The organism is Ideonella benzenivorans (genome assembly GCF_020387415.1).
Taxonomy (GTDB): Bacteria; Pseudomonadota; Gammaproteobacteria; order Burkholderiales; family Burkholderiaceae_C; genus Ideonella; species Ideonella benzenivorans.
Genome location: NZ_JAGWCB010000020.1, coordinates 164,430 through 391,566 on the forward strand (window position 1 = coordinate 164,430; position 227,137 = coordinate 391,566).

Genomic DNA, 227,137 nt, shown 5'->3' on the forward strand with positions numbered 1-227,137 from the left:
GGCGCTGGGCGGCGGTGTGATCGGCGACATGACCGGTTTTGCCGCGGCCTGCTACATGCGCGGCGTGCCGTTCATCCAGGTGCCGACCACGCTGCTGTCCCAGGTGGATTCATCGGTGGGGGGCAAGACCGCGATCAACCACCCGCTGGGCAAGAACATGATTGGGGCCTTCTATCAGCCTCAGCGCGTGATCTGCGACATCTCAACCCTGCGCACCCTGCCCGCGCGCGAGGTGTCGGCCGGCTTGGCCGAAATCATCAAGTACGGCCCCATCGCCGACGCGGCCTTCCTGGACTGGATCGAAGGCCACATCGGTGACCTGGTGGCGCTGGACGGCACAGCGGTCGCGCGGGCCGTGCAGCGTTCCTGCGAGATCAAGGCCTCCGTCGTCTCGGCAGATGAGCGCGAGGGGGGGCTGCGCGCCATCCTGAATTTCGGCCACACTTTCGGCCACGCCATTGAGGCTGGGTTGGGGTTCGGCGTCTGGCTCCACGGCGAGGCCGTGGGGGCCGGCATGGTGATGGCGGCGGATCTCTCGGCTCGGTTGGGTTTGATGCCTCGCGAGTTCGTGGACCGTTTGCGGCGGCTGGTGGCACGCGCTGGGCTGCCCACGCGCGGTCCGGCCTTGTCGGCAGACGAGTACCTGCACCACATGCGCGTGGACAAGAAGGCGGAGGCCGGCGACATCCGCTTCGTGTTGATCGACGGGCTGGGCTCGGCGGTGGTGCAGTCGGCGCCGGAGGCCCTGGTGCGGGAAACGCTCGCTGCCTGTACGGGTTGACGGTGCGCTGTCTGTGACCGAGTTGGCTCCCTATGCCTGCGACCCGGGCCGCTCCCGGGGACGGCGCATTGCCGAGGCACCGGCGCCGACCCGATCGGATTTTCAGCGCGACCGGGACCGCATCGTGCACAGCAGTGCCTTTCGCCGTCTGGTCTACAAGACACAGGTGTTTCTCAACCACGAGGGCGATCTGTTTCGGACGCGGTTGACCCATTCGCTGGAGGTGGCCCAACTGGGCCGCTCGATCGCCCGCAGCCTGGGCTTGAACGAGGATCTGGTCGAGACGGTGGCCCTGGCCCATGACCTGGGGCACACGCCCTTTGGCCACGCCGGGCAGGATGCGCTGAACGACTGCATGCAAGGGCATGGTGGTTTCGAGCACAACCTGCAGAGCCTGCGGGTGGTGGATCGGCTGGAGCGCCGCTATCCCGAGTGGGACGGCCTGAACCTGTGCTTCGAGACCCGGGAAGGAATCTTGAAGCGCTGTCCGCGGGGGCTGGCCGAGCGGCTGGATGCGGTCGAGCCGGGGGGCATCTGGCAGCGTTTTCTGCGGGGCGAGCAGCCCAGCCTGGAGGCCCAGCTGACCAATCTCGCCGACGAGATCGCCTACAACGCGCATGACATCGATGACGGCGTGCGTTCTGGTCTGCTGAGCATCGAAGCCTTGCGGGAGGTGCCGCTGTTCCGACAGTTCGCACAGTCGGTGAGCGCGGACCATCCCCATCTGGAGGCGGCAGAGCCACGGCGCTATCTGGCGGAGGTGATCCGTCGCATGCTTTCGGCCCAGGTCTACGACGTGATCGACGCGACGCGACTGGTGTTGTCTGCTTCGGGTGTGGACAGCGTTGATGCCGTCCGCCGGGCCGGCCCTTTGGTGTGCTTCAGCGAAGAGATGCGGGTGCGCAGCGCCGAACTGAAGCGCTTTCTGTTCCGCCATCTCTACCGGCATCCGCAGGTGATGGCGACGACGGAGAAGGGGCGCACCATCGTGCGCGAGCTGTTCAGCGCCTACACCGCCGACCCTGGCGCCCTGCCTGCGGAGTACCAGCAGGGACAGGACACGGCGCGGGCCGTGGCCGACTATCTGGCCGGGATGACCGACCGCTTTGCCTGCCGGGAACATCGCCGGCTGTTTGGCCGCGACCTGTTCGCCGACGCCGTCTGAGCCAAGGCGCCGGCCGCTGGCTTGGCTAGACTGAAGCCATGGCCCGCCCACAGCGCATCTTCCTGCCTGGACATCCGCACCATGTGGCGGTGCGAGGGCACAACCAGGGCCCGGTGTTCCGGGACGACGAGGACCGCCGGTGCTATCTGACGCACCTGCGGACGGTGGCCCGCGAATACCGGGTGGCCTTGCATGCCTATGTGCTGCTGGATGACCGGATCCATCTGCTGCTCACCCCGTCCACCCAGGAGGGCATCAGCCGGATGATGCAAGCCCTGGGGCGTCGCTACGTGGCGGATTTCAACCGCCGCCACGGACGCACCGGCACCCTGTGGGAGGGGCGCTTCGCCTCGCATCTGGTGGATGCGGAGGCGGTGTTGGACTGCCAGGGGTTCATCGAGACCGCCCCGGAGCGGATGGCAGGGCAGGCCGTCAGGGCCGATCAGTACGCCTGGTCCAGTGCACCGCACCACCTTGGGGTGCGCACCGATGCATTGATCACCGACCACGCGGCGGTCTGGGCCTTGGGCAACACCCCGTTTGAACGTGAGGCGGCGTACCGGGAGCGTTTGGCGCAGGGGGTGACAGTGCCGCAGCAGCGTGCTGTTGAACAGGCTTTGAGGCAGGGCCTGCTGTACGGCAGCCCGCAAGCGCGGCAACGCCTGGAACGTGAGTTGCATCGGCCGCTGGCCCCGCGACCCAGGGGGCGCCCCCGCAAAACGGATCTGAGTGGCCTCGACTCTGGCACTAATTAATTGACCCAGCGAAAGACTTGGACAAATAATTCGAGTCTGACACTATTTATTTCCGCTTGTCGGTGGAGGCAATTCCGAGCACACTCGCTCACATTCCCTCGTCATCTGTCAAGGAGTGCGCCATGACCACGGCCGCCACGGGACCTGCTGTCCGCACGGAAATCGAAGCGCTGGCCGCCAACGGCCTGTACCAGCCCGCGTCCGAGAAGGACGCCTGCGGTGTGGGCTTTGTGGCGCACATCAAGGGCAACAAGGACCATCGCATCATTGAGCAGGGTCTGAAGATCCTGGAGAACCTGGATCACCGGGGTGCGGTCGGGGCCGACAAGCTGATGGGCGATGGCGCCGGCATCCTGATCCAGATTCCGGACGAGTTCTTCCGGGCCGAGATGGCCGCCCAGGGCGTGACGCTGCCGCCGCCGGGGGAGTACGGCGTGGGCATGATCTTCCTGCCCAAGGAACATGCCTCCCGCCTGGCCTGCGAGCAGGAACTGGAGCGGGCGATCAAGGCCGAAGGCCAGGTGCTGCTGGGCTGGCGTGACGTGCCGGTGGACCGCGACATGCCGATGTCACCGACCGTGCACAAGACCGAGCCGGTGATCCGCCAAGTCTTCATCGGCCGTGGCCAGGACATCATTGTTCCCGACGCCCTGGAGCGCAAGCTCTACGTCATCCGCAAGACCGCGTCGGCCGCCATCCAGCGCCTGCAGCTGACGCACTCGCGTGAGTACTACGTGCCCAGCATGAGCTGCCGCACCATCATCTACAAGGGCCTGCTGCTGGCCGACCAGGTCGGCAAGTACTACAAGGACCTGCAGGATCCGCGCGCCGTCTCGGCCCTGGCCCTGGTGCACCAGCGCTTCTCCACCAACACCTTCCCCGAGTGGCCGCTGGCCCACCCGTACCGGATGGTGGCCCACAACGGCGAAATCAACACCGTCAAGGGCAACTTCAACTGGATGCGGGCCCGCGAAGGCGTGATGAAGTCGCCGGTGCTGGGTGACGACCTGCCCAAGCTCTACCCGATCAGCTTCGAAGGCCAGTCCGACACGGCCACCTTCGACAACGCGCTCGAACTGCTGACGATGGCGGGCTACCCGCTGGCGCACGCGGCGATGATGATGATCCCGGAAGCCTGGGAGAACCATGAGCTGATGGACGAGCGCCGCCGCGCCTTCTACGAGTACCACGCCTCGATGATGGAGCCCTGGGACGGCCCGGCCGCCATGGTCTTCACCGACGGCAAGCAGATCGGCGCCACGCTGGACCGCAACGGCCTGCGCCCGGCCCGCTACCTGGTGACCGACGACGATCTGGTGGTCATGGCCTCGGAATCGGGCGTGCTGCCCATCCCGCAGAACAAGATCGTCCAGAAGTGGCGTCTGCAGCCGGGCAAGATGTTCCTGATCGACCTGGAGCAGGGCCGCATCGTCAACGACGAGGAGCTGAAGACGCAGTTCGCCAGCGCCCGTCCGTACCGTCAGTGGATCGACAACGTCCGCGTGCGCCTGGACGATGTCGAGGCGCCGGAAGGTGCCGTGCCCGCGACCTTCAAGGAGACGCTGCTCGACCGCCAGCAGGCTTTCGGCTACACGCAGGAAGACATCAAGTTCCTGCTGGCGCCGATGGCGACCAATGGTGAAGAAGGCATCGGCTCGATGGGCAACGACAGCCCGTTGGCCGTGCTGTCGGACCGCAGCAAGCCGCTCTACAACTACTTCAAGCAGCTGTTCGCCCAGGTCACGAACCCGCCGATCGACCCGATCCGCGAAGCCATCGTGATGTCGCTCAACAGCTTCATCGGTCCGAAGCCGAACCTGCTGGACATCAACGCGGTCAATCCGCCGATGCGGCTGGAAGTGCACCAGCCCATCCTGGACTTCCAGGATATGGCGCGCCTGCGCAGCATCGAGGCCCAGACCCACGGCAAGTTCAAGACCTACGAGGTCAACATCACCTACCCGCTGGCCTGGGGCAAACGCGGGGTGGAGGCCAAGCTGGCCTCGTTGTGCGCCGAGGCGGTGGATGCCATCCAGAGCGGCCACAACATCCTGATCATCTCCGACAAGGCGATGGACCGCGACAACATCGCGATCCCGGCCCTGCTGGCGCTGTCGGCCATCCACCACCACCTGGTGCGCGCGGGTCTGCGGACCTCGGCCGGCCTGGTGGTCGAAACCGGTTCGGCCCGTGAGGTGCACCACTTCGCCGTGCTGGCCGGTTACGGTGCCGAGGCCGTCCATCCCTATCTGGCGCTGGAGACCCTGACGGCGATGCACGCCGACCTGCCGGGGGCGCTGTCGGCCGAGAAGGCGATCTACAACTACATCAAGGCCATCGGCAAGGGTCTCTCGAAGATCATGTCGAAGATGGGCGTGTCGACCTACATGTCCTACTGCGGCGCCCAGCTGTTCGAGGCCATCGGACTGTCCAAGGACCTGGTGCAGAAGTACTTCCGCGGCACGGCCACCCAGGTCGAAGGCATCGGTGTGTTCGAGGTGGCCGAGGAAGCCCTGCGCAACCACCGCGCGGCCTTCGGTGCCGACCCGGTGCTGGCCGGCATGCTGGACGCCGGCGGCGAATACGCCTGGCGCGCCCGTGGCGAAGAGCACATGTGGACGCCTGACGCCATCGCCAAGCTGCAGCACAGCACGCGCTCGGGCAAGTTCGACACCTACAAGGAATATGCCCAGATCATCAACGACCAGAGCAAGCGCCATCTGACGCTGCGCGGTCTGTTCGAGTTCAAGTTCGACCCGGCCAAGGCCATTCCGGTGGATGAGGTCGAGCCGGCCTCCGAGATCGTCAAGCGCTTCGCCACCGGCGCGATGTCGCTGGGCTCCATCTCGACCGAGGCCCACAGCACGCTGGCGCTGGCGATGAACCGCATCGGCGGCAAGTCCAACACCGGTGAGGGCGGCGAGGATCCGGCCCGTTATCGCAACGAGCTCAAGGGCATCCCCATCACCGCGGGCACCAAGGTGTCGGACGTGATCGGCGCGAAGGTCATCGAGGCCGACTACGAGATGAAGGCCGGCGACAGCCTGCGCTCGAAGATCAAGCAGGTGGCTTCCGGCCGCTTTGGCGTGACAACCGAGTACCTGGTGTCGGCCGACCAGATCCAGATCAAGATGGCCCAAGGCGCCAAGCCGGGCGAAGGCGGTCAGCTGCCGGGCGGCAAGGTGTCCGAGTACATCGGCCGTCTGCGCCACTCGGTGCCGGGCGTGGGGCTGATCTCGCCGCCGCCGCACCACGACATCTACTCGATCGAGGACCTGGCCCAGCTGATCCACGATCTGAAGAACGTGAACCCCAAGTCCAGCATCAGCGTGAAGCTGGTGTCCGAGGTGGGGGTGGGCACGATCGCGGCGGGCGTGGCCAAGTGCAAGTCCGACCACATCGTGATCGCCGGCCACGACGGTGGCACCGGCGCCTCGCCGTGGAGCTCGATCAAGCATGCGGGCACGCCCTGGGAACTGGGGCTGGCCGAAACGCAGCAGACCCTGGTGCTCAACCGTCTGCGCGGCCGCGTGCGGGTGCAGGCCGACGGTCAGATGAAGACCGGCCGCGACGTGGTCATCGGTGCCCTGCTGGGTGCGGACGAGTTCGGCTTCGCCACCGCACCGCTGGTGGTCGAGGGCTGCATCATGATGCGCAAGTGCCATCTGAACACCTGCCCGGTGGGCGTGGCCACGCAGGACCCGGTGTTGCGCCAGAAGTTCTCGGGCAAGCCCGAGCACGTGGTGAACTACTTCTTCTTCGTTGCCGAGGAAGCGCGCCAGATCATGGCCCAGCTGGGCATCCGCAAGTTCGACGACCTGATTGGTCGGGCCGACCTGCTGGACACCAAGAAGGCCATCAGCCACTGGAAGGCCAAGGGCCTGGACTTCAGCAAGGTGTTCCACCTGCCCGAAGTGCCGGCCGAAGTGCCGCGCTTCCACGTGGAGTCGCAGGACCACGGCCTGGAGAAGTCGCTGGACGTGCGGCTGATCGAGAAGAGCCGTGCGGCCATCGAGAAGGGCGAGAAGGTCCAGTTCATGGACGATGCCCGCAATGTCAACCGCTCGGTGGGCGCCATGCTCTCGGGCGAGCTCATCCGCCACCGCCCGGATGGTCTGCCGGACCACACGCTGTTCATCCAGCTGGAAGGCACCGGCGGTCAGAGCTTTGGCGCCTTCCTGGCGCCGGGCATCACGATGTACCTGATCGGCGAGGCCAACGACTACACCGGCAAGGGCCTGTCGGGTGGCCGCATCGTGGTGCGTCCGTCGATCGAGTTCCGCGGTGATGCGGCCAAGAACATCATCGTCGGCAACACGGCGCTGTTCGGCGCCACCACTGGTGAGGCCTTCTTCCGGGGCGTGGCGGGCGAGCGTTTCGCTGTGCGCATGTCCGGCGCCTCGGCGGTGGTGGAAGGCACCGGCGACCATGGCTGCGAATACATGACCGGTGGCACGGTGGTGGTGCTGGGCAAGACGGGTCGCAACTTTGCGGCGGGCATGTCCGGCGGCGTGGCCTATGTCTATGACGAGGACGGCCTGTTTGCCAAGCGCTGCAACACGGCACAGGTGGCCCTGGAGAAGGTGCTGCCGGCCGCCGAGCAGGAGACCGCGGTGGACCCGGCCATCTGGCACCGTGGCGCCACCGACGAGGCCCTGCTCAAGAAGCTGGTCGAGGACCATCACAAGTGGACCGGCTCACTGCGGGCCCGGGACATCCTGGACCACTGGGCCGAGTCCCGCGCCAAGTTCGTGAAGGTCTTCCCGAACGAATACAAGCGGGCGCTGGGTGAGTTGCACGCGGCCAAGGAAGCGGGCGACATCGTGGCCAAGGCCAAGGGCGACAAGAAGGCGGCCAAGACCGCGGCCGCCAAGTAATCCCCGGGAACGCGAGGAATCACATCATGGGAAAAGTCACTGGCTTCCTGGAATTTGAGCGCCTGAACGAGGGCTATCAGCCGGTCGAGAAGCGCCTGAAGAACTACAAGGAATTCGTGATCGGCCTGAACGCCGACGAGGCCAAGATCCAGGGCGCGCGCTGCATGGACTGCGGCACGCCGTTCTGCAACAACGGTTGCCCGGTCAACAACATCATCCCGGACTTCAACGACTTGGTGTACCGGGGCGAGTGGGCGCAGGCGATCCAGGTGCTGCACAGCACCAACAACTTCCCCGAGTTCACCGGTCGCATCTGTCCGGCGCCCTGCGAGGCTGCCTGCACGCTCAACATCAACAACGATGCGGTGGGCATCAAGTCGATCGAGCACGCCATCATCGACCGGGCCTGGGAAGAGGGCTGGGTGAAGCCGCAGCCCGCGGCCGTGAAGACCGGCAAGAAGGTGGCCGTCATTGGCAGCGGCCCGGCCGGTCTGGCGGCGGCCCAGCAGCTGGCCCGCGCCGGCCATGCCGTCACCGTGTTCGAGAAGAACGACCGTGTCGGCGGGTTGCTGCGCTACGGCATCCCCGACTTCAAGCTGGACAAGACGCACATCGACCGCCGCGTGACCCAGATGGAGGCCGAGGGCGTGGTGTTCCGCACCAGCACCCTGGTGGGCGAGATGCCCGAAGGTTCCAAGGTGACCAACTGGGCCACCGAAACCGTCAGCGCCAATCAGCTCAAGGCCGAGTTCGACGCCGTGCTGCTGTGCGGTGGTTCCGAGCAGAGCCGCGACCTGCCGGTGCCCGGGCGTGACCTGGACGGCGTGCACTTCGCGATGGAGTTCTTGCCGCAGCAGAACAAGGTCAACGCCGGCGACAAGCTCAAGGGCCAGCTGCGCGCCGATGGCAAGCATGTCATCGTCATCGGTGGCGGCGACACCGGCAGCGACTGCGTGGGCACCAGCAACCGCCATGGCGCAGCCAGCGTGACCCAGTTCGAGCTGATGCCCATGCCGCCCGAGCACGAGAACAAGCCGCTGGTCTGGCCCTACTGGCCGATCAAGCTGCGCACCAGCTCCAGCCACGACGAAGGCTGCACCCGCGAATTCGCGATCGCGACCAAGGAATTCATCGGCAGCAAGGGCAAGGTCACCGGGCTGAAGACCGTCCACGTCGAGTGGAAGGACGGCAAGATGATCGAGATCCCCGGTACCGAGAAGGAATACAAGGCCGATCTGGTGCTGCTGGCCATGGGCTTCGTGTCACCGGTGGCGTCCATCCTGAGCGCCTTTGGCGTGGACAAGGACGCCCGAGGCAATGCGAAGGCCACGACCGATTCGGTGGTCGGCTATCACACCACCGCGGACAAGGTGTTTGCCGCCGGCGACATGCGCCGAGGTCAATCCTTGGTGGTCTGGGCCATCCGGGAAGGGCGGCAGGCCGCCCGCGCTGTGGACGCGTACCTGATGGGCAGCACCGTGCTGCCGCGCTGATCGCGCGCCGGGTGGGGACTGCTGGTTCGTCCGGTCTGCGCCGCCTGTCGACCCCATCGACCGCTGGTTGGTGGGGTCTTTTCACATGGGAAGCCTGTTTCGGGCAGTGGATTGCACTGGGTTTCGGCGATCCTGCTGGCGCCAGCGCGGATGGCCTTGCCAAGGCGCGGTGAAACCCAGCCGCTTCAAGTGCGGCTTGCGAATCCGGTATCCTACGGATTGCCCCGGATGCGTGCATCCTGGATGTGCTGCGCTGGGCGCATGTGAAGTACCCCCCATGTTCAACTTTCGGCCATTGAGTTGGCCCGATGGCTTTTGTCCGACCCTCTGATCGCGTTTGACCACGTCTCGTTCGGCTATGACGGTAGCCGGACCATCCTGAACGACGTGTCCCTGGCCTTTCAGCGCGGTCAGGTGACCGCCATTCTGGGCGGGTCTGGCTGTGGCAAGACCACATTGCTGCGCCTGATCGGCGGCATGTATGGGGTGCAGAAAGGCGAGATCCGCTTTGGCGGTGAGGTGATCCAGGCCAATGATCGGGCGCAGTTGTACCGGCTGCGTCGTCGCATGGGCCTGCTGTTCCAGTTTGGCGCCCTGTTCACGGATCTGAACGTGTTCGACAACGTCGCCTTTCCTTTGCGTGAGCACACCGATCTGGATGAGGCAATGATCCGCGACATCGTGCTGATGAAGCTGCAGGCGGTGGGGCTGCGGGGGGCGGCGGAGCTGCGCATCAACGAGATCTCCGGTGGCATGGCGCGCCGCATCGCGCTGGCCCGCACCGTGTCACTGGATCCGGAAGTCATCATGTACGACGAACCCTTCACGGGGCTGGACCCCATCTCGATGGGCGTCACTGCCAACCTGGTGCGCCGGCTCAACGACACGACCGGGGCGACCACGCTGCTGGTGTCGCACGACGTGCAGGAGAGTTTCGCCATCGCCGATGTCGTCTACCTGATGTCCTCGCAGGGGCGGGTCGTGGCCCATGGCACGCCGGCCGAACTGATGGCCTCGGAGGATCCAGAGGTGCGCCAGTTCATCCGGGGGGAACCCGATGGCCCGGTGCGGTTCCATTACCCGGCTCCACCGCTGGCGCAGGACCTGGGGTTGAAGGCATGACCGAACTGCTGCGGCGCATTGGCGCGATGACCCTGGCCTGGGTGAGCTCGCTGGGCCAGGCCGCTTATTTCTTCCTTGATTTGCTGCGCCACTCGCCGGCGGCCTTGCGTCGCTTCGGGCTGGTGGTCGCGCAGATCTACGCCATCGGCTACCGGTCGCTGGCCATCATCTGCGCCTCCGGCCTGGCGGTGGGCTTTGTGCTGGCCCTGCAGCTCTATTACGTGTTGAGCACCTACGGCTCCGCCAGTTCGCTGGGCCTGGTGATCAACCTGGCGCTGGTGCGCGAACTGGGGCCGGTGGTGGCGGCATTGTTGTTTGCCGGACGGGCTGGCACGTCGCTGACTGCCGAGATCGGTCTGATGAAGGCAGGCGAACAACTGTCCGCCATGGAGATGATGGCGGTCGATCCCCGTTCCCGGGTGCTGGCCCCCCGCTTCCTGGGCGGACTGGTGTCCATGCCCTTGTTGGCGGCCCTGTTTTGCGCCGTGGGCATCCTGGGCGCCTACGTGGTGGCCGTCTGGCTGATTGGTGTGGATGAGGGCAGCTTCTGGGCGACGATGCAGTCGGGCGTGGATGTCTGGCACGACGTCGGCAATGGCATGCTCAAGGCCCTGGCCTTCGGCGTGATCTGCACTTTTGTGGCGCTCTACCAGGGCTACGAGGCCGTGCCCACACCCGGTGGCGTGTCCTATGCCACCACGCGCGGCGTGGTGATCGCTTCGCTGCTGGTGCTGGGGATGGACTTCATCCTGACCGCGCTGATGTTCAAGACGCATTGAGAGACCGCGGACCGCGAGAAGAGAACACGAGATGAACAAGAAAAGTACCGAGATCCTGGTCGGCCTGTTCGTGGTGCTGGGCGTGCTGGCGCTGGTCTTCCTGGCGCTGAAGGCGGCCAACCTGGCCAGTTTTTCTGCCGGCGGCGATGGCTATGTCGTGCAGGCCCGCTTTGACAACATCGGCGGCCTGAAGCCGCGGGCGCCGGTGCGTTCCGCTGGGGTGGATGTGGGCCGGGTGCTGTCGATCAAGCTCGATCCGCAGACCTACCAGGGTGTGGTCACCATGGAGCTGCACAAGGATGTGCAATTTCCCAAGGATTCCTCGGCCAAGATCCTGACCTCGGGCCTGTTGGGCGACCAATACGTGGGCCTGGAGCCCGGGGGAGACGAGAAGAACCTGGCGGCCGGGGACATGATCAAACAGACCCAGTCGGCCCTGGTGCTGGAGAACCTGATCGGCCAACTGCTGTTCAGCAAGGCGGCTGATGCGGGCACGGCCGCCTCGGGAGCGGCGCAATGAGGGCGCGGCTGGCAGTCTGGAGCCTGCTGGCCCTGCTGTCGGCGGGGGGCTGGGCCGACGAGATGCCCGAGGCCGTGGCGGAGGCCTCTGCGGCCGCGGCCTCGGCTGCTTCGGCACCGGCGGCGCCCGCAGCGTCGGCCTCTGCCGCGGCGGAGGGTGAGGCGGCGGCGCCGGACGAGGAGGCTCTGCCGCCGGAGGACGAGGCGCCCGCGGTCAACCCACGTGACCCCTATGAGAGGCTCAACCGGCAGGTGTTCGAGTTCAACGACAAGCTGGATGTCCATGTGCTGAAGCCGGTGGCCGAGACCTACCAGAAGGTGGTGCCCAGCATGGTGCGCACCGGGGTGTCCAATGTGCTGGGCAATCTGGGCGACGTCTGGTCCACCGTGAATCAGCTGTTGCAAGGCAAGATGGGCAACACGCTGGAGATGACCATGCGGGTGTTGACCAACACCTTCTTCGGGATGGGCGGCCTGTTCGACCAGGCCACCGAACTGGGCATGGAACGGCGTAGCGAGGATTTTGGTCAGACCTTGGGCCGTTGGGGGGTGCCGCCCGGACCCTACATCGTGCTGCCGCTGCTGGGGCCGTCCGATGCGCGTGACACGCTGGCCACGCCGGTGGATCTGTACGCCTCGCTGGATACCCAGCTCACCAGCGGAACCTCTGCCACGATGGGCGTGTCTGTCCTGAAGGTGGTCAACACGCGGGCCAATCTGCTCGGGGCCAGCCAGCTGCTCAACGAGGTGGCGCTGGACCGCTACAGCTTCCTGCGCGACGCCTATCTGGCCCGCCGCCGCAGCCAGGTGTACGACGGCAATCCGCCGGACGATGACGAAACGCCGTGACAACATTTGGTCACCTGTTCGTCGGTACACCCCGCGCGGTCCCGGGCCGTTGAAACCACACAAGGGCCTTGGGCCCGCACACAACAAGGAGCGCCAACCGTGCCGTCCAATCCGCTCATCCATCTGCCCCGTGCCGCCATGGTCGTGACCGTGGCCGCCGCCTCGGCCGTGCTGCCGACGCTGCATGCCGAAGCCCTGGCACCGGACACCATGATCCGCCAGTTGTCGACCGAGGTGATCGACGCCGTCAAGGCCGACAAGGCCATCCAGGGTGGAGATGTCAGCCGCATCAATGCACTGGTCGACGCCAAGGTGATGCCCAACGTCGATTTCCAGCGCATGACGGCCTCGGCCGTCGGCCGCTTCTGGCGCACCGCCACGCCGGACCAGAAGAAGCGCCTGCAGCAGGAATTCAAGACCCTGCTGGTGCGCACCTATGCCGGTGCGCTGGCGCAGGTGCGTGACCAGACCGTGGCACTCAAACCCCTGCGGGCCGCGCCGACCGACACCGAGGTGGTGGTGCGCACCGAGATCCGTGGCCGGGGCGATCCGATCCAGCTGGACTACCGGCTGGAGAAGAGCGGCGACGGCTGGCGCATCTACGATGTGAACGTGCTGGGGGTCTGGCTGGTCGAGCAGTACAAGAGCAGCTTCGCCCAGGAGATCAATGCCAGTGGCATCGATGGGCTGATCACCAAGCTGGTCGAGAAGAACAAGGCGACTCCGGCCAAGGGGTGAGCATGCTGACCCTGCCGGCCCAGATCACGCTGCACGAGGCCCGCCAGGTTCGGGCCGATCTGTTGCAGCGCATTGCGGCAGCGCCGGGCACCACCCTGACGGTGGATGCCCAGGCCCTGCAGCAGGTCGATTCCGCCACCTTGGCCGTGCTGCTGGCCTGCCGCCGTCAGGCGGAGGCTCGCAACCTCGCCTGGTCGGTCCAGGGCGCACCGGTGCACCTGACCCAGCTGGCCCGCCTGTACGGCGTGGATGGGTTGCTGGGGCTTCAGTCACCCGCGGCGTAACGGCGCAACTTCAGGTTGCTCTTGATTTCCTGCAGCGTCGGCCGCAGGGCCTGTCCCAGCTTCAGCGCCACGCCAGTGGTCAGGATGTCCACGATGGTCAGGTGCAACAGCCGCGACACCATCGGGCTGTAGCGGTCGTAATCCTCGGGATGGTCGGCCGCCAGCAGGATCTGCCCATGCGATTGGGCCAGCTGGGCCAGCGGTGAGCCGCTGGCGGTGACCGCGATCAACGTCGCGCCCTTGCGCAAGGCCAGCTCCACGCCTTCGATCAGGTCCCGGCTGCGGCCCGAGTTGCTGAAGGCGACCACGCAGTCGCCCGGGCGCAGCATGGTGGCGCTCATCACCTGCACATGGCTGTCGCCGGGGGCGGTGGCATTCACCCCCAGGCGGAAGAACTTGTGCTGGGCATCCTGGGCGACGATGCCCGAGTTGCCCATGCCGTAGAACTCCAGCCGGCATTGGCGGCGGGCGGCGCCTGCCAGGGCCTCGATGGCGCGTTCATAGGCGGCGGGGGCGGCCGCGTTGCGGTACTTCATCAAGGCGCTGACCGCGTTGTCGACCACCTTGATGATCAGCTCGGCCGCACGGTCATCTTCGTCCACGGCGCGGTGGACAAAGGGCACGCCCTCGTTGACCGTGCCCGCCAGCTTGAGCTTGAAATCGACCAGGCCGTCGTAGCCCACGCTGCGGCAGAAGCGCACCACCGTGGGCTTGCTGACCTCGGCGCGCCGGGCCAGCTCGCCCACCGGCAACGAAGCAAAACTGCGGGGATCTCGCAGCAGGAGTTCGGCCACCCGTTGTTCGGCCGGGGGCAGGGCGGGCAGCGAGGCCCGGATGCGGTCCAACATGGTTCAGAGCAGTTCAATGCGCGTCCCGATGGGGTCGCGCGGGCCTCATTGTTCCTCGGCCCAGGCAAAGCCGTCACGCGCCACCAGGGCGCTGGCCGCGGCCGGCCCCCAGCTGCCGGCCGCGTAGGTCCGCAGGCCACCGGTGTCCCGGCCCCAGCTGTCGAGAATGGGTTCCACCCAGCGCCAGGCCTGTTCCTGTTCGTCGCTGCGAACGAACAGGTTGAGGCGGCCGGCGATGGCGTCCAGCAGCAGGCGCTCATAGGCGCCCACCCGTTCGCTGGCGAAGGCCCGGTCGAAATCGAGGTCCAGCTTGACCGGGGAGAGCCCGTCGCTGGGGCCGCTGCCCTTGGCCGCCATCAGGTGCAGCTCCAGACCGTCCTCCGGCTGCAGCTTGATCACCAGCTTGTTGGGCAGGGCCGCGCCGGGGAAGATCGGGTGCGGCACCTCGCGGAAGTTGATGACGATCTGCGCGTCGCGGGCGGCCAGCCGCTTGCCGGTGCGCAGGTAAAAGGGCACGCCCGCCCAGCGCCAGTTCTGCACCTCGGTGCGCAGGGCGACGAAGGTCTCGCAGCTGCTGCCGGGGGGCACCTTGGCCTCGTCCAGGTAGCCGGGCACCGCCTGGCCCCCGACGCTGCCGGCCTTGTACTGGCCGCGCAGCACATCGCGTGCGACGCTCTCCGGCGTGAAGGGCTTGAGCGATTTCAGCACCTTCAGCTTCTCGTCGCGGATCGCGTCCGCGTCGTTGGTCGACGGCGGCTCCATGGCGATCATCGTCAGCAGCTGCAGCGCATGGTTCTGGACCATGTCCCGCAGGGCGCCGGTCTTGTCGTAGAAGTCGCCCCGGGTGCCCACGCCGATGGCCTCGGCCAGGGTGATCTGGATGTTGGCAATGCTCTCGCGCCGCCACAGCGGCTCGAACAGCGCGTTGGCGAAGCGCAGCGCCATCAGGTTCTGCACCGAGGGCTTGCCCAGGTAGTGGTCGATGCGAAAGGCCTGACGCTCGGTGAACACCGAGCGCACGACGCGGTTGATCTGCTGGGCGCTGGCCAGGTCGTGGCCCAAGGGCTTCTCCAGCACGACGCGGATCTGTGGCCCGTTCAGGCCCACGGCGCCCAGCTGTTCGCAGATCACCGGAAACAGGTAGGGGCTGGTGGCCAGGTACAGCACAGCCGTGTCGGCCCCGCGGGCCGTGATCCACTCCTTCAGGCCGAGGTAGTCCTCCGGCCGGGACAGATCCATCCGGCGGTAGTGCAGCAGCGCGGCAAAGCGCGCAAACTCCTCGTCGCTGGGACGCTTGGAGCTCTCCACCTCAGCAAAACGATCGTGGATGAACTGCCGGTAGGCTTCGTCGGTCCGCTCGTCACGGGCCACGGCGAGGATGCGTCCTCCTTCGGGCAGTTTGCCGTGCCGGAAGGCCTGGAACAACGCGGGCATCAACTTGCGCCAGGTGAGGTCGCCGGTGCCACCAAAGAAAACCAGGTCGAAGGACATGCTGTCGGCCCGTGATGGGGTGATTGCGAGGCATGATGCATGAGCCGTGCCTGGGGGTCAAACCCGCCCCAAGTCCGCAGGGCAGACTTGGGGAGGCCAAGCGTCACCAAGTCGAGTTCTAATTGGGGCGTGGCATTTTCCTTGCACGTCGTCAGCGCACCATGAACCAGCTCGAACAACTGAAGGCCTACACCACCGTCGTGGCCGACACCGGCAACTTCAAGCAGATGGCGCAGTACGCGCCGCGGGACGCCACCACCAACCCGTCCTTGATCCTCAAGGCGGTGCAGCAGGCTGATTACGCGCCCCTGTTGACCGAAACCGTCGCGGCGCACAAGGGCCGGGTGCTCGACGAGATCGTCGACCGCGTGCTGGTCCGTTTCGGGCTGGAGATCCTCAAGGTGGTGCCGGGCCGCGTGTCCACCGAGGTGGATGCCCGCCTGTCGTTCGACACCGGAGCCACCATCGCCCGCGCGCAGCGCCTGATCGCGCTCTACGACGCGGCGGGCATCGGGCGGGAGCGGGTGCTGATCAAGGTCGCCGCCACCTGGGAGGGCATCCAAGCCGCGCGGGCCCTGGAACAGCAGGGCATCCGCTGCAACCTGACGCTGCTGTTCAGCTTCTGCCAGGCCGTGGCCTGCGGCGATGCCGGCGTGCGCTTGATCAGCCCCTTCGTTGGCCGCATCTACGACTGGTACAAGAAGCAGGCCGGTGCCAGCTGGGACGAGGCCGCCATGGCCGGTGCCAACGACCCGGGCGTGCGCTCGGTGGCCCGCATCTACCACTACTACAAGAAATACGGCATCGCGACCGAGGTGATGGGGGCCAGCTTCCGTAACGTGGGCCAGATCCTGGCACTGTCCGGCTGTGACCTGCTGACCATCAGCCCCGACCTGCTGGGGCAACTGCAGGCCAGCGAAGCCCCCCTGGCCCGGGCCCTGTCGCCCCAGACCGAGGCGGCCGAGGTGCCGCATGGCTGCACCTTCAATGAAGCCCGCTTCCGCTGGGCCCTCAATGAGGACGCGATGGCGACCGAGAAGCTGGCCGAGGGCATCCGCCAATTCGCGGTCGATGCGGTCAAGCTGGACGCCCTGATCCAGGGCCAGTGAGCATGCCTGCACCCCGTTGCGACGAGACGGCCGCGTGGGCGGCGCTGCGGCGCCACTTTGACGACAGCGGCCGGAGTTTCGACCTCCGGCAGGCGTTCGGCGCGGAGCCGCAGCGTTTCGAGCGCTTCAGCCTGGAGGCTCCCGAGGTCTTTGCCGACCTGTCCAAGAACCGCTGGAGCGAGGCCACCCGGGCCTTGCTGCTGGCGCTGGCCCAGGAATGCGGCCTCGCCGAGCGGCGCGATGCGATGCTGCGTGGCGAGCCGGTCAACACCACCGAAGGCCGGGCCGTGCTGCACACCGCCTTGCGGGCGCCGCGGGGCACGGCACCGTTCAGCGACACGGTGCACGACATGCTCGACCGTTTCCTGGCCTATGCCGAACAGGTGCGGGACACGGCCAGCAGTGGCTTCACCGACATCGTCAACCTGGGCATCGGCGGCTCGGACCTGGGGCCGCAGATGGCGGTCCCGGCACTGGACGCCTGGTGCCACCCGGGGCTGCGGTTCCACTTCGTCTCGAACGTGGACGGGCACGACATCAGCCCGGTGCTGCGCCGGCTGGACCCGACCCGCACGCTGTTCATCGTCGCCTCCAAGACCTTCACCACCCAGGAAACCATGGCCAACGCCCAGGTGGCCCGGGCCTGGTTCCTGGCCCAGGGCGGAACGGATCTGGGCCGACACTTCGTTGGCGTGACGACCAACCTGGAGGCCGCGGCCGAGTTCGGCATCCACCGCACCTTCGGCTTCTGGGACTGGGTGGGCGGGCGCTTCTCGCTCTGGAGCGCGGTGGGCCTGGCGCTGGCGATCGCGATCGGTGCCGAGCAGTTCCGCGCTCTGCTGGCCGGCGCCCATGCAATGGACCGGCACTTCGCCGAGGCGCCGCTGGCGCAGAACCTGCCCGTGCAGCTGGGGCTGCTGGACGTCTGGTACCGGAACTTCCACGGCTTTGCCAGCCGCTCGGTGGCGCCTTACCACCAGGGGCTGCGGCGCCTGCCGGCCTACCTGCAGCAGCTGGAGATGGAATCCAACGGCAAGGGCGTGGACAGCCAGGGCCGTCCCCTGGCCGAGGCCAGCTGCCCGGTGGTCTGGGGCGAGCCGGGCACGAACGGCCAGCATGCGTTCTTCCAGATGCTGCATCAGGGCACCGACGTGGTGCCGGTGGAGTTCATCGCCGTCAAGCGGCCCACGCACGACCATGCGGCCCTGCACAGCATGCTGCTGGCCAACTGCCTGGCGCAGAGCCAGGCGCTGTTGTGGGGCAAGAGCACGGCCCAGGCGCTGACCGAGTCCGCGCCCACCGCTGCGCCTTCTCTGGACCGCGCCGTGCTGGCACGCCACCGCAGCTTCCCGGGCAACCGTCCCAGCACCATGCTGCTGTTGGACGAGTTGACCCCGCGCGCGCTCGGCGCGCTGATCGCGCTCTACGAGCACCGGGTCTTCACCAGCGGCGCGCTGTGGGGGATCAACAGCTTCGACCAGTGGGGGGTGGAGCTCGGCAAGGCCTTGTGCCACCAACTGCTGCCCCGCCTGCAGACGGGCGACGCCAGCGGGTTGGACAGTTCCACAGCCGGTTTGCTGAACCGCTTGCGCGCCTGAACCTCACGGCCTGACCGACATGCCCATGCCCGCTCCCCATTTCATCTTCGACTTCGGTGGCGTCGTGTTCCAGTGGCGCCCGGCCGACCTGCTGGCCCGGGTGCTGCCGCACCGGATTTGCTCGGCCGAGGAGGCCGAGCACTGGAAGCGCACCTTTTTTCAGGCCTACCAGGGCGACTGGGGGGCGTTCGACAGCGGCCTGATCAGCGCCGAGGAATGCCGGGACCGCATTGCCGCCCGCACGGGGCTGAGCCGTGACGAGGTGCAGACCGTGATCGACGCGGTGCCGCAGGAGCTGGCGCCGCAGGCGGACACGGTCGCACTGCTGCAGGCGCTCAAGGCCGCAGGCCACCGGCTGTTCTTCCTCTCCAACATGCCCGAGCCCTATGCCCATTATCTGGAGACGCACCACGCCTTCCTGGCCTGGTTCGAGGACGGGGTGTTCTCGGCCCGGGTGAAAACCGGCAAGCCGGGGCTGGACATCTTCCGCATCGCGTTGGCGCGCTTTGGGCTGGCCCCGGCCGAGGCGCTGTTCATCGACGACCATCCGGAGAACATTGCCGCGGCCGGCCAGCTGGGGCTGCCCGCCTTGCAGTTCACGACGGCGCCGCGTCTGCTGGCGGACCTTCGGGCCCAGGGGCTGGCGCTGGATGGCGTGCTGCCGCCCGTCGCCACTGCCGCTCTGAACTGAAGCCGGCCAGGGCACAGGCGCGCGGCCGGGACAGACCGGCGGCCAAGGCCTCCCGGGCCAGGGTCAGGCGCACCCATTCCACATGGGCACGCGGCGACAGCCCGGCATGCTGGCGGAACAGGCGCGTCAGGTGGCGCGGGGTGACATGGGCTTCGGCCGCCATGCGTTCCAGCGTCCAGTCCTCGGCCGGGGCTTCGACCACGGCGTTCTGGACCGCGTGCACGGCCGGGTGCAGGTGGCTGCGGCCAGCCAGCAGGGGCGAACGCTCCGGGTCTTCCTGGCCGCGGCGGTGAAAGACGACCATCACCTGGGCCACCGCCGAAGCCAGCCCTTCGCCCAGCACCTGGGCGATCAGGTGCAGCGCCAGGTCGATGCCGGCGGTGATGCCGGCGCTGCTCCAGACCGGACCGTCCTGCACGAAGACCCGGTTGGCCCGCACCTGGGCGGCCGGGGCCAGGCGCCGCAGGTCAGCCAGCAGTTCGTGGTGGGTGGTGACGCTGCGCTGGCCCAGCAGGCCCGCGTCGGCGGCCAGCAAGGCGCCGACACAGACCGTGAGCAGGCGGTGCGGCGTGTCCAGGGGGGCCAGCGCCGGCCCCAACGTGCGGGCCAGCCAGTCACGGGTGTCCAGCCAGGCCGGCTGGCGCTGGATCACCTGCAGGGCGTCCCCGGGGCGGCCCAGCAGCAGCACCCAGGTGGGGGGCTCCAGCGTGGCGGGCAGCGGCTCCAGCTCGGCCAGCGTCAGACCGACGGAGGAGCGCACCTGGGCCTGCGGCCCGGCAAAGCGAAGCCGGAAAGCCGGCGGCCAACCCTGCCGGGCGCACTGTTGGTTGGCCAGCCGGAAGGCCTCGGCCGGGCCGGCCAGGTCGAGCAGCAAGGTGTCGGGTAGCACGATGAACAGCAGGTTCACCGGCGGGGTCACGACGGGGCTCAGTCGCTGTCGCGCCATGGGTAGTCCATCTGCCGGGCCGTGCGGTGGGCCAGGTCCGCGCTGGCCAATCGCCGCACCAGGTGCAGGCTGAGGTCCAGGCCCGCGGCGATGCCGGCCGAGCTCAGCACCCGGCCGGTGTCCACCCAGCGGCGGTCGGGGCGCAGCCGCAGGTGGGGGTGCTGGCGCGCCAGCGCGTCCAGGTCCTCCCAGTGGGTCGTGGCGTCAGTGCCGTGCAACAGGCCGGCGTCGGCCAGCAGGAAGGCACCGTTGCAGATCGAGGCGACCCAGCGTGCCGCCTGGCCTTGCTGGCGCAAGCGATCGAGGAAGATGGCGTCGGCCTGCAGGGCCTCGACCACCCCGCCCGGCACCAGCAGCAGATCGGCCGCGGGGGCGTCGGCCAGGGCGCCGTCCGGCTCCAGGCGCAGACCGGCGCGGGCCCGCACTGCCCGTCCGTCGGGCGACACCGTGTGCAGCTGGAAGGGCGCAGGGGCCTCGGGTGCATCGCGTCGTGCCACCCGGTTGGCGGTGGTGAAGACTTCATAGGGCCCGGCGAAGTCCAACAGTTCGACCTGGTCGAACATCAGCAGTTGCACGCGCAGGCTCATGGCGTCACCGCTTCCGGTGTGGCGGCGCGGGCCAGCGCCTGGTCCACCGTGCAGAGGGTGGCGAAGCGGCCGGCCAGCACGGTCTCGGTGCGCTCGCGGATCTGGGCCGCCGACAGGCGCTCGCCCGCGGGCGTGGTCATGTCGAAGGTCAGCGTGGCCTCGGTCACGTAGTCCACCTCCCAGCCTTCGTCGCTGGCATGGCGGGCGGTGGTCTCGCAGCACTGCTCGGTGCGGATGCCGGCCACGATCAGCCGCGTGATGCGCTGCGCGCGCAGCCAGTCACCCAGACCGGTGCCCACCAGGGCGCTGTGGCGGTGCTTCTCCACCGTGCGGGCGGGCTCGACCTCCACCAGGCCGTCCAGGGGGCACACCAGCCCGCTGACGGGGGCAAAGGGGTTGTCGGCGCGGTCCGGGCCATCGGTGTGCAGGATGCGCACGATGGGCAGGCCGGCCTGCCGGGCGCCGTCGATCAGCCGGTTCGTCGCGGCCAGAAAGGCAGGCAGTTCGGCGGTGGACCAGTACGGCCGGGCCGTGAAGGAGGCTTGCACGTCGATGAGCAGCAGGGCGGTGCGGAGTGGGTCGATTGGGGACATGGAGAGGGGCGGCGTTCAGGGTGGGGATGATGTCATCTTGCCCAGTCTGCGGGCTCGGAACGAGACCGGTGCGGGACCCTGTTCGGACATTTCAGGACATTGTGAGTGGCCGGGCCAACCTGCCCGTGGGGGCGTTGGGCGCCCGAAACTCGGCGTGGATGTCCTCTTTGTTTCTGGTTTTGTGGCCTCTGTTTCCGTCGCACCATGCCCCACGGCGCAGTGAGACAGGTCCGGCATACGGGCCGGCTGTCGCCATGAGGGAGAACCCATGTCCGTGTCCGCCGTCCGTGCCGGTGCTGTCGACTGGTCGTCGTCCACCGCCACCACCGCGAAGGAATTTCACCAACTGGGCAAGGCCCTGCGCCAGGGCAACCTGGATGCGGCCAAGGACGCCTACAAGGCCATCCTGAAGAACCCGCCGCCCAATGCCACCTGGAACCCGGAGGGGTCCTTTGCCCAACTGGGCAAGGCGCTGGCCCGGGGGGACATGGCGCAGGCCCGCTCCATCGCGACCGAGGCGGTCAAGGAGATCCGCAGCAGCCGGCAGTCGCTGCCGCCGATGGAGGATCCGGTGCCCGCGGGCGCCGAAACCATGGCCACCACCGGCAGCACGCTGGACGTGACGGCCTGAGGGCGGCGCCCTCAGCGCGGTGCGAGCCAGCGCTCGGCCAGCCGCACCCACAGCGCCGCGCCCTGTGGGATCAGGGCATCGTTGAAGTCGTAATGGGGGTTGTGCAGCGTGCACGGCCCCAGTTGCCGCTGGGCGTCGCTCGGAGCATCGCGGTGTTCACCGCCGCCGTTGCCGATCATGAAATACGCGCCCGGCTTCTTCTCCAGGAAGAAGCTGAAGTCCTCGGCCGTCATGGCCGGCTCCATCTCCAGCGTATGTTTGGGACCGGCCACCTCGTGCATCACGTCGCGCAGGAAGGTCACCTCGCGGTCATGGTTGATCGTGGGGGGGTAGTTGCGGTGGAAGTGGAACTCGGCGGTGGCGCCAAAGGCCGCCGCGGTGTGCTGCGTGATCTCCGCCATGCGGCGCTCGATCAGGTCCAGCACGCCGACGGAGAAGGTCCGCACCGTGCCCTGGATTTCGCAGACATCGGGCACCACGTTGTTGGCCTCGCCGGTGTGGATCATCGTCACCGAGATGACCGCCGCGTCCAGCGGCTTCTTGTTGCGGGTGATGATGGTCTGGAAGGCCTGCACCATCTGGCAGGCCACCGGCACCGGGTCGATGCCCAGCTGGGGCAGGGCCGCATGGGCTCCCTTGCCCCGCACGACGATGCGGAACTCGTTGCTGGAGGCCATGATGGGCCCCTTGCAGACCGCGAAATGGCCGGCCGGGATGCCGGGCCAGTTGTGCAGGCCGAAGATGGCCTCCATCGGGAACTGTTCGAACAGGCCGTCGGCGATCATCTCGCGCGCGCCACCGCCGCCCTCCTCGGCCGGTTGGAACACCAGGTAGACGGTGCCATCGAACTGGCCATGCAGGGCCAGGTGGCGGGCCGCAGCCAGCAGCATGGTGGTGTGGCCATCGTGCCCACAGGCGTGCATCTTTCCGGCAGACCGGCTGGCGTGGGCGAAGCGGTTGTGCTCGGTGATGGGCAGGGCGTCCATGTCGGCCCGCAGGCCCAGCGCGCGGTGGCTGGCACCGCGCTTCAAGATGCCCACGACCCCGGTGCGGCCCAGGCCGCGGTGGACCGGGATGCCCCAGCTCTGTAGGCGCTCGGCCACCAGGTCTGCGGTGCGGTGTTCCTGGAAGCACAGCTCCGGGTGGGCATGGAGGTCACGCCGCAGCGCGACGAAGTCGTCTGCCTGGGCTTGGAGGTCGGCCTGCAGGGTCATGGGAGTCTCCGGGAAGGCACCGCGGGCAGCCGCGGTTCGGACGGCCGATCTTAGCCTTCCCTGCGCGCCGCCCGGGGGTTTCGCCTGGGCGCTGTGACATCATCACGGAATGACTTTGAACAGCGTTCCGACCCGTGTGATCCACGCGGCCTGCCCGCACGACTGCCCCGACACCTGCGCCATCCGCGTGACCCTGCAAGGCGAGCAGCTGATCCGCTGGCAGGGCGAGCCCGATCACCCCACCACCCACGGGGCCTTGTGCACCAAGGTGTCCCGCTATCCGGAGCGCAACAGCCACCCGGAGCGGGTGCTGCAACCGCTGCGCCGCGTGGGGCCGAAGGGGGCGGGACAGTTCGAGCCGGTCAGCTGGGAGACGGCGCTGGCCGACATCGCCCAGCGCCTGCGCGCCATCGCCGCCCGAGACCCCCAGGCCATCCTGCCCTACAGCTACGCCGGCACCATGGGCTATGTGCAGGGCGAGGCGATGGCGGGCCGTTTCTTCCACCGGCTGGGGGCCTCGCAGCTCAGCCGCACCATCTGCGCCGAGGCCGGGGCCACCGGGCTGGCGCTGACCTATGGCGCCACCCTGGGCATGCACCTGGAGCATTTCGTCGAGAGCCGGTTGATCCTGATCTGGGGCAGCAACCCGGTGGCGTCCAACCTGCATTTCTGGACCTTTGCCCAGGCGGCCAAACGGGCCGGCGCCAAGCTGATCGCGATCGACCCGCGCCGCACCGAGACGGCCGAGAAGTGCCACCAGCACCTGGCCCTGCGGCCCGGCACCGACGGCGCGCTGGCCCTGGGCCTGATGCACGAGCTGATCGTGCACGACTGGCTGGACCATGACTACCTGGCCCAGCACGTGGAGGGCTGGCCCGCGCTGCGCGAGCGTGCGCTGCAGTGGCCGCCCGAGCGTGTGGCCGAGGTCTGCGGCCTGAACGCCGACGAGGTGCGCGGCCTGGCGCGTGACTACGGCACCACCGCCCCGGCGGCGATCCGCCTGAACTACGGCATGCAGCGCGTGGCCGGTGGCGGCAATGCGGCGCGGCTGATCGCGCTGCTGCCCTGCCTGGTGGGCGCCTGGCGGCACCGGGCCGGTGGCCTGCTGTTGTCGGCGTCCGGCTGGAACAAGCCCTTCCGCAATCCGGACCTGGAGCGACCCGACCTGCGCGCCGGCCGCCAGTCCCGCACGATCAACATGAGCACCATCGGCGACGACCTGCTGCGCGAGGCCTCACCGGATTTCGGGCCGAAGATCGAAGCGCTGATCGTCTACAACAGCAACCCGGTGGCGGTGGCGCCCGAATCGGCCAAGGTGGTGGCCGGCTTCCAGCGCGAGGACCTGTTCACCGTGGTGCTGGAGCACTTCCTGACCGACACCGCCGACCAGGCCGACTATGTGTTGCCCGCCACCACGCAGATGGAGCACTGGGACGTGCATGCCAGCTACGGCCACACCTACCTGCTGATCAACGAGCCAGCGCTGCCGCCGGCCGGGCAGGCCAAGTCCAACGCCGAGATCTTCCGCCTGCTGGCCGCCCGCATGGGCTTTGACGAACCCTGCTTCTGCGACGACGACCTGAGCCTGGCCCGCCAGGCCTTCAGGGTGGACTTTGACGCGCTGCGCCGCGTGGGCTGGCTGAAGCTGCCGGTGCCGGAAGCGCCGTTTGCCGAGGGCGGGTTCCGCACCCCCAGCGGCAAGGCGCAGGCCTGCGCTCCGGGGCTGCCGCTGCCCGACCACGTGCCCAACCACGAGAGCGCCGAGCGCGACCCGGCGCTGGCCCGGCGCTACCCGCTGGCGATGATCTCGCCGCCGGCCCGCAACTTCCTCAACTCCACCTTCGTGAACGTCAAGAGCCTGCGCGACATTGAGGGTGAGCCGCTGCTGGAGATCTGTGCCGACGATGCCCAGGCGCGGGGGCTGGTCGACGGTCAGCCGGTGCGGGTCTTCAACGACCGGGGCGAGTACCACTGCGTGGCCCGCGTCAGCCCGCGGGCGCGGCCGGGCGTGGTGAACGGTCTGGGCATCTGGTGGCGCAAGCTGGGCCGCAACGGCACCAACGTGAACCAGCTGACCCACCAGCGCCTGACGGACCTGGGCGACTCGCCCTGCTTCTACGATTGCCTGGTGGAGGTGGCGGCCCTGTGAGAGGGGCGGACCACGCGGCCGGGCCACGCTGGCGACGCGGGCTGGCCTGGGCCGGGGGCGGCAGCCTGGGGGCGCTGCTGCTGGCCCTGGGCGTGCTGTGCCTGACCTCCGGCTGCAGTTCGGCGGGCTACCTGTGGCAGTCTGCTGGCGGGCATTTGAGCCTGCTGCACAGCGCGCGGCCGGTGGACGACTGGCTGCAGGATCCGCAGACCGACGCCACCCTGCGCGATCGACTGGTCCTGAGCCAGCAGTTGCGCACTTTCGCGGTGCAGGCGCTGGCGCTGCCCGACAACCCCAGCTACCGGCGCTATACCGACCTGCACCGCGAGGCGGCGGTGTGGAACGTGGTGGCCGCGCCCGAGTTGTCGCTCACGCTGCAGACCTGGTGCTTTCCGGTGGTGGGCTGCGTGGGCTACCGCGGCTATTTCGACGAAGCGGCGGCCCAGGCCGAAGGTGCCGCCCTGCGCGCCGAAGGGCAGGAGGTCAGCGTCTACCCGGTGCCGGCCTATTCCACGCTGGGCATGAGCAACTGGCTGGGCGGCGACCCGCTGCTGAGCACCTTCATCCGCTGGCCCGAGGGCGAGCTGGCCCGGCTGGTCTTCCATGAGCTGTCGCACCAGGTGGTCTATGTCGCCGGCGACACTGCCTTCAACGAGAGCTTCGCGACCACGGTGGAGCAGATCGGCGCCCAGCGCTGGCTGGCCCAGCACGGCAGCCCGGCGGCCCGGCAGGCCTATGCGCAGGCCGAGCAACGGCGCGCGGATTTCCGCGCCTTGACTGGCCGCACCCGAGCGGCCCTGCTGGCGCTGTATGCCGGGCCGCTCGACGTCGCGGCCCAGCGCGCACGCAAGGCGGCCGTGATGGCGACGATGCGGGCCGACTATGCGGCGCTGCGCGACGGCCCCTGGCAGGGTTACCGGGGCTACGATGTCTTTTTCGCGCAGGCCAACAACGCCTCGCTGGGGGTGCTGGGGGCCTACCTGGTCTGGGTGCCGGCCTTCCAGACCCTGTTCACCCAAGAGGGGGAGAATCTCCCCCGTTTCTATGCGGCCGTGCAACGCCTGGCCGATCTGCCGCCGGCCGAGCGGGAGCGTCGGCTGCAGGCGCTGATGCCCACGACCCCCACCAAGGAGAACTGAGATGGCCGATCTGAGCGTGCACCGTGAACACCAACTGGGCCTGGAGAAGGCCCGCAAGGTGGCCCAGGACTGGGCCAGCTATGCCGAGAAGAAGCTCGACATGCGCTGCACCCTGCGCCCCGGCGCCACCGAGGACGTGATCGATTTCAACCGCTCGGGGGTCTCTGGCTCGCTGCGGGTGACGGGCAGCCGCTTCGACCTGGACGCCAAGCTGGGCCTGCTGTTCAAGGCCTTTGCGGGCAAGATCGAGGCCGAGACCTGCAAGATGCTGGACGAGGCCCTGACCCGCGAAGCCGGCAAGAAGGGCTGAGCGCTCAGTCCTTGAGCGACTCGATCAGGTCGATGTAGGCCTGCATGGCCTGCTCGGCCGTCTGGCCCTTCAGGTTGGACCAGGCGTCCCACTTGGCGCGGGCCACGAAGTCCATCATGCCGGGGCGCTCGCCTTGCACATCGCCCTCGGTGGCCTGCTTGTAGAGCGAATAGATCTTCAGCAGCGTCATGTTGTCGGGCTTCTCCGGCAGCTGCTTGCTTTCGGCCACGGCGGTCTGGAACAGGGCGGTCAGGTCGGACATGGTCTCCTCCAAGGGGTAAAAACGAACGGTCGTTCGATTTGAACGCTGCGCATATTACCCAGAGCGGCGTGGCCGTGGGCACCGGCGGCCGATCTTTTTGAGGGGGTCAGCCGGTGGCCAGCGCAGGGGCGGGGCAGGGCCGGCCGCCAGCGGCATCGCCCGCTTGGCGCAACTGGGCCAGCCGTGCCCGCGCCTCCGGCACCAGGTAGGGGGCGACCAGGGTCAGCACCTGGCCCACGCCCTCGGCCAGCGTGCGGTCGGCCTGGGCATCTTCCAGGGCCTGGCGCGGGGCACGGGCATAGGCAAAACTGTGCCAGCCGCTGAGCACCAGCACCATCGTGGTGGTCAGGTCCTCGATCTCGGCCGGGGACATCCGGGCCTCGCCACCCGCCACCAGGCCCTGTAGCAGGGCCCGGGCCGCGTCGGTCTGCCGGCCCAACAAGGCCTGCACCTGCTGCTCCAGCTGCCGGTTGCGGCTCAGCAGCTCGTTCAGGTCCCGCAGCAGGAAGCGGTGCCCATGGGCCAGCGCGAACTGGGCCTGCACATGCTCCCAGGCCTCGTCCACCCGCCGCACGGCCGGTGCGGCGGCCAGCACCTCGGCCAGCGCCTGCAGGTAATCGGCCACCAGGGCGTCCAGCAGGTCGTTCTTGCTGGGGAAGTGGTAGTGCAGGTTGCCGGGGCTGATGCCGAGCTCGGCGGCAATCGCCGTGGTGGAGACATTGGGCACGCCGAACCGGTTGAACAGCAGCCGCGCAGCTTCCAGGATGCGCTGGGCGGTGCGGCGAGGGGGTTTGGCGGTCATGGCCGGACCAATCTAGCACCCGGACGGGTCGTAGGCCCTTGGCACTCTCCCTAGAATCCCGCGCCATGCCAGCTGTTTCCTTCCAGGGTGTCACCAAGGTGTTCCAGGGGTCGCAAGGCCCGTTCCGGGCCCTGGACGGCGTCTGCTTCGACATTGCCGAGGGCGAGTTCTTCGGCCTGCTGGGCCCCAACGGGGCCGGCAAAACCACGCTGATCAGCATCCTGGCCGGCCTGGCCCGGGCCACCGAAGGCCGCGTCACGGTGATGGGCCACGATGTGGTGACGGACTTCGCCCGAGCGCGTCATGCCCTGGGCATCGTGCCGCAGGAGCTGGTGTTCGACCCGTTCTTCTCGGTGCGCGAGACGCTGCGCATCCAGAGCGGCTACTTCGGCGTGCGCCACAACGACGATTGGATCGACGAGGTGCTGGCCGGCCTGGGCCTGTCGGACAAGGCCGACGCCAACATGCGCCAGCTCTCGGGGGGTATGAAGCGCCGTGTGCTGGTGGCCCAGGCCCTGGTGCATCGGCCGCCGGTCATCGTGCTGGACGAGCCCACCGCCGGGGTGGACGTGGAGTTGCGCCAGACGCTGTGGCAGTTCGTCGCGCGCCTGAACCAGCAGGGCCACACGGTGCTGCTGACCACCCACTACCTGGAAGAGGCCGAAGCGCTGTGCGGCCGCATCGCGATGCTCAAGCGCGGCCAGGTGGTGGCGCTGGACCGCACCAGCAACCTGTTGCGGGCGGCGGCCGGCAGCATGCTGCGCTTCAAGACCGACGATGTGCTGCCGCCGGACCTGGCCGGCCGTGCCCGCGTGACCGGGCGGATCGCCCAGATCGCTGCGCGCGATGCGGCCGAGGTCGAGAGCATGCTGGCCCGGCTGCGGGCGGCCGGGGTGCGGGTGGAGGACCTGGAGATCGGCCGGGCCGATCTGGAGGACGTCTTTCTGGCCATCATGCAGGGGGCGCCCTCGCCGGTGCCGCCGGTGCCTGCACCAGCGGTGGAGGGGGTGGCATGAACGGGCCGCAGGAAAAGAACAGGACCGCAGCGGTGCCGCAGGCCGACCTGGGCCCGCTGGCGGGCGCCGGCACGCTGTTCTACAAGGAGGTGCTGCGCTTCTGGAAGGTCAGCTTCCAGACCGTGGGTGCGCCGGTGCTGACCGCGGTGCTGTACCTGCTGATCTTCGGCCATGTGCTGGAAGACCACGTCAAGGTCTACGGCCAGATCGGCTACACCGCCTTCCTGATCCCGGGCCTGGTGATGATGAGCGTGCTGCAGAACGCGTTTGCCAACACCTCGTCCAGCCTGATTCAGAGCAAGATCACCGGCAACCTGGTGTTCCTGCTGGTCACGCCGCTGTCGCACTGGGCCTGGTTTCTGGCCTATGTGGGGGCGGCCATCGTGCGCGGCCTGGTGGTGGGGCTGGGCGTGCTGGCGGTCACCGTCTGGTTCGGCCCGCCCGGGCTGGCGCAGCCGCTGTGGGTGCTGGCCTTCGCGCTGCTGGGGGCCGGGCTGATGGGGGCGCTGGGCCTGATCGCCGGTCTGTGGGCCGAGAAGTTCGACCAGATGGCGGCCTTCCAGAACTTCCTGGTCATGCCCATGACGATGCTGGCCGGGGTGTTCTACTCGGTGGCCACGTTGCCGCCGTTCTGGCAGGCGGCCAGCCATTTCAACCCCTTCTTCTACATGATCGACGGCTTCCGGTATGGCTTCTTCGGGGTCAGCGACGTGTCGCCGTGGCACAGCCTGGCGGTGGTGGGGCTGGCCTTTCTGGCGGTGTCGGCACTGACGCTGCGGCTGCTGAAGTCCGGCTACAAGATCCGGAATTGAGCCCGGGGTGACGGTGGCCGGGGCTTATCGGCGATAATCGGCGCATCATGGCCAATCCGACCCCCGCCCAGCTCCACGCGTACATTGCCGCCGGCCTCGGCTGCGATCACCTGGACGTGCAGGGCGACGGCCAGCACTTCTACGCCACCATCGTCTCGCCCGAGTTCGACGGCCTGCCGCGTGTGCGTCGCCACCAGCGGGTGTACGCCGCGCTGGGCGAACGCATGCGCGAAGAGATCCACGCGCTCTCGATGAAGACCCTGACCCCGGCCGAATGGGCCGCCCAGGGTCCCGCCGCCGCACTGCAGGCGCCGGCCGAACACCGCCATTGACCCTCCCCGCGGTCCGTGCCGTGGGGGCTGGGTGACGTCGCGGTCGCGATGGCTCCCTTCCCATCCTCCAGGGCGCGGGCGGCCTCCCTCTGACCAGCCCCCCGACCCATCATGGACAGACTTCTCATCCGCGGCGGCCATCCCCTGCAAGGCGAGGTGACCATCTCCGGCGCCAAGAACGCGGCCCTGCCCGAGTTGTGCGCCGCGCTGCTGACCGCGCAGCCGGTCACGCTGAGCAACGTCCCCAAGCTGCAGGACGTGTCCACCACGCTGAAGGTGCTGCGGCACCTGGGTGCCAGCGCCGAGCGGGATGCCGAGCGGCCGGACGTGGTGCACATCGACACCAGCACCGTGCACTCGACCGAGGCGCCCTACGAGCTGGTCAAGACCATGCGCGCCTCCATCCTGGTGCTGGGGCCGTTGCTGGCGCGCTTCGGCGCGGCCAAGGTCTCGCTGCCCGGCGGCTGCGCGATCGGTTCGCGGCCGGTGGACCAGCACATCAAGGGTCTGCAGGCCATGGGCGCCGAGATCAGCGTGCAGCACGGCTACATCCAGGCCCTGGCGCCGCAGAGCGAGGCCGGCATGCGGCGCCTGCGCGGCGCCCGCATCACGACCGACATGGTCACCGTGACCGGCACCGAGAACCTGATGATGGCCGCGGCCCTGGCCGACGGGGAGACCATCCTGGAGAACGCTGCGCGCGAACCCGAGATTCCCGACCTGGCCGAGATGCTCATCAAGATGGGCGCCCAGATCGAAGGGCAGGGCACGCACCGCATCCGCATCTGGGGTGTCGAGCGCCTGAACGCGCCCGAGGGCGGCCACCGCATCGTGCCCGACCGCATTGAGGCTGGCACCTTCCTGTGCGCGGTGGCGGCCACCGGCGGCGACGTGGTGCTGCGCGATGCGCGTGCCGGCCACCTGGACGCGGTGATCGACAAGCTGCGCGAGGCGGGTGTGACCATCACCTCCGGCGAGGACTGGATCCGCGTGCAGGCCACGGCCCGCCCCCAGGCGGTCAGCTTCCGCACCACCGAGTACCCCGGTTTCCCCACCGATATGCAGGCCCAGTTCATGGCGGTGAACTGTGTGGCCGAGGGCGCGGCCCGCATTGCCGAGACCATCTTCGAGAACCGCTTCATGCACGTCAACGAGCTGATCCGCCTGGGCGCGAAGATCGTCGTGGACGGGCACACCGCGATGGTGACCGGGGTGGACCACCTCTCCGGCGCCACCGTGATGGCCACCGACCTGCGCGCTTCGGCCAGCTTGGTCATCGCCGGTCTGGTGGCCGAAGGCACCACCCTGGTGGACCGCATCTACCACCTGGACCGCGGCTACGACCGCATGGAAGACAAGCTGCGCGCGATCGGTGCGGACATCGAGCGCGTCAGCGAAAGGATCGGCGCATGATCACCCTGGCCCTGTCCAAGGGACGCATTTTCGAAGAGACGCTGCCGCTGCTGGCGGCCGCGGGCATCACCGTCACGGAAGACCCGGAGAAGAGCCGCAAGCTCATCCTGCCGACCAACCAGCCCGATGTGCGGGTGGTGCTGGTGCGCGCCACCGACGTGCCCACCTACGTGCAGTACGGCGGCGCCGACATGGGCGTGGCCGGCAAGGACGTGTTGCTGGAGCACGGCGGCGTGGGCCTGTACCAGCCGCTGGACCTGAACATCGCCAAGTGCCGCATGAGCGTGGCGGTGCGGGCCGACTTCGATTACGCCGCGGCCGTGCACCAGGGCTCGCGCCTGCGCGTGGCCACCAAGTACACCCACGTGGCCCGGCAGCACTTTGCCGACAAGGGCATGCACGTGGACCTGATCAAGCTCTACGGCTCGATGGAGCTGGCCCCGCTGACCGGCCTGGCCGATGCCATCGTGGACCTGGTCTCCACCGGCAAGACCCTGAAGGCCAACAACCTGGTCGAGGTGGAGCACATCATGGACATCTCCTCCCGTCTGGTCGTCAACCAGGCCGCCCTCAAGCTCAAGCGGGCGCAGCTGCGCCCGATGATCGACGCCTTCGCCTCGGCCATCCAGCCCTGACCCTTTGTCACCCACCCGGACTGTTGCCATGTCTGCCCTGAATCTGCGCCAGCTCGCCACCACCGCCGCCGACTTCGAAACGGAATTCGCCCGGCTGCGACACTGGTCCGCGGACACCGACGCGGCCATCGAGCAGCGGGTGGCCGACATCCTGGCCGATGTGCAGGCCCGGGGCGATGCCGCGGTGCTGGACTACACCGCTCGCTTCGATGGCCTGAGCGCCGACAGCGTGGCCGCGCTGGAGCTGACCCGCGAAGAACTGAAGGCGGCCTTCGACGCCATCACCCCGGCCCAGCGCCGTGCGCTGGAAGCCGCCGCGGCCCGCGTGCGCAGCTACCACGAGCGCCAGCTGGCCGCCAGCGGCCAGAGCTGGAGCTACCGCGACGAGGACGGCACGCTGCTGGGCCAGAAGGTCACGCCGCTGGACCGCGTGGGCATCTACGTGCCCGGCGGCAAGGCCGCCTACCCCTCCAGCGTGCTGATGAACGCCCTCCCGGCCCATGTGGCCGGCGTGGGCGAGATCATCATGGTCGTGCCCACCCCCAAGGGCGAGAAGAACGCGCTGGTGTTGGCCGCCGCCTATGTGGCCGGTGTGACCCGCGCCTTCACCATCGGCGGCGCCCAGGCCGTGGCCGCGCTGGCCTACGGCACCGCCACCGTGCCGGCGGTGGACAAGATCACCGGCCCGGGCAATGCCTACGTGGCCAGCGCCAAGCGCCGCGTCTTCGGCCAGGTCGGCATCGACATGATCGCCGGCCCCAGCGAGATCCTGGTGCTGGCCGACGGCACGACACCGCCCGAGTGGGTGGCGATGGACCTGTTCAGCCAGGCCGAGCACGACGAGCTGGCGCAGAGCATCCTGCTGTGCCCGGACGCCGCCTACCTGGCCCAGGTGCGCGCCGAGATCGAACGCCTGCTGCCCACCATGCCGCGCCAGGCGGTGATCCGCGCCAGCCTGGAAGGCCGCGGCGCGCTGATCCAGACCCGTTCGATGGACGAGGCCTGCGCCATCGCCAACCGCATTGCGCCGGAGCACCTGGAGGTCTCCAGCGCCGAGCCGAACCGCTGGGAGCCGCTGCTCAAGCACGCCGGCGCCATCTTCCTGGGCGCCTACACCAGCGAGAGCCTGGGCGACTACTGCGCCGGTCCCAACCACGTGCTGCCCACCTCGGGCACCGCGCGTTTCTCGTCGCCGCTGGGCACCTACGATTTCCAGAAGCGCTCCAGCCTGATCGAGGTCAGCGCCGAGGGCGCCCAGATCCTCGGCCCCATCGCCGCCGAACTGGCCTATGGCGAAGGTCTGCAGGGCCACGCCCGGGCCGCCGAGCTGCGCCTGAAGAACCGTGGTTGAAAAGGATCCGACGATGAGCCGCTACTGGAGTGAGATCGTCCGCACGCTGACCCCTTACGTGCCGGGCGAGCAACCGAAGATCGACGGGCTGGTCAAGCTCAACACCAACGAGTGCCCCTACGGCCCCAGCGAGAAGGTGCTGGCCGCCATCGCCGGGCAGAACAGCGAGTCCCTGCGCCTGTACCCGGACCCGCAGGCCAGCGCGCTGAAGGCCGCCATCGCCCGCCGCCATGGTCTGACCACCGACCAGGTCTTCGTCGGCAACGGCTCCGACGAGGTGCTGGCGCATGTGTTCCTGGGGCTGCTCAAGCACGACGCCCCGCTGCTGTACCCGGACATCAGCTACAGCTTCTACCCGGTCTACGCCAAGCTCTACGGCATCGCTACGCGCGCCATCCCGCTGGCCGAGGATTTCTCGCTGCGGGTGGACGACTACCTGCAGGCAGGCCGTGAACTGGGTGGCAATGGCGGCATCATCTTCGCCAACCCCAACGCCCCCACCGGCATGCCGCTGCCGCTGGCTGAAATCCGCCGCCTGCTGCAGGGCAACCCGGATTCGGTGGTCGTGGTGGACGAGGCCTATGTGGACTTCGGCGGTGAATCAGCGGTGGGCCTGATCGCCGAGTTCCCGCAGCTGCTGGTGATCCACACCCTGTCCAAGTCGCGCGCGCTGGCCGGCCTGCGCGTGGGCTATGCGATGGGCCACCCCGAGCTGATCGAGGCGCTGACCCGCGTCAAGGACAGCTTCAACTCCTACCCGCTGGACCGCCTGGCCCTGGCCGGCGCGGTGGCCGCGATCGAGGACGAGGCCTGGTTCGAGGCCACCTGCCGCAAGGTCATCGCCACCCGTGAGCGCATGGTGGCCGGCCTGCGGGCGCGTGGCTTCCAGGTGCTGCCCTCGGCCGCCAACTTCGTGTTTGCCCAGCGCCCCGGCAGCGACGGCGCCGCGCTGGCGGCCGGCTTGCGCGAGCACAAGGTGCTGGTGCGGCACTTTCGCCAGCCCGCGCGTGTCGCGCCCTTCCTGCGCATCAGCGTGGGCACCGAGGCGCAGACCGATGCGCTGCTCGCGGCGCTGGACGCCATCCTGGCCTGACCCCTCGATTTCCCCCGGAGGACGACCCCATGCGCACCGCCCAGGTTTCCCGCCACACCCAGGAGACGAAGATCAGCGTCTCGCTCAACCTGGATGGCACGGGCCAGTCCAAGTTGGCCACCGGCATTGGCTTCTTCGACCACATGCTCGACCAGATCGCCCGCCATGGCCTGATCGACCTGGAGATCACCGCCGAGGGCGATCTGCACATCGATGGCCACCACACAGTGGAGGACGTGGGCATCACGCTGGGCCAGGCGGTGGCGCAGGCCGTGGGCGACAAGAAGGGCATCACCCGCTACGGTCACAGCTATGTGCCGCTGGACGAGGCGCTCTCGCGCGTGGTGGTCGACTTCTCCGGCCGCCCGGGCCTGGCGATGGATGTGAACTTCACCGCCGGCATGATCGGCGCGCTGGACACGCAGCTGGTGTTCGAGTTCTTCCAGGGCTTTGTCAACCATGCGGGCGTGACGCTGCACATCGACAACCTCAAGGGCCACAATGCCCACCACCAGTGCGAGACGATCTTCAAGGCCTTCGGCCGCGCACTGCGCATGGCACTGACGCCAGACCCGCGCTCCGCGGGGGTGATTCCGTCGACCAAGGGATGTCTTTGAGATGAGCCGCCGAACCGTCGCCGTCGTCGATTACGGCATGGGCAATCTGCGCAGCGTGTCGCAGGCTGTGATGCATGTGGCTGCCGACAGCGGGCTGGACGTGATCGTCACCGCCCGGCCGGACGAAGTGCGGGCCGCCGAGCGGGTGGTGCTGCCCGGCCAGGGCGCCATGCGCGACTGCATGCGCGAACTGCGCGATTCCGGCCTGCAGGACGCGGTGCTGGAAGCTGCCGCCAGCAAGCCGCTGATGGGCGTGTGTGTGGGCATGCAGATGCTGCTGGACCACTCCGAAGAACAGGACACGCCGGGCCTGGGCCTGATCCCGGGCCGCGTGCGGCGTTTCCGCCTGGAAGGCCAGCACCAGCCCGATGGCAGCCGCTACAAGGTGCCGCAGATGGGCTGGAACCAGGTCTGGCAGGCGGCGCCGGAGGGCGTGCGGCATCCGGTCTGGGGTGAGGTGCCCGACGGGGCCTGGTTCTATTTCGTGCACAGCTACTACACCTGCCCCGACCAAATTGCCCACACTGCGGGTGAAACCGAATATGGCAGCCGCTTTACCTGCGCGGTAGCCCGGGATAATATTTTTGCCACGCAGTTCCACCCCGAGAAGAGTGCCGCCCAAGGTCTGGCCCTGTATCGCAATTTCCTGCACTGGAACCCCTGACCTGCCCGTCTGAGGCGTTCTCCGTTCCGCCTGTCGGGTCACCTGGGCCCACAGTTTCTGCAACAAATTCCCTACTCGCGCTCACCGAGCCATGCTGCTGATCCCTGCGATCGACCTGAAAGACGGTCAATGTGTCCGCCTCCAACAGGGCGACATGAACGCCTCCACCACCTTTGGTGAAGACCCGGCCGCGATGGCCCGACGCTGGCTGGAGGCCGGCGCCCGCCGTCTGCATTTGGTGGACCTCAATGGCGCGTTTGCCGGCAAACCGGTGAACGAAGGCGCCATCAAGGCCATCCTGAAAGCTGTCGGCGACAAGATTCCGGTGCAACTGGGCGGTGGCATCCGCGATCTGGACACCATCGAGCGCTACCTGGATGGCGGCCTGAGCTACGTGATCATCGGCACCGCCGCGGTGAAGAACCCCGGTTTCCTGCGCGATGCCTGCTCGGCCTTTGGCGGCCACATCATCGTCGGCCTGGATGCCAAGGACGGCAAGGTCGCCACCGACGGCTGGAGCAAGCTGACCGGCCACGAGGTGGTGGACCTGGCCCGCAAGTTCGAGGACTACGGCGTCGAAGCGGTGATCTACACCGACATCGGGCGCGACGGCATGCTCACTGGCATCAACATCGACGCCACCGTGAAGCTGGCCCAGGCCCTGTCCATCCCGGTCATCGCCTCGGGCGGCCTGTCCAACATCGCTGACATCGAAGCCCTGTGCGCCGTGGAGCACGAGGGCGTCGAAGGGGTGATCTGCGGCCGGTCGATCTACACCGGCGCGCTGGACTTCCCGTCGGCCCAGACCCGCGCCGACGAACTGGGCGCCTGAGGCGCTCCCCCGGCGCAGAGGCTCAGAAGCCGCCGCGCCGGTCCGGCGTGCGCATGGCCAGGGTGTGGCCGCGCTCCGGTGCCTCGTACGGGTCGCTGCTGAAAGCCCCCTGGTCCACATCGACGCGGTAGTAGCCGCTGCGCGGGCGTTGCGCGAAGTCGAAGCGTTGCCCGGCGTCCAGCCGCCAGACCTTGTAGCCGGCGTAGCTGACCGGCTCGCTGTCGCTGTGGCAGCCGTCGTCGGGGCGGTCGGCCAGCACCATGTAGGCGGTATCGCCATAGACCGTGCCCAGGCCGTCGCGGTCGATCAGCACGGCCGTGCCCTCGTTGATGCCCAGGCCCCAGGCCTGGCCGGTGCGGCCGCTGGCCAGCTGGCGGCAGAGGAAGGCCATCAGGCGGCCCATGCGGTCGCGCTTGACGAAGTGGCTGTCGGTCAGCGTGTCGTGCAGCGCGCTCCAGTCGAACATGTGCTCGCTGAAGCTGACGCTGTCCTGGTAAGGCTCGGCCAGCGCGGTGGACGAGCTGACGCTGCCCTGGCAACCGTCATAGACCGCTAGCGAGCCCTGGATGGCCAGACCGGCGCTGCCACCCCCGGTGCCGCCGCCGCGCTGCACCACCTGGCGCACCGCCGCCGGCAGGGGGCTGTCGCGCCATTGCATGAAGTTGCACTGGTCGCCGCCGCGGAAATAGACCACCTCGGCATGGCGGATGGTGTCCAGCACCGCGGGGTCTGAGGCCTCCTGCGGGTCGCGGATCACGATGGTGGTGCAGGAGTTGACCTGGTCCAGGGCGGCGATCGTGCGGCATTCCCCTTCCCAGTTCGGGTAGCTGGCGCCCAGCACCACCACATCAAGCCGGTCATCGGAGAGTTGATGCAGGAAGGCGGCGAACGAGGCCGCTTCCGGCGGGCCATCGCCCTTGAGGTAGAGCGCCGGGCCGTGCAGCTGGGCCCCCGCGTTCTCCGAGGCACCGAGCCGGTGCATCGCCAGCGCACCGTCCGCGGCCTGGGCACTCCAGGCGCTCAGGCTGAGGCCAGCGCACAGCAGCCAGCGCAGGCTGCAGCGGGTGAAGCTCGGCAATCCAGGCATCGTGTCCTCCTGAGGGTGGGCAGACGGCGTGGGGGCATCGAAGATGCACCGGGTTCTTGCGCACCCCAAGCAAGGATCGGACCTGAATCTGACAGGACGGCGACAGCCCGTGAGCCGATCGGATCCGGGTCGGCCCGGCTCAGGCCAGGCGGGCGCCCGGGACCACGAGCACCACATCCTCCAGCGGCTCGGCCACGCAGGGCAGCACCTCGCCCTCGGCGCGTTCCTCGGCGCTCAGGCCGGGCCAGTCGATGCGGTAGTGCACCTGGCCGCTGCGCAGCGTGCAGCGGCAGGTCCGGCAGGTGCCATTGCGGCAGGAGCGCGGCAGCCGAATGCCTGCGGCATCAGCGGCTTCCAGCAGGCTCTGTCCCAGGGCCACCGGCACGGTGCGGCCCAGAGGCTCGATGCGCAGCCAGGCGGCAGGGGAATCGTCGGCGGACATCGTGCCACTGTAGCGCGCGGCCCAGGTCAGTCATCCCCGACTGCCGCCACCGGCCAAACTCCTTAGACTGTGACCGGGCTTGTCAGCCTTGCCACAAAAAGAACCCAGGAGACACCGGATGAATGCCCCCGCCACCGCCGCCGCCCTGCCGCTGCCCGGCGGGCCTTTGCTCGACGACCCGGTGCTGGCCGGCACACGGCGGGCGGCCAGCGTGATCGTGATGCGGGACGCGCCGGCCGGGCCCCAGGTGCTGCTGCTGCGGCGGGCCGTGCGCGACGGCGACATGCGCAGTGGCGTCTGGGTGTTCCCCGGCGGGGTGCTGGACCCGGCCGATCCCGCGCTGCGGGACCGGATCGACGGGCCGGACGATGCCGCCCTGAGCGACCGGATGCAGCTGAGCACGGGGGGGCTGGACTATGCGATCGCCGCCGTGCGCGAGTGCTTCGAGGAGGTGGGGCTGCTGCTGGCCCATGGCCGGTCGCCAGCGCTGGCACAGGCCCGGGCCGAACGCGCCCAGCTGGGCGACGGCGCCGCCTTTGCCGCCCTGGTGCGCCGGCTGGACCTGCGGCTGGCCGGGGATGAACTGGCCTACCAGGCCCACTGGCTGACCCCGCTGGGCATGAAGCCGCGTTTCGACACCCGCTTCTTCCTGGCCCGGGCGCCGCAGGGCCAGGAGGCCGTGGTCGATGCGGGCGAGGCGTTGGAGCTGGCCTGGCTGACGCCGGCCGAGGCCCTGGCGGCACAGCTGCGCATGCTGCCGGTCACCCGTCGCCTGCTGCAGGAGCTGTCGGCCCATGCCAGCGTCGCCGAGGCGCTGGTGGCGGCGCGACAGCGTCCCACCGTGGAGCGCCAGTTTCCCCGCCTGGGCCGGGACGAACAGGGCACCCGGCCGGTGCTGCCGCAGGAGCCGGCCTGGGCCGAGATCGGGCGCCTGGACGCCGAGGGCCGCGGCGATGTCTGGATCACGCTGGCACCGGAACGGGCGGTGACCCTGTCCGCGCGGGTGCAGCGCATCACCTGCGCCAACGGCTCGATGATGACCGGGCCCGGCACCAACACCTACCTGATCGGGGCGCCCGGCAGCGATGCGCTGGCGGTCTTGGACCCCGGCCCGGACGACGCGCACACGGAACGCCACCTGCAGGCCGTGCTGGCCGCCGCCGGGCCACGCCGCATCGCGCACATCCTGGTGACCCACACGCACAAGGACCATTCGCCCGCGGTGCGCCGGTTGCAGGCCCTGACCGGGGCCCGCGTGGTCGGTCTGCCGGCGGCCCATCCGGAATGGCAGGACACCGCCTTCGCGCCCGACGAGCCGCCCCACCCGGGGCAGCGCTGGCTCCTGGGGCCGGACACCACGCTGCGCGCGGTGCACACGCCCGGCCACGCGGCCAACCACATCTGCTGGTGGCTGGAGGAGGAGGCCCTGCTGTTCACCGGGGACCATGTGATGCAGGGCTCGACGGTGGTGATCAACCCACCCGATGGCGACATGGCCGCCTACCTGGCCTCGCTGCAGCACCTGCAGACGCTGCCGCTGCAATGGCTGGCGCCGGGGCACGGCTTTCTGATGGCCCAGCCGCAGCGCGAACTGGCCCGGCTGGTGGCGCACCGCCTGGGCCGCGAGGCCAAGGTGCTGCAGGCGCTGCAGGCCCAACCCGCGCCGGTGGCGCTGGCCGCATTGCTGCCCCAGGTGTACGGCGACGTGCCCACGGCCCGCCATGCGGTGGCCGAGCGTTCGCTGTGGGCCCACCTGCGCAAGCTGGAGGACGAGGGCCGCGCGGCACAGGCCCAGGGCCGCTGGTGCGCCACGGTGCCGGCCGGCTCTTGAAACCGGGGAGAACGTCCCCATGTGCGCGACCGTAGGCCGCTGCCGTGCGCGCGCACGCTGCCGCGGTGAAACCTGTCGAATCCACCCAAGCCCATGAGCAAGCAAACCCATTCCTTCCAGGCCGAGGTCCAGCAGATCCTTCACCTGGTGACCCATTCGCTGTACTCGAACAAGGAAATCTTCCTGCGCGAGCTGGTCTCGAACGCGTCGGACGCCTGCGACAAGCTGCGCTACGAGGCGTTGGACAATCCCGCGCTGTACGAAGAATCGCCCAACCTGGAGATCCGGGTCTTCTTCGATGCCCAGGCCAAGACCCTGACCATCCGCGACAACGGCATCGGCATGAGCGCCGAGGAGGCCGCGGCCCACCTGGGCACCATCGCCAAGAGCGGCACGCGCGATTTCATGGCCAAGCTCTCGGGCGACCAGAAGAAGGACGCCAACCTGATCGGCCAGTTCGGCGTGGGCTTCTACTCCGGCTTCATCGTGGCCGACCGCATCACGGTGGAAAGCCGCCGCGCCGGGCTGCCGGCCGATCAGGCCGTGCGCTGGAGCAGCGAAGGCACCGGCGAGTACGAACTGGAAACGATCTCCCGCGGCGAACGGGGCACGGACGTCATCCTGCACCTGCGCGACGAGGAGGCCGAGTTCCTGTCCACCTGGCGTCTGAAGGCCATCATCAGCAAGTACAGCGACCACATCTCGCTGCCGATCCTGATGAAGAAGGAGACCTGGGACGCCGAGGCGGCCCAGCAGGTCGTCACCGACGAGTGGGAAACCGTCAACAAGGCCGCGGCGCTGTGGGCCCGCGCCAAGAGCGACATCACCGACGCCGAATACCAGGACTTCTACAAGCAGATCAGCTACGACAGCGACCCCCCGCTGGCCTACACCCACAACCGGGTCGAGGGCCGCAGTGAGTACACGCAGCTGCTCTACATCCCGTCCAAGGCCCCGTTCGACCTGTGGAACCGCGACAAGCGCGGCGGCGTGAAGCTCTACGTCAAGCGCGTCTTCATCATGGACGACGCCGAGGCGCTGATGCCGGTCTACCTGCGCTTCGTCAAGGGCGTGATCGACTCGGCGGACCTGCCGCTCAACGTGAGCCGCGAGTTGCTGCAGGAAAGCCGCGATGTGAAGGTCATCCGTGACGGCTCGGCCAAGCGCGTGCTGTCCATGCTGGAAGGTCTGGCCGACAGCGACAACGCCGACGACAAGGCCAAGTACCAGCAGTTCTGGAACGCCTTTGGTGCCGTGCTGAAGGAAGGTCTGGGCGAAGACTTCGCCAACCAGGAGCGCATCGCCAAGCTGCTGCGCTTCGCCTCGACCCACGCGGACGAGGGTGTGTCGCTGGCCGATTACGTGGCCCGCATGAAGGAAGGCCAGGAGGCCATCTACGTCATCACCGCCGACAGCCTGGCCGCCGCCAAGAACAGCCCGCAGCTGGAGATCTTCCGCAAGAAGGGCATCGAGGTGCTGCTGCTGACCGACCGCGTGGACGAGTGGATGCTGTCGCATCTGCACGAGTTCGAAGGCCATGCGCTGCAAAGCGTGGCCAAGGGTGCGGTGGACCTGGGCAAGCTGCAGGACGAGGCCGAGAAGAAGGCGGCCGAAGAAGCGGCCGAGACCTTCAAGCCGGTGCTTGAGCGCCTGAAGGAGGCGCTCAAGGACCGCGCCAAGGATGTGCGGGTGACCTCCCGCCTGGTCGATTCACCGGCTTGCGTGGTGGTGGAAGAGGGCGACATGAGCGCCCACCTGGCCCGTCTGCTCAAGCAGGCCGGCCAAGCCGCGCCGGAGGCACGGCCCATTCTCGAGGTGAACCCCGAGCATGCACTGGTCAAGCGCCTGGCCGACGACCCGCGCTTCGACGATCTGGCGCAGATCCTGTTCGACCAGGCCCTGCTGGCCGAAGGCGGCCAGCTCGACGACCCGGCCGCCTATGTGCAGCGCGTGACGCGCCTGCTGGTGCCCGCGGCCTGAACGCGCGCACCCCCCGGGGCGGATCAGGACGAGGTCCGCTCCGCCCCGGTGGCATGCAGGAAGAGCTCGGCCAGCTTGCCCTGCACCTGCACCGACGCCCGCTGGTAATCGGTGGTCAGCAGCTGGCGGGCATCCTGGATGCGGTTTTCCTCGACCGCGCGCAGCACCGCGCCGGCCAGCAGGTGAAAGCGCGCGTGGGTGGTGCGCACGGTGTCCAACAACGGTTCACCCTGGAAGGCCTGGCTGCCTGGGCCGTGCAGCCAACGCCCCAGCACGCACAGGTCGTCGCGTGACACATCGGCGGAGACGGGAACCTCCTGCGACTGTCCCTCGACCACCGCCAGCAAGCGGCCCTTCCAGGCTTGGTGCGCCCGGATGGCGGCGGCGAAATCCAGCCCACCCACCTCGCTCTGGGTCTCTTCCTCCGGTGTCTGGGTGACGGGCGTCTCGGTGTCGGGTGCCACCGTGTGGTCACCGCGGCTGCGCCCGGCCAGCGCCTTGATCCATGCCGTGAACTTCATTGCTCGGTGTCCCCTCGTCGTTCCCTTGTGTACTGCGGCGGGTATGGAGGCATCCTAAGGCAAATCCTGCAGACGCTCGATCTGTTCGCGCAACTCGTTGGCCTGCTGGCTCCAGTAGGACGGGCTGTCAAACCAGGGGAAGGCGACGGGAAAGGCGGGGTCTTCCCAGCGCTCGGCGATCCAGGCGCTGTGGTGGATCATGCGCAGCGTGCGCAGCGGCTCGATCAGCAGCAACTCCTGCTCGTCCAGGGGCATGAACTCGCGGTAGCCGTTGAGCAGCGGGTCCTGCGCCGCGCTCACCGCGCCGCGCTCGCCGGGCAGCAGCATCCACAGATCCTGGACGGCCGGGCCCGTGCCACAGTCATCCAGGTCCACCAGATTGGGGCCGGCCCAGGCACCTTCCTCGCGCCAGAGCACATTGCCAGGGTGGCAGTCGCCATGCAGGCGCAGTTGCCGTGCCGGCGCATGCCGGGCCCAGACCGCATCCACCAGGGCCAAGGCCTCGGCGCTGGTGCGGACCCAGGCATGGTCAATCTCCGGGTCCACGCGGCCGCTGTCGAGCAGCCGTTGACGGGGCAGGTGGCCCAGGGTCTGCGGATCCAGCGTGCGCCGGTGCAGGAAGCGGCCGCGTGTGCCGACGGCATGCAGGCGCCCCAGCAGGCGGCCCAGGCGGGCCAGGACTTCCGGGTTCTCCAGTTCGGGGGCCCGGCCGACCCGTCGTTCGCTGACGGACAGCCGGAACAGGCTGCCATCGGCCGCGTGGAAATGGGCCAGCGTCGGCGTGGCGGGCGACAGCGTCAGCGGGCCTTGGTCGGCCAGCGGCTGCAGCACCAGGGGGGGCACCACGGGCAGCTCGGCCTCGGCCAGTTCGCACGCGAAGGCATGTTCCTCGGCGATCTGGGCATCGGTCCAGCGGCCGGGGCGGTAGAACTTGGCGACCACCACCCGGCCGTCGTCCAGATGGGCCTGCCAGACGCGGTTCTCGTAGGAGTTCAGCTGCAGCAGCCGGCCATCGGCTGGCAGGCCGGCCTGGTACAGGGCATCCAGCACGGTGGCTGGGTCCAGACCGGCGAAGGGGAGGGGATGGGACATCGGCGCATGGTACGCCGGCCCCACCACCGGGCTTACTCGATGGTCTCCGACCTGCGCTGGGGCGCTGTCTTCTCGGTGGACCAGGCCAGGTCGCCGCGCATCCACGAACCCATCAGGCGCATGAACTGCGCCTGGCTCTTGACGCTGTAGTCGAACTCGGCGGCCTGGTCGGCCATCATGGCCTCCAACCGCGCGCTGAAGGACTCGGGCGGCAGCTTCAGTCGGGCCTCGGAATCCGGGCCATCCCGCTCGACGGTGGCGCCTGCCTTGCGGGCGATGCGCAGCATGGCGGTGTTTTCGGTCAGGGCATGGATGATCATCGTGTCCACGCCCCGGACCCGGGCGCGCAGCACCGCATGGGCAAACAGCCGGGCGCCGTAGCCGCGTCCGCGGGCATGGGCTGCCACCGAGACGCCGAACTCGGCCGTGTGGGTGTCCTCACCATGGGCCGACAGGTAGGCCACATGGGTCATCGCGATCAGTTCCAGCTTCCAGTTGAAGACACCGGCGATGTCGTCCCGCCCGAAATCCAGCGAGGCGACATAGCGCTCAATCTGGGTGTCACTGGCGGCATAGCCGAAGCGCAGATAGCGGTCGGCTGGCGACAGGGCCATCAAGTGGCTCAGCACGTCCGAACGGTTCGCCTCGCTCAGGGAACGGACGGGAATCCATGGGCCGTGGCCGGCGGAGGCGGGGGAGAGGCTGTGAAGTGTGTGCATGGCCATCGGCAGGCGTGACAGGCCCGTGTCAGGTCTAGGGTTTACCCGGACTGTACAGGGTTTTCACGGAGTCTGCTCCAGGCGGGGTGTGCGGCTTGCCACACAATGGACTTGTTTCTACATTGCCGAAGCAGCTATACTTACCGGCTTTCCCGTTATCGGCGGGGAGAGCAGCGCCTGTCTGGCCAAGCCTTCATGATGCATGGGGGCCGCCTGGCGGGTCTGACCGGAATGCCTGAGAGGCTGCCGGCGGTGAGCACCTTCGTGGCCACCGCCTTTCCAAGCAGCACCGATGGGGCCGGGGCCTGCTGCTCATACAGCCGTTTTTTCTGTTCTCAGAGACTCTCATGAAGACCTTCAGCGCCAAGCCGGCCGAGGTGGTCCACGAGTGGTTTGTGATTGACGCCACCGACAAGGTGCTCGGACGTGTTGCCAGCGAAGTGGCACTCCGTTTGCGCGGCAAGCACAAGGCCATCTACACCCCTCACGTGGATACCGGCGATTTCATCGTCATCGTCAATGCAGACAAGCTGCGTGTGACGGGTAACAAGGCCAACGACAAGGTGTACTACCGTCACTCCGGTTTCCCGGGTGGCATCTACGGCACCAAGTTCAAGGACATGCAAGCCAAGCATCCGGGCCGTGCCCTGGAGAAGGCCGTCAAGGGCATGCTGCCCAAGGGGCCGCTGGGCTACGCGATGATCAAGAAGCTGAAGGTGTATGCGGGCGACACGCATCCGCACACCGCCCAGCAGCCCAAGGCGCTGGAAATCTAAGGAGCGGTGATGATCGGTAATTGGAACTACGGCACTGGCCGCCGCAAGTCGTCTGTGGCCCGTGTCTTCCTGAAGAAGGGCACTGGCCAGATCGTCGTCAACGGCAAGCCCGTCGACGAGTATTTCGGCCGTCAGACCTCCATCATGGTGGTCAAGCAGCCGCTGGTGCTGACCGAGAACGTCGAAGCCTTCGACATCAAGGTCAACGTGTGCGGTGGTGGTGAATCCGGCCAGGCCGGTGCCGTCCGTCACGGCATCACCCGCGCCCTGATCGACTACGACACCGCCCTGAAGTCTGCGCTGAGCCAAGCCGGCTTCGTGACCCGCGATGCCCGTGAAGTCGAGCGTAAGAAGGTCGGTCTGCACGGCGCTCGTCGTCGTAAGCAGTTCAGCAAGCGCTGATCGCGATCCTGTGGTGCCAACGTTGGCACCACAGCCAGGATCCAAGGCCGCTTCAGCCTCCGTGCTGGGCGGCCTTTGTCGTTTTCAAATCCGCGCCTCTGGCAAGGTCATGGGCTGGCATGGGAACATGTCGACCTGCGCCTTGAAAGCCGGCGCCCCGCACCCATTTCCCATGCAGGCGGCCCGGTCGATGGCTGGGCGCGCATGCATCACCTCGAAGGACATCTGAATGACCGCCGTCGCCGAGACCACTGAAACCGTCAGCACCGAAATGCCGTCGCCCATCATCTTCACCGACAGCGCCGCCGCCAAGGTGGCTGATCTGGTGGCTGAGGAAGGCAATCCCGACCTGAAGCTGCGTGTCTTCGTGCAGGGCGGTGGCTGCTCGGGCTTCCAGTATGGCTTCACCTTCGATGAGGTCGTCAACGAGGACGACACCCAGATGAGCAAGGCTGGTGTGACGCTGCTGATCGACGCGATGAGCCTGCAATACCTGGTCGGCGCTGAGATCGATTACAAGGAAGACCTGCAGGGTTCGCAGTTCGTGATCAAGAACCCGAACGCGACCACCACCTGCGGTTGCGGTTCCAGCTTCTCGGTCTGAGGCCGCACCTCGGCTCCCATGCAGGCCACCTTCGGGTGGCCTGTTTGTTTTGGGGGCCTCAGCGGGCGGGGTAGAGCGCGCCCAGCACCCGCAGACCGGCTGCGCCGGTGACCTCCGGCCGGTTGCCGGGCTGGCGGTGGCAGAAGGCCCAGGCCAGCCAGGCAAAGGCCGCGGCCTCCACCTGCAGCGGGGGCAGGCCGGCCGTGGCCGTGCTGGCCACCGTCGTGGCGGGCAGCAGGCGCTGCAGCCGGGCCATCAGGTCGTCGTTGAAGGCGCCGCCGCCGCAGCACAGCAGGGTGCGGGTGCGCGGGGCCTCGGCTTGCAGGGCCTCGGCAGCGCAGCGGGCCGTGAACTCGGCCAGGGTGGCCTGCACGTCCTGTGGGGCGGTGGCAGGCGGCAGGCCCTCCAGCCGGCCGGCCAGCCAGACCGGGTTGAACAGATCGCGCCCCGTGCTCTTGGGCGGCGGGAGCCGCAGAAAGGGCTCATCGAGCAGGCGGGCCAGCAGCACGGGCAGCACCTGGCCGCTGGCCGCCCATTGCCCGCTCGCGTCATAGGGCAGGCCACGTTCGCGTTGGATCCAGAAGTCCAACAGCGCATTGCCGGGGCCGCAGTCGAAGCCGCGCACCGGCCGGGCATCGCCCGCGGGCGGCAGCAGCGTCAGGTTGGCGATGCCGCCCAGGTTGAGTGCCGCGCCATCGGTGGTCTGGCCTCCAAAGACGATGGCGTGAAAGGCCGGCACCAGCGGTGCGCCCTGGCCGCCGGCCGCCACATCGCGGCTGCGGAAGTCGCAGACCACGTCGATGCCGCAACGCTCGGCCAGCAGCGCCCCCTGATTCAGCTGCAGGGTGTAGCCGCGCCCGTCGAATTCGCCTGGGCGGTGGCGCACGGTCTGGCCGTGCGAGCCGATGGCCAGCACCTGTGCGGGCGTGGCCTGCGCCTGCTGCAACAGGTCGGCCACCACGTTGGCCTGCACCTCGGCCAGTTGGTTGGCCGCCAGGGCGGCACGGTGCAGCTCGTCGGAGCCGGGGCTGTTGAGCGCCAGCAGCTCGTCGTGCAACGCGGCCGGGAAGGGGCGGTGCGCATGGGCCAGCACGCGGGGCCGGCCCTGGGCGTCGAAGCGGGCCAGCACACCGTCCACCCCGTCCAGCGAGGTGCCGGACATCAGGCCGATGAACTGCTCGGCGGCGCCCATGGCAGCGGCTTACTCGAAGCGGCCCGGCATGCCGTTCAGCCCGGTCGCGGCATCCAGCTCGGACTGCGCCGTGCGGGCCAGTTGGGCGAAGCGGTTGCGCTGACTGCCATCCAGGCGCACGGTCTCGGACGCCTTGGCGATGGCCACCGGGTCCTTCTGCTCGCCATGCAGGCGGAATTCGAAGTGCAGGTGCGGGCCGGTGGCCCAGCCGGTCATGCCGACGTTGCCGATGGCGTCGCCCGCGCCGACCTTCTGGCCCTTGCGCACGCCGATGCGGCTCAGGTGGGCATAGACGGTCGTGCGGTCGCCCGCATGCTGGACCATGATCACGTTGCCGTAGCCGTTCTGTACGCCGGCGAAGCTGACCACACCGTCGCCCACGGTGCGCACCGCGGTGCCGATCGGGGCGGCGTAGTCCACGCCCAGGTGCTTCTTCCAGACGCCCAGGATGGGGTGGAAGCGCATCGCGAAGCCCGAGCTGACCCGCGAGAAGGCCACCGGGCTGGAGATGAAGGCGCGCCGCTTGCTCTCGCCGTTGAAGTCGAAATAACCGCCCTTGCCGGCGCCGGCGTACCAGACCGCCTGGTGGGGCTGGCCGGCATTGACGAACTCGGCGGCCAGCACCTTGCCGCTGCCCTGGCTCCAGGGCACGGGCTCGCCGTCGGCCGTCAGGGTCTCGAACACCACCCGGAAGCTGTCGCCCTTGCGCAGGTCGCGGCGGAAGTCGATGTCGTTGCCGAAAATTTCGGCCATCTGCGTGGCCACGGCGTCGGGCAGGCCGGCCTCGTCGGTGGCGGCGAACAGCGAGCTGCGGATGGTGCCGCTCGCCAGCCGGGGGGTGGATTCCAGCTGCGCCTGCTCCAGGTGGGAGGCGAACTGGCCGTGCGCGTCACGTTCCACCCGCAAGCGGGCGAAGCGGGGATGGCCGTTTTCGTCGTCGGTGGTGGGGAATCGGGCCACCAGCTCGCTCAGGCGGCCATCGGCCGCCTTGCTGACGGTGACCAGCTTGCCGGCGCCGCCTTCGAACAGCCGCCGACCGATCGGGTCGTTGCGGATCCAGGCGGCGGCAGCGGCGTCCACCACGCCCAGGCGGCGCAGCAGGGTGTCGGGGGTGTCGCTGGCGCGGGTCTGCTCGGTGCGGTGCAGCGTCAGCGTGGCACCGGCCAGGGCCTCCAGCTGCGGCGCGATGGCTTCGGGGGTGACGTCCTCGACGATCAGGCGCCGGGGCAGGTCGCTCGCATCCGGGGCCAGTGGTGCAATGCCGAAGGCGGTGACACCGGTGCCCGCCAGCAAGGCGACGATGCTGCCGGTGACGGCGCGGGGATGCCGGCGGAGGGTCTGGGTGGCCGCGCGCAGCAGGTTCTGCAGCGGGCGGAGCGAAAAACGGGAAGAGCCCAACAACGAATTCAAGGTCAACTGCCGGGGCCAGGCCCCGTCCGGAAAGTCAGCAGAGGTGTCGGGCGGCGGGGCGGCTGCTCCCTGAAGCAACCAGGCCACCGGCGCCTGAAACGATCCAGGGCCTGCGGCGCAGGCCGCGGCCCCGGGGCGACGATTCCGGCACCCTGTGGACTCCCTCGTAGAATCGGACGTTTCACGCCCGGGCTTGGCCACGATGCCGGTCAGTAACCGATCGGCCGAGTATACCAAGCGCGCTTTTGGCCACCGGGGCCACCGGGGCCACCGGGCGGTCCAGACACCTCAGCCACCACCATGTCCGATCTTGATGCAGTCCCGGCTTCCGTCGGGGCCGAGCCTTCCGACCTTCCCCTGAGCGACCGTGTGCAGGAGGCCCTGGCCATCAGCCTGCGCGGTTGCGCCGAACTTCTGCCCCAGGCCGAGTGGGTGAAGAAGCTGCAACGCTGGGACGCCACCGGCGTGCCGCTGCGCATCAAGTTCGGCATGGACCCGACCGCGCCGGACCTGCACCTGGGCCACACGGTGGTGCTCAACAAGATGCGCCAGCTGCAGGACCTGGGCCTGGCGGTGATCCCGCTGATCGGCGACTTCACCACCACCATCGGCGACCCCTCCGGCCGCAACACCACCCGCCCGCCGCTGACCCGCGAGCAGATCGAGGCCAATGCCAAGACCTACTTCGAGCAGATCCGCCTGGTGGTGGACCTGGACCGGGCCGAGGTGCGCTGGAACAGCGAGTGGTGCGACGCGCTGGGTGCGCGCGGCATGATCCAGCTGGCGGCCAAGTACACCGTGGCCCGCATGTTGGAGCGCGAGGACTTCACCAAGCGCTTCCAGAGCGGCACGGCCATCTCGGTGCACGAGTTCCTCTACCCGCTGATGCAGGGCTACGACTCGGTGGCGCTCCAGAGCGACCTGGAGCTGGGCGGCACCGACCAGAAGTTCAACCTGCTGATGGGCCGCCATCTGCAGGCCGAGTACGGCCAGGAGCCGCAGTGCATCCTGACCATGCCGCTGCTGGAGGGCCTGGACGGTGTGGACAAGATGTCCAAGTCCAAGGGCAACTACATCGGCATCACCGAGCCGGCCAACACCATGTTCGCCAAGGTCATGTCGATCAGCGACGAGCTGATGTGGCGCTGGTACACCCTGCTGTCCTTCCGCTCCGAGGCCGAGATCGCCGCGCTGAAGGCCGAGGTCGAAGGCGGGCGCAACCCGCGTGACGCCAAGGTGGCGCTGGCCAAGGAGATCACCGCGCGCTTCCACAACGCCGCCGCGGCCGAAGGGGCCGAGCAGGACTTCGTCAACCGCAGCAAGGGCGGCATCCCGGACGACATCCCCGAGGTGGCGCTCGGCGGTGCCCCGATGGCCATCGGCGCGCTGCTGAAAGCCGCCAACCTGGTGGCCAGCGGCAGCGAAGGCCTGCGCATGGTCGAGCAAGGCGGCGTGCGCATCGATGGCACGGTGGTCAGCGACAAGGGTCTGAAGGTTGAGGCCGGCTGTTTCGTGCTGCAGGTGGGCAAGCGCAAGTTCGCCCGTGTCACGCTGGCCTGAAGAGGCCGCACTCTGCGTTGAAAGAAGGATCTTCCATGTCGCGTCTGTCGTTCGTTGGCGGGGCCCTGGCCCTGTGTCTGCCGCTGTGGGCCCAGGCCGCTTCGGCCCTGCCCGCACCGGTCACCACCCCCAGCGGGCTGGTCTACCAGGAACTGAAGGCCGGCACGGGCATCTCGCCGACCGCCTCGGCCACGGTGCGCGTCCACTACCGCGGCACCCTGGCCAACGGCACCGAGTTCGACAGCTCCTACCGCCGCGGCGAGCCGGCCGAGTTTCCGCTCAACCGTGTCATTCCCTGCTGGACCGAGGGCCTGCAGCGCATGAAGGCCGGCGGCAAGGCCAGGCTGACCTGCCCGCCGTCCATCGCCTACGGCGCCAAGGGGGCGGGTGGGGTGATTCCGCCCAATGCCACGCTGACCTTCGAGGTCGAGCTGCTGGCCATCACCAACTTCTGAACGCAGCGGCCCACGGGACGTGACTGAACTGCGCGCCTGGGCGCTGATCTTTGGGGAATTGTCGTGATCGCAGTGATTCAGCGGGTGCAAGAGGCCCGGGTGGCGGTGGACGGCCGGGTCACGGGCGCCATCGGGCCGGGCCTGCTGGTGCTGGTCTGCGCCGAGCCGCAGGACACCGAGGCCCAGGCCGACCGGCTGCTGGACAAGCTGCTCAAGCTGCGCATCTTCAGCGACGACGCCGGCAAGATGAACCGCAGCGTGCAGGACCTGGATGGCGCGGGCACGCCCGGGGGGCTGTTGCTGGTGTCCCAGTTCACGCTGGCGGCCGACACCCGCAGCGGCAACCGGCCCAGCTTCACCGGTGCGGCGCCGGCCGCGCTGGGGCAGGCGCTGTACGACCACCTGGTCGCCCAGGCCCGCCAGCGCCACCCTCAGGTGGCCACCGGCGAGTTCGCCGCCCACATGCAGGTGCACCTGGTCAACGACGGCCCGGTCACCATCCCGATGACGGTGCACTGACACTGACCGGGACCGAGACGCGCGTGCTCAGTCGTCCTCGCGGGCGGCGGCCAGGCGCTGCTTGACCTCGGCCAGCAGGTCGCGCAGCTGGGCACTGTCGCGCAGGCTGCGGGGCTGCCATTCCGGCGTGCGGGCCAGGCGCCGGGCCAGTGACAGCGTCAGCATCGTGCCATCGGCCGACACGGCCAGATCCCGCAGCAGGGCCTGCCCCTGCCGTTCGAAGCGGCCCTCCCGTTCGGTCAGCCCGGTCGCGCGCAGTTCGCGCCGCAGGCGCTGCAAGGCCTCTGCCGGCTGGAAGGCGGGGGGCTTGAAGAAATCGGGATTGAGCTCGAAGTCATCCATGGCGGGATCATGCCCTCAGTGGCCGGCTGCTTCCAGGATCTTGCGGGCCAGGCCCTCATAGTCGCCACCGAAGTGGTGGCCGCCGGTCAGCGGCAGCACGCGGGCATGGTCGGGCGCCAGTGCCGGGCACAGCGAGTCCTTCTCGTCCTGGCCATAGACGCACAGGGTGTGGCTGGCCGCGAGCTTCATGGCCTCCGGGGCGATGGGCTTGTCGCCGCTGGGCCCGATCCAGTTGGCGACGTGGAACTCGAACGAGGCCTTCTGCCCCGGCCCCAGCAAGGCGGCCAGCTGCACCCGGGCGCGGGTGGCGGCCGGCAGGCGGTTGAGCGCGAAAGGCAGCACGTCGGCACCCTGCGAATAGCCGATCACGATCACCTGGCTGCGGCCCCAGCGGGCGGCGTAGTAGCGGATCACCCGGTCCAGGTCGGCCGCCAGGCCGGCCGGGGTGCGTTCGCTCCAGAAGTAGCGCAGCGAATCCATCCCCGCCACCGGCACGCCCTGCGCCACCAGGGCCTTGGCGATGCCCTTGTCGATGCTGGCCCAGCCGCCGTCGCCCGACAGCAGCACCGCGAACGGCGCGGCACCGTGGCCGCCGGCGGGCTGGCCCAGACCATCGTCGGGCGTGGGCAGTTCGATCAGCGGCAGGTCCGACAGCTGGGTCGGGGGCGGGCCCAGCGGCACCTGCTTGACGGCCAGCGTGGCCCAGGCCGCGTCCAGCCCGGCGGGCAAGGCCCCGGCGGCGCTGCCCGGGCTGGCCAGCCAGCGGGCCTGCGGCACGCGCTGGACGAAGGCCTGGGCCTGGCCTGCCGTGCAGGCCTCGCCCGAGCCCAGGGCCAGCCAGTGGGTGGGCAGGGCGACCGGCGCAGGCTGCAGATCGACCCCGCTGTCGGCGCTGCGCCATTTCAGCGTGGGGCCGGCGCACAGCGGGGGGGCTTGGGTCAGATGCGGGCAGAAGCCCACCGACAGACCGCCGGCAAAGGTGCCCGCCGGCGCCTGGGCCAGGGCGGCGTAGGTCAGCGCGGCGGCGGGGCCGTTGCCGACCAGCGTGGGCAGCAGGTAGGCCGGCAGATGGTCCTGGGCCTGGATGTGGCGGGCCAGGTTTTCGAAGGCACCGCCCGGGTAGGTGCACTTGCCGTCCTGGGCCGCCAGCCGCTGGTAGAACGGCGGCAGCGGCACGCTGGCCACCATGGCGCCCTTGTTCACCAGGCGGTCGGCCAGCGCCCGCTCGCTGGGCGAGGGGCCCTCGGCCTCGTTTTGCAGCAGCAGCACGAACTGCTGGGGCGCGCCGGCCGGGCGTTGCACCAGCACATCGGTGAACAGGCCGTGCGAGATCTTCTGCGCGGCGGGTTCGGCCGCCAGGGCCGAGGAGCCGGCCAGGGCCAGGGCGGCCAAGCCGCTGGCCAGGTGCCAGGTGGCGTGGGAGGCGGTGCGTCGTGTCATCGGGATTCAGGGTCGTCAGGGTGGCCGCCGCCAATCAGCGCGGCGATGTCGGCCAGCACGAACACCGGGGCCAATCCGCCCGGGGTGGCCAGGTAACGGGCCTCCCACTGGGGTTCGAACTTGTCCTTGAAGCTGTGCAGGCCGCGAAAGCGGTAGAAGCGGTCGCCGTACTTGTACAGCAGGCGGCCCAGGCGTTGCCAGCGCGGCGCCTGGCGCCGTTCGGCCATGCCGGCCAGCGGGGACATGCCCAGGCCGAAGCGCTGGTAGCCCTCGGCCTGCAGGTGCAGCATGATGCGCGCGAACAGAAAGTCCATCGTGCCGGCCGGCGCCTCGGGGCGGTGGCGCATCAGGTCGATGCTGGCCTCCTCTTTGCAGGCGGTGACCTGCAGGTTGGCGAAGGCCACCAGCCGCCCGTGCTGGCGCACCAGGGCCACGGGCAACTGGCCCAGGTAGGCCGGGTCGAAGCGCCCGACCGAGAAGCCCTTTTCCCGGCCCTGCTGCTGTTGCAGCCAGGCGTCGGAGATGGCCTGCAGTTCGGGCAGCAGCGGTGCCACCGCCTCGGCGGGGACCACCTCGAAGCTCAGCCCCTCGCGCTCGCCCCGGTTCACGCCAGCCCGCAGGTTGGCCCGCTTGCCGCCCTTGAGGCTGAATTCCGGCAAAGGCACCTGCGCATATTCGCCCAGCTTGATGGCCTGCAGACCGCAGTCCAGGTAGAGCGGCAGTTCGCCCGGGCGCACCTGGTAGAAGGCCGCGCGGCCGCCGTTGGCGGTCGCCAGCTCGATGAACTGCCAGACCAGGTCGGGCCACTCGCGGCGTTCGCCAAAAGGGCCGAACAGGGACACCCAGGTGCGGCCCTGGCGGCCGTACATCAGGAAGCTGCGGCCCGAGGGCGAGAAGAGCAGGCGCTTGTCACCCATCAGCACGAAGCAGCCTTCGGCCCGCGGCCCGGCCTGGACCAGGTCCGCGGCGCGGGCCAGCGCCTCGGCCGTGGGCCGTGGCAGTTCGCCGGCCCGCGGCCGCAGCAGCTGCCACAGGCCCAGGGCCAGTGACAGCAGCGCAATCGCGGTCAGCGCCCGCAGCGAGCGCGGCGCCTGGGCGTCGAGCTCGAATTCCCACCACAGGTGGTTGCTGTAGGCCACCTGCTTGTAGGCGAAGAACAGCACCCAGACACAGGCCAGCAGCACGCCGGCCAGCCCCAGCAGCCACTCAGGCTCCAGGTGCTGGGCGAACAGGGAGGAGCGGCGGTCAAACTGGCGCCGCGAGACGACCAGCAACACCGCCAGCACGCTCAGCAGCGCGGCCTCGTTGAGGGCGATGCCCTTGGGCAGGGCCAGCACGGCGGCGACCAGCGACAGGCCCAGGGCCGCCCACCAGGCGGCGTCCAGCCGGTGCAGCAGGCCGCGCGCCACGATCAGCAGCCCCAGCCCGGCCACGCTGCCCAGGAAGTGGGAGGCCTCGATCAGTGGCAGCGGCACATTCAGTGCCACCAGCACTGCGCGCGCATCGCGGGTGAAGGGGGTGACGCCGGAGACCATCAGCCACAGCCCCGCGACCAGGGTCAGCGCGGCCAGCAGGCGCGGGCTCTGGCGCACGGCCGCCCGGCCCATTGGGGCCACGGTGCCGGCGCGCAGTTCGTAGCCCACCAGCAGCCCGCTGGCCAGCACCAGGGGCAGCACGTAGTACAGGCCGCGGTAGAGCAGCAGGGCACCCAGCAGCTTGGCGGTGGGCAGGTCGGGGCCGGCGGCCAGCAGCATCACCGCCTCGAACACGCCCAGGCCGCCCGGCACATGGCTGATCAGCGCGGCGGCGATGGCCACCGCATACAGCGCCAGAAAGCTGAACAGCGGCAGGGCGCTTTCCGGCAGCAGGAACCACAGCGCCAGACCGGAGGCCGTCAGCTCGACCGCAGAGATCGCCAGTTGGCGCAGCGCCAGCCCGAACGGGGGCAGGCGCAGCCCCAGCCGCCAGCGCCGGCCGGGGCCCCAGTGCCAGACGATGGTGCGCTGCCGGTGACACAGCCAGAGAAAGCCTGCCAGCGTCCCCAGCATGGCCAGCGAGCCAGCCTGCAGCAGCGGGGCGGGCAGCCGCAGCAGCGGGGCCACGGCTTCCGCGCCCCACCACAGCCCCAGGGCGCCGAAGGCCAGCATGCCCAGCACGAAGGCGGCCGTGTTGAAGCCGATCACCCGGGCGATCTGACCCGGCTCCAGCCCCGCGTGGGTGTAGAGCCGCATGCGCACCGCACCGCCCGACAGCGGGCCCAGACCGATGGTGTTGGACAGCGCATAGGCCACGAACGAGGTCAGGCCCACGGTGCCGCGGGCCACCTGCGCGCCGGCATAGCGCAGGGCCGAACTGTCGTACTGGGTCAGTGCCAAGTAGCTGGCCACAGTGGCCAGCAGCGACCACAGCAGGTTCTGGCCCGGGGTGGTCCGCACCGCCGCCATCACCTGGCCATAGCGCACCTCCTGCAGCAGGTGGTGCAGTGCCTCGCCCACCAACGCGGCCAGCAGCAGCCCCAGCCCGGCCAGCAGCCAGGGGCGCCAGCGGCTCCAGCCATGGGCCCAGCGAGCGGTTCGGGAAGCGGCAGCGGGGGCGGGGGGGGCGGAAGAGGGCTGGGCAAGCACGGTCGGGTGCCGAAACGAAGAAGGCTGCAGCGGGTTGTACCCGAAACGCGCGCGACGTGTGTCCGGTGGACGGGTTGCCAGCCCCTGGCGGGCAGGCGCACGATGCGCGACAGTGACAACTGATCCGAGATGGGAGACCTGGATGCAACGACGGGACTGTGGCCGCTGGTTGGGGGGATGGATGTTGGGGGCCGGCCTGGGCTGGCCGCTGGCACGGGCCGCGGGGCTCAGCGAGGCGGACGCTTCGCTGGGGGTGAAGACGGCGCTGGAGCGGGGCGCGTCGAGTGCGGTGGCGCTGCTGGGGCGGCCCGACGGCTTTCTGGGCAACCCCCAGGTGCGCATTCCGCTGCCCAGCGGGTTGAAGGAGGCCGCGCAGCTGCTGAAGTTCACCGGCCAGCAGAAGCGGGTCGACGAACTGGTGACCGCGATGAACCGGGCCGCCGAGGCGGCGGTGCCCGAGGCCAAGACGCTGCTGGTGCAGGCGGTCAAGACCATGTCGGTCGAGGATGCGGTGGGCATCGTGAAGGGCGGCGACACCTCGGTGACCGACTTCTTCGCCCGCAGAACCCGCGCGCCGCTGACCGACCGCTTCCTGCCCATCGTCACCCAGGCCACCGAGAAGGTGGACCTGGCGGCCAAGTACAACGCGGTGGCCGGCAAGGCCAGTGGTCTGGGCCTGGTGGCGCAGGAGGATGCCAACGTCCAGCAGTACGTCACCCGCAAGGCGCTGGATGGCCTCTATCTGATGATCGGCCAGGAAGAGAAGAAGATCCGCCGCGACCCGGTGGGCACCGGCAGCGCGATCCTCAAAAAGGTATTTGGCTGAAGGGTGCGGCGCGGGCTGCCACCCGCGCCGCACCTGGGGCCGTTCAGAGCGCGGCGCGGAAGATCGCGCAGACTTCCTCGAAGGTCGGTTGCACCGGGTTGGTCAGGCCGCAGGCGTCCTTCATGGCGTTGGTGGCCAGGGTGGGGATGTCGGCCTCCTTGGCGCCCAGGCTGCCCACACCGGCCGGAATGCCCACGTCGGCGCTGAGCTGGCGGATGGCGGCCAGGCAGGCGTCCGCGGCCTGCGCGTCGCTCAGGCCCGCGGTGTCCGCCCCCATCGCGCGGGCCACGTCGCCCAGGCGGGCGGCCGCCACGCGGGCGTTGAAGGCCTGCACATGCGGCAGCAGGATGGCGTTGCAGACGCCGTGCGGCAGGTCGTAGAAGCCCCCCAGCTGGTGGGCCATCGCGTGCACATAGCCCAGCGAGGCGTTGTTGAAGGCCATGCCGGCCAGGAACTGGGCATAGGCCATGGCCTCGCGGGCCGCCACGTCCTGGCCCTGGGCCACGGCGGTGCGCAGGTGCTGGCTGATCAGCGTGACCGCCTTGAGCGCGCAGGCGTCGGTGATCGGGTTGGCCGCGGTGGAGACATAGGCCTCGACCGCATGCGTGAGCGCGTCCATGCCGGTGGCGGCGGTCAGCGAGGCCGGCATGCCCAGCATCAGCTCCGGGTCGTTGACCGACAGCACCGGGGTGGTGTGCTTGTCGACGATGGCCATCTTCACGTGGCGGGTCTCGTCGGTGATGATGCAGAAGCGCGTCATCTCGCTGGCGGTGCCGGCGGTGGTGTTGATGGCCACCAGCGGCAGCTGCGGCTTGGCGGACTTGTCCAGGCCCTCATAGTCGGTGATGTGGCCGCCGTTGGCGGCGACCAGCGCGATGGCCTTGGCGCAGTCGTGCGGCGAGCCGCCCCCCAGCGAGATCACAAAGTCGCAGGCGTGGGTCTTCAGCAGGGCCAGACCGGCTTCCACGTTGGCCACGTTGGGGTTGGGCTTGACGCCGTCGAACACCACCGAGGTGACGCCGTGCTGGCCCAGCAGCTCGGTCACCTTGGCCACCAGGCCGGTGCGCACCAGCGGCGCGTCGGTGACGACCAGGGCCTGACGCCAGCCCTTGGACTGGATGTCGAGGGCGGCGTCCTTCAGGCAGCCGGTGCCCATCAGGTTGACGCTGGGGATGAAGAAGATCGTGGTGCTCATGGCAGCTTCCTGGCGACAGAGGGTTGCGTGGCAAAGACCGGTGGCCACCTCATGGGCGAACACCGGTCGGCTGCGGCGCAGTCTGAGCGCAGGACGCGGGTGGGGATTTGAGCCCCATCAAGAGAACCGGGGCGCGTCGGGCGGCTTCAGCGTGCCGCCCGGCCCAGGCGCGTCAGCCAGGGCGTGATCAGCAACAGCAGCACGCCAGCGCCGATGGACGAGCTGAACAGGAACACGAAGGGCGGGATGCCGCTGCCGGCCAGCAGGCCTTCCAGCGCGCCGGCCAGGTAGTTGGCCACGCCAATGCCGGCCAGCCAGACGCCCATCAGCAGGCCCATCAGCCGGGTCGGCGCCACCTTGGACACCATGGCGTAGCCCACCGGCGAGAGCATCAGCTCGCCAATGGTGTGCAGCACGTAGACGCCGGCCAGCCACAGCGGGCCGACCGAGCCCAGCGCCTGGGCCCGGTTCTGCGCGGCGGCCATCAGCACGAAGCCCAGGCCCAGCACGATCATGCCCAGGCCCATCTTGGCCGGGTCCGGCAGCGCGTAGCGGCTCTGGTCCAGCCGCAGCCACAGGGCCGAGAACAGCGGCGCCAGCACCATGATGGCCAGCGGGTTGATGCTCTGGAACCAGGAGGCCGGGATCTCCCAGCCCGCCAGGTGGCGGTCGGTCTGCTGGTCGGCGAACAGGCTCATCGAGCCGCCGGCCTGCTCGAAGCCCATCCAGAACACGATCACGAACAGCGTGGTGATGGCGATGGCGGCGATGGCAGACAGCTCGGCCCGGCTCAGGGCGGGGCCGGCGTGGTCGCGCCCGGGGCGCTTCAGCCCGATCAGGGCCACGCCCAACAAAGCCAGGCCCGCCAGCGTGCGGCCGGCGTTGCCCAGCTGGGCCCAGAGCGGCGCCAGCAGATGGCCGCCGGCCAGCACCGCCAGCACCAGTGCCAGGCTGCCGACGCTCCACAGGGCGATGCGTGGCAGGTCGGCCCAGCCGATCGCCGACTGGCCCTCGCGCAGGCCGGCGCGACCCAGCCGGGCCTGACGCCACAGCAGCGCGGCCAGGCCGAAGGCCATGCCCACGCCGGCGCTGGCGAAGCCCCAGTGCCAGCCCAGGCGCTCGCCCAGCGAACCGGCCACCAGCGGCGAGAAGAAGGCGCCCACGTTCACGCCCATGTAGAAGATGGTGTAGCCGCCCGCGCAGCGCGGGTCGCCCGGCGCGTAGAGCATGCCCACCAGCGAGGTGCTGTTGGGCTTGAAGAAGCCGTTGCCGACGATCAGCAGGCCCAGCGCGACATGCAGCAGCGGTTCGAAGGCCATCGCAAAGTGGCCCAGCATCATCACCACGCCGCCGATCACCATCGCCAGCCGGGCGCCCAGCCATCGGTCGGCCAGGTAGCCGCCGATCAGCGGGGTGATGTAGACCAGGCCGGTGTAGATCCCGTAGAGCCGCAGCGCATCGGCCCGCGCATAGCCCAGGGCGTTCACGAGGTAGAGCACCAGCAGGGCGCGCATGCCGTAGTAGCTGAAGCGCTCCCACATCTCGGTCATGAAGATGACCTGGAGGCCGGGGGGGTGTCGTCGGGTGGTCGTGGCGGGGGTGCCGCCGGCGGAGGCAGGTGAAGTCATGCGGGTCGTGACAGGTCGGAACAGGACCGCCCAGCGACCGGGTGGGCCGCGGGCGAAACCGCGTATTGTCGCCAGCCGCGCGGGCCGGGCTCAGCGCGCGTTCATCGTGCCGGCGTCGACATGGCCGGAGGGCACATGGGAGGCGGCGTTTTCGACATGCCGGGTCTGGTCGTCGAAGAAGAAATCGGGCTCAAACTCGGCCAGGAAGGGCCCCTTGTCCCAGCCGCCCAGGAACATGGCCTCGTCCACCGGCACCTGCCAGGCCATCAGCGTGCGGATGGCGCGCTCGTGGGCCGGCGCGCCGCGGGCGGTGACCAGCGCGGTGCGCAGGCCCATGCCGGTCTCGGGCGTGCTCTGGCGCAGCCGGGTCAGCGCATCCAGCAGGGGCTTGAAGGGGCCGGGCGGCAGGGGGCGGGCCGCCTGCTCGGTCTCGTGCTGCTGGAAGGCGGCCAGGCCATCGCGCTGGAAGATCTGCTCGGCCTCGTCGGAGAACAGCACCGCGTCGCCGTCGAAGGCGATGCGCAATTCGTCGGGGTGGGCGTCGGACGCCCGGCTGGCATGTGGCAGCACCCGCGCGGCCGGCACGCCCGCGGCCAGGGCCGAGCGCGCATCGGTGTCGTTGGCCGACAGGAAGAGATGGGCCTGCAGCGGCCGCAGGTAGCGCCAGGGGCTTTCACCCCGCGTGAAGACGCCGCGCTCCAGCGTCAGCCCGTGCGACTGGGCCGAGCGGAACACCCGCATGCCCGAGACCGGGTCGTTGCGCGAGAGGATGACCACCGCCACCCGCGGCTGGTCGCGGTTGAAGGCCAGCAGCTTCTGGACCAGCGAGAAGGCCACGCCCGGCGCGGCGGGCTGGTCCAGGCGCTGCATCTGCAGGGCCATGTAGGCCTGGTCGTCGCCGGTCTCGAACAGCCGGTTCTCCTCCTCGAAATCGAACAAGGCCCGCGAGGAGATCGCGACCATCAGGCGGTCGGTGGGGGTGGCGGCCATGGTGGGGTGGCCCGGCGCTCAGCGCGGGCCGGGGGTGGCGCCGCCCTTCATCAGCGCCATCGCGGTGCCGATCAGCCCGGCCACCTCGCCCATGTGCCCGGGCACGATCATGGTGTTGTTCTTCTGGGCCAGCTGGGCGTAGGCCTCCACCGCCTTCTCGGCCACCTTGAGCTGCACCGCCTGCTCGCCGCCCGGGGCCTGGATGGCCTGGGCCACCTGGCGGATGGCCAGCGCGGTGGCTTCGGCCACGGCCACGATGGCGGCGGCCTGGCCCTGGGCGTTGTTGATCTCGGCCTGGCGCTGGCCCTCGGAGCGGGCGATGAAGGCCTCGCGCTCGCCGGTGGCGATGTTGATCTGCTCCTGCTTGCGGCCTTCGGAGGCGGCGATCAGCGCCCGCTTCTCACGCTCGGCGGTGATCTGGGCCTGCATGGAGCGCAGGATCTCGGCCGGCGGGGTCAGGTCCTTGATTTCGTAGCGCAGCACCTTGACGCCCCAGTTGGCGGCGGCTTCGTCCAGGGCGCTGACGACCGCACCGTTGATCTGGTCGCGCTCCTCGAAGGTCTTGTCCAGCTCCATCTTGCCGATCACCGAGCGCAGCAGCGTCTGCGCCAGCTGCGTGATGGCGAACACGTAGTTGCTCGAGCCGTAGCTGGCCCGCATCGGGTCGGTCACCTGGAAGTAGATGATGCCGTCGACCTGCAGCTGGGTGTTGTCCTTGGTGATGCAGACCTGGCTGGGCACGTCCAGCGGAACCTCCTTGAGCGAATGCTTGTAGGCCACCCGCTCGATGAAGGGGGTGACGAAGGCCAGGCCGGGCGTCAGCGTGCGGTCGTACTTGCCCAGGCGTTCGACCACCCAGGCGTTCTGCTGCGGCACGATCTTGACGGCCTGACTGACGAAGATGGCCGCAATGACCAGCAGCACGAGGGCGATTTCCATGGGGCAGTCCTTCGGGTGAGGGGTTCGGGGATCAGGGGGCGGATTGCAGTGGCACCAGCACGAGGCCGGTGGCCTCGACCGCACTGATGCGGTGCGGCCCAGGGTGGCCGGCGGTGCCGTGTTCGAGGCGGGCGTTCCACTGGGTGCCCCGGTGCTCGACCCGGGTGGTGCCGTCGGGGTTCCAGCGGGTCACCTGCACCGTGGCGCCGATGTCCAGGTGCAGGTCGCGGTTCTGGGCCTCGGGCGCGCCCCGCGGACGCAGCCGGCGTTGCCGTTGCAGCAGGGCGGTGGCACCACCGCCCACCACAGCAGCGGTGGCGATCTGGACCACCAGGCCCAGGCCGGCATGGGCAGCCAGCGCGGCGGCCGCCGTGCCGAGGGCCAGCATCAGCAGGTAGAAGGTGCCGCTGGTCAACTCCAGGGTCACCAGCAGGCCGGTGGCCACCCACCAGGCGGTCGAGGCCGCGAATTCCATTGTGTTTGTCCTTGCGGAGAAGCCGGGGCCCCAGTGTAGGGGCAGGCTCAGGCGGCTGGCATGCGCACCTACAGCCTGGTCTGCATGGCGTCGGCCGCGCTGACGGTGATGACGGGCTATCCGAGCGCCTGGTATGGGGGCTTTGACGGCACGGCGGCCCTGCATACCGGGGATCCGACCCGGGTGATCCAGGGCATCGTCACCGGCATCGGCTTCCTCGGGGCCGGGGTCATCATGAAGGACGGGCTGACGATCAGCGGCCTGACCACGGCGGCCTCCATCTGGGCGGCGGCGGCCATCCTGCTGGCGCTGCTGTGCGCGGGCACCATGATGTGGGGCGCCAAGGTCGAGGCCTGGCTGCCTTCGCACCACGCCTTGGGGGTGACGATCCAACTCGCCGCCGGGGCGGCCCTGGAGGCCGCCGCGCTGGACACCTTCCTGCGTGGCCTGGGCTACGAACTGGCACCGGGCTCGCTGTCGCTGCGTTGCGAGGCCGGTCTGACCGAATGGCGCTTCGTGGCCATCATCCAGCGCCGCAGCGAGGCCGCGCCGCTGGATGCCCTGGCCCAGGCTCTGGGCCGGCAGGCCTGGGTGGCCGGCTACACCCTGGCGCCGGCCCGCAACTGAGGCTCAGTGCACGAAGCCCATCGTGGTCTTGCGGCTGCTGCCCGCCGCCGGCAGGTCCTTGAGCAGCAGGGTGCCGCGGCCATCCAGCCGGGCATTGCCGAAGGCGGTCATCCAGGCCCGGCGCATCTCGCGCGGGGCCACCTCGGCCAGGTGCTCCAGCACCGCCTGCGAAGGCGCCTCGTCGAAACGCTCGCCCCAGGCGTGGGCGGCCCGGATCGACTGGTAGAGGCGCCGGGCGATGGCCCGCGCCGCTTCCAGATCGGGCATCTGCACCTCATAGACGTTCATCCGGTTCAGGATGGGCTCGGGGATGCTGCGCTCGTCGTTGGCGGTGGCCACCCAGATCACTTGGCTGGCATCGATCGGCACCTCGGCGAACTCGTCGGTGAAGCTGTGGGCGGTGTCGTGCTCCAGCAGGCTGTAGAGCGCGCCCAGCGGGTCGTAGGCGTGCTCGCCGCGGGCCTTGTCGATCTCATCGACCACCATCACCGGGTTGGCGTACTGGCCGTCCACCAGGGTCTCGAAGACCTTGCCGGGGCGCGCGCCCTTCCACTGGCTGGAGGCGCCTGAGAGCACCCAGCCGGCGGTCAGCGCGCTCATGCTGATGAAGCCCATGCCGGTGCCCAGCAGCTGGGCCACCTCGCGGGCGAAATGGGTCTTGCCCACGCCGGGCGGGCCCAGCAGCAGCATGGGGGTGATCTCCAGCGCGTCGCGGCTGTCCTCGACCAGCGCGATCTGGCGGCGCAGGTCGTCCAGTGCCTCGTGGAAGTTGGGCAGTTCGTCGTAGAGGTGGTCCATGGCCGGCAGGCCGGCGGGCTTGACCTGGAAGCGCTCGGGCCCCTTTTCCAGCATGCGCTCGTAGGTGCTGCGCAGGTGCTCGTGCTCCCGGTCGGGTAGCTTGGCCAGGCGCTGCTCCACCTCGTTGACGCGGTAGACATTGCGCATCCGGGCGATCGGGATCGATCCGCCCTGAACGGTCATGAGCTCGTGAGATGTGGACATCGAACCTCCATCCAATCCGGCACCGGCCGCCCCGGTGCCTTCATTGCAGCAAAGCACCCGCCGCACCCAAACCGCGATCAGCGGTCGGATGCGGGCTCAGTTCGGACGAAAGCAAGAGACAGGCCATTGGCAGGGCGCTCTGACGGTGCATTCGGCCGCTTTTCTCCCGTTCGGCGGCCGGCCGGCCTCCAAGAATGCAAGCCGATCAATTGATTCACAGCTGAAATATTTGAGTCATCACATCTAGGGAGTTGTCATGGGTCTTCAGAACCTGACCATCGGACGTCGCCTGGCGGTCGTCCTGTCCATCATCCTGGGCCTGTCACTGCTCAGCGCCATCGCCAGCGTGGCCATGCTCCACACCCTGGGGCGGGAAGTCCACGCGATGGTGGACGACCAGCTCAAGGTTGAGCGCGCCGGCGAAGGCTGGCTGAACAACACCACCGCGGGTGTGCAGCGGGCCGCCGCCATCGCCAAGAGCAGCGATGCCACCTTGGTGGGCTACTTCGCCCCGGCCAGTGCCAAGGCGATCCGGGACACCGATGCCCTTCAGAAGGTGATCGAGGCGGCCATGGACACCGACGAAGAGCGGGCCGAGTTCGACAAGGTGACGGCACTGCGCAAGGCCTACCTCGGCGCCCGGGAGGCCGTCAGCCAGCTGAAGAAGGCTGGTGATGTCGAGGGCGCCAGCAAGCTCTTCAGCGAGAAGTTCGAACCCACCTCGGCCGCCTATCTGGCGGGCGTCGCGAACCTGGTGACCCTGCAGCGCAAGACCTTCGACCAGTCCGCCGCCGAGGTGGAGGCCTTGCGGCTGCGGGCCATCACCGTGCTGATCACGGTGGGCGCACTGGCCGTCGGCGTGGGGGCCTTCCTGGCCTGGCAACTGGGCCGCAGCATCACGGTTCCGCTGCGTGAGGCGGAGCTGGCGGCCACGGCGGTCGCCCAGATGGACCTGGGCCAGCCCGCCCGTCAGCGCTATGCAAAGGACGAGACCGGCCAACTCATGCGCGCCATCGACCGCATGCGCGAGGCCTTGCGGCAGACGGTGCAGGAGGTCCGGCACTCGGTCGACAGCATCTCCACCGCCAGCGCGCAGATCGCCACCGGCAACCAGGACCTGAGCGCCCGCACCGAACAGACCGCCTCCAACCTGGAGGAGACGGCATCTGCGATGGAGCAGCTCACCAGCACGGTGCGCAACAGCGCCGATGCGGCGTCGCAGGCCAACCAGCTGGCGGCGTCTGCCGCCACGGTGGCCGAGCGCGGCGGTGCGGTGGTGGGTGAGGTGGTGGCGACGATGAATGCCATCCACCAGTCGAGTCAGAAGATCGCGGACATCACCGGTGTGATCGATGGCATTGCCTTCCAGACCAACATCCTGGCGCTGAACGCGGCGGTGGAGGCGGCCCGGGCCGGCGAGCAGGGCCGGGGCTTCGCCGTGGTGGCGGGCGAGGTGCGCAGCCTGGCGCAGCGCTCTGCCGAGGCCGCGCGCGAGATCAAGACCTTGATCAGCGCGAGCGTCGAGCGGGTGGAGACCGGCTCCCGCCTGGTTGGCGATGCGGGCAGCACCATGTCCGAGATCGTGACCAGCGTTCAGCGCGTCACCGACATCATGGGCGAGATCAGCTCGGCCACCCGTGAGCAGAGCCAGGGGATCGGCCAGGTCAATGTGGCCGTCACCGACCTGGACCGGATGACCCAGCAGAACGCGGCGCTGGTGGAGCAGTCCACCGCCGCGGCCGAAAGCCTGAAGGACCAGGCCAGCCGCCTGAGCAGCGTGGTGTCAGCGTTCAGGTTGGGCGCCTGAGGCCCGGCCTCACTTGACCCAGGTGTTGAGCTGGATGATGGGCAGCAGCACCGCCAGCACGATCAGCATCACCACGCCGCCCATGCCGACGATGAGCAATGGCTCCAGCAGCGTGGCCAAGGCCATCGCGCGGCGCTGCACCTCGCTGCCGAGCTGGCGCGCGGCGCGCTCGAGCATCAGCGGCAGCTGGCCGGTCTGCTCGCCCAGGCGGGCGAACATGGCCAGCAGGCCGGGGAAGCGCTTCTTGCCGGCCAGCGCCGAGGCCAGCGGCGCGCCTTCACGCACCTGCACCAGCGCGTCCATCGCGTCGGCCCGCATGGCGTGGTTGCCCAGGGTCTCGGCGGCGGCCTGCAGGGCCTTCAGGATGGGCACGCCCGCGCCGGCCAGCATGGCCAGCGTGCCGGCAAAGCGGGCCGCGTTGTAGCCGCGCGAGAGCCGGCCCACCAGCGGCACCTGCAGCAGCCCGGCGTCGAAGCGGGCGCGGAAGCCGGGGTTGCGCAGGGCCAGCACCAGACCGCCCGCCCCGGCGGCCCCCAGCACCAGCACCAGCAGGCCCCAGTGGCGCACGAAGCTGCTGATGGCCAGCATGGCCACCGTCAGCCCGGGCAGCGCGTGCTTGCCATTGGCAAACACCGAGGCCACTTGCGGCACCACGTAGCTGACCAGGAAGGTCACGATGACCACCGCGATCAGCGAGACGATGGCCGGGTAGAGCATCGCGCCGATCAGCTTGGCGCGCAGGGCCTGGCGTTCTTCCAGGTCGTCGGCCAGGCGGTCCAGCACCAGGCCCAGGGCGCCGCTGGCCTCGCCGGCCGAGACCACGGCGCGGTAGACGTCGTCGAATTCGCGCGGGGCGGTGGACAGCGCACGGGCAAAGGGGCTGCCGGCGTTCACTTCGCTGCGCAGGTGGGCGATGAGTTCGCGCTGGCGTGGTTCCTCGGCCTCATCCGCCAGGGCGGTCAGCGCCCGTTCCAGCGGCAGGCCGGAGCTGACCAGGCCGGCCAGCTGGCGGGTCCAGACGGTCAGACCGCTGCTGCTGAAGGCGCGACGGCTGCGGGGCAGCATCGTGCTGCCGTCGGCCTCGTCCATCGCCACCGGCGTGACGCTCAGGGGCACCAGGCCCAGGGCCCGCACCTGGGCCCGGGCGGCCTTGGCATGGTCGGCCTCGACCAGACCATGCAGGGTCTTGCCGGCGTCGTTGAGGGCCTCGTACTTGAATGCGGACATGGTGCTGGGGTGGGGCTCAGTCGCGGGTCACGCGCAGCACCTCTTCGAGCGAGGTGATGCCCGCGGCCACCAGGCGCTCGCCGTCTTCGCGCATGGAACGCAGGCCGCCGCGTCGCGCGGCTTCGATGATCTCGCTCTCGGCCGCCTGGCTGTGGATCAGGGCCTGCACGGCCGGGTCCACCACCATCAGTTCGTAGACGCCGGTGCGGCCCTTGTAGCCGCTGCCGCCGCACTCGGGGCAGCCCACGGCCACCCAGCGCGGCTGGCCGTCCGGGCCGGGCGGGCCCGGCTTCTTGCAGTGGGCGCAGAGCTTGCGCACCAGGCGCTGGGCCTGCACGCCCAGCAGGCTGGAGCTGAGCAGGAAGGGCTCGACCCCCATGTCCACCAGCCGCGTGACGGCGGACGGGGCATCGTTGGTGTGCAGCGTGGCCAGCACCAGGTGGCCCGTCAGCGAGGCCTGGATGGCGATCTGGGCGGTCTCGAAGTCGCGGATTTCGCCGATCATGATCACGTCCGGATCCTGGCGCAGGATGGCGCGCAGGGCCTTGGCGAAGGTGAGGTCGATCTTGGCGTTGACCTGGGTCTGGCCGATGCCCGGCAGCTCGTACTCGACCGGGTCCTCCACCGTCAGGATGTTGGTGGTGGCGGTGTCCAGCCGGCCCAGGCTGGCGTACAGGGTGGTGGTCTTGCCGGAGCCGGTCGGGCCGGTCACCAGCACGATGCCGTGGGGCTGGTGAACCAGGTGGTCGAAGGCGCTCAGCACCGCACCGTCCATGCCCAGGCCCTCGAGCGTGAACTTGGATTCGGTCTTGTCGAGCAGCCGCAGCACTGCGCGTTCGCCGTGGGCGCTGGGCAGGGTCGAGACCCGCACGTCGATGGCCTTGCCGCCGATGCGCAGGCTGATGCGGCCGTCCTGCGGCAGGCGCTTCTCGGCGATGTCGAGCTCGGCCATGATCTTCAGCCGGCTGATCAGCGCGGCATGCAGCGCCTTGTTGGGCTGCACCACCTCGCGCAGCGTGCCGTCCACCCGGAAGCGCACCGAGCTGCTGCGCTCGTAGGGCTCGATGTGGATGTCGCTCGCGCCGTCCTTGGCTGCCTGCGTCAGCAGGGCGTTGAGCATGCGGATGATGGGGGCGTCGTTGGCGGCCTCCAGCAGGTCCTCCACCGCCGGCAGCTCCTGCATCATGCGCGAGAGGTCCACCGCGCTCTCGACCTCGCCGATCACCGAGGCGGCGCTGCCCTCGCCGCCGGCATAGGCCTCGGCCAGGCGCTGGGCCAGGGCCTCGGCCGGCACCGGCTCCAGCCGGTCCACCGCATAGAGCCGCAGCACCTCGCTCAGCGCGCTGCGCGGGCTGCTGTCGGCGCACTGCAGCACCAGGTGCTGGCCATCGTCCTCCAGCAGCAGGGTGTTGGCCTTGGCGAAGGCGTAGGGCAGGGGATGTCGCTGGCCCATGGCGTCAGTTCTTGTTGGCTGCGCTGTCGTCCGTCGCCGGTGCCGGCGACGACGGGGCCGGGCGTTCGACCGGTGCCACCGCGTCGGGGCCCATGACCAGCGGTGCGGCGGGCACCTTCTGGCCTGGCAGCCGTTCGGGCAGCAGCGGTGCGCTGTCCACCGGCAGCAGGATGTCCTTCTCCGGCTGGGCGCTCTGCTGCAGCGCGCGAATGGCGTCGTAGCGGTCCACCACCAGCTTGTCCATCGAATTGTTGTCGCGGATGACCACCGGGCGCAGGAACAGCATCAGGTTGGTCTTGGTGCGGGTGCGGCTGTCGTTGCTGAAGAGTCGCCCGACCCAGGGGATGCTGCCCAGCAACGGCACCTTGCTGTCGCTGTCGCCATACTCGTCCTTGAGCAGACCGCCCAGCACCATGGTCTGGCCATCGTCGACCACCACAGTGGTCTCGATCGAGCTCTTGTCGGTGATGGAACTGCCATCGGAGCGCAGGGTGGAGTTCTCCTGGTAGACCGTCATGCGGATCGTGCCGCCCTCGCCGATCTGGCTCTTGATGCGCAGCACGATGCCCACGTCCTTGCGCTCGACCGTCTGGAACGGGTTGACCGAGTTGCTGCTGCCGCCGGTGTTGGTGTAGCTGCCGGTCACGAAGGGCACGTTGGAGCCGATGACGATCTTGGCCTCCTCGTTGTCCAGCGCCACCAGATTGGGGGTGGACAACACATTGGCGCCAGCCTGGGTTTGCAGGAAGTTGGCCAGGGCCCCCAGCGTGAAGGCCCCGTTGATCCGGTTCAGGATGCCGATGTTGATGCCCTGGTTGAGCGAGGCGGCGGTGCTGGCGCTGCTGGTGCTGCTCGAGCTGCTGCTGGTGCCGGTGAACTGCGCCAGGGTCAGGTTGGCGATGTTGCCGGTGCTGCCGTAGTTGGTGCCGACGTAGCCGATGGTGTTGTTGCTGGTGCTGCCCAGGATGCCTTGCCACTGCACGCCGAGTTGCGCGGCCTTCTGGGCATCCACCTTGACGATCATGGTCTCGACATAGACCTGGGCGCGGCGGGTGTCGAGCTGGTCGATCACCTGGCGCATCTGCCGGTAGACCGGCTCCGGGGCCGAGATGATCAGCGAGTTGGTGGCGGGGTCGGCCTGGACCTGGCCGCCGGTGGAGACCGAGGCGGTGGCGTTGACCGGGGCGGTGGAGGCGCTTGACAGCGCGGTGGTACTGGTCGTGCTGGTGCTGCTGCCCAGGCCGGGGTTGGTGGCGGGCGTGGTCGGGCGGCTGCTGTTGCCGGCATTGCCGGTCAGGCTCGCACCGCCGGCCGTCGCGCTGTTGCCGCTGCTGGCGGCGGCGGCACCGCTGGCCATCGCCGCCCGCAACACCTCGGCCAGGCGCACGGCATCGGCGTTCTTCAGGTAGACCACCCAGATGTTGCCGGCGGGCCCGCCGCCGGGCACCGGGCGGTCGAGCTTGTCGATCAGGGCCTTGGCCGCGGCCATGCGGGTCGGGTTGGCGGCGCGGATCACCAGCGCGTTCGTCCGGGGCTCCACCAGGATGGAGGTGCTGCTGCCCGCCTGCGCGGCCGCGGCGCCGGGGGCGTTGGTGGCGGCCACGTCGCTGAGCTTCTGCACCAGCGGGGCCAGATCGGACGCCATCGCGTACCGGATGGGCACCACCTCCACCTCGGAGGCGGCGGGCTGGTCCAGCGCGGCAATGATCTTGCCCAGGCGCTGCAGGTTGTCGGCGTAGTCGGTGATGACCAGCGTGCCGTTGCTGGGATTGGCGTTGATGGTGTTGTTGGCGCTGATCAGCGGCCGCAGCACCGGCACCAGGTTGTTCGGGTTCTCGTGGTTGAGGCGGAAAATCTGGGTGATGATCTGGTCGCCCCGGGCGCTCGACGTGCCCACCGCCACGGTGCCGGCCTGCAGCTTGGCCTCGGCTTCGGGCACCACCTTCAGCAGGCCGGCGTTCTCCACCACCGTGAAGCCCAGGCCGCGCAGCGCGGCCAGGTAGCTGCGCCAGGCTTCCATCGGTGGTTGCGGTTTCTCGCTGGTGACGGTGATCTTGCCGCGCACCCGCGGGTCGACCACGATCTGGCGGTCCAGCATGGTGCCGATGGCGCGCGAGACGGCGTCGACATCGGCGTCGACGAAATTCAGCGTCACCGGCGCGTGGTGACGGGTGGCCGGCATCGGCGGATCCTCGCTGGCCGCGTGCAGCGGGAAGGGGACCGCCAGGCTCAGCGACAGCAGCACGGCCAGGGGCTTGAGGCGGGTCTGCGGTGCGGCCTGGACGCCGCGCGGTGCGTGGTGGTTACGAGAGCTCATGTTCACCCGATGGAAATGATGGACCGCGCCCCCTGGCGGCGGCCGATGATGTTCAGCAGATTGTTCAGGACCGGTTCCTGCCCGGGCGCAGCCTGGGCCTGCCCCTGGAAGCGCAGGCGACCGCCCCGCCATTCGCCCTGGCCTTGCAGCTGCAGGGCCCCTTCCAGGGTCTGCAGGTTCAGGCGGGCGGGCCCGCCCGCCTGACCGGAGAGTTGCAGCCGGTAGCTGCCCAGGCTGTCGAGTGGCACCAGCCGCGAGGACACCTGCATCAACTCGGCCTGTGCCAGGCCCTGGACCGACAGCGCGCCGCCTTGCAGTGTCAACACCAGGCCTTGGCTGCTCAGCCGCAGCTGGCCATCCGGGCGCAGGGTGTTCCAGGGCGCGCCCAGACCGCTCAGCCACGCGGCGGGCCATTGGCCCAGGGCGCCGCCCGGGGCGGTCTGGACTTCGATGCGGTTCTGGCGCCAGCCGGCCAGCCAGCGCACGGTGAAGGGCTGCGCGGCGCAGCAGGGCTGCGACAGGGTCAGGCTCAGGCCGTTCCAGTGCAGGCCCAGCCGCCAGTGCAGGCGCGAGGGCAGCACGGCGGCATCCCGGCTGCCGGGCCCGCCCGTCAGCAGGGGCAGGGCGCTGCCGTTCCACCAACTGCCCTCGGCCTCGGCCAGCTGCAGCCGTCCGTCGGTGGCCTGGCTGACCGCCTGGGCCAGCCAGGCGGCAGGCAGCACGGCCGGCAGGGTCAGCAGGCTGCCGACGACGAGGCCGGCCCCCGCCCAGGCGCGCAGCCGGGCCTGGTCCGGCCGGGGGGGCGCCGATGCGCGGGCGAGGCCCGGGCGCGCGTGCAGACGGAAGGCCCGGGTCATGGCTGGCCCGGCAGGCTGACGACGATGCGGCCACTGAAGTGGCCGGTGCCGTCGCGCTGCAGTTGCAGCTCGATCGGGCGGGTCCGCGCGCCCTGGCGCGCTTCACCCAGCCAGCTGCGCAGCTGGTCGGGCGTGGCGTTCTGGACAGTCAGCGTGGCCCGGTCCCCCTGCACGGCCAGTTGGCCCACCGAACCCAGGCGCTGGGTGGCGGACTGCAGGGCCTCGGTGGCTTGGGCGCTGGTGATGGGGGGCTGGCCCTTGAGTTGTTGGGCCTCGGTGGCCAGGCGCTGCATCTGCAGCCACTGGGCCTCGAGCTGCTCGGCCTGCGGCGGCACTTCACGCCAGGTGCGCCAGACGGGCCGGATGGCCACCAGCCAAAGCAGCAGCAGACCCAGGGCGAGGCCCATGGCGGCCACCAGGTTTTTCTCTCGGGCGGTCAGGGTCTGCCAGCGCGCCTGCAAGGGCGCCAGCAGGGCGGGGCGGGGGACAGCGGCGTCGCTCATTCGGTGTTGCTTTGGGAGGGGGCGGTCGGCGTCGGTGCCTTGCCCAGGGGACGCAGGGGCACGTTGGCGGGCGGCGGGCCGGACACGTCCTCTTCGTCATCCTCGGCCGAGGGGACCGGCGTTGGCGTGGTGGCCGGGACCGGGCGGGCCTGCGGGCCGGGACCGGTGGCGGTTGGCACGGGGCCGGGCGGGCCGGCGGGAGCCGCCCCCACGGGCGGCAGGGCGCCGGGGCGGGCCTTCACGATGCTGGGGCCGCTGGCCGAAGGCTCGGCATCCAGGCCCAGCGGCAGCAGCCGGCTGCGAAAGCCGTCCACCTCCTGGGGCGTCCAGCCGGGGCTGCTCAGCGTCAGGCGGCCGGGCTCGAAGTGCAGGGCGCTGGCGGGGCCGCGGCCCGGTGGCCAGGCAGCCTCGCTGGCGTAGAGCAGTGGCTCCAGATCGGTGTCCCCCGGCTTGCCGGCGGCCATGCGCAGCAGGTCGATTTCCTTCTGCATCTGGGCGGGCGGGTCGATCACGGCCTTCACCTGGGGAAAGCTCTGCTGCAGCAGCGCCGTCATGGCCTGCTGGCGCACGGCCAGCGCATGGCGTTGCTGCCAGGCCCAGACATTGGCGCCGACCAGCTGGATGCCGATCAGGGCCGCCAGGCCGATGCGGGCCGGGCGCCAGCGCGGGCTGCGCCACAGCGGCAGCAGGGCTTCGCGCAACGCCCGTTGGCCGCGACGCTGGGCGGCCAGGTCGAATTGGCGCAGGTTCCAGTCGGTGCTGGCCGCCTGCAACAGCCAGTCGCCGGCCGAGCCGGCCGCCACCGGCTGGCCGGCCAGCTCGGCCGCCCGGCCGGCGGTCTCGGGCGTGGCGCTCCAGTGGACGGTGGCGTCGGCCGGCACGCGGTTCAACAGGGCCGTCAGCAGGGGCTGGGGGCCGGCGCCGCTCAAGGGCAGGCAGACGGGCCCATCGGCATCGCGCCAGGCCAGCCGGGGGTGTTCGGCCGGGCCGTAGGCGTGGGCGGCGATCGGACCGTCGGGCAGCCAGCCCGGTACGACCCGGTCCAGGCTCAGGCCGGCCGGTTCCAGGCGGGCGATCTGCTGCTGCAGGCTGCTGCGGTGGACGGCCGCCACCCAGACCGATTCACCGGCGCGGGCCTGCGGTGGCAGCGCGAAGTGGAGTTCGGCCGCGTCGTCCAGCAGCGCCTCCTCCAGCAGGCCGGCCAGGGCCTGGCGCAGGCGCGGGCCGCTGGCCTTGGGCAAGGTGATGCGGTGCCAGCTGATGTCTTCCGGGGCCAGCACGGCCACCCGCTGATCGGCCGCCGGCAGCTCGGCGACCGGGCAGCGGCCGCTGCGGGTCAGGTGCCGGCCATCCTGGCTGAAGGCGAAGTCCAGCGTGTCGGCGGCGGGCTCGGCGTCGGCAGGTTGGGCGGACAACCGGGGCCTGGCAGGCAACTGGACGATCAGGAGGGACATGGGGTGAAGGCGGAACGAAAGAAGCGTCGGACGGCGTGGCCTATTGTGGCTTGGGACGGCGTGGGCTGAAACGCATGGCTTGGGGGCTTTACAGCACCGGCACCCGCTCGCGCCAGAGGACCCGCACGTTCAGCCCGCGGCGCTGGACCAGCGAGACCTCCCGTTGCACCGAATCCTCATAGCGCAACTGGCCGGTGACCAGAAAGTAGCTGCTGGTCGTGCCGACATGCTGCGCTTCCAGCTTCACCTTCTGGCCCAGCAGGGACTGGGCCGCGGACAGCTGCTCGAAGCCTTTCTTGAGCGTCTGGCGCTGCTGCACCAGACGTTGTGCGCTGGCCCGGTCCAGCCCCTCGACCACGGCCATCAGCACTTCCGGTGGGGCCGTGTTGATGTTGACCGGTGTTCGTTGCGGCAGGATGACCAAATAGGGTTTGAGCTTCTCGACCGTGGCGTTGTCCAGGCCCAGCCAGCGCAACTGGTCGACCCGCTGGATCCGCACCGGGGCGCCGGCCTGGATCTTCTGACCCTCGTCGGCCAGGTCCTGGGCGTCGCTGGCGGCCTGCATGTCCTCCGCAATCACGCTGGCCACGCTGGACGGCAGTCCCAGCAGGTCGCACAGCCGGGCCAGGATGGCCTGCCCGGCCTGGAACAGCTTGGCGTCGTCGGTGGCCAGGTTCTGCAGGTTGTAGCGGCTCTGGGCATCGCTGATGTCGCCCGAGAGGAAGGCGTTCAGGTCGGTGTCGGTGGTGTTCTCCTGCCCGGCTGACAGAAAGGTGGACAGGCGGATCTCGGCCAGCCCGGTGGCCCAGGGTTCGGTCAGCGCGTCAGAGCCGCCCTCGCGCGCATCTTCGCGCAGGATCAGGCGGGCCCAGTCCAGCGCGCCGTCGAGCAGCCAGGAGGACTGCACCCGGGCCCGCTCGGCGGTTTCCACCTCGATGGCGCGCCACTGCTGCCAGACCATGCCGGCGGCCAGCGTGGCGACCAGGGTCACGATGACCATGGCCAGCAGCAGGGCGGCGCCGCGTTCGGCGTGGCGGGGCGGGCGTCGCATCAGCGTTCTCCGGCCAGCGCCACGTCGCGGGTCAGCAGCCCGGTGGGCAGCCGCAGCACCAGCCGCACCCCTTGCGGCAACTGGTCGGCTTCCTCGTCGGCCGTGTCGGCATCGCTGGCGGCCGAGGCTGCGGTCGCGGCGGCTGGCGTGCTGCCGGCACTGGACTGCGCATTGCTCCAGGCGTTGTCGCCCTGCCGGTAGTAATAGACCTGCCATTCCGACACCTGGCCCAGCATCGGCAGCGCGCCGTCGCGGATGCCGGACCACTGCTGGCTGCGCAGCCACCATTCCTGCAGATCGGCGATGCGCGTCTGCGGAGGCGAGGCCCAGCGGTAGAGGGTGTCGCCCTGCAGCATCCAGACCACCAGCACCATGCCGGTCTTGCTCTGGCGGGTCAGCCGCAAGGCGGCGCCGTCAAAGCGCAGTGCGGGCGCGCCCGGCGTGCGTTGCACCTGGGCCAGGTCCTGTTCCCACTGGGAGACGGCGGTCGACAGTGCCAGGGTCTGGTCGGCATGGCTTTGGGCGCCATCGCGCGAGCGCACCAGGGCATCGATGCCACGCCAGGCCATCGTGGCCAGCACGGCCATGATGAACAGGGCGACCAGCACCTCGACCAGTGTGAAGCCCCGCGGGGTGGACAGCGAAGGAGTGGGGCGCATGCCGGGTCAGTAGCGGGACAGCACGGTCGAGAGCGTGACCAGGTTCTGGCCGGACTCGTCGGTGACCGTGACGTCGATGCGCCGGAAACTGGGGTTGAGGGTGGCCTGGACCTTCAGCGCGTTGGTGAACTGACGGCCCAGCTGCGAACAGCTGGCGGTGGAGGTGCCCAGGTCCGGGTACTGGCGCGAGAGCTTCAGCCCGGCGAGGGCGTTGCCAGCGCACCACTGGGCCAGCGTCACGTCCGAGAGCCGCTGGGCATTGCCCAGCAGGGTGCCGGCGGCCCGGCTGCCCGCGGCCAGCGCGATGGCCACGATGGCCACCGCCACCAGCACCTCGACCAGTGTGAAGCCCCGGGGCCGATGGCGAGACGGTGGGAAGCGGGTCATGGGGCGGTCCCGCCGGCGTCACCGACCGGCTGGAAGGGCCCCAGGCCATCGGTGGCCAGTACGACGCGGCGCTCACCCAGGCTGATCACCACCCGTTGCGCGCCGATCACCGGCTCGGGCCCCAGCACCAGTTGGGGGGCACCGATCACCTCGGCGCGGGTGTCCGGATCCAGCCAGCGGTCGGGCAGGTGGACCGCCTCGGGCAGGCCCAGAAAACGAAAGCCCGGCGCGTTGGGCTGGGGTTGCCAATCCACCTCGACCCCCATCGCCCGAGACCGGGCCCGTGCGCCTTCCAGCAAGGCGCTCAGGCGGGCGGCCTCCTCGTCCAGGCGGGCGGCGTTGCTGTCGCGCAGGGACAGCGTCGCCATGCCGACGACCACGGCCAGCAGCGCCATCACCACCATCAGTTCCAGCAGTGTGAAGCCCCGTGGCAGGTGGTGTGGCGTGGCCATGGCCGGTTGAAGACCGCCGACGGCCTTATTGCCAGGAGCCGATGTCGGCGTTCACACCCTCACCACCGCTCTGGCCGTCCGCGCCCAGGCTGTAGACGTCGATGTCTCCCTTCACGCCCGGGTTGGCATACAGGTAGGGGCGGCCCCAGGGGTCGTTGGGCAGCTTGTCCAGGTAGGGGCGCCAGTTGGGCGGCACCGGGACCGTGCTGGGCTTGTGGATCAGGGCCTCCAGGCCCTGCTCGGCCGTGGGGTAGCGCTGGTTGTCGAGCTTGTAGAGCTTGAGCGCCTGCATCAGGTTGCCCACATCGGTCTTGGCCGCTGTCACCCGCGCGTCATCGGCGCGGTCGAGCACATTCGGCACAATCAGCGCCGCCAGCACGCCGATGATCACCAGCACGACCATCAGTTCGATCAGCGTGAAACCGGCTTGGCGCAGCCGTCGGATCGGCTGCTTTGAAAACGTCACAGACATGATGGTCAGGGGAGGCCGGATGGCCATGGTTCTCAATGTGGGCCTGCATGATAATCGTCCGATGGCGTCGCGTTTATTAACGTTCGTGGTGTGGGCCCTGGTGGCCGTCAGTGCTCTCTTCTGGGGTCTGAAGCTGTTTGTCCGTGCCCCGGGGCTGCCCAGCGGCGCCCAGGCCGTGGTGGCCGGCTTGCCGCAGGGCGGCGGCCTGACCCGGGTGCTGGGCACCGTGGTCGCGGCGCAGGACGATGAAGGCGATGACGAGGGGGAGGGCCGCTTCCAGCTCTGGGGCATCGTGGCCCCGGTCGGCGCGGCCGCGCACAGCGAGGGCGTGGCGCTGATGTCGGTCGACGGCCAGCCGCCCCGGCCCTGGCGCACGGGGGCGGTGGTCTCCGGTGACACGGTGCTGCTGTCGGTCAGCAAGCGCACGGTGCAACTGGGCCCCAAGGGGGGGCCGGCCAGCACCGAGTTGACGCTGCCCGATCCCGACACGGTTCAGCGCAGTGCCCCCGGCGCGGCAGCCCAACCCAACCACCCGCGGTTGGTGGCGCCGCTGCGCCCCATGATGCAGGATGTGCCCGTGCCGCAGGCCCAGCCGGGCACGGCGCCGGCCCCAGCCGCTCAAGACGAGGAGTGAGGGCGCTCGGCCGCCCCACATGGGGGCGGCAGGGGCGGCACAAAGTCCCAGCCGAACGGGCCATCCCGCAGCTGGATCGGTCCTTCTGCCGCCGGGCAGTCCGGGCGGGCCGACCGGCGCCAGTGCAGGTGCAGCGCGGCGCTGTCCGTGCGCCAGCGCCGGAAGCTCAGCTGCAGTCCGGTTGGTGCGTCGTAGCGGAAGACCTGGCTCCAGCGTGTGCCGCTGCGCTGGAGCAGCGCGATGCGGCTGCCTTCGGTCGCAGCGCGCTGGTCCACGGTGATCATCAGGTGACCGTCCGGTGCGGGCCAGGGCGGTGCATCCAGCGCCAGGCGTTGTCCCGAGGCCAGCGCGGCCAGGGTGAAGTGCACGTCGGCAGCCTGCAGCGCCACGCCGGGCGGCAGCAGCGGCCACTGAGCGATCAGCCAGTCGGTGCCATGCCGGTCGAGCGGGCCAACGGCGCGGTATTGGCCTTCGGGGCCATCGAGAAAATCCACCGAGGGGCGCTCAGGGGCCTGAAGCCGCAGCAAGGCCCCTTCCCGCTGACCCCGGGCTGAGGCCGAGAGCACCGCGACCTCGCGTGCCGCCAGGCAGGGCAGTGGTGAGGCCGCTTCACGGCACTGCGCCCACCACAGCGGTGCGGGCTCCAGGGCAGCGGCCGACGCCATGCCGGCGGCCAGCAGCAGACCGGTGGCTCCGGTGATGGTTCCAGCAAGCCGCGTCCCTGTGCGTGCCATGAAGCTCCTCCTGCGGTCGATTCTGCATGGCGACCCAGGCCAGGGGAAGCGCCGGCGGTGTTCAGCCGCGCGCCGGGTCGTCCGGATCCAGGAAGCGGGCCGGGCGCTTCTCGTTGAAGGCGGCCAGTCCCTCGCGGTGCTCGGCCGAGGGGGCATAGGCGTAGTGGGGCGCCCGCTCCGCGCGGTTGCTGGCGGGAGCCAGGGTGAAGCGGCGCAAGGCCTGCTTGTTCAGCCGCATGGCCTGGGGCGAGAGCTCGGCGATGCGCTGGGCGGTGCGCAGCGCGTCGGCGGCCACGTCGCCGTCGGGCAGCACCCGCGTCACCAAGCCACGCTGCCGGGCCTCCTCGGCCTTGAGCACCCGGGCCTCGAGCAGCAGCTCGCGCAGCACGGTTTCGCCGACCACGCGGGCCACGATCTCGATCTCACGCGGGGCCATCGGAAAACCCAGCTTGGCGATTGGCACGCCAAAGCGGCTGCTTTCACCGCACAGGCGCAGGTCGCAGCAGGCGGCGATCTCCAGCCCGCCACCGATGCAGGCACCGTCGATCTGCGCGATCAGCGGTACGTCACAGGCCAGCATCGCTTCCAGCGCCGGGGCGACGGTCTCCTCGTGGAAGTCGGCCAGCGTCGCCGGGTCGAAACGGAAGCGCGGGAATTCCTCGATGTCGCCGCCGGCCACGAAGCTGCCGCCTTCACCCCGCACGATCACTGCCCGTGGCGGCCGGGCGGCCTGGCGGATGGCGTCGAAGCCGCTGCGCAGGTCATGCCACATGGCGATGTCCAGCGCGTTGAGCTTGCCGGGATGGCTGATCACGACATGGGCGATGCCCTGGGCATCGGCGGGATGGAAATGAATGTGGCCGGGCATGGCGGTTCGGTGACAGAGGTAGAGACGAAGTGGATGCCACGATTTCACCACGCAGGGGACTGGCATTGGGACTATCCCGCGGAGGGGGCCACAAGCCCGGACCGGCCCCGCAGAATCCGCTCGGCCTCCGTGCCTGGAGGCCACCACAGGGAGAGACACGATGAACCATGTCATGAACGGTCGCAGCCAGCTGCGAGCGCTGGGGCTGCTGTGCGTCTGGATCGGCGTGGCGGGGGCGGCGCTGGCCGCGGGCCACCCCTTGCCACCCGGGGTGCGCGGGCCGGTGACGGTGCGGGTGACCGATGGCGTCAGCGACGATCTGCTGACCGCGGGCCTGGGCAAGACCGGGCTGATGGGGGCCACGCCGGCCTATGTCGATCCGGCCCACCCGACGGCCAGCGAGCTGCGCCGCAACGCGATCTACACCAACTACCGGGCGCTGGTGGACATCACCGCGCTGGGGGGCATGGGGGTCTTCTACGGGCCCAACATCGACATCCATGGCCAGGACACCCTGGGTGAAGGCAAGATCGCCGGCCGCGAATACCTGGCCTGGGCCGATGACGGCAGCGGGCGCCAGAACGTGACCCTGATGGTGCAGGTGCCGGTGGGCTTCGATCCGGCCCGCCCCTGCATCGTCACGGCCACCTCGTCGGGCTCACGCGGCATCTACGGGGCGATCGGCACTGCCGGTGAATGGGGGCTCAAGCATGGCTGTGCGGTGGCCTACACCGACAAGGGCTCGGGCAACGGCTACCACGACCTGATGACCGGGGTGGTCACCTCGCGCGAGGGGCTGCCGCTGGACGCGGCCAGCGCCGGCACCGAGGCCCTGTTCCGAGTGCGTGCGCCCGCCCCGAAGCTGGCGGACTTCAACGCGGCCCTGCCCCAGCGCATGGCCTACAAACACGCCCACTCGCGGCTGAACCCGGAGAAGGATTGGGGCCAGGACACGCTGAGCGCGGTCCGCCTTGCCCTCTACGTGCTGAACGAACAGCATGCGGGCGGGCGCCGCCTGACCCCGGGCAACACCCTGGTCATCGCCTCCAGCGTCTCCAATGGCGGTGGTGCGGCGCTGGCCGCGGCCGAGCAGGACACCGAGGGCCTGATCGACGCGGTGGCGGTGAGCGAGCCCAACGCCCAGCCCCGGCCTACGCCGGGGGTGCAGATCCGCCAGGGCAGCACGACGGTGCCGGTGACCGGTCTGCCGCTGATCGACTACTTCACGCTGGCGGCGCTCTACCAACCCTGTGCCCTGCTGTCCTCGCAGACGGGCCTGTCGATGGACCCGGCCTTCTGGCCCGCCAGCTACACCAGCTCGGCCCAGCAGCGCTGCACCGGCCTGGCCGAGCGTGGGTTGGTCAGCGGTGACACCGTGGCGGCCCAGGCCGACAGCGCCTGGGCGGTGCTGCTGGCCCACGGCTGGACGCCCGAGAGCGCCTTCCTGCAGCAGTCGCACTTCCGGCTCGCCACCAACGCCATTGCGGTGACCTACGCCAATGCGCTGGGGCGTTTCAGCGTGCTGGACGACCTGTGCGGCTACAGCTTCGCCAACACCGACGCCAGCGGGCTGCCCATCGCCCAGTCGGCGCTCACCCAGGCGGGGCTGTTCGCCAGTGGCAACGGCATCCCGCCCACCTCGGGGGTGAACATCGTCTACGACGGCTCGGTGGGCGGGCCGCGGCTGGACTTCCTGTCCAGTTCGCCCAGCACCGGCCGGGCCGACTTCGGCCTGGATGGCGCGCTGTGCCTGCGGGCCCTGGCCACCGGCCGGGATGCCGCTACCGGGCGCAGTCTGACCGGTGCGATGGCCGCGGCGGCGGCGCGGGTGCAGGCTGGGGTGGCCCAGGTGCAGTTGGGGGCCCGTCTGCATGGCAAGCCGACGCTGATCGTGGCGGGGCGCAGCGACGCCCTGCTGCCGGTGAACCATGCGGCCAGGGCCTATTTCGCCCGCAACCAGCGGATGGAGCCGGGCAGCCCCACCCGCTACATCGAGGTGACCCATGGGCAGCACTTCGACGCCTTCCTGTCCTACGGGGCCCTGCTGGGCTACGACACGCGCTTCATCCCGTTGCACGTGTATTTCAATGCCGCGCTGGATGCGGTCTGGGCCCATCTGACCACCGGCGCGCCGCTGCCCGCCAGCCAGGTGGTGCACACGGTGCCGAGGGCGACCAGCAGCACGCCGCTGTCCAGCGCCAACCTGCCGCCGATCGAGACGATACCGGCGTCGGGCAGCCAGATCGTGTTTTCAGGCCACACCCTGGTGGTGCCCGACTGAACCGTTCGGCCCAGGATGAAAAAAGACGGGCCTGTGGGCCCGTCTCTCTTTATGTCCCGCGTGTCCGGATCAAGGGGTGCGCACCGTGATGCGCAGGGTCACCTTGGCCGTGGCATCCGAGGCCGAGGTGATGGTGTAGACCGCGGTCTGGTCGCTGCCGGTGCCGTTGGTCAGGGCCACCGTGTAGGCGGTGCTGGTCTTGGTGACCGAGGCCTCCGTCAGGCCATTGAGCACGCTGCTGACCGCGATGTTCGTGTTGTTGTCGCTGGCCAGGGCCACCAAGTCACCCGAGGACACCAGGATCGTCACGTCGTCCCCGGCGGCGAAGGGGCTGGCCGCCAGGGCCAAGCCATTGACGCGCACATCGACCGAGAGGTCCTTGGGCACGATGTCGAACTTCAGTGTCAGGCCGCCGGTGGTGGCACCCTGGGGCGTCACGTTCAGCACGGCCTCGGTGGCGCTGCCACTGACCAGCATCGCGTTCCAACTGTGGTTGGTGCTGTTCACATAGCGGGCCAGACCATCGCCGAAGTCGGCCGCGACGTTGATCGGCAACGTGGGCGAACCGACGGCCACCCGGTAGCCGGTCGGGATGCTGTAGGTCTTGACGTCACCGGCGGTGGCGGTGTCCGTCTGTACCACGGTGCTGCCATCGCTGGTGAGGATCTGCAGGTTCACCGTCAGCGGGATCTGGTCGAGCACGACGTTGATCGTCACGGCCTGAGTACTGTCTGCAGCTGACTTGGCGGTGAGCGTCAGTACCGTCGGGGCGCTGCTGCTCAGCGTGGCCGACCAGGTGTTGGCGGTCTTGGTGTAGGCGCTCTTGCTGGCGGTACCCAGCGACTCGTCGACCTGGAAGGAGACGTTGCTGTTCAAGGTTAGCGATTGGCCGGAGTTCATGTTCACCGTGGTGGCCTGACCGGCGAGCAGCGGGGCAGGGGTGACGGCAACCCCGTTGACCGCCACGCCCACCTGCAGCGGGGAGGCCGCCACGTGGACGAGGATGGTGACGACCCGGGTGCTGTCCCCTTGGGCCGTGGCGGTCAGTGTGACCGTGGTGGCCGTGCCCGCACTCAGGTTGGCCTGCCATTCGGTGCTGGACTTGCTGAAGCCGCTGGCATTGGCCGCGCCCAGCGACGAGGCGAAGTTGACCTTGATGCTGCTGTCCAGCGTCACCTGCTGGCCCGAGGCAATGCTGAGCTCATGGGTTTGGCCCGCGGTCACCGCGGTGTCGGTCTCCAAGGTGCCGTCGACCGAGACGGTCACGGCCAGCGGCTTGGGATCGATCTGCACATGGATGGTGGCCATCAACGTGGGGTCGGTGTTGGACTTCACCGCCAAGGTGGCCTCGGTGGCACTGGCGCTGGTCAGCGTGGCCGACCAGTCGGTGGCCGTCTTGGTGTAGGTCGTTTTGCTGGCCGCTTGCAGGCTCTCGTCCACCACCATGGCCACGGCGCTGTGCAGGGCCACCTGCTGGCCGGAGCTGATGGTGAGGGTGTAGCTCTCGCCCGCCAGCACGGGGGCGGCGTTCTGGGTCACGCCATCGACCATCACGCTGACCTGCAGCGGCGTGGCGGTGATCTGCACATGCACGGTGGCACTGCGGCTGCTGTCGCCATCCACCGTCGCGGTGAAGGTGACTTCGGTGTTCACGGCGCTGGTCAGCGTGCCCTGCCAGCCGGTCTTGGAGACGACCCGGTTGGCCACCCGGGCGTCACCGAAATCGCCGCTCAGGTTCAGGGCCACACTGGATTGCAGGGCCACCGTCTGGCCAGACTGGATGCTGACCGTGTAGTCGTCGCCATTGCCCACGGCGGTGGCGGTGCGGGTCACGCCATCGACCAGCACGTTGATGGCCAGTGGCGTGGGCGTGACGTGCAGCACCACCGTGGCCTTCTGGTCGGGGTAGTCGCGCGAGGTGATCTGCAGCGTGACGTCGTCCTCGACCGCGCTGCTGACCAGACCGACCCAGCTGGTGGACGTCTTGGTCAAGGAGTTCAGCGTGGCCTGTCCGGGCGACTCGACGACCGCCACGCTGATGTTGCTGTCCAGCGTGACCGTCTGGCCGGACTGGATCTGCAGGGTGGTGGTGCCACTGGCCGAGTCGGCGCTGGCAGCGCTGCCGTCCACCGACAGGTTCAGTTGCAGGGTGGGGTCCTCGGCCCGTCCGCCGCCACAGCCGACCAGCATGCCCAACATCCACAGGGCCGCCAGGCCACCTCGCAACAGACGCAACACCATGGGTCTTCCCGCACTCTCTTCCAGGGAACCTGCCGGCCGAAGGCGGCCGCAGTCGTTCCGGGGCGGATGGCCCCGGCGGCAGTGTAGGAGGAGACCTTCCGCGAGGGAGTCCCTATGTCGTTGGATGGCCGGTGTGGTGATCGTCGCCGGCCAGGGCCTGGAACAGGTAGCCCACCCCGCGCACGGTGTGGATCAGGCGGGGGGCGCGGGGATCGTCGTCGAGCTTGTGGCGCAGGCGGGACACCAGCAGGTCGATGCTGCGGTCGAGCTGCTGCACGCCCTGACCCCGGGCCAGGTCCATCAGCTGCTGGCGGTTCAGGGTGCTGCGCGGGTGTTCCAGGAACGCGCGTAGCAGTGCGCACTCGGCTTCCGAGAGGTGGACCTGCAGACCCGTGGGCGCCTGCAGGGTGCGCGTGTCGGGGTCCAGCTGCCAGTCACCGACACGCAGCGCCGTGGCAGACGTGGGCGTGGACGGCCGGGAGCGGCGCAGCAGGGCCTGGACCCGGGCCCGCAGCTCCCCGGGGTGGAAGGGCTTGTCCAGCACCGCATCGGCCCCCAGTTCCAGGGCGACGGCCCGGTCGGCCGCGTGGCTGGCCTGCAGCAGCACCAGCACCGGCAGCGAGCCGCCGGTGGCCCGCAGCTCCCGCAGCTGCTGCCACGGGTCCGGGCCACGGCGCAGCCGCGTCTCCGGGGACAGCACCAGCAGATCGAAGCCACGCCGGGCCGCCAGGGACACCAGGCCCATGTCGTCGGAGGGCTCGACCTGGTGGCCGCGCAGGCGCAGGCTCTGGGTCGCAGCCTCCAGGCTGTCGGCGTCGTGGTCCACCACCAGGATGCGGGCGGGGAGCCGGGGCTCGGGGGCAATGTGGGACTTCATGGCGCAGTTCGGGTTTTCCTGAAGTGCAAGCCTAAGCGCTGCCCCCCGGGGCTGCCGAGAGAGTTGGGGCCACGTACAGGCCTCATTTACCCGGCGTTTACATTGCGACACGTGCGGGGTCTCATCCGGGCGGCGAGGCAAAGGAAATGGCCTGTGGACGCCCCTGGGGATGTGGCCCGTGTCAACATAGGCGGTTGATCCCCGCCCTTGGCACCACCTCTACGTCTCCGTCATGTCCTCCGGCCTGATTCACATCCGCGGCGCCCGCCAGCACAACCTCAAGAACCTGGACCTGGACATCCGCACCGGCGAGATGACGGTGGTCACCGGCCCCAGCGGCTCGGGCAAGTCCAGCCTGGTGTTCGACACCCTCTACGCCGAGGGCCAGCGCCGCTACGTCGAGACCTTCTCGGCCTACGCCCGCCAGTTCCTGGACCGCATGGACCGGCCGGCGGTGGACAAGGTCGAGGGCGTGCCCCCGGCCATTGCGATCGACCAGACCAACCCGGTGCGCACCAGCCGCTCCACGGTGGGCACGATGACCGAGCTGAACGACCACCTGAAGCTGCTGTTCGCCCGGGCCGCCCAGCTGTTCGACCGCCAGACCGCGCTGCCGGTGCGGCACGACAACCCGGAGACCATCTACCAGGAGCTGCAGGCCCGCGCCGCGGCAGCGGGGGATCCGAGGTTGGTGTTCACTTTTCCCGTCGAGCTGCCGGCCAATACGACGGCCGAGCAGCTGGAACAGTGGCTGGCCGCCAGTGGCTTCAGCCGGGTGCAGGCCGAACGGGTCGCGGGCGACCACAAGCTGCTTGACGTGGTGGCCGACCGGCTGCGCCTGGGCAACGCCGAGCGCGTCCGGGTGATGGAGGCCATTGAGCTGTGCCTCAAGCGCGGCCAGGGCCTGATCACCGTCTATGCCCTGCACGAGGAGGGTGAGCCCGCACTCTGGAAATTCAGCACCGGCCTGCACTGCCCGGACAGCGACCTGCGCTACAGCGAGCCCCAGCCGGCCCTGTTCAGCTTCAACTCCGCCTACGGCGCCTGTGAGACCTGCCGCGGCTTTGGCCGGGTGATCGGGGTCGATTTCGGTCTGGTCATCCCGGACGAGAAGAAGACCCTGCGCAACGGCGCGATCAAGCCGATGCAGACCCCGGCCTGGAAGGAATGCCAGGACGATCTGGTGAAGTACGCGGGGGATGCCGGCATCCCCCGCGACACGGCCTGGAACCAGCTGACCCCGGCGCAACGCGACTGGGTGCTGGAAGGCTCGCCCAACTGGGCCGGCAACTGGCACAAGCAGTGGTACGGGGTGCGCCGCTTCTTCGAGTACCTGGAGAGCAAGTCCTACAAGATGCACATCCGGGTGCTCTTGTCCAAGTACCGCAGCTACACCCCCTGCACCGTCTGCGGCGGGGCGCGGCTGAAGCTGGAGGCCCTGCTCTGGCGCGTGGGCTCCAAGGCGGATGCCGACGCCGTGCTGCCGCCGGAAAAGCGCTTTCTGCCCCAGGGTGTGGGCTGGCGCCGCGATCAGTTGGAGGCGCTGCCGGGTCTGTCCCTGCACGACCTGATGCTGCTGCCGCTGGAACGGCTGCGCCGCTTCTTCGACCGGCTGACCCTGCCCGATGCGCTGCGCGACGAGGCCTTCAAGCTGCTGCTCGAAGAGGTGCAGCACCGCCTGAAGTACCTGTGCGACGTGGGCCTGGGCTACCTGACGCTGGACCGTCAGAGCCGCACCCTGTCGGGCGGCGAGGTGCAGCGCATCAACCTGACCACCGCGCTGGGCACCTCGCTGGTCAACACCCTGTTCGTGCTGGACGAGCCCTCCATCGGCCTGCACCCGCGCGACATGAACCGCATCGTCCAGGCCATGCATCGCCTGCGCGACGCCGGCAACACCCTGGTGGTGGTGGAGCACGACCCGGCGGTGATGCTGGCGGCAGACCGCCTGATCGACATGGGCCCCGGCCCGGGCGAGAAGGGCGGGCAGATCGTCTTCGACGGCGCGCCCGAGCAGGCCCGTGAGGCCGACACCCTGACCGGCGCCTACCTGGGCGCGCGCAAGTCGGTGGGCATGGGCATTCGCCGCTTCGTCGAACCCGGCACGCCGCGCCTCATCCTGGAAGGCGCGCGGCAGAACAACCTGAAGAACCTCTCGGTCGAGTTCCCGTTGCAGCGGCTCACCGTGGTCACCGGCGTGTCCGGCTCGGGCAAGAGCACCCTGGTGCAGGACGTGCTGGTGCCGGCGCTCAACCGCCACTTCGGCCACGCCACCGAGACCCCGGGCCTGCACGACCGCCTGCTGGGCGCCGACCTGCTGGCCGACGTGGCCTTCGTGGACCAGTCGCCCATCGGCAAGACAGCGCGCTCCAACCCCGCCAGCTATGTCGGCGCCTTCGACGAGATCCGCAAGCTCTTCGCGGTGGCCCCGCTGGCGCAGGAGCGCAAGTACACCGCCGGCATGTTCAGCTTCAACGCCGGCGACGGGCGCTGCCCGACCTGCGGCGGCTCGGGCTTCGAGCATGTGGAGATGCAGTTCCTCTCCGACGTCTACCTGCGCTGCCCGGACTGCGACGGCACGCGCTACCGCGCCGAGATCCTGGACGTGAAGATCGAGCGCCTGGGCCGTTCGCTGTCCATCGCCGACACGCTGGAGCTGACCGTCAGCGAGGCGGTGCAGTGCTTTGCTGGCGACCGTGAGGTGGTGGCCAAGCTGCAGCCCATCGTCGACGTGGGCCTGGACTATGTGCGCCTGGGCCAGCCGGTGCCCACGCTCTCGGGTGGCGAGGCCCAGCGCCTGAAGCTGGCCGGCTTCCTGGCCGAGGCGGCGGGCCGGCCACGCCAGCCGGTGGCCAAGAAGGGCACGCTGTTCGTCTTCGACGAGCCGACCACCGGCCTGCACTTCGATGACATCGCCAAGCTGATGCGCGCGCTGCGCAAGCTGCTGGACGCCGGCCATTCGCTGCTGGTGATCGAGCACAACCTGGACGTGATCCGCGCGGCCGACTGGCTGATCGACCTGGGCCCCGAGGGCGGCGAGGCCGGCGGCGAGGTGGTGGCCGTGGGCACGCCGGAGGACCTGCGTGCGCATCCCTCCTCCCACACCGGCGCCGCGCTGCGCGAGTACGACGGCGCCCTGCATGCCGGGGAGAAGACCGCGGCCGACAGTGGCAGCTACCTGGGCCGCGTGGTGCGCGAGCAGCGGGCCGAGGACGAGGCCATCCGCATCATCAACGCCCGTGAGCACAACCTGAAGTCGCTCAGCGTGGACATCCCGCGGGGCAAGTTCAGTGTCATCACCGGCGTGTCCGGCTCGGGCAAGAGCACGCTGGCCTTCGACATCCTGTTCAACGAGGGCCAGCGGCGCTACCTGGAGTCGCTCAACGCCTATGCCCGCTCCATCGTGCAGCCGGCCGGCCGGCCCGAGGTGGACGCGGTCTGGGGCATCCCGCCCACGGTCGCCATCGAGCAGCGCCTCTCGCGCGGCGGACGCAAGTCCACCGTGGCCACCACCACCGAGGTCTGGCACTTCCTGCGCCTCTTATGGGTCAAGCTGGGCCTGCAGCACTGCGTGCACGACGGCGCGCCGGTGATGCCGCAATCGGCCGAGAGCATTGCGGCCCAGCTGCTGCGCGACCACAAGGGCCAGCACATCGGCCTGCTGGCGCCGCTGGTGGTCCACCGCAAGGGCGTCTACACCGACCTGGCCAAGTGGGCCAAGGCGCGCGGCCACACCCACCTGCGGGTCGATGGCGAGTTCCTGCCGGTGGACCCCTGGCCGCGGCTGGACCGCTTCAAGGAGCACACGCTGGAGCTGCCGGTGGGCGACCTGGTGGTGAGCCCGGAGAACGAGGCCGCGCTGCGCCGCCTGCTGGCGCAGGCCCTGGACGTGGGCAAGGGCGTGCTGCACCTGCTGGCGCCGCTGGATGGCCTGGCCGAGGCGCTGGAACAGGGCGAGCCCACGCTGGGCGTCGGCACGGTGAAGGTCTTCTCGACCAAGCGGGCCTGCCCGGTCTGCGGCACCAGCTATCCCGAGCTGGACCCGCGCATGTTCAGCTACAACAGCAAGCATGGCTGGTGCACCAGCTGCGTGGGCACCGGCCTGGCGCTCACCCGCGAGCAGCGCAAGGCCTTCGATGACAGCGTGCGCGACGAGGACAACCGCGGCCGCGAGCAGAGCTTTCCCAGCGAGGAGCCCGAGGTCGAAGGCCTGGCCGGCGAGGCCTGCCCGGACTGCCATGGCGCGCGCCTGAACCCGATGTCGCGGGCGGTCAGCTTCCAGGGCGAGGGCATCCACGAGGTGGCCCAGTGGTCGGTCCACCAGACCCGGGCCTGGATCGAGGGGCTGACGGCCGGTGGGCAGCTGAGCACCCGTGAGCTGGGCATCGCCCGCGACGTGATCACCGAGATCCAGGGCCGGCTGGCCTTCCTGGAAGAGGTGGGCCTGGGCTACCTGACGCTGGACCGGGCCGCGCCCACGCTGTCGGGCGGCGAGGCCCAGCGCATCCGCCTGGCCGCGCAGCTGGGCAGCAGCCTGCAGGGCGTCTGCTATGTGCTGGACGAGCCGACCATCGGCCTGCACCCGCGCGACAACGGCATCCTGCTCAACGCGCTGCACCAGCTGGGCCAGAACGGCAACACCCTGGTGGTGGTGGAGCACGACGAGGACACCATCCGCCGGGCCGACCACATCATCGACATCGGCCCCGGTGCCGGCAAGCGCGGCGGCCGGCTGATCGCCCAGGGCACGGCGGCCGAGTTGGCGCTGCAGCCTGATTCGGTGACCGGCCGCTGCCTGGCCCATCCGCTGCTGCATCCGCTGCAGGCCCGGCGCGAGGTCACCCGCGCCACGCCGGCCCTGGAGCTGCGCGGCGCCTGCCTGCACAACTTGCAGCAGGTGGATGTGGACGTGCCGCTGGGCCGGCTGGTGGCGGTCACCGGCGTGTCCGGCTCCGGCAAGTCCACGCTGGCGCGCGACGTGCTGCTGGCCAATGTGGCCGCGCTGGTGGCCGCCAAGGGCCGCAAGAACGACGAGGCTGCGGCCCAGTCCGTCATCCTGCAGGGCTGCCAGCGCCTGAGCGGCTGGGGCGGCGTGGACCGGGTGCTGGAGGTCGACCAGACCCCCATCGGCAAGACGCCGCGCTCCTGCCCGGCCACCTACATCGGCTTCTGGGACGCGATCCGCAAGCTCTTCACCGAGACGCTGGAGGCCAAGGCCCGGGGCTACACCGCGGCGCGCTTCTCCTTCAACACCGGCCAGGGCCGCTGCCCGGCCTGCGAGGGCCAGGGCCTGCGCACCATCGAGATGAGCTTCCTGCCCGATGTGAAGGTACCTTGCGACGTCTGCCACGGCCAGCGCTTCAACCCCGAGACGCTGGCGGTGACCTGGCGCGGCAAGAACATCGGCGACGTGCTGAAGATGGAGGTGGACGAGGCGGTGGCGTTCTTCGCCAGCATGCCGTCCATCGCCCACCCGCTGCAGCTGCTCAAGGACGTGGGCCTGGGCTACCTGACCCTGGGCCAGCCCAGCCCGACGCTCTCGGGCGGCGAGGCCCAGCGCATCAAGCTGGTGACCGAGCTGACCAAGGTGCGCGACGAGGTGGGCCGACGCGGCCAGAAGGCGCCCCACACGCTGTATGTACTGGACGAGCCGACCGTGGGCCTGCACATGGCCGACGTGGAAAAGCTCATCCACGTGCTGCACCGCCTGGTCAAGGGGGGCCACAGCGTGGTGGTGATCGAGCACGACCTGGACGTGATCGCCGAGGCCGACTGGGTCATCGACCTGGGACCGGATGGCGGCTCCGCAGGGGGGCGCATCGTCTGCGCCGGTACGCCGGAGACTCTGGTCGAGACCGGCACCGCCACTGGCGTGGCACTGCAGCCGGTGCTGGCGCGGGCCTGAGACGGCCCCGCCACCCCGCCCTGACCTTGAGGTAGATTCAGCCTCAAGCTGGCCGAGCCGGCGCCGATGTCATGGAAAACCCGTCGTCCTGACGTCCGGGCCTTGAGCGATCTCCAATTCCCTTCATGCGCGTCTGCTCACTCTCATCCGTCCAGAACTGCATCGAGCTCGGGCAGCCGCTGCCGTTCAGCGTGCGCGACGCCAGCCAGCAACTGTTGCTGGCCCGGGGCCAGGTCATTGCCGACACGCAACAGTTGGAGGACCTGTTCCACCGCGGGGCCATGGTCGAAGTCGAGGAACTGGCCGGCGTGCTGCAGCCGGTGCGTCGCAGCGCCCGCGCACGGCGCCCGGACCAGCTGCCTGCCGCCTGGGACCACTGCAGCCACGACATGCGCCAGGTGCTCAGTGCGGCGCCGGATCAGCTGGCGGGGGCGGTGGACCGGGTCACGGACCAGTTGCTGGCGCTGATCCAGGAGTCGCCCGAGGTGGCGCTGGCGCAGATCGTGCGTCAACCCGGCGGCGGAGGCCACTACGGGATCAACCATTCCATCCATGCCGCCACCGCCTGCCAGGCCGCGGCGCACTTCCTGGGCTGGAACTCGGATGACCAGCGGCGGGCCTTCCAGGCGGCGCTGACGATGAACATTGCGATGGCCGACCTGCAGGCCCGGCTGGCGACCCAGGTCTCGCCGCTGACGGCCCGGCAGCGGGAGGCCATCCACGACCATCCTGTGCGCGGGGTGCAGATGCTGTCCGAGGCGGGCATCACCGATGCCGCCTGGCTGGACGCGGTGCGCCTGCACCACGAACTGCCGGACGGCTCCGGCTACCCGGCGGGCACCTCGGAAAGCAGCGAGCTGGCCGAGATGCTGCGCTTTGCCGATGTCTACACCGCGCTGCTGAGCGACCGGGCCGACCGGCCGGCCATCAGTGCCCGCCAGGCCGGGCGCGAGCTGCACCAGATGGCCGCCACCAGTCCGCTGGCCGGTGCGCTGATCAAATCCTTCGGTATCTTCCCGCCGGGCAGCGTGGTGCGTCTGGCCAGCGGGGAGATGGGCATCGTGGTGCGCAATGGCGAGAAGGCCTACCACCCGCGGGTGGCCATTCTGACCACTGCCACTGGCGAGCCCCGGCGGGCGCCGCTGGTGCGTGACACCTCCCGCGACAGCCATGCCGTGGCCTCACTGCTGTCGGCCCATGCCCTGCCCATGCACGTCAGCGAGCAGACGATCGCGGGGCTGATCGCGGGGGGCTGATCCCCGGCCGCGGCCAGAAAAAAGCCCGCCGGAGGGCGGGCTTTCCGGGGGGGGGCCGGGCTCAGGGCGTCGGCGTGGCCACCACGTAGCTTTCGGTCACCCCGATGTTGTCGGTGCTGGCCCGGTCCGGGCCGACCGCGCCGAGGCCCATGCCGCGCTTGGCAAAGGCCGTGGCCCAGACCATGAAGTCGGCGTCGTCGGTGGCATCGGCCACGGCCAGGATGGCGTCGCGGGCTTCCAGCATGGTCGGGGCGTTGGGCGTCATCTTCAGGCCGGCGATGATGTAGTCCTGCACCTTGCTGCGGGCCTGCTTGAAGCTGTAGCGGCCGTCCTGCAGGAAGCCGGCATAGGCCTCCCACAGCACGTTGGCCCAGATCTCGCCGGTGTTGTGCACCTCGGCGTTGGTGGAGCCGTCCTGGCCGAAGGCGATCGGCGCGGTGGTGGGCAGGGCCACGTTGTTCTGGATGTGCTGGAAGGTCAGCGGGTTCTTCGCGAAGTCGGTCGAGTACGGCGTGCGGCGGATGCCGAAGTAGTAGTCGCCCAGCACGTAGCTGCCCACCGCATAAGCGCCGTTCCAGTTGGTGTTGGTCTTGACCTGCACATCGTCGGCGCGGACCTGCAGCAGCATCGTGTTGAAGTCGCTCCAGCCTTCGCCCATGCCCCGGCCCTGGTTGTTGGACAGGCCGCTGCCGTTGCCCACCAGCCGGTTGCTGACGTAGTGGAAGAACTCGTGCGCGATGATGCCTTCGTCCAGGGTGCCATCCAGGTCCATGGCCGGGTCACGCTGCATGTGCACGGTCACTGGCGTGGCCGAGGCCTTCAGCTTGGCGCCATCGTCCATGGACACCATCATCGCCGGGATGGTGATGGTGGCATCGGTGCCGCCCATGCTGATCGGCGAGCCGGCCGCATTGTTGACGACCAGCACGGCGGCCGCCCCGGCGTTCTGGGCATTCTTGGCCTTGGTGACGAAGTCACAGGCACCGCGGTCGATCAGGGCGATCTTGCCGGCCAGCGCGCCGCCATTGGTCACGGCCGTGCAGGCATCGGTGGTGGGGGCCGTGCCGTCGTCAACGAGCTGCAGCGTGCCGGTCAGGTCGAAGCTCGTTGCACCGAAGGCGGCGGTGGAGAAGGTCATCTTGCCGGCCAGCGAGGCCGGGTCCAGCACCCGGAACTCGCCCTTGATCAGGCCGTCGAACAGGTACATCTGCATGCGCGGCGAACCGCCGTCGGCCGGCGTGGACATGTTGGCGTTGTTGCGGCCCGAGTAGTCCTGGCCTTCGGCCAGGATGGGGTCGCCTTCGACACCGCCACGCCCGTAGTTGCTGGTCTGGGCATTGCCGGCGGCCTCGTTGAAGCCGTGGTCGTACCAGAAGTCGTGCAGCCAGTTGTTCATGTAGAACAGGTTGACCACGGCGGCGTTCTTGGCAGTGGTGGTGCTCGGATCGGTGTCACCCTGCAGCGGGTAGTCGAAGGCGTTGGCAGCGGTGGCGGCGGCCATCACATCACCCCGGCGGGCGGAGTAGCCGTTGGGCGCAGCCAGGTCCAGGTAGGCCGTGACGTTGTTGCCCGAGGTCGTGTTGGCGCCATTGGCCAGCCACGGGTCCTGGGTGGAGATCTTGCTGCTGGCCGACTGGGTGATCAGGCGCGAGGCCACGTCCTTGCGCGGCATCGACTTGGTCGGGTCGAACTTCTTGAACGGCGCCATGCCGTTGCCCAGCGGCGAGTCATAAGGCACACCGTACTGGTCCGCCAGCATGCGGTAGGTGTAGGGCGAGGTGACCTCGTAGGCCCGCAGGTCCTTGCGGAACAGCACGCTGCCGTCCTGCGCCGAAACAACGTAGCCGAAGTCGGTCTGGCGGGCGCCGTCGCGGGTGGCGGCCGACAGTTCGATGTAATAGGCCGGGATGATCTGGCTGCCCAGCGCGTAGTAGACCGGCTTCACGCGCGGGTCGCTTTCCAGGCGCAAGTCGCCCTGGGCCGCGGGGCGCTTCCAGCTGCGGTAGGCCCCCTGGGCCGCTCCGGCGGTGAAGTCCGTGCCGACCCGGCCACCCAGGTTGGCGAAGGCCTTGGCGATGGCCTGGGGTTCGCTCAGCGAGAACTTGGTGGCCGTCAGGCTGCTGCTGTCGGTGTGGGTTGCGAAGTAGCCCGAGATGGCCACCAGACGGCTCTGGCGATCCATCAGCACGCTCATGTCGCGCCCGAAGACCTCGACGCCGCCGACGCGCTGGCGAAAGCGCTGGATCACGGGGCCGGTGCCGCCGTCCTGCTGGTCGAACAGCTGGGCCTCATCGATGGCACGCTGGGTCAGGCCCAGGGCCTGGGCATGGCGCGCCAGGAAGTGGCGGGCGGTGGCTTCGCGCAGGGCCTGACCCTTCAGGTTGCTGCGCAGCGTGGAGACGTTCTGGCCCTTCTTGGCCCACAGGAAGGTGACGCCCAGGCGCGCGTCGTACTGGCTGCGGAAGCCAAAGCGGGAGACCTGGGCATCGGCGGTCTGGCGCAGCGTGGGGGCCGCGACCTGACGCGCCTGCAGCGCGGCATCGTAGTCGCGCAGCTCGCCAGACTTGAACTGGGCGGACAGGGGGGAGGCCGCAGGCGCGGCCAGGCTACCGGTGGCCCACAGCGCAGCGAGGGTACCCAGGGCAAAGTGACGCATGGTTTGGAACTTCCAGCATGGGAGCGCCGCGCGACATCCGGTGGGACATTCGCTTCGGCCACACCGTTTTCGCGCCCTGGTGGGGGCCCGAAAACGAACGATGAGCGCGCATTCTCATCGTTGCGCTTTGTTTCCAGGGCGTGAATGCGATGTCGTCTTAGGGGGGCTGAATCCCTGTGCGCCAGCGCTGCCAACGCCAGCCCAGCAACCCGGTGATGACCAGCCCATAGACCGCGACCTCGGCCAGATCGTTCTTGCCGGCCTTGACCCAGAAGAAGTGCAACAGCGCGGCCAGCGCGATGCCGTAGACCGCCTTGTGAAGGTCCTGCCAGCGCCGCCCTCCCATGGCGCGGATGGCGGCATTGAAGGAAGTGGCCGCCAGCGGCAACATGGCCAGCCAAGCGGCGGTGCCTACCAGGATGAACGGGCGCTTGCCCACGTCATGGACCAGGGCGTTCCAGTCCAGCCCCTGGTCCAGCCAGGCATAGGCCAGCCAGTGCAGCGTGCCGTACAGGAAGGTGGCCACGCCCAGGTTGCGCCGCCAGCGCAGCAGGGCGTGCCAGCCGGTCCAGGTGCGCAGCGGGGTGACCAGCAGCGTCAGGCACAGCCCGCGCAGGGTCCAGTCGCCCAGCCCGCGGATCAGGGCCTCGGCGGGGTTGGGGCCCAGCGTGTCGTGCCAGCCCTGCCAGAGCAGGCCGGCAGCCGGCCACGCCAGCAACACCCACAGCAGCGGCTTGGCCGCTGGATGCAACAGCCAGCGGTTCATCAGTAGTACTTCTTCAGGTCCATGCCTGCGTAGAGCGAGCCCACTTGGGCTTCATAGCCGTTGAACATCAGCGTCGGCCGCTTGCGGGCGAACAGCCCATCCTCGCCGATGCGCCGCTCGCTGGCCTGGCTCCAGCGCGGGTGGTCCACCTGCGGGTTGACGTTGGAATAGAAGCCGTATTCGCTGGGTGCCGCCTGGGTCCAGCTGCTCACCGGCTGCTGCTCGACCAGACGGATCTTCACCAGACTCTTGGCGCTCTTGAACCCGTATTTCCAAGGCACGACCAGACGCACCGGCGCGCCATTCTGCTTGGGCAGCACCTCGCCATACAGGCCGAAGGCCAGCAGGGTGAGCGGGTGCATCGCCTCGTCCAGGCGCAGGCCTTCGTGGTAGGGCCAGTCCAGCACGCCGCGGCGCAGGCCGGGCATCTGGGCCGGGTTGGCCAGGGTGACGAACTCCACGTACTTCGCATTGCCGGTCGGCTCCACCTGGCGCAGCAGCTGCGCGAGCGAATAGCCGACCCAGGGGATGACCATGGACCAGCCCTCAACGCAGCGCAGGCGGTAGATGCGGTCTTCCAGCGGCGCCAGTTTCAGCAGATCGTCGATGCCGAAGCTGCGCGGCTTGTGCACCGCGCCTTCGATGCTGACCGTCCAGGGGCGGGTCTGGAGCGAGCCGGCCAGGCGGTTCGGATCCCCCTTGTCGGTGCCGAACTCGTAGAAGTTGTTGTAGCGGGTGATGTCCTCGTAGGCGGTCGGCCGGTCCATCACGATGGCGCCGGCCACGCCGGAACGGGTGGCGGCCAGCCGGGGCAGCTTGCCGGGGGGGCTGGCGGGCTGGGCCAGGGCCTCACGGGCCGTCCAGCCTGCCAGGCCGGTGCCGGCCAGGGCCGCGGCCTGCAGCCACTGGCGCCGGCTCTGCCACGCCTCGCGGGGGGTGATCTCGGAGGAGATCGGGTGTTGGTAGCCGCGGTCTTTCAGGGGATGCATGGTGAGTCCTCGAGGAGGGGCGGCGCAGTGCCGCCGGGCAGGGTGTCTCCATGAGTCGCGCCTGCCGCGCTCACCTTACGACCGGGTCTTGCCCGGCAAGTTCAGCCCAACTGCTGCTTCAGGAAGGCCAGCGTGCGTTCCAGGGCCAGCGCGGCGGCTTGGGCGTCGTAGCGGTTGGTCGGCACCCGGTGCGGGTCCACCTGCGTCTCGTTGGCGAAGGCGTGCATCGCCTCGTAGGTGTGGATGGTGACCGGCACGCCGGCGGCCTTCAGCTGGGCCTCCAGGGCCGGCACCTGCGTGATGGAGAAGAAGGCGTCCTGGGTCGCGAAATGGCCCATCACCGCAGCGCGGATCTTCGTGGCGTCGATGTATTCCAGCGGCGGGAAGCCGTACCAAGTCACCGCGGCGGCGATCTCGGGCGAGAAGCAGGTCGACAGCAGGGTCAGCGCACCGCCCATGCAGTAGCCGGTCACGCCCACCTTGGGGCAGCCGCGGGCCTGCAGCTGCAGCACCGCGCCGCGGATGTCCTGGCTGGCGGCATCGGCGAAATCCAGGCCATTCATCAGGTGCTCGGCTTCCTTGGCCTCGACCGTCACCTGGCCGCGGTAGAGGTCGGGCACCAGCACCCGGTAGCCGGCCTCGGCGTAGGTCTCGGCCACACCCTTGATCTGGTCGTTCAGACCCCACCATTCCTGGATCACCACCAGGCCGGGTGCGCCCTGGGCTTGGGCCGGCTCCACCATCCAGCCCTGGGCGGTCTGGCCGTCGGGGCGCTTGAATTCGATCATCTGGCTCATCGCGCGATCTCCGGGTTCAGGACAGGGTCACAGGGTGCCGTAGGAATGCAGGCCCGACAGGAACATGTTGACGCCCAGGAAGGCAAAGGTCGTCACCACCAGACCGCTGAGCGCCCACCAGGCCGAGGCCACGCCGCGCAGCCCCTTCATCATGCGCATGTGCAGCCAGGCTGCGTAGTTCAGCCAGACGATCAGGGCCCAGGTTTCCTTCGGGTCCCAGCTCCAGTAGCCGCCCCAGGCCTCGGCGGCCCAGAAGGCGCCCAGCACGGTGGCGATGGTGAAGAAGGCGAACCCGACCGCGATCGCGCGGTACATCACGTCGTCCATCACCGTCAGGTCCGGCGTGCGGGCGTTGATGGGCTTGCGCAGCGCCACCATCAGCGCGAAGAACAGCGCGGTGCCGCCGATCAGGCGGACCGCCTTCCAGGCGGCCTCGACCGGAGCGTCAGGCGCGCTGGCCAGGGCCGCATAGGCCGCGATGGCCACGGCCAGCACCCCGGGCACCGCCACCAGGCCGATCCACAGCGAGCGGGAGGCCGACTCCTTCAGCAGGCAGGCCAGGCCCACCATCGCAGCCAGTGCGAAGGTGCCGTAGCCGATGAAGTTGGCCGGCACGTGCAGTTTCATCCACCAGCTTTGCAGCGCGGGCACCAGCGGCTGGATCTCCTGCGCGTCGCGCACCAGCGTGTACCAGAGCAGGAAGCCGACCGCGGCACTGACCACCAGCATCACGAAGGCACCCAGCGAGCGCACCTTGTAATGGGCCTCGTAGTACAGGTAGAACAGCGTGGTCAGCCAGCAGAACAGGACGAACACCTCGTAGAGGTTGCTGACCGGGATGTGGCCGATGTCCGGGCCGATCTGGTGGCTCTCGAACCAGCGCACCATGGTGCCGGTCAGGGCCATGAACACCGCGGCCCAGGCCAGGCCGGAACCCACCTTCAGGCCCAGTGCGTTCTCGCCGCCCTTGCGGTCCAGGAAGCCGATCCAGTAGAAGAGGGTGCTCATGTAGAAGAGCACGCTCATCCACATGATGGCGCTCTGGCTGGCCAGGAAGTACTTGAGCAGGAAGACCTTGTCGCCAGCGGCCAGATCGGCGCCGAAGTTGTCCAGATGCTGGTTGTAGAGCGAGATGGCCAGCAGGCTCGCGGCCCCCACCCCCAGGGCCAGCGTGCGCAGCGGCCCCCAGAACCAGCCCAGCCCGATCAGCACCGGCACGGCACCCAGCAAGATGCCGTGCTCGTAGTCGTTCATCGACGCGTCGTAGCGGTGGAAGGCATAGCCGGCACCCAGCACGATGCACAGGGCATAGAGCCAGTCATAGGCGCTGCGCTGGCTGAACCAGCCGGGCTTGCCGAGAGGGAGCGTGGTGGTGGTCATGGCGTGGGTTCTCCAGAGGAGGGGGGCGGGCCGAACAGGTCCTGCCGCAGGGCGTTGAAGTCGGCGTCGATGTCCAGTGTGCGGCGCGGGGTCGACATGGCCATCAGCCCATGGGTGCGGCCTTCGCCCGACGGGCTCAGCCAGATCCACAGCCGACGCTCGCGGATGTAGAGCATGGCAAACACGCCCAGGATCAGCAACACGGCGCCCAGGTAGACCAGCTTCTTGCCCGGGGCGCGGGCGACCTGGAACACGCTGGCCTGCACCTGGTTGAAGCCAGTGAGCTGCATCATCAGCGGGGCCGGGTAGAAATAGCTGTCCGACAGGGCCATCACGGCCTGCGTCATGAAGGTCTGTGTGTGGGCGTCGGCGGCCAGCGGGGCCAGACCGTCGGCCTGGCGCACCATTTGTTCCAGCTCGAACAGCGAACCGTTGAGGATGCGCAGCAGCACGTCGGCCACGCGCTGGCGGTCGGCTTCGGGCACGGTGGTTTCGATGAACTGGCTCAGCGCGGCCAGCCCGCCGGGGACGGCGTCAGTCTTGGCGGCGCGCTCGGCGCCGGAGAACAGCGCCAGGGCCCGTTCACCGGTGATGCGCAGCTGGTCGCGCATCTCGGGCCGATCGGCCGGGGTGGCGCTTTCGGCATAGCGGCGGGCGGCCTGGCTTCGCAGCGCCGGGTCATTGAGCGCGCTGCGCAGGTGCAGCCAGCCGTTCAGGCTGTTCTGGTCGTCCACCGGAATGCGCAGATAGCGGAAGTTCTGGTCCGAGGCCTCGCGCACGCCCATCACGAAGACGCGCTGGCCATCGATCTCCAGCGGCAGCATGTAGTTCTGGAATTCGCGCGCCTGTCCGCTGGCATCGCGCAGCTTGTAGGTGAACGACGGGCCGACGTTGTGCAGCTGCTTCTTCTTGTCCGGGTTGATGCCGGCGCCCAGGTGTTTCTCCAGCGCACCGCCCAGGTCCACCTTGCGCACATCGGTGCCGCCGGCCGGGTTGGCGCCGCCCAGGTTCTCGACGTTGATCACGCGCAGCCCGGTCAGCTCCAGCGTGTACTTGTCCTGGCCGCCGGTCAGCGGGATGCTGTCGCCGATGCGGCCCTTGAGGACCAGCGGCGGGCCCTTGCCAGCCAGCGGTTGGGCCGAGAGCTCCAGCAGCGAGCCGCCGTCGTCGAAGCTGCTCTGGTAGATCGCCACGCCGCGGTGGAACACCGGCTCGTTGACCTTGACCATCGCCTCGGTGCTGGCCCCGGTGTCGTGGTCGTGCAGCACGATCTTGCTGGCGAACAGCTTGGGCATGCCGGTGTCGTAGTACTCGACGATGAACTTCTTGAGTTCCACGTCGAAGTCCAGGTCCTGCAGCACGATCCCGTCGGGCATGCTCAGCACGGCGGCGTTGGCCCGTCCCCCCTCGGGCACCAGCAGGTTGCCGCGGAAGGTGGGGTTGCCGGGCGGCAGACGGTGCTCCGGCGAGACATCCTTGATGAAGCCGCCCCCTTCGAAGGTGCTCTTGCCGGTGAGCCACATCTGGGCCCGCACGATCAGGTCACCGTCGAACAGGCCACCCAGGCAGATCAGCACCACGGCCGAGTGGGCGGCCAGGTAACCCACCTTGTTGAGCCGGCCCTGGCGGGCCGCGACCATGGTGCCGTCCTCGCGCACCTGGGCGCGGGCCTGCCAGCCCCGGCGCTGCAGCAACTGCGAGACCTGCTGCAGCGCGGCCTCCCCGTTGCCGGGCAGATCACCTTCCGCCTTGTGGTGGAAGGCCTTCAGCGACTGTGCCCGCACATGCTCCTTGAAGCTGCGCAGGTCGTTCAGGATCTTGGGCGTGTTGCGGGCGATGCACAGGCTGGTGGAGAGCACCAGAAAGCCCAGGATCAGCAGGAACCAGGGGGCGCTGTAGACATTGAACAGGTGGAAGCGGCTGAACACCTCGGCCCAGAAGGGCCCGAACTGGTTGATGTAGTTGTTCAGCGGCTCGTTCTGCTTCACCACCGTGCCGATCACGGAGGCGATGCAGATCACGCACAGCAGCGTGATCGCGAAGCGCATCGAGGACAGCAACTCCAGGCTGTCGCGCCAGGCGCGGCGGTGCAGGGAAACAGGGGTGCCGGTGGAGGCGGTCATGCGGCGATTATCCGGGGTCAAGGCCGGACGAAACAAAGGCCGGTCAGGGACCGGCCTTTCAGGAGGGATAAGAATGCCTTCAGCCGGATATGGCAGAGGCGTTCAGGAGGTCAGCGCAGGCCGGCGACGTAGTCTGCCACGGCCTTGATCTCCGCGTCGCTCATGCGGGCGGCGATGTCCAGCATCTGCTGGCTGTTGGCGCGGGCACCGCTGCGGAAGGTGGTCAGCTGGAGCTCGACGTACTCGGCGTGCTGGCCACTCAGGCGGGGATATTGCACCGGCAGGCCGGCGCCGCTCGGGCCGTGGCAGCCGGCACAGGCGGGCACCTTCTTCTCGGCAATGCCACCGCGGTAGATCTTTTCACCCAAGGCCACGGTGTCCTTGTTCTTGGCCGCGCCCAGCACCGGCTTCTTGCTGGCATAGAAGGCGGCGACGTTCTTCATGTCGGCCTCGGTCAGCGGCGCGGCCATGCCGTTCATGATGGGGTTGGCGCGCTTGCTGGCCTTGAACTCGGTCAGCTGCTTGACCAGGTACTCGGCATGCTGCCCCTGCAGAATGGGGTAGGTGGGCAGACCGCGCGTGCCGTCGCTGGTGTGGCAGGCGCCGCAGGTCGCGGCGATCGCTTGGCCGCGGGCCAGATCCGGCTTGGACGGAGCGGCGGCCTCAGCGGCAAGCGCGGGCACCGACATCAGGGCTGCGAGCACGAGGGAGCTGGCGAACGCGACAGGAGACTTCATTCGGAGGGCCTCGGGATTTGTGGATGTTCTGGGTGTAGGTTTGCTGTACGGAAGACAGCAATCAAACCAGGGGATTTTACAATGCGCTATGCGTGAAACCTCCAGCCAAAAGCGCGCGGATCTGTCCGAGCTCAAACACCCTGCATTGGCATGGGCCCACAGTGCTCGTTTCCTGACCACCGCCAGCCAGCTGAACCAGCTGCCGCCGGGGGATCTGGGCGAGATTGCTTTCGTGGGCCGCAGCAATGCCGGCAAATCCACTGCCATCAATGCGCTGGCCCAGCGGCGCCAGTTGGCCTTCGCCTCCAAGACACCGGGGCGCACGCAGCATATCAACCTGTTTGCGTTGGGGCCACGTGAGGCGCCGGATGCCTATCTGGCCGACCTGCCCGGGTACGGCTATGCCACCGTGTCCCGCACGGAGAAGGTGCGCTGGCAGCAGGTGATGGCCGATTACCTGGAGGTGCGGCGCAACCTGAATGGTGTGGTCTTGCTGGTGGACAGCCGCCTGGGCCTGACCCCTCTGGACGAGCGGCTGCTCGACTTCGTGGCGCCGCGGATCAACACCGGCGAGGTCAAGCTGCTGGTGGTGCTGACCAAGGCCGACAAGCTCAACCGTCGCGAGCAGCAGGCTGCGCTGAGCCTGGTACAGACCCAGCTGGGAGAGCGGGTCACCGAGCAGGCCGATGTGGGCATGCTGCTGTTCTCCGCCACCAAACAGCAGGGGCTGACCGACCTGGCCGAAACCATCCACGGCTGGGTGCATGAGGCCCCGAACGCCAGCGTGTCGGCCGACGAGGGCGACACCCCACCCGCCGCCGACTGACGCTCAGGGCCGTCCGATCACCAGCGCCAGGCCGGCGGTGCCACGGGGTGCCCAGGTCAGGCCCAGGTACATCGGGCCCAGCCCGGTGTCGGCGCCCAGGTAGATGCTGCCGCCGTAGCGCAGGCCATTCAAGCGCATGTCGTGGTAGTTCAGCCAGGCGTCGCCGGCCTCCATGCTGGCGCCGACGAAGAAGCCACGTGCGAACACCGGGGTCTCGGCCAGGCGCATGTACCAGTTCAGACGGCCGAACACCATCGCGTTGCCCGAGACCTGCCCCGGCTGGTAGCCCGACAGCTGCTGGAAGCCGCCGAGTGCATAGCGGCCGACGCTGGACGGTGAATGGGTGTTGGCCACCTTGACCTCGCCATGCAGCGTGAGGGTCTGGCGGCCCCAGCTGGCGGCGCCTGTGGCCTGGCTGTCCAGCCAGGCCAGGGTGCTGCTGTCTTGCTGGTGGCGTGTGCCGAGCAGGGCTTCCGATTCGACGCGGTAGCCCCGCTGGGGGAAGTTGGCGTAGTCCAGCTGGTCCACCACCAGGCGGGTGCGCAGGCCGATCTCCTGCCAGGTCTCGGCAGTGTTGGCGACCGTCTGGTCGCTGCCGGCCAGCAGCGGCACGCTGCGGGCCGCCTGGAACACGGCGCCCATGCGCAGCTCGCCCAGGTTGGCCCAGGGCTGGCCCAGATCCAGGCCGACACGGAACTGTGAGCGGCGCAGTTCGCCGATCTTGTCGCCGCCATTGCGCTCATAGACCGACAGGGTGCGCCGTTCGCCGTCGGTCCAGCCCGAGACGAACCAATCGTTGGACAGACCCAGATGCCACTGCAGCGGGTGGTACAGCTCGGTGAACAGGCGCGGTACCTCGCCGATCTGGACCAGGCTGCGCCATTCGGTTCCGTTGGGCGTGAGCCAATGGCGGTTCAGGGCCAGCTTGACGTTGAAAGCACTGTTGCCGCTGAAGTCGGTCGACAGGTCCAGGCCGGCATTCAGGTAGGTCGGTCCCCAGGGCTTGTCCTCCAGCGTGAAGAGCAGGCCGTCGCCCTCGGCGCTCTGCACCAGGTGGTAGTCGGTCTGCACGTAGTCGCCGCTGGCCGCCAGGTAGCGGGTGTCACGCTCGGCCTTGGCCGGGTCGAAGGGCTCGCCGGCGTGGCTTTCCAGCTGGGGCATCAGGCGGCCGGGGTTGGTCACGGTGGTGCCGCTGAAGGCCACCGAGTTCAGCCGGGTCGGCGGCAGCGACGGGGCCTGGGTGGCGAGTTGCCACTGGGCGTAGCGTTCCGGTGTGGTGGCCAGCGTGGCCAGCCGCTCGCCAATTGCACGGGCACTTTGTTCGCCAATGGCGATCAATTCGGGCACCTTGTCGAAGTCCCCCGATGTGAGCTTGCCGAGCTGGGGCTGGATCAGGATGTCCTGTGGGGCGAGCGAGTCCAGGCTGTGGCGCACGTTCTGCTCGGTCAGGATGTTGATCATCTGCGCCGTCAGACCGATGACCGAGTTGAGGGTCTCGCGCCCGGCCAGCGGGGTGCCGATGTTGACGACGATGACGATGTCGGCGCCCATGGCCCGCGCCACGTCCACCGGCACGTTGTTGACCAGCCCGCCGTCGCCCAGCACGCGCCCACCCACCTCCGTGGCGGGGAACACGCCGGGCACGCTCATGCTGGAGCGCAGGGCGGTGGCAAGGTCGCCGTGGTCGAGGATGACCGGCTGACCGGTTTCCATGTCGGTCGCGACGGCGCGGAACGGGATCGGCAGGTGGTCGAAGTCGGTGATCGACAGGGCGGGCAGCGTGAAGCGGCGCAGCAAGGCATCCAGGCCCCGGCTGGAGACGGCCCCCTGGGGCGCACGAAATTCGCCATCCCGCCAGCCCAGCTCAATGGCGGTGCTGAGCTCGAAATCCTGTTCCTTGCGCCGCTGGGACAGCTCCTCGCGGTTGACCCGGGACGAGAACACCTTGTCCCAATGGATGGCACGCAACTCCGCCTCGATCTGGTCGGCCTTCATGCCACTGGCGTAGAGGCCGCCGATGATCGCGCCCATCGAGGTGCCGGCGATCACGTCGATCGGGATGTGCTGCTGCTCCAGCACCTTGAGCACGCCCACATGGCTGATGCCACGCGCGCCCCCGCCCGAGAGGACCAGGCCGATCCGGGGGCGGTGGGGGCTGTCGGCCGCCGGTGCGGCCACGGTGGGCGTTTCTGTGGCAGGGGGTGGGGCGACCGTCTGACCCAGAACCACCGAATGAAGCAGGCCCAGCAGCAGGGCGACAGGCAGAAGGCGCGGCATGATGGCGCGCATTGTGGCCGAGCGCCGTCGACCGGCCATGAAAAAGGCCACCCGAAGGTGGCCTCTTGTTGGCTTGCGGGAGCAGTGTGCTCAGGCAGGACAGCTTACATGTCCATGCCCATGCCGCCCATGCCACCCATGCCGCCGCCTGGCATCGCGGGGGCTTCTTCCTTCGGGGCTTCGGCGACCATGCATTCGGTGGTCAGCATCAGCGAGGCGACGGAAGCGGCGTTTTGCAGCGCGGTACGGGTCACCTTGGTCGGGTCCAGGATGCCCATCTCGATCATGTCGCCGTAGGTGTCGTTGGCCGCGTTGAAGCCGTAGTTGCCCTTGCCGGCCAGCACGGCGTTGATCACCACGCTCGGCTCGCCACCGGCGTTGGCCACGATCTCGCGCAGCGGGGCTTCGATGGCCTTCAGGACCAGCTTCACGCCGGCGTCCTGGTCGGCGTTGTCGCCCTTGATCTCACCAGCGGCCTGACGGGCACGCAGCAGGGCCACGCCACCACCGGCCACGATGCCTTCTTCCACGGCAGCGCGGGTGGCATGCAGCGCGTCTTCCACGCGGGCCTTCTTTTCCTTCATCTCGACTTCGGTCGCGGCGCCGACCTTGATCACGGCCACACCGCCGGCCAGCTTGGCCACGCGCTCTTGCAGCTTTTCACGGTCGTAGTCGGAGGTCGCTTCCTCGATCTGGATGCGGATCTGCTTGACGCGGGCTTCGATGTCGGCAGCGGCACCGTTGCCATCGATGATGGTGGTGTTTTCCTTGCCCACTTCGACGCGCTTGGCTTGGCCCAGGTCGGCCAGGGTCACCTTCTCCAGCGACAGGCCCACTTCCTCGGCGATCACCTTGCCACCGGTCAGGATGGCGATGTCTTCCAGCATGGCCTTGCGACGGTCGCCAAAGCCCGGGGCCTTGACGGCCACGACCTTCAGGATGCCGCGGATGGTGTTGACCACCAGGGTCGCCAGGGCTTCGCCTTCGACGTCTTCGGCGATGATCAGCAGCGGACGGCCGGCTTTGGCCACGGCTTCCAGTGTGGGCAGCAGGTCACGGATGTTGCTGACCTTCTTGTCGTACAGCAGGACAAACGGGTTGTCCAGCAGCGCGACTTGCTTTTCCGGGTTGTTGATGAAGTAGGGCGACAGGTAGCCGCGGTCGAACTGCATGCCTTCGACGACATCCAGCTCGTTGTTCAGGCTCTTGCCGTCTTCGACGGTGATCACGCCTTCCTTGCCGACCTTGTCCATCGCTTCGGCGATGATGCCGCCGACGTCGGCGTCAGAGTTGGCCGAGATCGTGCCGACCTGGGCGATTTCCTTGGAGGTCGTGGTGGCCTTGGAAGCCTTCTTCAGCTCGATGGTCAGGGCGGCCACGGCCTTGTCGATGCCGCGCTTCAGGTCCATCGGGTTCATGCCGGCGGCCACGTACTTCATGCCTTCGCGCACGACGGCCTGGGCCAGCACGGTGGCGGTGGTGGTGCCGTCACCGGCGTTGTCAGAGGTCTTGGAAGCAACTTCCTTGACCATCTGGGCGCCCATGTTCATGAGCTTGTCCTTGAGCTCGATCTCCTTGGCGACCGAGACACCGTCCTTGGTGACGGTGGGGGCGCCGAACGAGCGTTCCAGCACCACGTTGCGGCCCTTGGGGCCCAGGGTGACCTTGACCGCGTTGGCCAGGATGTTCACGCCTTCGACCATGCGGGCACGTGCGTCCGCGCCGAAGACAACGTCTTTTGCTGCCATTTGAGAAATCTCCGAATTCAGTACAGGATGGGTTGGCGGTGATCGGGAAGGATCAGACGATCACTTCTGGATCACGGCGAACAGGTCTTCTTCGCGCATGACGAGCAGTTCCTCGCCATCGACCTTGACGGCCTGGCCCGAGTACTTGCCGAACAGCACGCGGTCGCCGACCTGCACGTTCAGGGCCACGAAGTCACCCTTGTCGTTGCGCTTGCCCGGACCCACGGCGAGAACTTCGCCTTGGTCAGGCTTCTCAGCGGCGTTGTCGGGAATCACGATGCCGGAAGCGGTCTTGGTCTCGTTTTCCAGACGCTTGACGATCACGCGATCGTGCAACGGACGAAGTTTCATTGCATCTCCTTGGAGCATTGACGGTGAGAGAGGAAGTGGCCCGCGGCGATTTGCCATGCGGCCGCTTCCATTCCAAAAACCAGCAGCCTCAGCGGGACTGCATGCTTGTTAGCACTCCCCTGGGGTGAGTGCTAATTCGCATTATAGGGACGGGTTGTCGGCTTTCAAGAGTGGAGCGCCCGTCCTGGTGGACGGCGTCACTTGGCTCGTTCGCGGCTCAGCAGCGCGAAGGGCACGATGATCGGGGCCAGCACCACGTAGTACAGCAGCGTGACGCCATTGGCCGCGGTGGAGACCGGGGTGACCAGCGCATGGGCCACCTGCTCGCTGCGGGGTTGCTCGGCCTGGATCTCCACCGTGTACGGGTGGTTCAGGCTGGTGCGCACGCGGTGGGCCTTGACCGTGCCTTGCAGGTAACGCTGGCCCGCGATCCGGCCAGTCATCCGCAGCCCGCCGGCCGAGGCCAGATCGGCCTGAAACCCCAGCGCCACGGCCTGGGCGCGCTCGGCTTCGTTCAGACCGGTGGGCAGGATCAGCGCGTAGTCGCCCTGGGTCCGCCCGTCGGCCGCCACGGTGAAACGCCCCAGTTCGCCTTCCATCTGGGCATGCAGGGGCGAGGCCAGTGCGTCCACCAGCGGCGTGGGCGCATCAAAGATGTAGTGGTAGTGCTCGCCGATGACCACCAGATGCTGCCGGTCCTGCGACAGCAGCAGCGAGGTCAGGGTCTCGTGGTAGGTCGTGACCGTCAGCGGCTCGGGCTGGCTTGCGCAGGCACCCAGCAGACTGGCCGCTCCCAGGGCGAACAGGAATTCGCGGCGGCGCGGCGGCGCGCGGCGGCTCATGCCGCGTCCCCGTCCGACGGCGCGGACGGCTGGGCGACGCGGTAGTTTTCGCTCGCCCAGGCGCCGAAATCATGGCCCTGGCAGCGCGCGCTGCAGAAGGGGCGGTAAGGGTTGGCGGGGCCGAACAGTGTCTTTTCCCCGCAGGCGGGGCAGTCCACTTGGATCGGTGGCCGCGCCGGTGTGGCAGTCGTCGGAGGGTTCACGTTCTCAGGCACACAGCGACAGGTCAAAGGCCGCATCCTGCCCGAACGGCTTCAAACGTCCCTCGGTATCTGCCCGCATCAGACGCACCGACACCATCAGCCGGTGGCCGCTGATCTCAGGCACCAGATCCAGGGTTTCGTCCAGGCGCAGACGCAGCAATTGGTAGGTCCGCCCCTGCGGCAGGGGTTGCTGGTACTGGCCGCCCGTGGCGACCACGCGGTGCGGCACTCCGCTGTCGCGCAACAGGCGCAGCAGCAGGTCCAGCGCGCTTTTCAGCGGCCACAGCGAATCGATCCAGCGGGCCAGGTCCTGGCGGCGCGCCTCGGGGGCGTGCTGCTGCCAGGCGTAGTAGGCCGGCAGATCGAATTCACAGGTGCCGCCCGGGATGCTGATGCGGCTGCGGATGCTCATCAGCCACTCGTTGGCGGTCAGCGCCTGCCCGGCTTTGCCCGCTTGCTGGTTGAGCGACTGGTAGGCCGTGTCGATCTGGCCGATGACCTCGTCCAGCGCCGCTTCCGAGATGTGCGGGTTGCCGCGGTAGCCCAGCAGCACGTTGCGGTGCCGATCCAGTTCCTTGAGCAGGTCGGACTTGAGATCGGCGCGCGAGGCGACGTCCATGACCTCGAAGACTGTCACCAGGGCGAAATGGTGGTCCACCGGCGCGTCGCGTGGGACCAGGATGGTCAACCGCTCGAACAGGTGTTCGAGGCGGAGCATGGTGCGAATGCTCTCGTTGAACGGATATTCGTACAAGACCAAGGTGGGTGTTCCAGACGGGTGCGGGGCGGCGTTGATTGTTTCACAGCCGGATGGCGGCCGGGACACCGAAGAAGCCCAGGTTCCACAAGGCGTCCACTTCGGTGGCCAGGCCGGCCAGGTCCAGGCCCTCGTTGAGGAGCACGGCATCGGCGGCAGACCGACGCTGGATCCGGCTGGCTTGTTGGTGGATCACTTGGCGGATTTGTTCCGTGGGCCAGCCGGAGCGGGCCTGCACACGGGCCTCCTGGGTCGTTTCACTGCAGTCCACCAGCAGCACGCGGTCCACGCGGGCGCGCCAGCGCGCGCCGGTCTCGACCAGCAGTGGGACGTCGAACACGATGGGCTGGGCGGGCGGTGTGGCGGCGGCCTGGCGGTCGGTCGCCTCACCGATCATCGGGTGCAGGATGGCTTCCAGCTGTTGCTTGGCCTCGGGCGCGCGGAACACCAGCGCCCGCATGCGGGCCCGATCCAGGGCGCCCTGGGCGTCCACCATCTCGGGCCCGAAGGCCGCGACGATGGGGGGCAGGGCTGCGCCGCCCGGGGCGGTCAGGGCGCGGGCGATCGCGTCGGTGTCAATCACGCGGGCACCGCGTTCGGCCAACAGGCGGGCCACGGTGCTCTTGCCGCTGCCGATGCCCCCCGTCAGGCCGATGCGGCGCGGCCTCATTGGCCGATCCAGCCCAGCACCCGATCCAAGCCGGCCAGCATCACCACCAGTGCACCGCCGGCCAGGAAGGGGCCGAAGGGCACGTAGCGGCCTTCCCGCAGCGCATGGCTCAGCTTCATGCCGATGCCCACCAGGGCCCCGATCACCGAGGCCATCAGCACGATGGGCAGGATGGCCTGCCAGCCCAGCCAGGCCCCCAGGGCCGCCAGCAGCTTGAAGTCGCCCTGGCCCATGCCCTCCTTGCCCGTGGTGAGCTTGAACAGCCAGTACACCGACCACAGTGACAGGTAGCCCGCGATGGCGCCGCCCAGGGCGGTGGTGAGCGGCAGCGTCCAGCCCAGGGCCGCGGCGAGCAGGCCCGACCAGAGCAGCGGCAGCGTCAGCGAGTCTGGCAGCAGGGTGGTGTCCCAGTCGATCGCGGTGAGGGCCACCAATGTGGCCGCCACGCCGCACCACAGCAGCACGACGGGCTGAGGCCCCGTGCGCCAGGCGAGCGCGGCAAACAGCAGCGCGGTCACCAGTTCCAGCAAGGGGTAGCGCAGCGAGATGCGGGTGCCGCAGGCCGAGCAGCGGCCGCGCAGCCACAGCCAGCTGAGCAGTGGGATGTTCTCGTGCCAGCGGATGGCATGGCCGCAGGATGGGCAGCGCGACGCCGGTCGCGCCAGCGACAGCGGTCCCAGGGCCTGCAGGCGACGGTCCAGCTCCTGGGCGGTCAGGCCCAGGGGTTTGGGGGCGTCGTCACCGAAGGTGCGGCGCCAGGATTCGCCATCCCCCAGTTGCTGGGTCACGTCGGCCCACCACTGACGCTCCATCATGCGGGGCAGGCGGTGCACCACCACGTTGAGAAAACTGCCCACGCACAGGCCCAGCAACCCCAGCACCCAGGGCGACAGCCACCAGGCTTCCAGCTCCAACAAATCGTGCATCGGCGTCAGACCACCTGGCCCAGCTTGAAGATCGGCAGGTACATGGACACCACGATGCCGCCGATGATGACCCCGAGGATCACGATGATGATCGGCTCCATCAGCGTGGACAGGCCCTTGACCATCTCGTCGACTTCTTCTTCATAGAAGTCGGCCGCGCGGGACAGCATGTCGTCCAGGGCGCCGGACTCCTCGCCGATCGCCGTCATCTGCAGCACCATGTTCGGGAACACGCCGGTGGTGGTCATGGCCGGGGTCAGGGCGGTCCCGGCGGCCACGTCGCGCTGGATCTGCTCGGTGGCCTGTGCGTAGATCGCATTGCCCGCTGTGCCGCCCACCGAGTCCAGCGCCTCCACCAGCGGCACGCCGGCGGCGAACAGCGTCGAGAGGGTGCGTGTCCAGCGGGCCACGACCGACTTGCGGATCAACTCGCCGAAGATGGGCATGCGCAGCATCAGGCGGTCCATCACCAGTTGCATCTTCTCGGAGCGCTTCCAGGTCCGGAAGAACATGTAGCCACCACCGAAGAGGGCGCCGAAGATGGCCCACCAGTACTGGACGAAGAACTCGCTCATCGCGATGACCACCAGGGTCGGCGCGGGCAGATTGGCGCCGAAGTTGGAGAAGACCTCCTTGAAGGCCGGGATCACGAAGATCATGATCACCGTCACCACCGCGAAGGCCACCACCAGCACCGACACCGGGTAGATCAGCGCCGACTTCACCTTCTGCTGCAGCGCCAGGCTCTTTTCCTGGTAGAGGGCCAGACGGGAGAGCAGTTGTTCCAGGATGCCGCCGGCCTCACCCGCTTCCACGAGGTTGCAGTAGAGCGCGTCGAAATACTGCGGATGCCGGCGGAAAGCCGAGGACAGCGCCGTCCCGGTCTCGACATCGGCACGGATGTCCAGCAGCAGCCGGGTGAGCCTGGCATTGGTGCTGCCGCGGGCCACGATGTCGAAGGCCTGCAGCAAGGGCACGCCCGCCTTCATCATGGTGGCCAGTTGGCGCGTGAAGATGGCGATGTCCTTGGGCTTGATCGACTTGCCGCCCGAGGTTCGACGCTTCTTCACCTTGGTGATCAGCACGCCCTGACGGCGCAGCGAGGCGCTGACGGCCGCCTCTCCTCCGGCGCGCATTTCGCCACGGACGATCTTGCCGTTCTTGTCCTTGCCTTCCCACTCGAAGGTGAAGTCCTTGACGTTCTTCGCTGCCGCTGCAGTTGCCATTGAGCCTCCGACCGCTCCCGACGGTTGATAGGTGGTTGTGTTCTGGGTCCGGGCTGGGGCCGCCTCAGTCGTTGGTGGCGGAGATCACTTCTTCCAGTGTCGTGACCCCTTGGCGGACCTTGACCAGGCCGGATTGGCGCAGGTCACGCACGCCTTCGCGCTGGGCCTGTTCGGCCAGATCCACCGCCGACCCATTCGTGAGGATCAGACGCTGGATGGTTTCACTGATGGGCATGGCCTGGTAGACACCAACCCGACCACGGTAGCCATTGTTGCAGGCCGAGCAGCCCACGGCTTTGTAGGGCTGCCAGCTGCCGTCCAGATCGCCTTCGTTGAAGCCGGCGCGGATCAGTGCCTCGCGCGGATAGTCGGCGGGTTGCTTGCAGCTCTCACACAGGCGGCGCACCAAACGCTGCGCGGTGATCAGCAGCACGCTGGAGGCAATGTTGAACGGCGCGACGCCCATGTTCAGCAGCCGGGTCAGCGTGGACGGGGCATCGTTGGTGTGCAGCGTGGACAGCACCAGATGGCCGGTCTGGGCGGCCTTGATGGCGATGTCGGCGGTTTCCAGGTCCCGGATTTCGCCGACCATGATGATGTCCGGATCCTGGCGCAGGAAAGATTTCAGGGCGCTGGCGAAGGTCAGTCCGGCCTTGTCGTTGACGTTGACCTGGTTGATGCCCGGCAGGTTGATTTCCGCCGGATCCTCGACGGTGGAGATGTTGACGCCCGGCTGATTCAGCAGGTTCAGGCAGGTGTAGAGCGACACCGTCTTGCCCGAGCCGGTCGGCCCGGTCACCAGCACCATCCCATAGGGACGGTGGATGGCGTGCAGCAGACGTTCCTTTTCTTGCGGTTCGTAACCCAGGGCCTCGATGCCCAGCTTGGCGCTGGAAGAGTCCAGGATCCGGATCACGATCTTCTCGCCGAACAGCGTCGGCAGCGTGCTGACCCGGAAGTCGATCGATTTGGTGCCGAAGCGCAGCTTCATCCGGCCGTCCTGCGGCACGCGCTTCTCGGAGATGTCGAGGCGGGAGATCACCTTGATGCGCGATGCCAGCTTGTCCTTGATGGCCAGGGGGGGCTGGGTGATCTCGCGCAGCTCACCGTCAACGCGAAAACGCACACGGTAGTGGTACTCGTAGGGCTCGAAGTGCAGGTCCGAAGCGCGCATGTTGATCGCGTCCACCAGCATCTTCTGCAGGAAGCGGACCACCGGGGCGTCCTCGACCTCGGAGACCACCTCGGCGCTCTGCTGAGCCGCCGCACTGTCTTCCTCGGTGACCTCGAAGTCGAATTCGGCCGCGCTGATGGCTTCCAGCGTCTGGTTGGCGGAGCCGCCCTGTTCTTCCAGCAGCTTGGTCAGCTTGTGGTGCTCGACAACCACCCACTCGGGGGACAGCTGGGTGGCGAACTTGATCCGTTCGCTGGCCTCCTGGTCGGTGGGGTCGATGCAGGCCAGAAACAGCCGGCTGCCGCGCTTGTTGAGCGGCAGCACCTGGTACTGCAGCATCAGCTTGGGATCGATGATGGACCGGGGCAGGCGCTGCACATCCACCGCGTCCAGATCCAGCAAGGGCACGGACAGGGCCGTGGACAGGGCGTGCGCCAACTGGATTGGAGAGAGCTCGCCGGACGCCGCCAGCTCGCTGATGAAGGAGATCTTTTTCTCCTTCGCGCTGCGCACCAATTCCTCGGCCCGCTTGGCCGGCAACTTGCCACCATGGACGAGCACGCGTGCCACGCCAGACAGCGCGGGCTTGGAGACATCGACAACGGTATCCACAGGGGTCACTCAGGCCAGCAAGGCGCAAGTCAATCACTTGCGCGGACAAGTTCAGCGCCACATGATGACGCAAAAACATGGCGTCCGGGCAATCTTGGGCGTTTCGCGCGGCACTGATCGCTCAATCAGCACGGGAATGGCGGCCACAGGCGACAAAGTGTGACGGGGCGTCACGGCGCGGGCTCATGCGGGGGGCGCAGAAATGCAAAAGCCGCGGATCACCGCGGCTTTTGCAAGAATGCCTGGTCGGGGTGAGAGGATTCGAACCTCCGGCCTCTACGTCCCGAACGCAGGTGTGAATCGCGATTTGTTGGGCTTTGTGCGACAAGTATGGATTAATTGGGACACTCTTGGGACAATCGAGTCCCATGGGAACCATTACGAAACGCGGGGAGCTCCAATGGCAGGCCAAGGTCAGGCGCAAGGGCTTTCCAACTCAGTCGCGAACCTTCTCCTACAAGGAGGATGCCGAGAAGTGGGTGCGGGGCATCGAGCGCGAGCTTGAGACCACCGGATTTGTCGATCGTCGGGAGGCCGACAAGAACACCTTGGCTGAGGTGCTGCGGCGCTACCAGGAGGAGATCACGCCCTCAAAGAAGTCTGCGAACATCGAGTCCGTGAAGATCAACGTGATCCTCAAGGACGCGATCCTGCCGAAGCTCAAGATGACGGCGGTGACGAGCGATGCGATCGCGGCGTGGCGAGACCGGCGGCTCGAAGATGTGACCGGCGCGACCGTAAACCGTGAGCTCGATGTTCTCTCGGCCGTCTTGAATCACGCGCGCCGGGAGTGGCGCATCCATGTCGAGAACCCTGTCCGCGACGTCAAGCGTCCGGAGCGCGCAAACGCGCGAGATCGCCGGTTTTCGCCGGAAGAGGAGTCGTACCTTCTTGCTGCGCTGACAGGCGGCGAGCGCCAAACCGATGGAACGTTCAGCAAAGGCGCTCGAAATCCATGGCTGCTGCCGCTTGTCCAGCTCGCCCTTGAAACAGCAATGAGGCGCGGTGAGCTGCTCTCGCTGCAGTGGGAAAACGTGGACCTGGATCGGCAGACAGCACATTTGCCAGAAACCAAGAACGGCGACTCACGAACTGTTCCACTTTCGACGCGTGCGGTTGCGATCCTCAAGGCCTTGCCTAGAGACGCGGAGGAGGATGAGCAAGAAGCCGATCGGCATGGCCCCGTGTTCGAGACGACGGCCCTCGCGCTGCGGAAGGGGTTCGTTCGAAGCGTCGAACGAGCGCAGCAGCGGTATGTTGAAGACTGCCGGAAGGCGCGGCGCAAACCAAGGCCAGGATTTCTCGAGGACGTGCATTTTCATGACACGCGCCACGAAGCGGCGTCGCGTTTGGCGGACAAACTGTCGAACGTGCTGGAGCTTTCAGCTGTCACCGGCCATCGTGACCTTCGAATGCTGAAGCGCTATTACCACCCGAGGGCTGAAGACTTGGCGAAGAAGCTTGGATAGTCGACATGGCGCCCACTCAGTACCGCCAGCAGCCTGACCCGCAGTGCCATACGTGCCGATCAATGCGGATCCCGGAAACCTTGGCCGCCCGTGCCGGTTTGTACTGCCCATAGCAGCGCAGCTCGCTGGCGGGTCCCTGACCAAGCACGGCGCCAGCATAAGGCTGAAAGCGGTCGCCTGGCGGGAGGAGCCCATCGGCTTGCGTGGGCTGATCCAGTGTCAATACTACGGAAACTACAAATTACCTGGGCCGCACCCGTGCTGCCGCCAGTGGTCGTCGATCCGTTTCGCTGCGGTGTGAGTGAACAAATCAGTGCAGTTGATGATCGACACCTCATCGAAGTCTGAGATGAAGCAGTGCACATTTTCGGTGATCGACCTGCCAGGATCGAAAAGAAGTCGCTCGGGATGGCCAGAGATGAATGCTAGGTCGGTGCGCTTGCTTGTTTCGTCAACTAGGTAATCGTTGACTCGGTTAGCCGTCGTAATCTCAAGATAGCAGCGCTCCTGGGACTGGACGAACTGGACAGAGGTCATCTCGGGGCGAAGAGATCGAGGGTACTTCGCGCGCAACTGCGGCAAGATTTCTAGCGACTGTCGGGCCACCGGCATAACGGCCATTTGAATGTCATTGCCATGAACATTGACGTTACTTCCCATGGTGCTCTTATGCATTGCAAGCTGGGCGTTGGCGTTCGCGACCTGGCGCTCCCAATCGATCTTTGCGCGGCGCAATTGATCGACCGTGATACCTAGAGTCAAGCCATCTCGGTGTGCCAAGTCATGATCGGTCGGGCATAGAACTACTAGGTTTTCGTAGCTGTTGTCCTGAGTCTTCTCATACTCCACGATGTGGTGAAGGATGTATGAGGAGCCCTTATGTCCTTTGCAAACGTTGCACAGGAAGTTGCTTCGTTGAAGTAACAAATTGACGACATCGGGGTCAATCGGTCGGCGGCGTACGCTCTCGGTCAGCACTTGCGCCTCAGCGAGGGAAAGGCCGTACTTTGAAACTAGATCTGCAGCGCGAAGTGCACGTGCCATAGTCACTGTGAGGCCGGCCTCATGAACCTTCCTAGCAAAGTCATCAGCAAGACCGTATTGAAGTAGCGTGGCCAAAGTTTTAGGCGGAGACGATGTCATATTCTTCAGTTCATTCGAGTCTGTTGATGCGAAGTCGAGGTGTCGAAGGGCAACAGTCGTTATCAGCCTGACATTGGGGCCAAATGAGACGCTGAGCCTCAAATGTATGTGCTGCTAAACGCTGCACCAGCATCGCGCTGCGCTTTGATCGATACTTTCCAGTACCAATGGCAGCAATCGCTGCGTAGCGGCAGTTGGTGCACGGTCATGACCAGCCGCTTGGTCGATGCAAGCCGGCACGGTGGTCAATGCAGGCCAGCGCCCGCAGCTCAACGCTGTCGGTGCGGAAATGCTTTCGCCGGAAGCCTGACCTTCTACCTTCGCCTCATGGAGTATCGGCGGCGAGCTGCTCGAGTTCTTCGAGCACTTCCGCCTCCAGGCGGCGCGCGGTGGCCGAAAGCTCCTCGGTTCCCAGGTCCATAGAAGCCAGTAGGCTCAGGTTGGCGATGTGCACGGCCTGGTGCAGATCGGACTCGCTTCGCATCAGTTCCTGGATTCCCGTGCCGGCGCGCAGCGCCAGATCGCGCGCATCTGGGCCGAACTTCTCCTGCAGCGCAGCCCACATACTCGCCGGCCATTCGCCTAGAACCTCAGTTCCGACGCGCCGGTCCTGTTCGATCGTCAGGTGGGCCAGGGCGAGCACCCGCCCGAGGTCCTTGTTCGAGCGTTTCCACGTCGTGCCTGCGATGAGGGTGCCCGCGATCGTCGGGTGATGAAGCATGTTTGCCAGGGCCATCATCTCCGGGCGAGCGATTCTGATGCCCACCTTCGTCATCTGCGGATTCCACTCGGCCAGCGCCAGGAAGTCGAAGCTGCACAGGGCAAAGGTGCCATGGGCGGTGTCGATCGCCTGGAGCTTCTTGGCATAGGATCCTGGCTGATAGGGCGGCGGTGCAGCCATTAGCTCCAGGAACCAGTTGCTGCCCTCTGGCGGATGGAGGCGCACCATTGGCAGTCCATCCGGTGCATCGCCAGGCTTGCCGGGCGGGAAACGGGGGTCTTCGCGCGGCTTCCAATTGGCGTCCAGCAATTGGTCGGTGATGGCTGTGGCTGCAGCAACGGCCTTGGCATGAGGGCTACACAGGCCGTCAACATCCTTCGTGCGGATGGCCCGGGTTCCGTCGCCGGCGAAGAACCAGTACGCGGCGGCCAGCGAGCCGCAGACGATCAGGTTGTCACGTGCGTCGCCAGGCAGCGCGGCTGCGACTTGAGCGAGAACCTGGCTTGGGGAGAGATTTTCGGGTTCGATCATTGAAACGTTGCCCCTTGAGTAGTGGCTCGGCTCAGATGCTCTGCGAACTCATGGGCCTCGGCCATGAGACCGATGTCCAGCAAGTCAGCCAGGCATTCCAACGGCGAGGCCTGACCCACCCCTGGTGTCCGCGAGGCCGATGGAGTCCGAAGTCGCCTTCCAAGGTGTAGCACCAGCGGTGCGTGCGCTTTCAAGTTCTTGACTTCGACAAGGCCTGCATCGAGCTTGCGAACGAATTCCGTATTTCCGTCGTAGACGCTCAAATCCAGGCGTGGAGCCGCCGTGATGTTCAGATGCTCGTAGAAGTGATAGGCCGCCATGACCCCGCTTAGAGCGACGTCAAGCGGTTTGCTGGCTCGGTCCATGACCTTGATGAGCCGGCTGAGAAGTGCTGACGGGCCTCGCGCCAAGCCGCTCGGGTCCGCAAAGTAGACGGCTTTGCGTTCCAACTTCAGATCCAGCGCGAGGCTTTGCCATGCGTCCCAGCTGGGAGGCTGGAGCACGAATTCGCCGAACTGGCCAGCTATGACGTCGAGCTCCCGCAGATGCTCAAGCGCGGAGATGACCGTGGGCTTGCTGGCCTTGGATTCACTCAGGACTTCCAAGGAGGATGTCATTGACCGGCCCTGCAGCCATCGATCTACAACCAGAGACTGGACGAACACGCGACTGACCCGCCCTCCGTGGGTGGCCGTGTCATGGCGCACTAGGTCGCGGATGAACAGAGCGAGCTCTTCGTTGAACTGCGGTAGGACCCCCTGCATTCGGTCGATGTCTTCACCAAAAGCTACCAGGTGGATCTTCTGTCCCACGCCGTCTCTCACGATGTTGCGGAACTGGGTCAACTCATCGCGCAACCTGGAACTGCTCAGCTTCGATTCCTTGAGCACCAGCATGGCCTGTGCGCTGGACGGTTCTTTCTCCAGTGCATAGGCAAGCGCCAGTAGCGCGCCGCGCAGGTCGCGGGCGTTGTTGGTGCGTTTGACCTCGATAAGGAAGTCTCCGGCGGGACCGACCCAGCGGCCGTCGTATTCCCTGTTGGCGTCCGCGAAGTAGCTTTGATGCATAGGTTGCTACTTTACACCAGGTAGCAACCTGCAGAAAAGTTGCTACCTTGCGTCATGTTGCTACCTTCAAAAACTCTAGGCTCATCCCATGACCCTCGGCGCGATGGCTCCAATCCAACCCTGGCGGGCAACGCGTACGTGCAAATGTTGGTCATCCCGGCTGCGTCAAGCAAAACAGCTGTCGCTGGCGACCTTGACTCTCAACCCAACCAACAAGGAACTTCTCAATGCTTATGCAAACACGACTCTCTGGTGGTGCCGGTGCACTGTTCTTCGCCACGCCGGGCTTCCAGGAGCAACGATTCCCCGCTCTGATTGGCTCAGCCATCATGGACATTGACGATCATTGGGGCAGCAGGCGGACATCTTCAAACGTGACCGCGGATTACTCAGACAGGGCTTCGCGATACGAACTGACTGTTGGACCTTGGACCGGCTACCTGTTCAAGAGCCCAATGAAGCTGAACGACACGGACTTCGACTTCTTCGGATTCATCGGACCAAATAATGAAATCTGCGTTCGAGGGTGGGAGCAGACTCCTGACGGCGGCATTTGGCACATCAGGCTCACATTCCATCCAAATGCCTCGGAACACAGGCTTGCAGACGACTCGACTGAGGATCCCTTCTCCGAGTTCTAGGCCTTAACCATCGCTGAGGTCTCGCGTCGTTCGGCGCGAGACCTCTTCTTTTGTCGTGCACGGCCGCAATAGGCCAACGTTTAGTCCTTGGGCGTCGGATTTCCGGCTGACTGCATCCGTTGCCGCCTCTCCGCAGCCAAGCGGTCCATTTCGTGATCAGCGACCTCACGTGTGTGATCTCTTTCTGCCGCCGCTGCTTCTTCTGTGATCCGGGCGTTTCGATATCCCTCTGCACTCGCTTCGCTTTGAGCCTCCTGCCCCGCCAGCCATGCGTCGATGCGGTGCCCGTTGACAGAGCCAATTTCGGCGATCAGCAGAAACGCCGCACAAACAGCGATGGCGTAAAGCCACCAGCGCAGCAACTGTTCTCGGCGTGCCGCAAGCTCCCGGGGAGTCTCGAGCCGATCAAGCGCCCACATGCCTCGCCGCTCGCGCTGGGCCTCCAGCAGTGCGGTCTGATATCGCTCGCGCTGTGCGGCAGACTGTCGATCAAAATAGGCGTGCCACGCGAGGCCTCGACCCAGTAGCTCAAGGTTCACGTTCTTGTCGTTTGGGCTGACGACCTCGGCCAGTTCGGATCCGTCGGCTGTCGTCTCCAACACTTGGATCTTGACTTCCCTGTTCAGCACCAATGCTGCGAGCGCGGTCTGGGCTTCCGCGCCGAAGGTTTCCGTGAGTTCTGGGGCCTCGATGTAGGCGAGTCGGATTCTGTGCTCGCGCTGCTGGGCGTCGACAAGTGTGAGCGCGCCGCCACCCTGAACGCTGATCACGCGTCCCTGCAAGACAGCATCCGCCCAGGTCGGCGTGCAGACCGCTACCAGCAGCAAGATGAGAGCCACCAGCCGGTGGAACTGAACTGGCGCATCATGCTGCTCTGCGCAGACTCGGCGCTGCAAATTGGCTGTTTTCATATCGCTTGTCATCTGTTGTCCGCTCATCTGCGGGAACCCAGGCTTCACGCGAGAAGCCGTTCGATTGGCGCGCTGCCAAGCGAGCTTGAATAGATCAGCAGCGTCAGACTCGACCCCTCCATCTCCTTTGTGGTGTTCCGCCACCCGGCGACCTGGACTTCCTCGTTGGGGCCTAGCGTGCCGACGTAGTCGGGCCCTACGCCAGCAATTCGCATACGGTGGTTCATCCAACCCGGGACGTTTCCGATCAACAGCCGATAACGCAGTCTTGCCGAGGTCAGGTCCAACCACGCCTGAGCCCGAACACGCACTACTGATACGCGCCAGCGCTCGGTCACGTCGAGGCAGACAGTTCCGTGCAACAACAGATCGTCATTTGGTGGGGGCATTTCAGGACAAGAGTGGAGGGTTCCAACGCCCTCCCAACTGCGTATGTCGATCGTCATCGGTCGAGGAGGCGAGAGGATGCTGATGGTGGGGGGTTACGGATGTGGCGGCTCTTCATGTCGTGGTGTCCAGCCGTCCCGGCTTGTGATTCAGCCTTCGGACTCGTGCTTGCTGTAAGGGAACCCAAGCCGCTCTGCAACGTCGTAGCTCAGGGTGCGCTGGTTTGGGATCTCATCGAGGTGAGCCTTTTTTCGGTCGCTCTCGGGGATGCTCTTGCCGTTCACGCTCTGCAGCATGGCGAGCACCACAAAGAGTGCGCCGACACCACCACCGAAAAGGGACGGAGTGGAAGCGCCGAACAGCCAGGCGAATCCGGCACCCATGGCAAAACCTAGGGGGCCAACAGTGAAGACTGCGATGATCAGTTTTCCGTAGTTCATCGTGCGAGGCTCTCAGGTGGGGAGGCCGTCATCGTTGGGCGAGCCGTCCCGCTTCCAGCGACGGTCGTGGTCCAGCTGATCTTCAGCAGCCCAGGGTTTAGAGGGACCGGGCAGGGGGAGGGCAATGCCGACGGTGCCACCGGCAAGGGCGCTCAGCCCTATCGCATCCCATATCAAGTAGACGCTGTCAATGGCAGCGACCAGCGTCAGGGCGCCAAGGGCCCAGCGGGCGCGGAAAATATTGCGAATCATGTTTTGCTTCCTGGTCATAAATCTGGTTGGATAATTTTTTGAATGCCTTCTGATATGAATAATTTCTATTTTGATGGTTGAAGATGTTTGGCGTGCGTTGGTCCTAATTCCATGAATATGTTCTGTATTTTTCTCTATTGGGTGAGGCCGCGGCACGGGTGAGGGATTAGTGCTTCTTCTGTCGGGGAGCAATGGCGTGAGTCTAGGTGTCGCCCCACCCATAGGGAAGTCTGGCGCCGTTTGTGCCGAATGGAGCTACAGAATTGCAGATGAACAAGTACCTCAAGTTACCGAGTGGTGGGGTTCTAATGTCACGGTGAAACAAATAGGCGGCTGGTTTTTCTGTTGTTCGTGAGAAATTTCTGTCGATGGCTTTCATAAGTCATTGATATTGCGTTGCGCATTTGGTAATCGTCGTGTGCAGAATAATTTCTACCGATCTGATGGGGTGCTATTTGCATCTGAACAGTGTGCCGCCGTAACAGAGTTACTTTTCACGGTGGAAAAGCATGGCGGCGGCTCATGAGCGGCGCGTTGTAAGGCTGCGACACGTGACCTAAAACACAGCCTGGTGCAGACATTCAATCTTCCGGAAGGCGCCTGGCAATTCGGGTCGATGGCAGTTCAAAGGGGGGGTGTCGAGCTCGTGTTTGCGTCGGATAGAGTGATTGCTGAGCCATGTTGCTGGCGCGTGCGCACTCGAATGGCGGCCAGGCGTCGCCATGCCGACCTTCGACATGGTTGTCGTTTCGTTCGGCGACGGACGTGGGATCGCCTGTGTCGTCCCCGGGGCCTCGTAGGGAGTCGAGGCAACTCGACACGGTGAGGGGCGGCAGTGCAGGCCGCGCGTCTATTGCCGTGCCGGGACGGCGAGGCACGGAGAAGGGGCCCCGGACGTTAGTCCGGGGCCTATGAGCCGATACACAGCTGTGTCGGCGGGGATGGTTTTCGGTGCATCAGTGACGACGATGTCAAATCTGGTGCCCTCAAGCTGGTTATGTAGCGATGCCGATCAACACGGACGCTCGCTCGCAGTGATGGATCAAGGTCGCATCACGTCTCTCGATGAATTGGCTTCATGCCTGTGGATCCTTTCCTATTGAATAGGCGCGCCAACGCCAAAGGTGACTGCGGCCGGGGAACCACCCCCGACCGCTCCCATGAGACCTCCCGGTCTCGCTCGTTACGTTTCTCCGTTCGCTCAGTCTTTCGGCCAACCGGTGCCAACCGGTCGTGGTCTCTCGACCTCGGATCTGGATTTCGGCCAGTCCTTCAATGCCTACACGAACTCCGCTCTCATCCCTTCCGCGCTAACACCTGTCGTTCACAGGCTTCCGACGCGCTGCCACGCGCGCCGACACGGACGAGACTTGCACAGTTAGATTGCAGTTACTTCCTATCGAATCCTAGATGTGACCCGGCTTGTTGAACTCAGTCCCTGGACGCATCCACCAGGTTTCGGGGGGCCGAAGGCAGTAAAGCGCTCCCCCTACGATTCAATTGCCGTTTTATGGCCATCAGCGGGCATCTCAGCCCTAGCACCTATCGGCCGCCGCGATGGGCGGCCTTTCGGACTCTCTGCATCGCACCCCGAAGGGCGCTTTTAGACGCTTAAGCTATCAGCCTGGGCTTCTGGCTTCCGGGTGCGACCCCGTTCACCATCAGCTCCACCGACATCCCTGGGCCACTTGGCCCATGACGCCGACGTCGATCTTTCTTCGACTTGGACTGCCGTCGTCTGCAGCACCGGTTACGCAGCTTTCCTGCGTCTCCCGGGATCGGACTTGCACCGACTTTCACCGCAATCAGGTCACACGGGCATTCCCTCCCGTGCGCCGTTTCCTGCTCGCACACCTCCTCGTGGACTGCGTCCACCAGGTCATGGGCTGGAGCGCAGGGGGTTACTCGACGAACGTCGGATTAGTCCCTGGCCCCGCCCTTGCACCGAGCATGCAGCTTTCACTGCACTCGGCGCAAACGAACAGATTCCCCTTGGCTGGCGGCCGAGGGGCGTGGGGGCTGGCAACCCCCTGACGCATTGCGCGTCGACGATAACGAGTGGCTGTGGTCGGGTTGGCGGCCCGCCCATGCACACGCACGCTGCGCATGGGTGGGCCGCCAACCGACCAGGGAGCGATTGCCGCACTCGGTCACCTTAGCTGTCCTGGTGACTGGTGATGCGAGACAGGCGCGTGTAATGCGCCGCAAAACACCACCTTCATTTGACGTCGTAGCCAGCGATGGCTACGACGCTGTAGCTTCAATGACTTAGTCGAGTCGCCGCCAAGTTGAATCAAGGCCGACATGTAGAACTAACGGTCGTGGTGCTAAGAATACCAGCATTGATACCAGCATTGATACCAGCATGAACGCTGGCATTCATGCCAGCATCGCATGAAAAGAATCGGCGCCATTGCCCTTGTCGTTGTTGCCGTTCCTGAAGAAAAGCTGCCTTTGATAAATGATTTGTGAAGGGGATTCCTGGGAGGTGCCAAGCAGTCTGAATTTTCCGTGATCGTATTTGCGCAGTGGTTGGCGGCCGATCTCGCTACTGAATTCTCTTGTTGTTCCGAGACAAGTAACAATCTGTTTCAATAAATCGGTGAATGTCTGGTCGATTTATGGTGATGGATATTGCGTCTATTGAGTAAGCGCGCTACATTGAATGCACCAAGGGACTTAGAACCGGTGCTTGTCGGCCACCTCGCAGCATGGTCCTTAAAGACTGCGAAATTAAAGCCAGCATTGAAAATGCCCGTATAGGCATTGTTCAAGTTGGCCGCTGTGTAACTTCTCCGCCAATTGATGATTTTTGGCGGGTGCATCACACGGAGTTCTTGCCTTGGTCAGTCCCAAAAAGACCGTCGTCTGCTCGACGATTGGTTCATCCCCGCCAACTGGCGAAAGTAATATCGCCTTGCTGGCAGCGCCGCTCTCGGCCAACGTGCGGCTTCATTTTCATTGAAGAGCTTGCCGTAATGATCGGCAAGTCCGTGACAACAATTCGGACCTGCTCGTCAAATCAGAAGTACCACCACTTGATTCCGCGGCCGCGGAAACTGCCAAACAGCCGGCGGCTCTGCTGGACGTTGGCTGATGTTCTGTCCTGGATCGAATCGAGTCGTCCTTCTGAGCCGCCACCGCCGCGGCGTCCGCGTGGGCGGCCAACCAAAGCCGAACAGTTGTCCCGCGAACGCTGGATGTCTAGTCAATCTAAGCCCGTCCGGCGAGAGGAGGGCTGAGCATGCGCGAAGTTCTCAACACGACCGCCGCGCTCTGGCAGGTTATGCAGCACCATCAGCGCGGGTATACCGTTTCGATTGCGTTCGTGACCGAATCTGAGAAGGTTCCTGGGAAGGCCCTCCAATGGGAGCGCGACTTCGGCACACGCCTCTTGTCATATCAAAAGCAGGACCGCAAGCAGCGTCGGCTGCCTACGGCGGTTGCCCTCAGCACGCAGGTCCACGGCAGCCCGTCGAAGCGTGAGCTGATCTTGATGGCAACGCCGTTTGCGCTGACTGCGCATCCTGATTCGCCATGGGCCAAGGAGAAGTGGGTGGAGCACCTCCCTCGGTGTGGCGTCTACATCATGGTTCGTTCGCCAAGGCCGCAGGGCGGCTATTCGTGGACCTGGAACCTGCAGGAAAGCATTCGCGCTCGGCTGTTCGCACGGCTCACGCAATTGGTGAAATCCAGAAACGCTTCTGCCATCCGGACTGAAACGGAGAGCTGGGTGCAGATCTTTTCGATGTTTCGCGGTGTCCGTGCACAACTGATCAGGACGATCAGGTCGGCTCAGAAGCTTTGGCATGCCTGTAACCGGACCAGTTGGCCTGGCATTGATCCCGAAGATTTGCCTTTCATCACGGAGTTTCGTCGTCAGCAAGCCTGATCGGCCGTTCTTCACTGCCCAACATTTCATCGATTCCCATGTCAAAAGCACTTGGAACTCGTATTCTCCGAGCTCTCACTTCTCTCGTCGCCACTGGAAGCTCTCGCAAGGTCGCCAATTTGGCCGCCGATCTGCAAGGTCTTGGCGTCTCCGGACTGCGCGGCCCTAGGCCGAAGACCGAGTTCGAAATCGTGTTTACGTCCAACCCCGACTTTCTTGAACTGCATGAGCACCACGCAGGCATCGACATTCCCTTGATGTCGACGCCAGGGCTTTTTCTGAGCTTCGAGGGGGAGATGAAGACGATCCGGCACCTCGAGGACATTGCCGACCTCCCTGCTGTTCATCGCTGGACCTCGCGTAGGAGCCGGGGTTTGCGGGACGGCGATGAGGATGTCTGGTTGCGGGACTGGCTGGAGGGCTTGATGGAGGACTATCCGCCGGTGGACAGCGCCGTGCGGCAAGCGGTGATCAGGTCGATCGACGACCAGCTCCTCGCGGACATTGAGGAGGATATCGCAAGGGAGATCGATGAGATCGTTGAGTCGCGGCGATACGCCGCGGGTTGACCGCGATCCCTTTGTCGGGTCTTGGATCGCCGCTGGTGTTCAGCAGAAGTAGTAGGCTGTCGCACCGTCGAACGTAGTTTTCAAGCGGCCTGTGCATGTGATGCGCAGGCCGCGCGCTTTCGGCCACGCCCCCCTCACTTGTGGATATTCAGCACATCTTGGAGGCGTGTTCTTGTCGGGTTCTTCTGCTGGTTCAGTGGCGCTGCATAACTCTACGTTGCTTGCGCGCGCGTCGTGCTGGACCGCGCCGGCGATCACTGTGAAAGGGCAGACGCAGCCCCAGTTCAGCGCTCCTTTGCACGGTGGGGCAGGCGCCACAATTGATCGCATCGGGAGTCTGCCTGGCAGAATACTGGAAAGGCGTGATGGGGAGCAGGTCAGTCCATCTGCGGCACAGCTACAGGCAAGATGCACAAAAGAAAAGAAGCAATACCGGTCATAGATCTTTTTGCCGGTCCGGGGGGGCTTTGCGAGGGATTCTCGTCGGTCGTCGACGCGTCGGGAGCGCGTAGCTTCGACGTCAAGGTATCCATCGAAAAGGATCCCATTGCCCACCGAACCCTTCTGCTGCGGGCGATCTTCCGCAAGTTCCCCAAGGGGAAGGTCCCGAGCTGCTACTACGACTACGCCCGAGGGAAGATCAACCGCGAGCAGTTTCTGGCGCATCCTGAGATCAAGGTCGCAGCGGAGCATGCCGCCAAGGAGGCTCGATGCGCTGAGCTGGGCCTCACGCCCGCCAAGGAGGTCGACGGCTGGATCCGCGAAGCCCTGGGCGGGCGGACCGATTGGGTGCTCATCGGGGGGCCGCCTTGCCAAGCCTACTCGCTGGCTGGCCGGTCGCGCCTGCGCAGCAAGGACGTGAAGAAGTTCGAGTCCGACGCCAAGCATTTCCTCTATATCGAATACCTGCGGATCATTCAGCAGTTCGCCCCAGCAGCCTTCGTGATGGAAAACGTCAAGGGGATGCTCAACTCCACCAACTCCGGCAAGCGGATTTTCGAGCAGATCCTCGCCGACTTGAAGGCACCCAAGGCTGGGCTGAGCTACGAGGTTCGCTCGTTGGTGGTTCACAAGGCGGAGGGCGAGCTGTGCCCTAACGACTATGTGATCGAGGCCGACGACCACGGCATTCCTCAAAGCCGTCATCGGGTGATCCTGTTCGGAATCCGATCGGACGTGGCGGCGGCAACCCCTGCTCTGAGGGAGCGCCCGGAGGACTTCCTGCTTCGCAAACAGTCCAAAAAGGTAGGCGTCAGCGCCGCCTTGGCCGGCCTGCCGGAGCTTCGCAGTCGCTTGTCCAAGGAGCCTGACTCGCAAGAAGCCTGGATCAATGCCGTCAAAGAGTCTCCGAGCGCCTTGGCGGGCTGGCGAGTGCCGCTGCGCGCCGATATCGAGACGGCTATGGAGAAATTCATCAAAAAGGCCGAAAAGCAATCGACTTTCGGCGGTCCCTTCATCGAGGTTGCCGTCGACCCGGGCAACTACATGCCCAAGGATCTGCGGGACTGGTATCTGGATCCGAAACTCGGCGGTGTCTTGCACCACGAGACTCGCAGCCACATGCGCTCGGATCTGCATCGTTACATGTTCGCGGCCTGCTTCGCAGCCACTCAGAAGTACGCCCCGGACCTGCGCGACTTTCCGCCGAAGCTGCTGCCCGACCATGTGAACGTGGACGAGGAGACGATCCCCTTTAAGGACCGCTTCCGGGTTCAGATGGGCAAGTATCCATCGTCGACGGTGGTAGCCCACATCAAGAAAGATGGGCACTACTACATCCACCCGGACCCGGGCCAGTGCCGCAGCCTGACCGCGCGTGAGGCAGCCCGCTTGCAAACCTTCCCCGACAACTACTTCTTCGAGGGGAATCGGACGGAGCAATACGGCCAGATCGGCAACGCTGTCCCGCCGCTGCTGGCCAAGCAGATTGGAGAAATCATCCGTGACTTCATGATTTCTCCGCGTAGGCGGTGAGGGCCTGTGCGATGTTGCACTGTCCGCGATTTGGCGGTCCCGTCAGCAAATGGGGGCCAAGCCTGATCCCACAGGCTGCCCTGGAGTTCCGCGTGGCGCTGCAAAAGAACCCGTAGACGCCCAGCCCTATGGAAATCATCTTTCTGGACCAGAACAAATGGATCGAGCTGGCTCAAGTGCACAGCGGTCGAACAAAGGGCGGCCCGATCGCCCAGTTGTTCCCTCGGCTCGTCGCAGCCGTACGAGAGGGGCGCGTCCTGTTTCCGTTGTCGGTGGCGAACATCATCGAGACCGCCAAGCGCAACGACCATGTCAGTCGGCGACTCATCGCCGAAACACAGGCCATGCTCAGCCTTGGCTATGTCCACCGAAGCCGGGCAGCCCGGATAGAGGTGGAGCTGCGAGCTGCCATTCAACGCCGATTCGGCATTGAGCCTGAGCCAATGCCGGCCCATTGGGCGATTGCACTAGGCTTTATGCAGGCCTTCGAGCCCATGGACGAGCTGACGGCGTCCCCAGGAGAACTTGCACGCGTAGGACGGATGACGTCCCTTGTGGACCCCGCGGCACTCTACCTAGACTACATGATTACGCAGGACGATACCCGCCGCAGAGAGGCCAATGCCAAATTGAGCCAAGGGCTTTCGGGGTTGGTCGCCCGGATCGAGGGCCGGCGCGCACGGTTTGCAGGTGAGTCCCTCGATATGCGCCGGCGCATATACGCAGCGCAGTCATGGGTGGACCATCTGGATGTCCTCAACCGGATTGTGGCTGCGCTGGGGTATTCGTTCGACGACTTGTCGGCGCTCGGGGACAGTGCCATGCGAGCTCTACTTGAGGACGTGCCGACGATGAACGTGGAAGTTGAAATGGCTACGCGCCTCGAAGCAAAGACCGGGGCACTATCGGCCAACGACGTTTTGGACGTGCAGTCTTTCTATACCGCGATTCCATATTCGGACCGTGTCATCGCCGAGAAGGCAGCCATCTCCCACGCGCAGCAGGCGAAGCTCGACTCGAAATACGGCGTCATCCTGTCACGCTCTCTGGAAGACCTTTCTGAGCATTATCTTGGCTAGCGTTGTGGCGATCACGATGCTGATGTGGGGCCCGGCTGCAAACAGCAAGCGTGTCCGCAGCCGGGTGTGGTGTGACTGCAGAGTTATCGCAAGGAGGCGGCTGCGAGGCTTTGAGCGCTGATTTCACCCGCAGGTGCACCGCTGTCGATCCAGGCTCTGAGCGCCCAGGGTAATTTCGCAGCGGACCCCGGGTCACGCGTTGAGCATTCCCAGACGCTGAGCACCCGCCAGCCCATCTCCGCGAGCTTGTTGGCGGCGCGTCGGTCGCGATCGACATTGCCCTGCAGTTTGTCCGTCCAGAACTCAGTCCGCGTCGACGGCGTCTTTGCGTATTTGCATCCCTGGTGCGCGTGCCAGAAGCAGCCGTGAACGAAGATCGCGATCTTGCGGCCCGGCATAGCGATGTCGGGAGTGCCCGGCAGGTCGCGCCGATGCAGCCGGAAGCGATGCCCCATCGCGAACAGCGCTTTGCGGACCTGCATCTCGGGCACGGAGTTTTTGCCCTTGATGCCGGACATCATCTGGCTCCGCTTCGCGGGGCTGACGACATCTGCCATAGTGGATCGCGATACGCCCGACAGCCCCGGCCTGTCGCTCAGGCGACCTTGACCTCGGGGATGCCGTCAGCGGGTTCCGAGTAGCTAGCGCCCATGATGGCGTCCTTGCACTCTGGCCGCTTGGCCCACTCGGACACCATGCGCCCGCCGGAGGTGGCGTGCAGCGTGTCGTTGACCTCCTTGGCCCAGGTGGCGATCTGCTCCATGAGCTTCGGCGACACCGCCTGCTTCTCCCAGATGCGGTTCAGGTCGATGCGCGAGCCGAGCTTCTCCGACAGGATGGAGATCGTGTAGGCCGTGACGTTGGCTTGGAACGCCTGGAACATCGGCCGCAAAAGCTTTTGGGCGTCTCGGTAGAGCTTGGCCTTGGCGATCATCGCCTTGAAGTCGGCCACATTGGGCAGTGGTGCCTCTTGGCCCTCGGCTGGCGAGAGCGCGGCCATGAAGCGGTCGAAGTTTTTCTGGGAGCCCAGGCTCACGATATCGGGCTTGCGGTCCCACGCGTTGAGGTATTTGGCCAGGTCGGTCTTGGTCACGCGCCGCGCGGTGGGGATGGCATCCTTCAACGCTTTGAGTCGGGCCGGCGTGGTGCCCTCGCGGGAGAGCAGCGTGTTGTAGCTGCCGGCTGCGCGCTCATAGAACCATTGGCCGACGCCGTCGGGGCAGTAGACCGAGCGCGAGAGCTTTTCGATCTCGACATGGAAAGGCTTGTTGGCCGAGAGGTCCGACTGGCGGACGGCGTTCTGGCTGTTGGCATAGCGCGAGATGTCTGACACCAGAGCCTCTTCCTTGGTCGAGTCCTGTACCTTCATGACGATGATCTTCGCGGGCACGCGCACGCGGCTGAGGTCGGTGTCGGGATACTTCTTCTTGGTGAAATAGAGCGAGGCCGTGGTCTGCCCGCCGTTAACGATCTGCAGGCCTTTGAGCCAAGCTATGCCTTGTTCGCCCGCGGAGGTCTTGCCCAGCACCATCTCGTCGGCCACGATGACGATGCCGTTGTTATAGGCCATGAAGCGCTCGGGCGCGGCGCGAAGCGTCGATTGGATTCCGGCGTTGACGCCCTTGCCCTTGACACTGAGGAAGGAGCGGACGTTGGCCTCCAACAGGCGCGCGCCGAACTTCTCGTAGAGCAGCCGCAGCGCTTCGCCGGGGACCGCCGTCATGGCGTAGTCGTAGTCATCGCTTTCGCCGGGCACATAGACGCAGGGCAGGGCAGAGCCCGAAACTTCTTTGAAGTCGACCACCAGCTCGTCGCGCGGCTTGCCTTCGGAGGTGTGCCGGTGCAACCGCTCGATATCCATCACTTCCAGTCGCACGGCTTTGCCGCCTATGTCGCGCGTCTTGAAGCTCTTGGATTTGGCGACCCGGTCGGTGATGACGTAGACCCGGATCTGTTCGAGGTCGTTGTAGATGTGCTGCAAGGTGTTGGCCAGCGAGGCCACATCGCTGGACTGGTCCAGCCGCTGGGCCATCTTCCCCTCGGCACACAGCGTCAAAAAGCGCAGACAGCGCTCGGCGGCCACCTTCGTTTCGGAGTCGGGAATCGGCGTGGGTTCGTCGACGCCGGCATACAGGCTCACGAACAAGTCAAGCTGATCGGTGTCATCGGAGATGGAGTAGCCGCTCAGCCGCAGGATCGCGTTGCCCACGGTGCCTTCGAAATGGCACTCGACGGGTTCGAAGGTCATCCCGATCTCAGACATGTGCTCCATCACGATGCCTGCGAAGACCAGCTCCTCGTAGAGCGCGCCTTCGCGCATCTGAGATTTGACGGCGGACTGCGTGTCGCGCAGGAAATCCGGCAGGTTAGAACTCATATCGCTCCCAATTTCTTCAATGCATCGGCGGCCGGGATGCTTGGCCCCGCGGCCTTGTCCAAGTCGATCTCGTAGGTGGCCCTGGTGATGCCCAGCGGGACAGTACCAGGCGTCAGTCGGGGGAAGTCATCCTTCACTTCGACTATGCGAGTGTCGACCAGCGTGAATCGGCGGATGTAGCGGTCCGCGTGGGCGTCGAAGTAGCCCGCTGCGATCAGCCTCTCGCTGAGCAGGCGCACAGCCTCGGCCTCGCCCGCGGCGACATCGCACATCTCCGCCACCAGCTCAGGCAGGTTTGTCCCGGTCTCACCCTGGCGCAGCCTCGCGCCGGCGAGGAACAGCGGCTGGCGCGCGGAGTCATCGAGCTGTTCGAGCGAACCGATCTTGGCCGGGAAGCCCGCCGCCGACAGCGTGGCCTTGACTTCCAAAGCCCCTGTGCCGATCTCAAAGTCCCGGACGCCATCGAGCGGCCCGACCCATGATTCGATCGCGGAGGCAACCGGCACGCCCTCATCGATGATCGCCCGCAGCAGCGTGAGCTCGCCCACCAAACCGATCTCCGCCTCTGGGCTCAGCGACTGGGAGCCCTTGCGCATGAACTCCTGCCAAGCGCCAACCCGGCCAAGGAACACTTGCAGCAGCTTCGGCTCGGCCGCCCCCGCGGCGGCGGCCTCGTCCAACGCGCCGACCACATCGCAGGCCATGGCCGCGAAGAGCTCGGCGCTGCCGGCGGCCCGGCGCGTCAGCGCGAGCCGCAGCTGACCTGCACCATCGGAGTCCGCGCGCTCGACGCTGAAGCCCTGGCCCTCCGGCAGCTTCTCGGCCGGCGCGAGCCGAGCGGTGGCGAAGCCAAGCAGGATCGCTTCGGCGTTGTCGGGCGAGCGCCGGCCCGCCTGAATGTCGATGGGGCCGGCTGGCGGCAGCGCGATGGCTTGCCAGCCGGGCGTGGGGTCGTCTGAGGACAGCGACGACCAAGCCAGCAGGAACTCTTCACTCGGACGGGCCATATTCCTGCAACCAATAGAGGTAGTTGACTTCGTATTCCACGCTGATTGCCTTGTCGCTTGCTGGGAATGCGATGGCGAAGGCAATGATGGGCTTCTCCCATCCAGGGACGATGAGGCGATCGCGCGTCTTGCCCTTGTAGAGGTAAGGCGTGAGCGGATACAGCAGGAGCAGCCCGCGGTCCACGTCGCCTCCCAGCTTTCCTCGCGCCGCTCGGATGCCTTTGCCGCTGGGGAAGGTCGGCGGATTCGCAGGCTCGCGCTTGGATGCGGCTCTGGTGAGGGTCAACGCTTCTCGCCAAGCGACATCGTCAAGGTCGATTCCCTCATCCTTCGGATCGGTGAGGACGCCGATCGCGAAGAGCTTTGGATCGACTCGCTCTTCCTCGTTCGGATCCTCAGTCTTGCGAATCGAGTAGTTCTTCGAGGGCTTTCCGCCGGGGAATGTGTGTGGCTGGCCTTCGCCCATGCCGCCGCCGAGCAAGGCGACGCTCCACTTGCCGAGTTGCCCGGTGGCAATCATCTTGACGATGTATTCCGAGAGCAGCGCGGCCTTTGCGCTGCTGGCGTTCGGATGCGTTGCGTAGGCGCCAAGGAATGTCAGCACGTTGGATGCGTCAACGTCCTTCCACAGGCGCGCTCCGGGCCAAGAGTCCTGGTCGCCATCGCGATCGTATTTCGGGTCATCGAGCCATTTGTCGCCTAGCGAGGCGATCAAGGCGTCGGTTGCGGCGAGGTTCTGCTTTTGGATTTCAGCATCCCGATGGAAGAGGATGGTCTGCGGGCGCGTGCCGCTATAACTTAGCGAGAGCGTCTGAGCGTTCCGCATCTTCAACGGAGAGGTGACGGTGAGCACTTCGTGCGACATCACTTTGAGGCCGTATTGCTCAGGCGTCAGCTTGGCATCGGCCATGAAGTCGAACTCCTCCCGCAGCTCCTCCGAGGCGTCGGCGATGTGGGCGAACCACCTCACCAAATCGGGCGACGTGTAGAGGCGGCACAGGTCCAAGTAGCCCGGGCGATACCCGAACCAGCGGCCCATCTGCATGAGCGTGTCATACATCTTCGTGGTGCGCACGAAGTAGCTCACGCACAACCCTTCGAGCGTCAACCCCCGCGCCAGTTTGTCGCCGCCAACCGCGATCACTTTGAGAGCCGCGCCTGGAGTCGCGTAGTCAAGCGCGTCTTTGGCCGTCCCGTTGATGGATCGAACCTCGATGTCATCCAGAACATCGGGCAAGGCGCCCAGGACATCGTCCCAGCTGGGCATCGCAGGCGGGCGTTCCTCGGGAGGGGAGAGTTCGGCGACCTGGTCCCGGATAGGGAGGAAGTCCTGTTCCCAGAGCTCGCGAAACTGATTCAACAGTACGTCGGCATCGATGCCTCGGGTGATCTTCTGGCGCATGCGCCGCACAGTCCCTTCAACCTGGTCACGCACATGGGCTTGAACGTCGTTGAGGCGCGTGACGTGGACCAGCATCGAGCTGTGCTGATCCCCTTGGCCGCGAAGATCTCTAACCGCGCAGGCGAGGACGAATGCGCAGATCGCCTCGCGCAGCGAAGGCGGAATAGTCTCGTGACCGTTGTAGGTCGGGACGTGCGTCTTCTTATGCTTGGGCGGCATCCAGCCCGAGTCGGCCTCGGGGTCGTAGTGGTCGGTGATGTTCCGGGAGAGCGGCAGCGCGCCCACCCGCCCTTCCTTCGTCATTTTGCCGAACATGCGGGCCGGTCCCACATAGTTGGACGGCGCGGCCAAGTTGATGATGAAGGCCCGCGGGAAGAGGTCTGGGCCTTCCTTGGTGGTCGAGCCCTTGTGGTGGATGAAGATGTTGGCGAAGGGGGTGGCGGTGTAGCCGACGTAGGCCTTGCGGGTGAAGGCGTGCAGTACCTGGCGGATCAAGCTGTTGATGGTCTTCGGCTGATGTTCTTCGTCAGGCGTTCCGTCGTCGTTGAACATCTGTTCGCCCGTGTCGACCGACGCGTGGTCCGCCTCGTCGTCGATCACCAGAAGCGGCAGCTTGGTCACCAGCTTGCGGCCGTCGACCGAGTCTGTGCTGTCGGCCACGCGCGTCCGAATCCAGTTGAGCAGCTCGGTGAGGACGGTCTTCTGCTTCTTGACCACGAAAAGCCAAGGTCGCTCCTCAGGAGAGATGCCGTGGAAGTGCTTGGCGATGGACTTGTTGAAGTCGCCGTTCTCAGCGCGGGTCGTCGCGGAGTTGGTCTTCAAGTCCTCGCCGAATTCAGCCACGCCGATGGGCATGCCGGGGTCTCTATCGACCGTCGTCTCGTAGCCCAGGAAGCTCTCCTCAAGCCGCATCTGGGTTTGCGAGCGCAGGTTGTTGTGCATGCCCGCGAGCACGATGATGATTTTGTAGCCTGCGTCAGCTGCCTTGCAGATGAGCCCGGAGTAGTTGCTGGTTTTGCCGGACTGCACGTGGCCGACGACGAGCCCGCGCCGATCCCAGTCGTCGGAACGCTGCGGGTCTTCCAACAAGCCCAGGATTTCGTCGGTGGCTTCGTTGAGCTCTTCGACGACCTTGTCGGAGAGCTTGGCTTCGAGGAAGTCGCGGTAACGGCGCCAGTAGTGCCAATCGCGCTTGCGAGCGGCCGAGAGCCAGTCGAAATGGTTCGTGTTGTCTTTGAGGGTGGTGGACTTGCCGATCCGGTGGCTGAACCGCTGGATTAGTGCGACGACGGCTTTACTTTGGTCTACGGCATGCGGTGAATCGCCAGCAAACATCTCCGCTGCGAGCCGGACCTTCTCCGCTATGAAGGCCGGCGTGATCTTGGCCGGGTCCTTCTCAGCCTTCACCAGCCGCTGCGCGGTGGCGATGACGTTTTCCTGCAATTCAGCTTGGGCGGCAGCCTCTTCTGCTGCGGTCATTGGTTGCTCCCTAGTGTTGCGACCAGCGCAGGGTATTTCTGAAATGGTTCGGTCCTGAGCAGCGACTTGCGGGCTTCTTCTTCGCTCAGGCCCTTGCGTTCGATCAGGTCATCGAAGAGCACGGTGGCGACTTCGATGACGGCGGCCGGCGGCTCGCCTTCAAACCCCGTGCGAGGCGTTTCCTTGTTCTCGGCGGTGTCCAGCCAAATGCGCTGGACCGGCACGGTCTCCTCGATCACGCGCAGCATCGCCTTCACCAGCGGCTGGAGATCTCCCGCGCGCTCCAACACGGCGGCCACGGACGCGTGCGACTCATCGATGCGATAGCGCATGCCCGCCTTGAGCTTGTCGACTCGCCAAGCTTGTCCCACGGGTTGGCTGTCACCGGCTGGAGCCGGGGCTCCACGGAACGCGAATACGCGGCGGGCGCGATCGCGCGTGTTGTCGGCCAACGCCGTCAACCATGGGCGCAGCGACACCGGCGGTCGCGCCGTCGATTTGCGAACGTCGATCTTCCAATCGGCATCGGCTGTGTTCGGGATGTCCAGCCGGATGCGAGCCAAGCGATGGACCTCCTCGCGATTCCACGCCTTCGGCTTGCCAAGGCCGAGCCATCCACCCGCGACCAGTAGCCGCTCGTTTCGGTAGACGTAAAAGCCTTGCTGCGCGGTCCAGCCGGCCGGGCCTCCGTTGGCTTCAAACTCGTGGTTGCTCAGCTTGTCACGGTGAGGCAAGACGTGGCACTGGGCGAGCACCAGCCCGCCATCGGTTCGTTGCTGCGCGACGGGCGATGACCAGGGCTTGGCAGGGTGCCCTGTCATAAATGGATCCCAGGGTTCGATGGGGCGTTTGTTGATGAGCAGCTTGATCCGCGCCCGCGGTCCCTGGAGCAAGCGATGAAAAACCATGGCCAGATGCGCTTCGACAATATCCAGAAGGTCGCCGAAGTTGTCCACCGTGTAGCCGGCGGTGACGATGCGGTCGAGCCTTTCCCAAAGCACTAGCGTCCCGGACGCCTTGTCGCCGAGGCTGGCGAGATGACGTTCGGACCCCTCCGCCGCGCCTTCGAATAGCAGCCAATCGCTCTGCGGATCGGCGGCCAGTTCATCGAGGTCCCATCGCAGGCAGCTCCTTTCGCCGCCCTTGACGCTGGCGACGGTCAGGCGGCGGCACTGCGAAAGCGACGCCGTCTTCAAGCCCATTCCGAAGCGGCCGAGGTCATGGGCTTCGCGCGCTGCCAAGGGGTTCTTGTCCCCGAGACGCATCGCGCCTTCGAGCTCTGGGTCGCTCATGCCGCGGCCGTCGTCCTGGATCAACACCCGGCTGTCGACGCCGTCCCACTGGAAATCGATGCGGATCTCGCTCGCGCCCGCGGAGATGCTGTTGTCGACGATGTCGGCCAGGGCCGCTGCTGTCGAGTAGCCCAAGCCCCGCAGGGATTCGAGCATCGCCATCGCGCGTGGCGGCGCCTTGCGAACATTCAAGGTCATTGCCAATAGCCCTTTCCTTGCGAGAACGTGAATCCAATCTCGAGTAGCTTGCGGATGAGGCGACGTTGTGCATTGTCTTGGGGCTCCAGAAGTTTGACCCAAATGGTCCCGGTGCTCTGGCGCCCATCAAAAACGCTAATGCCCATCGCACTTGCTTGCCCGAGTATCCGGTCAAGTGCAGAAGGCTTTGAGGAGCCAGCTGATTGAGTCACCTCTGGGTTGGGTCTGTGCGCCCCCTGCCTCTTAGGTATTGGTGGCGGCACCTCAGGGGTTCTCGTGCCGCGATCATCTCCACCGTTAGATGAACAACCGTCAGCGGCTAGTTGGCTCTCCTTGGGTTGCAAGCCGATGGCCACGCGCGCGAAGGGCTCCAATCGCGAAGGGTGCTGGAGCTTCCTTATCGCTTTGGCTTCGATCTGTCGGATCCTCTCCCGTGTGACTTCGAAGCGAATTCCGATTTCATCGAGCGTGAGTGCCTCGGGAACCCCGATGCCGAAGCGCAGTCGCAGAATCTGCTCCTCCTTGCGGTCCTTGGTCGACAGTGCAGAGATGAAGTTGTCCACCGCTTGATTCAATTGAATCTCGCCAGTTACGTCTGCGGGGTCGGGTGATGCATGGGCGTCGCGGGCTTCGATAGCGATCATTCGGTCAACTGTCAGTTCGTCGATACTCGAGGGCTCGGGCGCGATGCTCAGCACGGCGGCTACCTTGCGGCTCGGCATCTCCATGCGCTCGGCCAGTTCATCGAGGGTCGGTTTGCGGCCTGAGGCAATTTCGAACGCCTGGGATACACGCTCCACGCGATGGAGCTTTTCGACTATGTGGACTGGAACCCGGATGGTCCTGCCCTTGTCTGCTACGTGACGGCCTATCTGCTGCCGGATCCACCAGATGGCGTAGGTTGAGAAGCGAAAGCCGCGGCGCCAGTCGTAGCGGTCGACGGCTTTGAGCAACCCGATGTTCCCCTCTTGCGCCAAGTCGTCCAGCGGCTCCCCGCTGTACAGATACTTCTTGGCGTGGAAGAAGGCCAGCTTCAAATTCGCCGCAGTCATCCGGTCGCGGTGCAGCCGGAAGACGGCCATGGCGCGTGCGAACGCGGGGCAGGGCGCCGATCCATGCGCGGCGTCAATCAGCTCCAACAAGAAGCGTCGGTTGAGGCGCAGACCAGCAAGTGCCTGGCGAATCTCTTGGGGTGAGGCCCTAGTAGCATCTTCTGGTTGTGTCAGCGCGGCCAAGTGACGGAGCGCATTGGCGAAGCCGGCGTCAGCAGGCTCTGCGCTCATCGGCTCGCTGTCGTCCTCCGCGGCGTCTTCGGAATCCTCCGCAGTAGGTTCGCCTGCTTCCAACCCTTCGGCCGAGGCGGGCTCCGGGTCAGGCTCGCCGCCAACCCAGATCGAGGAGAGCTGGCGCGATCCGGCGATGGCATCCGCACCGGTCGCCAAAACCCGCGCGATGCCTTCTGGCCAGGTCGCCAGAGCGTCGAGCGCCACGTCGAGGGCAGCTTCCATTTCCTTTGCGAGCCGGACCTCTTCTTCGGCCGTGAGCAGCCGCAGGCGCTGGAATTCGCGCTGGTAAATGCGCAGGGGTTCGTGGCGAGGCGACGTTGCCCGATCGATTGCGCCGAGGGCTTCATCCAGGGCCGCCTCTTCGTCGGGCGTCTCCTCGGGGTCTATCCACACCTCGAAGCTTTCGTGTGTGCTGGAGTATTCAACGCGTTCGTCAGCCTCTGCGCCAAGGTCATTGATGACCATGGCCAAATAAGCCTCGGCCTCAGGGTTAGCCGAACGGTCCTCGTTGGTGGACTGGGCTTGGACATCCAGCGCGGGGACGCTGCCTTCCCGGAGCGCCCGCAGCAAAAGAAGCCTGAGCCTCGCGCGGCGTTCGGCATCATCCGCCCGAGCCAGTGGCAAGGCCACTTCCGGCAGGTAGGCTTCGATGTCGTCCCATTCGGCAGATGAGTCGATCGGCACGTGGGCCGTGATGGCGATTTGGATCGCGCTGGCCGAATCCGCGACCACCAAGTCGGCTTCGGGCCGCGTGGGCTCCTCTTCGACCTCCCAGCCCGAGAGGTCGAACTCCCCGTCGTCCACCTCGTCGAGGATAGGCGCCAGGGGCGGGACGGCCTCCTGCGCAGGAGGCTCGGCCGCCGCATCTGGCTCAATTACCGCCGAGGGCGCGGCCGGTTCGGCCGGAGTGCCTGCTTCGGCTAACGGATGGGCAGGGGGAGGCGGTTCAGAAGCAGGATCCGGACCGAGGATGACTTCCATCTCGGACGGCGGGAAGGACGGAAGCAGCGCGCGGGCAGCGTCGAGGATCGCCGCCGTGGCTTCCGCCCCGGCCGCGATGGCAATTTGGAGGGCGGTCCTGCCTGAAGGGTCGAGCAGGCCGTGATCGGCCCCAGCGCTCAGAAGCAACTTGCAAATGGCAGGCTTGTTGCGGACGGCGGAGAGCATGAGGGGCGTCATGCCGCTGGCGTCGCGGGCGTTGAGGTCGTCGCCTCGTTCGATGTGGATTTGAACGGCGCTTTCAACACCGGCCATCACGGCCATCCGCAGGAATTGGCTCAGGGGCCGGGCGCCGGCGACGTTCGCTTCGATCACCAGGGCGCGCCTTTTCCGCCCGGTCGATTCGCGGACTCCGTCGGTTTCTCTTTCAGTGCGCTGTCACACTCTGTCGTGAGGCGCTGGTCTTCGCCATGCACTCGTTTCCCCCTGGGCCGATGAGGCCATTTTTGATTTTTCTAGCGATTACAAATTCTACAGAGGCGGCAGAAGGTGAAAGTCCGGATTCCCACTGAATAAAGCGGTAGGCGCGCTGGGCGTCAGCCGGGATTCCGTCGCGATCCGGATCCATTGAAAGAAGCCGCAGCGACCGGCTGCGACGCGCATAAGGAGGAGATGATGGAAGATCCAGGGAAGCGATTCGTCGACGAGCGGTTGACAGGGATTTGCGTCTACTGCGGAACGAGGCCTGACACGAGGGACCATTGCCCCTCGAAGGTCTTGCTGGACGAGCCCTATCCGGCCAATCTGCCAGTTGTCGAGGCCTGCTTGGCATGCAACCAGTCCTTCTCGTTGGACGAGCAATACCTGGCGTGCTTTTGGGAGCGCGTCATGTGTGGGTCGACAGATCCGAGCAAGCTGCGTCGCGAGAACATCCAAAGGATCCTCTCAAGGACGCCGAAGTTGGCCGCCGAAATTCAGTTCACCGTGGCGGTCGACGAAAATGGGGGCAAGACTTGGCACCCGGACATGGATCGTGTGCGCAATGTGATCCTCAAACTCGCGCGCGGCCATCTGCATTTCGAGTTCAGCATTCAGGAGCGGGACGATCCTGATGTCTTTGAGATTGCGCCGTTTTCGGTCTTGACGGCGGAAAGCCGCGAGTTCTTCGAGCGCCCTGAGCCGGAGCCCATGGCAGTCTGGCCTGAGCTGGGATCCCGCGCTTTCCTCAGGGCGTTGCCTTTGGGTGGTCAGATCCCCGACGGCTGGCTGGATGTGCAGGAGGGTCGCTATCGCTATTTGGTTGGCCAAGGCCGCGGGAACTACGCCCACATCGTGATTGGCGAGTATTTGGCTTGCCGGGTCGCATGGGGTTGAATGCGGCGCGGAAGAGGCCGCGAGGGGAGGTGGGCCTCATCCCCACGGAGCGGCCGACGGCCGAGAAGGGAAGAGCATGCAGTTCGAGGCCAGGTTTTACGAGACCTACAACATGTGCGATGTCATCAGCGGATTTCTTAAGCATCCGTTTGACCACGCGCTTTGGTTGGAGGGATTTCACTGCGACGAGCAATGGGCGGGCTGGCTCGCGCCGTATGAAAAGCGATCGGTGCTGCACCAGTTCATTGCGTTCGTGGTCCAAGGCGTGCACTCGGAGCAAGCTGGCGACTTCGACATCAAGAAGCAGAAGTCGATCTACGCGAACTTCAAAGACATCCCGCCCGCGATCGCGGACATGCAGCCGCACAAGCTTCCAATCGAACGCGCCTTTGAGCACCACGGAATCGATCATCAGACATTCTTCGAGTTCCTGAAAGACGAGGGCAAGACGTTTGAAGAGGCCGATGCGGACGATATCTATGAATACATGAATGAGGTCTGGATATCGGCCGCTTACGAAGAGCTCATCGAGCAAACGGTGGGGGAGGTCTTCCACGTTCTCTTCCAGAACCGAGAACTCATGATAATGTTCAACGTCTTCGTGTCGAGCATCTTGGAACTTGGAGACTGGGACCGGCCCGAAGACCTTGATCGTTCGCTGTTGGCGCCCAGTGGAAAGCTTGCGCGCGTGCGGCCTCCTAGTTGGGCGCGGCGGGCGGTGTTCTTTCGCGACCGTGGGCGTTGCGTGCTGTGCGACAGAGACCTCACGGGGCTGCTGAACATCGACAACGTCGAGAACTACGATCACATTGTCCCGCTGTCGAGCTGGGGCCTCAACGACATCACCAACTTGCAGTTGCTTTGTGTGCCGTGCAATCAGCACGAGAAGCGCGATAGCGCTCCCGTCACATCCGGGCGTTACCAGTCTTGGTATCCCATGGACGACAGCGACTCTTGAAAAGAAGCGGAGCGCCTGGCCCACCAAGCTCTTGCCTCATAAGGCCTTGTCGATGTGGGCCAGCATCTTCCTCAAGAGTTCGGCGGCGGCCATCCGGTCCTGCTCATCAAGCCACAGGTCTTCGACGCATTCGGCCTCGGTGGCGATCGTGACGGCCACGGCGTTCTTGATCAGGCGATAGAACGTCGACGTGTCTTCAGGGGTGATGGCCCGCCGGGAGTGAAAGGCATCGAGGTCGATGTCCAGGATGTAGGGCGCGGCTTCCAAATCGGCCAAGCCGATGCTGCGGGAGATCTCGGCGCCGCGTTGGAGCTGGTCGTCGAGATACCTAGTCTCGATGATCTCGTTCGATTGCCGCGCTAGGCAGGCGTCGTTGTGCGGCTTGGCTTGGCAGCCGATGAAGCAATCGAAGGGCAAGGCATAGATGCGATTGGCCGCCGGGGCATAGGACATCGGCCGCTTGGGCTTCGGCTCCGTTGGCGGATTGGGCCAGTTCTCCTCCATGCTCTTGTCGAAGGCGAGCTGCTCGATCGATGGCGTTGCGTCCGAATCGCTCAATTGGATGCAAAAGGCGTTTCCCAACACCCCTGAGCATGTGGCGGCGTCGATGTGCTCGTCGTGCTTCAAGTTCTCAACGGCCTTTGCCACGCTCTTGTCGTCCTGCCAATCAATGTCCGCCACCTGGGCGAGGCGGAAGGCCTCTTGATCGGCCACACGTCCCTCGTAGGCTTCCCAGTGGGCATAGCCCAGGAATGCCTCGTAAGTGTCGGTGTGGTGATCGATCGTGATCAGATTGGGAGGGGCCTCCGTCTTCCGGCGGATCAGCGTCCACGCGGCCAACGCCTTGTGATGATCGTCCACTACGTAGACATCCTTGCCCTTGATTGAGAATTGATCGAACAGCGAGGTCATCGGCGTGGCGTGGGGGTCGGCTTGTCGATCTCAGAACAAGTCTTTATTGGGCCCTTCTGGGGCGGCCGGCGGCGCCGCGGGAGCGGACGCGTTTGCCGACATCAAGCGGTGCAGTTCCTTGAGTTTGGCCAGCAGCTCGTCGAACGTCACGACCGCGACATCCTTCGATGAATGGCGGAAGAGATCCAGCGAGCGAACTTGGGCTGCATCCTTCGGCAGCGAGCCAACGATCACGATGCAGTTGACCGAGGAGACGTGCGCATCGGCCAGGGTGGGGTCGAAAGATTTCTTCGCGGCGAAGTGGTGCAGCAGCACTGCACGCTGATCGAGCGCCTGCGCCATCGAAGCCGTGAGATCCCGATGCGGCGCGTGCAGGTCGCCCCGGTAGGTCTTGGGTTCGACCAGCGCGGTGGACGGGCGCTTGATTTCGACGATGGCGAGGTTCCCCGTGAATTGCTGCGCCATCAGGAAGTCGACGATGCTCTCTCCATTCCCGCGGATTGTCGTCCCCCCAACGCTGGCTTGGTCCTGAAACAGGATGACGGGGTAGGGGAAGGCCAAGCCGAGGATGAACGGGTTGGCTTTGAAGAACGACTGCCACTTCGGCTCGGGCAGGTTTCTTTGCAGCATGGCCTCAAACTCGCCAATGAGCTGCGCCAACGTGACCTGTTCGATGACGGCCTTGAGTTCGAACAGTTTCGATGGATCTTCGCTCGCGATCTTCTGCGCGTCTTCCCTGACCACCTGCGCGGCAGCGATGCCGTCCCTCGCGCTGCGACTCGACGCACGGCCACGCAGTTGGACTAGCTCGTAGATTTCGCCGGCTTTGACTGGGGGATAGCGATGCTCGAATTGATCGGGGAGGGCGGCATGCAGCGTTTCGTTATAAGCGGCGAGCCTGCGCGCCTTCAAAGAGCGCAATGAAGCCCTGCCGGTGATTGTGTCGATGGCCTTGCGGATCCTGGTGAAGCGCTCTGCGCCCAGCATGAATGCGGGCAATTCCACCCTCGCGTCGTCGCCTGGCTCAATGATCAGGTGCGTCACGCCCACCAGCTCACGGATGGCTTCGGGGATCAGCCGGTATTCCCACCGGAGGCCGAGCCCGTAGATGGCGCGCCTGGCGAAGCCCGTCGGCAGCTCTTTGAGCATCCCTTCGAAGTCGCGAAGGGACTCCGGGAGCCACCAAGACCGGCCTTCCTCGGGAAGGACAGTGATGGATGTGAGCTCGTCATATTTCGGCTCCAAAAAGTTGGACCGACTGGGGTTTGCGACCAGGGGGAACATCGTCAGCTCGCGCTCGGAAACGCGGGCGAGCAATACAGCGCGCTTGGTCACTTTCCCTGTCTCATACGACATGGTTTCGCCGTGCGCATAGAACTTGACGCAGTCCTCGCCATTGAACGTGCCGGCTTTCCAAGTCACCGGCAGCGCGTTTGGATCTCGATTGGGATCGACCTCGTCTTGATCACCTTCGCCTTCGGTGACTTCCGGTTCATCGGCGCCGGCATCGTCGCCCCAGTCAAAGTCGAAATCGTCGTCTTGGCCCTTCGTGTATTTGGTCATGTCCCTGGCTCCGCTCAATTTATGTTCGAAGAACAGCGCGTCTCCCGACGCGCCGATGTTGCGGCCAACCGGACAAGAGGCAGGCGGGCGGCTCTCCCTCCATTTTCCGGGATTGCAAACCGCGCGTGGCTGGGCAAGCCGAGGAGGTCGGTATAGCCCCCTAGGGCTTCGGCCTCCCCGCCTTTCCTCCCTGAGCGGGGGCATTGCGATGACAGCGACGGTTTCTCGTCCGCCTGATGCGCAAGCTAGGCGGACTTTTTTTGGGGCGGCTCGCCCGCGTTGCCGAGGCCCGCGGCGCCGGGCAGAATAGAGCTGCGCGTGGCCGGGAGGTCATGCCCGCTGAACCCGCTATGGGGCAGCACAGCCGATACGCATGAGCGACGGTGCCCGTGATGACCGGATTTCGGCAGCGGGGACTTTCCATCCAGGAGTCCCTATGCCATCAAAGATCCAAACCCTCCGCCGCAAAGCTTTCGACCATCAGGGCGGGCGCTGCTGGTATTGCGGCGTCCACATGTGGCTCGCCTCCCCTGACGAGCTATCGGTTGCAAGGCGATCGGGTTTATCTCGCTTGAGGTGTACTGCAGAGCACTTGGTGCCTCGGTCAAGCGGCGGCCGTGACGCACCAGAAAATGTTGTTGCGGCATGCCTGCATTGCAACTGCACCAGACACAGGCGCAAAGCGCCTCCCGAGCCGACTGCCTACCGGTCCGAAGTTGTGCGCCGAACGAGGCGCGAGGGTTGGCATCCTGCTTGGGTGTTCCACCTCGGGCTATGCGCCACAGCCGAGAAGTAGGAGAGTCCGCAAAAAAAATGTCCCAAGAACCTCTGCGGTCTTGGGACATCTTTGGGACATCCAGATCTTGAATTTGCTCTAACTTGGCATCAATGCCTATGCAGAGTAGTTCAGCATAAATGCTTGATCTAGAAGGAAATTCCTGGTCGGGGTGAGAGGATTCGAACCTCCGGCCTCTACGTCCCGAACGTAGCGCTCTACCAGGCTAAGCTACACCCCGAAAGTCTCATCGACTTCTGGTCGATTGGTTGTCCAGTTTTCCTTGGGTTCCCCTCAGAAAGACCGATCAACTGATCGAGCAGGAAATTCTAGCAAGATTTTTTGCGCATTGGAAGAGGGAAGTGTTTCGATGCTGAGGCGGGCTGCTTCCGCCTCCTTCATGGCCGCCTCGCGCGTCACCTCCAGCGCGCCGGTGCGGTGCACGATGGCGATGATCTCGCGCAGCCGATCCACCTCACCATGCTCGATGGCGTGGCGGATCAACTGGCGCTCCTCGGTGGTGCCGCGTTGCATGGCCGCCAGCAGAGGCAGCGTCGGCTTGCCTTCGCGCAGGTCGTCGCCCACGTTCTTGCCCAGTGTGGCGGTGTCGCCCTGGTAGTCCAGCAGATCGTCCACCAATTGGAAGGCGGTGCCCAGTGCGCGGCCATAGGCGGCGCAGGCCTCTTCCACTTCGGCGCTGCTCTGGGCCAGCACGGCGCCCAGGCGCGCACTGGCTTCGAACAGCTTGGCCGTCTTGTAGCGGATCACCTGCAGGTAGCGGTCCATTGCCACATCGGGCTGGTGCATGTTCATCAGCTGCAGCACCTCACCCTCGGCAATCACATTGGTGGCGTCCGCCAGCACGTCCAGCACCCGCATGCTGCCGACCGACACCATCATCTCGAAGGCGCGCGAGTAGAGAAAGTCGCCCACCAGCACGCTGGCCGCATTCCCGAACACCGCATTGGCGGTGGGGCGCCCACGGCGCAGCAGGGATTCGTCCACCACGTCGTCATGCAGCAGCGTTGCCGTGTGGATGAATTCCACGGTGGCCGCCAATTCATAGTGGTGCTGACCTTGATAGCCAAGCGCCTGGGCAAACAGCAGCACCAGCCGGGGGCGGATGCGCTTGCCACCCGCGCCGACGATGTGGCGGCCGATCTGCTCCACCAGCGGGACTTCCGAGCTCAGGCGCTGGCGGATGACCTCGTCCACGCGCTGCATGTCCGACGCCATCGGATCGGCGGGGGCAGCAGTCGGGGAGGCCTGGGCAAGCGTGGAAGTCATGGGCGCGGACGGAACGGCTCTGGGCGCGAACCGGTCATTATAGAAACAGGCTGCCCGCCTGATGTCGGGGAGGGGGCGGCGTCTGGTTTTCGAGCTGACTTCATGCTATGATGCCCGGCTTCGCCTGGGAATGGGCCTGGGCGGAGCGGTGGCCGGCTTTTTTGCGCCTCTTCTTCTTGCGGGAAGGCGAGGGCAGCAAGTGGTCAGGCCCCATTGAGCAAAGGGCACATATGTACGCGGTCGTAAAAACCGGTGGCAAGCAATACAAAGTTGCAGCCGGCGAAAAGATCAAGGTAGAACAGATTGCTGCGGACGTTGGCCAGGAAATCGTGATCGATCAGGTGTTGGCCGTGGGTAGCGGCGCGGATCTGAAGATCGGGACCCCCCTGGTGAGCGGCGCCACGGTCAAGGCAGTGGTGGTGGCCCATGGCCGTCACGACAAGGTCCGCATCTTCAAGATGCGCCGTCGCAAGCACTACCAGAAGCACGGCGGTCACCGCCAGAACTACACCGAGCTGGAAATCAGCGCGGTCAACGCCTGATTCCAGGCATCAGAAGGAGTTCTGAACCATGGCACAGAAAAAAGGCGGCGGTTCCACACGGAACGGCCGCGATTCCCAACCGAAGATGCTGGGCGTGAAGGCGTTTGGTGGTCAAGTGGTTTCGGCCGGCTCGATCATCGTGCGTCAACGCGGCACCAAGTTCCACGCTGGCACCAACGTCGGCATGGGCCGTGACCACACGCTGTTTGCGCTGGTCGATGGCACCATCTCGTTCCGCGTGCAGGGCGAACATGATCGCCACACCGTGAACGTGACGCCGCTGGCCTGAGGCCACGCTTCTTTGTTTGCCGCGAGGCAAACCGCAAAGCCCCGGCTCGCCGGGGCTTTTTGTCTTCTGGCCCCGTGACGGTGGCCGACCGGCATCGCGGGAGCGATGCATCCTCTCCGATACCATCGAGGCACCATGAAATTCGTTGACGAAGCCACCATTGACATCGCCGCCGGCAACGGGGGGGCAGGTTGCGTGAGCTTCCGCCGCGAGAAATTCATCCCATTCGGCGGTCCGGATGGCGGTGACGGCGGACGCGGCGGCAGCGTCTACGCGGTGGCCGACCGCAACCTCAACACCCTGATCGACTACCGCTACCAGCGTCGCCACGAGGCCCGCAACGGCGAGGGCGGGCGCGGTGCGGATTGCTTCGGTGCGGCGGCGGACGACGTGATCCTGCGCATGCCGGTGGGCACCATCGTCACCGACGTCGAGACCGGCCGCGTGCTGGCCGAGCTGATCGAGCCGGACGAGCCGGTGCTGCTGGCCAAGGGCGGCGATGGCGGTTTCGGCAACCTGCACTACAAGAGCGCAACCAACCGGGCGCCGCGCCAGCACACGCCGGGCTGGCCGGGCGAGCGCTACAAGGTGAAGCTGGAACTGCGTGTGCTGGCCGATGTCGGCCTGCTGGGCATGCCCAATGCGGGCAAGTCCACGCTGATCGCGGCGATTTCCAATGCGCGTCCGAAGATCGCGGACTACCCCTTCACCACCCTGCATCCCAACCTGGGGGTGGTGCGCGTCGGCCCCGAGAAGAGCTTTGTCGTCGCGGACATCCCGGGCCTGATCGAAGGGGCTTCCGAAGGCGCAGGGCTGGGCCACTTGTTCCTGCGCCATCTGCAGCGCACCCGGCTGCTGCTGCACGTGGTGGACCTGGCGCCGTTCGACGAAGGCGTCGACCCGGTGCAGCAGGCCAAGGCCATCGTCGAGGAACTGCGCAAGTACGACGAGGGCCTGTTCAACAAGCCGCGTTGGCTGGTGCTCAACAAGCTGGACATGATCCCCGAGGGCGAGCGGGCCGCGCGGGTCAAGGATTTCGTCAAGCGCTACAAGTGGAAGGGCCCGGTGTTCGAGATCTCTGCCCTGGCGCGCGAAGGTTTGCAGCCGCTGTTGCACGCCATCTGGGACCACGTCGCGGCCCAGCAGGAATTGCCGCCGCCCGAGCGTGATCCGCGTTTCGACGAGGCGCCCGGCGAGGCCGGCCATGAGTGAGGCCCTGAAGAACGCGCGGCGCATCGTCGTCAAGGTAGGCTCCAGCCTGGTGACGAACGAGGGCCGCGGGGTGGATGCCGAGGCGATTGGCAACTGGTGCCGCCAGATGGCGACGCTGGCCCACCAGGGCCTGGAAGTTGTCATGGTTTCCAGCGGTGCGATTGCCGAAGGCATGAAGCGCCTGGGCTGGTCCAGCCGGCCCACCGAGCTGTCGGAACTGCAGGCCGCGGCGGCCGTCGGTCAGATGGGCCTGGCGCAGATGTACGAGAGCCAGTTGTCGCGCCACGGCATGGGCAGCGCGCAGGTGCTGCTCACCCATGCCGATCTGGCCGACCGCGAGCGCTACCTGAACGCGCGTTCCACGCTGCTGACCCTGCTGGGCCTGCAGGTGATCCCGGTCATCAACGAGAACGACACCGTCGTCAACGACGAGATCAAGTTCGGCGACAACGACACCCTGGGGGCCCTGGTGGCCAACCTGATCGAGGCCGATGCGCTGGTGATCCTGACCGACCAGAAAGGCCTCTACTCGGCCGATCCGCGCAAGGACCCGGCGGCCCGCTTCATCGAGGTGGCGCAGGCCGGTGATCCGGCGCTCGAAGAGATGGCCGGCGGCGCCGGCTCGGGCGTGGGCACGGGCGGCATGATCACCAAGGTGCTGGCGGCCAAGCGGGCGGCCGGCAGCGGTGCCAGCACCGTCATCGCCTGGGGGCGCGAGCCCGACGTGCTGCTGCGCCTGGTGGCGGGCGAATCGATCGGCACGGCACTGGTGGCGGGCACGGCCAAGATGGCGGCGCGCAAGCAGTGGATCCTGGACCACCTGCAGATCCACGGGGCCGTCCGCATCGACGCCGGTGCCGTGGCCAAGCTGAGCCAGGAAGGGGCCAGCCTGTTGCCCATCGGGGTCACCGCGGTGGAAGGGGAATTCCAGCGTGGCGACGTGATCTCCGTCTGCGATGCGCAGGGGCAGGAGGTCGGCCGCGGTCTGGCCAGCTACTCCAGCACCGAAGCGCGGCTCATCGTGCGCAAGCCCTCGTCACAGATCGCGGGGCTGCTCGGGTATACCCACGGCACCGAGCTCATCCACCGGGACAATCTGGTGCTGCTCTGAGGGGGACGTGACGCTGGCCTCCCCACGGGGGAACTCGGCAGGCGGTCGCTCGTCACGACGGTCCCGCCCATGCGGGCGCACGCCGCCCCGCAGGTAGCGGTTCGGATGCTGCGACACCTTGGGCAGAAAGCGCGCCAACTCGGTCAAGGCCAGCTGGTAGACATCGCGCTTGAACTCGATCACGACATCCAGCGGCACCCAGTACTCGTTCCAGCGCCAGGCGTCGAACTCCGGGTGGTTGGTGGCGCGCAGGTTCATGTCGCTGTCGCGCCCACGCAGGCGCAACAGGAACCAGATCTGCTTCTGGCCCTTGTAGTGCCCGCGGGCGTCTTTGCGGATGAAATTCTCGGGCACGTCATAGCGCAACCAGTCCCGGGTGCGCGCGACAATCTCGACGTGCTCAGGCCGCAGCCCGACTTCCTCGTGCAACTCACGGAACATCGCCTGCTCAGGCGACTCGCCGTACTTGATGCCCCCTTGCGGGAACTGCCAGGAGTGGGTGCGCAAGCGCTTGCCCCAGAACACCTGGTTGCGGACGTTGAGCAGGATGATGCCGACGTTGGGCCGATAGCCTTCCCGGTCGAGCATAATCAAACCCCTGATTTTGAACTGAAATCAATATAGCACCGGCCGTGCCCGCTGCGCAGGTTCTCGCTAACCCGCACGGGGTCGACACGGTGCCATCTCCCCATGAAAGCCTCCCAGTTTTTCATCTCCACCCTGAAGGAAGCTCCCGCCGATGCGGAAGTGGTCAGCCACAAGCTGATGATGCGTGCCGGCATGATCAAGCGCCTGGGCGCCGGCATCTACAACTACATGCCGATGGGCCTGCGGGTGATCCGCAAGGTCGAGGCCATCATCCGGGAGGAGATGAACCGTGCCGGCGCGGTGGAGCTGCTGATGCCGATCGTGCAGCCGGCTGAGCTGTGGCAGGAAACGGGCCGCTTCGACAAGATGGGGCCGGAACTCATGCGGGTCAAGGACCGGCATGACCGCGACTTCGTGATCCAGCCGACCTCGGAAGAGGTGGTGACCGACATCGCTCGCCAGGAACTGCGCAGCTACAAGCAGCTGCCCAAGAATTTCTATCACATCCAGACCAAGTTCCGTGACGAGCGCCGCCCACGCTTCGGCGTGATGCGTGGCCGCGAATTCACGATGAAGGACGCCTATTCCTTCGACCGTGATGAAGCCGGGGCGACCAAGAGCTACCAGACGATGTTCAACGCCTACAAGCGCATCTTCGATCGCTTCGGGCTGGCCTACCGTGCGGTGGCGGCGGACACCGGCGCCATCGGCGGCGACCTGTCGCATGAGTTCCAGGTGATCGCCGACACCGGCGAGGACGCCATCGTCTACTGCCCGACCAGTGAGTACGCGGCCAACATCGAGCTGGCCGAAGCCCTGCCGCTACTGGCCGAGCGCGCCGCCCCTGCCCAGGCCCTCACCAAGACGGCCACCCCGGACAAGAGCACCTGTGCCGATGTGGCTGCGCTGCTGGGCCTGCCGCTGGAGCGCACCGTCAAGTCGCTGGTGCTGGCCACCGACGACCTGAACGAGGCCGGCGACATCGTCGGCACCACGGTCTGGCTGCTGCTGGTGCGGGGCGATCACGAGCTCAACGAGGTCAAGGCCGGCAAGGTCGAGGGGCTGAAGAACGGCTTTCGCTTCGCCACCGTGGCCGAGATCGATGAGCACTTCGGCTGCAAGCCGGGCTACCTGGGGCCGATCGGCCTGAAGAAGCCGGTCAAGGTGGTGGCCGACCGCACCGTCGCCCGCATGGCCGACTGGGTCTGCGGTGCCAACGAGGTCGACTTCCACCTCACCGGTGTGAACTGGGGTCGTGATCTGCCCGAGCCCGATCTGGTGGCGGACATCCGCAACGTCGTCGAGGGCGATCCCTCGCCGGACGGCCAGGGCGTGCTGGCCATTCAGCGCGGCATTGAGGTGGGCCACGTGTTCTTCCTGGGCACCAAGTACTCGAAGACCATGAACGCCACCTTCCTGGATGAGACGGGCAAGCCCCAGTTCATGCAGATGGGCTGCTACGGCATTGGCGTGACCCGCATCCTCGGGGCCGCCATCGAACAGAAGCACGACGAACGCGGCATCGTCTGGCCGGCCAACATCGCCCCCTTCCAGGTGGTGCTGTGCCCGATCGGCTACGACCGCTCGGCCGAGGTCAAGGCGGCGGCCGATGCGTTGCACGAGGAGTTGCTGGCGGCGGGCCTGGACGTGATGCTGGACGACCGCGGCGAACGCCCCGGCGCGATGTTCGCCGACTGGGAACTGATCGGGGTGCCGCAGCGCGTGGTGATCTCCGACCGGGCCCTGAAGGAAGGGGCGCTGGAGGTGCAGGGGCGGCAGGATGCTGAAGCCAGCAAGGTGCCGCTGGCCGAGGTGGGCGCGTTCGTGAAGGCGCGCCTGTCGGCATGAGCCCGCGTGACGCCGGTCCCTCAGCGGGCCGGCGGTTCTGCCTGCTGGGGGCCGCGGCGGTCTGTCTGAGCGCCGGCTGGCGTCCGGCCTGGGCCGGTGCCCAGGTCGAGGAACGACTGGCCGATGCCGTGCGCACCGCCTTGTCGGCCGCCGTGGCCGACGGCGCGCCACCCAAACCCCGGTTCGACACCATCGAGGACCGGCTGGCGTACCTGCGCTGGCTGGGCGCGATGAGCGACCGGCTCAAGCGCCAGAAGTCCGAGTTGCAGACCCGGGTCGAGTTTCTCGAGACCCTCTGGTACGAGAGCAAGCGCGCCGGCCTGGAGCCCGCCCTGGTGCTGGGGCTGGTGCAGGTGGAGAGCAACTTCCGCAAGTACGCGATCAGCGTCGCGGGGGCTCGCGGCTACATGCAGGTCATGCCGTTCTGGATGCGCCAGATCGGCGATGGCGATGTCTCCCGGCTCTTTCACATGCAGACCAACCTGCGTTTTGGCTGCGTGATCCTGCGCCACTACCTCGACGTCGAGAAGGGCGACCTGTTCATGGCGCTGGGCCGCTACAACGGCAGCCGGGGCCGGGCCGAGTATCCGAACATGGTGCTGGGCGCCCGCAAGCGCTGGGTGGCCGCGCTGGCCTGAACGCGAGGGTCAGAGCCCGGTCCAGCGCCGTGGCTGCGCGTCGCCGATGCCCAGCAGTTCGATCACCCGCTCGACCGTGTCGTCGACGAGTTCGGAAATGCTCTGCGGCCGGTGGTAGAAGGCCGGCAGCGGCGGAAACACGATGCCGCCCATCTCCGTCACTGCGGTCATGTTGCGCAGGTGGGCCAGGTTGAACGGGGTTTCACGCACCATCAGCACCAGCCGCCGCCGCTCCTTGAGCGTGACGTCGGCGGCCCGGGTCAGCAGGTTGTCACCCAAGCCATGGGCGACGGCGGCCAGCGTTTTCATCGAGCAAGGGGCCACCACCATCGCGTCGGTGGCGTGGCTGCCGCTGGCGATGCAGGCTCCGATGTCACCAACGCCATGGGCCTCGTCGGCCAGCCCTTCCAGGGCGTCCCGGTCCAGGCCCAGTTCATGGTGGGCGTTCAGCACCCCGGCTGGGGTAACCACCAGATGGGTGTGCACATCCAGCGCGCGCAGCCGCTCCAGCAGGCGCACGCCGTAACAGGCGCCGGAGGCGCCGGTGATACCCACCACGACCCGTGGTCGCGGTGGCAGGGGCGATGCCGTCAAGGGCGCAGCCTCAGGCGGTCAGCAGCGGCTGCAACTCGCCGGACTGGTACATCTCCATCATGATGTCCGAGCCGCCGACGAACTCACCGTCCACATAGAGCTGAGGAATGGTCGGCCAGTTGGCGTATTCCTTGATGCCCTGGCGGATCTCCTCGTCTTCCAGCACGTTCACCGTGGTCAGGTCCTTCACGCCACAGGCCTTCAGGATCTGGATGGCCCGGCCCGAGAAGCCGCACATCGGGAACTGGGCCGTGCCCTTCATGAACAGGACGACCTTGTGGCCCTTGACGATTTGGTCGATGCGTTGCTGAACGTCACTCATGGCTGTCTTCGCGGTTGCTGTGCAGGGAAAGAAAGCGCCAGACCCCCAAGGGGTGTGGCGCCCAATGCGCGGTTTATACGCCAAGCCGGCATTTCGAGTCGTCCGGCTGGCGCAAGGCCCCGGACGACGCCCTGAAAATTCCCCACCCGCAGAAGGCCTCAGAACCGATAACCCAACTGGAGCTGCATCACCGGGGTCAACCAGGGGCTGCTGTCCAGCGCTTCGCCGGTCTGCGGGTTGACCATGGCGGGGCGCCACCAGCGGCCGGGGTTCTGGGCCAGCAGGCCCAGGTCCGCGCTGACGTGCCAGCCGCTGTGGGACCACCAGGCGGTGTAGCCCATACCGAGATAGGGGGTGGGTGCGAGATGGGTGGACCGGGCGCCGGTGCTCAGCAGGGTGGGCCGGCTCAGCACCAGATTCCAGCCCGCCGGCACCGGGGCGCCGAGCGCGACATCTGGCGGGCCGAACAGCAGGGCGCCGGTGGCGCGCAGCCCGCCGCCATCGCCCAGACGGCCGAGCGGGAAGTAGCGGTCTCCCGACACGCTGGCGGCGCCCAAGGTCAACGAAGGCGCTTCCGGCCCCTGGCTGCCCAGGTCCATCGGCTGCATCACCGTGCTCACCCGCAACTGCCATTGCGGCCAATGATCTTCCGTCCGCAGGCCTTCGCCCAGGGGCGCGGCACCACAGGATGCGGCCATCAGGCCACCCATCAGAAACCCCAGGACGTTGCGCATGCCGTGGCCCTCCATCTCAGATGAGCGGTGGAGGCTGGAACTGCCTTGCAGAGGCCGCCGAACCGCATGGAGAAATACTACGCTGCCGCGGAAGGTCTGCCCACCGAAATGCGGCGGGAAGACCGGGCTGTTTCAGGGCTGCCGGGCGATCTGCGGGGCGCATTGGCCACCGGTGCAGCGGTCCCGCCCGGCCAGGTCCTGCCGGGTCTGGACCGACTGGAAGCCGGCCTGCCGCAGCAGGGCCTGGACGGCCTGGGCCTGGTCCCAGCCGTGTTCGACGAGCAACCACGCGCCCGGGGCCAGGTGGGCGGGGGCCGCGCTGACCACGGCCCGGATGGCGTCCAGGCCGTCCCCTTCGGGGGTCAGGGCCTGCCGGGGCTCGTGGCGCAGGGTGGGCAGGTGGGGGTCGTCCCCGGCGATGTAGGGCGGGTTGCTGACCGCCAGGTCGAAGGTCTCGCCGGCCACGGCCTGCCACCAGTCGCTGTGCAGCAGGCGCAGCGGCAGGCCCAGGCGCTGGGCATTGGCTGCGGCCACTGCCAGCGCGGGCGGGCTGGCGTCCAGTGCGGTGACCTTGGCCGTCGGCCAGCGGTGGCGCAGCGCCAGCGCGATGGCGCCACTGCCGGTGCCCAGGTCGATCACCCGCGGCTGGGGCGCGGGGCACGCTCCCAGGCATTCCAGCGCCCACTCGACCAGGGTCTCGGTGTCCGGGCGGGGCACCAGCACGGCCGGGCTGACCTGCAACGTCAGGCCGTGGAACTCGCGCTCGCCCAGCAGGTAGGCCACGGGTTCGCCCGTCAGGCGCCGGTGCACCAGGCCGACGAAGCGGGTCTGGTCGGCCGGGCTCAGCGTCTCGTTGTCGTGGGCGATCAGCCAGCTGCGGTCGCGCTGCAGCACATGGCCCAGCAACAGGTGGGCATCCACCCGGTCCAGGCCGGCCTGCAGGGCTTGGCGCAGGGCCTGGGCGATGGTGAGGTCGGCGCTCATGCGCCGGTCTCCAGCGCCGCCAGCTGCTGTTGGGCGCGGGCCGCCTGCAGGGCCTGGATCAGCTCGCCCAGGTCGCCGTCCATCACCGCGCCCAGCTTGTAGAGCGTCAGGTTGATGCGGTGGTCGGTTACCCGGCCCTGCGGGAAGTTGTAGGTGCGGATGCGATCGCTGCGGTCACCCGAGCCGACCAGGGCCTTGCGGGTGGCCGCCTCTTTCGCCTGGCGCTCGCTGCGCTCCTTGTCCTGCAGCCGGGCCTGCAGCACGGCCAGGGCCTTGGCCTTGTTGCGGTGCTGGCTGCGGTCGTCCTGGCACTCGGCCACCAGGCCGGTGGGCAGGTGGGTCACGCGGATGGCGCTGTCGGTCTTGTTGATGTGCTGGCCGCCCGCGCCGCTGGCGCGGAAGGTGTCGATGCGCAGCTCGGCCGGGTTGAGGGTGATCTCCGCCGCCTCGTCCGGCTCGGGCATCACGGCCACGGTGCAGGCGCTGGTGTGGATGCGGCCCTGCGCCTCGGTGGCCGGCACCCGCTGCACCCGGTGGCCGCCCGATTCGAACTTGAGCCGTTCGTAGACCCGCGTGCCTTCCACACGGATGACGATTTCCTTGTAGCCCCCCAGGTCGGAGGCGTTCTCGCTCATCACCTCGCAGCGCCAGCCCTGGCGCTCGGCATAGCGCAGGTACATGCGGGTCAGGTCGGCAGCGAACAAGGCCGATTCCTCGCCGCCAGTGCCAGCGCGGACTTCCAGGAAGGCATTGCGGGCGTCGTCGGGGTCGCGCGGCAGCAGGGCGGTCTGCAGCTGGCTGTCCAGCGCGGTCAGGTCGGCTTCGGCGGCCGTTTGTTCTTCGCGGGCCATCTCGGCCATGTCCGGGTCGGCCAGCAGTTCCCGGGCGGCGGCCAGATCGGCCTCGCGCTGGCTGAAGCGCCGGTACAACCCGACCACCTCGTCGGCTTCGGCCTGCTCCCGGGCCAACTGGCGGTAGCGGGTCATGTCGGACGTGACCTGCGGGTCGGCCAGCAGACTGTCAAGTTCGGCCAGGCGCAGGGCCAGGCGCTGCAACTGCTGGCGGAGCGAATCGTTCATCGGGTGGTGGGCCCCGGAGGGCGGGGCAGAAGGGCGGACGGCGGCCTGCGCGCGGGGGGGGCAGGAAGGAGGCGCAACCGTCCTGGTGGGCGGATGCGCCGGGGCGGTGGACCCGCCCGCTAATGCCCGCCGTGCCCGTCGACCGGGTCGCGCGTGCTGTTGCGCAGGAACATGCGCGACACCGCCTCGGCGGTCAGCTGGCGCTGCTCGCCTTCGGCGGCATTCAGCTCGGCCAGGGCGCCGTGCAGGATCTTCTGGGTCAGGCTGCGGCTGAGCGCCTCCAGCACCTCGTCCACATCGCCACCGCGGGCCAGCAGCCGGCGGGCGCGGGCGATCTCGGTGGCGCGCCACTGGTCGGCCTGCTGGTTCAGGGCCTGGATCAGCGGCACGCTGGCGCGCTGGTCCATCCAGTGGGTGAAGCTCTGCACGCCGGCGTCGATGATGGCCTCGGCCTGGGCGACGGCGGCCTGGCGTTTTTCGGTGGCGGTCTGCACGGCCTGGGTCAGGTCGTCCACGGTGTAGAGGTAGACGTCCGACAGCTGGGCCACCTGGGGCTCGATGTCACGCGGAACGGCCAGATCGACCATGAACATCGGCCGGCGCCGGCGGGCCTTCAGGGCGGATTCGACCGCCCCCAGCCCGATGATGGGCAGGCTGCTGGCGGTGCAGGAGATGATCACGTCGAACTCGTGCAGGCGCGAGGGCAGGTCGGCCAGGCGCATGGCCTGGGCGCCGAAGCGGGTGGCCAGCTTCTCGCCGCGCTCCAGCGTGCGGTTGGCCACGGCCATCAGGCGGGGCTCGCGGGCGGCGAAGTGGGTGGCCACCAGTTCGATCATCTCGCCGGCGCCGACGAACAGCACCTTGATCTGGCTGAGGTCTTCGAACAACTGGGCGGCCAGGCGCACCGTGGCGGCGGCCATGCTGATGGAGTGGCTGCCGATCTCGGTCGAAGTGCGGACCTCCTTGGCGACCGAGAACGAGCGTTGGAACAGCTGGTGCAGCGTGGTGCCCAGCGTACCGGCCTCGTCGGCACCGCGCACGGCCTGCTTCATCTGGCCGAGGATCTGCGGCTCGCCCAGCACCATCGAATCGAGGCCCGACGCGACGCGGAACGCATGGCGCGCGGCCTCGCGGTTCTCCAGGATGTAGGTATGGTCCTGCAGGTGGGTTTCACTCACCCCCCCGCGCTCAGCCAGCCAGGCCAGCGCAGGGCGCACCAGCTCGCGGCCCTGCTCGGGCGTGGCGGAGGCCACGTAGAGCTCGGTGCGGTTGCAGGTGGAGAGGATGGCGGTCTCCGGCGTGGCGCGCCGCAAGGCGTCGCGCAGTGCCTGCAGGGAGGGCGTCAGCTGCTCAGGGGCGAACGCAAACCGGCCCCGCAGATCCAACGGGGCCGTGTGGTGGTTGAGTCCGAGCGCGATGACACTCATGCGGTGAATTATAAAATTCCGGCCTTCCCTCTGCGCCGGCCATCGGGATGGCAAGTGCGGCAGAGTTGACAACCATCAAGTGTGAGGCCGGCTGGCATGGGTCCCCTGGATGCCTTGTGGCACCTGTTGAACTTCTTTGGCCCGGCCGTGGGGGTGGGCTTGCTGGCCACCGGGCTGGTCAAACTGCTCTGGTACCGCGAACTCAAGAACGTGTCGTTCCGGACCCTGGCCTTGTGGAGCGTGGCCGTGGGGGCCGTGGTATTGATCGCGGGGCTGGTGGTGTTCGGCCGCGATGGCCGGATGGCCACCTACGGTGCCCTGGTGCTGGCCGTGGCCCTTGCGCTGGGCTGGCGCGGCGGCCTGCTGCGGCGCTGACCGGCCGCCGCCGACCCCTCAGGCGGCGACGCTGTCGCGCACGGTCACCTCGGCCCGCAGCGAGTGCGGGTAGGCCCCGGTGATGGTCACGTCCACCATCTGGCCGATCAGGCGGGCCGGGCCGGCGAAGTTGACGATGCGGTTGCACTCGGTGCGGCCCATCAGTTCCTCGGCGTTGCGGCGCGAGGGGCCTTCCACCAGGATGCGCTGCACCGTGCCGACGCGCGCGGCGCTGATGGCGCGCACGTTCTCCTCCAGCCGGGCCTGCAGGCGCTGCAGCCGGGCCAGCTTCACGTCCTGCGGGGTGTCATCGGGCAGGGCGGCGGCTGGGGTGCCGGGGCGGGCGCTGAAGATGAAGCTGAAGGAGGCGTCGAAGCCGACGTCGTCGATCAGCTTCATGGACTTCTCGAAGTCCTCGTCCGTCTCGCCCGGGAAGCCGACGATGAAATCGGTCGACAGGCTGATGTCCGGCCGCACGGCGCGCAGCTTGCGGATGATGCTCTTGTACTCCAGCGCGGTGTAGCCGCGCTTCATGGCCGAGAGGATGCGGTCCGCGCCGTGCTGCACCGGCAGGTGCAGGTGGTTGACCAGCTGCGGCACGCGGCCGTAGACGTCGATCAGGCGCTGGGTGAATTCGTTGGGGTGGCTGGTGGTGTAGCGGATGCGCTCGATGCCGGGAATCTCGGCCACGTACTCGATCAGCAGCGCGAAGTCGGCGATCTCGCCGCTCCCCCCCATGGCCCCGCGGTAGGCGTTGACGTTCTGGCCCAGCAGCGTCACTTCCTTGACGCCCTGGTCGGCCAGACCGGCGATCTCGGTCAGCACGTCTTCGAACGGGCGCGACACCTCTTCGCCGCGGGTGTAGGGCACCACGCAGTAGGTGCAGTACTTGGAACAGCCCTCCATGATCGACACGAAGGCCGAAGAGCCCTCGACCCGGGCCGGGGGCAGGTGGTCGAACTTCTCGATCTCGGGGAAGCTGATGTCCACCTGCGGGCGGCGCTGGGCCTGGCGTTGGGCGATCATCTGCGGCAGGCGGTGCAGGGTCTGCGGGCCGAAGACCAGGTCCACATACGGGGCGCGCTCGATGATGGCGGCGCCCTCCTGGCTGGCCACGCAGCCGCCCACGCCGATCAGCACGCCTTTTTCTTTCAGGTGCTTGACCCGGCCCAGGTCGGAGAACACCTTCTCGGCCGCCTTCTCGCGGATCGAGCAGGTGTTGAACAGCACCAGATCGGCCTGCTCCACGTCGTCGGTGGGCTCATAGCCTTCGGCGGCGCGCAGCACGTCGCTCATCTTGTCGGAGTCGTACTCGTTCATCTGGCAGCCAAAGGTGCGGATGAACACTTTCTTGGTCGTCATGGCAGTTCCTTGGCCGCACGGTGGGGCGGCCAGGTCGGGGTCAGGGCTTGGTCCAGGTCTGGGCCGCAGCGTCGAAGGTCCAGGTGTGGGCCTCTTCCAGCGTGGTGGGCCAGGGCCGCTTGGCGGCCTCGTCGTCGCGCAGGATCCAGACGTCCAGCAGCGCGCCGGATTGGATTTCCAGCGTGTAGTTCACCACCCGCCGTTGCCCGGTCAGTGTGCCGGCCAGCTTCATCATGTTGTCGGTGCCGCGGAGGCGGGCACCGGGGGCGAGGCGGGCGGCCTGGCCGTTGAGCAGGATGTCCGGCGGGGCGGTGAAGGTGAGCACGCCGCGCAAGGCATTGGCCGGGAAGGTGCGGGACATCCAGGCCTGGGCGGCCAGCGGGGCCAGCAGCAGGGCGGCCGGCGCGGCCAGCAGGCGCCGGCGGGTGGTGACACAGCGGTGCATGGTGTGGATCCAGAGGCTGTGAATGAAAAAGGCCCGAGCATTGTGCAATGACTCGGGCCAGATGTTCTGGTGGCGCTTCAGGGATTCGAACCCCGGACCTGCGGATTATGATTCCGTCGCTCTAACCGACTGAGCTAAAGCGCCAAGAGCCTTGCACTATAGCACCTAATTTTTGGAGATGTCAAGCGTTCTCGTTCGTGGGCGCGTCTGCCGGACGTCTCGCGGCCTCGACCAGGCGGTTCACCAGCACCGCGGCCTGGGCAAAGGACAGGTGCTCGACGGCATCTCGCAGGGTGGCAAAGGCTTCGGTCGGCAGGTGCTGCTGCAGCGCGGGCGCCAGTTCCCTGAAGCGGTCCAGGGCGGCCAGGTCCTGGGCTTCGAGCATCGCGGCCCAGGCTTGCAGCGCCTCAAGGGCCACGGTGGGCTGAGGCCCCTGCTGGCGCAGGTGGCGGTCGTCTTCCAGGCGCTGTCCGTCCAGCCAGTCGCGCGCCTGGCGGCGCAGCCGCTGCAGCGCCTGCGCCAGGGCTTGCAGCGCGGTGCGCATCTGATCGGCTTCGGCACCGGCGCGGGCCAGCGTCTCGGCATCGCCTGCCAGCCGCTGCACGACCTTGGCGCCCAGCATGCCGGCGCTGCCGCGCAGTTTGTGCAGCCGGGCCGACAGCGGCCTGTCCGGGGGGCGTGCCGCGTGCAGGTCCGCCGGCACGGTCTGCAGGTCCTCGTATTCCTCCAGCAGCCGGCCCAGCATGCGCAGGAACACGGCCGGATCGGGGCCCAGCCGCTCGGCGGCGTCGCGGGTGTCCACCTCTTCGAGCCGTGGCCAGTTGGGTGGCGGCGCTGCGTCGCTGGTCGCCCGCTGCTCGACGGGCCAGGGCTCGCCCCGCTGGGCCTCGACCCGCCGGCGCAGGGTCCGGATCAGCGCCTGTGGATCGAGCGGCTTGCTGATGAAATCGGTCATGCCTGATTCGAGGGCCCTTTGCCGCTCGGCCACCAGCGCCCCGGCGGTCAGGGCAATGACCGGCAACTGGGTCAGCCCCAGCTCGCCCCGCAGACGGCGGGTGGCCTCATTGCCATCCATCTCGGGCATCTGCACATCCATCAGCACCGCGTCGAAGCCCTCGGGCTGCTGGCGCAGGCGCTCCAGCGCCTCGCGGCCGTTGCCGCAGGCCATGACCTTGGCCCCTTCACGTTCAAGGATGCGGCGGGCCACCTCCAGGTTGATGTCGCTGTCGTCCACCACCAGCACCCGCATGCCGGGCAGCCACTGGGCGCCAACGCCTTGCAGCCGCGTGCTCTGCAGGACCTTGTCGCAGCGGCCGCTGCGCCGGGCCACGGCGGTGTTGACCGCGTTGAACAGGCTGGAGTGCGTGACCGGCTTGCTGATCAGACTGTCGGCCAGGTCGCTGTCCGGCAGCGGGGTCTGGGCGCTGAGGATGACTGCGGGGGGCAGCTGTTCACGGCCGAACTCGTCGCGCAGGCGGGCCAGCACGCTGAGCGCATCGGCATCGGACAGGTGCAGGTCGGCCACCAGCGCATCGGGCGGCTGGTGGACGCTCAAGCGTTCGTGCAGCCGTTGGTGCAGGTGCTGCCCGGATTCGACGGCCTCGGTCCGCCAGCCCAGGGAACGGGCCATCGCGGTCAGCACGTTGCGGTCGGTGCCCAGATCGTCGGCGATCAGCACCTCCAGCGTCTGAATCGGCGAGCCATCGGCCTCGGCGCTGTCGGCGCCTGCCAGCTTCAGGGGCAGCGTGACCCAGAAGGTGCTGCCGCTGCCGATCCGGCTGTGCACGCCCACTTCGCCCCCCATCAGCGAGGCCAGGTGGCGCACGATGGACAGGCCCAGCCCCGAGCCACCGAAGCGGCGGGTCGTCGAAGCATCGGCCTGGGTGAAGGGGCTGAAGAGCCGGCTCTGGCTGGCCTCGTCGATGCCGATCCCGGTGTCGCTCACCTCGCAGCGCAGCAGGGCACGCTCGGGCCCGTGTTCGGGGCAGCCGATGTGCAGGTCGATGCGCCCCTGTTCGGTGAACTTGAGCGCGTTGCCCAACAGGTTGGTGAAGATCTGGCGGATGCGCTGCACATCGCCGCGCAGGCGGCGCGGCACCTCCGGATCCGCCTGCAGGGCCATCACCAGCCCCTTGTCTTCGGCCTGCGGCGCCATCCATTCCCCCAGGTCGTGCAGCAGGGCGTCCAGGTCGAACGGGGCTTCGTCCAGGGTCATCTCGCCGGCCTCGATCTTGGAGACGTCGAGCACATCGTTGATCACGCCCAGCAGGGCACGGCTGGCCAGCTGGATCTTGGTCAGGCAACTGCGCTGTTCCTCGTCCAGCTCGGTCTGCTCCAGCAGATAGGCCAGTCCGATGACCGCGTTCATCGGGGTGCGGATCTCGTGGCTCATGTTGGCCAGGAACGCCGTCTTGGCTGCGCTGGCCGCCTCGGCCGCTTCCAGGCGCAGCAAGGCCTGGTCGGCCTCGCGGCGGGCCGTCACGTCCTGCAGGGCACCGATCAGGCGCAGGGGCGGGGCGTCGGGCTGGCCGGCGGGGCGTTCGGGTTCGCCCACGGCGCGGACCCAGATCGCCCGGCCGTCCATGGTGTTCAGCGGCAGCTCCAGGTCCCAGCTCCGGCCGGTCTCCTGCGCTTCCTGCACGGCCTGGGCGATCGCCTGGCGGGCCTGCGGCGGATAGAAGTCCAGGGCGGTGCTCAGGCTGGGCTGGTAGTCGGGCGGCGCGCCGTGGATGCGCCGGACCTGCTCGGTCCAGGTCAGCGTGCCGGTGCTCAACTCGAACTGCCAGCCGCCCACGCCGGCCAGCTGGCCGGTGCGTTCCAGGAAGGCCTCGCTCTCGGCCAGGCGCCGCTCGGCACGCTTGCGCTCGGTGATGTCGAAGCGGATCGAGATGAAGCGCTCGATGCGGCCCTGGGCGCCGATGAAGGGCGCGATGATGCTGTCCACCCAGTAGAGCTGGCCGTCCTTGGTGCGGTTGCACACCTCGCCATGCCAGGCCTGGCCGCTGGTGACGGTGGCCCACATGGTCTTCCAGAAGGCGCTGTCGTGGGTGCCCGAGTTGATCAGGCGGTGGTTCTGCCCCAGCAACTCCTCACGCGGGTAGCCGCTGATCCGACAGAAGCCCTCGTTGACGTCGATGATGCGGCCGCTCCGGTCTGTCACCGAGTACAGCGCGTGGGATTTGATCGTGGAGAGCAGGGCCTCGTTCTCGCGCACCAGCTGGGCCAGCTTCAGCCGGTTCTGGGTCAGTTCGGTGACGTCGTGCACCAGGACGTAGAAGCCGCGCACCTCGCCATCCTGTTCATCGGGCAGGTAGTGCGCCAGCGAGTGGAAGTCCCCCGTGCCGTCCGGCCGCGGAATGGCGCGCTCGAAGGTCTGGGGCTCGCCTCGCAAGGCGGCCTGCACCATGGGGAGGTTCTGCTCGAACAGCACCGGGCCCAGCAGGTCCTTCAGGTGGCGGCCGGGCAGCGAGCCCGGGTCCACCCCGAACCAGCGGTGGTAGGCATGGTTGGCGAACCGGTTGCGCAGGTCCCGGTCCCAGTAGCCGATCATCGAGGGCACGGCATCCAGGATGGTCTGCAGGTCATGGCGAGCGGCTTCCAGCTGGGCGGTGCGCTCCTGGACCTCGGTCTCGAGCTGAGCGCTGAACTCGCGCAGACCGCGCTCGGCCGCCTTGCGGTCGCGGATGTCGCGGATGGTCTTGCCCAGGCCCACCACATGGCCCTCGGCATCGGTCACGGCCGACATCGTGATGGACACATCCACCCACTGGCCATCGCGCCGTCGGCACTGGGTGTCGAAGGCACTCAGCTGCTTGCCCGCGATCACCTGCTCGCGTCGCCGGGTCTGCTGGGCCTGGCCGTCGGCGGGCTCGATCAGCGTGGCGGCGTGCAGGCCGAGCACTTCGCTCTCGCGGTAGCCGAAGATCTGTTCCGCGGCCCGGTTCCAGCTGACGATGCGGCCATCGGGCGTCTCACCGATGATGGCGTCGCTGGAGTTGTCGATCAGGGTCACCAGCCGCGCCTGCAGGGCCCGGGTCACGGCCTGGCGCTGGCGGCTGCGCTGCACCCCCAGGGCCACGACCGACAGGGGCAGCGTCAGCAGCACCCCGGTGCCCAGGACGATCCAGGGGGGCAGCAGGTTGAGCTGCTGGGTGAAGCCCGGACCCGCCGCGAGGTCGATGCGCCAGCGGCGCCCGAACACCGGCCGCAGCTCGCTGCGCAGCAAGGGGGTGTGCGGATCGGGCTGGCCCGCGCGGTAGAACGCCATCTGCCCATGGGGGCCCAGGTCGTTCAGGGTCAGGGCGAACTGGCTGCCGGTCCAGTTGACGCTGCGCAGGATGTCGGGCACCGACAGGGGCGCGTAGGCCCAGCCCAGCGTGGCCGCCTCGCGGGCTTGCGGGCTGTCCAGCACGGCACCGGGGCGGTAGATGGGCAGCAGGAACAAGAAGCTCTGTTGCTCCTGACCCCGCGTCTGGACCAGGGTGATGGGGGCGGTGAGCGTGGCCAGTCCGGTGCGCGCGGCCTGGCGCGCCGCCTCGGCACGGTGGGGCTCCGAAGCGATGTCCAGCCCGATGGCGGCACTGTTGGGAGGCTCGGGCTCGATGTACTCGATGATCGCCTGGGGTTCGACCTGCGGGCCGAGCTGACGGATGCGCAGATCGGGGCCGCGTTCCCGCCGCAGGCGCTCCAGCAGGCGGGGCAGGGCTTCGGCGGGCACGCGGCGAATGAAGCCGTAGCCGCGCGCGCCGGGGAACTCGTGGGCGATGTCGCGCGAGGCACCATAGACCCGCATGCGCTGCAGACTGATGTCCCATTCGCCGGCCGCCAGCACCGCGCCCCGCGTACCGCGCAGGCCATATTCGTAGATGCGGATGCGTTCGACCAGGGTTTCGGTGACCTGTCGGGCCTGCTGGTTGAACTGCTCTTGCGCATAGTCGGCGTTGTGGCGCTGCTGCTGCCAGCCGGCCAGACCGGACAGCAGCAGGCCGGTGCCGAGGAGAACGGCCGGCCCCAGCCGGCTGGGGCGTTGGGGCGCGCGCGGGCTCATCGCGGTGCGATCACATAACCGGGCTGGCCCAGGCGCCTGGCCTCGCCAAGCGCCCGGTCGGCCGCGGCAAGCAGCTCCAGCGCATGGCCCGGGACCGCGCGCGGGGGCGGGCTGATGGGGGCAGCGCAAGCCCCCCCGACGGCCAGGCCGATCCGGCCATCGGCCGCGTGGGCGGCGAGTGCGTCCCAGGTGGTTTGCAGACGGCGGGCCATGGCGCCGGCGCCGGCGGCGTCGGTGTCCGGCAGCAGCAGCGCGAATTGCGGGCCCTCCAGACGGGCCAGCAGGTCCCCCGGGCGACGGGCGGCGGTCCGCAGGGCCTGGGCGATCTGGCGCAGCTGCGGGTCCGGGGCGGTTGGGCCGTGGGGGCCCTCGCCGGCCTGCGCCGGGTCGAGATCCAGCCTGAGCAGCGCCAGAGGGCGGCTGCCGCGGGCGTGGCGCAGCCATTCGGCGTCCAGCGCTTCGTTGAAGCGGCGCCGGTTGGCGACCCCGGTGACGGCGTCCTCGGTGGCCGCGCGGCGCAACGCGTCGGACATGCGCTTGAGCCGCAGATGGGTCTGCACCCGCGCGCGCACCAGCGGCGGACGGGCCGGCTTGCCGATGAAATCCACGGCCCCCAGGGACAGGCCGGTGAGCTCCTCGGCCGCCTGGTCGTGGCCGGTCAGGAAGATCACCGGCACCTCGGCGGTTTGCGGGTCGTCTTTCAGGGCCCGGCAGACCTCGAAGCCCGAGAGACCGGGCATCTCGATGTCCAGCAGCACCAGGTCCGGGACGGTGTGCCGGGCGATGCGCAGGGCTTCCGAGCCGCTGGTGGCAAAGCGCAGCCGCCCTTGTCCGTTCAGAGCGGACTTCAGGAAGGTGATGGCGGTGGGATCGTCATCGACGATCAGGATGTCGGCGGAGGGCTGCACAGGATTCCTCCAGGTGGGCGCGGCGTCACCGCGCTGCGGTCGCGTCCGTGGCGGCGGGAAAAACCAGTGTCATCGTCGTGCCCTGGCCCGGCGTGCTGCAGACCTGGAGCTGCCCGTCCATGGCCAGCACCAGCTGACGCGTCAGCGCCAGGCCGATGCCGTGGCCCTGGCCGGCGCGGCCCAGCCGGTTGAAGGGCTCGAACAGGTGGGCCTGCTGGTCCGCGGTCATGCCGGCCCCTTCGTCGGCAAAGCTCAGCCGCACCTGGCCGTCCTCGGCCTGCAGTCGCACGGTCAGACGACCCTGGGGACGGTTGTACTTGATGCCGTTGCTGCCCAGGTTGAGCACGCACTGGCGCAACCGGTCCGCATCGCCCAGGATCCACAGGGGGCGTTCGTCGCCGTCCAGCGTCATCTGGACCGTGTGCTCGGCCGCCTGGGTCGCCAGCCCGGGCAGGGCCTGGCGCACGATCTCGGCCAGGTCCAGCCGGTCGTGCCGGATCTGGAACTGGCCGGTCTCGAAGCGGTTCACGTCCAGCACATCCCGCATCAGGGACTGCAGCATCTGGGCCGAGGTGGTGATCAGCCGCAGCCGCTCGGCCTGGGGCGGCGGGAGCGGGTGGTGGGGGTCCAGGCTCATCAGCTGAGAGAAGCCGAGGATGCCGGTCAGAGGGTTGCCGATCTCGTGTGCGAAATAGGACAGCATCAGCGTCTTCGTGTGGCTGGCCGTCTCGGCGGTCAGCTGGTCGCGCCGGGCCTGTTCGGCCCGTTCCTGTCCCCGCAGGTCGCGCAGCCACAGGCTGTTGAGCTGTTCCTCGGCCTGTCCCAGCGGGGTGCGGGTGATCTCGACCGGCACCGCATCCCCCGTGGCCTGCGGCAGCAGCACACGCACCGGTCCCCGGCGCGGGCGCAACGCGTCCTGGGGCAGCCACTGCGCCAGGGGCTGCCCCAGGGCATCCTCCTCGCGCACCTGGAACAGGCAGCAGGCCGCCTGGTTGATCAGCACGATGCGGCCTTGCGCATCGGTGGTGATCAAGGCCTCCGGGGCCACCGCGACGATTTCCGCCATCCGGTCGTCACCCAGCCGTCGCCAGTGTTCCCGTTCGGCGCGCAGCACGGCCTCAGCCTGGCGCCGGGCCCGCAGCAGGCTGCGGACGCGGGCCTGCAGCACGGCCGGGATGAACGGCTTGGCAATGAAGTCGGTGCCGCCGGCCTCCAGGGCGCGGGCCTCGGTGGAGGGGTCGTTGAAGCGGGTGATGAAGACCAGCGGCACGGACTGCAGGCGGGGCAGGGCCTGCAACTGGGCACAGATCTGGAGTCCGCCTTCGTGGGGCAGGTCGATGTCCAGCAGGATCAGGTCGGGCGCCTGCCGTTGGGCCAGGGCCAGCGCCTCCTGTCCGTCGTCGGCAAACAGCAGCTGCAAATCCAGCCCGTTCAGGGCCTGTGCAACCGCTTCGCGGGCCAGGGGGTCGTCATCGACCGCGAGGACGGTGGGGCGCTCGGCCTCTCCGCTGGGGCTGGTGGTGGCCACCCGTTGGGCACGCAGCTGGGCCCGGATGCGGGCGATCACCTGGGAGGCCACCGGCGGTTTGCTGACAAAGTCCGCCGCGCCCAGGTCCAGCGCGGCGGCCTCGATGCGGGCGTCATGGTGGCTGGTGAGGAAGATGACCGGGATCCGGGACAAGGCGGGATCGCCCTTCATGGCGCGGCACACGGCAAAGCCGTCGATGCCCGGCATCTCGGCGTCCAGCAGCACCAGGTCCGGCGGCTGCTCATGGGCCAGACGCAGGGCGTCTCCACCGGTCAAGGCGAACCTCAGCTGGCCTTCCTCGGCCAGCATCCGGCCGAGCACCTGCACAGTCTCCGAGTCGTCATCCACGAGCAGCAGCTGTGGTTTGGACATCGCACTCCCTGTCTTGTGTTTTGGCTGCGATCAAGCGATTGTGGAGTGTTTCAGTGGGTCAACCACCCCCGTATTCCCTGGGGCCGGTGCGGGCATCCTCAAGTGGATCGCGCGGAATGTGATCGATTGCACGTCTGGCGCCACGGCGGGCTCAGCGACAATCGCGGCATGTTCAGTTTCTTCCGCAAAAAGTCGGCGCCGCCGCCCGTGCCAGACGTTCCGCCAGCACCTGTGGCCCCTGTGCCGGCCGAGGCGGAGCTGCCCCCCCCGGTCGCCATCGAGGTGCCGCCGGCGGCGGAGGTGCCGGTGCCTGTACCCGAGGCGGTCGAGCCGGCCCCCGCACCGACCGTTCGGCAGGGCTGGCTGTCCAAGCTCAAGGCCGGGCTGGCGCGCACCGGCTCCAGCATCGCCCAGGTCTTCACCGGCACGCAGATCGACGACGCGCTCTACGAGGAGCTGGAGTCGGCCCTGCTGATGGCCGATGCCGGCGTGAAGGCCACCGAGCACCTGCTGGCCGACCTCAAGCGCCGGGTCAAGGAGGCCAAGGCCACCGAGCCGGCCCAGGTCAAGGCCCTGCTGGTCGATGCAGTCACCGAGCTGTTGACGCCGCTTGAGGCGGCGCTGACCATCGGCCGCCACCCGACCACCGTGATGATGGTGGTGGGTGTCAACGGCGCAGGCAAGACGACCAGCATCGGCAAGCTCACCCGCTACCTGGCCGAGCACGACGCCAAGGTGCTGCTGGCCGCGGCCGACACCTTCCGGGCCGCCGCGCGCGAGCAGCTTTCGGTCTGGGCCGGCCGCAACCAGGTCGAGATCGTCTCGCAGGAGGGTGGGGACCCGGCCGCGGTCAGCTTCGACGCGGTCAACGCCGGCCGTGCCCGCGGCTGCGATGTGGTCATTGCCGACACCGCCGGCCGTCTGCCCACCCAGCTCCACCTGATGGAGGAGCTCAAGAAGATCAAGCGCGTGATCACCAAGGCCGACGCCAGCGCCCCGCACGAGGTGCTGCTGGTGGTGGATGGCAACACCGGCCAGAACGCGCTGGCGCAGGTCAAGACCTTCGACGAGGCCCTGGGCCTGACCGGCCTGGTGGTGACCAAGCTGGACGGTACCGCCAAGGGCGGCGTGTTGGCGGCCATCGCGCTGTGGGCGCGTGAGCGTGCGGCCGGGCCGGTGCCGGTCTACTTCATCGGGGTGGGCGAGAAGCTGGAAGACCTGCAGACCTTCAGCGCGCGCGAGTTCGCGCAGGCCCTGCTGGACTGAAGGGCCTCAGCGGCCGCCCGGCATGCCCGGGGGCATCATGCCCTTCATGCCGCCCAGGCGCTTCATCATCTTCATGAGGCCGCCGCCCTTCATTTTCTTCATCATGCCCTGCATCTGGTCGAACTGGTTGATCACCCGGTTCACATCCTGAACCTGCACGCCCGCGCCCTGGGCGATGCGGCGTTTGCGGCTGGCCTTGCTCTTGTGGTCCAGCAGCAGGGTGGGCTTGGCGCGCTCCTTGGCCGTCATTGCGCTGATGATGCCCTCCATGCGGCGCATGTCCTTCTCGGCCCGGTCCATGTCGGCCTGGCCGGCCTTGGCGGCGATCTGCGTGGGCAGCTTGTCCATCAGGCTGGACAGACCCCCCATCTTCTTCATCTGGGAGATCTGGGCCAGGAAGTCGTTGAAGTCGAAGCCCTCGCCGGACTTGACCTTGGCGGCCAGCTTCTGCGCGGCGTCCAGGTCCACGCCCTTCTGGACTTCCTCCACCAGGGCGACGATGTCGCCCATGCCCAGCACGCGGCCGGCGTGCCGATCGGCGTCGAAGACCTCCAGCCCGTCGATCTTCTCGGAAACCCCGGCGAACTTGATCGGCGCGCCGGTGATCTGCCGCACCGACAGCGCGGCGCCGCCGCGGGAGTCACCGTCCAGCTTGGTCAGCACCACGCCGGTCAGCGGCAGGGCCTCCTTGAAGGCCTTGGCGGTGTTGATCGCGTCCTGGCCCTGCATCGCGTCGACGACGAACAGGGTCTCGACCGGGTTCAGCGCGGCGTGCAGCTCGCGGATCTCGGCCATCAGGGCCTCGTCAATCGCCAGCCGGCCGGCCGTGTCCACCAGCAGCACGTCGAAGTAGTGCTTCTTGGCGTAGTCCAGCGCCGCCAGCGCGATGTCGCGCGGTTTCTGGTCGGGCGCCGAGGGGAACCATTCGGCGCCGGCCTGGCCGGTGACGGTCTTCAACTGCTCGATGGCGGCCGGGCGGTAGACGTCGGCCGAGACGGTCAGCACCTTCTTCTTGCGCTTTTCGGTCAGCAGCTTGGCCAGCTTGGCGGTGGTGGTCGTCTTGCCCGCGCCCTGCAGGCCGGCCATCAGGATGACGGCGGGCGGCTGGGCGTTCAGGTTGATGTCGGCCACGCCCTCGCCCATGGTGGCGGCGAGCTCCTTGTGGACGATGGAAACCAGTACCTGGCCGGGGTTGAGCGAGCCCACCACCTCCTGGCCGAGGGCTTTCTCCTTGACCCGGGCGATGAAATCCCGCACCACGGGCAGGGCCACGTCGGCTTCCAGCAGGGCCATGCGCACTTCGCGCAGCATGTCCTGGACGTTGGTTTCTGTGATGCGGGCCTGGCCGCGCATGGTCTTGACCAGGCGCGACAGACGGTCGGTGAGGGTGGTGGCCATGGGGTGTGCGCTCCTTTGCGTTCCGGCACGGAAGGCGGATGGGGGCGCCGGTAAACTGTGGCGATGATTTTAGCCGTCGACCCCCCTGCCGCCTCGACCACGCTGGCCACGGTGCTGACGGTGGCCATCTATCTGGCTGCCGCCCTGCCGGCCGGCATGGACCGTCGCTGGCCGTTGCAGGCGCTGGTGGCCGCCTGGGGCCTGCAGGCGCTGGTGCTGATCAGTGACGCCCTGCCCGAGGGCGGCGTGCCGGGCCTGCGCATCGGGTTTGCGCCGGTGCTGTCGCTGACCGTCTGGCTGGTGCTGGCCATCCATGGCCTGGAAAGCCGGATGTTGCCGGTGCCTCGCTTGCGGCGCACGCTGGCCTCGGCCGGGGCGGTGGCGGTCGCGCTGGCCTGGGTCTTCCCGGGCGAGCTGCATGTGGTGGCCCATTCGCGTTGGGCCCCGCTGCACTGGCTGCTGGGCCTGTGCTCGTATGGCCTCTTTGGCGCGGCGGTGCTGCACGCGCTGCTGCTGGACAATGCCGAGCGGCGCATGCGCCGCGGCGCGGGCACCGGTAGCGGTGCCTTTGGCGTACCCCTGATGCGGCTGGAACACCTGACCTTCCGTTTCGTGGAGGCCGGGTTTGCCGTGCTGACGCTGGCGCTGGTGCTGGGCCTGAGCTCGGCCTACTGGCGCTGGGACCACAAGACCGTGCTGTCGCTGCTGGGCTGGGCCACGCTGGCGGCCCTGCTGATCGGCCGCCGGGTGCGGGGCTGGCGCGGGCACCTGGCCACCCGCTGGCTGTATGCCGGGGCCTTGCTGCTGCTGCTGGCCTACGTCGGGTCCCGCTTCGTGCTGGAGGTGGTGCTGCAGCGCGCCGCGAACTGAAGACGGTCATGGCACGCATCCTGTTGCTGTTGGTGGCCGTGGTGTTGGGCCTGGCCTGGGCCACCCGCCGTCGCGACAGCGGTCCGACGGTCGGCACGCCCAAGCGGCCCGAGGCGCCGCGGTTGCAGGCCATGGTCCGCTGCGCCCACTGTCAGCTGCACCTGCCTGCCGCCGAGGCGTTGCAGGACGCCGAGGGCCGCTGGTACTGCTGCGAGGCCCACCGTCGCCAGGGGGCCGCGCCATGAGCGGCGACGCCGACACGGGGCAGGACAGCTCCTGGTTCGGGCCTACGGCCGCCTTCGCCGACGATCTCGACACCACCGACGACAGCACCGTCTGGACAGCGCGGGTGCGCCGGCTGCTGCACGGCGGCCGGGCCACGCAGCGGCGCATCTACGCCACCTACCTGCTGGCGCGCGCCGCCCTGGGGCTGGTGCTGCTGGCGGCCCAGGGCCTGCTGAGCTGGTTGGGCGCCCGCAGCACAGGCTGGGTGTTCTGGCTGGGGGTGGGCTATGCCCTCCAGGCCTGTGTGCGCTGGGGCTGGTGGAAGCGCCGCGCGGCCCAGGCCCAGCGTCTGACGGCCGTGCACTGGTGGGGCACGGTCGGGGTCGACGTGCTGGTGTTCGGGCTGATGCACTGGCTGGACGCGACCTCGGCCCTCAACTACGGCGCGCTGCTGGTCTTGCCGGTGCTGATGGCAGGGGTGCTCAGCACGCGCCTGCCGGCCTTGGCCACGGCCTCTGCGGTGACCTTGCTGCTGCTGCTGACCGCGCTGCACAAGGGGCTGGAAGGCGGCGACCTGGCCGGCATGCTGTCGCAAGCCGGGCTGGCCGGGGCCGGTGTGTTCATGATCGCGCTGGTGGCGGGCCAGATGACCCAGCGCCTGGCGCGCGAGGAGCGGGCTGCCCGGGACAGCCTGGAACTCGCCTTCCAGCAGGCCGAGCTGAACCGGCTCGTGATCGACGAGATGAGCGACGGCGTGCTGGTGGTGGACCGCACCGGCCGGGTGCGCGCGGCCAATCCGGCGGCGCGTGCGCTGCTGTCCGATCAGGGGCAGTGCCCGCTGCCGCCGTTTCCGCTGGGGCAGGAAAAGGGCTGGCGCCCGTTGCGCGATGCGGTGCAGGCCGCCTACGAGGCCGGCCATTGGCCGCTGGAAGGCATTGACCTGTCGGTGGCCGCGGCAGGCGAGGTGCCCCGCTCCATCCGCGTGCGGGCCCGTTTCACCCGCGGCGTGCGCCTGACACCGTCCGAGGCCTCGGCCGGCCGGCAGCAGGAGGTGCTGGCGGTGTTGTTCGCCGAGGAGCTGCGCCAGGTGCTGGCGCGGCAGCGGCAGGAACGCCTGGTGGCGATGGGCCGCATCTCGGCTGGCGTGGCGCACGAGATCCGCAATCCGCTGGCCGCCGTGGCCCAGGCCAATGCTCTGCTGCAGGAGGATGCCCTGCGCCCCGACCAGCAGCGGCTGGTGCGCATCATGGCCGACAACGTGGAGCGCCTGCGGCGCATCGTCGACGATGTGCTGGAGGCGGCACCGGGCGGCAGCACGCCCTCGCGCTGCCTGGACGCCGTGGCCGAGACGGGCACCATCGTCAGCGAGTGGGCCCACACCGTGGGCCTGCCGCTGGGGGGCACCAGCCGCTTGCAGGTGTTGCTGCCCAGCGCGCCGCTGGGGGTGTCCTTCGATTCCGACCACCTGCGCCGGGTGCTGGTGAACCTGCTGGACAACGCCTTGCGTCATGCCAGCGACCAACCCGGCGCCGTGTGTCTGCAGCTGGAGCCCCTGGAAGGCGAGTTCGTGCGCCTGACGGTGGCCAACGACGGGCTGCCCATCCCGGCCGAGGTGGAGCCGCACCTGTTCGAGCCCTTCCACAGCACCCGCAGCCGTGGCACCGGGCTGGGGCTGTACATCTGCCGCGAGCTGTGTGAGCGCCATGGCGCCCTGATCGACTATGTGCGCCGGCCCGACGCGGCCCGTTGCAACCAGTTCGTCGTGGTGATGCGCCGCGACGCCGTCCCCGACGAGGCCCGACTGCACCTATGAACGAAACCCATGCCATCGGTCGCGTGCTGGTCGTCGACGACGAGCCCGACCTGCTCACCCTCTATGAACTGACCTTGTTGCGCGAAGGCCATGAGGTCGAGGTCGCGGCCAGCGTCGGTGAGGCCTGGGACCTGCTGCGCGCCAAGCGCTTCGGGCTGGTGATCACCGACATGCGCCTGCCCGATGGCAGCGGCATGACGCTGCTGCACCGCCTGGAAGAGGCCCGGCGGCCAGAGAAGGTGATCGTGATCACCGCCTATGGTTCGGCCGAGAACGCGGTGGAAGCCCTCAAGGCCGGGGCCTTCGACTACCTGACCAAGCCGGTGGACCTGCGCCAGTTTCGCTCCCTGGTGGCGGCGGCCCTGGGCCGGGTGGCCACGCCGGTGCCGCCGGCCCAACCGGCCGGGCCCCAGTCGGTGGCGCCGCTGGCGCGTCTGGTGGGGCGGTCGGCGGCGATGGCGGAGGTGCGTGCGCTGGTCGAGAAGGTGGCCCGCAGCATGGCGCCGGTCTTGGTCCAGGGCGAGTCGGGCACCGGCAAGGAACTGGTGGCGCGGGCCATCCATGAGGTCAGCCCGCGGGCCGGGCAGGCTTTTGTCGCGGTCAACTGCGGAGCCATTCCCGAGCACCTGCTGGAAGCCGAGTTCTTCGGCTACCGCAAGGGCGCCTTCACCGGGGCCCAGGAGGACCGGGCCGGCTTCTTCCAGGCGGCCCATGGCGGCACGCTGTTCCTCGACGAGATCGGCGACCTGCCGCTGGCCATGCAGTCCAAGCTGTTGCGGGTGATCCAGGAGCGGGCGGTGCGGCCGGTCGGCGCGGTGAGCGAGACGCCGTTGAACGTGCGCATCGTCAGCGCCACGCACAAGGATCTGGCCGCGGAGGTCGCCGCCGGCCGCTTCCGGCAGGACCTGTTCTACCGCGTCAACGTGATTCGCATCGAGGTGCCGCCGCTGCGCGATCGGCTGGAAGACCTGGGCGACATCTGCCATGCCTTGCTGGAGCGCATTGCCCGCGATGCCGGGGTCTGGCCCGCCCCACGGCTGGCCGGTGACGCGCTGGCCCGGCTGGCGCGCTACCAGTTCCCGGGCAATGTGCGGGAGCTGGAGAACCTGTTGCACCGCGCGGTGGCCCTGAGCGCGCACGAGGTGATCGAGGCCGACGATCTCGGCCTGCCGGACGCGCTGCTGGGCGAAGCGGGACGCGAGACCGAGTCCCTGCCGCCCCTGCGGGTCGAACCGGGCCCCGCACCAGCGGACGAAGGGGCCGATGTGACCGAACCGCTACCCTGCGACCTGGCCGGCTACCTGGACGAGGTCGAACGGGCCATCCTGGTGCGTGCCTTGCGTCAGCATGGGTTCAACCGCACCGCGGCCGGTGCCAGCCTGGGCCTGTCCCTGCGGCAGATGCGCTACCGCATGGCCCGCCTGGCCATCACCGAGGGCGATGGTGTGCCGGAGCTGGGGCCGCGATGAGTCCGCAGGACCCCCGTGGCCCGGTGGACGAATGGCGGGCCGGCTGGTGGCAGGCGGCGCGCGCCGTGCCATCGCCCAACTTCGGCCCGCGGCCGGCCGGCGTGGCCATTGATCTGGTCGTGCTGCATTCCATCAGCCTGCCTCCTGGCGAGTACGGTGGAGACGCCATCGAGCGCCTGTTCACCAACACGCTGGACTGGTCGGCCCACCCGTACTACGCGGGCATCCGCGGGCTGGAGGTCTCGGCGCACTTCGTGATCCGGCGCGATGGCGCGGTGCTGCAGTTCGTGTCCTGCGACGACCGGGCCTGGCATGCGGGGCGCTCGTCCTGGCTGGGGCGCGAGAACTGCAACGACTTTGCCATCGGCATCGAGCTGGAAGGGCTGGAAGGCGAGCGCTTCGAGCCCGCCCAGTACGCCCAGTTGGCACGTCTCCTGCAAGCGATCGGGCGGGCCTATCCGGTGCGCGCGGTGGCCGGCCATGAGCACGTGGCCCCCGGCCGCAAGCGGGATCCAGGCCCCGGTTTCGACTGGGCCGCGGTGGACGGCGTGGCGGCCGCGCAGGGCTGGGACTTGCCGGCGGGAACCTCCCGGGCCTGAGGGCGCCCGCCCCGAGGGGGCTGCTCTGTGACCGAGGGTTTCACGCTATCGGTAGTGCTTGATGCGTGCAGTGACCCCAGATATAGTGCTCTACCGTGATAAGCTCTCGGCTCGGACATCCTGACATGCAACACCGCGCTGGCGTGGACCTGACCTGCCGCCGTGCCTCTGGCGAGGTGCGCAGAAGGCCCCACCCCTCTGCCCCGCGGTTCATGTCCATCGGGGATCGACGAAGTCGGATCGCCGCCACGGGTTGACCGTTCCGCGGCGAGCTCCTGTTCCAACCCAGACCATTTTTCAGCGACGCTCAGGCGCCGCCGGGGACGCTTTTTCCCTGTGCAGGCCCCGGGCCCCTGACCCAAGTTTTTCTCAGAGGGGAATCCATGCAAGCTGTTGCTTCCAGCACGACCGAATCGATGGTGGTGGCCCGTCCGACCACCGAGCCGGCCACGCCGCGCGATCCCAGCGCCTTCCAGGGCTACCAGATCATTCGCCGCAATGGCGCGGTGGTGTCGTTCGAGCCCAACAAGATCGCGGTCGCGCTGATGAAGGCCTTCCTGGCGGTGCATGGCACCCAGGGGGCGGCTTCGGCGAGCGTGCGGGAGACGGTGGAGGCGCTGACCGACGCCGTGGTGCGCGGGCTGATGCGTTCGCGTCCGGGCGGTGGCACCTTCCACATCGAGGACGTGCAGGACCAGGTGGAACTGGGCCTGATGCGCGGTGGCCACCATGAAGTGGCGCGTGCCTATGTGCTGTACCGCGAGCGTCGCGCGCAGGAGCGGGCCAAGGCCGGGCAGGCCGCCGAAGCGGCGCTGGTGCACACCCTGACCGTGACCGACCGCGGCCAGCGCGTGCCGCTGGACGAAGGCAAGCTGCAGGCCCTGATCGAGTCGGCCTGCGCCAACCTGGGCGCGGATGTGCGCCCCGAGCCCATCCTGGCCGAGACCCGCCGCAACCTGTACGACGGCGTGCCCATCGACGAGGTCTACAAGGCCGCGATCCTGGCCGCCCGCACCCTGATCGAGAAGGAGCCGGCCTACACCCGCGCCACCGCGCGCCTGCTGATGCACACCATCCGCAAGGAGGTCCTCGGCGAAGAAGCGACCCAGGCCGAGATGGCCCAGCGCTATGCCGAGTACTTCCCCAAGTTCATCAAGAAGGGTGTGCAGGCCGAACTGCTGGACGAGAAGCTGATGCAGTTCGACCTGGCCAAGCTGGGCGCCGCGCTGCAGGCCGACCGTGACCTGCAGTTCGACTACCTGGGCCTGCAGACCCTGTTCGACCGCTACTTCCTGCATGTGGACGAGCAGCGCATCGAGATGCCGCAGGCTTTCTTCATGCGCGTGGCCATGGGCCTGGCCCTGGGCGAGATCGACCGCGAGGCCCGGGCGATCGAGTTCTACAACGTGCTGTCGAGCTTCGACTTCATGTCTTCGACGCCCACGCTGTTCAATGCGGGCACCCGCCGCTCGCAGCTGTCGAGCTGCTACCTGACCACGGTGGCCGACGACCTGGATGGCATCTACGAAGCCCTGAAGGAGAACGCGCTGCTGTCGAAGTTCGCCGGCGGCCTGGGCAACGACTGGACCAATGTGCGCGCGCTGGGCTCCTACATCAAGGGCACCAACGGCAAGAGCCAGGGCGTCGTGCCCTTCCTGAAGGTGGTCAACGACACGGCCGTGGCGGTGAACCAGGGCGGCAAGCGCAAGGGCGCCGTCTGCGCCTACCTGGAGAGCTGGCACCTGGACATCGAGGAGTTCCTGGAGCTGCGCAAGAACACCGGCGACGACCGCCGCCGCACCCACGACATGAACACCGCGAACTGGATTCCGGACCTGTTCATGAAGCGGGTGATCGAGGGCGGTGACTGGACCCTGTTCAGCCCCTCGACCTGCCCGGACCTGCACGACCTGGTGGGCGCCGAGTTCGAGCGCGCCTACACCGCCTACGAGGCCAAGGCCGACCGTGGCGAGATCAAGCTCTTCAAGCGCATGCCGGCCAAGGACCTGTGGCGCAAGATGCTGACCATGCTGTTTGAGACCGGCCATCCCTGGATCACCTTCAAGGATGCCTGCAACGTGCGCTCGCCGCAGCAGCACGTGGGCGTGGTGCACTCGTCCAACCTGTGCACCGAGATCACGCTCAACACCAACGACGACGAGATCGCGGTGTGCAACCTGGGCTCGGTCAACCTGGCCCAGCATCTGAAGGACGGCGTGAGCGGCAAGGAACTCGACCACGAGAAGCTGCAGAAGACCGTGTCCACCGCGATGCGCATGTTGGACAACGTCATCGACATCAACTACTACGCGGTCAAGAAGGCGCGCGACTCCAACCTGCGCCACCGTCCGGTGGGCTTGGGGCTGATGGGCTTCCAGGATGCGCTCTACCAGCTGCGCACCCCCTACGCCAGCCAGGCCGCGGTGGAGTTCGCCGACCGCTCGATGGAAGCCATCTGCTACCACGCCTACTGGGCCTCGTCCGAGCTGGCGGCCGAGCGGGGTCGCTACTCGACCTACCGCGGCTCGCTGTGGGACCGCGGCATCCTGCCGATCGACTCGATCGACCTGCTGGCGCAGCAGCGCGGCGGCTATGTGGACGTGGACCGCAGCACGACGCTGGACTGGGATGCCCTGCGCGCCAAGATCGCCCGCGACGGCATGCGCAACAGCAACTGCGTGGCCATCGCCCCGACCGCGACCATCTCCAACATCATCGGTGTGGACGCTTCGATCGAGCCCTGCTTCGGCAACCTGTCGGTCAAGTCCAACCTGTCGGGCGAGTTCACCGTGGTCAACGAGTACCTGGTGCGCGACCTGAAGGCGCTGGGCCTGTGGGACAGCGTGATGGTGATGGACCTCAAGCACTACGACGGCTCGCTGCGCCGCATCGACCGCGTGCCCGAGGAGATCAAGGCGCTCTATGCCACCGCCTTCGAAGTGGAGACGCAGTGGCTGGTCGAGGCCGCGGCCCGTCGCCAGAAGTGGATCGACCAGGCGCAGTCGCTCAACATCTACATGGCCGGTGCCTCGGGCAAGAAGCTCGACGAGACCTACAAGCTGGCCTGGGTGCGTGGCCTGAAGACCACCTACTACCTGCGCACCATGGGTGCGACGCACGCGGAGAAGTCGACCATCTCGGCGGGCTCGCTCAATGCGGTGCCGATGGGCGGTGGCCAGGGAGGCCTGTCGGCGATGGAAGCCGCCGCCGCACAAGCGCAGGCCGCAATGGCCGAGGCCGCGCCGGCCACCGACATCAAGTTCTGCGCGATCGACGACCCGGGCTGCGAGGCCTGCCAGTGAGTCCCGTGTGAAGCGCCGATGGGCCTGGTGCCACAGGCCCATCGGTGATCGCTTCGCGTCCGTTTGTGTTGCGCGAAGGTGGGCACCCTGCTGCAGGGCGATGCAGTGGTGCCACATCGTCGTCGCGCATCTGTCAAGAAGTGCTTGGTGTTCCAACACAACACTCCGATAATTCGCCGCTAAGGAAACACGCCATGCTGGTCTGGGAAGACGACGTTCGTACCCCGCCGACTCCTGCTCAAACGCCCGCGCCCGATGCTCTCGGCAGCGCGCGGACAGCGACCCCCGCGCTCCAGCCTCACAGCTTTGCTGCCCCCGCGTCGACGGCGGCGCAGCCGGCCTTGAATCCTTCCGCTTCCGCGTCGCCCGCCTCGGCCGCAGCCACCACCGCGAGCACCGTGGTGGCGCGCAGCACGCGCCGCGTGAACGTGGCCGACAAGCGCATCATCAACGGCCAGACCGACGTCAACCAACTGGTGCCGTTCAAGTACAAGTGGGCCTGGGAGAAGTACCTCGCCACCTGCGCCAACCACTGGATGCCGCAAGAGATCAACATGTCTCGCGACATCGCGCTGTGGAAAGACCCGAACGGTCTGAGCGAAGACGAGCGTCGCATCATCAAGCGCAACCTCGGCTTCTTCGTGACCGCCGACTCGCTGGCCGCCAACAACATCACGCTGGGCACCTACCGCCACATCACGGCGCCCGAGTGCCGCCAGTTCCTGCTGCGCCAGGCCTTTGAAGAGGCCATCCACACCCACGCCTACCAGTACATCGTGGAGTCGTTGGGCCTGGACGAGAGCGAGATCTTCAACGCCTACCACGAGGTCTCGTCGATCCGTGACAAGGACGAGTTCCTGATCCCGTTCATCGACGCGATCATGAATCCCACCTTCAAGACCGGCACGCCCGAGGCCGACCAGACGTTGCTGCGCTCGCTGATCGTCTTCGCCTGTCTGATGGAAGGCCTGTTCTTCTACGTGGGCTTCACGCAGATCCTGGCGCTGGGCCGCCAGAACAAGATGACCGGGGCTGCCGAGCAGTACCAGTACATCCTGCGCGACGAGTCCATGCACTGCAACTTCGGCATCGACCTGATCAACCAGATCAAGCTTGAGAACCCGCACCTGTGGACGGCCGAGTTCAAGGCCGAAATCCGCGCGCTGTTCGAGAAGGCCGTGGACCTCGAATACCGCTACGCCGAAGACACCATGCCGCGTGGCGTGCTGGGCCTGAACGCCTCGATGTTCAAGGGCTACCTGCGCTACATCGCCAATCGCCGTGCCACCCAGATTGGTCTGGACGCGCTCTTCCCGAACGAGGAAAACCCGTTCCCCTGGATGAGCGAGATGATCGACCTGAAGAAGGAGCGCAACTTTTTCGAGACCCGTGTCATCGAGTACCAATCCGGTGGCGCACTGAGTTGGGATTGATCTGCCGGTCGGTCGGGTGATGTGGCCCGAGACCGCCTGCAGACCGTTCCAGACAGAGAGATCAAGATCCGCAGCGGGTCAACGCGATCGCAGAAGGCGCGTGACCGGCTGCCTCCCCATTCATCGCACCAGGGGAGCCCCCGGACCTCTCCGGGATAACACCGCGGGCGATGGATTGCCGAGCTGTCTCGAGCGGCGCGGTATTTCTGCAACTTGATCAAGGAGTTTGAAATGGCAACTGCGAAGAAGGCGGCTCCGGCCAAGAAGGCCCCGGCCAAGAAGGCCAGCCCGGTCAAGCCGGTGGTGAAGGCCGCCCCGAAGAAGGCGGCCCCGGCGAAGAAGGCGGCGGCTCCGGCCAAGAAGGCGGCTCCGGCGAAGAAGGCGGCGGCTCCGGCCAAGAAGGCGGCCCCGGCGAAGAAGGCGGCGGCTCCGGCCAAGAAGGCGGCCCCGGCGAAGAAGGCGGCGGCTCCGGCCAAGAAGGCGGCCCCGGCGAAGAAGGCGGCGGTTCCGGCCAAGAAGGCGGCCCCGGCGAAGAAGGCGGCGGCTCCGGCCAAGAAGGCTGCGGCGAAGAAGGCTGCGGCCCCGGCCAAGAAGGCGGCTGCCAAGAAGGCTGCGCCGGCCAAGAAGGCTGCAGCGAAGAAGGCGGCCGCCAAGAAAGCGCCTGCCCCTGCGCCCAGCGCTGCGAAAACGGCCCTGAGTCCGACGGCCGCTTGGCCGTTCCCGACCGGCAACAAGCCCTGAGGGGGAACCGGGCAGTTTCTGCCCGGCGTCTCTTCCAGCCCGGCCTGGCCGGGCTTTTTTGTGCCTGTGCGGCGCGCCTTCAGGTTAGGCCGAGGGCGCTGCGGTCGACCGGGTGGTTCTGACCACCGCGGTGGGCGATCTTCAGTGCGCCCAGGCGGTTGCCCAAGGTCACGCACTGGGTCAGTGGCCAGCCTTGTTCCAGGCCGTAGAGCAGGCCACCCCGGAAGGCATCACCGCAGCCGGTGGGGTCGACCACGGCCTCGGCTGCGGAACCGGCCACCCGTTCGCAGTGGCCCTGGATCCACACGTCAGCTCCTTGCTCGCCCAGGGTCACGATCAGACCGCCCAGGTGGGAGCGCGACAGCGCCGCCAGATCCTGCCCGGTGCGGTCGCACAGCATGCGGCCCTCGTAGTCGTTCACGGCGACCCAGCGGGCCCCGGTGATGAATTCGCGCAGTTCGTCGCCGTTGAACATCGGCAGGCCCTGGCCCGGGTCGAACACATAGGGAATGCCGGCCGCGCGCAGATCCCGCGCCCGGCGCAGCATCGCCTCCCGGCCATCCGGGCCGATCAGGGCCAGGCGGATGTCGTCGCGGGCGGGCAGGCCGATCTCGTGGGCCTGCTGCATCGCGCCGGGGTGGAAGGCGGTGATCTGGTTGTTGTCGCGGTCGGTGATGATGATGGCCTGGGCGGTGTAGTTGTCCTGCACCCGCAGCACGCTGCGGGTGTCGATGCCCAGTTCCTCGAAGCGGTTCAGATAGGCTTGACCGTCGTTGCCCAGTGCCGCCAGCACCACCGGCTCGCCGCCGAGCAGACGGAGGGTGTAGGCGATGTTGCCGGCGCAGCCGCCCCATTCGCGCCGCAGCGTGGGCACCAGGAACGACACGTTCAGGATGTGCACCTGGTCGGGCAGGATCTGGTCCGCGAAACGGCCGGGGAAATCGGTGATGGTGTCGAAGGCGAGCGAGCCGCAGACGAGACAGGCCATGGAGTCGGTACCTCGGAGAGGGTGGGAGAAACGGGGCGGTGCCGGCAGTCGACACCGCCCTCAAGGGTAGAACACTTCCAGCGAGTAGCCTGAGACCTTGAGCGGGGCGACGTCCAGCCGCAGCTCGACATGCCAGCTGCCCTGGGCGGGCCAGGGCTGCTCCGAGACTCCCAGGTCGGTGGGCTGGAGCACGCGGCGGGCCAGCACCAGGCCGTCGTCAGAGGTCAGGGTGAGCTCCAGGGCTGGTCGGCGCACGGCCACCGCGGCGCGGTTGCGCAACTCGGCGGTGATCAGCAACTGGCCGTCGACAGGGGTCGACTGCAGCTGGCTGTTGTCGAGCACGATCTGGTCCAGGGCCATGGGTGGGCCGACGACGCAGCCGGCCCAGCGACACAGGCCTTCCAGCACCGGCCGGCTGGCCGGCCAGGTCGAGGTCAACCGGTCTCGCAGCTGCAGCGCCAGCTGGCCCGCCAGCAGCAGTGTCAGCAGAGTGCAGAGCGTCCACGTGGCCAGGCGCCGCAGCGCCGGACGCCGCCACCAGGACGCGTTCGGCTCGGCCTGGCGCAGGAAGCTGGGCACGGCGGCCACTTCAGGCGCCGGCTCCGGGGCGGGCTGCAGCGCCTCCTTTTCCCAGGCGGTGGGCAGGCGGCTGGCGCCGAAGGGGGCGGCCAGGGCGTCGGTGTCCGGGGCGTCGTCCTCGTCGTCTTCCGGAGGCGTCAGCGCGTAGCCCCGCAGGGGCTCGGCGTGGACCGGGGCATCTGCCTCCGGCGCGGGCGGTGGTGGCGGCGGTGGGACGGGCGGCGCCGGAGCCACCGCCGACGGCGGTGGTGCCGGTGTGGGGACCGGCGCAGCGGCTGGAGGGGGGGGCGGCGGATCGGCGGCTGGCGCTGAGGCGATGCGGGACACCGCTGCGATCGGCGCCGGTTCGGGTACCGGTGCGGCGGGCTCCGCTGGCGGGGCAGGGGGCGGCACCGCCGGGGTGGGCGGCGTGGGTTCCGGTGCCGAAGCGGCCGGTGGCGTCAAGCCCGGGGCAGGTGGTGGTGCGGAGGCGCCCAGCTCGAACAGGCTCTCCAGCGCGTTGAACACCTCGTGGCATTGGCCACAGCGGACCCAGCCCTGGGACACCTTGAGCTGGTCCTGGACGACACGGAAAACCGTGCCGCAGGCGGGACAGCGGGTGGCCAGACTCATGTCCGGGATGATGCCATGCCCGCGCGGGTGCCCGCCGTGCTCAGATGCGCTGCGCGCCCATCAGGATCCAGCCGTCCTCGCGGTCGAGCACCTGCAGGGCCACCCAGGGGGCGTAGGCGGCCTGGAGCTCCTCGGCCTGGCGTTCCAGGATGCCGGCCAGGACCAGGTGCCCGCCAGGACGCACGTGGCCGCACAGCAGCGGGGCCAGCAGCTTGAGTGGCGTGGCCAGGATGTTGGCCAGCACCAGCGGGTACTCGCCCTGGGCCAGGTCGGGCAGGCCGGCCTGAAGCCGGACGCCGTTGGCCTGGGCATTCTGGCGGGTGGACTCGACCGCCGCCGGATCGATGTCCACCGCATCCACCGAACGGGCACCGTGCAGCGCCGCACCAATGGCCAGGATGCCCGAGCCGCAGCCATAGTCCAGCACCCGGTCCCAGCCGGCCGACAGCGCCGGGGCCTGCTGGGCGATCCAGCGCAGGCACATGCGGGTGGTGGGGTGGGTGCCGGTGCCGAAGGCCAGACCCGGGTCGAGGTGGATCACCTGGCGGGCCTGGGCGGGCGGTTCGTGCCAGCTCGGCACGATCCAGAAGTGCTCGGTGATGTCCACCGGGGCGAACTGGGATTGCGTCAGGCGCACCCAGTCCTGCTCCACCACCGGTTGCAGTGCCCGCACGCCCAGCCCCTCGGTCCAGTCCTGGGCCAGCAGCAGCGTGGCCGCCTGCGAGGCTTCCGCCTCGGTGTTGAAGAGGGCCGTCAGGGTCGAGCGGTCCCAGCCCGGCCGGGCGGCCGGCATGCCCGGCTCGCCGAACAAGGCCTGTTCGGCGTCGGTGTCGGCATCCGCGTCCTCGACCGAGACGGAGAGCGCCTCCAGCTCGTTCATCAGGGCTTCGGACACCGGCTCGACCAGCGTTTCCGGGGCGCTCAGCACCAGTTCGTACATTGCCACGTCAGCGTCCTGTTGCGATCAGCGGTCGTGGTGCGACAGCCAGCTTTCCAGGTAATGGATGCTGGTGCCGCCCTGGATGAACTTGGCATCGGCCATCAGCTCGCGGTGCAGCGGGATGTTGGTCTTGATGCCTTCCACCACGGTCTCGTTGAGCGCCATGCGCATGCGGGCCAGGGCCTGCTCACGGGTGTCCCCGTGCACGATGATCTTGCCGATCATCGAGTCGTAGTTGGATGGCACGAAATAGTTGGTGTAGACGTGGGAATCCACCCGCACGCCGGGGCCGCCAGGCGGATGCCACATCGTGATCCGGCCGGGCGAGGGCAGGAACTTGTACGGGTCCTCGGCATTGATCCGGCACTCGATGGCGTGGCCGCGCAGCTGGATCTGGCGTTGGGTGAACGGCAGCTTCTCGCCCGCGGCAATGCGGATCTGCTGCTGCACGATGTCGATGCCCGTCACCAGTTCCGTCACCGGGTGTTCCACCTGCACGCGGGTGTTCATCTCGATGAAGTAGAACTCGCCGTTCTCGTACAGGAACTCGAAGGTGCCCGCGCCGCGGTAGCCCATCTTCTTGCAGGCGGCAGCGCAGCGGTCGCCCACCTTTTCGATCACGCGGCGGGGGATGCCGGGGGCTGGCGCTTCCTCGATGATCTTCTGGTTGCGGCGCTGCATCGAGCAGTCGCGCTCGCCCAGCCAGACGGCGTTGCGGAAGGAATCGGCCAGCACCTGGATCTCCACGTGGCGTGGGTTCTCCAGGAACTTCTCCATGTAGACGGCCGGATTGCCAAAGGCCGCACCGGCCTCGGTGCGGGTCATCTGCACCGCATTGACCAGCGCCGCCTCGGTGTGGACCACGCGCATGCCGCGGCCGCCACCGCCGCCGGAGGCCTTGATGATCACCGGGTAACCGACCGAGCGGGCGATGCGGATGATCTCCTTGGGGTCCTCGGGCAGCACGCCTTCGGAGCCCGGCACGCAGGGCACGCCGGCCTTGATCATTGCCTGCTTGGCCGACACCTTGTCGCCCATCATGCGGATCGACTCGGGCGTCGGGCCGATGAAGGTGAAACCGCTCTGCTCGACGCGCTCGGCGAAGTCGGCGTTCTCGGACAGGAAGCCGTAGCCCGGGTGGATGGCCTCGGCATCGGTCACCTCGGCCGTCGAGATGATCGCCGGCATGTTGAGGTAACTCTGCGCCGAAGGGGCCGGGCCGATGCAGACGGCTTCATCGGCCAGCCGGACGTACTTCGCCTCGCGGTCGGCCTCGGAATAGACCACCACCGATTTGATGCCCATCTCCTGGCAGGCGCGCTGGATGCGCAGGGCGATCTCGCCCCGGTTCGCGATCAGGATTTTCTTGAACATGGTGGTCCGATCAGTCGATGACGAACAGCGGCTGACCAAACTCCACCGCCTGGCCGTTCTCGACCAGGACTTCACGGATCGTGCCGGCAACTTCGGCTTCGATCTCGTTCATGATCTTCATCGCTTCGATGATGCACAGCGCGTCACCCACCTTGACGGCGGTGCCCACTTCCACGAAGGGCTTGCCGCCCGGGGTGGACGAGGCGTAGAAGGTGCCGACCATCGGCGACTTGACCAGCGTGCCGGTGGGTTCGGCCGGCGCGGCAGGTTCGGCCGGCGGCAGCGCTGCCGGTGCCGCCGCGGGGGCGGCCATCGGCCCGGCGGCGGGCATGGTCATCATCGGCGCCGCTGCGTAGGTGGCGCCACCCGACTTGACGATGCGCACCTTGCCTTCGTTTTCCGTGATCTCAAGTTCGGCGATGTTGGACTCCGAGACCAGGTCGATCAGAGTCTTGAGCTTGCGCAGGTCCATGAAAAGCAGTGCTCCTGTCGATGGGACGTGGTGCCTGCCCGGGTGGGGCAGGTCGGAAACACGAACGCGGCCCGGAGGCTTGATCCGGAGGCGCGTGTGCAGGTGAAGCCACCTGAAGTCCCGGCATTATGCGGAAACAGACAACATCTGCCAGCATTGCTCCCTATCTTGAACTGGGGGTTCGCTGGCGCACTGTCGCTGCAAGAAGCAGGCATTGTCGCACTTTGCAGGCAGGATTGCCGATGATCGCTCTGTCATGGCTCAAGTTGAGCCCGACTGCCGGTGAACTCGCCGGCGGCCCAATGGCATCGCCGCCCAGGGTTCCGCAGCGGGGCGATGGCCGGGCCGATCACTCAGGCCTGGGGCAGCCACCGGGCCAGTTCGTCGGCGTTGGTGGCACCGAGTTTGCGCCAGATGACTTCATTTCGTGCGGAGATCAGCAGGCTGAACGGCAAACCTCCGGTCGGATTGCCCAGCGGTCGCATCATGGCCAAGCCGGCCGGCCCCAGCACGCCCACAGGATAGCGCACCGGGGTGCGGGCCAGAAAGCCGGCCACCGCATCGGCGCCATCCAGGGCCAAGCCCAGCACCTGCACCCCGGGCCAGCGGCCGGCCGCAGCGTCCAGCACTGGCAGTTCGTGCACGCAGGGCGGGCACCAAGTGGCCCAGAAGTTCACCAGCAAAGGCCGTTCCCGCCATTGGTCTGGCGCCAGCGCGGGGTGCCCGGGCGGCACGGGCCAGGCCTTGTTCCGCAGCCCGGCCAGCAGCGCGGCGGCGTCTTCATCGCCCCGTGGGGGGCGGGACGACCACCACAGCGCGGCGGCGGCGCCGGCCCCGCCGGCCAGCGCTGCGGTCAGCCAGGTGCGTCGGCGGAGCGTCATGCAGTGGCCCCGTCCAGCAGGCGGCGCAGGGCGGGGGCGTCACCCCGCCAGGTTCGGCCCCGGCTGTCCGGGCGCAGGGCGCCCCGCAGTTCGTCGTGGTCGTGCACCACGAAGTGCAGCGTCACCGGCTCGGGCAGGTCGCGGCTGCGGTCCACCGTGCTCAGGATCACCGTGTCGGGGTCGTCGCTGCCGCTGTCGAAGTCCAGTCCCTGGTTCAGGAAGGCGATCTCGGCACTCTTGGGGTCGTCGCAGTAGAGGTCGATCACGATGTTGGACAGTTGGGTGGCGGTGCCGCGCCAGACTGCCCCGCCCAGATGCGGGCGGAAATCGGCCAGCCGCTCCATCCAGCGCAGGGCGACGTTGCGCAGGGCGAGCAGTTCGGCGGGCTGGGTGTCGGCGCAGAACACGGCCAGGTACTCCCGCACCGCGTCCTCCACCTCCTCGTTGCTGGGCAGCTCACCCTGCCGGCCGCCGCGGCGGCCCAGATCCCGGGCGGCCTTGCGCTTGGCGGCGGGGTACTCCAGCCCCTCGTCCACCACCAGCCGGGCGGCGGCCGCGGCAATCTCCAGGCTCAAGCCAGTCGCCATGCTGTCCTCCTAGGGCAGGTCCACCGCGCCCATCCGGCCCTGGATGATGGCTGAACGGCCGCTGACGTAGGCCGAACCGGGGTTTTTCTCAAAGCGCTTGGGGGCGGGCAGCATCACGGCCAGCCGGGCCGCTGCCGCCGGAGACAGCCGCGCGGCATCCACATGGAAATAGTGGTGTGCGGCGGCTTCAGCGCCGAACACGCCTTCACCCCATTCCACGCTGTTGAGGTAGATGGTCAGGATGCGTTTCTTGCCCAGCACGCCTTCGAGCATGTAGGTGATGACCGCTTCCTGGGCCTTGCGCAGCACATGGCGCTCGCCCGACAGGAACAGGTTCTTCGCCAGCTGCTGGCTGATGGTGGAGCCGCCCACCACCTTGGCCACCGCCTCGCGGGCCGGCTTGGCCGGGGCGGTCTTGGCGGCCTTGCCGGGCTTGTCTTGGCGGTGGCTCTGGCGGGCCAGGCGTTCGTTCTGTCGGTCGGCCCGGGCCTGGGCCTTCTGGTTGCGTTGCCAGGCCCCCTCGATCGCGTCCCACTCAATGCCGCTGTGCTCGGTGAAGCCGGCGTCCTCGCTGGCGATCACCGCCCGCTTGAGCGAGGGGGCGATCCGCTCGTCCGGCACCCATTCCTGGGCCCAGACGATCTGGTGCTGCTCGGTCAGCAGGCGCCAGGCCTCGCTGCGCTGGAAGGTGGTGGACTGCGGGTCGACGATCAGCATCAGGGCGATGCGCAGCAGGAAATACAGCTGCAGAGCCAGTGCGCACAAGAGCAGCAGGGCCGCGACCCGGCCCAGACGAAGGCCAAGCTTCATGTCAGTGGGCCCCTGCGTCGATGTCGGCGCGCAGCGCCGCCAGCACGGCGGCGGTGGGGGGGCGCACGCCGCGCCACCAGGCGAAGGACTCGGCCGCCTGTTCCACCAGCATGCCCAGGCCGTCCCGGCCGAGGGCACCCTGGCCGGCCGCCCAGTCCAGGAAGGGGCGGGCGGCCGGGCCGTACATCAGGTCCAGGGCCAGGCAGCCGGGCCGGAGCACCGAGGCGCCCACCGGCACCGCGCCGCCGCCCAGGCTGCTGGCAGTGGCGTTGAGCACCACATCGAAGGCGGCGCCCGGCGCGCTCAGCAGCGCGGTGCGCAGCGCGCTGCCGTGGCGGGCGGCCACCGCGGCGTGGCGCTCGGCCAGGGCCCGGGCCTTGTCGACGCTGCGGTTGGCGATGACCAATTCGGCAGGGCCTTCGGCCAGCAGCGGCCCCAGCACACCGGCGGCCGCGCCGCCGGCGCCCAGCAGCAGCACCCGTCGGCCAGCCAGCGGCACGCCGGCATTGACCACGATGTCGCGCACCAGGCCCACGCCGTCGGTGTTGTCGGCCAGCCAGCGCCCGCCTTCGCGCTTGAGGGTGTTGACGGCGCCGGCCAGTTCGGCCCGCTCGCTGCGTTCGGCGGCGGCGGTGAAGGCTTCGAACTTGAAGGGCACCGTGATGTTGCAGCCGCGGCCGCCTTCGCGGGCGAACTCGGCCAGGGTGTCGGCAAAGCCGTCCAGCGGCGCCAGCCGCCGTTCGTAGTGCAGGCGCTGGCCAGTGGCGGTGGCAAAGGCCGTGTGGATGGCGGGGGAGCGGCTGTGGGCCACCGGGTGGCCAATCACCGCATACAGATCAGAAGCGACAGAAGACTCGGACATGGGCCGGAATCAGGGGCATCAGGGATGGGCTGGGCCTTCGGCCGTGGCCTCAAAGCCCTCGGTGCGGGTGAAGCGAAAGCGCGAAGTCACGACGATCTGGTCGGCCTGCCTGCGCATCGCGTCGGTGAAGTTGCCGAAGGGGGCGGCGGCACGGACGATCGCCACGGCCCGGCGGTCCAGCAGCTTGGATTGGGACGGCTGGATCACGTCGGCCTCGATCACGCGCCCGCGGGCGTCGATCGTGATGTTCATGATCAGCTCGCCATAGAGCTTCTGGCCCTGGGCCTGCGGGAAGTCGCGCGTGCCGCGGTCCTCGATCCGGCGCCGCAGCTGGTCGTAATAGATCGCGTAGACCTGCCCCTGGGTGGCCGGGCTGATGTAGCGCTTGCGCGGCCGGGCGTTCTCTTCGTTGATCCGCTTCTCGATCTCGGCCAGCAGCTGCAGCATCTGGCGGCGGCGCTCCTCGCGTTCGGCATCCTGGGCCGACTGGATCGGCCGGGTCGGGTCCGCGGGGGGCAGCAGGGCCAGTTCGCGCCGGACGGCGGTCAACAGCTGCTGCTGCTGGGCCTGCATCTGCTGGATCTGCGCCTGGGCCGCATCCGGATCCTCGCCCAGGGCGCTGAACTCCGACGGTGGCAGGGGCGAGGTGGCCCGTCCCTTGTCCATGTTGCCGCCACCGGCCAGATCGGCCTGGGCGATGGCCTGGGCCTTGACCGGCTTCTCGTCGGAGCGGGCATTGACCAGGATGACTTCCAGCGGCGTGTCCTCGAACACCCGGTTGAAGCGCTCCGGGTCGACGAAGCGCACCGTCAGCAGCACGGCGTGCAAGGCCACCGAGACCAGCAGCATGCTCTGCAGCAGCGTCGGGGGCCAGGGCAGCTTGGGCAGGCGCATGGTGGGTGCGAGTCAGGTCAGGCCGCAGGGGCGGGCGGGGCGTCCTCGGCAGCCTCGTCGAGGTTGATCGCCAGGGTGAGACCGGCGGCCGGGGCGTCCTCCTCGCCTTCGTCGGCCTCGCCTTCAGCGGCCGGCGCCTCGTCCAGGCGGCTGAGCAGGTTGGCGTGCAGCTCCAGCGTCAGCAGGTCCATGCCGGTCACGCGCACCCGCACGCGGGTGCCGCGCAGGAGGCTCTCGGTGCCCAGGGCGCGGAAGACCAGCGGCAGCGTGTCGGCCCGCACCAGGCCGTCCTTCAGCACGGCAGCATCCAGCTCGGTCACGCCCTGCTGCTCGATCCAGCGCAGCGTCCAGAAGCGCTCAATGGCGGACTGGAAGCCGTTGTAGGCCGCGTAGGCGCCGTCAAAGCCCGAGATGACCGAGAACAGCGTCGCGTCCTTGGGCTTGAAGGGGGCGGCCAGCGCCGCGGTGCGGCCATGGCGGGCGCAGGCGATGATCTGCCACTGGTTGACCAGGTCCACATAGCGGCGCAACGGCGAGGTGGCCCAGGTGTACTGCGCCACGCCCATGCCGGCGTGCGGCAGCGCCTTGGTGCCCATGCGCACCTTCACCCCGGGCGCCAGACTGGCCTGGCTGCGGTAGATGCCGGGCACGCCCAGTTCGGCCAGCCAGCCGCCCCAGGTGCTGTTGGCCAGGATCATCGCCTCGGAGACGATCAGGTCCAGCGGGGCGCCGCGCCGGCGTTCGCTGATGCGCACCGTTTCGCTGCCCTCGGGCTCGCCGTCGTTGCCATCCAGGCGGAAGTTGTAGTCCGGCCGGTTGAAGTTCTCAGGCTTGCCGCGCACGACCTCACGCGCCGCCTTGAGCTGGCGCGCCAGGCGGAAGCAGAAGGCCATCTCGGCGGCGAAGGGGTAGTCGGCCACGGCCTCGCCAGTCAGTGTGGCCTCGGTGATCACCTCGTCGAGCTGGTCGTGGCGCAGGTTGGCCGCGATGGGCACCCGCTCCAGCCGGGTCTCGCTCTTCTTGACGGTCAGCGTGGCTTCGTCCAGCGTCACGTACAGGCTGACGGCCGGGCAGTCCCGGCCCTCGTCCAGGGTGTAGGCCTGCACCACCGCGTCGGGCAGCATGGTCAGCTTCCAGCCGGGCATGTAGACGGTGGACAGGCGCTCGCGCGCCACCTTGTCGACCGGTGAATCGGGCAACACGGCCAGGCCTGGCGCGGCGATGTGCACGCCGAACACCACCTCGCCCGAGCCCAGGCCCGTGACCGACAGCGCGTCGTCGATTTCGGTGGTCTGCGAGTCGTCGATCGAGAAGGCCTGCACCGCGGCCAGGGGCAGTTCGTCGGCGATGGCCGGTGCCTCCAGCGGCGGGAAGCCGGTGCCCTTGGGGAACTGCTCGAACAGAAAGCGCCGCCAGTGGAACTGGTAGGGGCTGGTGATCGCGCCAGCGTCCTTCAGCAGGTCCAGCGGGGCACGCTGGCTGTGCTTGGCGGCTTCGACCACGGCCTTGTATTCGGGCGCGTTCTTGTCGGGCTTGAACAGGATCTTGTAGAGCTGCTCGCGCACCGGGGCCGGGCACTGGCCGGCCACCAGTTCGGCGGCCCAGGCCTCGATCTGCGCGGCCACCTGCTTCTTGCGCTCGATGGCCAGCAGGGCGGCCTTGATGGTCTCCTCCGGCGCCTTCTTGAACTGGCCCTTGCCGGCGCGGCGGAAGTAGTGCGGCGCCTCGAACAGGCGGAACAGCGCGGCGGCCTGCAGTTCTGGCCCGGCTGAGGCGCTGAAATAGTCGCGTGCCAGGTCGGCAAAGCCGAACTCGCCCTCGGGGGCGAATTCCCAGGCCAGGTCGAGGTCGATCTCACCGGCCTTGGCCTGTGCGGCCGCGATCAACTCTGCCGGCTGCGGCTTGTCGAAGCGCAGCAGCACGTTGGCATTCTTCACTTTGACGCGCTTGCCCGAATCGAGCTCGATCTGCATCGAGCTGTCGGCCTCGGACATCACACGGCCGGCCAAGAATTTGCCGGCATCATCGAACAGGGCGTACATCACCGCCGGATTGTCGCCGAAGGCTGGGCTGCGCCGTCAGAAGACCGGGCCGTCCAGGCCCAGCGAACGCACCATGTAGGCCTGCGGCAACTCGAAGTCGCTCAGCGCATGGTCGCCGCCTTCGATCAGCAGCCAGGGGGCGCCCTGGTAGCGCGCGCGCATCTCGCGCCAGTCCAGCACCTCGTCGCCCGTGGCGATGACGGGGTAGTAGCGCTCCGGCCGGGAGAGTCGCCTGGGCGTCATTGCCTGCAGTTCGCCGATGAACTCCTCGCGGAAGTAGAAGCGGTCCTCCGGGTGGTGCCAGGCCGTCTGCTCGCCGATGTGGCGGGCCAGATCCCGCGCCGGGTTGACCGCGGGGTTGAACAGCACGGCGGGGCAGCCCAGGCGCTCGGCCAGCACGGTGGCATAAAAGCCGCCCAATGAACTGCCGACGATGGCGGTGCGGTCCTGCGGCCAGTCGGCCAGCAGCGACAGCGCCAGATCGATGGCCTCACGGGGGGACGGTGGCAACTGCGGGCAGCTGAACACCAGGTCCGGGCGATGGGCTTGCAGCCACGCTGCCACCTCGCGCGCCTTCACCGAGCGGGGCGACGAGCGAAAGCCGTGCAGGTACAGCAGGTGGGTGGGAACCATGGGATGAGTGTAGGGGGATCTTGAGGTACAAGAACGACCTGATCCCGCGCGGCCTCATCCCGGTCGTTGCGGCTTTTCTGTGCCCGACCGGGGCGCAGCCCATTCCTCCTTCATTGAGCACATGCGTTCATCTTCTCCCCGCGCCGCCGTGGCGGCCCTGACCCTCTTCCGACCGGTGCCCGTCCTGCTGGCGGTCGCGGCGCTGGGGCTGTCGATGGCTTCGGTTCACGCCCAGCCTGGCACCCCCGAAGCGGCGGCCAGCGCACCGGCCGCACCGGCCAAGCCCGATCCGTCGGCGCCCAAGCCCTTCGACGAGGTGGTGAAGGATGCGCAGCGTGTGGACGGCTTCTTCCCCGTCTGGCGCAAGGACGAGAAGGTGTGGCTGGAGATCCCGGCCGAGCGCATCGGCCAGCCCTTTCTGTTGACGGCCGCCATCAACCAATCGCTGGGCGAGCGGGGCCTGTACGCCAGCCAGATGGGGCCGGACTGGACGGTGGCCTTCCGGCAGGTGGGCAGGCAGATGCAGTTGGTGGCGCTGAACATGGCCTACCGGCCGGGCGCGGACAAGCCGTCCCAGACGGCCGTGCGGCAGGCCTTTGCGGAGAGCCTGCTGGGCGCTGCACCGGTGGCCAGTGCGCCGCATCCGCAACGCAAGAGCGTGTTGATCGACGCCAGTTTTCTGCTGGCCGATCTGGTGGGCTATTCCACCCAGCTGGAGGCCGCCTTCCGCCTGCCGTATGGCCTGGCGCGGGGGGAGTCGTTCTTTGAATCGGCCCGGGCCGATGCCGGGCTGACCACGCTGAACGCCCGCCTGCTGTTCGCCACGCCGCGCCTGCCGGCCCCGCCCCTGATGCCGACGCCGGTGCCCACCCCGCCGCCGCCCGAGACCACGCCCGACCCGCGCAGCTTCTTCGTCGGCGTGACCTACAGCCTGGCCAAGCTGCCTGAGCAGCCGATGGCACCGCGCCTGGCCGATCCGCGCCTGGGCTTTTTCACCCAGGACTTCACAGACTTCAGCGCCGACCTGAAGCCCAACCAGCGGGTGCACTACATCGACCGCTGGCGTCTGGAGAAGAAGGACCCGTCCGCGGCGCTGTCCGAGCCGGTCAAGCCGATCACCTACTGGTTGGACAAGAACATCCCCGAGCGCTACCGCGCGACGATCGCCGCCGGCATCCTGGAGTGGAACAAGGCCTTCGAGAAGATCGGCTTCAAGAACGCGATCGTGGTGCAGCAGCAGTCGGACGACGCTGACTTCGACACCCTGGACGCCGACCATGCCTCGATCCGCTGGTTCGTGGGCTCGGACGTCGGCTTCGCCCGCGGTCCGAGCAAGGCCGATCCGCGCAGCGGCCAGATCCTGGACGCTGACATCGCGATGAGCGATGTGTTCGCCCGCGGCGCACGGCGGGTGTTCTCGGAAGACACGACGGCGGCCCGCGCGCTGGCTGCCGCGCAGGCGGTGCAGGTGCGCCTTGGCGGCAGCCGGGCCGAGGCCGAGCACTGCGATTACGCCCACGAGGCGGTCGACCAGATGGGCTTCGCGCTGGATCTGCTGGAGGCCCGTGGCGACGTCGCCCCCGACAGCCCCGAGGCCGAGGCCTTCGTGCAGGCGGTGATCAAGGACGTGATCATGCACGAGGTGGGTCACACGCTGGGGTTGAAGCACAACTTCAAGGCCTCCACCACCGTGAGCCGGGACCAGCTCAAGGACAAGACCTGGACGGCGGCGCACGGCATCTCGGGCTCGGTGATGGACTACAACGCCTACAACCTGCCGCTGCGGGGTGAGGTCGCGTCCTCGATCACCAACACCACGCTGGGCCCTTATGACTACTGGGCCATCGAGTACGCCTACACGCCGCTGGCGCCGGCCCAGGAGGCCGAGGCCCTGGGCCGCATCGCCAGCCGCAGCACCGAGCCGGCGCTGGCCTATGCCGATGACGCGGACGCCGAAGGCGGGCCGGTGGGCGGCCTGGATCCGCTGGCCAACCGTTTCGACCTGGGCGACGACCCGCTGGCCTGGTACAGCCGCCGCATGACCTTGTCGCGCGAGCTCTGGACCCGGGTGCAGGCGCGTGGCGCGCAGCGCGGCGACGACCCGCTGCGCGCGCGCCGGGTGCTGCTGAGCGGCTTCCGCCAGCTGCGCAACATGCCCGAGATGGTGGCCAAGTACGTGGGCGGCATGCAGACGGTGCGCGACCTGCCCGGCACGACCGGCCGGCCGGCCTACCAGCCGGTGGCCCCGGCGCTGCAACGCCAGGCCCTGCAGATGCTGGCCCGGGACATCTTCAGCGTGGACAGCTTCAGCTTCCGGCCGGAGTTCCTTGCCACCCTGGCCCCCGATTACAACGAGTGGGAGCGGGCCAAGCCGGTGAGCATCCCGTCCATCGTGCTGCAGTTGCAGACCCAGGCGCTGGACAAGCTGATGTCGGCCGGCACCGCGCAGCGCCTGCTGGACCTGCCCAGCTACCTGAGCGCCGCACAGCGCAAGGGCGCGCTGTCGCTGGATGAGGTCTATGGCACGCTGCAGTCCACCGTCTGGAGCGAGCTGCAGAGCGGCCGCGAGATCGACCCGATGCGGCGCAACCTGCAGCGCGCCCAGCTGCAGCGCGTGGTGGCCATCCTGACCAAGGGGGGCGGCAAGCTGCCGGCCGACGCGGTCAGCCTGGTGCGCTGGCACGCGGTAAAGCTGCAGGCCCAGCTCAAGGTGGCGGTGGCGCGTGGCCAGCTGTCGGTCGAGACCCGGGCCCATCTGGCCGAGAGCCTGAGTGGCCTGACCGAGGCGCTGCGTGCGCCGATGAGCCGCAGCTGACGCGCGGGGCGTGCGCCGGCCCGCTGGGGCCGGCGGCGCCGACTCAGGTGGCGGAAGGTGGTGCCGCCAGCGCGGCCAGCAGCTTGTCGTGGATGCCGCCGAAGCCGCCGTTGCTCATGCACAGCACATGGTCGCCGGGGCGGGCGGCCTTCACGATGGCCTGCACCATCGCGTCGATGCTGTCGCAGACCTGGGCCTGCTTGCCCAGCGGGGACAGGGCTTCGCGGGCATCCCAGCTCAGGCCGCCGCTGTGGCAGAAGACCAGGTCGGCCTCTTCCAGTGCCCAAGGCAGCTGGGCCTTCATCGTGCCCAGCTTCATCGTGTTGCTGCGGGGCTCGAAGGCGGCCAGGATGCGCTGGTCCAGCCCCACCCGGCGGCGCAGGCCATCCAGCGTGGTGCGGATGGCGGTGGGGTGGTGGGCGAAGTCGTCATAGACCTTCACGCCACCGGCCTCGCCGCGCAGCTCCAGTCGGCGGCGCACGCTCTGGAAGCGGGCCAGTGCGGCGGCCGAGACCTCCGGGGCCACGCCCAGGTGCTCGGCCGCGGCGATCGTGGCCAGGGCGTTGAGCTGGTTGTGCTCGCCCAGCAGGCCCCACTCCACGCGGGCGATCTTCATCGCGCCGCGCAGCACGTCGAAGGCATGGGGCTCGCCACGTGCGCGCAGGGTGCCAGGTTCCTCCTTGCGGGCGCCGAAGCGTTGCACCTGGCTCCAGCAGCCACGGTTGAGCACCCGCTGCAGCGCTTCTTCCCGCGCATTCACCACCAGGCAGCCGGTGGAGGGCACGGTGCGCACCAGGTGGTGGAACTGGGTCTCGATCGCGGCCAGGTCCGGGAAGATGTCGGCGTGGTCGTACTCGAGGTTGTTCAGGATCGCGGTGCGCGGCCGGTAGTGGACGAACTTGCTGCGCTTGTCGAAGAAGGCGGTGTCGTATTCATCGGCCTCGATGACGAAGGCCTTGCCTTGGCCCAGCCGGGCCGAGACGCCGAAGTTCTCCGGCACGCCACCGACCAGGAAGCCAGGCTGCAGGCCGGCGTCTTCCAGCACCCAGGCCAGCATGGCGGTGGTGGTCGTCTTGCCGTGCGTGCCGGCCACCGCCAGCACATGCCGGCCCTGCAGCACATGCTCGGCCAGCCACTGCGGGCCGCTGGTGTAGGGCAGGCCCGCGTCCAGGATGGCTTCCATCAGCGGGTTGCCGCGGCTCACGACGTTGCCGACCACGAACAGGTCCGGCTTCAGCGCGAGCTGGTCGGGGCCGTAGCCTTCGATCAGCTCGATGCCCAGCGCCCGCAGCTGGTCGCTCATCGGCGGATAGACGTTGGCATCGCAGCCGGTGACGGTGTGGCCGGCTTCGCGGGCCAGGGCCGCCAGGCCGCCCATGAAGGTGCCGCAGATGCCCAGGATGTGAATGTGCATGGCAGGAAGGAAATGGCGCCGGCGCAGCGGCGCCAGCGCGGGTTCAGCAGGTGAAGCTCTGTCGGCCGGCCCACTCGTCGCCAGGGACGAGGGTGATGGGCTCGCGCACGCAGGCGGCCTCGACGCAGAGCATGTGCTGCCAGTCGTCGGCGGGCATGTCGCTGAGGGCCGCGGCCCCCTCGGGTCCGGGGTTCCAGACCACGGTGTCCTCGAAATCGGTCAGGCCGATCCGGAGTCTGCGGCCCAGTTCGCGCAGGATCAGCTGGCGCGGGACCTGATGGTAGACACGGTCGATGGCGCCGATCACCGCGGTGACATCCCCCCATTGGTCGGCTTCGGTGCCCAGCAGGGCGTCTTCGTAGTGGCAACCCTGCAGGCCTTCGAGCTGGGCCTTCTCGACGTTCTGGCAGCGCAGGTAGGTGTGCAGCGCGGTGTTGAAGTCGAAGGGGGTGTCGCCGGTGTTGGTGATGGCGAGTTCCAGGTCCAGATCGCGGCCGGACACGCTCACCGTCAGCTCGGCCGTGAAGCCATGCGGCCAGTGGGCGCGGGTGGCCATGTCGTCGGTGAAACGCAGCGTGGCCAGCGCATGTTCGCCCCGCACCACCGATTGCACCGGCGTCCAGCTGCGGGTGCGCACCAAGCCGTGGCGCGGCAGCGGGCCGCGTTCGTTGAACTGCGGGAAGATCACCGGCACGCCGCCCCGCACCGAGGCGCCCACGCCGTAGCGGGCGGTGGGGGAGAGGTAGAGCTGCTCCTCGCCGCCGGCCGGGATCCAGGACACCAGATGCGCGCCATGCAGCAACACCGTGGCCCGCGCGCCGTCGGGCGCGCGCAGCGCGACGGCCGGCTGGCCGCGGAACTCGGTGAGTCGGATGTCGTTCATGCCTCGGCCAGTGCCGCGCGTGCAGCGGCGATCGTGGCGTCCAGATCGGCATCGCTCAGCGCGGCGCTGGTGAAGCCGGCTTCGTACAGGGCCGGCGCCAGGTAGACGCCGCGGTTGAGCATGCCGTGGAAGAAGCGGTTGAAGCGGGCTTGGTCGCTGGCCATCACCTGGCCGTAGTTTTGCGGCAGTTCCGGCGCGAAGAAGAAGCCGAACATGCCGCCCTGGTTGTCGGCGCTGAAAGGCACGCCGGCCTCGGCCGCTGCCGCCTTCAGGCCGTCCATCAGGCGGCGGGTCTTGGCATGCAGGGTGTCGTGGAAGCCGGGCTTGGCGATTTCCTTGAGCGTGGCCAGGCCGCAGGCGGTGGCCACCGGATTGCCCGAGAGCGTGCCGGCCTGGTAGACCGGCCCCAGCGGGGCCAGGTTCTGCATGATGCGCCGGCTGCTGGCGAAGGCCGCCAGTGGCATGCCGCCACCGATCACCTTGCCGAACACCGAGATGTCGGGCGTGAAGCCTGGGATGGCCTGGGCGAACAGGCTCTGGGCCGAGCCCAGCGCCACGCGGAAGCCGGTCATCACCTCGTCGAAGATGAACAGCGCGCCGTACTGGTCGCACAGCTCACGGATGCGCTTCACGAAGGGCACGCTGGCGCGCACGAAGTTCATGTTGCCGGCGATCGGCTCGATCATCACGCAGGCGATGTCGTTGCCCTGGGTCTTGAAGGCTTCTTCGATCTGTTCGAGGTTGTTGTACTCCAGCACCAGCGTGTGCTGCACCACCTCGGCCGGCACGCCAGCGCTGGTGGGGTGACCAAAGGTGGCCAGGCCGGAGCCGGCCTTGACCAGCAGCGCATCCGCATGGCCGTGGTAGCAGCCCTCGAACTTGATGATCTTGTTGCGACCGGTGGCGCCCCGCGCCAGGCGGATGGCGCTCATGCCGGCCTCGGTGCCCGAGCTCACCAGACGCACCTGCTCGATGCTGGGCACCAGCGCGATGATGGCCTCGGCCAGTTCGATCTCGCGCTCGGTCGGGGCGCCGAAGCTGAAGCCTTCCTTGGCGGCGGCCAGCACGGCCTCCAGCACGGCGGGGTGGCCGTGGCCCAGGATCATCGGGCCCCAGGAGCCGATGTAGTCGATGTAGCGCTGGCCTTCGGCGTCCCAGATGTAGGCGCCTTCGGCACGGGTGATGAAACGGGGCGTGCCGCCGACGGCGCGGAAGGCGCGCACGGGCGAGTTCACGCCCCCGGGGATGGACTTCTGGGCCCGTTCGAACAGTTGAGCATTAGTGGACACGGCGGCGGCCTCCGGGCGCGGCAGGGGGTTCATCGGGAAAGCTGGGGGCGGATGGGCTGGCCGCGGCGGCCTCGCCATCGGCCGGGGCCTCGGCACCTTCCTCTTCGGGCGGCAGGGCCCAGAAGAAGCGGTCCGGCACCACATGGCCCATGCCGGGCCGGAAGCCGGCGTCCAGGCTCTGGTCCAGGAACTGCAGGGCCTCGCCGGTGGCGGCCTGGATCTCGGCGCCCACGCTCAGCAGGGCAGCCAGCGCAGCCGACAGCGTGTCGCCCGCACCGACGAAGCTGACATCGAACAGCTCGAACTTCTCGCCCGTCAGCGCGCCCTGGGCCGAGGCCAGCACGTTGTCGATGAACTGGCCGGCCTTGGCCGGCAGCATCACACCGGTCACCAGCACATAGCGGGTGCCGTGCTCGGCGGCGGCCACGGCGAGCTCACGCGGTGAGGCCGGGCGTTCCGATTCCCACTCGGGCAGCAGGAAGTCGGTCAGGGTCTTGTGGCTGCCCACCAGCACCTCGGTGGCGGGCAGGATCAGTTCGCGGAAAGCGTCCAGGTAGCTCTGCAGCGCGTCCTCGTCCAGCCAGGACAGGTTGGGCAGGTAGGAGACCAGCGGCAGTTCGGCGTAGTCCGAGAGGATCTCGGCCACCGCGCTGACGTTCTCGGCCGAACCAAGGAAGCCCACCTTGAAGGCGCTGGCGGTGACGTCCTCAAGGATGCTGCGGGCCTGCTCGACGACGGCATCGCCATCGATCTCGTGCTGGTCGAACACCTCGGCGGTGTCGCGCATCAGCAGCGTGGTGACCACCGGCAGCGCGTGCGCACCCATCGCAGCGATGGTGGCCACATCGCCACCCACACCGCCGGCGCCGGTTGGGTCACTGGCGTTGAAGCTCATCACGCAGGCAGGGGATGCCGCGGCGTCCTGCCCGGCCTCGTCGACGGGGGGTGCTTCGGGGGAGGAATCTGGTTTCATGGCGGGGGCCGGGCGGCAGGCTTCACGAGGGATGGGCCGACCGGCTCGGGATCTGAGGAAGAATCTGAACGATGTAGCGCAAGTCTCGACAAATGCTTGCCGTTTCGTCTCGGGCCATCGCTATACTCAGCCGGATTGTAGTGATCTGGCGTGGATACCGTGAGCGAAAACAGAACCTGGATGTGCCTCATCTGCGGATGGATTTACGACGAGGCGGCCGGTGATCCCGAGCATGGCATTGCCCCCGGAACCCATTGGGAAGATGTTCCCATGAACTGGACCTGTCCGGAATGTGGTGCCCGCAAGGAAGATTTCGAAATGGTCCAGATCTGAGCCAGGCTGCCGTGGCAGCCATGGTGCAGTTTCCCCGGGGCCACCGGGGCGACATTCGTTGGGGGGCGTGAAGTGACCGATGAAGGTCTGACGCAGGCAGCGTCGTCCAGCACCCGGGTGCTGGTGATTGACGACAGCAACACCATTCGGCGCAGCGCCGAAATCTTTCTGCGCCAAGGTGGTTACGAAGTGATACTGGCCGAGGATGGTTTCGATGCCTTGGCCAAGGTCAATGATTTCGAGCCCGATCTGATCTTTTGCGACATCCTGATGCCGCGTCTGGATGGTTATCAGACCTGCGCGATCATCAAACGCAATCCCCGTTTTGCCGAGGTGCCGGTCATCATGCTGTCCTCCAAGGACGGCGTGTTCGACAAGGCGCGCGGCCGCATGGTGGGGTCGGACGACTACCTCACCAAGCCCTTCACCAAAGACCAGCTGCTGCAGGCCGTGGCCCATTTCCGGGCGCTGGCCGCGGTGCCGCGGTGAGCGGGGTCACTGGACGTGATCCGGCCAGGGGCCTTCCCGGTGCAGTGCTGTTTTGCAGGGTAGCTTCATGAGCATCCAGAACATCCTTCTCGTCGACGACTCGAAGACTGAGTTGTACTTCCTCTCCGATCTGCTGACCAAGCGGGGCTTCAGCGTGCGCACCGCCGAAAGCGGTGACGAGGCCATGCGTCGCCTCAGCGAGGCCAAGCCCGACCTGATCCTGATGGACGTGGTGATGCCGGGGACCAATGGCTTTCAGCTGACCCGCACCATCACCCGCGATCCGCGCTTTGCCGATGTGCCGGTCATCATGTGCACCAGCAAGGGCCAGGAGACCGACCGGGTCTGGGGGCTGCGTCAGGGCGCGCGCGACTACGTGGTCAAGCCGGTGGACGCCGACGACCTGATGGCCAAGATCCAGGCTCTGGGCTGAGCCGGCGGCCATGTCCAACAAGGAAGCATTGCGCGAACTCCAGGTGCGCCTGGCCAGCCGCCTGCAGGCGGCCCGCGAACGGCCGCGCGAGGCGGGCTGGCTGGCGGTGGAATGCGCCTCGGCGGGCCTGTTGCTGCCGCTGGGGCAGGCCGGCGAGATCCAGTCGTTGCGCGAGGTGACGCCGGTTCCGCATGCCGCGCCCTGGCTGGCCGGGGTGGCCAATGTACGGGGCCAGTTGCATGCCGTGATGGACTTGGCGGTGTTCCTGGGCCTGCGGGAGCCCGGGGCGCCAGCGCGCAGCGGCCAGTTGGTGGTGTTCAACCCGGCCTTGCGCGTGAACTGCGCGCTGCTGATCGACCGCCTGGCGGGGCTGCGCGACACCGAGCAGCTGCAGCGCGTGGCGGGCAATGACGGTCCGCGGCCGGCCTTCGCAGTGCGCCAGTGGCGCGACGCCCAGGGCCGGGTCTGGGACGAACTGGATCTGGCCGCCCTGGTCCAGGATCCGCTCTTTCTGGAGGTGGCCGCGTCCTGACGTGGCCGATCCACCGTGATTCGAGGCATTCCCTGAGAGGATGAGATGAGCCTGCTCGATCAGTTGAAGAACAAGTTTGCCGCCCGTTCGGCGTCGCAGGACGAGGCGCCGCTGGAGGGCGCGGTGGCTGCGCCGGAGGGCGGGGATCCCGAGGTGGATCGGCTGCTCAACCAGATCGATCAGCGCCTGGGGCAGGCCCAGGACGCCGCACCGGCGGCCGACGCGGAAGAGGCCGGCCTGTCCCAGCTGCCGCCGGAGGTCTCGACCTTCGGTGAGGAGAGCACCGGCCTGCCCTTGATCGGCCGCCGTCCGGTCTATGAGCAGCAGCGCCTGCTGCTGACGCTGGTCGGCGCGGGGGCGGCGGTGTTCCTGATCACCGGGGCCCTCTCGCTGGGCTCTGCCAGCCGGCAGGCCAGCCAGCTGACCGCGACCGGTCAGGCTCTGATGCAGTCGCAGCGGCTGGCGAAGTCGGTGTCGCAGGCCCTGGTGGGCAGCCCGGCGGCCTTCCCGGAAGTGCGCGAGAGCGGACAGGTGCTGGCGCACAACCTGCGCGGGCTGGCCAAGGGGGCGGATGACCTGTCGGCCGTCGGGGGCAGTGCCCAGGATGCCGTGACCCCGCTGCTGCCCCTGGTGGACCGGGCCGAGAAGAACGCCGGCATCGTGCTGGCGCAGCAAACGGTGCTGACGCAGGTGGGCCAGGCGCTGCGCCTGATCAACCGGCAGTCGTCCGACCTGCTGGAAACGGCCGAGACCGTGTCCTCGCTGAAGCTGCAGGGCAATGCCTCGCCAGTGGAAATCTCCGCGGTGGGCGAGCTGGTGATGCTGACCCAGCGCATCGGCAAGAGCGCCAACGAATTCCTGACGCTGGAGGGGGTGAGTCCCGAGGCGGTGTTCCTGCTGGGCAAGGACCTGAACTCCTTCCGCGAGATTGCCGATGGCCTGCTGCGTGGCAACGCGGAGCTGCGTCTGCCCGGCACCAAGGATGCCGCCACACGCGAACGGCTGGAACAGCTGATCAAGCAGTACGAGGAAACGCGCGCGCAGGCCACCGCCATTCTGGGCAACCTGCAAGGCCTGGTGGCCGCCCGTGAGGCCCAGAGCGCAATCGTGGCGGACTCGGAACCGCTGCGCAAGGGCCTGGAGCAGGTGCAGCGCAGCCTGGAAGGTCAGGGCGGTTTGAGTGCCGGTTACCTGATCGTGCTGCTGGCGTCGGGGGCGGCCATCCTGGCTGGCGGTGCCGGATTGCTGCGCCTGTTCGTGCGCAACCAGGCCCTGCGGGCCCAGCAGGCGGAAGTGCAGCGGCTGGCCGCCGAGGACCAGGAACGCGAAGCCAAGCGCGTCAACGATGCGAACCAGGCGGCCATTCTGCGCTTGATGAATGAGCTGCAGACGGTGGCTGAAGGCGACCTGACCCAGCAGGCGACCGTGACCGAGGACATCACCGGCGCCATCGCCGACTCGGTGAACTACACGGTGGAAGAGCTGCGCTCCCTGGTGGCCCAGGTGCAGGGCACGGCCGCCCGGGTGACGGAGACCACCCAGCAGGTGGAGCAGACTTCCACCGAACTGCTGGCGGCCTCCACCGAACAGCTGCGCGAGATCCGCGAAACCGGCGAGTCGGTGCTGCAGATGGCGTCCCGCATCAACCAGGTGTCGGCCCAGGCGCAGCAGACGGCCGCGGTGGCCCGGCAGTCGCTGGAAGCGGCGACCTCCGGCCGCAAGGCGGTGGCCGACACGATCGACGGCATGAACACGCTGCGCGAGCAGATCCAGGAAACCTCCAAGCGCATCAAGCGGCTGGGCGAATCCTCGCAGGAGATCGGCGAAATCACCGAGCTGATTTCCGACATTACCGAGCAGACCAACGTGCTGGCGCTGAACGCCGCCATCCAGGCGGCCTCGGCCGGTGAGGCGGGCCGGGGCTTCTCGGTGGTGGCCGAAGAAGTGCAGCGGCTGGCCGAACGCTCGGCCGATGCGACGCGGCAGATTGCCGCGCTGGTGAAGACCATTCAGACCGACACCCAGGACGCGGTGGCCGCCATGGAGCAGTCCACCCAGGGCGTGGTGCAGAACGCGCAGCTGTCCGACGCGGCCGGTGCCGCGCTGGCCGACATCGACCGGGTGACGCGCGAGCTGTCCGAGCTGATCGATGGCATCTCCCACGAAGCACGCAGCGAGGCCGAATCCGCCAACGTGGTGGCGGCCAACATCCAGCACATCTTCGCGGTGACGGAACAGACCGGCGAGGGCACGCGCTCGACCGCCCAGATGGTTCACGACCTCTCGCGTTCTGCCGATGAACTCCGTCAATCGGTGGACCGTTTCAAGATTGCCTGACGTTCTGACGGCAGCACGGTGGCCTGACTGAGCAAAGGAACCCGGCACGACCATGGACTCAACTCACGATCACGAACTGCCGGGAGACCTGAGCGCACTGGCCTGGGTGCAGGACGAGCTGCGGCGCACGCTGGACAACGCCCACAAGTCGCTGCGTCGCCAGCTGCGCAACCAGGAGCTGCAGCCCGCGGACACCGGCCGAGGCCAACCCCATCCCGCCCTGCAGCAGGCCCGTAACCTGATCCATCAGGGGGTGGGGGCGCTGGCGCTGATCGGCCAGGGCGCGGCCGCCCGCGTGTTGCGGGCCAGCGAGCAGCTGGTGCAGCGCCTGGATGCGGACGAGCTCGTCTGCAGTGCCGAGGTCGTGGACGCGATCGAGCGGGCCTCCTTTGCGGTGCTGGATTTCCTGGCCCGGCAGCTGGGGGGACGTTCCGCCTCGGCGCTGGGGCTGTTTCCCCAATACCGGGTTGTGGCCGAGCTGGCCGGGGCCGACCGGGTGCACCCGGCCGATCTGTGGACCGAGACACCGACGCTGACCACGACCGTGGCGACCGCTGGCGCCACGCCGGACCCGCGGGTGCGTCAGGCCATCGAGGCCCGACTGCTGAAGTACCTGCGCAGCGGGGACGCGGCGTCGGCCCGCCGGATGAGCGATGCCTTCGCGCAGCTGGCCGGTCAGACGGCGGGGCGGCTGGGCGAGGCCTGGCAGCTGGCGGCCGCCTTCTTCGAGGCCCAGTCGGTGGGGCTGTTGGTGCCCGACCTGTATGCGAAGCGCCTGGCCTCGCGTCTGCTGGTGCAGTTGCGGGCCGTGGAGCGTGGTGTGCAGGATTGCCCGGACCGCCTGCTGCAAGACCTGATGTTCTTCTGTGCCCGGGCCGGACGTGACCCGGCCAAGGCCCCGCGCCTGGCCGAAGTGGCCACGCGCTTGGCCCTGCCAGCCCTGGCGGAGGAGCGCTACGACGAGAGCCCGTTGGGTCGGTACGACCCGGCGCTGGTGCCGGTGGCGCGGCGGCGCATCGCAGCGCTCAAAGAGACTTGGTCGTCGGTGGCGGCGGGTGAACTGGCCGCGCTGCCGAGCCTGCACGAGCAGACCGCGCAGGTGGCGGAATCGATCCGCCAGATCTACCGCGAGGGCGAACGCCTGGCCCAGGCGTTGCAAGCGGCGACCGACACCGCCGTGGCCTCGGGCCGCGGCCCGGCGCCCGAGCTGGCGATGGAAGTGGCCACCACGCTGCTGTGCCTGGACGCCTCGCTGGACGAGGCCGACCCGGAACACCCCGACCTGCAGGACCGCATCCAGCAGGTGGCCGGGCGGCTGGAAACCGTCTCGGCCGGCCAACCGGCGCCGCCGCTGGAGCCCTGGGTCGAAGCCCTCTACCGGCAGGTGTCGGACCGGCAATCCATGGGCAGCGTGGTGCAGGAACTGCGGGCCACCCTGGCCGAGATCGAGCAGCATCTGGACCGCTTCAACCGCCACCCCGAGGACCGCGAGGTGCTGGCGCCGGTGCCCAACCAGTTCAATGCCATGCGCGGCGTGCTCTCGGTGATGGGGCTGGACCAGGCGGCGCAGGCCGCGCAGCGCATGCGCGATGACGTCCACGCCGTGCTGGCGCAGGAAGCCGAGGCCTCCCATGCGACCGAGCAACTGGCCGACAATCTGGGGGCACTGTCCTTCCTGATCGACATGATGGGGGTGCAGCCCCAGCTGGCGAAGTCGCTGTTCCGCTACGACCCGGAGACCGGGCGCTTTGCGGCGCGCATGGGCCGGGCCAAGGCAGCACCGGCCTCGGCCGAGGTCGAACCGGCCCTGCTGGACCGGGTGCAGTCGCTGGCGCGCAGCGCCGGGCAGGAGACGGTGTCGGCCGAGGACTTGAACCGTCACCTGGAAGGCCTGGCCGACCAGGCCGTGGCGGCCGATCAACCGGCCGTCGCCCAGGCGGTCAGCCAGGCGCGCGAGGCCCTGGCCCAGGCGCCGGACGCCCAGTCCGCCGAGGCCACCCTGGCCGGCGTGGCCCAGACCCTGGCCACCCTGGCCGCACCACCGGCGGCCGCGCCGGTGCCGGCGCCCGCGGTGGCCAGCGACGATGACGACGACATGCGGGAGGTGTTCCTCGAGGAAGCCCGCGAAGTGATCGCCCAGGCCCGCGAGGCGCTCACCCAGTTGGCCGAAGCGCCGCAGGATCTGGACGCGATGACCACCGTGCGTCGGTCCTTCCACACCCTCAAAGGCAGTTCGCGGATGGTGGGCTTGCGCGCCTTTGGCGAAGCCGCCTGGGCCTGTGAGCAGCTCTACAACACGCGGCTGGCCGAGGCCCTGGTGCAGGCGGACGCCGCGCTGCGCGGCTTCACCGGCCGGGCGCTGGATGACCTGGCAGACTGGGTCGACCGTGTGGCCGCCGACCAGGAAGACTCGCCGCGTGGCGAGGCGCTGATCGCCGATGCCCAGGCCCTGCGGACCGGGGGAACACCCGCCGCCACGCCGCCGGTGGAGGAACCCGTGGGTTGGGCGGCGGCCACGCTGCCCTTGCCGGTGCTGGACGAACCGCTGGCCGCGACGGAGGGGGCTTCGGCTCCCGAGACCGCTGCGGAAACCTCCGGCTGGCCCGCCACCAGCTTGGAGGCGATGCCCGACCTGAGCAACGGCGGCGTGGATCTGGCCCTGGACTTGGACCTGGATCTGGGGATGGGCGCGGTTTCGGGGCTGGACCTGAATCTGGATCTGGACCTGAGCGAAGGTGCCCCCTCCGAGCCGGAGACCGCCGTGCCGGCCGAGGGGCGGCCGGCCCTGCTTGACGTGCCCGAGGGGTTGGTGGACCGGGTGGCCATCGGCGCCGCGCCCGAGCCCGTCGCGGTACCAGAGCCTCCGCTGCCCCTGCCGGATGCGTCTGCACCGGACTGGTCCGATACGCAGCTGGAAGAGGCGGCCGCCGAGTCGACGCCGGGGGACGCGCTGCCGCCCGTGGTCAAGGACGAGCCGGTCCATCTGCAGGCCCTGGTGCCGGAGGCGCTGCACGAGCGTGTCCCGTCGGGCGAGCTCCTGGCGCCGTCCGAGGCGCCTGCGTTCTCCGCCGAGGCCGAGGACGATGCCGAACGCTACAAGGTGGTCGGTCCGCTGCGCATCCAGATCGCGCTGTTCAACATCTACCTGAACGAGGCCGACGAACAATCCCGCCGGCTGTCGGTCGAGCTGTCCGAATGGCAGCATGAGCTGGACCGCCCGGTGGGCGAGACGGCGGTGGCCTTGGCGCACTCGCTGGCGGGCAACTCCGCCACCGTGGGTTTCCAGGATCTGTCGGCCCTGGCGCGGCGGCTGGAGCATGCGCTGGAGCGTTCCCAGGCGCGTGGCCGCGGCGAGGCAGCCGAGGCGGCCTTGTACCTGGCGGTGGCCGAGGAAATCCGCCGGCTGCTGCACCAGTTCGCGGCCGGCTTCCTGAAGACCATGCAGCCAGAACTGCTGACGCAGCTGAGCGCGCACGAGCACGACGAAGCCGCACTGGCGGAGCGCCTGGCCGAGCCGGTGCCGCCCTTGGCGGACGTGTCCGAGCCGGACGAGGTCGAGGGGATGCCCGAAGAGACCGACGGGCCGGTGACCTCGTTCGCGTCCCTCAATCCGCTGGGCGAGATGCGTTTCTCGGCGCTGGAAGACGCGCCCTTGGCCGAGCCGGTGCCGGTTCCATCGCCCCATGCGGGTGCGGTGACGCTGCTGGGTGAACAGATCGAGGCGGCCGATGCGATCGACCCGGAGCTGTTCGGCTTCTTCGTCGAAGAAGGGGCCGAGCTGCTGCCGGAACTGACCGCGCAGCTGCGGCAATGGGAGTCCCTGCCCGATCAGGTGGCCCCCGGCGTGGCGGCGATGCGGGCCCTGCACACCTTCAAGGGCGGAGCCCGGCTGGCCGGCGCGATGCGCCTGGGCGAGATGGCCCACCGCCTGGAGACCGCCATCGAGCGGCAGACCGCCCAAAGCCTGGTCGAACCGGCCACGCTGGCCCAGCTCTACCAGGGCGTGGACCAGTTGGCCGAGGAGTTTGAGCGCCTGCGCAGTGGTGACGCCGAGGCCCTGGCGCCCGTGCCCTCGGCGTCGGCCGTGATGCCGGCCGCGGTCGAACCGGCGATGGTGGATTCCCTGGCCGAAGCGCTGGTGGAGGCCGCACCCGAGGCGGTGCCGGTCGCCGCCGAGAGGGTGGCGGGCGGCGCGGCGCCGGAGGCTGCTGCCGAGCCGGCGGTGCGCGTGGACTGGGCCCGTTTCAAGACCCAGGCTCTGCCGGGGGGGGGCCTGACGCCGGTCGAGACGGGGGCGGAGCTGATGGCAGCGGGCAGCGTGCGCGTGCGTGCGCCGCTGTTGGACCGCATGGTGAGCCATGCCGGCGAAGTCGGCATTGCCCGGGCCCGGATGGAGACCGACGTCAACCAGATGCAGGGCAGCCTGCGCGAGCTGACCGACAACCTGGAACGCCTGCGGCGCCAACTGCGGGACATGGAGTTGCAGGCCGAGACCCAGATGGCCAGCCGCATCGAGGCGGCCCGCAGTGCCCAGCAGTCCTTCGACCCGCTGGAAATGGACCGCTTCACCCGGGTGCAGGAGCTGACCCGGATGATGGCCGAATCGGTGGCCGACGTGGGCACTGTGCAGCGCAGCCTGCAGCAGACGCTGCAGGATGCCGAAGACCAGTTGGCCATGCAGGAGCGGCTGGCGCGCGATCTGCAAGACGATTTGTTGCAGGCCCGCATGGTGGAGTTCGACACCCTGTCCGACCGGCTCTACCGTGTGGTGCGCCAGTCCGCCAAGGAGACCGGCAAGCAGGTGCGGCTGAACCTGTCCGGGGGCGGCATCGAACTCGACCGCGCGGTGCTGGACCGCATGGCGCCCCCGCTGGAACATTTGCTGCGCAACGCGGTGGTGCACGGCATTGAGCCGACGAGCCTGCGTGAAGCGCTGGGCAAACCGGGCGTGGGTCGCATCGACGTGCTGGTGCGCCAGAGCGGCAACGAGGTCGAGGTGGATGTGCGGGACGATGGCGCTGGCCTGAACCTGGCCCGTATCGCCGAACGGGCCAGTGCCGCCGGCCTGCTGGCGCCGGACAGCCGGCCCACCGAGGCCGAATTGGCCTCGCTCATCTTCGCGCCCGGTTTCACCACCGCGACCGAGGTGACCGAACTGGCCGGCCGCGGGGTCGGCATGGATGTGGTGCGCACCGAGGTGACCGCGATGGGCGGCCGCATCGAGACCGCCAGCACCTCCGGCCAGGGTACGGCCTTCCGCATGGTTCTGCCGCTGACCACCGCGGTGACGCAGGTGGTGTTGATGCAGGCCGGTGCCCAGGTGGTGGCGGTGCCGTCGACGCTGGTTGAAACCGTGCGCCGCGTGCCGGTCGAGGAGGTGCAAAAGGCCTATGCAACCGGCACGTTGCGCCATGGGGACGAGGACCTGCCCTTCTTCTGGTTGGGCAGCCTGCTGCAGGAGGCGCTGCGGGGCGCCCTGGAAGGGCGCAGCATCCCGGTGGTGATCGTCCGCAGTGCCGAGCAACGGGTGGCTGTTCACGTCAGCCAGATCCTGGGCAACCAGGAAGTGGTGGTGAAGAACCTGGGGCCGCAACTGTCCCGGCTGCCGGGCCTGACCGGGATGTCGGTCCGGGCCAATGGCGAGACGGTGCTGATCTACAACCCGGTGGCCCTGGTGGCCGTGTATGGGGCGGAGGTCCGGACGCGCCTGCAGGCGGTGGTGCCGGCCGGGGCGGTCGATGCGGCGCCGACGCTGCCGGCGGCGGAGCCCGAGGCCAAGGCACCGCTGGTGCTGGTGGTCGACGACTCGCTGACCGTGCGGCGCGTGACGCAGCGCTTGCTGCAACGTGAAGGCTACCGGGTGGCGCTGGCCAAGGACGGCCTGGATGCACTGGAGCGTCTGGCCGAGGAGCGACCGGCCGTGATGCTGTGCGACATCGAGATGCCGCGCATGGATGGCTTCGACCTGGTACGCAATGTGCGTGGTGACCTGCGGTTGAACGATTTGCCCGTCATCATGATCACCTCGCGCATCGCAGAAAAGCACCAAGACCATGCCCGCTCCCTGGGGGTGAACCATTACCTGGGCAAGCCCTATGACGAAGAGGCGCTGCTGGCGCTGGTCCGGGGCTACACACAGGAGGCGGCTGCCCACTGAGGCCGGACAATGACGCTGCGGGAAGGCGGGGCCATCGGCCCGGCACCACCCTGTGTCATGATGTTTCCGCCATGCCTGCCTTGATCGAGCAACTCGCTGCGCTGACCGGTCTGCGTGATCGGGATGCGCTGGACGCCGGCCTGGTGGCCGCGGTGGCCGATCTGACCCATGCCCGCCGGGTGGCCGTGCACCGCGTGGTGGGGGACGATGGGGCGCAGCGCTGGTTGACCCGGGCCCAGCGGGGCGAGGCCGGGACGACGCCGTCACTGGCCTCCCTGTGGTCGGACAGCCAGGACCAGCCCACGCTGGACGAGCAGCCCGCCTGGCGGGACTGCCTGCGGCTGGGCCAGATGCGGCCCTGGCATGCCGCCGACCGGCTGAGCCTGTTCCCGCTGCCGGGCCAGGGCCGGCAGGGCGGGGTGGTCGAGGTGGTCAGCGACCGGGCGCTGACGCCGAACCAGATCCGCGGGGTCCAGGCCATTCTGGCGCTGGTGCGCAACCAGCTGGGCCTGCTGGACTACAGCGAACGCGACACGCTGACCGGTCTGCTCAACCGCAAGAGCTTCGACGATTCGTTCTACAAGGTGGCCGCACTGCCGGCGCTCGAACTGCTGCCGGAAGGCCAGGCCGAGCGGCGCCAGAGCACGGTGGCGCGCTACTGGCTGGCCGTGCTGGACATCGACCACTTCAAGCAGGTCAACGATGGCTTTGGCCACATCATCGGCGATGAAGTGCTGCTGATGGTGTCGCAGCTGATGTGCAGCAGTTTCCGCTATTACGACCAGCTCTACCGCTTTGGCGGTGAGGAGTTCGTGGTCCTGCTGCGCTGTGCCGCCGAGGACGAGGCCCAGCTGGCGTTCGACCGCTTTCGTCAGCGGGTCAGCAGCCATGCCTTTCCCCAGGTGCGGCATCTGACGCTGAGCATCGGCTTCACCGATGTCCGGCCTGGCGACACGCCGGTGGCCGCGGTGGAGCGGGCCGACAAGGCGGTCTATTTTGCGAAGAACCATGGGCGCAACCAGGTGCGCTGTGCCGAGGCCCTGGTGCGCCAGGGGCTGCTGATCGACGACGACAAGGCCAGCGACGTCGAGTTCTTCTGAGCGCCGTCAGTCGTCGACCGCCGGCGGCGTGCGTTCCTGGCTGCGCACCATGCCGTAGCGGGCCAGCGTGGCCTGGCGGGCCTGGGCATGGTCCACCAGCGGCAGCGGGTAGTCGCTGCCCAGGCGCACGCCCGCCTCGGCCAGCTCCAGCGGCTTGGCCAGCCAGGGGGCGTGCAGCGCGCTGGCCGGCAACGCGGCCAGTTCGGGCACGTAGCGGCGGATGAATTTGCCCTCGGGGTCGAACTTCTCGCTCTGCGTCACCGGGTTGAAGATGCGGAACCAGGGCTGGGCGTCGCAGCCGGTGGAGGCGGCCCACTGCCAGCCGCCGCTGTTGGCCGCCAGGTCGAAGTCGTTCAGGTGCAGGGCGAACCAGGCCTCGCCGCGGCGCCAGTCGATGCCCAGGTCCTTGACCAGAAAGCTGGCGCTCACCATGCGCAGCCGGTTGTGCATGTAGCCGGTGCGGGCCAGCTGGCGCATCGCCGCATCCACCAGCGGGTAGCCGGTCCGGCCCTGGCACCAGGCCTCGAAATGGGCGTCCGCAGTCTTGCCGTGGGCCCAGTGGAGCGCGTCGTACTCGCGCTTGAAGGCATGGCCCACCACATGCGGGTGGTGGTGCAGGATCTGGTGGTAGAAGTCGCGCCAGATCAGTTCCGAGAGCCAGACCGTCGCGCCGCGCGAGCCGCCTGCCATGCGCTGCCAGGCTTCGCGGACCAAACGCCGGATCGAGATCGTGCCAAAGCGCAGATGGGTGCTGAGGTAGCTGGGACCCTTGACGGCCGGAAAGTCCCGCGCCTGGTCGTAGGCGTCGATGCGGTCGAGGAAGTCGGCCAGCATTTCCTTGGCCCCAGCGGTGCCGGAGGGCAGGCGCAGCGTGTGCAGGTCGGTGCGCTGGAAATCGATGTTCTGCAGCTCCGGCACCCCGGCCGGCGGCCCCAGCTCGGCCTGGGGCCAGGGCGCCAGCGCCGCAGCGTGGCGAGCCACCGGGTAGGGCTTCAGATAGAAGGGGTCGAGCTTCTTCAGCCAGGCGTTCTTGTAGGGCGTGAAGACCGAGAACGGGGTGCCGCTGGCGGTCATCACCTCGGCGCGCTCGCACACCACATGGTCCTTGCTGGTGTAGAACGAGATGTCCTCGTCGGCCAGATGGCCCAGCACGGCACTGTCGCGGGCCAACGCGTCGGGTTCGTCGTCGTGGTTGGCGAACACGGCCTGCACCCGCAGCTGCCGGGCGAGGGCCGGCACCACCTGGCAGGCCGGGCCGTGACGCACGATCAGCCCCACGCCCTCCACCCCATGGGACAGGCCCAGGGCGCGCAGTTGGCCGTCCAGGTCGGCCAGGCTGTCGCGGATGAACTCCACCCGCCGGTCCTGCCGGGGCAGGGGGGCCAGGATGTCGGTGTCGAACACGAACAGGCAGAACACCTGGCGGGCGGCCCGGCAGGCGGCATGGAGTGCCGCATGGTCCTCGGCACGCAGATCGCGCCGGAACCAGACCAGCGCACGGTCGAAACGGGTCGTCATGGCGTGAGTGTCGCGGTGAATCGTCCGCCAGGCGAGAGGGCTGAAATAGAATGCGCGCCATGGCGGCGGACGGCATCAACCTCACCAACCAGTTCCTGATCGCGATGCCAGGCATGGCGGACGATCGCTTTGCTGGCGCCGTGGTCTACCTGTGCGAGCACAACGACCAGGGGGCGCTGGGGCTGGTGGTGAACAAGCCGGTGGACATCAACCTGGGCGAGTTGTTCGAGAAGATCGACCTCAGCCTGGAGGACACGGCGCTGGCCGGCCAGCCGGTGTATTTCGGCGGCCCGGTGCAGACCGAGCGGGGCTTTGTCCTGCACGACGCCGGTCCGGCCGACGAGGCCGAGGCCTACAACTCCACCCTGACCGTGCCCGAAGGCCTGGCCATGACCACCAGCAAGGACGTGCTGGAGGCCATCGCCCGTGGCGAAGGCCCCAAGCGGGTGCTGGTCACCCTGGGCTACAGCGGCTGGGGGGCGGGGCAGCTGGAGGATGAGCTGGGCCGCAACGGCTGGCTGACCGTCCAGGCCGATCCGCGCATCATCTTCGACACCCCGGTGGACGAGCGCTATGCGCAGGCCCTGGCGCTGCTGGGCATCGATCCGCGCATGCTCTCGCAGGAAGCGGGGCACGCATGAGCATGGGTGGCACGTCCACCTCGTCGTTCCTGGCGTTTGATTTTGGTGAGAAGCGGGTGGGGGTGGCCACCGGCTCCAGCCTGATGCGCCAGGGCCAGCCGCTGCGCACCGTGGCGGCCCAGGGCGATGCCCGGTTTGCTGCCATCGCCGACCTGATTGCGCAATGGCAACCCGACGCGCTGGTGGTGGGCGTACCGTTCCATCCCGATGGCGCTGAGCATGACAACACCCGCCGGGCACGCAAGTTCGCGCGCCAGTTGCATGGGCGTTTCCATCTGCCCGTGCACGAGGTGGACGAGCGCTACACCACCACCGAGGCGCTGGCCGCCGGCGCGGCCGATGCCGACGCCGCCTCGGCCGCCCTCATTCTTGACCAGTTCTTCCGGGAGCACCCCACCCCATGAGCAGCCTGTCCCTTGATGCCGAGGCCCTGTACGTTGAACTGCGGCAGGGCGTCAAAAGCCTGCTGAAGCCCGACCTGTCGCTGGTGGGCATCTGGTCCGGAGGGGCTTGGCTGGCCGAGCGCCTGCAGGCCGACCTGGGCCTGCCCGGCGAGCATGGCGTGATCTCCAGCACCTTGCATCGGGATGACTTCGGTGCGCGCGGCCTGGCCAGCACCGCCGATGCCACCCATCTGCCGTTCGCCATTGATGGCCGGCACATCCTGCTGATCGACGACGTGCTCTACACCGGGCGCACCATCCGCGCGGTCATCAACGAGCTGTTCGACTTCGGCCGGCCCGCCAGCGTGCAGCTGGCGGTGCTGGTGGATCGGGGCGGGCGTGAGCTGCCGATTCAGCCGGCGTTCGCGGCCGCCCGCGTGACGCTGCCGGCGGCCCAGCGCCTGTCGCTGGCCCGCACCGACGGCAGCGCCTTCACCTTCACCCTCCAAGAGGAGCACTGAATGCTCTCCAAGCGCAATCCGCAGCTCAACCAGCACGGCGAGCTGATCCACTTGCTGACCACCGAGGGCCTGCCCCGGGACGTCATCACGCAGATCCTGGACACGGCCGGGACCTTCCTGTCCGTCAACGACCGCGAGATCAAGAAGGTGCCGCTGCTGCGCGGCAAGAGCGTGTTCAACCTGTTCTTCGAGAACAGCACCCGCACCCGCACCACCTTCGAGATCGCGGCCAAGCGCCTGTCGGCCGACGTGGTCAACCTGGACATCGCCAAGTCCAGCACCGCCAAGGGCGAGACCCTGCTGGACACGGTGGCCAACCTCTCGGCCATGCACGCCGACATGTTCGTGGTGCGCCACAGCGAATCGGGCGCGCCCTACCTGATCGCCCAGCACTGCGCGCCGCATGTGCACGTGGTCAACGCCGGTGACGGCCGCCATGCCCACCCCACCCAGGGGCTGCTGGACATGTACACGATCCGCCACTTCAAGAAGGACTTCACCAACCTGTCGGTGGCCATCGTCGGTGACATCGTGCACTCGCGCGTGGCGCGCTCGGACATCCATGCGCTCACCACGCTGGGCGTGCCCGACATCCGCGCCGTCGGCCCCAAGACCCTGGTGCCGGGCGACCTGGCCGGCATGGGGGTGCGGGTCTGCCGCGACCTGGCCGAAGGCATCCGCGGCGCCGACGTGATCATCATGCTGCGCCTGCAGAACGAGCGCATGAGCGGCGCGATGCTGCCCAGCGCCGGCGAATATTTCAAGACTTACGGCCTGACCGACGAGAAGCTGGCCCTGGCCAAGCCCGATGCCATCGTGATGCACCCGGGCCCGATCAACCGCGGCGTCGAGATCGACTCGCCGGTGGCCGATGGCACCCACAGCGTGATCCTGCCCCAGGTCACCTTCGGCATCGCTGTGCGCATGGCGGCGATGTCCATCATCGCGGGGAACGAAGCATGAAAGTCCTGATTCGCAACGGCCGTGTGGTGAACCCGGCCACCGGCCGCGACGAGCGCGCCGACATCGCCGTGGCCTCGGGCCGCATCCGCAGCATCGGCGGCATCGCCGCCGACTTCACGCCCGACCGCATCCTCGAGGCCGAGGGCTGCGTGGTGTCGCCCGGCCTGGTGGACCTCTCGGCTCGCCTGCGCGAGCCCGGCCACGAGCACGAAGGCATGCTGGAGAGCGAGCTCAACGCCGCGGCCGCCGGGGGCGTGACCAGCTTGGTCTGCCCGCCCGACACCGACCCGGCCTTGGACGAACCCGGTCTGGTGGACATGCTGAAGTTCCGCGCCCGCAAGCTGAGCCTGTGCCGCTTGTTCCCGCTGGGGGCGCTGACCCGCGGCCTGGCCGGCGAGACGCTGACCGAGATGGTTGAGCTGACGGAGTCCGGCTGCGTGGGCTTTTCGCAGGCGGAAACGCCGGTCCGCGACACCATGGTGTTGCTGCGTGCGATGCAATACGCCTCCACCCACCACTACCCGGTGTGGCTGCGGCCGCAGGACGCCTGCCTGGGTTCCGGCGTGGCGGCCAGTGGGGCGGTGGCCACGCGGCTGGGCCTGTCGGGCGTGCCGGTGGCCGCCGAGACCATCGCGCTGCACACCCTGTTCGAGCTGACGCGCGCCACCGGCGCCCGGGTCCACCTGTGCCGCCTGTCCAGCGCGGCCGGCGTGGCCCTGCTGCGCCAGGCCAAGGCCGAGGGCCTGCCGGTCACGGCCGATGTCAGCATCAACTCGCTGCATTTGACCGATGTGGACATCGGCTACTTCAACTCGGCCATGCGCCTGAACCCGGTGCTGCGTCAGCAGGCCGACCGCGACGCACTGCGCGCCGGCCTGGCCGACGGCACCATCGACGCGCTGGTGTCTGACCACACCCCGGTGGACTCGGACGCCAAGACCGTGCCCTTCGCCGAGGCTGAACCCGGTGGCACTGGCCTGGAACTGCTGCTGAGCCTGGCGCTCAAATGGGGCCAGGACAGCGGCCTGTCGCTGGCCGAGACCCTGGCGCGCATCACCAGCAAGCCGGTGCAGGTGCTGGGCGAATCGCTGGGCTCGCTGGCCGGCAGCGCCGGGCAGATCGTCGAGGGCGGCGTGGCCGACCTCTGCGTGTTCGACCCCAGCGCCGTCTGGCAGGTCAGCCCGGGCATCCTGAAGAGCCGCGGCAAGTCCACGCCCTTCGAGTTCAGCCACAGCGGCATGGCGCTGCCGGGCCGGGTGCGCGCCACGCTGGTGGCCGGCACGGTGGCCTACCAGGCCAGCTGATTCCGTGCTGCGTTCCTTGTTGGGGCTGCCGCTGACGCTCTGGCGTCTGGGGCGGCTGGCGCTGCATTTGCTGCACGGCATGGCGATGGTGGCGCTGCGCTTTCGCACCCTGGATGCCAGGGGGCGCCAGCCTTATGTGCAGTGGTGGAGCGCCAAGCTGATCCGCCTGATCGGCGCGCGGTTGGAGCTGCAGGGCGGGCCGCGCGCTGGCGCCACGCTGTTCATCGCCAACCATGTGTCCTGGCTGGACATCGCCAGCATCCACGCGGCCTGTCCGCAGGCCCGCTTCGTCTCGAAGGCGGACGTGCAGCGCTGGCCGCTGCTGGGCTGGCTGATTCGCCATGTGGGCACGCTGTTCATCGAGCGTGAGCGCAAACGCGATGCGCTGCGGGTGGTGCACCAGATGGCCGAGGCGCTGCGTCAGGGGGATTCGGTGGCCGTGTTCCCGGAGGGCACCACCGGCGCGGGGCCGCTGCTGCTGCCCTTCCATGCCAACCTGCTGCAGGCGGCGATTGCGGTTGAAAAGCCGATCCAGCCCATCGTGCTGCGCTACAGCGAGCCGGGCCAGGCCTTCGGCAGCACGGCGCCCTACATTGGCGACGCCACCTTGATCGGCAGCATCTGGCGCATCGTCAGCGCGCGGGGGCTGACGGTGCATGTGACCTTCCTGCCGGCCGTGGGCAGCACCCATGCGGACCGGCGGGCGCTGGGCGAGCATCTGCACGCGCAGATCCAGGCCCAGCTCGATCAGGCCGTCCCGGCCTGATCGGCGTGGTTCCAAGGGGCGCTCAGGCCTTGCCCTGGCTGGCCACCGCGGCGGCGGCCTTCGCCGCGGCTTCGGCGTCGCACAGGTAGTAGTGGCGGATCGGCTTCAGGTCCGCGTCCAGCTCATAGACCAGCGGAATGCCGTTGGGGATGTTCACGCCGACGATGTCCTGGTCGCTGATGCCGTCCAGGTACTTCACCAGCGCGCGGATCGAATTGCCGTGCGCCGAGATGACCACGCGCTGGCCACTTTGGATCGTCGGGGCCAGCAGCTCGTTCCAGCAGGGCAGCACGCGGGCCACCGTGTCCTTCAGGCATTCGGTCAGCGGCACCTGCTCGGGCTGCAGCTTGGCGTAGCGCGGGTCCTGGCGCTGCCCGCGCGGGTCGTCGGCCTCCAGGGCGGGCGGCGGCACGTCGTAGCTGCGGCGCCAGATCAGCACCTGCTCGTCACCGTACTGCTTGGCCATGTCGCCCTTGTTCAGGCCCTGCAGGCCGCCGTAGTGGCGCTCGTTCAGGCGCCAGTCCTTGACCACCGGCAGCCAGATGCGGTCCATTTCTTCCAGGCAGTAGTTCAGCGTGTGGATCGCGCGCTTGAGCACCGAGGTGAAGGCGATGTCGAAGTCGTAGCCCTCGGCCTTCAGCAGCTTGCCGGCGGCCATCGCCTGGGCGATGCCGGTGGGGGTCAGCTCCACATCGGTCCAGCCGGTGAAGCGGTTTTCCAGGTTCCAGGTCGATTCGCCGTGGCGGATCAGCACGAGCTTGTACATGGCCTTCAGGGCTGCGCGGCGGCAGCGCGGTTTGGGGTTCAAGACAGCGGCCTGCAGCGGGCGGGCGCTGGGGAAAAAGCCCTCAATTCTATAATCCGCCGGCTTTTTCACAGACCCTTGGAATCCTCTCCCATGAGCAGCAACGTGCAATTCCTGATCGACAACTGGGTGCTGGTGGCGGCAGCGGCCGTGTCCGGCGGCATGCTGCTGCGCCAGTCGCTGGCCGGCGGCTCCGGCGCCGGCGTCAGCCCCGACGAAGCGGTGCGGTTGATGAACCGCGAGAAGGCGGCCGTGATCGACGTCTGCGAGCCCGGCGAGTTCGCCGCCGGCCATGTGGTGGGCTCGCGCAGCATTCCGCTGGGCACGCTGGACGCGGCCCAGAACCTGCCGGCCAACAAGGAGCAGCCGGTGATCGTGGTGTGTGCCTCGGGCATGCGCGCCACCCGGGCCGCGGCCCTGCTGCGCAAGAAGGGCTATGCCCAGGCCCAGGTGCTGCGTGGCGGCATGAAGGCCTGGCGCGAAGCCGGCCTGCCGGTCGAGGCCGGCGCCAAGGGCAAGTGAGCCTTGGGGGCCTGGCCGGGTACGGGCTGGGGTAAGAGCCCCTGAGCCGGCAGGCCTTTGGGCGCGAGCCGACAATTGGCGCCTGTCCGATGCGAAGGAGCGAGTTCGCCATGAACAAGGTGCTGATGTACACCACCCAGGTCTGCCCCTACTGCCTGCGCGCCAAGGCGTTGCTCAAGCAGCGTGGTGTCGAGGCGATCGAGGAGGTCCGGGTCGATCTGGACCCGGCCCAGCGTGAGGCCATGATGGCCCGCACCGGCCGTCGCACCGTGCCACAGATCTTCATCGGCGAGACCCATGTTGGCGGCTGCGACGACCTGATGGCGTTGGACCAGCGCGGCGGCCTGATGCCGCTGTTGCAGAGCGCCTGAGCCGGGTCACGGGGGCGCCATGCCCCTGCGCCATAATCTGCGGCCACAGGGCCTGCCCCCATCCCGGTGGCGGGCCCGGTTTCTCTGAAAGACACCCATGGCCGATCAAGATCAGAACCCCGTGTTCCAGCTGCAGCGCGTCTACCTGAAGGACCTGTCGCTGGAGCAACCGAACTCGCCGCAGATCCTGCTGGAACAACAGCAGCCGCAGGTCGACATCCAGCTCAACATGGGCGCCGAGCCGATCGCCGAAGGCGTCTATGAAGTGACCGTGACGGCCACCGTGACGACCACCGTGGGCGACCGCGCGCTGTTCCTGGTCGAGGCCAAGCAGGCCGGCATCTTCGAGATCCGCAACGTGCCGCAGGACCAGCTGCAGCTGCTGGTCGGCGTGGCCTGCCCGCAGACCCTGCACCCCTACCTGCGCGCCATCGTGTCGGATGTCTGCATCCGTGCCGGCTTCCCGCCCATCCTGCTGCCGGAAGTGAACTTCCAGGCCATGCTGGAAGCCCAGCAGGCCCAGGCGGCGGGCGGCGAAGGCGCGCCCAACTGAGCCGCTGACTCCCGCTGAGCAAGGGCATGCGCATTTCGGTACTGGGGGCTGGCGCCTGGGGCACCGCGCTGGCGATTGCCGCGGCACGCCACCACGCGGTGACGCTGTGGGCGCGGAATGCGGCCCAGGCCCAGGCCATGGCGGCCGAGCGCTGCAACACGCGCTACCTGCCGCGGCATGCCTTCCCGGACGCCTTGCAGCCCACGGCCGATTGGGGCGAGGCCCTGGCGGCCGGGCAGGGCGATGGCCTGTATGTGATCGCCACCCCGATGGCGGCACTGCGGGCCACCTTGGCGCAGCTGCCGCACGACGCGCGGGTGCTGTGGCTGTGCAAGGGCTTTGAAGCCGGTACCGGGCGGCTGGGGCACCAGATCGCCCGGGAGGTGCAGCCCAAGGCGCAGTGTGGCGTGCTGTCCGGCCCGTCCTTCGCGCAGGAAGTGGCCGCTGGCCAGCCCACCGCGCTGGTGGCGGCCAGCATGGATGCCGAGCTGCCCCATCTGGCGGTGCAGGCCTTCCACAGCGGCACGCTGCGGGTCTACATGTCCACCGATCCGGTGGGCGTGGAGGTCGGCGGGGCCGTCAAGAACGTGCTGGCGATCGCCACCGGCATCGCCGACGGCATGTCACTGGGGTTGAACGCCCGGGCCGCGCTGATCACCCGCGGGCTGGCCGAGATGACCCGGCTGGGCGTGGCCATGGGCGCGCAGGCCGAGACCTTCATGGGCCTGACCGGCCTGGGCGATCTGGTGCTGACGGCCACCGGCCATTTGTCGCGCAACCGCCAGGTGGGGCTGGCGCTGGCCGAGGGGCTGACGCTGGAACAGGCGCTGGCCCGGCTGGGCCATGTGGCCGAAGGCGTCTACAGCGCCGCCACGGTGGTGGCGCGGGCCCGCGCGCTGGGCGTGGAAATGCCGCTGGCCGAGGCCGTCAACGACGTGCTGCAGGGGCATTTGCAGCCGCTGGAGGCGGTGCACCGCCTGATGCAGCGCGACGCCCGGATGGAAGCCGAAGGCTTCTGAGGCCCGGTGGGCCGCCGTTCAGTCGGCCGCGCCCTCGAAACCACACTGCCGCCACGCTTCGAACACCGCCACCGCGACCGCGTTGCTGAGGTTGAGGCTGCGCTGGCCGGGCCGCATCGGCAGCCGCAGGCGCTGCTCAGCCGGAAAACCCTCCCGCAGCGCGACCGGCAGGCCGGCCGTCTCCTGTCCGAAGACCAGGGTGTCCCCGGCCTGCCAGGACACCTCGTGCGGCCGGCGGCTGGCATGGGTGGTGAAGGCGAAGCAGCGGCCGGGGTCGGGACGCTCCTCGGCCAGGAAAGCCTCCCACGAGGCGTGGCGTTTCACGGTGGCGTACTCGTGGTAATCCAGCCCGGCCCGGCGCAGCAGCCGGTCTTCCATGTCGAAGCCCAGCGGCTCGATCAGGTGCAGCGCGCAGCCGGTGTTGGCGGCCAGGCGGATCACGTTGCCGGTGTTGGGCGGGATTTCGGGGTGGACGAGCACGATGCGGAACATGGCGCGATTGTCGCGCCGTCCGCCGATCCCTCAGCCAGACGGAAGCTCCTCGGCCGGCCGCGGCGTGCGGGCCAGCACCCAGACGCTCACCTCCGCCACGCCACAGCGGTGCAGCAGTTCGGCTGCGGCCGACACGGTGGCGCCGGTGGTCATCACATCGTCCACCAGGGCCACATGCCGACCGGCCAGGCGCTGCGGCAGCGTCGGGTCGGGCAGGAAGGCGTCGCGCAGGTTGGCCTGCCGCTCGGCCGCGTCCAGCCGGGTCTGGGCGGCGGTGTCGCGCCAGCGCTGCAGCCCGGTGGGCCAGGCGGGGCAGTCCAGCGCGCGGGCCACGCGCCGGGCCAGTTCCCAGGCCTGGTTGTAGCCGCGCTCGCGCAGGCGAGCCGGGGCGAGGGGCACCGGCAGCACCACATCCGGCCGGGTGGCGGCGCTGGCGCGCAGGGAGCCCGCCAGCAGCGGGGCCAGCACGCCGGCCAGTTCCGGCCGCTGGCCGAACTTGAAGGCCGTGATCAGCCGGTCCCATGGAAAGGCATAGTCCAGCGCCACCTGGGTGCGGGCCATCGGGGGCGGCTGGCGCAGGCAACTGCCGCAGACCTCGGCTGGGGCCGTCAGCCCCAGGCCACAGCACCGGCAGCGCAGGCGCGGCGGGATGAAGCGGGTCTGGCAGGCCGTGCACAGCCCGCCGGCCACCCAGCTGCCACAGACAGCGCAAGGCGCCGGCCAGTGGCGGGCCAGCGCCGACCCCGCATGGGCCACGGACTTGGCGAGGGCGGACGGCGAAGAGACCATCGGCTCAATATACTGCCGGCCATGACCGAGCCTGTGCGTTCCGAAGTCTCTCTGTCCCGGCTCGATCCCGCCGCCGTGCTGCGCGCCCGGCGGCGCCTGCAGGCGGCTGAAGCGCCCTCCTGGTTGCACCAGGAAGTGGCCCGACGCATGGCCGAGCGGCTGCCGATGATTCGCTTGAAGCCGGCCCAGGTGCTGGACTGGTCGCTGGATGCCGGCGCGCCGGCCGAAGCACTGCTGAGCGCCTATCCCCAGGCCACGGTGCGGCAGGTGAGGACCGAACCGGCTGCTGCGGCCAGTTCCTGGTGGCGGCGCTGGCAGGAGGCCCGCTCGCGCATCCAGGCGGTGGTGCCCGACACCGTGCCGGCGGCCTCGGCCGGGCTGGTGTGGTCCAACATGGCGCTGCATTTCGAGAACGACCCGCCGGCCGTGCTGGCCGCCTGGCGGCGTGCCCTGCAACCCGATGGTTTCGTGATGTTCTCGACCTTGGGGCCAGGCTCGCTGGCCGAGCTGCGGGCGCTGTACGAGGCGGCGGGCTGGGGGCCGGCGCATGTGCCCTTCGTGGACATGCACGACCTGGGTGACATGATGGTGCAGGCCGGCCTGGCCGACCCGGTGACCGACCAGGAGACGCTGACCCTGACCTACGGCAGCGCCGAACAGTTGCTGGCCGAGCTGCACGGCTGGGGCGGCAACTTCTCGCCTGCCCGTCACCCGGGCCTGCGCACGCGGCGCTGGCGCGAGCGGTTGCTGCAGGCCTGGCGCGAGCGGGCCGATGCGCAGGGGCGCATCGCGCTGACGCTGGAGCTGGTCTATGGCCACGCCTTTCAGGCGCCAGACCGTGGACCGGCCGTCAGCACCGAGACCGCGGTGGACCTGGCGACCATGCGGCGCATGTTGCGCGCGCCCTCGCCCCGGCACTGAGGCACTGAGGCACTGAGGCACTGGGGTTGGCCCGATGCTTCATCGGGAGGCTCACTGACTGAGTCGTCGGAGTGAAGCCCAACGCGTCATGGTGTTTTCCATGACGTGACGCGGCGGTCCGGATCGATCTGGATCAAGCCCTAGCAGCACCGCCGGTTCTCGCGTTTGAGTGGAAACGCTCTCCCTGAACGGGACGAGCCTGTCCTACGCTGCGCTTGTCTGCCGAGGGCGTCGCGTGGGGTGTGCCAGTGCCACCCCGGTCGCCGGTGGACGCCACACGACAGCCGTCGCGAAGGGGATGAACAGCATGCTGGGCAGGACCGCGGGATGGACAGGGCGCACCACAGCCGCCCTCGCAATGTGGGGAAGCCACGGGGCCTGGGCGGCCGATGGGCCGGTACAGAGCCTGCCCGGCGGGCCGGCCGTGCGCCAGATGGACCTGGCGCCACCGGCCACGCGCATCGCCGAGGACGTGCAGGTGCTGCACTACGGGCTGCTGATCGTCTGCCTGGTGATTTTCGTCGGCGTGTTCGGGGTGATGTTCTATTCCATCCTGCGGCACCGCAAATCGCTGGGCGCGCAGCCGGCCCATTTCCATGAGAGCACGAAGGTCGAGATCGCCTGGACGGTGGTGCCCTTCCTGATCGTTGTCGGCATGGGCTTTGCGGCCACCAAGACCGTCATTGCACAGAAGGACACGCGCTACGCGGACCTGACGATCAAGGTCACCGGCTACCAGTGGAAATGGGGTTACGAGTACCTGCGCGGACCGGGGGAGGGCATCCACTTCCTGTCGATGCTGGACCCGGCGCAGCGCCAGATGTCCGATGAAGGCAAGCCTTCGGGCAACGACTACCTGCTGAAGGTGGACCACCCGATGGTGGTGCCGGTGGGGCAGAAGGTGCGCCTGATCACCACCGCCAGCGACGTCATCCATTCCTGGATGATCCCGGCCTTTGGCGTGAAGCAGGACGCCATTCCGGGCTTTGTGCGCGACACCTGGTTCCGCGCCGAACGCACCGGTGACTTCTATGGGCAGTGCGCCGAGCTGTGCGGCAAGGAGCACGCCTACATGCCCATCCACGTGCGGGTGCTGAGCGCCGAGGACTATGCCCAGTGGGTCGCGGCCGAGCGCGAGCGCATGGCCGCGGCGGCGTCGGCCGGGCCGCAGCTGGCGGCGGCCACCTCGCCCTGAGTCTCTTCATGTCCCGCGAGTCCGTCTTCTGTCAGGAGCCACGATGAGCGCAGTCCTCGATCCCCATGGCCTGCCGGCCCACGATGCCCATGACACCGCCCATGGCCCGCTGCCCGGCTGGCGCCGCTGGGTCTATGCCACCAACCACAAGGACATCGGCACGATGTACCTGCTCTTCAGCTTCACGATGCTGATGATCGGGGGCGTGCTGGCGCTGTGCATCCGCGCCGAGCTGTTCAAGCCGGGGCTGCAATTCTTCAACCCCGAGCTGTTCAACCAGTTCACCACCATGCACGGGCTGATCATGGTGTTCGGGGCCATCATGCCGGCCTTCGTGGGCTTCGCGAACTGGATGATTCCGCTGCAGATCGGGGCCTCGGACATGGCCTTCGCGCGGATGAACAACTTCAGCTTCTGGCTGTTGATCCCGGCGTCCCTGCTGCTGGTCACCTCGTTCTTCATGCCGGGTGGGGCGCCGGCCGCAGGCTGGACGCTCTATGCGCCGCTGACCTTGCAAATGGGGCCGGCCATGGATGCCGGCATCTTTGCCATGCACATCATGGGCGCCAGTTCCATCATGGGGGCCATCAACATCGTCGTCACCGTGCTGAACATGCGTGCGCCGGGCATGACGCTGATGAAGATGCCGCTGTTTGCCTGGACCTGGCTGATCACCGCCTACCTGCTGATCGCGGTGATGCCCGTGCTGGCCGGCGCCATCACGATGACGCTGACCGACCGCCACTTCGGCACCAGCTTCTTCAACCCGGCCGGTGGCGGGGACCCGGTGATGTACCAGCACATCTTCTGGTTCTTCGGCCACCCCGAGGTCTACATCATGATCCTGCCGGCCTTCGGGATCGTCAGCGCCATCATCCCGGCCTTCGCCCGCAAGAAGCTGTTCGGCTACACCTCGATGGTGTACGCCACCGGCTCCATCGCCATCCTGTCCTTCGTCGTCTGGGCCCATCACATGTACACCACCGGCATGCCGGTGACGGGCCAGCTGTTCTTCATGTACGCGACCATGCTGATCGCCGTGCCCACGGGGGTGAAGATCTTCAACTGGGTGGCCACCATGTGGCGCGGCTCGATGACCTTCGAGACGCCGATGCTGTTCGCGGTGGGCTTTCTGTTCGTCTTCTCGATGGGCGGCTTCACCGGGCTGATCCTGTCGATGGCGCCGGTGGACCTGCAGCTGCAGGACACCTATTACGTGGTGGCCCACTTCCACTACGTGCTGGTGGCGGGCTCGCTGTTCGCGATGTTCGCTGGCTACTACTACTGGGCCCCCAAGTGGACGGGGGTGATGTATTCCGAGACGCGCGGCCGCATCCATTTCTGGGGCTCGCTGATCTTCTTCAACATCACCTTCTTCCCGATGCACTTCCTGGGGCTGGCCGGCATGCCCCGCCGTTACGCGGACTATCCGATGCAGTTCGCCGACTTCAACGAGGTCGCCTCGATCGGCGCCTTCGGCTTTGGTTTCATGCAGGTGTATTTCTTCCTGGCCACCGTGTTGCCGATGATGCGCGGCCGGGGCGAGCCGGCGCCTGCCAAGCCCTGGGAAGGCGCCGAGGGCCTGGAGTGGGAGGTGCCGTCGCCGGCGCCGCACCACACCTTCGAGACACCGCCGCAACTGGACGAGACCGCCACCCGCATCGTCGGCTGAGGAGCACACCATGGCCACACTGTCCACCACTCAGCGCCGCGCCAACCTGCGCCTGGCTTGGACCCTGGCGGCGCTGGCCGTCGGGATCGGCCTGGCCTTCGTGGTCAAGATCGTCTGGCTGAGCGCCTGACGCCCCGGGAGCCGACCATGCCGGTGTCCGTCCCTTTCCGCCGCGACCAGTGGGTGATGTTCGGCAAGCTGCTGGCCATCGCGACGGTGATGTTCGGTTTCGGCTATGCGCTGGTGCCCATGTACCGGCACATCTGCACGGCGCTCGGCATCAACGTGCTGTCGCTGGCGGAGCGCGGCGGCGAGGTGGTGCAGGCCGTGCCGGCCAACACCCAGGTGGACCTGGGGCGCACCGTGACGGTCGAGTTCGACGCCAATGTGCAGGGGCTGTGGGCCTTCCGGCCCGAGGTGCGCTCGCTGGATGTCCATCCGGGCCAGCTGACCACGGTGATGTACGAGTTCACCAACACCCAACCCCGCACGCTGGCCGCCCAGGCCATCGCCAACTACGCACCCCAGGTGGCCGACCGCTACTTCGAGAAGCTGCAGTGCTTCTGCTTCAACGAGTACACGCTCAAGCCGGGCGAGACACGCCGCTGGCCGGTGGTCTTCTACCTGGATCCGCGTCTGCCACGCGAGGTGAACACGATCACGCTGTCCTACACCTTCTTCGAGGTGGGCGGCAAGGTGCGTCCGGCGCCGGGGAGCGGCACATGAACGCCCCGCCCGGCAGCTCGTTCTGGCAGACGGTGCGGCTGGTGGCCTGGTCATTCTTTGGCGTGCGCCGTCGGGCCGACCAGGCGCTGGACATCCGGCACACCCGGCCGGTGCATGTCATTGCGGCAGGGCTGATCGGTGCGGTGCTGTTCGTGCTGGCGCTGGTGCTGCTGGTGTCTTGGGTGGTGGGCAGCGAGGCGACCCACTGAGATCGCAACGAGGAGACCTGACGATGTCCGCAGTGAACGACTCTCGTGGCACGCCGCACTACTTCGTGCCGCCGCCGTCGCGCCATCCCGCGCTGGCCGCACTGGGGCTGTTCCTGGTCGCGCTGGGCGCCAGCCAATGGGTGAACGAGCAGGCCTGGGGCCGCTACGCCGTGCTGGCCGGCCTGCTGGTGGTGTTCAGTGTGCTGTTCCAGTGGTTTGGCGACGCCATCCGAGAGAACGAGACGGGCCAGTACTCCCGGCGCATCGACGCCTCGTTTCGCTGGAGCATGGGTTGGTTCATCTTCTCCGAGGTGATGTTCTTCGCCGCATTCTTCGCGGCCCTGTTCTGGACCCGGGCCCATGCGGTGCCCAACCTCGGGTCGCCGGACAACCAGCTGCTCTGGCCGGGCTTCGAGGGCGTCTGGCCCAGTGACAAGGCGGGGGCCACGGGTTCACCGGCCGGCACGGTGGCGCCTTTCGAGACCATGGGGCCCTGGCCGATCCCGACGCTGAACACCGCGCTGCTGCTGAGCTCGGGCCTGACGATCACGCTGGCCCACCATGCGCTGCTGGGGGACCGGCGCGCCGCCTGTGTGCGCTGGATGTGGCTGACCGTGGCCCTGGGCGTCACCTTCCTCGGCTTCCAGGGCTACGAGTACCTGCACGCCTATCGGGAGCTCAACCTCAAGCTGAGTTCGGGCGTGTACGGCTCCACCTTCTACATGCTCACCGGCTTCCACGGCTTTCACGTGCTGCTGGGCACGCTGATGCTGACGGTCATCACCGGGCGCTTGATGAAGGGCCACTTCAGCCGCACCCACCACTTTGGTTTCGAAGGGGTGGCCTGGTACTGGCACTTTGTCGACGTGGTCTGGCTGGGCCTGTACCTGGTCGTCTACTGGCTGTGAGGCGGTGATGCGCGCCCCCCGTGTGCTGCAGCCGGGGACCGCGGTGTCGGCGGTCCCCGGCTCAGCGTGGCAGCGGCAGGCCGGTGGGGTGGAGCCAACCCAGGCGCCAGGCCAGCAGCACGGCGGCGAACAGGGCGATGGACAGCCCGATGCGCCAGGCCAGGGCACGGGCCATCTGGCGGCTGCGCTGGGCGTCGTCGTCCGGCCGGGTGCGCAGCATCAGCACGCCCGCCGTGCCCAGGCTGAGCAGGATGGCGAACAGGGTGATGGTGATCAGGATCTTCATGCGTGTCGATCTTGCGCCGAGTCCGGGGTGGGCGCAGGAGGGCTTGCCCGGAGGGACACCCCGGCGCGGCGCTGGGGAGCGCTGCTCGCGGCCCTGGCCGTGGCCGCGCTGACCGCCCGCCTGGGGCTGTGGCAGATGCACCGCGGCGAGGAGAAGCGGGCGCTGCAGGCCGAGATGACCGAGCGCGCCCAGGCGCCGGTGCTGGCCGCGGCCGCCTTGGCGCGCACGGCGCTGGCGGCCCAGGGGCAGGGGTACCGGCGGGTGCAGGCCCAGGGGCACTGGCTGCCCGTGGCGCCGGTGTTCCTGGACAACCGGCAGATGGATGGCCGGCCCGGCTTCTTTGTGCTGTCGCCCCTGGATCTGGGCCATGGCGCCGTGGTGCTGGTGCAGCGGGGCTGGGTGCCCCGCGACGTGCAGGACCGCAGCCGGCTGCCTGCCTTGCCGCTGCCCGGGGGGCCGGTGACGCTGCCCGCCCGGGTGGCCCCCTGGCCCTCGGCACTGACCGCCCTGGGGGCCGACGCGCCCGGGCCAATCCGGCAGAACGTGACTCCGGAGGCCCTGGAGGCCCTGTGGCATGTGCGCCTGCTGCCGTATTCCCTGCAGCAGCTCGCGGCCACGCCGGCCTTGACCGTCGGCCCCGAGGCCGCTGCAGAGCAGACCCTGCAGCGCCGCTGGCCGCTTCCGGCCCTGGATGTGCGCAAGCACGATCTCTACGCCGTCCAGTGGTTCCTGTTCTCGTTGCTCACCGTGGGGTTGTATGTCTGGTTCCAGCTCATTCGCCCGCGCCTCGCACGGCCCATCGCCTGAGCCGCTGACGCTCACCGTGCATGGCCTGCCCGGCAATGCGCCGGGGGTCCGCTCGCGTTGGAGCGGGCGCTTCACGCTGCTGCTGGTGGTGTTGGCCTGTGCAGCCCCGGTGGTGGCGTCGTACTTCACCTATTACGTGCTGCGGCCCCAGGGGCGCAGCAACTACGCCGAGCTGATCCAGCCCTCGCGCGGCCTGCCGGCCGACCTGCCCCTGCAAACCCTGGACGGCCGCAGCGTGACGCCCGCGGCGCTCAAGCGGCAGTGGCTGCTGACGGTGGTGGCCGGGGGCGCCTGCGATACGGCTTGCGAGCGCATGCTGTTCGAGCAGCGTCAACTGCGTGAGATGCTGGGCCGCGAACGCGACCGGGTGGACAACCTGTGGCTGGTGCCCGACGACGCCCCGGTGCGGCCCGAGGTCTTGCAGGCGCTGACCCCCGGCACCTGGGTGCTGCGCGTGCCGCCCCAGGCCTTGGCGCAGTGGCTGCAGCCCACACCCGGCCATGCGCTGAACGAGCACCTGTACGTGGTGGACCCGATGGGGGAGTGGATGATGCGCACCCCGTCGCAGCCCGAACCCAAGCGCTTTCACAAAGACCTGGAGCGGCTCCTGAGGGCGTCGGCCTTCTGGGACCGTCCGGGGCGGGAGGTGGGGCCATGATGAACGCGACGCCCGTGGACTGGAGCCCGGCCCTGGCCCTGCTGGCCGGCTCCGGCAGCGTGACGCTGCTGATCCTGCTGGGCCTGGCCTGGCGCTGGCGGGGGGCCAGCCGCCGTCAACGCCTGGCGGCGCTCACCACGCTGGCTCTGTTCCTGACGGTGGACCTGATCGCCTTTGGCGCCTTCACCCGCCTGACCGATTCCGGCCTGGGCTGCCCCGATTGGCCGGGCTGCTACGGCGAGGCCAGCCCGTTGGCGGCGCGTGACGCCATTCACGCCGCCCAGCAGGCCCTGCCCAGCGGTCCCGTCACCTGGTCCAAGGCCTGGGTGGAGATGACCCACCGCTACCTGGCCATGGTGCTGGGGGGCCTGATCTTGACCCTGGCCGTGGCCAGTTTGCGCTGGCGGCGCGAGCTGCCGCACTGCTGGCTGTGGCCGCTGCTCACGCTGGGCTGGGTCATCGTGCAGGGCCTGTTCGGCCGCTACACCGTCACCTGGAAGCTCTATCCGGCCATCGTGACCGCCCACCTGCTCGGAGCGCAGTTGCTGCTGGCCCTGCTGATG

200 protein-coding genes, 2 tRNA genes and 3 pseudogenes (2 of these 205 only partly in view) are annotated in these 227,137 nt (G+C 68.0%); 97 read left to right on the plus strand and 108 right to left on the minus strand.

What is annotated here, in order from left to right; genetic code table 11:
* The 11 genes from aroB to KGA65_RS19610 form a co-directional block, all read left to right on the plus strand.
* On the plus strand, positions 1-781 hold the 3' portion of the coding sequence (aroB, locus tag KGA65_RS19560) for a 3-dehydroquinate synthase (protein ID WP_225864805.1). 323 nt of this gene lie to the left of the window's left edge; the window shows 781 of its 1,104 coding nt (coding positions 324-1,104); the start codon falls outside the window, past its left edge; its stop codon occupies positions 779-781.
* A gap of 7 nt (positions 782-788) precedes the next feature.
* Positions 789-1,946 (plus strand): deoxyguanosinetriphosphate triphosphohydrolase, encoded by a 1,158-nt coding sequence (locus KGA65_RS19565; protein WP_225865006.1) that lies wholly within the window; start codon positions 789-791, stop codon positions 1,944-1,946.
* Between the two features lie 38 nt (positions 1,947-1,984).
* Positions 1,985-2,701 (plus strand): transposase, encoded by a 717-nt coding sequence (locus tag KGA65_RS19570; RefSeq protein WP_225864806.1) that lies wholly within the window; start codon positions 1,985-1,987, stop codon positions 2,699-2,701.
* Positions 2,702-2,823: 122 nt separating this feature from the next.
* The gene (locus tag KGA65_RS19575; protein ID WP_225864807.1) at positions 2,824-7,578 is read left to right on the plus strand and encodes a glutamate synthase-related protein; all 4,755 of its coding nucleotides are present in this window, start codon (positions 2,824-2,826) and stop codon (positions 7,576-7,578) included.
* A 26-nt stretch (positions 7,579-7,604) separates the two neighbouring features.
* Entirely contained in the window at positions 7,605-9,071 is a 1,467-nt protein-coding gene (locus tag KGA65_RS19580; RefSeq protein ID WP_225864808.1) for a glutamate synthase subunit beta, read from the plus strand.
* Between the two features lie 315 nt (positions 9,072-9,386).
* Positions 9,387-10,193 carry an ABC transporter ATP-binding protein gene (locus tag KGA65_RS19585; RefSeq protein WP_225864809.1) on the plus strand — a complete coding sequence of 269 codons (807 nt, stop codon included), beginning with the start codon at positions 9,387-9,389 and terminating at the stop codon, positions 10,191-10,193.
* Entirely contained in the window at positions 10,190-10,972 is a 783-nt protein-coding gene (gene mlaE, locus KGA65_RS19590) for a lipid asymmetry maintenance ABC transporter permease subunit MlaE (protein ID WP_225864810.1), read from the plus strand. Before KGA65_RS19585 ends, mlaE begins: the two co-directional genes overlap by 4 nt.
* Positions 10,973-11,003: 31 nt before the next feature.
* A complete protein-coding gene (mlaD, locus tag KGA65_RS19595) occupies positions 11,004-11,492 on the plus strand; it encodes an outer membrane lipid asymmetry maintenance protein MlaD (RefSeq protein ID WP_225864811.1) in 489 nt (162 codons plus the stop codon).
* On the plus strand, positions 11,489-12,340 hold the full coding sequence (locus KGA65_RS19600) for an MlaA family lipoprotein (RefSeq protein WP_225864812.1): 852 nt from the start codon (positions 11,489-11,491) through the stop codon (positions 12,338-12,340). The genes mlaD and KGA65_RS19600 overlap by 4 nt, the downstream gene beginning before the upstream one ends.
* A gap of 138 nt (positions 12,341-12,478) precedes the next feature.
* The gene (locus tag KGA65_RS19605; protein ID WP_225865007.1) at positions 12,479-13,078 is read left to right on the plus strand and encodes an MlaC/ttg2D family ABC transporter substrate-binding protein; all 600 of its coding nucleotides are present in this window, start codon (positions 12,479-12,481) and stop codon (positions 13,076-13,078) included.
* A 2-nt stretch (positions 13,079-13,080) separates the two neighbouring features.
* Positions 13,081-13,362, plus strand: coding sequence for an STAS domain-containing protein (locus KGA65_RS19610; protein ID WP_225864813.1), 282 nt, complete (start codon positions 13,081-13,083; stop codon positions 13,360-13,362).
* Here KGA65_RS19610 and KGA65_RS19615 read toward each other — a convergent pair.
* Both KGA65_RS19615 and zwf read right to left on the minus strand, forming a co-directional pair.
* Positions 13,344-14,210: an SIS domain-containing protein gene (locus KGA65_RS19615; RefSeq protein ID WP_225864814.1), complete on the minus strand. Its 867-nt coding sequence runs from the start codon at positions 14,208-14,210 to the stop codon at positions 13,344-13,346. The two genes, KGA65_RS19610 and KGA65_RS19615, sit on opposite strands and share 19 nt — an antisense overlap.
* A gap of 45 nt (positions 14,211-14,255) precedes the next feature.
* On the minus strand, positions 14,256-15,701 hold the full coding sequence (gene zwf, locus KGA65_RS19620) for a glucose-6-phosphate dehydrogenase (RefSeq protein ID WP_225864815.1): 1,446 nt from the start codon (positions 15,699-15,701) through the stop codon (positions 14,256-14,258).
* A gap of 161 nt (positions 15,702-15,862) precedes the next feature.
* On the opposite strand from zwf, the gene tal reads away from it, so the two are divergent.
* Genes tal through KGA65_RS19635 form a run of 3 tightly spaced genes read left to right on the plus strand, consistent with a single transcriptional unit; the run spans position 15,863 to position 19,099 of the window.
* Positions 15,863-16,810 (plus strand): transaldolase, encoded by a 948-nt coding sequence (tal, locus tag KGA65_RS19625; RefSeq protein WP_225864816.1) that lies wholly within the window; start codon positions 15,863-15,865, stop codon positions 16,808-16,810.
* A gap of 2 nt (positions 16,811-16,812) precedes the next feature.
* The gene (pgi, locus tag KGA65_RS19630; RefSeq protein ID WP_225864817.1) at positions 16,813-18,408 is read left to right on the plus strand and encodes a glucose-6-phosphate isomerase; all 1,596 of its coding nucleotides are present in this window, start codon (positions 16,813-16,815) and stop codon (positions 18,406-18,408) included.
* A 19-nt stretch (positions 18,409-18,427) separates the two neighbouring features.
* Positions 18,428-19,099: an HAD family hydrolase gene (locus KGA65_RS19635; protein WP_225864818.1), complete on the plus strand. Its 672-nt coding sequence runs from the start codon at positions 18,428-18,430 to the stop codon at positions 19,097-19,099.
* Here KGA65_RS19635 and KGA65_RS19640 read toward each other — a convergent pair.
* From KGA65_RS19640 to KGA65_RS19650, 3 genes are read right to left on the minus strand one after another with little or no spacing between them, the layout of a single operon-like run.
* Complete coding sequence (locus KGA65_RS19640) at positions 19,005-20,045, minus strand: GlxA family transcriptional regulator (RefSeq protein WP_225864819.1); 1,041 nt, start codon at positions 20,043-20,045, stop codon at positions 19,005-19,007. The genes KGA65_RS19635 and KGA65_RS19640 overlap by 95 nt on opposite strands.
* Complete coding sequence (locus KGA65_RS19645; protein WP_225864820.1) at positions 20,027-20,632, minus strand: DJ-1/PfpI family protein; 606 nt, start codon at positions 20,630-20,632, stop codon at positions 20,027-20,029. Before KGA65_RS19645 ends, KGA65_RS19640 begins: the two co-directional genes overlap by 19 nt.
* Entirely contained in the window at positions 20,629-21,225 is a 597-nt protein-coding gene (locus KGA65_RS19650) for an isochorismatase family protein (protein WP_225864821.1), read from the minus strand. The genes KGA65_RS19645 and KGA65_RS19650 overlap by 4 nt, the downstream gene beginning before the upstream one ends.
* A 268-nt stretch (positions 21,226-21,493) precedes the next feature.
* Here KGA65_RS19650 and KGA65_RS19655 point away from each other — a divergent pair, with 268 nt between their 5' ends.
* On the plus strand, positions 21,494-21,856 hold the full coding sequence (locus KGA65_RS19655) for a hypothetical protein (protein ID WP_225864822.1): 363 nt from the start codon (positions 21,494-21,496) through the stop codon (positions 21,854-21,856).
* A gap of 11 nt (positions 21,857-21,867) precedes the next feature.
* On the opposite strand, the gene KGA65_RS19660 is transcribed toward KGA65_RS19655, so the two are convergent.
* Positions 21,868-23,070 carry a M20 aminoacylase family protein gene (locus KGA65_RS19660; RefSeq protein ID WP_225864823.1) on the minus strand — a complete coding sequence of 401 codons (1,203 nt, stop codon included), beginning with the start codon at positions 23,068-23,070 and terminating at the stop codon, positions 21,868-21,870.
* Positions 23,071-23,179: 109 nt separating this feature from the next.
* On the opposite strand from KGA65_RS19660, the gene KGA65_RS19665 reads away from it, so the two are divergent.
* From KGA65_RS19665 to KGA65_RS19675, 3 genes are read left to right on the plus strand one after another with little or no spacing between them, the layout of a single operon-like run.
* Complete coding sequence (locus KGA65_RS19665; RefSeq protein WP_225864824.1) at positions 23,180-25,219, plus strand: molybdopterin-containing oxidoreductase family protein; 2,040 nt, start codon at positions 23,180-23,182, stop codon at positions 25,217-25,219.
* Positions 25,216-26,358 carry an aminopeptidase gene (locus KGA65_RS19670; RefSeq protein ID WP_375142661.1) on the plus strand — a complete coding sequence of 381 codons (1,143 nt, stop codon included), beginning with the start codon at positions 25,216-25,218 and terminating at the stop codon, positions 26,356-26,358. Before KGA65_RS19665 ends, KGA65_RS19670 begins: the two co-directional genes overlap by 4 nt.
* 1 nt (position 26,359) lies before the next feature.
* Entirely contained in the window at positions 26,360-26,668 is a 309-nt protein-coding gene (locus tag KGA65_RS19675; RefSeq protein WP_225864825.1) for a polyhydroxyalkanoic acid system family protein, read from the plus strand.
* Positions 26,669-26,672: 4 nt separating this feature from the next.
* Here the strand turns inward: KGA65_RS19675 and KGA65_RS19680 are convergent, their stop codons facing one another.
* Together KGA65_RS19680 and KGA65_RS19685 are read right to left on the minus strand one after the other, a co-directional pair.
* On the minus strand, positions 26,673-26,930 hold the full coding sequence (locus KGA65_RS19680; protein WP_225864826.1) for an acyl-CoA-binding protein: 258 nt from the start codon (positions 26,928-26,930) through the stop codon (positions 26,673-26,675).
* Between the two features lie 106 nt (positions 26,931-27,036).
* Positions 27,037-27,732: a TetR/AcrR family transcriptional regulator gene (locus KGA65_RS19685; protein ID WP_225864827.1), complete on the minus strand. Its 696-nt coding sequence runs from the start codon at positions 27,730-27,732 to the stop codon at positions 27,037-27,039.
* A gap of 65 nt (positions 27,733-27,797) precedes the next feature.
* Here KGA65_RS19685 and KGA65_RS19690 point away from each other — a divergent pair, with 65 nt between their 5' ends.
* From KGA65_RS19690 to hisA, 10 genes are all read left to right on the plus strand, one after another.
* Positions 27,798-28,748, plus strand: coding sequence for an ABC transporter ATP-binding protein (locus KGA65_RS19690; protein WP_225864828.1), 951 nt, complete (start codon positions 27,798-27,800; stop codon positions 28,746-28,748).
* Positions 28,749-28,804: 56 nt separating this feature from the next.
* On the plus strand, positions 28,805-29,560 hold the full coding sequence (locus KGA65_RS19695) for an ABC transporter permease (RefSeq protein ID WP_225865009.1): 756 nt from the start codon (positions 28,805-28,807) through the stop codon (positions 29,558-29,560).
* A gap of 47 nt (positions 29,561-29,607) precedes the next feature.
* Positions 29,608-29,892, plus strand: a complete 285-nt coding sequence (locus tag KGA65_RS19700; RefSeq protein WP_225864829.1) for a BolA family protein — start codon at positions 29,608-29,610, stop codon at positions 29,890-29,892.
* A gap of 111 nt (positions 29,893-30,003) precedes the next feature.
* Complete coding sequence (murA, locus tag KGA65_RS19705; protein WP_225864830.1) at positions 30,004-31,305, plus strand: UDP-N-acetylglucosamine 1-carboxyvinyltransferase; 1,302 nt, start codon at positions 30,004-30,006, stop codon at positions 31,303-31,305.
* The gene (gene hisG / locus KGA65_RS19710) at positions 31,302-31,940 is read left to right on the plus strand and encodes an ATP phosphoribosyltransferase (RefSeq protein ID WP_225864831.1); all 639 of its coding nucleotides are present in this window, start codon (positions 31,302-31,304) and stop codon (positions 31,938-31,940) included. The genes murA and hisG overlap by 4 nt, the downstream gene beginning before the upstream one ends.
* Before the next feature lie 28 nt (positions 31,941-31,968).
* Positions 31,969-33,291, plus strand: a complete 1,323-nt coding sequence (gene hisD / locus KGA65_RS19715) for a histidinol dehydrogenase (RefSeq protein WP_225864832.1) — start codon at positions 31,969-31,971, stop codon at positions 33,289-33,291.
* Positions 33,292-33,304: 13 nt separating this feature from the next.
* Complete coding sequence (gene hisC, locus KGA65_RS19720) at positions 33,305-34,384, plus strand: histidinol-phosphate transaminase (RefSeq protein ID WP_225864833.1); 1,080 nt, start codon at positions 33,305-33,307, stop codon at positions 34,382-34,384.
* 29 nt (positions 34,385-34,413) lie between these two features.
* Complete coding sequence (gene hisB / locus KGA65_RS19725) at positions 34,414-35,001, plus strand: imidazoleglycerol-phosphate dehydratase HisB (protein WP_225864834.1); 588 nt, start codon at positions 34,414-34,416, stop codon at positions 34,999-35,001.
* Between the two features lies 1 nt (position 35,002).
* On the plus strand, positions 35,003-35,665 hold the full coding sequence (hisH, locus tag KGA65_RS19730; protein ID WP_225864835.1) for an imidazole glycerol phosphate synthase subunit HisH: 663 nt from the start codon (positions 35,003-35,005) through the stop codon (positions 35,663-35,665).
* Positions 35,666-35,756: 91 nt separating this feature from the next.
* Positions 35,757-36,497 carry a 1-(5-phosphoribosyl)-5-[(5-phosphoribosylamino)methylideneamino]imidazole-4-carboxamide isomerase gene (gene hisA, locus KGA65_RS19735; protein ID WP_225864836.1) on the plus strand — a complete coding sequence of 247 codons (741 nt, stop codon included), beginning with the start codon at positions 35,757-35,759 and terminating at the stop codon, positions 36,495-36,497.
* A gap of 22 nt (positions 36,498-36,519) precedes the next feature.
* Here hisA and KGA65_RS19740 read toward each other — a convergent pair whose 3' ends face one another.
* Positions 36,520-37,584, minus strand: a complete 1,065-nt coding sequence (locus tag KGA65_RS19740) for a cyanophycinase (protein WP_225864837.1) — start codon at positions 37,582-37,584, stop codon at positions 36,520-36,522.
* 139 nt (positions 37,585-37,723) lie between these two features.
* On the minus strand, positions 37,724-38,026 hold the full coding sequence (locus KGA65_RS19745) for a 2Fe-2S iron-sulfur cluster-binding protein (protein ID WP_225864838.1): 303 nt from the start codon (positions 38,024-38,026) through the stop codon (positions 37,724-37,726).
* 118 nt (positions 38,027-38,144) lie between these two features.
* Here KGA65_RS19745 and KGA65_RS19750 point away from each other — a divergent pair, with 118 nt between their 5' ends.
* Together KGA65_RS19750 and htpG are read left to right on the plus strand one after the other, a co-directional pair.
* The gene (locus KGA65_RS19750) at positions 38,145-39,857 is read left to right on the plus strand and encodes an MBL fold metallo-hydrolase (protein WP_225864839.1); all 1,713 of its coding nucleotides are present in this window, start codon (positions 38,145-38,147) and stop codon (positions 39,855-39,857) included.
* 93 nt (positions 39,858-39,950) lie between these two features.
* Positions 39,951-41,837, plus strand: a complete 1,887-nt coding sequence (gene htpG, locus KGA65_RS19755; RefSeq protein ID WP_225864840.1) for a molecular chaperone HtpG — start codon at positions 39,951-39,953, stop codon at positions 41,835-41,837.
* Between the two features lie 23 nt (positions 41,838-41,860).
* On the opposite strand, the gene KGA65_RS19760 is transcribed toward htpG, so the two are convergent.
* Genes KGA65_RS19760 through KGA65_RS19770 form a run of 3 tightly spaced genes read right to left on the minus strand, consistent with a single transcriptional unit; the run spans position 41,861 to position 44,064 of the window.
* Positions 41,861-42,358, minus strand: coding sequence for a CZB domain-containing protein (locus tag KGA65_RS19760; protein ID WP_225864841.1), 498 nt, complete (start codon positions 42,356-42,358; stop codon positions 41,861-41,863).
* Between the two features lie 54 nt (positions 42,359-42,412).
* Positions 42,413-43,450: a serine/threonine protein kinase gene (locus tag KGA65_RS19765; protein WP_225864842.1), complete on the minus strand. Its 1,038-nt coding sequence runs from the start codon at positions 43,448-43,450 to the stop codon at positions 42,413-42,415.
* 32 nt (positions 43,451-43,482) lie between these two features.
* Positions 43,483-44,064, minus strand: coding sequence for a GNAT family N-acetyltransferase (locus KGA65_RS19770; RefSeq protein ID WP_225864843.1), 582 nt, complete (start codon positions 44,062-44,064; stop codon positions 43,483-43,485).
* A 452-nt stretch (positions 44,065-44,516) separates the two neighbouring features.
* Between KGA65_RS19770 and rplM the strand changes: the two genes are divergently transcribed.
* The 3 genes from rplM (at position 44,517) to erpA (ending at position 45,951) form a co-directional block, all read left to right on the plus strand.
* Complete coding sequence (gene rplM, locus KGA65_RS19775) at positions 44,517-44,945, plus strand: 50S ribosomal protein L13 (RefSeq protein ID WP_022981447.1); 429 nt, start codon at positions 44,517-44,519, stop codon at positions 44,943-44,945.
* A gap of 9 nt (positions 44,946-44,954) precedes the next feature.
* Entirely contained in the window at positions 44,955-45,347 is a 393-nt protein-coding gene (gene rpsI / locus KGA65_RS19780; protein WP_225864844.1) for a 30S ribosomal protein S9, read from the plus strand.
* Positions 45,348-45,576: 229 nt separating this feature from the next.
* Positions 45,577-45,951: an iron-sulfur cluster insertion protein ErpA gene (gene erpA / locus KGA65_RS19785; protein WP_225864845.1), complete on the plus strand. Its 375-nt coding sequence runs from the start codon at positions 45,577-45,579 to the stop codon at positions 45,949-45,951.
* A 58-nt stretch (positions 45,952-46,009) separates the two neighbouring features.
* On the opposite strand, the gene KGA65_RS19790 is transcribed toward erpA, so the two are convergent.
* On the minus strand, positions 46,010-47,143 hold the full coding sequence (locus KGA65_RS19790) for an anhydro-N-acetylmuramic acid kinase (RefSeq protein WP_225864846.1): 1,134 nt from the start codon (positions 47,141-47,143) through the stop codon (positions 46,010-46,012).
* Between the two features lie 9 nt (positions 47,144-47,152).
* Positions 47,153-48,541, minus strand: coding sequence for a M23 family metallopeptidase (locus KGA65_RS19795; protein ID WP_225864847.1), 1,389 nt, complete (start codon positions 48,539-48,541; stop codon positions 47,153-47,155).
* Between the two features lie 312 nt (positions 48,542-48,853).
* On the opposite strand from KGA65_RS19795, the gene tyrS reads away from it, so the two are divergent.
* From tyrS to dtd, 3 genes are all read left to right on the plus strand, one after another.
* Positions 48,854-50,113: a tyrosine--tRNA ligase gene (gene tyrS, locus KGA65_RS19800; protein WP_225864848.1), complete on the plus strand. Its 1,260-nt coding sequence runs from the start codon at positions 48,854-48,856 to the stop codon at positions 50,111-50,113.
* A 35-nt stretch (positions 50,114-50,148) separates the two neighbouring features.
* On the plus strand, positions 50,149-50,568 hold the full coding sequence (locus tag KGA65_RS19805) for an FKBP-type peptidyl-prolyl cis-trans isomerase (protein ID WP_225864849.1): 420 nt from the start codon (positions 50,149-50,151) through the stop codon (positions 50,566-50,568).
* A gap of 63 nt (positions 50,569-50,631) precedes the next feature.
* Entirely contained in the window at positions 50,632-51,087 is a 456-nt protein-coding gene (gene dtd, locus KGA65_RS19810; protein ID WP_225864850.1) for a D-aminoacyl-tRNA deacylase, read from the plus strand.
* A 27-nt stretch (positions 51,088-51,114) separates the two neighbouring features.
* On the opposite strand, the gene KGA65_RS19815 is transcribed toward dtd, so the two are convergent.
* Genes KGA65_RS19815 through mprF form a run of 3 tightly spaced genes read right to left on the minus strand, consistent with a single transcriptional unit; the run spans position 51,115 to position 55,493 of the window.
* Positions 51,115-51,429 carry a hypothetical protein gene (locus KGA65_RS19815; RefSeq protein ID WP_225864851.1) on the minus strand — a complete coding sequence of 105 codons (315 nt, stop codon included), beginning with the start codon at positions 51,427-51,429 and terminating at the stop codon, positions 51,115-51,117.
* Positions 51,430-51,444: 15 nt separating this feature from the next.
* A complete protein-coding gene (locus tag KGA65_RS19820) occupies positions 51,445-52,869 on the minus strand; it encodes a virulence factor family protein (protein ID WP_225864852.1) in 1,425 nt (474 codons plus the stop codon).
* Positions 52,866-55,493, minus strand: a complete 2,628-nt coding sequence (gene mprF / locus KGA65_RS19825; RefSeq protein ID WP_225864853.1) for a bifunctional lysylphosphatidylglycerol flippase/synthetase MprF — start codon at positions 55,491-55,493, stop codon at positions 52,866-52,868. The genes KGA65_RS19820 and mprF overlap by 4 nt, the downstream gene beginning before the upstream one ends.
* A gap of 142 nt (positions 55,494-55,635) precedes the next feature.
* On the opposite strand from mprF, the gene KGA65_RS19830 reads away from it, so the two are divergent.
* Positions 55,636-56,319, plus strand: a complete 684-nt coding sequence (locus KGA65_RS19830; RefSeq protein WP_375142662.1) for a DUF4197 domain-containing protein — start codon at positions 55,636-55,638, stop codon at positions 56,317-56,319.
* Positions 56,320-56,362: 43 nt separating this feature from the next.
* Here KGA65_RS19830 and yiaY read toward each other — a convergent pair whose 3' ends face one another.
* The 5 genes from yiaY to KGA65_RS19855 all read right to left on the minus strand — a co-directional run bounded on the left by yiaY (position 56,363) and on the right by KGA65_RS19855 (position 61,546).
* Complete coding sequence (gene yiaY / locus KGA65_RS19835) at positions 56,363-57,514, minus strand: L-threonine dehydrogenase (protein ID WP_225864854.1); 1,152 nt, start codon at positions 57,512-57,514, stop codon at positions 56,363-56,365.
* Positions 57,515-57,660: 146 nt separating this feature from the next.
* Positions 57,661-59,142: a peptide MFS transporter gene (locus KGA65_RS19840; protein ID WP_225864855.1), complete on the minus strand. Its 1,482-nt coding sequence runs from the start codon at positions 59,140-59,142 to the stop codon at positions 57,661-57,663.
* A 90-nt stretch (positions 59,143-59,232) separates the two neighbouring features.
* Entirely contained in the window at positions 59,233-60,132 is a 900-nt protein-coding gene (locus tag KGA65_RS19845) for a 5'-nucleotidase (protein WP_225864856.1), read from the minus strand.
* Between the two features lie 18 nt (positions 60,133-60,150).
* Positions 60,151-61,071: an SPFH domain-containing protein gene (locus tag KGA65_RS19850; RefSeq protein WP_225864857.1), complete on the minus strand. Its 921-nt coding sequence runs from the start codon at positions 61,069-61,071 to the stop codon at positions 60,151-60,153.
* Between the two features lie 31 nt (positions 61,072-61,102).
* Positions 61,103-61,546, minus strand: a complete 444-nt coding sequence (locus KGA65_RS19855) for an NfeD family protein (RefSeq protein WP_225864858.1) — start codon at positions 61,544-61,546, stop codon at positions 61,103-61,105.
* 57 nt (positions 61,547-61,603) lie between these two features.
* On the opposite strand from KGA65_RS19855, the pseudogene KGA65_RS19860 reads away from it, so the two are divergent.
* Positions 61,604-62,173, plus strand: a pseudogene (locus KGA65_RS19860) (MgtC/SapB family protein); the annotation flags it as partial.
* Between the two features lie 3 nt (positions 62,174-62,176).
* Here the strand turns inward: KGA65_RS19860 and KGA65_RS19865 are convergent.
* Positions 62,177-63,175, minus strand: a complete 999-nt coding sequence (locus KGA65_RS19865) for an AAA family ATPase (protein WP_225864860.1) — start codon at positions 63,173-63,175, stop codon at positions 62,177-62,179.
* Positions 63,176-63,431: 256 nt separating this feature from the next.
* On the opposite strand from KGA65_RS19865, the gene KGA65_RS19870 reads away from it, so the two are divergent.
* Positions 63,432-64,982 (plus strand): methyl-accepting chemotaxis protein, encoded by a 1,551-nt coding sequence (locus KGA65_RS19870; protein ID WP_225864861.1) that lies wholly within the window; start codon positions 63,432-63,434, stop codon positions 64,980-64,982.
* Between the two features lie 9 nt (positions 64,983-64,991).
* Here KGA65_RS19870 and gspF read toward each other — a convergent pair whose 3' ends face one another.
* The 11 genes from gspF to gspG all read right to left on the minus strand — a co-directional run bounded on the left by gspF (position 64,992) and on the right by gspG (position 75,814).
* The gene (gspF, locus tag KGA65_RS19875; RefSeq protein ID WP_225864862.1) at positions 64,992-66,209 is read right to left on the minus strand and encodes a type II secretion system inner membrane protein GspF; all 1,218 of its coding nucleotides are present in this window, start codon (positions 66,207-66,209) and stop codon (positions 64,992-64,994) included.
* Positions 66,210-66,225: 16 nt separating this feature from the next.
* On the minus strand, positions 66,226-67,662 hold the full coding sequence (gene gspE, locus KGA65_RS19880) for a type II secretion system ATPase GspE (RefSeq protein ID WP_225864863.1): 1,437 nt from the start codon (positions 67,660-67,662) through the stop codon (positions 66,226-66,228).
* A gap of 4 nt (positions 67,663-67,666) precedes the next feature.
* The gene (gene gspD / locus KGA65_RS19885) at positions 67,667-69,979 is read right to left on the minus strand and encodes a type II secretion system secretin GspD (protein ID WP_225864864.1); all 2,313 of its coding nucleotides are present in this window, start codon (positions 69,977-69,979) and stop codon (positions 67,667-67,669) included.
* Between the two features lie 2 nt (positions 69,980-69,981).
* Entirely contained in the window at positions 69,982-70,836 is an 855-nt protein-coding gene (gene gspN, locus KGA65_RS19890; protein WP_225864865.1) for a type II secretion system protein N, read from the minus strand.
* Positions 70,833-71,339, minus strand: coding sequence for a type II secretion system protein M (locus KGA65_RS19895; RefSeq protein WP_225864866.1), 507 nt, complete (start codon positions 71,337-71,339; stop codon positions 70,833-70,835). The genes gspN and KGA65_RS19895 overlap by 4 nt, the downstream gene beginning before the upstream one ends.
* The gene (gspL, locus tag KGA65_RS19900) at positions 71,336-72,793 is read right to left on the minus strand and encodes a type II secretion system protein GspL (protein WP_225864867.1); all 1,458 of its coding nucleotides are present in this window, start codon (positions 72,791-72,793) and stop codon (positions 71,336-71,338) included. The genes KGA65_RS19895 and gspL overlap by 4 nt, the downstream gene beginning before the upstream one ends.
* 88 nt (positions 72,794-72,881) lie before the next feature.
* On the minus strand, positions 72,882-73,844 hold the full coding sequence (gene gspK / locus KGA65_RS19905) for a type II secretion system minor pseudopilin GspK (RefSeq protein WP_225864868.1): 963 nt from the start codon (positions 73,842-73,844) through the stop codon (positions 72,882-72,884).
* Positions 73,844-74,503, minus strand: a complete 660-nt coding sequence (locus KGA65_RS19910) for a PulJ/GspJ family protein (protein ID WP_225864869.1) — start codon at positions 74,501-74,503, stop codon at positions 73,844-73,846. Before KGA65_RS19910 ends, gspK begins: the two co-directional genes overlap by 1 nt.
* A 6-nt stretch (positions 74,504-74,509) precedes the next feature.
* Positions 74,510-74,890 carry a type II secretion system minor pseudopilin GspI gene (gene gspI / locus KGA65_RS19915; protein ID WP_225864870.1) on the minus strand — a complete coding sequence of 127 codons (381 nt, stop codon included), beginning with the start codon at positions 74,888-74,890 and terminating at the stop codon, positions 74,510-74,512.
* Positions 74,887-75,342, minus strand: a complete 456-nt coding sequence (locus KGA65_RS19920) for a prepilin-type N-terminal cleavage/methylation domain-containing protein (protein WP_225864871.1) — start codon at positions 75,340-75,342, stop codon at positions 74,887-74,889. The genes gspI and KGA65_RS19920 overlap by 4 nt, the downstream gene beginning before the upstream one ends.
* A 25-nt stretch (positions 75,343-75,367) precedes the next feature.
* Positions 75,368-75,814, minus strand: coding sequence for a type II secretion system major pseudopilin GspG (gspG, locus tag KGA65_RS19925; RefSeq protein WP_225864872.1), 447 nt, complete (start codon positions 75,812-75,814; stop codon positions 75,368-75,370).
* Between the two features lie 19 nt (positions 75,815-75,833).
* Between gspG and KGA65_RS19930 the strand changes: the two genes are divergently transcribed.
* Positions 75,834-76,448, plus strand: a complete 615-nt coding sequence (locus KGA65_RS19930) for a hypothetical protein (protein WP_225864873.1) — start codon at positions 75,834-75,836, stop codon at positions 76,446-76,448.
* On the opposite strand, the gene KGA65_RS19935 is transcribed toward KGA65_RS19930, so the two are convergent.
* Together KGA65_RS19935 and KGA65_RS19940 are read right to left on the minus strand one after the other, a co-directional pair.
* A complete protein-coding gene (locus tag KGA65_RS19935) occupies positions 76,433-77,182 on the minus strand; it encodes a hypothetical protein (RefSeq protein WP_225864874.1) in 750 nt (249 codons plus the stop codon). The two genes, KGA65_RS19930 and KGA65_RS19935, sit on opposite strands and share 16 nt — an antisense overlap.
* Before the next feature lie 61 nt (positions 77,183-77,243).
* Positions 77,244-78,050, minus strand: a complete 807-nt coding sequence (locus KGA65_RS19940; RefSeq protein ID WP_225864875.1) for an enoyl-CoA hydratase/isomerase family protein — start codon at positions 78,048-78,050, stop codon at positions 77,244-77,246.
* Positions 78,051-78,210: 160 nt separating this feature from the next.
* Here KGA65_RS19940 and KGA65_RS19945 point away from each other — a divergent pair, with 160 nt between their 5' ends.
* Positions 78,211-80,331, plus strand: coding sequence for a 3-hydroxybutyrate oligomer hydrolase family protein (locus KGA65_RS19945; RefSeq protein WP_225864876.1), 2,121 nt, complete (start codon positions 78,211-78,213; stop codon positions 80,329-80,331).
* Between the two features lie 69 nt (positions 80,332-80,400).
* On the opposite strand, the gene KGA65_RS19950 is transcribed toward KGA65_RS19945, so the two are convergent.
* Both KGA65_RS19950 and KGA65_RS19955 read right to left on the minus strand, forming a co-directional pair.
* Positions 80,401-82,572 (minus strand): hypothetical protein, encoded by a 2,172-nt coding sequence (locus KGA65_RS19950; RefSeq protein ID WP_225864877.1) that lies wholly within the window; start codon positions 82,570-82,572, stop codon positions 80,401-80,403.
* A gap of 112 nt (positions 82,573-82,684) precedes the next feature.
* Positions 82,685-83,449, minus strand: a complete 765-nt coding sequence (locus tag KGA65_RS19955) for a winged helix-turn-helix domain-containing protein (RefSeq protein WP_225864878.1) — start codon at positions 83,447-83,449, stop codon at positions 82,685-82,687.
* 232 nt (positions 83,450-83,681) lie between these two features.
* On the opposite strand from KGA65_RS19955, the gene uvrA reads away from it, so the two are divergent.
* Both uvrA and KGA65_RS19965 read left to right on the plus strand, forming a co-directional pair.
* Positions 83,682-89,354 (plus strand): excinuclease ABC subunit UvrA, encoded by a 5,673-nt coding sequence (gene uvrA, locus KGA65_RS19960; protein WP_225864879.1) that lies wholly within the window; start codon positions 83,682-83,684, stop codon positions 89,352-89,354.
* Between the two features lie 125 nt (positions 89,355-89,479).
* A complete protein-coding gene (locus KGA65_RS19965) occupies positions 89,480-90,610 on the plus strand; it encodes an HD-GYP domain-containing protein (RefSeq protein WP_225864880.1) in 1,131 nt (376 codons plus the stop codon).
* Between the two features lie 61 nt (positions 90,611-90,671).
* Here KGA65_RS19965 and KGA65_RS21130 read toward each other — a convergent pair whose 3' ends face one another.
* The 7 genes from KGA65_RS21130 to KGA65_RS20005 form a co-directional block, all read right to left on the minus strand.
* Positions 90,672-93,266, minus strand: coding sequence for a M36 family metallopeptidase (locus KGA65_RS21130; RefSeq protein ID WP_310740995.1), 2,595 nt, complete (start codon positions 93,264-93,266; stop codon positions 90,672-90,674).
* A 157-nt stretch (positions 93,267-93,423) separates the two neighbouring features.
* Entirely contained in the window at positions 93,424-94,032 is a 609-nt protein-coding gene (gene msrQ / locus KGA65_RS19980) for a protein-methionine-sulfoxide reductase heme-binding subunit MsrQ (protein ID WP_225864881.1), read from the minus strand.
* Entirely contained in the window at positions 94,032-95,021 is a 990-nt protein-coding gene (gene msrP, locus KGA65_RS19985) for a protein-methionine-sulfoxide reductase catalytic subunit MsrP (RefSeq protein ID WP_225864882.1), read from the minus strand. Before msrP ends, msrQ begins: the two co-directional genes overlap by 1 nt.
* Positions 95,022-95,122: 101 nt before the next feature.
* On the minus strand, positions 95,123-95,809 hold the full coding sequence (locus KGA65_RS19990; protein WP_225865012.1) for a dienelactone hydrolase family protein: 687 nt from the start codon (positions 95,807-95,809) through the stop codon (positions 95,123-95,125).
* Positions 95,810-95,845: 36 nt separating this feature from the next.
* Positions 95,846-97,198 carry a c-type cytochrome biogenesis protein CcsB gene (gene ccsB / locus KGA65_RS19995; RefSeq protein WP_225864883.1) on the minus strand — a complete coding sequence of 451 codons (1,353 nt, stop codon included), beginning with the start codon at positions 97,196-97,198 and terminating at the stop codon, positions 95,846-95,848.
* Entirely contained in the window at positions 97,195-99,321 is a 2,127-nt protein-coding gene (locus KGA65_RS20000; RefSeq protein WP_225864884.1) for a cytochrome c biogenesis protein ResB, read from the minus strand. The genes ccsB and KGA65_RS20000 overlap by 4 nt, the downstream gene beginning before the upstream one ends.
* 110 nt (positions 99,322-99,431) lie before the next feature.
* The gene (locus KGA65_RS20005) at positions 99,432-100,058 is read right to left on the minus strand and encodes a c-type cytochrome (protein WP_225864885.1); all 627 of its coding nucleotides are present in this window, start codon (positions 100,056-100,058) and stop codon (positions 99,432-99,434) included.
* Between the two features lie 88 nt (positions 100,059-100,146).
* Between KGA65_RS20005 and yihA the strand changes: the two genes are divergently transcribed.
* Positions 100,147-100,884, plus strand: a complete 738-nt coding sequence (yihA, locus tag KGA65_RS20010; protein WP_225864886.1) for a ribosome biogenesis GTP-binding protein YihA/YsxC — start codon at positions 100,147-100,149, stop codon at positions 100,882-100,884.
* Between the two features lie 3 nt (positions 100,885-100,887).
* On the opposite strand, the gene KGA65_RS20015 is transcribed toward yihA, so the two are convergent.
* The 10 genes from KGA65_RS20015 to pilB all read right to left on the minus strand — a co-directional run bounded on the left by KGA65_RS20015 (position 100,888) and on the right by pilB (position 111,679).
* Positions 100,888-103,161, minus strand: a complete 2,274-nt coding sequence (locus KGA65_RS20015; protein WP_225864887.1) for a patatin-like phospholipase family protein — start codon at positions 103,159-103,161, stop codon at positions 100,888-100,890.
* Between the two features lie 104 nt (positions 103,162-103,265).
* Entirely contained in the window at positions 103,266-104,909 is a 1,644-nt protein-coding gene (gene groL / locus KGA65_RS20020; protein ID WP_225864888.1) for a chaperonin GroEL, read from the minus strand.
* A 60-nt stretch (positions 104,910-104,969) separates the two neighbouring features.
* Positions 104,970-105,260, minus strand: a complete 291-nt coding sequence (groES, locus tag KGA65_RS20025; RefSeq protein WP_225864889.1) for a co-chaperone GroES — start codon at positions 105,258-105,260, stop codon at positions 104,970-104,972.
* 197 nt (positions 105,261-105,457) lie between these two features.
* Positions 105,458-106,102 carry a hypothetical protein gene (locus tag KGA65_RS20030; protein ID WP_225864890.1) on the minus strand — a complete coding sequence of 215 codons (645 nt, stop codon included), beginning with the start codon at positions 106,100-106,102 and terminating at the stop codon, positions 105,458-105,460.
* Positions 106,099-106,341 carry a DNA gyrase inhibitor YacG gene (locus KGA65_RS20035; protein ID WP_225864891.1) on the minus strand — a complete coding sequence of 81 codons (243 nt, stop codon included), beginning with the start codon at positions 106,339-106,341 and terminating at the stop codon, positions 106,099-106,101. Before KGA65_RS20035 ends, KGA65_RS20030 begins: the two co-directional genes overlap by 4 nt.
* Positions 106,310-107,065: a cell division protein ZapD gene (gene zapD, locus KGA65_RS20040; protein WP_225864892.1), complete on the minus strand. Its 756-nt coding sequence runs from the start codon at positions 107,063-107,065 to the stop codon at positions 106,310-106,312. Before zapD ends, KGA65_RS20035 begins: the two co-directional genes overlap by 32 nt.
* Positions 107,066-107,105: 40 nt before the next feature.
* Positions 107,106-107,732: a dephospho-CoA kinase gene (gene coaE / locus KGA65_RS20045; protein WP_225864893.1), complete on the minus strand. Its 627-nt coding sequence runs from the start codon at positions 107,730-107,732 to the stop codon at positions 107,106-107,108.
* Entirely contained in the window at positions 107,729-108,658 is a 930-nt protein-coding gene (locus KGA65_RS20050) for a prepilin peptidase (protein WP_225864894.1), read from the minus strand. The genes coaE and KGA65_RS20050 overlap by 4 nt, the downstream gene beginning before the upstream one ends.
* A gap of 5 nt (positions 108,659-108,663) precedes the next feature.
* Positions 108,664-109,884 (minus strand): type II secretion system F family protein, encoded by a 1,221-nt coding sequence (locus KGA65_RS20055; protein WP_225864895.1) that lies wholly within the window; start codon positions 109,882-109,884, stop codon positions 108,664-108,666.
* A gap of 64 nt (positions 109,885-109,948) precedes the next feature.
* Positions 109,949-111,679: a type IV-A pilus assembly ATPase PilB gene (gene pilB, locus KGA65_RS20060; RefSeq protein ID WP_225864896.1), complete on the minus strand. Its 1,731-nt coding sequence runs from the start codon at positions 111,677-111,679 to the stop codon at positions 109,949-109,951.
* Between the two features lie 359 nt (positions 111,680-112,038).
* On the opposite strand from pilB, the gene KGA65_RS20065 reads away from it, so the two are divergent.
* Entirely contained in the window at positions 112,039-113,139 is a 1,101-nt protein-coding gene (locus KGA65_RS20065; RefSeq protein WP_225864897.1) for a site-specific integrase, read from the plus strand.
* 234 nt (positions 113,140-113,373) lie between these two features.
* On the opposite strand, the gene KGA65_RS20070 is transcribed toward KGA65_RS20065, so the two are convergent.
* The 3 genes from KGA65_RS20070 to KGA65_RS20080 all read right to left on the minus strand — a co-directional run bounded on the left by KGA65_RS20070 (position 113,374) and on the right by KGA65_RS20080 (position 116,601).
* The gene (locus KGA65_RS20070) at positions 113,374-114,282 is read right to left on the minus strand and encodes an HNH endonuclease signature motif containing protein (protein WP_225864898.1); all 909 of its coding nucleotides are present in this window, start codon (positions 114,280-114,282) and stop codon (positions 113,374-113,376) included.
* Positions 114,283-114,607: 325 nt separating this feature from the next.
* On the minus strand, positions 114,608-115,534 hold the full coding sequence (locus tag KGA65_RS20075) for a hypothetical protein (RefSeq protein ID WP_225864899.1): 927 nt from the start codon (positions 115,532-115,534) through the stop codon (positions 114,608-114,610).
* Positions 115,531-116,601, minus strand: a complete 1,071-nt coding sequence (locus KGA65_RS20080; protein ID WP_225864900.1) for a hypothetical protein — start codon at positions 116,599-116,601, stop codon at positions 115,531-115,533. Before KGA65_RS20080 ends, KGA65_RS20075 begins: the two co-directional genes overlap by 4 nt.
* 233 nt (positions 116,602-116,834) lie before the next feature.
* Here KGA65_RS20080 and KGA65_RS20085 point away from each other — a divergent pair, with 233 nt between their 5' ends.
* Complete coding sequence (locus KGA65_RS20085; RefSeq protein ID WP_225864901.1) at positions 116,835-117,242, plus strand: hypothetical protein; 408 nt, start codon at positions 116,835-116,837, stop codon at positions 117,240-117,242.
* Between the two features lie 80 nt (positions 117,243-117,322).
* Here KGA65_RS20085 and KGA65_RS20090 read toward each other — a convergent pair whose 3' ends face one another.
* The 4 genes from KGA65_RS20090 to KGA65_RS20105 all read right to left on the minus strand — a co-directional run bounded on the left by KGA65_RS20090 (position 117,323) and on the right by KGA65_RS20105 (position 121,827).
* On the minus strand, positions 117,323-118,153 hold the full coding sequence (locus KGA65_RS20090; protein WP_225864902.1) for a thermonuclease family protein: 831 nt from the start codon (positions 118,151-118,153) through the stop codon (positions 117,323-117,325).
* Positions 118,154-118,689: 536 nt separating this feature from the next.
* Positions 118,690-118,980, minus strand: coding sequence for a hypothetical protein (locus KGA65_RS20095; protein WP_225864903.1), 291 nt, complete (start codon positions 118,978-118,980; stop codon positions 118,690-118,692).
* 12 nt (positions 118,981-118,992) lie between these two features.
* Positions 118,993-119,388 carry a hypothetical protein gene (locus tag KGA65_RS20100; protein ID WP_225864904.1) on the minus strand — a complete coding sequence of 132 codons (396 nt, stop codon included), beginning with the start codon at positions 119,386-119,388 and terminating at the stop codon, positions 118,993-118,995.
* A 2,223-nt stretch (positions 119,389-121,611) separates the two neighbouring features.
* A complete protein-coding gene (locus KGA65_RS20105; RefSeq protein WP_225864905.1) occupies positions 121,612-121,827 on the minus strand; it encodes a hypothetical protein in 216 nt (71 codons plus the stop codon).
* Between the two features lie 649 nt (positions 121,828-122,476).
* Between KGA65_RS20105 and KGA65_RS20110 the strand changes: the two genes are divergently transcribed.
* The 4 genes from KGA65_RS20110 to KGA65_RS20125 all read left to right on the plus strand — a co-directional run bounded on the left by KGA65_RS20110 (position 122,477) and on the right by KGA65_RS20125 (position 126,746).
* Positions 122,477-123,124: a hypothetical protein gene (locus KGA65_RS20110; protein ID WP_225864906.1), complete on the plus strand. Its 648-nt coding sequence runs from the start codon at positions 122,477-122,479 to the stop codon at positions 123,122-123,124.
* A gap of 38 nt (positions 123,125-123,162) precedes the next feature.
* On the plus strand, positions 123,163-123,693 hold the full coding sequence (locus tag KGA65_RS20115) for a hypothetical protein (RefSeq protein ID WP_225864907.1): 531 nt from the start codon (positions 123,163-123,165) through the stop codon (positions 123,691-123,693).
* 408 nt (positions 123,694-124,101) lie between these two features.
* A complete protein-coding gene (locus KGA65_RS20120) occupies positions 124,102-125,667 on the plus strand; it encodes a DNA cytosine methyltransferase (RefSeq protein WP_225864908.1) in 1,566 nt (521 codons plus the stop codon).
* Positions 125,668-125,795: 128 nt separating this feature from the next.
* A complete protein-coding gene (locus KGA65_RS20125) occupies positions 125,796-126,746 on the plus strand; it encodes a hypothetical protein (protein ID WP_225864909.1) in 951 nt (316 codons plus the stop codon).
* An 83-nt stretch (positions 126,747-126,829) separates the two neighbouring features.
* Here KGA65_RS20125 and KGA65_RS20130 read toward each other — a convergent pair whose 3' ends face one another.
* Genes KGA65_RS20130 through KGA65_RS20155 form a run of 6 tightly spaced genes read right to left on the minus strand, consistent with a single transcriptional unit; the run spans position 126,830 to position 137,101 of the window.
* A complete protein-coding gene (locus KGA65_RS20130; protein ID WP_225864910.1) occupies positions 126,830-127,303 on the minus strand; it encodes a very short patch repair endonuclease in 474 nt (157 codons plus the stop codon).
* Positions 127,304-127,341: 38 nt separating this feature from the next.
* The gene (locus KGA65_RS20135; RefSeq protein WP_225864911.1) at positions 127,342-129,123 is read right to left on the minus strand and encodes an AIPR family protein; all 1,782 of its coding nucleotides are present in this window, start codon (positions 129,121-129,123) and stop codon (positions 127,342-127,344) included.
* Complete coding sequence (locus KGA65_RS20140) at positions 129,120-130,130, minus strand: PD-(D/E)XK motif protein (protein WP_225864912.1); 1,011 nt, start codon at positions 130,128-130,130, stop codon at positions 129,120-129,122. Before KGA65_RS20140 ends, KGA65_RS20135 begins: the two co-directional genes overlap by 4 nt.
* The gene (locus tag KGA65_RS20145) at positions 130,114-133,011 is read right to left on the minus strand and encodes a Z1 domain-containing protein (protein ID WP_225864913.1); all 2,898 of its coding nucleotides are present in this window, start codon (positions 133,009-133,011) and stop codon (positions 130,114-130,116) included. Before KGA65_RS20145 ends, KGA65_RS20140 begins: the two co-directional genes overlap by 17 nt.
* Positions 133,008-134,501 (minus strand): ATP-binding protein, encoded by a 1,494-nt coding sequence (locus KGA65_RS20150; protein WP_225864914.1) that lies wholly within the window; start codon positions 134,499-134,501, stop codon positions 133,008-133,010. Before KGA65_RS20150 ends, KGA65_RS20145 begins: the two co-directional genes overlap by 4 nt.
* Positions 134,498-137,101 (minus strand): sigma-70 family RNA polymerase sigma factor, encoded by a 2,604-nt coding sequence (locus KGA65_RS20155; protein WP_225864915.1) that lies wholly within the window; start codon positions 137,099-137,101, stop codon positions 134,498-134,500. The genes KGA65_RS20150 and KGA65_RS20155 overlap by 4 nt, the downstream gene beginning before the upstream one ends.
* 402 nt (positions 137,102-137,503) lie before the next feature.
* Here KGA65_RS20155 and KGA65_RS20160 point away from each other — a divergent pair, with 402 nt between their 5' ends.
* Both KGA65_RS20160 and KGA65_RS20165 read left to right on the plus strand, forming a co-directional pair.
* The gene (locus KGA65_RS20160; protein WP_225864916.1) at positions 137,504-138,100 is read left to right on the plus strand and encodes a hypothetical protein; all 597 of its coding nucleotides are present in this window, start codon (positions 137,504-137,506) and stop codon (positions 138,098-138,100) included.
* A 76-nt stretch (positions 138,101-138,176) separates the two neighbouring features.
* The gene (locus tag KGA65_RS20165; RefSeq protein WP_225864917.1) at positions 138,177-139,058 is read left to right on the plus strand and encodes an HNH endonuclease; all 882 of its coding nucleotides are present in this window, start codon (positions 138,177-138,179) and stop codon (positions 139,056-139,058) included.
* A gap of 36 nt (positions 139,059-139,094) precedes the next feature.
* Here KGA65_RS20165 and KGA65_RS20170 read toward each other — a convergent pair whose 3' ends face one another.
* Both KGA65_RS20170 and KGA65_RS20175 read right to left on the minus strand, forming a co-directional pair.
* Positions 139,095-139,970: a peptide arginase family protein gene (locus KGA65_RS20170; RefSeq protein WP_225864918.1), complete on the minus strand. Its 876-nt coding sequence runs from the start codon at positions 139,968-139,970 to the stop codon at positions 139,095-139,097.
* A gap of 30 nt (positions 139,971-140,000) precedes the next feature.
* On the minus strand, positions 140,001-141,533 hold the full coding sequence (locus KGA65_RS20175; protein WP_225864919.1) for a Shedu immune nuclease family protein: 1,533 nt from the start codon (positions 141,531-141,533) through the stop codon (positions 140,001-140,003).
* Positions 141,534-142,047: 514 nt separating this feature from the next.
* Between KGA65_RS20175 and KGA65_RS21210 the strand changes: the two genes are divergently transcribed.
* Positions 142,048-142,329: an HNH endonuclease gene (locus KGA65_RS21210; protein ID WP_225865013.1), complete on the plus strand. Its 282-nt coding sequence runs from the start codon at positions 142,048-142,050 to the stop codon at positions 142,327-142,329.
* Positions 142,330-142,472: 143 nt separating this feature from the next.
* Here the strand turns inward: KGA65_RS21210 and KGA65_RS20185 are convergent.
* Both KGA65_RS20185 and KGA65_RS20190 read right to left on the minus strand, forming a co-directional pair.
* A tRNA-Pro gene (locus KGA65_RS20185) sits at positions 142,473-142,549 on the minus strand.
* 53 nt (positions 142,550-142,602) lie between these two features.
* Complete coding sequence (locus tag KGA65_RS20190; RefSeq protein ID WP_225864920.1) at positions 142,603-143,595, minus strand: polyprenyl synthetase family protein; 993 nt, start codon at positions 143,593-143,595, stop codon at positions 142,603-142,605.
* 230 nt (positions 143,596-143,825) lie between these two features.
* Between KGA65_RS20190 and rplU the strand changes: the two genes are divergently transcribed.
* From rplU to proB, 4 genes are all read left to right on the plus strand, one after another.
* Positions 143,826-144,137 carry a 50S ribosomal protein L21 gene (rplU, locus tag KGA65_RS20195; protein ID WP_022980501.1) on the plus strand — a complete coding sequence of 104 codons (312 nt, stop codon included), beginning with the start codon at positions 143,826-143,828 and terminating at the stop codon, positions 144,135-144,137.
* Positions 144,138-144,165: 28 nt separating this feature from the next.
* A complete protein-coding gene (gene rpmA, locus KGA65_RS20200; RefSeq protein ID WP_225864921.1) occupies positions 144,166-144,426 on the plus strand; it encodes a 50S ribosomal protein L27 in 261 nt (86 codons plus the stop codon).
* A 135-nt stretch (positions 144,427-144,561) separates the two neighbouring features.
* The gene (cgtA, locus tag KGA65_RS20205; protein ID WP_225864922.1) at positions 144,562-145,638 is read left to right on the plus strand and encodes an Obg family GTPase CgtA; all 1,077 of its coding nucleotides are present in this window, start codon (positions 144,562-144,564) and stop codon (positions 145,636-145,638) included.
* On the plus strand, positions 145,631-146,749 hold the full coding sequence (gene proB / locus KGA65_RS20210; RefSeq protein ID WP_225864923.1) for a glutamate 5-kinase: 1,119 nt from the start codon (positions 145,631-145,633) through the stop codon (positions 146,747-146,749). The genes cgtA and proB overlap by 8 nt, the downstream gene beginning before the upstream one ends.
* 74 nt (positions 146,750-146,823) lie before the next feature.
* On the opposite strand, the pseudogene KGA65_RS20215 reads toward proB, so the two are convergent.
* A pseudogene (locus KGA65_RS20215) lies at positions 146,824-147,337 on the minus strand (RNA pyrophosphohydrolase); the annotation flags it as partial.
* A 102-nt stretch (positions 147,338-147,439) separates the two neighbouring features.
* On the opposite strand from KGA65_RS20215, the gene KGA65_RS20220 reads away from it, so the two are divergent.
* Both KGA65_RS20220 and KGA65_RS20225 read left to right on the plus strand, forming a co-directional pair.
* Positions 147,440-149,185 carry a proline--tRNA ligase gene (locus KGA65_RS20220; RefSeq protein WP_225864925.1) on the plus strand — a complete coding sequence of 582 codons (1,746 nt, stop codon included), beginning with the start codon at positions 147,440-147,442 and terminating at the stop codon, positions 149,183-149,185.
* Complete coding sequence (locus KGA65_RS20225) at positions 149,182-149,823, plus strand: lytic transglycosylase domain-containing protein (protein WP_225864926.1); 642 nt, start codon at positions 149,182-149,184, stop codon at positions 149,821-149,823. The genes KGA65_RS20220 and KGA65_RS20225 overlap by 4 nt, the downstream gene beginning before the upstream one ends.
* Before the next feature lie 9 nt (positions 149,824-149,832).
* On the opposite strand, the gene KGA65_RS20230 is transcribed toward KGA65_RS20225, so the two are convergent.
* From KGA65_RS20230 to hemA, 6 genes are all read right to left on the minus strand, one after another.
* Entirely contained in the window at positions 149,833-150,417 is a 585-nt protein-coding gene (locus KGA65_RS20230) for a UbiX family flavin prenyltransferase (protein ID WP_225864927.1), read from the minus strand.
* 10 nt (positions 150,418-150,427) lie between these two features.
* The gene (grxD, locus tag KGA65_RS20235; RefSeq protein WP_225864928.1) at positions 150,428-150,739 is read right to left on the minus strand and encodes a Grx4 family monothiol glutaredoxin; all 312 of its coding nucleotides are present in this window, start codon (positions 150,737-150,739) and stop codon (positions 150,428-150,430) included.
* Positions 150,740-150,897: 158 nt separating this feature from the next.
* On the minus strand, positions 150,898-151,473 hold the full coding sequence (locus KGA65_RS20240; protein ID WP_225864929.1) for a hypothetical protein: 576 nt from the start codon (positions 151,471-151,473) through the stop codon (positions 150,898-150,900).
* Positions 151,474-151,605: 132 nt separating this feature from the next.
* Positions 151,606-152,457, minus strand: coding sequence for a peptide chain release factor N(5)-glutamine methyltransferase (gene prmC, locus KGA65_RS20245; protein WP_225864930.1), 852 nt, complete (start codon positions 152,455-152,457; stop codon positions 151,606-151,608).
* A complete protein-coding gene (prfA, locus tag KGA65_RS20250) occupies positions 152,454-153,536 on the minus strand; it encodes a peptide chain release factor 1 (RefSeq protein WP_225864931.1) in 1,083 nt (360 codons plus the stop codon). The genes prmC and prfA overlap by 4 nt, the downstream gene beginning before the upstream one ends.
* Positions 153,537-153,655: 119 nt before the next feature.
* The gene (gene hemA / locus KGA65_RS20255) at positions 153,656-154,963 is read right to left on the minus strand and encodes a glutamyl-tRNA reductase (RefSeq protein WP_225864932.1); all 1,308 of its coding nucleotides are present in this window, start codon (positions 154,961-154,963) and stop codon (positions 153,656-153,658) included.
* A gap of 96 nt (positions 154,964-155,059) precedes the next feature.
* Between hemA and KGA65_RS20260 the strand changes: the two genes are divergently transcribed.
* A complete protein-coding gene (locus KGA65_RS20260) occupies positions 155,060-155,338 on the plus strand; it encodes a hypothetical protein (protein WP_225864933.1) in 279 nt (92 codons plus the stop codon).
* A gap of 18 nt (positions 155,339-155,356) precedes the next feature.
* Here the strand turns inward: KGA65_RS20260 and miaB are convergent, their stop codons facing one another.
* The 6 genes from miaB to KGA65_RS20290 form a co-directional block, all read right to left on the minus strand.
* Positions 155,357-156,700: a tRNA (N6-isopentenyl adenosine(37)-C2)-methylthiotransferase MiaB gene (gene miaB / locus KGA65_RS20265; RefSeq protein WP_225864934.1), complete on the minus strand. Its 1,344-nt coding sequence runs from the start codon at positions 156,698-156,700 to the stop codon at positions 155,357-155,359.
* A 40-nt stretch (positions 156,701-156,740) separates the two neighbouring features.
* Positions 156,741-157,145: a hypothetical protein gene (locus tag KGA65_RS20270; protein ID WP_225864935.1), complete on the minus strand. Its 405-nt coding sequence runs from the start codon at positions 157,143-157,145 to the stop codon at positions 156,741-156,743.
* Between the two features lie 67 nt (positions 157,146-157,212).
* Positions 157,213-157,289: transfer RNA gene (locus KGA65_RS20275), tRNA-Met, on the minus strand.
* A gap of 37 nt (positions 157,290-157,326) precedes the next feature.
* Complete coding sequence (locus KGA65_RS20280; protein WP_225864936.1) at positions 157,327-162,192, minus strand: CHASE domain-containing hybrid sensor histidine kinase/response regulator; 4,866 nt, start codon at positions 162,190-162,192, stop codon at positions 157,327-157,329.
* The gene (locus KGA65_RS20285; protein ID WP_225864937.1) at positions 162,189-163,100 is read right to left on the minus strand and encodes a GGDEF domain-containing response regulator; all 912 of its coding nucleotides are present in this window, start codon (positions 163,098-163,100) and stop codon (positions 162,189-162,191) included. Before KGA65_RS20285 ends, KGA65_RS20280 begins: the two co-directional genes overlap by 4 nt.
* A gap of 25 nt (positions 163,101-163,125) precedes the next feature.
* Entirely contained in the window at positions 163,126-165,000 is a 1,875-nt protein-coding gene (locus KGA65_RS20290) for a hybrid sensor histidine kinase/response regulator (RefSeq protein ID WP_225864938.1), read from the minus strand.
* Between the two features lie 168 nt (positions 165,001-165,168).
* Between KGA65_RS20290 and ftsY the strand changes: the two genes are divergently transcribed.
* Positions 165,169-166,266, plus strand: coding sequence for a signal recognition particle-docking protein FtsY (gene ftsY, locus KGA65_RS20295; RefSeq protein WP_225864939.1), 1,098 nt, complete (start codon positions 165,169-165,171; stop codon positions 166,264-166,266).
* A gap of 6 nt (positions 166,267-166,272) precedes the next feature.
* On the opposite strand, the gene ffh is transcribed toward ftsY, so the two are convergent.
* On the minus strand, positions 166,273-167,664 hold the full coding sequence (ffh, locus tag KGA65_RS20300; RefSeq protein WP_225864940.1) for a signal recognition particle protein: 1,392 nt from the start codon (positions 167,662-167,664) through the stop codon (positions 166,273-166,275).
* 63 nt (positions 167,665-167,727) lie between these two features.
* Here ffh and KGA65_RS20305 point away from each other — a divergent pair, with 63 nt between their 5' ends.
* The 8 genes from KGA65_RS20305 (at position 167,728) to KGA65_RS20340 (ending at position 178,116) form a co-directional block, all read left to right on the plus strand.
* Positions 167,728-168,534, plus strand: coding sequence for a cytochrome C assembly family protein (locus tag KGA65_RS20305; RefSeq protein WP_225864941.1), 807 nt, complete (start codon positions 167,728-167,730; stop codon positions 168,532-168,534).
* 8 nt (positions 168,535-168,542) lie between these two features.
* Entirely contained in the window at positions 168,543-168,779 is a 237-nt protein-coding gene (locus KGA65_RS20310) for a PP0621 family protein (RefSeq protein WP_225864942.1), read from the plus strand.
* Positions 168,776-170,572 (plus strand): sensor histidine kinase, encoded by a 1,797-nt coding sequence (locus KGA65_RS20315; RefSeq protein ID WP_225864943.1) that lies wholly within the window; start codon positions 168,776-168,778, stop codon positions 170,570-170,572. The genes KGA65_RS20310 and KGA65_RS20315 overlap by 4 nt, the downstream gene beginning before the upstream one ends.
* Positions 170,569-172,041, plus strand: coding sequence for a sigma-54-dependent transcriptional regulator (locus tag KGA65_RS20320; protein ID WP_225864944.1), 1,473 nt, complete (start codon positions 170,569-170,571; stop codon positions 172,039-172,041). The genes KGA65_RS20315 and KGA65_RS20320 overlap by 4 nt, the downstream gene beginning before the upstream one ends.
* Entirely contained in the window at positions 172,038-172,640 is a 603-nt protein-coding gene (ampD, locus tag KGA65_RS20325) for a 1,6-anhydro-N-acetylmuramyl-L-alanine amidase AmpD (protein ID WP_225864945.1), read from the plus strand. The genes KGA65_RS20320 and ampD overlap by 4 nt, the downstream gene beginning before the upstream one ends.
* A 383-nt stretch (positions 172,641-173,023) precedes the next feature.
* The gene (locus KGA65_RS20330; protein ID WP_225864946.1) at positions 173,024-175,942 is read left to right on the plus strand and encodes a ribonucleoside-diphosphate reductase subunit alpha; all 2,919 of its coding nucleotides are present in this window, start codon (positions 173,024-173,026) and stop codon (positions 175,940-175,942) included.
* Positions 175,943-176,136: 194 nt separating this feature from the next.
* Positions 176,137-177,375, plus strand: coding sequence for a ribonucleotide-diphosphate reductase subunit beta (locus KGA65_RS20335; RefSeq protein ID WP_225864947.1), 1,239 nt, complete (start codon positions 176,137-176,139; stop codon positions 177,373-177,375).
* Positions 177,376-177,606: 231 nt separating this feature from the next.
* Positions 177,607-178,116, plus strand: a complete 510-nt coding sequence (locus tag KGA65_RS20340; protein WP_225864948.1) for a histone — start codon at positions 177,607-177,609, stop codon at positions 178,114-178,116.
* 79 nt (positions 178,117-178,195) lie between these two features.
* On the opposite strand, the gene KGA65_RS20345 is transcribed toward KGA65_RS20340, so the two are convergent.
* From KGA65_RS20345 to KGA65_RS20400, 12 genes are all read right to left on the minus strand, one after another.
* On the minus strand, positions 178,196-179,104 hold the full coding sequence (locus tag KGA65_RS20345; RefSeq protein WP_225864949.1) for a carbohydrate kinase family protein: 909 nt from the start codon (positions 179,102-179,104) through the stop codon (positions 178,196-178,198).
* Positions 179,105-179,164: 60 nt separating this feature from the next.
* Positions 179,165-180,295, minus strand: coding sequence for a zinc-ribbon and DUF3426 domain-containing protein (locus tag KGA65_RS20350; RefSeq protein WP_225864950.1), 1,131 nt, complete (start codon positions 180,293-180,295; stop codon positions 179,165-179,167).
* A 40-nt stretch (positions 180,296-180,335) separates the two neighbouring features.
* Complete coding sequence (gene prmA / locus KGA65_RS20355; RefSeq protein ID WP_225865014.1) at positions 180,336-181,235, minus strand: 50S ribosomal protein L11 methyltransferase; 900 nt, start codon at positions 181,233-181,235, stop codon at positions 180,336-180,338.
* 24 nt (positions 181,236-181,259) lie between these two features.
* Entirely contained in the window at positions 181,260-182,609 is a 1,350-nt protein-coding gene (accC, locus tag KGA65_RS20360; RefSeq protein WP_225864951.1) for an acetyl-CoA carboxylase biotin carboxylase subunit, read from the minus strand.
* A gap of 10 nt (positions 182,610-182,619) precedes the next feature.
* The gene (gene accB / locus KGA65_RS20365) at positions 182,620-183,081 is read right to left on the minus strand and encodes an acetyl-CoA carboxylase biotin carboxyl carrier protein (RefSeq protein ID WP_225864952.1); all 462 of its coding nucleotides are present in this window, start codon (positions 183,079-183,081) and stop codon (positions 182,620-182,622) included.
* Between the two features lie 353 nt (positions 183,082-183,434).
* Positions 183,435-183,962 (minus strand): TlpA family protein disulfide reductase, encoded by a 528-nt coding sequence (locus tag KGA65_RS20370; RefSeq protein WP_225864953.1) that lies wholly within the window; start codon positions 183,960-183,962, stop codon positions 183,435-183,437.
* A complete protein-coding gene (locus KGA65_RS20375; protein ID WP_225864954.1) occupies positions 183,959-184,549 on the minus strand; it encodes a hypothetical protein in 591 nt (196 codons plus the stop codon). The genes KGA65_RS20370 and KGA65_RS20375 overlap by 4 nt, the downstream gene beginning before the upstream one ends.
* A 9-nt stretch (positions 184,550-184,558) precedes the next feature.
* On the minus strand, positions 184,559-185,359 hold the full coding sequence (locus KGA65_RS20380; protein ID WP_225864955.1) for a transglycosylase domain-containing protein: 801 nt from the start codon (positions 185,357-185,359) through the stop codon (positions 184,559-184,561).
* Between the two features lies 1 nt (position 185,360).
* The gene (aroE, locus tag KGA65_RS20385; RefSeq protein WP_225864956.1) at positions 185,361-186,221 is read right to left on the minus strand and encodes a shikimate dehydrogenase; all 861 of its coding nucleotides are present in this window, start codon (positions 186,219-186,221) and stop codon (positions 185,361-185,363) included.
* An 18-nt stretch (positions 186,222-186,239) separates the two neighbouring features.
* Complete coding sequence (locus KGA65_RS20390) at positions 186,240-187,115, minus strand: energy transducer TonB (protein WP_225864957.1); 876 nt, start codon at positions 187,113-187,115, stop codon at positions 186,240-186,242.
* Between the two features lie 17 nt (positions 187,116-187,132).
* Positions 187,133-189,157: a ribonuclease catalytic domain-containing protein gene (locus KGA65_RS20395; RefSeq protein ID WP_225864958.1), complete on the minus strand. Its 2,025-nt coding sequence runs from the start codon at positions 189,155-189,157 to the stop codon at positions 187,133-187,135.
* A gap of 36 nt (positions 189,158-189,193) precedes the next feature.
* Complete coding sequence (locus tag KGA65_RS20400; protein ID WP_225864959.1) at positions 189,194-189,790, minus strand: YqiA/YcfP family alpha/beta fold hydrolase; 597 nt, start codon at positions 189,788-189,790, stop codon at positions 189,194-189,196.
* 121 nt (positions 189,791-189,911) lie between these two features.
* Here KGA65_RS20400 and KGA65_RS20405 point away from each other — a divergent pair, with 121 nt between their 5' ends.
* Positions 189,912-192,605, plus strand: a complete 2,694-nt coding sequence (locus KGA65_RS20405; RefSeq protein ID WP_225864960.1) for a zinc-dependent metalloprotease — start codon at positions 189,912-189,914, stop codon at positions 192,603-192,605.
* A gap of 43 nt (positions 192,606-192,648) precedes the next feature.
* Here KGA65_RS20405 and mpl read toward each other — a convergent pair whose 3' ends face one another.
* The 4 genes from mpl to thiD are packed head-to-tail and all read right to left on the minus strand — an operon-like array spanning position 192,649 to position 197,164.
* Positions 192,649-194,019: a UDP-N-acetylmuramate:L-alanyl-gamma-D-glutamyl-meso-diaminopimelate ligase gene (gene mpl / locus KGA65_RS20410; RefSeq protein WP_225864961.1), complete on the minus strand. Its 1,371-nt coding sequence runs from the start codon at positions 194,017-194,019 to the stop codon at positions 192,649-192,651.
* A 43-nt stretch (positions 194,020-194,062) separates the two neighbouring features.
* The gene (locus KGA65_RS20415) at positions 194,063-194,902 is read right to left on the minus strand and encodes a D-hexose-6-phosphate mutarotase (protein ID WP_225864962.1); all 840 of its coding nucleotides are present in this window, start codon (positions 194,900-194,902) and stop codon (positions 194,063-194,065) included.
* Positions 194,899-196,224, minus strand: a complete 1,326-nt coding sequence (gene hemL, locus KGA65_RS20420) for a glutamate-1-semialdehyde 2,1-aminomutase (protein ID WP_225864963.1) — start codon at positions 196,222-196,224, stop codon at positions 194,899-194,901. The genes KGA65_RS20415 and hemL overlap by 4 nt, the downstream gene beginning before the upstream one ends.
* Positions 196,181-197,164 carry a bifunctional hydroxymethylpyrimidine kinase/phosphomethylpyrimidine kinase gene (gene thiD / locus KGA65_RS20425; protein ID WP_225864964.1) on the minus strand — a complete coding sequence of 328 codons (984 nt, stop codon included), beginning with the start codon at positions 197,162-197,164 and terminating at the stop codon, positions 196,181-196,183. The genes hemL and thiD overlap by 44 nt, the downstream gene beginning before the upstream one ends.
* 180 nt (positions 197,165-197,344) lie before the next feature.
* Here thiD and KGA65_RS20430 point away from each other — a divergent pair, with 180 nt between their 5' ends.
* The 7 genes from KGA65_RS20430 (at position 197,345) to KGA65_RS20460 (ending at position 208,545) form a co-directional block, all read left to right on the plus strand.
* Positions 197,345-197,497 carry a rubredoxin gene (locus KGA65_RS20430; protein ID WP_255650710.1) on the plus strand — a complete coding sequence of 51 codons (153 nt, stop codon included), beginning with the start codon at positions 197,345-197,347 and terminating at the stop codon, positions 197,495-197,497.
* An 87-nt stretch (positions 197,498-197,584) separates the two neighbouring features.
* The gene (locus KGA65_RS20435) at positions 197,585-197,986 is read left to right on the plus strand and encodes a response regulator (RefSeq protein ID WP_225865016.1); all 402 of its coding nucleotides are present in this window, start codon (positions 197,585-197,587) and stop codon (positions 197,984-197,986) included.
* Between the two features lie 67 nt (positions 197,987-198,053).
* Entirely contained in the window at positions 198,054-198,419 is a 366-nt protein-coding gene (locus KGA65_RS20440; RefSeq protein WP_255650677.1) for a response regulator transcription factor, read from the plus strand.
* A 10-nt stretch (positions 198,420-198,429) separates the two neighbouring features.
* Complete coding sequence (locus KGA65_RS20445; protein WP_225864965.1) at positions 198,430-198,951, plus strand: chemotaxis protein CheW; 522 nt, start codon at positions 198,430-198,432, stop codon at positions 198,949-198,951.
* A gap of 45 nt (positions 198,952-198,996) precedes the next feature.
* Positions 198,997-201,288 (plus strand): methyl-accepting chemotaxis protein, encoded by a 2,292-nt coding sequence (locus tag KGA65_RS20450; RefSeq protein ID WP_225864966.1) that lies wholly within the window; start codon positions 198,997-198,999, stop codon positions 201,286-201,288.
* A 52-nt stretch (positions 201,289-201,340) separates the two neighbouring features.
* Positions 201,341-207,445, plus strand: a complete 6,105-nt coding sequence (locus tag KGA65_RS20455) for an Hpt domain-containing protein (RefSeq protein ID WP_225864967.1) — start codon at positions 201,341-201,343, stop codon at positions 207,443-207,445.
* 71 nt (positions 207,446-207,516) lie between these two features.
* Positions 207,517-208,545: a GGDEF domain-containing protein gene (locus KGA65_RS20460; protein ID WP_225864968.1), complete on the plus strand. Its 1,029-nt coding sequence runs from the start codon at positions 207,517-207,519 to the stop codon at positions 208,543-208,545.
* 6 nt (positions 208,546-208,551) lie between these two features.
* On the opposite strand, the gene KGA65_RS20465 is transcribed toward KGA65_RS20460, so the two are convergent.
* Positions 208,552-210,063 carry a cryptochrome/photolyase family protein gene (locus KGA65_RS20465; RefSeq protein WP_225864969.1) on the minus strand — a complete coding sequence of 504 codons (1,512 nt, stop codon included), beginning with the start codon at positions 210,061-210,063 and terminating at the stop codon, positions 208,552-208,554.
* A gap of 59 nt (positions 210,064-210,122) precedes the next feature.
* On the opposite strand from KGA65_RS20465, the gene KGA65_RS20470 reads away from it, so the two are divergent.
* The 6 genes from KGA65_RS20470 to KGA65_RS20495 are packed head-to-tail and all read left to right on the plus strand — an operon-like array spanning position 210,123 to position 214,641.
* Entirely contained in the window at positions 210,123-210,704 is a 582-nt protein-coding gene (locus tag KGA65_RS20470; protein ID WP_225864970.1) for a YqgE/AlgH family protein, read from the plus strand.
* Positions 210,701-211,108 carry a Holliday junction resolvase RuvX gene (gene ruvX, locus KGA65_RS20475; RefSeq protein ID WP_225864971.1) on the plus strand — a complete coding sequence of 136 codons (408 nt, stop codon included), beginning with the start codon at positions 210,701-210,703 and terminating at the stop codon, positions 211,106-211,108. The genes KGA65_RS20470 and ruvX overlap by 4 nt, the downstream gene beginning before the upstream one ends.
* Entirely contained in the window at positions 211,105-211,608 is a 504-nt protein-coding gene (pyrR, locus tag KGA65_RS20480) for a bifunctional pyr operon transcriptional regulator/uracil phosphoribosyltransferase PyrR (RefSeq protein WP_225864972.1), read from the plus strand. The genes ruvX and pyrR overlap by 4 nt, the downstream gene beginning before the upstream one ends.
* Positions 211,609-212,571, plus strand: a complete 963-nt coding sequence (locus KGA65_RS20485) for an aspartate carbamoyltransferase catalytic subunit (protein WP_225864973.1) — start codon at positions 211,609-211,611, stop codon at positions 212,569-212,571. It begins immediately after the preceding gene.
* A complete protein-coding gene (locus tag KGA65_RS20490; RefSeq protein WP_225864974.1) occupies positions 212,568-213,875 on the plus strand; it encodes a dihydroorotase in 1,308 nt (435 codons plus the stop codon). The genes KGA65_RS20485 and KGA65_RS20490 overlap by 4 nt, the downstream gene beginning before the upstream one ends.
* Positions 213,876-213,879: 4 nt before the next feature.
* Positions 213,880-214,641: a lysophospholipid acyltransferase family protein gene (locus KGA65_RS20495; RefSeq protein ID WP_310740996.1), complete on the plus strand. Its 762-nt coding sequence runs from the start codon at positions 213,880-213,882 to the stop codon at positions 214,639-214,641.
* 22 nt (positions 214,642-214,663) lie between these two features.
* Here KGA65_RS20495 and gpmA read toward each other — a convergent pair whose 3' ends face one another.
* The gene (gene gpmA / locus KGA65_RS20500; RefSeq protein ID WP_225864975.1) at positions 214,664-215,407 is read right to left on the minus strand and encodes a 2,3-diphosphoglycerate-dependent phosphoglycerate mutase; all 744 of its coding nucleotides are present in this window, start codon (positions 215,405-215,407) and stop codon (positions 214,664-214,666) included.
* A gap of 144 nt (positions 215,408-215,551) precedes the next feature.
* Between gpmA and KGA65_RS20505 the strand changes: the two genes are divergently transcribed.
* The 4 genes from KGA65_RS20505 (at position 215,552) to KGA65_RS20520 (ending at position 217,911) form a co-directional block, all read left to right on the plus strand.
* Entirely contained in the window at positions 215,552-215,968 is a 417-nt protein-coding gene (locus KGA65_RS20505; protein ID WP_225865019.1) for a rhodanese-like domain-containing protein, read from the plus strand.
* Positions 215,969-216,078: 110 nt separating this feature from the next.
* On the plus strand, positions 216,079-216,339 hold the full coding sequence (gene grxC / locus KGA65_RS20510) for a glutaredoxin 3 (protein ID WP_225864976.1): 261 nt from the start codon (positions 216,079-216,081) through the stop codon (positions 216,337-216,339).
* A 97-nt stretch (positions 216,340-216,436) separates the two neighbouring features.
* Entirely contained in the window at positions 216,437-216,892 is a 456-nt protein-coding gene (gene secB / locus KGA65_RS20515; protein ID WP_225864977.1) for a protein-export chaperone SecB, read from the plus strand.
* 26 nt (positions 216,893-216,918) lie between these two features.
* Positions 216,919-217,911 carry an NAD(P)H-dependent glycerol-3-phosphate dehydrogenase gene (locus KGA65_RS20520; RefSeq protein WP_225864978.1) on the plus strand — a complete coding sequence of 331 codons (993 nt, stop codon included), beginning with the start codon at positions 216,919-216,921 and terminating at the stop codon, positions 217,909-217,911.
* Positions 217,912-217,929: 18 nt separating this feature from the next.
* Here the strand turns inward: KGA65_RS20520 and KGA65_RS20525 are convergent, their stop codons facing one another.
* Together KGA65_RS20525 and KGA65_RS20530 are read right to left on the minus strand one after the other, a co-directional pair.
* Positions 217,930-218,403: a tRNA (cytidine(34)-2'-O)-methyltransferase gene (locus KGA65_RS20525; RefSeq protein WP_225864979.1), complete on the minus strand. Its 474-nt coding sequence runs from the start codon at positions 218,401-218,403 to the stop codon at positions 217,930-217,932.
* Between the two features lie 30 nt (positions 218,404-218,433).
* Positions 218,434-219,192, minus strand: a complete 759-nt coding sequence (locus tag KGA65_RS20530) for a ComF family protein (protein WP_225864980.1) — start codon at positions 219,190-219,192, stop codon at positions 218,434-218,436.
* A 21-nt stretch (positions 219,193-219,213) separates the two neighbouring features.
* On the opposite strand from KGA65_RS20530, the gene KGA65_RS20535 reads away from it, so the two are divergent.
* The 7 genes and pseudogenes from KGA65_RS20535 to KGA65_RS20565 all read left to right on the plus strand — a co-directional run bounded on the left by KGA65_RS20535 (position 219,214) and on the right by KGA65_RS20565 (position 224,823).
* The gene (locus tag KGA65_RS20535; RefSeq protein ID WP_225864981.1) at positions 219,214-220,113 is read left to right on the plus strand and encodes a methyltransferase domain-containing protein; all 900 of its coding nucleotides are present in this window, start codon (positions 219,214-219,216) and stop codon (positions 220,111-220,113) included.
* A 358-nt stretch (positions 220,114-220,471) separates the two neighbouring features.
* Positions 220,472-221,269, plus strand: a pseudogene (coxB, locus tag KGA65_RS20540) (cytochrome c oxidase subunit II); the annotation flags it as partial.
* Between the two features lie 82 nt (positions 221,270-221,351).
* Positions 221,352-222,980, plus strand: a complete 1,629-nt coding sequence (ctaD, locus tag KGA65_RS20545; RefSeq protein ID WP_225864982.1) for a cytochrome c oxidase subunit I — start codon at positions 221,352-221,354, stop codon at positions 222,978-222,980.
* Positions 222,981-222,990: 10 nt separating this feature from the next.
* Entirely contained in the window at positions 222,991-223,110 is a 120-nt protein-coding gene (locus KGA65_RS20550) for a cytochrome oxidase small assembly protein (RefSeq protein WP_225864983.1), read from the plus strand.
* A gap of 17 nt (positions 223,111-223,127) precedes the next feature.
* The gene (locus KGA65_RS20555; protein WP_225864984.1) at positions 223,128-223,706 is read left to right on the plus strand and encodes a cytochrome c oxidase assembly protein; all 579 of its coding nucleotides are present in this window, start codon (positions 223,128-223,130) and stop codon (positions 223,704-223,706) included.
* A complete protein-coding gene (locus tag KGA65_RS20560; RefSeq protein WP_225864985.1) occupies positions 223,703-223,915 on the plus strand; it encodes a DUF2970 domain-containing protein in 213 nt (70 codons plus the stop codon). Before KGA65_RS20555 ends, KGA65_RS20560 begins: the two co-directional genes overlap by 4 nt.
* A 23-nt stretch (positions 223,916-223,938) precedes the next feature.
* Positions 223,939-224,823: a cytochrome c oxidase subunit 3 gene (locus tag KGA65_RS20565; protein ID WP_225864986.1), complete on the plus strand. Its 885-nt coding sequence runs from the start codon at positions 223,939-223,941 to the stop codon at positions 224,821-224,823.
* A 61-nt stretch (positions 224,824-224,884) separates the two neighbouring features.
* Here the strand turns inward: KGA65_RS20565 and KGA65_RS20570 are convergent, their stop codons facing one another.
* A complete protein-coding gene (locus KGA65_RS20570; RefSeq protein WP_225864987.1) occupies positions 224,885-225,109 on the minus strand; it encodes a DUF2909 domain-containing protein in 225 nt (74 codons plus the stop codon).
* A gap of 99 nt (positions 225,110-225,208) precedes the next feature.
* Between KGA65_RS20570 and KGA65_RS20575 the strand changes: the two genes are divergently transcribed.
* The 3 genes in view from KGA65_RS20575 to KGA65_RS20585 are tightly spaced (each overlapping or abutting the next) and all read left to right on the plus strand, a layout consistent with a single transcriptional unit that may run on beyond the window.
* Positions 225,209-225,916: an SURF1 family protein gene (locus KGA65_RS20575; RefSeq protein ID WP_225864988.1), complete on the plus strand. Its 708-nt coding sequence runs from the start codon at positions 225,209-225,211 to the stop codon at positions 225,914-225,916.
* Entirely contained in the window at positions 225,867-226,574 is a 708-nt protein-coding gene (locus KGA65_RS20580) for an SCO family protein (RefSeq protein WP_255650686.1), read from the plus strand. The genes KGA65_RS20575 and KGA65_RS20580 overlap by 50 nt, the downstream gene beginning before the upstream one ends.
* Positions 226,574-227,137 carry the start of a COX15/CtaA family protein gene (locus KGA65_RS20585; RefSeq protein WP_225864990.1) on the plus strand. 591 nt of this gene lie beyond the right edge of the window, so 564 of the gene's 1,155 nt are visible here — the first part of the coding sequence; its start codon is at positions 226,574-226,576; the stop codon falls past the right edge of the window. The genes KGA65_RS20580 and KGA65_RS20585 overlap by 1 nt, the downstream gene beginning before the upstream one ends.

Coding starts and splice junctions, on each gene's coding strand:
- prmC (WP_225864930.1), bottom strand. CDS start 152,457: ATGAGCGCCGACCTCACCATCGCCCAGGCCCTGCGCCAAGCCCTGCAG.
- KGA65_RS19955 (WP_225864878.1), bottom strand. CDS start 83,449: ATGAAGTCCCACATTGCCCCCGAGCCCCGGCTCCCCGCCCGCATCCTG.
- hisH (WP_225864835.1), top strand. CDS start 35,003: ATGAGCCGCCGAACCGTCGCCGTCGTCGATTACGGCATGGGCAATCTG.
- gspN (WP_225864865.1), bottom strand. CDS start 70,836: ATGACCCGGGCCTTCCGTCTGCACGCGCGCCCGGGCCTCGCCCGCGCA.
- mlaD (WP_225864811.1), top strand. CDS start 11,004: ATGAACAAGAAAAGTACCGAGATCCTGGTCGGCCTGTTCGTGGTGCTG.
- htpG (WP_225864840.1), top strand. CDS start 39,951: ATGAGCAAGCAAACCCATTCCTTCCAGGCCGAGGTCCAGCAGATCCTT.
- KGA65_RS20570 (WP_225864987.1), bottom strand. CDS start 225,109: ATGAAGATCCTGATCACCATCACCCTGTTCGCCATCCTGCTCAGCCTG.
- KGA65_RS20470 (WP_225864970.1), top strand. CDS start 210,123: ATGGCGGCGGACGGCATCAACCTCACCAACCAGTTCCTGATCGCGATG.
- msrQ (WP_225864881.1), bottom strand. CDS start 94,032: ATGAACCGCTGGCTGTTGCATCCAGCGGCCAAGCCGCTGCTGTGGGTG.
- uvrA (WP_225864879.1), top strand. CDS start 83,682: ATGTCCTCCGGCCTGATTCACATCCGCGGCGCCCGCCAGCACAACCTC.
- KGA65_RS19945 (WP_225864876.1), top strand. CDS start 78,211: ATGAACCATGTCATGAACGGTCGCAGCCAGCTGCGAGCGCTGGGGCTG.
- KGA65_RS20150 (WP_225864914.1), bottom strand. CDS start 134,501: ATGACCTTGAATGTTCGCAAGGCGCCGCCACGCGCGATGGCGATGCTC.
- KGA65_RS19865 (WP_225864860.1), bottom strand. CDS start 63,175: ATGTCCACATCTCACGAGCTCATGACCGTTCAGGGCGGATCGATCCCG.
- murA (WP_225864830.1), top strand. CDS start 30,004: ATGGACAGACTTCTCATCCGCGGCGGCCATCCCCTGCAAGGCGAGGTG.
- KGA65_RS20335 (WP_225864947.1), top strand. CDS start 176,137: ATGCTGGTCTGGGAAGACGACGTTCGTACCCCGCCGACTCCTGCTCAA.
- KGA65_RS20450 (WP_225864966.1), top strand. CDS start 198,997: ATGAGCCTGCTCGATCAGTTGAAGAACAAGTTTGCCGCCCGTTCGGCG.
- KGA65_RS19765 (WP_225864842.1), bottom strand. CDS start 43,450: ATGTCCCATCCCCTCCCCTTCGCCGGTCTGGACCCAGCCACCGTGCTG.
- KGA65_RS19770 (WP_225864843.1), bottom strand. CDS start 44,064: ATGGCCCTGTCGCCAGCCGACCGCTATCTGCGCTTCGGCTATGCCGCC.
- KGA65_RS20050 (WP_225864894.1), bottom strand. CDS start 108,658: ATGCACGATTTGTTGGAGCTGGAAGCCTGGTGGCTGTCGCCCTGGGTG.
- KGA65_RS20165 (WP_225864917.1), top strand. CDS start 138,177: ATGCAGTTCGAGGCCAGGTTTTACGAGACCTACAACATGTGCGATGTC.
- KGA65_RS20120 (WP_225864908.1), top strand. CDS start 124,102: ATGCACAAAAGAAAAGAAGCAATACCGGTCATAGATCTTTTTGCCGGT.
- KGA65_RS20465 (WP_225864969.1), bottom strand. CDS start 210,063: ATGACGACCCGTTTCGACCGTGCGCTGGTCTGGTTCCGGCGCGATCTG.
- KGA65_RS19760 (WP_225864841.1), bottom strand. CDS start 42,358: ATGAAGTTCACGGCATGGATCAAGGCGCTGGCCGGGCGCAGCCGCGGT.
- KGA65_RS20445 (WP_225864965.1), top strand. CDS start 198,430: ATGTCCAACAAGGAAGCATTGCGCGAACTCCAGGTGCGCCTGGCCAGC.
- KGA65_RS19610 (WP_225864813.1), top strand. CDS start 13,081: ATGCTGACCCTGCCGGCCCAGATCACGCTGCACGAGGCCCGCCAGGTT.
- KGA65_RS20220 (WP_225864925.1), top strand. CDS start 147,440: ATGAAAGCCTCCCAGTTTTTCATCTCCACCCTGAAGGAAGCTCCCGCC.
- KGA65_RS19750 (WP_225864839.1), top strand. CDS start 38,145: ATGAATGCCCCCGCCACCGCCGCCGCCCTGCCGCTGCCCGGCGGGCCT.
- KGA65_RS19650 (WP_225864821.1), bottom strand. CDS start 21,225: ATGTCCCCAATCGACCCACTCCGCACCGCCCTGCTGCTCATCGACGTG.
- KGA65_RS20260 (WP_225864933.1), top strand. CDS start 155,060: ATGGGTCCCCTGGATGCCTTGTGGCACCTGTTGAACTTCTTTGGCCCG.
- rpsI (WP_225864844.1), top strand. CDS start 44,955: ATGATCGGTAATTGGAACTACGGCACTGGCCGCCGCAAGTCGTCTGTG.
- KGA65_RS20440 (WP_255650677.1), top strand. CDS start 198,054: ATGAGCATCCAGAACATCCTTCTCGTCGACGACTCGAAGACTGAGTTG.
- KGA65_RS20070 (WP_225864898.1), bottom strand. CDS start 114,282: ATGACATCGTCTCCGCCTAAAACTTTGGCCACGCTACTTCAATACGGT.
- KGA65_RS20530 (WP_225864980.1), bottom strand. CDS start 219,192: ATGGTCTCTTCGCCGTCCGCCCTCGCCAAGTCCGTGGCCCATGCGGGG.
- KGA65_RS19600 (WP_225864812.1), top strand. CDS start 11,489: ATGAGGGCGCGGCTGGCAGTCTGGAGCCTGCTGGCCCTGCTGTCGGCG.
- msrP (WP_225864882.1), bottom strand. CDS start 95,021: ATGCATCCCCTGAAAGACCGCGGCTACCAACACCCGATCTCCTCCGAG.
- KGA65_RS20580 (WP_255650686.1), top strand. CDS start 225,867: ATGTCTGGTTCCAGCTCATTCGCCCGCGCCTCGCACGGCCCATCGCCT.
- erpA (WP_225864845.1), top strand. CDS start 45,577: ATGACCGCCGTCGCCGAGACCACTGAAACCGTCAGCACCGAAATGCCG.
- gspI (WP_225864870.1), bottom strand. CDS start 74,890: ATGACCCGCTTCCCACCGTCTCGCCATCGGCCCCGGGGCTTCACACTG.
- KGA65_RS20415 (WP_225864962.1), bottom strand. CDS start 194,902: ATGAACGACATCCGACTCACCGAGTTCCGCGGCCAGCCGGCCGTCGCG.
- prfA (WP_225864931.1), bottom strand. CDS start 153,536: ATGAACGATTCGCTCCGCCAGCAGTTGCAGCGCCTGGCCCTGCGCCTG.
- gspE (WP_225864863.1), bottom strand. CDS start 67,662: ATGGGCCAGCGACATCCCCTGCCCTACGCCTTCGCCAAGGCCAACACC.
- KGA65_RS19965 (WP_225864880.1), top strand. CDS start 89,480: ATGCGCGTCTGCTCACTCTCATCCGTCCAGAACTGCATCGAGCTCGGG.
- gpmA (WP_225864975.1), bottom strand. CDS start 215,407: ATGTACAAGCTCGTGCTGATCCGCCACGGCGAATCGACCTGGAACCTG.
- KGA65_RS20030 (WP_225864890.1), bottom strand. CDS start 106,102: ATGAGCCGCCGCGCGCCGCCGCGCCGCCGCGAATTCCTGTTCGCCCTG.
- KGA65_RS20090 (WP_225864902.1), bottom strand. CDS start 118,153: ATGAAAACAGCCAATTTGCAGCGCCGAGTCTGCGCAGAGCAGCATGAT.
- KGA65_RS19665 (WP_225864824.1), top strand. CDS start 23,180: ATGACTTTGAACAGCGTTCCGACCCGTGTGATCCACGCGGCCTGCCCG.
- KGA65_RS20170 (WP_225864918.1), bottom strand. CDS start 139,970: ATGACCTCGCTGTTCGATCAATTCTCAATCAAGGGCAAGGATGTCTAC.
- KGA65_RS20055 (WP_225864895.1), bottom strand. CDS start 109,884: ATGGCAACTGCAGCGGCAGCGAAGAACGTCAAGGACTTCACCTTCGAG.
- KGA65_RS20145 (WP_225864913.1), bottom strand. CDS start 133,011: ATGACCGCAGCAGAAGAGGCTGCCGCCCAAGCTGAATTGCAGGAAAAC.
- KGA65_RS20550 (WP_225864983.1), top strand. CDS start 222,991: ATGGCCACACTGTCCACCACTCAGCGCCGCGCCAACCTGCGCCTGGCT.
- KGA65_RS20125 (WP_225864909.1), top strand. CDS start 125,796: ATGGAAATCATCTTTCTGGACCAGAACAAATGGATCGAGCTGGCTCAA.
- KGA65_RS19635 (WP_225864818.1), top strand. CDS start 18,428: ATGCCCATGCCCGCTCCCCATTTCATCTTCGACTTCGGTGGCGTCGTG.
- KGA65_RS19690 (WP_225864828.1), top strand. CDS start 27,798: ATGCCAGCTGTTTCCTTCCAGGGTGTCACCAAGGTGTTCCAGGGGTCG.
- KGA65_RS19685 (WP_225864827.1), bottom strand. CDS start 27,732: ATGACCGCCAAACCCCCTCGCCGCACCGCCCAGCGCATCCTGGAAGCT.
- secB (WP_225864977.1), top strand. CDS start 216,437: ATGGCCGATCAAGATCAGAACCCCGTGTTCCAGCTGCAGCGCGTCTAC.
- KGA65_RS20490 (WP_225864974.1), top strand. CDS start 212,568: ATGAAAGTCCTGATTCGCAACGGCCGTGTGGTGAACCCGGCCACCGGC.
- KGA65_RS19990 (WP_225865012.1), bottom strand. CDS start 95,809: ATGATCGAATTCAAGCGCCCCGACGGCCAGACCGCCCAGGGCTGGATG.
- coaE (WP_225864893.1), bottom strand. CDS start 107,732: ATGAGGCCGCGCCGCATCGGCCTGACGGGGGGCATCGGCAGCGGCAAG.
- KGA65_RS19745 (WP_225864838.1), bottom strand. CDS start 38,026: ATGTCCGCCGACGATTCCCCTGCCGCCTGGCTGCGCATCGAGCCTCTG.
- KGA65_RS19815 (WP_225864851.1), bottom strand. CDS start 51,429: ATGGATGACTTCGAGCTCAATCCCGATTTCTTCAAGCCCCCCGCCTTC.
- gspL (WP_225864867.1), bottom strand. CDS start 72,793: ATGTCCCTCCTGATCGTCCAGTTGCCTGCCAGGCCCCGGTTGTCCGCC.
- KGA65_RS20110 (WP_225864906.1), top strand. CDS start 122,477: ATGCGCGAAGTTCTCAACACGACCGCCGCGCTCTGGCAGGTTATGCAG.
- KGA65_RS20535 (WP_225864981.1), top strand. CDS start 219,214: ATGACCGAGCCTGTGCGTTCCGAAGTCTCTCTGTCCCGGCTCGATCCC.
- KGA65_RS20130 (WP_225864910.1), bottom strand. CDS start 127,303: ATGGCAGATGTCGTCAGCCCCGCGAAGCGGAGCCAGATGATGTCCGGC.
- KGA65_RS19580 (WP_225864808.1), top strand. CDS start 7,605: ATGGGAAAAGTCACTGGCTTCCTGGAATTTGAGCGCCTGAACGAGGGC.
- KGA65_RS20405 (WP_225864960.1), top strand. CDS start 189,912: ATGCGTTCATCTTCTCCCCGCGCCGCCGTGGCGGCCCTGACCCTCTTC.
- zwf (WP_225864815.1), bottom strand. CDS start 15,701: ATGTCCTTCGACCTGGTTTTCTTTGGTGGCACCGGCGACCTCACCTGG.
- tyrS (WP_225864848.1), top strand. CDS start 48,854: ATGTCCGATCTTGATGCAGTCCCGGCTTCCGTCGGGGCCGAGCCTTCC.
- hisD (WP_225864832.1), top strand. CDS start 31,969: ATGTCTGCCCTGAATCTGCGCCAGCTCGCCACCACCGCCGCCGACTTC.
- hisC (WP_225864833.1), top strand. CDS start 33,305: ATGAGCCGCTACTGGAGTGAGATCGTCCGCACGCTGACCCCTTACGTG.
- KGA65_RS20320 (WP_225864944.1), top strand. CDS start 170,569: ATGAACGAAACCCATGCCATCGGTCGCGTGCTGGTCGTCGACGACGAG.
- KGA65_RS20190 (WP_225864920.1), bottom strand. CDS start 143,595: ATGACTTCCACGCTTGCCCAGGCCTCCCCGACTGCTGCCCCCGCCGAT.
- KGA65_RS20035 (WP_225864891.1), bottom strand. CDS start 106,341: ATGCGGCCTTTGACCTGTCGCTGTGTGCCTGAGAACGTGAACCCTCCG.
- pyrR (WP_225864972.1), top strand. CDS start 211,105: ATGAGCAGCCTGTCCCTTGATGCCGAGGCCCTGTACGTTGAACTGCGG.
- KGA65_RS20560 (WP_225864985.1), top strand. CDS start 223,703: ATGAACGCCCCGCCCGGCAGCTCGTTCTGGCAGACGGTGCGGCTGGTG.
- cgtA (WP_225864922.1), top strand. CDS start 144,562: ATGAAATTCGTTGACGAAGCCACCATTGACATCGCCGCCGGCAACGGG.
- KGA65_RS20380 (WP_225864955.1), bottom strand. CDS start 185,359: ATGAAGCTTGGCCTTCGTCTGGGCCGGGTCGCGGCCCTGCTGCTCTTG.
- pgi (WP_225864817.1), top strand. CDS start 16,813: ATGCCTGCACCCCGTTGCGACGAGACGGCCGCGTGGGCGGCGCTGCGG.
- KGA65_RS20310 (WP_225864942.1), top strand. CDS start 168,543: ATGGCACGCATCCTGTTGCTGTTGGTGGCCGTGGTGTTGGGCCTGGCC.
- KGA65_RS20350 (WP_225864950.1), bottom strand. CDS start 180,295: ATGAGTCTGGCCACCCGCTGTCCCGCCTGCGGCACGGTTTTCCGTGTC.
- KGA65_RS19820 (WP_225864852.1), bottom strand. CDS start 52,869: ATGACACGACGCACCGCCTCCCACGCCACCTGGCACCTGGCCAGCGGC.
- grxD (WP_225864928.1), bottom strand. CDS start 150,739: ATGAGTGACGTTCAGCAACGCATCGACCAAATCGTCAAGGGCCACAAG.
- KGA65_RS20075 (WP_225864899.1), bottom strand. CDS start 115,534: ATGATCGAACCCGAAAATCTCTCCCCAAGCCAGGTTCTCGCTCAAGTC.
- gspD (WP_225864864.1), bottom strand. CDS start 69,979: ATGAGCTCTCGTAACCACCACGCACCGCGCGGCGTCCAGGCCGCACCG.
- KGA65_RS20135 (WP_225864911.1), bottom strand. CDS start 129,123: ATGAGTTCTAACCTGCCGGATTTCCTGCGCGACACGCAGTCCGCCGTC.
- KGA65_RS20095 (WP_225864903.1), bottom strand. CDS start 118,980: ATGAACTACGGAAAACTGATCATCGCAGTCTTCACTGTTGGCCCCCTA.
- gspK (WP_225864868.1), bottom strand. CDS start 73,844: ATGCGACGCCCGCCCCGCCACGCCGAACGCGGCGCCGCCCTGCTGCTG.
- tal (WP_225864816.1), top strand. CDS start 15,863: ATGAACCAGCTCGAACAACTGAAGGCCTACACCACCGTCGTGGCCGAC.
- KGA65_RS19870 (WP_225864861.1), top strand. CDS start 63,432: ATGGGTCTTCAGAACCTGACCATCGGACGTCGCCTGGCGGTCGTCCTG.
- mpl (WP_225864961.1), bottom strand. CDS start 194,019: ATGCACATTCACATCCTGGGCATCTGCGGCACCTTCATGGGCGGCCTG.
- KGA65_RS20520 (WP_225864978.1), top strand. CDS start 216,919: ATGCGCATTTCGGTACTGGGGGCTGGCGCCTGGGGCACCGCGCTGGCG.
- KGA65_RS19640 (WP_225864819.1), bottom strand. CDS start 20,045: ATGGCGCGACAGCGACTGAGCCCCGTCGTGACCCCGCCGGTGAACCTG.
- KGA65_RS20555 (WP_225864984.1), top strand. CDS start 223,128: ATGCCGGTGTCCGTCCCTTTCCGCCGCGACCAGTGGGTGATGTTCGGC.
- KGA65_RS20175 (WP_225864919.1), bottom strand. CDS start 141,533: ATGACCAAATACACGAAGGGCCAAGACGACGATTTCGACTTTGACTGG.
- mlaE (WP_225864810.1), top strand. CDS start 10,190: ATGACCGAACTGCTGCGGCGCATTGGCGCGATGACCCTGGCCTGGGTG.
- groL (WP_225864888.1), bottom strand. CDS start 104,909: ATGGCAGCAAAAGACGTTGTCTTCGGCGCGGACGCACGTGCCCGCATG.
- yihA (WP_225864886.1), top strand. CDS start 100,147: ATGCGTGAAACCTCCAGCCAAAAGCGCGCGGATCTGTCCGAGCTCAAA.
- KGA65_RS19950 (WP_225864877.1), bottom strand. CDS start 82,572: ATGGTGTTGCGTCTGTTGCGAGGTGGCCTGGCGGCCCTGTGGATGTTG.
- KGA65_RS20455 (WP_225864967.1), top strand. CDS start 201,341: ATGGACTCAACTCACGATCACGAACTGCCGGGAGACCTGAGCGCACTG.
- thiD (WP_225864964.1), bottom strand. CDS start 197,164: ATGAAACCAGATTCCTCCCCCGAAGCACCCCCCGTCGACGAGGCCGGG.
- KGA65_RS19570 (WP_225864806.1), top strand. CDS start 1,985: ATGGCCCGCCCACAGCGCATCTTCCTGCCTGGACATCCGCACCATGTG.
- grxC (WP_225864976.1), top strand. CDS start 216,079: ATGAACAAGGTGCTGATGTACACCACCCAGGTCTGCCCCTACTGCCTG.
- KGA65_RS20270 (WP_225864935.1), bottom strand. CDS start 157,145: ATGCACCGCTGTGTCACCACCCGCCGGCGCCTGCTGGCCGCGCCGGCC.
- KGA65_RS20400 (WP_225864959.1), bottom strand. CDS start 189,790: ATGGTTCCCACCCACCTGCTGTACCTGCACGGCTTTCGCTCGTCGCCC.
- KGA65_RS20290 (WP_225864938.1), bottom strand. CDS start 165,000: ATGTCCAAACCACAGCTGCTGCTCGTGGATGACGACTCGGAGACTGTG.
- KGA65_RS20280 (WP_225864936.1), bottom strand. CDS start 162,192: ATGAGCCCGCGCGCGCCCCAACGCCCCAGCCGGCTGGGGCCGGCCGTT.
- KGA65_RS19660 (WP_225864823.1), bottom strand. CDS start 23,070: ATGACCCTGCAGGCCGACCTCCAAGCCCAGGCAGACGACTTCGTCGCG.
- KGA65_RS19605 (WP_225865007.1), top strand. CDS start 12,479: ATGGTCGTGACCGTGGCCGCCGCCTCGGCCGTGCTGCCGACGCTGCAT.
- KGA65_RS20005 (WP_225864885.1), bottom strand. CDS start 100,058: ATGAAGTCTCCTGTCGCGTTCGCCAGCTCCCTCGTGCTCGCAGCCCTG.
- KGA65_RS20015 (WP_225864887.1), bottom strand. CDS start 103,161: ATGCCGCGCCTTCTGCCTGTCGCCCTGCTGCTGGGCCTGCTTCATTCG.
- KGA65_RS19895 (WP_225864866.1), bottom strand. CDS start 71,339: ATGAGCGACGCCGCTGTCCCCCGCCCCGCCCTGCTGGCGCCCTTGCAG.
- miaB (WP_225864934.1), bottom strand. CDS start 156,700: ATGACGACCAAGAAAGTGTTCATCCGCACCTTTGGCTGCCAGATGAAC.
- groES (WP_225864889.1), bottom strand. CDS start 105,260: ATGAAACTTCGTCCGTTGCACGATCGCGTGATCGTCAAGCGTCTGGAA.
- KGA65_RS19910 (WP_225864869.1), bottom strand. CDS start 74,503: ATGCGCCCCACTCCTTCGCTGTCCACCCCGCGGGGCTTCACACTGGTC.
- KGA65_RS20565 (WP_225864986.1), top strand. CDS start 223,939: ATGTCCGCAGTGAACGACTCTCGTGGCACGCCGCACTACTTCGTGCCG.
- aroE (WP_225864956.1), bottom strand. CDS start 186,221: ATGTCCGAGTCTTCTGTCGCTTCTGATCTGTATGCGGTGATTGGCCAC.
- ctaD (WP_225864982.1), top strand. CDS start 221,352: ATGAGCGCAGTCCTCGATCCCCATGGCCTGCCGGCCCACGATGCCCAT.
- KGA65_RS19615 (WP_225864814.1), bottom strand. CDS start 14,210: ATGTTGGACCGCATCCGGGCCTCGCTGCCCGCCCTGCCCCCGGCCGAA.
- KGA65_RS20390 (WP_225864957.1), bottom strand. CDS start 187,115: ATGCGCCTGCCCAAGCTGCCCTGGCCCCCGACGCTGCTGCAGAGCATG.
- KGA65_RS21210 (WP_225865013.1), top strand. CDS start 142,048: ATGTGGCTCGCCTCCCCTGACGAGCTATCGGTTGCAAGGCGATCGGGT.
- KGA65_RS19740 (WP_225864837.1), bottom strand. CDS start 37,584: ATGCCTGGATTGCCGAGCTTCACCCGCTGCAGCCTGCGCTGGCTGCTG.
- KGA65_RS20065 (WP_225864897.1), top strand. CDS start 112,039: ATGGGAACCATTACGAAACGCGGGGAGCTCCAATGGCAGGCCAAGGTC.
- KGA65_RS20240 (WP_225864929.1), bottom strand. CDS start 151,473: ATGCGCAACGTCCTGGGGTTTCTGATGGGTGGCCTGATGGCCGCATCC.
- KGA65_RS20525 (WP_225864979.1), bottom strand. CDS start 218,403: ATGTTCCGCATCGTGCTCGTCCACCCCGAAATCCCGCCCAACACCGGC.
- KGA65_RS20225 (WP_225864926.1), top strand. CDS start 149,182: ATGAGCCCGCGTGACGCCGGTCCCTCAGCGGGCCGGCGGTTCTGCCTG.
- KGA65_RS19920 (WP_225864871.1), bottom strand. CDS start 75,342: ATGGCCACGCCACACCACCTGCCACGGGGCTTCACACTGCTGGAACTG.
- KGA65_RS19645 (WP_225864820.1), bottom strand. CDS start 20,632: ATGAGCCTGCGCGTGCAACTGCTGATGTTCGACCAGGTCGAACTGTTG.
- hemL (WP_225864963.1), bottom strand. CDS start 196,224: ATGAACCCCCTGCCGCGCCCGGAGGCCGCCGCCGTGTCCACTAATGCT.
- KGA65_RS19680 (WP_225864826.1), bottom strand. CDS start 26,930: ATGTCCGACCTGACCGCCCTGTTCCAGACCGCCGTGGCCGAAAGCAAG.
- KGA65_RS20000 (WP_225864884.1), bottom strand. CDS start 99,321: ATGACCGCCTCCACCGGCACCCCTGTTTCCCTGCACCGCCGCGCCTGG.
- ccsB (WP_225864883.1), bottom strand. CDS start 97,198: ATGACCACCACCACGCTCCCTCTCGGCAAGCCCGGCTGGTTCAGCCAG.
- rplU (WP_022980501.1), top strand. CDS start 143,826: ATGTACGCGGTCGTAAAAACCGGTGGCAAGCAATACAAAGTTGCAGCC.
- KGA65_RS20115 (WP_225864907.1), top strand. CDS start 123,163: ATGTCAAAAGCACTTGGAACTCGTATTCTCCGAGCTCTCACTTCTCTC.
- accB (WP_225864952.1), bottom strand. CDS start 183,081: ATGGACCTGCGCAAGCTCAAGACTCTGATCGACCTGGTCTCGGAGTCC.
- KGA65_RS20330 (WP_225864946.1), top strand. CDS start 173,024: ATGCAAGCTGTTGCTTCCAGCACGACCGAATCGATGGTGGTGGCCCGT.
- KGA65_RS19855 (WP_225864858.1), bottom strand. CDS start 61,546: ATGGAATTCGCGGCCTCGACCGCCTGGTGGGTGGCCACCGGCCTGCTG.
- KGA65_RS20375 (WP_225864954.1), bottom strand. CDS start 184,549: ATGGCGACTGGCTTGAGCCTGGAGATTGCCGCGGCCGCCGCCCGGCTG.
- KGA65_RS19575 (WP_225864807.1), top strand. CDS start 2,824: ATGACCACGGCCGCCACGGGACCTGCTGTCCGCACGGAAATCGAAGCG.
- hisG (WP_225864831.1), top strand. CDS start 31,302: ATGATCACCCTGGCCCTGTCCAAGGGACGCATTTTCGAAGAGACGCTG.
- KGA65_RS20080 (WP_225864900.1), bottom strand. CDS start 116,601: ATGCATCAAAGCTACTTCGCGGACGCCAACAGGGAATACGACGGCCGC.
- KGA65_RS20085 (WP_225864901.1), top strand. CDS start 116,835: ATGCAAACACGACTCTCTGGTGGTGCCGGTGCACTGTTCTTCGCCACG.
- KGA65_RS20370 (WP_225864953.1), bottom strand. CDS start 183,962: ATGACGCTCCGCCGACGCACCTGGCTGACCGCAGCGCTGGCCGGCGGG.
- KGA65_RS20140 (WP_225864912.1), bottom strand. CDS start 130,130: ATGGCCCGTCCGAGTGAAGAGTTCCTGCTGGCTTGGTCGTCGCTGTCC.
- KGA65_RS20395 (WP_225864958.1), bottom strand. CDS start 189,157: ATGTACGCCCTGTTCGATGATGCCGGCAAATTCTTGGCCGGCCGTGTG.
- KGA65_RS19805 (WP_225864849.1), top strand. CDS start 50,149: ATGTCGCGTCTGTCGTTCGTTGGCGGGGCCCTGGCCCTGTGTCTGCCG.
- gspF (WP_225864862.1), bottom strand. CDS start 66,209: ATGTCCGCATTCAAGTACGAGGCCCTCAACGACGCCGGCAAGACCCTG.
- prmA (WP_225865014.1), bottom strand. CDS start 181,235: ATGTACGAACTGGTGCTGAGCGCCCCGGAAACGCTGGTCGAGCCGGTG.
- KGA65_RS21130 (WP_310740995.1), bottom strand. CDS start 93,266: ATGCGTCACTTTGCCCTGGGTACCCTCGCTGCGCTGTGGGCCACCGGT.
- accC (WP_225864951.1), bottom strand. CDS start 182,609: ATGTTCAAGAAAATCCTGATCGCGAACCGGGGCGAGATCGCCCTGCGC.
- KGA65_RS20305 (WP_225864941.1), top strand. CDS start 167,728: ATGATTTTAGCCGTCGACCCCCCTGCCGCCTCGACCACGCTGGCCACG.
- ffh (WP_225864940.1), bottom strand. CDS start 167,664: ATGGCCACCACCCTCACCGACCGTCTGTCGCGCCTGGTCAAGACCATG.
- KGA65_RS19700 (WP_225864829.1), top strand. CDS start 29,608: ATGGCCAATCCGACCCCCGCCCAGCTCCACGCGTACATTGCCGCCGGC.
- KGA65_RS20340 (WP_225864948.1), top strand. CDS start 177,607: ATGGCAACTGCGAAGAAGGCGGCTCCGGCCAAGAAGGCCCCGGCCAAG.
- KGA65_RS19655 (WP_225864822.1), top strand. CDS start 21,494: ATGTCCGTGTCCGCCGTCCGTGCCGGTGCTGTCGACTGGTCGTCGTCC.
- KGA65_RS19675 (WP_225864825.1), top strand. CDS start 26,360: ATGGCCGATCTGAGCGTGCACCGTGAACACCAACTGGGCCTGGAGAAG.
- KGA65_RS19935 (WP_225864874.1), bottom strand. CDS start 77,182: ATGGCACGCACAGGGACGCGGCTTGCTGGAACCATCACCGGAGCCACC.
- KGA65_RS20460 (WP_225864968.1), top strand. CDS start 207,517: ATGCCTGCCTTGATCGAGCAACTCGCTGCGCTGACCGGTCTGCGTGAT.
- KGA65_RS19940 (WP_225864875.1), bottom strand. CDS start 78,050: ATGCCCGGCCACATTCATTTCCATCCCGCCGATGCCCAGGGCATCGCC.
- KGA65_RS20430 (WP_255650710.1), top strand. CDS start 197,345: ATGTGCCTCATCTGCGGATGGATTTACGACGAGGCGGCCGGTGATCCC.
- gspG (WP_225864872.1), bottom strand. CDS start 75,814: ATGTCTGTGACGTTTTCAAAGCAGCCGATCCGACGGCTGCGCCAAGCC.
- hisB (WP_225864834.1), top strand. CDS start 34,414: ATGCGCACCGCCCAGGTTTCCCGCCACACCCAGGAGACGAAGATCAGC.
- KGA65_RS19830 (WP_375142662.1), top strand. CDS start 55,636: ATGCAACGACGGGACTGTGGCCGCTGGTTGGGGGGATGGATGTTGGGG.
- rpmA (WP_225864921.1), top strand. CDS start 144,166: ATGGCACAGAAAAAAGGCGGCGGTTCCACACGGAACGGCCGCGATTCC.
- KGA65_RS19845 (WP_225864856.1), bottom strand. CDS start 60,132: ATGGCCGCCACCCCCACCGACCGCCTGATGGTCGCGATCTCCTCGCGG.
- KGA65_RS19850 (WP_225864857.1), bottom strand. CDS start 61,071: ATGGAAATCGCCCTCGTGCTGCTGGTCATTGCGGCCATCTTCGTCAGT.
- KGA65_RS19840 (WP_225864855.1), bottom strand. CDS start 59,142: ATGACTTCACCTGCCTCCGCCGGCGGCACCCCCGCCACGACCACCCGA.
- ftsY (WP_225864939.1), top strand. CDS start 165,169: ATGTTCAGTTTCTTCCGCAAAAAGTCGGCGCCGCCGCCCGTGCCAGAC.
- ampD (WP_225864945.1), top strand. CDS start 172,038: ATGAGTCCGCAGGACCCCCGTGGCCCGGTGGACGAATGGCGGGCCGGC.
- KGA65_RS20485 (WP_225864973.1), top strand. CDS start 211,609: ATGCTCTCCAAGCGCAATCCGCAGCTCAACCAGCACGGCGAGCTGATC.
- hemA (WP_225864932.1), bottom strand. CDS start 154,963: ATGAGTGTCATCGCGCTCGGACTCAACCACCACACGGCCCCGTTGGAT.
- KGA65_RS19790 (WP_225864846.1), bottom strand. CDS start 47,143: ATGGGCGCCGCCGAGCAGTTCATCGGCCTGATGTCCGGCACCTCGCTG.
- KGA65_RS20315 (WP_225864943.1), top strand. CDS start 168,776: ATGAGCGGCGACGCCGACACGGGGCAGGACAGCTCCTGGTTCGGGCCT.
- yiaY (WP_225864854.1), bottom strand. CDS start 57,514: ATGAGCACCACGATCTTCTTCATCCCCAGCGTCAACCTGATGGGCACC.
- hisA (WP_225864836.1), top strand. CDS start 35,757: ATGCTGCTGATCCCTGCGATCGACCTGAAAGACGGTCAATGTGTCCGC.
- rplM (WP_022981447.1), top strand. CDS start 44,517: ATGAAGACCTTCAGCGCCAAGCCGGCCGAGGTGGTCCACGAGTGGTTT.
- proB (WP_225864923.1), top strand. CDS start 145,631: ATGAGTGAGGCCCTGAAGAACGCGCGGCGCATCGTCGTCAAGGTAGGC.
- ruvX (WP_225864971.1), top strand. CDS start 210,701: ATGAGCATGGGTGGCACGTCCACCTCGTCGTTCCTGGCGTTTGATTTT.
- KGA65_RS20345 (WP_225864949.1), bottom strand. CDS start 179,104: ATGGCCTGTCTCGTCTGCGGCTCGCTCGCCTTCGACACCATCACCGAT.
- KGA65_RS19930 (WP_225864873.1), top strand. CDS start 75,834: ATGGCCATGGTTCTCAATGTGGGCCTGCATGATAATCGTCCGATGGCG.